Raw genomic sequence first — 230,686 nt, forward strand, 5'->3', positions numbered from 1 at the left:
AATTAGAATTCTTTAAAGTTACTTCCTACCGAGTTACCGAGAACCCCAACCTTGGACCAGGATCGGACCGAACGCGGTCACGATCAAAGTCAAAAAGAGAACGATAATCGGAACGATCACTCTTTCGTATCTCGCAAAAAAACTCGCGTGATGCACTTCGGGTTCTTTTTCCAGATATTCCCGCACGACGTGTTTCGTCAAAAGATGATTGAGCGCGACCGGCGGAGTCAGATAACCCAACTCGAAAGAAACGAGGGCGGTCATCCAAAAATTCAACGGATGAATTCCGTTCGCCTTTGCGATCGGATACAACGTCACCGAAACCAAAATCACGGCCCCGTACGGATCCATAAGCATTCCGATAATCACGAGCGCGATCGTCAAAATGATCATCGCGGATAAGGGAGAACCGAGCTGAGTAGGAAATAGATTTATAATATTCGAACGTTCGAATACTCCTCCCATACAAGCGGAAAGTCCCATGAGCATCAAAAGCGCGCCCAAGTGAGAACCCGTATCATACGAGGTTCTGGAAATTTTAACGACGTCCCTTGCGCCCGAAGCAGGATGATGTTCCTTCTGACTTTGTTTGTGATCCCAGTAGATCAGAGCGAGCATCGCGATCGGCAGCATATACGGAGCCGTATGTTCGTCGAAATGAGTATTTAAACCGAAAACGAGAAAACCGACGATCACCACCGCGATCAGAATGTACAAACTGAACGGTTTAAACACGGACCAAGTCGTTTTCAGCGCGTCTTGTTCGGGTTGAATCTTCCAAGAATCCTTTCTCAAAAACCAACTCACAACCAAGAACAGAGTCGTCGAAACCGCAAAAACCCTCCAACCCCAGTAAAAAAGTTCGTCCGTGGTCACGTCGAGGTTCAAAGATGCGACGATCACCACCAAAAGACAAGGAGGCAAAACGACTCCCAAACTTCCGCTCATCGCGGTTGCGGCTAACGCTCTTTCCTGAGTGGCCCCCGCTCTTCTGAGTTCCACAAAGATCGTCGCTCCGAGCGCAAGAACCACGATTCCGGACGCTCCGCTGTAAGCGGTGGGAAGAGCCGCGGCGATCACCACGATCACGGCCAAAAGTTCGGCGGGAAGTTTCCAAGGTTTTAAAAGATCAAAGAATCTTCTTCCCAAAGAAGTGTCTCTGAGGAGAATCCCCGTCCAAACATACAAACCGATCTGGATATAAAGCGTAGCGTGCGCGGTCAACTTTTGAAGATAGATCGCAAGTCCGGCCGGATGATATTCGATCAGCGTGAAATAAATTCCGCAGACGGTCGCCATCCAACAATACAAAGGAATCGCCAGAAGAATTTCGGAAATTCTGCTTTTTTCCTGATCCTTCGGAATATGAGTAAATTCTGAATTTCGAATATTATAAAGATTCAAAGCGCTCAAAAAGAGAAGTCCCACGATCCAAAGAATCTGAATCTGCGCGTCCACACCCTTGCTGAACGGAAGCATAGAAGCCGCCGAAAAAATCAGGATTCCGTTCGCAAAAATCTGACTCAACTCCGAGGCCAATTCCTCTTTTTTGTTTTCCGGATTTTTTAGGGCGATATGATATCGTCTCGTTGTGGAAACGATTCCCGCGACGAGAAGCAAAACGACCATCGTCATCGGAATATAATCGATGGCGAAGATCGTGATCGAGGAAAGTTTTCGTTCCGTTCCACAATACAACTTTTGTCCGAGGCTGAGTTCCATCGGAGGAAGAACGGAGGAAGCGGCCGTATTGGTCGCCTCTTCCTTTTTCGGAGTCGTTTTGGATTTGGAAGGAGAATCCGTTCCCAGATCCAATTCTTCCAAAAGAGCGGAATCGGACGCGCTTACTTCGACCTTCTGCAAGGAATTGATTTCGGATGCGATACAATGAATCCGAATCTCCGCATAACGCGGCCAGATGGATTCTCCAAGCTCGAGCATACGAGCCTGGACCAACTGACCGAAACTTTGAATTAAGGGAACAAAAAGAAAGAGCAGTACTGCCCAGGATACGATTTTCTTAGCCATGTCTTCCTAATTTATTCTAAGGAGTCCGAACATTCTTCCGCGGCGGCGTCCGCTTTACAACGAACCCCTTTCATCAGTTTCAGGATGGATGCGTGATACACTCCCTTATCTCTGAGTTTAATGCGAACTTCTCTGAACTTTTCGAAATAACCTTTGACCTCGTCTTTGGGGACTTCGAGCCAATACTTAGCGGGAACTTCCTTTTCTGCCTTGCGGGTCAACTCAAGCATCGTGTCGAACTGAGTTGCGGCCCATTGTCTGGATTGATTTCCGTAGTCCGCGGGAAAATCGGAGGTTTTACCCACGATTTGAAACGTAAGTTGTCCGATCGGAAACTTTACGATTCCACCGTTAGGCACAACACCCTTCATCAATTCGAGAGGTTTAAAACCGACCGCAGGAGAATAACATGCGTCCGCGCGTCCGTTGTTGAAGATTCCCGCAAAGGTCGCGATCTCCGCCGGAACCATGGAAGAACCGACGACGTCCACCATCGTAGTCGCGGCTTGGTCGTAGGTCAAAGTCGCGATCTTTTTACCCGCCAGATCCTTGATCGAACGAAGATTTTTATCTCTCAAAAGAAGATACACCGCACCGCCGGGAAACATCGCCATCGTTTCGTATTCTCCGGCGACGTTCAACTGACGCGCTTTCGGATTTGCGAGAACGTCGATCGTTCTTCTCAAAAGATCATACGAAGGAAGAGCTCCGATCGCTTCGAGAGAACCGGATTGAGGAACGTAACTGCGAACTCTCAAGCTCGTAAGAAGCGCAAGATTGCACTTACCCGCTTTAAAGTCGGAGTTTGCGACGACCTCGTCCGTATAAGCCTTCGGCTCGAGACGGATTCCCCAATTGAGGGCCTGAGCCTGATAACGAAGAGCAGACTTAAAAATATCTCCGTGTGTTCCGGATGGATCGAAAACGCAGATCGTTTTGTTGATTGGATCTGCCGCGAAAAGCGAAGACGACAAAGTCAACGCCAGTACGGTTAGAATTTGGAAACGGATTCCTTTCATGGATATTCTCCTTACAATTGAATTCTTATTTAGAATGACTTTGAATCAAAGACCTTTGAGAAGATCGTCGTCTTCCTTCGTGTCGCGTTTGCCTTGCGGAAAACTTCCGAGAAGAAGCGGTCCTCTGTGACCTTTTTCTTTGGTCCAAATCTTATCGGACTCGTGTCTGGAAAGTTGTTCCGCGTACGATTCCAAAAGTTGATAGGCGGGATTGCTCTGACCTTTTTCCAAAATCTTCGCGTGTTCCATCACGGCCTTTTTGATCGCTTCTTGATTTCCTCTTCCGGCTAACGCTTGGATTTGAAACGCGCGGGAAAGACTGACCCCGGCTTTGTCGCCGATCGCAACCGCACGATCGAGTTGTTGAAAAGGATCTTTGCCTGCTGGAGTCGCGCCCGGAATCGAAAGCCAGATGATCGCTTCGAGTGCGATCGGAACTCCCCACCATTCGTCCGGATTCAAACACTTGGAAGCGTTGGAAACGAGAGAAGGAATATCGGTGGGCACGTTAGCCACACCTTGCGCCGCACGGTCGTGCAGAATCGCGAGAAGACTAGCGGATAAACCGATGAGATAATAGAACTGATCGTCCTTGGAAAGAGAAGGACATTTGCCGTTCCATTCTCCGAAGTAAAGAATGAAACGTTTGTAAGCCTCGCCGTATCGTTTTGCGGCGAGCCCGTGATTTCGAATTTCAACCGCTTGGTGATCGGTCGCCTCTTCTCCCTTTCCTTTTCGAACCGCGGCGAGATAACGGAGTTCCGCTTCTTGCGCCTGTCTTTCCGCGCACATTCCGGCTCCGAGCATAGAAACCATAACGGGGAGATCGGGACGAGGACTGACCCTTTCAAAAGAGGCGATCAAAGGCGCCAAACTCACGCCCGCGTTGCAAACGGAATCCAAATCCTTCGATTCCAGCATAAACGGGATTAGGTGGTCGTCCGCATACGAAGAAATGGTTCTTCCGGTGACGTTATAGACCAAGGAACAGGAGACTGTGTTTATTGTAACAATCGTTACAAATAAAAGAAAACCAAACCGCAACTTTCGATTTCTCATTTCGGGTACATTTATCGCTTAAGAGATTTTGATGAAACTTAATCACGGCGGAATATCCGTCCATGATTTTTTTTAGAATGTTCGTTTTATTTTATGCCGTTCCCGATTCATAAAGAAGAGCAAAGAAGAATCCGGTTTTGTGGGAACTCACACAAACTCAGGCTCGGGTTACGGCGCCGGAACGAATTCTTTCGATGAGTCCGAGAGTTTCCGGTTCGGGGTCCACGCCGAGTTCTTTCTTCAGAGATTTTCGGAATTCTTCGTATTTGCGAAGAGCCTCGTTTTTGCGATCCAATTGAAGAAGAGCCTCGAAATGAAATCTCCAAGCGCGTTCATCCAAATCGTCCAAACGAATCCAACTTGCGGAATCTTCCAAAAGACCTTCCATTTCTCTGCGCTCGGAATCCTTCTCGCATAAGAATCGAAAGATTTCGATCAGACTTTTGCGTATGTATTCTCTTCTGATTTCGGATTCCGGAAAATAAAGATCGAATTCGAAAAAATCTCCGCGATAAAAGGCGCGCGCAAAACGGAATTCCTGAATCGCAAGTTCCATATCGCCTTTGCGAAGTGCCTTGGCCCCGCCCTCATAGTGTTTTTCAAAAAGTTGAAAGTCGGTTTGCACGAGATCCTGTCTGAAAAACAAACGATCTTCCGAGAACACAAGCGCCTCCGGATTTCCGATGATTCTCCGCAAACGAAAACAAAGCGCGTGCAAACTGTTGAGCGCATTCTTATCCGTCATTCCGGGCCAAAGAAGTTCGAGCAATTCCTCTCGATGGATTCCCTTTTCAAAACGGATGAGAAGAATTTTTACGAGTTTGAGCATTTTCTTTTTGCTGGAAATTTCGGTTTGAGGAATCCGAGTTCCTCCCCGTTCCAATTCCAAACCGCCGAGGGCACGGATAAAAATCTGATCCTTTTCGGAACCCGTTGGAGAAATCTTAGAATACGCGACGTGAATCTCCTCTTGTTTGCTTCTCGTTCCCTCGTTCCCGCTTCCCAGTTTGTCCGAAGAAAGATCGAATTCTTCGGGAGAAGTCAAAGCGTGCTTCAATTCTTCCCTGATTTCCCGTCCCGATTTGTTTAAGGTTAGGAATGAATCCACGGAAAACATAAGAATCAAAAAACTAAAATGAGAAGTGTACGGAAACGGAACGACGTCCATCGCGACGAGAATGTCCAAAAGAACGTTCGTGCAGAAGATGACCAAACCAATGAGAAGAAATAAATTTCGAAAAAGATTCCGAACGAACTGAGTGATTACCTTGAACAAGGTCCAGATGATCATCAGAATTCCGGACAAATAAAAATACTGAACGAGCAAGGGCTGATCGGTTTCGTAGATCACGATTCCGAGCGCGGGAAATTTCCGTTCGTGCGCCAATCCGATATGATACGAATTCGGATCCACCAAAATCACGGCGGACAATAACACATTCAAAAGAATGTAGAGATAAACAAAATCCTTACTGAAGATTCTTCGATAGCTGTTTACGAATAGAATCATAGTCATTCCGAAAATCGGAATGAATGCGTTTTCCAATCGCTCCCAAAGAAGTGCGTCTTGTGCGCTGGCCGCATTGATCGTTTTCGTAAAAAACAGTAAGTAAAACCCGTAAGAAACCTGTAAAAAGGCGAAATGTAGGAGATACACCTGCTTTCTATTCTTATAATATAGAAATAAGTGATGAAGCGTTCTATAAGCCAGTATAGTCGCGACCAAGTAGCAGGAGATCTGATAGAGCGTTATATTCATTGATTTTCAAATACCTTTTTATCTTACAAACGTTCAGTTAAATTGTGAATAAAAGCTCATGATTTTTTTATCAACCAAAATTCTTTCGCACGTATTAGAATGCAGAGAATCATGATTTTGAAATTAGTTTTTTAAAGCTAAGAGAGTTTTTTTAAGTAACGAAGAGGAGAAAAATCACTTTCATCTTGGTTGCACAAACCAGAACGGCCTGCAATTTTGCAGGCCCATATAACGAATAGAGTTCGTTTTGATTTTTAAGGACAAACGATCAACGAACTCGGATCACTTGCGGCCCCTCCTATAAATCTCATTCCGCCTAACATATACGGATCGGACGTATTCTCCGTCGCCAACGTGAAGAATTGAATCACGTTGCTTCTCGCGTTGATCGCGCACGCTGTGTTGTTCGTTGGATGTCTCAGCTTCGGAAAGTTGATCTGAGGAGGAAGCGGAACCTCTTTCAAGATGCTGTTGACAAGAGGAACGACGAGCGATGTGACTAATGGTTCGATCACGCTGTTGATTCCGTCCGGATCGAGTCCGAAAGGATTGTTCGCGATTCCTTCCAAAACTTCCACCGTATAATCCAGGTTCGTCGTGGATAGAACGACCTGAAGAGCATTCAAGTTTTGTAAATTAGGATCGTTGTTCGGATTGGAGAACGTGATAAACTTAAACTCCGCGTCCGCCGCCAAACTGATTCGAACGGCGCCTAACGTGTATGTGTATCCGTTCGGTCTAGTATCCGTTCCGCAATCCGTCAACTCGGCTCCCGTCAATCCGCTACAGCTCGCCGGTTTTTTCGCGACGATCTTCAACTGCATCTCCGTAAAATAAAGACGCAGTTTCGGAATCCCCGGTCCGGTCATCGGTTTGAATTTTACGCTCGGAGCCAGCACCGGTTCCATCACCATCTCGATATCGTCGTAGGGTTTTGCGGCCGGAGCGAGCGCGTTCAATCCGTTCAGTCCCTGTAGTTTTTCTCTCCCCGGCGCCAAGATCGTTATGATCGGAGAGGCTTTGAGTAAGGTTGTAGTCAATTGAAAGAGAGGATTTCCTCCCGAGTAACTGTTGATCGTTTCGATAAAACTTTTGTTCATCGTGATATCCAGTCCCCTTCTTTGCCAAAGATGAAACGCGGCCTGAGAGATCGTATCCGAATGTAAGGAAAGTAGAAATCCCGGATTCGCATTGCTTTGCGTAAATTGATACGTGGAAGGAAACGGAGTCGCCGGATTTCTTGTGATCACCATTCCGGTTTTTGCGGTTTGATTTCTCAAACCTCTTCCCTGCGGATCCACGTAGTTGCTCGAAAAGGAAAGATCCAAATTGCTGACAAGTCCCTTGTTGACCCCGTCGTGTTTGATTACGCTGTCCGTTCTCAGTTTCATCTTTACGGTCAAAGGAAAATTTCGAAGTGGATCGGGCAGATAACTCGGCAATTGAATCGTCACCCCGTCGTCTCGAAGCGCGCCCACGACAGAATTGAGAACGTTAGGCGCGATTCTTTGCACGATGTCCTTCAGCATATACTGCGTGATGATTCCTTTTACGTAAGGAACGGTTCCGCCCGCGAGATTCTGAACGGTTCCTCTTCCGATCAAGGGAACGAGAATGTTATCCACTCCTCCTTCGTTGGAAGCGATGTATTCCATCGGAGCGGTATACATAAAGTCCTTCGTATCTTCCGCTCCGGAATAGATTCCCATCGGAAGAAACGTCGGGTTGGACCAAGGAAGAACGAAGAAGTTATTCGTTACGGAATCGATGTCCGCATTGCTCGGATTCGTAGGAAACACCGTGTTGTTCACGGCAAACGGAGAACGTACGGACATGGATACGGTTCCGGTTCCGTCGACGGACAATAGGTTTCTCGCTCTCGCCATTCTCAAGGAAGGAGTTGTCAGATAGATGTTCGGAAGTTGATTGTTTCCTCCGTTCAAACCCTGGTCCACGTTCGGATCCCAATTCAAACGCGCCGTGGTTTTGAAATACATCAAAGTACCCGGAGAGATAAAGATCGTATACCAATCCTCGTATCTTGATACGATAAACAGATCCACTTCCACATAACGCGAACTCAAATCGAGTCCGAGTCCGGGCGCGGTGTTCGCGGTTCCCGGATTGACTCGAAGATCCGCGCCTATGTTTCCGAGCTGAGTTCCCGAAGCATTCTTTACAAAAGAAGGAAGTCTCATGTCGGTCACATAAACGTCCATCGTCATACTCGCCGCACCGAGCGAATCTTCGAGCGGGGCGTTATAACGACTGAATGGCGCGGCGGCTTTCGGCCATTTATCAAAGGCCCATTCTCCCTGATCCTCGGCGCCTTTGGGTTCGACAACGGATGTTGGATAGGTCGGATATGTGGAAGACGGAACCCAACAATATCCTCTTCCTTCGGCTCCGGGTTTCGCTCCGAGCACGGAAATAAATTGCTGATTTTTAAAATCGTCGATCTTATTCGTTCCGGGTGATCCGGATTGTCCGGGTCGAATACAAGCTTCTCCGATGTTCCATTGACCGTTATCATAGAATTTCTTTTTGGAATGATCGGGAAGTCCGATTAAAAATTCCTGAAACGTTCTAGGAGTTCCGTTGACGTCCTGAACCTTAAACGCTCCGGTCGTAAACTTCTGAATGACCTTTCCCAAAAAAGGCAACATCTGCGCCTCGTCCATCACGCCGTTCGATATGTTTGCGAGAAGATTGTTCGGGTTGTTTAGATTTCCGTAATTGAAGCTGAAGTATTTTTTATAAACGGGACCGAACTTCGTCTGAATCTCATAGTAATACGTATTCCCTCCGATCGTAGGCGCCAAAGCGGAGGTCGAAAGATTGATGCTGATCGGATTCATTGAACATGTGGAACCGGGAAGCGCGCTCGGACAAATTTTCACCGAGGATCCGCTTCCGCTTTTCTTGAGATAAATGGAATCTATATAATTCTCCCCTGCAACCGGAGTTTGAAACGCGGAGTTGACCGTGATGTTGGCGGACATATCGAGTGTAACGTCGTCCGTTCCGTTCAAGGCTTTATTCAAAGCGCCTTGAACGATGTTGTTGTTTAGGGAATAGTTCAATGTCGTTTTAAATTCCTGCGTATAAGGAATGAGAGGTTTGTTGGAAATCGTAAGCGCGTCTTGGCTGATATTGAGCGTGTATTTTTCTCCGGGTTTCAATTCCCGATACGGATTGAGAATCAACCTTTGTTCGCTGGCCCAGTAAAATTCCACTCCGATTCCGGGACCGGCAAGAGGTCCCGATGCTCCCGTCAACGTTATGCTCGCTTGAGTAAGAGCGCGGTTCATCGGTTTTGAAAATTGGATTTCCAGGTCCTTATAACGGTTTACGTTTTCGGTGGAATTGATAAACAGATACGCTTGCGGTCCCGCGTTTCCGAAATTGACGGGAAGTGTGGCGATATTGTTGTCCAAGTTATTGTAAGGAGGAATCACGGATGTGTTCGCTACCTCGCCTCCCGACGGACTTCCCAAATCGAAAAGCGCCATCAAGTCGAAGCCGGAATCTTTCTTTTTATCCGAACAATCGACGACAAACCAACATAGAAACAATGCGATTCCGATGAATTGAATTCTTTGAATTAGCATCTGAATTTCCTTCCTGTTTCACCCATTTCTCTTCAAAACAGGGAAAGAATACGGGGCATTGCCGATTTCGGACTTATCTAATACTTATATTTTGGATTTTTTTCGAATGTTCGAATAAAAAAGATTTTTTATAACAATCGTTCTTAAACAAAAAAACGCCGGTCGAAAATCGAACCGGCTTGGAAACTCTCCGCGCCGAGGATGCGATCCGCAACGCAAGAGATTGGCTTTTAGAGTTAGAGACTTAAGGTAGAATGTGGACTAACGACTGAAGATCGAAGTGAGATTCTCCCAATACGTTGTGGAATCTTCGTTCTTGTTGAATCGATCCCAGAATACGGTTCCGTCCGGAAACGGCTTTCTTCCCTTTTCCGTGATGTCCGCAAAAAGATTCATCAAAACCCCCGCGGTATAAAGAAGGGAACGATTTCCCGATCGGCTTTGAACCATATCGGAAACGGTCAATCGATCCAAGTCGTCGAAAATTTCCCGGATCGTATAAGGAGTGTTCATGTCGGTTTCGATGTAGCTGAAAAATTCTCCGGTTAAAGAAAGTCCCATCAAAACTCCGTTGATACACTTTCCATACGGAGCGGAGACTTGGATCAACGCAGGCGTGTCCGAGGTTAAAAGAGTCGTTACGAGAAAATCGCGGTTGCCCGACGCGTTTTGAAAAATCGAACCGAGAAGATTCAACAGATGAACGATTTCCTGAGAAGAAGGCGTGACGTCCAAAACCAGATCCATCGAAAAATCCAACATCGGTATGAGAGAATAAACGCTATCCCTGGAAAGATAATCCCGAATTCGAACCGCGACCACTCCCATATCGTCCCAAAGTGGATCGTATACGTTAGTCGGTCTTGAATCCGGATAAACCGCGAGATCGTTTCCTAACTTTTCCAAGTAGGTCTGTATGTTGAACTGAACCGCAGTCGGAGTTTCGGATGTGATTTTGATTTCGCCGCCGACCGCCGCAAGACCCGCAAAAAAAAGATCGCTTCCCGGTTGTCTGCTCGGTCTTCCCATTTCGGCGAGCATATGAACGAGGTTGGTCAAAAGTTTTGTTTTGGAAACGAGATTCAAAAGCCCGTCTTGGAATCCTCTTTCCTTTTCGATCAAGACGGACAAAGGACTTCGGATCGGTTCTTCCGTGATCGGATCGCTTTGACGAAACAGATATTCTTCCGGACCCGCAAAACGATTTCGAAAGTTTCCGTTCGACAAACCGGTTTTGAGGATCGTGATCGTTCTTCCTCCCGAATTGTTTTCGGCGTCCGCGGTTTGCGTCAACAATGGTCTTGTCAAAGCCGCGCTAAGTCCTGTCAAAAGTTGAAACGGATTTTTATTCGTGGAAGAATCGGATTGATCCGAAAGAGTTTTTGCAAGAGAAACGATCAAGGGAAGAATTTTATTTCTTTGCTCCCAGTGAGAATTTACCTGAGAAGGAGAAACCGAATCCGCAGTTAAAAACGAAAGTCTTTCCATAACGGGAAAATTGAATGCGAATACGGGAGGCAAAACTCCGTACTGGGAAGTCGGGGGATAAAAGATATTGTAAACGTTGGAATCGCCTAAGCTGTTGAAGGTGATCGGACTGTTTCCGCTCGTTCCGTAATCCCAAGCTTCCAAAAAGAACATACTGTCTCCGGGAAGTGAGGAAAAATTCTCCTCAAGAACCGGAGTTCCGGCCACTCTAAAATTCGGTTGTGTGGAAGAAGCGCATCCCGGTTTCCAAAGGGAACCCGAAAGATTCCACTTTCCGTTTTGTTTGGAAGAACACGCGCTTCCGTCCTGAAACTGAGGTTTGGCTCCCATCAAGCCTTTCAAACCGTTTGCGATCACGGTGACAAAGGCCGCCATCTTATACGGAACTCCGGGTCCCAAAGAAGCGCGCAAAGGAATCACCGCGACCATTCTTTTTTCGGAAAGAAGCCACTGAAAGTTTTTATAAAGCGCTTCTTCGTCCGTTTCCAAGGCGCGCTCCGAAGGAGTTTTCGAAATTTCCCAAACGGGAATGCTCCATCCTTTGGTTCCGCTCGCGTTGGTTCCCGAAGCGACTTGTGCAAACTGATTGTTCGTATAACTCGCGTTTGATTCTCTTCCGCCCGGTCCCACCCAACGACAAAGACTTCCGGCGGTGCAGGTTCCGCTTCCCGTATCCGAAACCTTGATTCTATAATCCGAAGTGGCCCAAGACGACTTATAGATCAGATCGTTTCCGTTGGAATCCATATACGGTTTTCCGTCGGCAGTATAAACGTTTCCGGAAGAATCCTTCCTGTTCTTATTGTAGTACGGACCTCCGCCGCCTAACACAACGTTTACGATCATTCTCATCATAAACGGAATCGTTTTTGTGAATACGGGATCGTTTGCCGAAGGAACCACGGAAGGATCGGGAGATTCCAAAAGAGCCAAGGTGGGAGTGTTGATTCCCATCGTAAACGGAGTCGGAGAAGCGGCGTCTCCGTTTCTATAAACGGCTCCGTCGTTTGCGCTTTGATTTAAGAACGCTTTGACTCCTAAGTTTCCTGTCATCGCGGAACCGAGCGCGTAGATGCTATCACCCACGGTCAAAACTCCGTTGGTCATCGGACCTCCGTTGACGGACCCGTTCGGTTCCAAACTCATGATCGTATTGTCGCTCGGATTCTCCCATCGAAACCCGTACGAATCGGCAAGCGTTAGGAGAAACATCAGATGTTCCAAGGCGGAAACCTTATATTCAAAACCGCCGTAAGCCCGATCCCTTCCGAGATAATCCAACCGAATCAATTCTCTCAAAGAGAAATCCACGTTTTCGACTTCGGTGGGAAAACCGAGATTGAATAAATTCTTACTCAGCTCTTTGCCCAAAAGAACGTTCGGATCCTTTGTATAAACCCCGCCTTTCGCAAGCATCGGCCTCAGATATCGAAAAACTTCCGTAAGAACGATCGAAAAATCGGAAGGATAGTTTGTATCCCTATAATCGGAGATGCTGCCCGAGTTATAAACGGCTCCGCCCGGTGTATAATACTTTTCTAAATTAACGATCAGATCCTTCAAAGCCGTATCCGAAGATTTAAAATCGCTGAAACCCGCTCTTTGTCCGAACGTGTTTCCGATTTCGGCGATCAAGTTGATCATCTGATTTTTCAAAACCCGATCCGCGCTCAACGTGGGATCGATCATTCCCTTGAGAATGGATTCCACGCCGCTTCTTGCGTTGGCATTTTGAACCAAGGATTTATGAAGAATCGTTTCCAAATCCTGGAACAATTCGATCATATCGGGATCTTTTAACGCGTTCGCCAATTCCTTGTATTTGGTTTCCGTATCCGCGGTGTTAAACGTGTTGTAAAGATAGATCAGAGCGCTCTGGCTGATGGGAGAAAGATTTCGAACGACCTTCCCCGGATATTGGCGGATTCTTTCCAGCCAGGGAAGAATTCCTTCAAACGCTCCCGAGGGTGCGTCTTTCAAACGATGGATGAGAACGTTCGCTTTGAGAAGAGATTCCCTCACCCTCGCTTCCGGTTTCAAAAGCATATCGGAGGAAACTCTTAAGAAACCCGTAATGTCCTTACGCGCCGGTTTTCGCATGGAACTGTCCAGACGAAGATTGAATTGTTCGGGTTGGAGACTTTGAAAACCCGCTTTTAAGGAAGGATATTCGTCGAGAAGATTGAAAAGCCGCAGACTTCCGTCGTTGGTGATATTATCGTAAAAAGTAAGAGCGTTGAATTTCTGATCGTCCGGTTTACAAGAGAGAAGTTCGAACGCAATCCAAACGACCGCGATCCATTTCCAAGCGAATCCTTTCATTTCCAATTCTCCATTTCAAATCCGAAGGGAAAGAATACGGAGTCGGGATACAGCCCACTTATTGCCGGCTTATATTCGGGAGGATTCGTGAAATTTTTTAAAAAAAGGGAAACTACAATGCTTCAAAAGAGGAGCAATTGCTCGCATATCTATGCGACATAGAACAAATTTGCCATGTTGCCCCCGTTTTCCCTACGGTCGTTTCGGTTTTTCAGACAGCGAATTCGTAAAATATGAGATTTTCTTGACAATTTTTTGACTATGATTACCTTAAGCGCGACTGGAATTTTTAGCTGCCTTTTCCCGGGTCAGTTGAGAACTTTTGAACAATAGAGCAACCAGGAAAGGTCCTTTCTCTCCCGAATCCCGCTGATTGGAATGGTCTCGCCTTAGCTTCTATTTTGTTTTAGAAGCCAGTAATTTTTTGTAAGGACCCTTTCTCATGAACATTTATATAGGCAACCTCGCCTATCAGGCAACCGAAGACGATCTTCGTAAGGCTTTCGAGTCTTTTGGAGAAGTAACCTCTGTACGCATCATCACCGATAAACTTTCCGGCAAATCCCGGGGATTAGCATTTGTGGAAATGGCGAACAAGGATGAAGGAAACGCAGCGATTGACGGCTTAAACGGAACACAAATCCGTGGAAGAGAAATCAAAGTAAACGAAGCCCTTCCTAAAAAACCTTTCCCAGAAAAATCTAGATCCAGATATTGATCTTTCTTTAAGGGAGGAAGGCGTTCGCTTTTCTCCCTTGACAGAACTCTCTTAGCCCTGTAGCGTTCGCTATTGTGTTCGCTCAGGTCTTATTCTCCTCTCCCACATCGCTTTTTCTTCCTCACTGGATGAGTTCCTTATTTTATTGGATGGGAGTTTTCGGTTCTGCTCTGGGATGTTAGATGTTTCTGGGTCAGATCGTTCTTCCGAATAAGGTCCGGTTGAATTATCTTTTAGGCGTTCTCTTTTTAGGAATGTCCATTCTTCAAGGAAGTTCGATCTCGATTCTTTCCTTTTCCGCTTCGTTTTTATCCTGGTTGATTCTGCTTCATATCCCGGCTCTCTATTCCGTCGGTCCCGTTTTATACGGTATTTATAAGGTAAGCACGGGAGAATCGTTTCTCGAATCCGCAAAGGAAAGAATTCTTCACGCCATTCTTCCTTTAACGGGGGCGTTTCTTTATTTTGGAATTTTATTTTTTCCCGGAAACGTTCCCGAAACGATCCGTAGATCGTTTTCGGAAAAGATTTTTCCAAGTCCTTTGGATTGGGTTTTACTTCCCGCGGTGATCGGAATCGCGTTTTACGTTTTTCTGGTTTTAAAAAGTTCGAGAGATCTTTGGAGATGGGAGGTTTGGAAAGCCGAACCGACCGCGAGAATTCTTTCCTTTTTAGCGGCGACTTCCCTCTTTCATCTTACGCTCGGCGCATTCTTTTTTATCACGAAGATTCCGGACTTTTTGATTCTTACTTCCGGAGGAATGGGCCTCGCTCTTTGCGCTGCGTATTTGATCGGTCATAGAAACCCGCGCTTCTTTCAAAAACTTCAGGAAGTAACGCAGGCCACGCGGGAAAAATATGCGCGTTCTCTTTTGGTCGGGATCGATCGCGCGACCTTAAAGGAAAATCTGATTCATCTTATGGAAAAGGATTTTTTATACAGGGAAGAAGATCTGGGACTCGGAGATCTCGCCGACGAACTCGCTCTTTCCACACATCAGGTTTCCGAGTTTCTCAATCAGGAATTGGGAAAGAATTTTTCCGTCTTTGTAAACGATTACAGGGTCGCCGAAGCCCGCAGTCTTTTGACTTCCGAACCGGATAAGAGTATTTTGGATATCGCCTATTCCGTCGGTTTTAGAACCAAGTCCTCGTTCAACCGGGCGTTTCAAAAACATACCGGAATTACTCCGAGCGAATACCGCGCGAACTCGGCGCAATTTATCGATTCGGTCGCCGGACCGCGTCGGAATCGATAGAATAGGACGACCGAATCCGGAAAAGGGATTAGAATCCGTTCCATCAAGAGAATTGGAAAGGAGTCGATATGAGCGCTCTTCTATTAGCGAAAAATGAAATTCTTCCGAGCAGAAAGCCAAAGAAATGGCAAACCCTGGCGACTCGGGAAAAAAACGTAAAGATCATGCGTTGGATTCGTTTTAGGGAAAAGAATTTAAGAAAAAAATTTCCGATCCTAAACAGACAGAATCTTTTAGGCGCCTCGATCACCTTCGGTTCCGCGGGAATGATGATCGTCACCGCGGGTCTTTATATCGCGGGAATCATTCCGGCTTGGGCCGCAATCGTGTCTAACGCGATCTTTGCTTCCCTTCTTCACGAGATCGAACACGATACGATTCACAATCTTTACTTCAAGGACGATACAAAGATGCAGGATCTTTTGTTCTGGACCGTTTGGATCTTTCGGGGAAACACCGTAAGTCCTTGGTATCGAAGAATGATTCACACCTTACATCACAAGGTTTCCGGTCATAAGGACGATATCGAAGAACGTCTAATCGGCAACGGTATGAAGGCGGGTCTGGTTCGTTTTTTTGCGATGATCGATGGAAACGTTTCCGCGATTCTTAACTTTAGAAAACTCGTCAAAGACGCGCCTAAGTTTAAAAGAAAGGAGATCGTTTCGGAAAGCTGGCCTTGGCTCGTGATCTACTACACTCTTTGGTACAACTTTTTAGGTTTGAATCTGATCCACTACGGAAATTTATTTCTTGGTTCGCCTGTTCAGCTTCCCTTTCCCGAATTTCTGGAATCGGCGCGGACTTTTTTAAACACGGCCGCGGTGGTTTATATGTTGCCGAATTGGATCCGTCAATCCAGCATTCAGATCGTTTCGTCCAACATGCACTACTACGGAGACGTAAAAGGAATCCACGAACAAACCCAGGTCCTGAACTCTTGGCTCCTCGCTCCTTTGCATCTTTTCTGTTTCAACTTCGGAAGCACTCACGGAATCCATCACTTCGTCGTCAATCAACCGTTTTACATCCGTCAGATGGTGGCGCCTTTCGTTCACCCCGCGATGAAACGTTATGGAATTCGGTTTAACGATTTTGAAAGTATGCTTCGGGCCAATCGTTACAACGCGGAAATTCCGCAGACGGAACAACGCATCGCTTGATCTGAATTCTACCTTCTCTTTCTTCGATTCCGATTTCAAACGCGAAAAGAAAGAGAAGGTATTTTACAGTTTCGTAAAAAGATTCGTTCTTTTTCGGATTCGTTTTCCTTTAAAAAAATCAATTTTGTTTTCCAGGAACGGGGTTTATCGTCTTTTGGTTTGAGAGAAACCCATGTCCTCCGATTCGAAAACAAAGATATTTCTGGAATTCCAATTCGCAATGATTCTCATCAGCGGAAACATACTCTTCGCCAAACTGATCGACGAAAGCGTATGGATGATCACTTTCGGCAGAACGGTTTTTGCAAGCGCCGGTCTTTTTCTCTTTCTGAAATGGAGGGACAAACCCGTTTTGTTTCCGAGCTCTTCGGAAAACGGAGCGGCCATCGGAGGCGGAATTCTACTCGCGATCCATTGGGTTTTGTTCTTTGCTTCCGCGCGGCTCGCCTCTCCCGCGATCGCCGTTCTTACCTTGTTCACCCATCCGGTGATCACCGTTTTTATCGAACCGATCTACTTTCCTTCCAAACTGAGATTACGGGACGTTTCACTCGCGTTTTTGGTATTGATCGGAGTCGGGATCTTGATTCCAGAATTCAAACCGGGCAACGATTTCTTTTGGGGAATCGTTGCGGGTTCATTGTCCGCGGTTTCGTTTTCGTTTCGAAATCTGCTCAGTAAAAAATTTCTTTCTCACCATGGAAGCGCGCAGGTCATGTGTCTTCAATCCTTCGCGGCGGTTTTCGTTTTGGTCCCTGTATGTTATTGGGAAAACATTCCCACATCGACCAAATCCTTAGGACTTATCTTTTTACTCGGAAGTTTTTTCACCGCGTTCGCGCATACGTTGTATATCAAATCCATGTTTCAACTCAAACTCAAAACCGCGGGAATTCTTTCGAGCATACAACCCGTGTATTCCATTCTACTCGCGTGGATCTTGTTGGGAGATATTCCGGGTTATAGGGAAGTCGTCGGAGGAGTTTTGATCTTGGTCGCGGGCACCTTGGAAACGATTCGGTTCGGCAAGGAAGAATAAAACATGAAACTGAATCTGGCGCTCATCGATTCGAGCGCCCCTTTCTTTGTCAAAGCTCCCGGAAAATCGCAGAACTGGTCCAAGGCGCCGATCGCACTTCTGGAAAAAAACAGGCAATTCAAAAAGAAAACCCACAAAAGAATCCGCGAGAATTTCGATTCCTACGTTAAACGAATCAGCTCGCTCGGTTACAACGCGATCACGATCGACGAACTTTCCTTCGTCTCGGATTTTTCCTTTTATCCCGATCCGCTTAGAAACAAAATAGAATCGTATCGAAAATCATATCGCAAACTTTTTAGAACGGCGCGTAAAAGCGGACTCAAGGTTTTTATCACGAGCGATTTTATGTTCTTCAATTCTTACATCGAGGAACACACAAAGGGAGAATTCGATCGTGTGTCCGAACTGTTCGCCGAATGTCTGGAAAAACTTTTTACGGACTTTGAAAACGTGGACGGGATCGTTCTTCGTATCGGAGAATCGGACGGGGTCGACGTCGAAGGGGATTTTCGAAGCAGACTTTTTCTAAAAACCCCCGAGGACGCGAACCGGTTTTTAAAAAGAATTCTCTCCATCTTCGAAAAACATTCTAAAACTCTAATATTCAGAACCTGGACCATCGGGGCGTATCCGATCGGAGATCTGATCTGGAATCAAAAAACATACGAAACGGTTTTCGATGGAATTCCTTCCAAGAACATCATCGTTTCCATGAAATACGGAGAAGGAGATTTTTTCCGATATCTTTCGATCAATTCCCTATTCTTCAGGGACGATCTTCCCAAACTCGTCGAGTTCCAGGCGAGGAGGGAATACGAGGGGTTCGGAGAATATCCTTCCTTTGTGGGTTGGCAATATCTCGCGTATAAAAAGGAACTCAAAAAAGCCAAGAACCTCGTAGGGTTCAGCGTTTGGTGCCAAACGGGGGGCTGGTCCTCGTTTAAGAATATTACGTTTTTAAAGAACACTTCCTATTGGAACGAGCTGAACACATTCGTTTGCATCGGGCTTTTTAAAAGGGATTGGAGCGTAAAAAAAAGTCTGAGAAAATTCTTCGGAAAAAAGGGACTCCAAGAGTTCGTCCGTTTTCTAAAACTCTCCGATTCCGTGATCGAAAATCTTTTATACGACCCTTCGTTCAGCGATCTTCCGTTGTATATCCATCGGGTCAGGATTCCTCCCCTGCTCCATATCACTTGGGACAGGGTAACGGTCAGCGATCATTTCCGAATCCTATATGCAGGTTTCTGCAAGAACCCCGAGGAATCGGTACGTCGGGGATATCGGGCGATCGAGGACCTAAAGGAAATGGGAAGAATTTCGAAACGGCTCGATCTTCCGTATAATTTCCGGTTTCAATATGAAACCTTTCAGTTGTTCGCGTTTTGCAGGGAACTGATCTATCTTCCCGATCCGGAACGGGAACAATATCTTCTCGAAGAGACCATTCATCTTTGGAATCTTTACTCCGAAAATTATCCGGACGCGTATAAGTTTAGAATTCTTCCCCGAAGAAGAATCCCCGGGCTTATGTCCAAACTTCTGTTGAAGTTATTCGTCCGAAAAAGAAAGAACATAAGACTGACGGACCGCATTCTCTTTCATCCTTTTATGAGACGTTTCTACTTATTTTTGTATCAGAGAATTCGGTCCAAGCTCCCTTCCTTTATCAATCAACAGGCCATGCCGGTCTCGGAGCTTTTGAAATAGAATAGAGTTTGACAGATTACGGCTCGGTTCATAAAATTTTGACCATGTTTGTAAGTGAAAACGATTTTATTTCGTATTCAAAAAATATGATGAGATTTTTTCTAAGATACTCTTTCTGCGGAGTTATGTTCCTTTGCGTGTTCGTTCAATGTTCGTACGGAGACAAAAAGATGGCGCCTAACGAGTCCGCAAGCGGCGCAGGACGCTCCGCCTATTCGGATGAGAATGAAAGAAATGCGGAAGAGGAACAGACCACGACCGCAAGCAGATCCGCGTCCGGCGCAACCGCCGACCCGACTCGGGGTTGTATTCAAGGAGATTGTGTCTCGGGAACGGGGACCTATGTCTACGACAACGACGACGAGTATAGAGGCGGTTTCCTAAACGATCTGAGAAACGGATCGGGAAGAATCAAATACAAAAACGGGGATCGATTCGAAGGAACCTTCAAGGACGACCTGAAGGACGGAAAAGGAACTTATATCTTTAAGAACGGGGCCATGCTCGAAGGAACGTTCGAAATGGGAAAGATGAACGGCCCCGGAAAGGTTCGTTTCCCCGATACGAGCGTGTATGAGGGAGAATTCCAAGACGAAAAGAATTCAAGCGAAGGGGTCTTGTTCTCCGCTTTCGATCATTCCAAAAAACACTGTAGGATCGAAAACAAGATCGTTCTTTGCGGCGGTCCGGTCGCTGAATCCGGAGATATCAAACCTCTTCACTGAGATTCACTAAAGAAAACGATCCCGTAAGAATTTCGGCTCGCTGGTTGTCTAATCCTCTTGCGAGCCGGTTCCGATTCCTTTTTGATAGAGTCGAATTCTCTCCTCGTCCATCCCCACAAGAATATGAGTGATTCTTAATTCTTTTGCCAAAGCCTCTCCGCCCGTTCGGAGCTCCACGACCCGATACCAGATTTCCTTCGGAGGAATCAAAAACGCGTGGTTGATACAAAGACATTTGAACTTAAACCCGAGCGAACCTTCTGCGGGAAGCATGGAATGCGGAGACGCAAAAAAATAAAAATCCCGATCCGTAGTATTCTTCACCACAAGAACGAATCTTTTTTTAGAACCGGGTTTTAGATAGAGATCGTTCCCTTCGATCGGCGCGGAAACGGGGGCCTCGGACAAATCCTTTACGGAACCCGTGGCCCAAAGATCCACGGGTCTTTGGGAAGCTCCTTCATAGAGTTCCATTTCCAAGGGAAAACTTTTTTTCTCCCAGAGAACGCTGACTCGAATCAATCGGTTCGGATCGGAGGAAATCGGCTCGAGTCCCTCCGAAGTCGAATCGGAATTCCCCTTTTTACAAACCAAAAGTATAAAAGATAAAAGGAATATTCCGATTCCGTAATAGATCCTTTTCACTCGAGGGTCATCTCCAAGGCTTTAAAATCCAGCTTTCTACTCGGGCTCGTGTTCTGGACATATACGTTTCCGTTCAACTTTTTGATGGTGATAAAATCCTGAAAGATGATTTCCTTTTTGTCCGGATCGTTGTCCGCCATGTTGCAATCCCGACCGCAACCGTTGCAATCCATATCCCCGTAACTTTCGACGAACGAGGAAGAATACTTACGCATATAACCGAAGACCCGAAGTTTTAAAGAATCCGCGGAAGATTCCTTGACCTCGTAGTTTCCGATCGCGTAGAACTTACTCGACTTATGCAACATTCCCGAATCCATTCCGCTTTGATCCTGAGTGTTTCCTTCCATAAAAAAAGAACCGTCGGAACGCATTCTCAACGACCAATCCGAGGAAACCCTTTGGCCTTCCGATTCTTCCGCGGCGGGCGCGGCCGTTTCGGATGACGCGATATTCTCCGTACTCTGAATTTCCGCGGGAAGTTCGGAAACCTCGGAGCCTCTCAAACCGTGATTTAAAATTCCGTCCAAATCGGGAGGAGTAAACTGAAGATGATTGGACCTAGCGATGCTCTGCGATCTGCTGATCGGATTGATCAAAACCCAATTCTTATCCTTGCCGAAACGGATTTCGCTCAACACGAAACCTTTATACATTTTTCCGGCGTAGATATCGTCCACGGTCAAACGAAGAGAAGTTCCCTCGAAAGGTTTTTCCAATGCGATTTCCTGAGGACCCAAAACGTCCTGGAGTTGAATCTTCTGAGAATAGCCGTTGTCTCCGGTCAAGGTCGCGGTCTTCAATCTTCCGTTCGAATAACAGTGTTGATCCGATCTTTGATAACCGTTCCAAATTTTGATCGTGTCGAACTTTTGCGGTTCGTTGAATTTAAAATTTAATACGACACCCTTTCCCTTTTTATCCGAAGCCCAAGCGTATTCGTAACGGGAATCGAAAAGATTCATCACGTCGTAGGATTGAACCGGGTTCGCGGTTTCGGAAGCGGTCGCGGAACCTTCGACGATCTTCGGAAGTTTTAAGGAGAATTGTTTTTCTCTTTCGTCATAAAAACGAATCTCGCCGATACAAAGTTCCTTGTTCTTACGAAAGTTGATCGTTACGGATCTTGCATATACGGGTTTTTCAAAATTGACCGAAGCCTTTTTGCCGGAAAGATCCGCGGCCGCGCTGAACTCGTCGAAGTTGATATAGGCTGTGACCGCGTCGCTGAATTCTCCCTTACAAGAATCGACTTCCACCTTCTTGAGTTGAAACCCTTCGTCCGGATAAAAATGAAGTTTTACGAACTCGGCCCCGTCTTCGGGTTTCCAACTTCCGCCACCGAGAGCGGCGAACGCGAGTTTGTCGCTTAAGGAAGTGGACGTCGCCATGGAAACGCTGAGTTCTTTTTTACAATTTTGAAAACTCAAAACCACGAAAGAAAGAAGGAACAAACAACGCAAAGAACGGTTCATCGATTGGATTCTCCAGGAAAGAATTTTCACGATTCTCCATACGAAACCCCTTCTGTCAAATGCAAAGAAACCAATCCGCCGACGAGGACCGTTCTCCCCCGACCAATTGCGCGACTAAGATTGCTTGACGTTATGTGTGGTTTCTTTTGGATGACTAAATTGATAATGAGAATTAATCTCATTATCAATAATTTACAATCAAGAGAAAAATCATGAGATTCAAAGTTGCGATCCTTCTATCCTTATCCTGGATTCTTTCCTGCGCACAAAATGCGGCCAACGACCTCACACCCCTTTCCCTCACGGCGATCGGGACCGTTCCAACTTCGTCGGATAACCAGAATGCGTTCCAAATTCTTTCCCCCAAAGAAGGCGAAATGATCCCCGTATATCAACTGGAAACGACGATCCAAGCCGATACGGACGGAGAATACGAGATTTATCACGAGGATCAAAAGATTTCCACTTCCTCGGTCGTAGCTCCAACCACTGTAAAATCCTCCGTTTTTAAACCGATCAATGGCGAGAATACGATCCGGGTTCGTTTTCAAAAATCGGACGGGACCATGGTTAAGAAAGAGGTTCACGTCTACTTCGGGACAAAACTCAGCGCGGGCGCGGCGCATTCCGGTTTTTTAAAGAACGGAGAAGTCTACACGGTCGGTAGAAATAATTTCGGTCAGCTGGGAACCGGAACCTCGACGGGAGACGGAATCAACGACGTCATCGTAAAACTCACTTCGCTGAAGAATATTTCGAGCATTCATTTTACGCAAAACAGTTCGATGGCGATCGCCAAAAACGGAAAGGTTTATACCTGGGGAACCAACGCGAACGGACAATTGGGAATCGGGAACAACACAACCGATCCCGCGAGCGCGTCCACTGCGGGTCCGAGACTACCTCCGATCGAAGTTCCGGGAATCGGCGACGCCGTTATGGGCGCGTACGGTTTCGATCACGCTCTCGTTTTAAAATCAAACGGAACGTTAGTCGCCTTTGGTTTGAACAGCGTGGGACAACTCGGCAACGGCGCGACCGGTCTTACGACCACCACGATCTCGACGACTCCCGTAGCCGTTGTCGGATTAACGGATGTGATTCAAGTGATCGCCGGTTCGGCTCATTCGGCGGCCCTCACCTCTTCCGGCGAGGTTTACGTTTGGGGAAGAAGTCAATACGGCAACTTAGGAAACGGAGCGATCACAACCGCGACGACCGCACAATCCACTCCTTTGAAAGTTCCGGGTCTTTCCGGAATCAAACAGATCGCAAACGGAAGAGATCATATTCTCGCTCTAAAATCGGACGGAACGATTTATTCTTGGGGACTCAACGCAAGCGGTCAGTTGGGAATCGGAGGCTCGGGATCGCCGAACCCCACGGCAACTCCAACACAGATTTTGAATATTACAAATGCTTCATCCGTTTGGGCGGGCGGAACCCAGAGTTTTGCGATCCTAAAAAACGGAACCGTAAAAGGATGGGGAGCCAACGGAACCACCGCAAACCTCGGAATCGGAGAAACCACGACCACCAAGGTCTACGAACCGAACAACGCCGTGATCGGAATTTCGGAATTGATTCATTTCGGATGCGGGGCGACGCATAACTTCGCTCTTCTTTCCAACGGTTCTTTTTACGGATGGGGTTGGAATTTCAAAGGTTCCCTCGGAAGACCGGATCTTCAGACGAACTGGGGCGCCGCGACCCCCGTTTCCATCACACTTCCCTAATATGCAAGGAATGGAATGCGTTTGAAATTTCAATTTTTTATTTTTTTATGGATTTCATTCTTCCTTGGAGCCTGTTCTCCCCGGAAAGAATTTTGTTCCTCTTCCGAATGCAAAAACGGAACCGCGCTTCTCGCATTACTTGCGATCTCGTCCAACTCGGAATGGGCTTACGAGAACGGGGAAGAATACCAAGGCGGAATCGGCATGACAAGTTTCGAATTCGGGAGCACCGCGTTTCGTCAATTTGCAAAGAATGCACCCTTGAGTTCCATCTCGGAATTTACGGTGGGACAAACCGTCTTTGAGGTTCCTTGGACGGCCGGTTTTTCCTCCACGCTTCCGGATCGGGACGGTCTGGGTCCTCTCTTTCACACAAATTCCTGTTTTGCCTGTCACGCGGCAAACGGAAGAGCCTTGGAAGAAGACGGTGAAACATTGACCGTAAGTCTGGTTCGTTTGAGCGTGGGAAACGATTCGCGCAACGCGGAACCGAACTACGGAGGACAATTTCAACCGAACGGGGTCGCGGGCGTTTCCAAAGAAGGAGACGCGATCGTAACGTATCGGGAAATCGCCGGTAAGTTCGACGATGGAACCGAATACACATTACGTTCTCCTACATTACAACTTTCGAATTTAGGATACGGACCTCTCGCAAACGACACAAGGACTTCGATTCGAGTCGCTCAACAAGTGATCGGACTCGGTCTTTTGGAGGCGATTCCCGAAAGTTCCATTCTCGCGTTAGCGGACCCGAACGACAGGGACGGGAACGGAATTTCCGGAAAACCGAACTACGTCCGCAATCTAAACGGAATCGGAACCGCGCTGGGAAGATTCGGATGGAAAGCGAATAACACCGATTTGACGAGACAAAACTCGGCGGCCTTTTCGGGAGATTTGGGAATCACTTCTCCCCTCTTTCCAAACGAGAATTGTATGAGTTCGCAGACTCAGTGTCAATCTTCCGCGAACGGAGGTTCTCCCGAAGTTCCGCAAAGTAAGATCACCGCGATCACGAATTATATGAAACTGGTCGCGGTTCCCTCAAGAAGAAAGGCGGATAACGCGAGCGTTCTCGCCGGAAAGGAAATATTCTTTAAGGCCGGATGCAAGAATTGTCATATTCCAAAAATGCAAACCGGAACGAACGCGAGTTTTCCCGAACTGTCCAATCAAACGATCCGGCCTTACACGGATCTTTTGTTACACGACATGGGGGAAGGACTCGCCGATCATAGACCGGACGAGGAAGCGAGCGGAAGCGAATGGAGAACTCCTCCTCTTTGGGGAATCGGTCTTTTCGAAACGGTCAACGGTCATACTCGTTATCTGCACGACGGAAGAGCGGGCAGTTTGATGGAAGCGGTTTTATGGCACGGCGGCGAAGCGGAGTCTTCAAAAAAATACGTTCTCGGGTTGGACATACGGGATCGAACCCATCTCTTGAATTTTTTGAAGTCGCTTTAATTTTTAGGGACTCGCGTATTGAATTAAAGTCTCGAAAAGAATGGTGGAACCTAACTTCAAGTTTTCGACGCTGATATTCTCATCCTTACCGTGAAGACCTTCCGTATCCTTTGCGGTTAGGATGGCGGGATTCAAACCGTAACATTGAATCCCGATTCTTCGAAAACGAGCGTTATCCGTTTTACCCGCGGACATAAAGGGAGCGGCCACACTTCCGGGAACCTTCGACGTGGAAACGTTCGCCAAAATTTGAAACAGATCGCTGTCCAAGGGAGAATCGTCCGGCCCGATCTCGTCGAACACTTCCACTTCGATCCCGTACGGTTTTGCGATTTCACGGATTTTTTCCAAGTATTCCTTCGAGTCCACTCCGGGAAGAATTCGAACATCCAATTTTCCGAAGACATCTCCCGAAAGAACGTTGTAACCCTCTCCTTCCGAGGTTTGAATTCCGGTGATCGCTTTCGTGTTTCGGGTCATCGCCGAAAGATGTTTGTTCTTTTTCAGGGTTCCGCTTAACAAGGGTTTGATGATCGGATTGGACGCGTTTTTTAAAAAGAAGGAGGTCGGAAAGGAAGCGACGCTCCCGAGTTGATAAAAATACGCCCTCGTTTCCTCGGTGATTTTGATTCCGCTGTCGAAAGAAAGAATTTCCTCGTAAAAACGGATCAGATTCAGAGTCGCATATTCCGCGTTAGGCGTACTTCCGTGTCCGCTTTCTCCCTTCGCTCTGAGTTTCAACCAGAGATTTCCTTTTTCCGCGTATTGAATGTTGAATAGAGTGGCTCCTTGAATTCCTACGTCCTTGGTCGCGACACCGCCCTCGTTCAACATACTTCCATACTCGCGGAACAATTCTCCGTGACGTTCCGCCATATAACGGGCCCCTAAAAAACTTCCGCTCTCCTCGTCGGCTAGGGCCAGAAACATCACCTTTCGATTCAATTCTATCTTGGAACGTTTTAATTCCAGAAAGGCCATCAACTGCATCACGGCCAAACCTTTCATATCCAAGGCGCCTCTTCCGTAGATTCTCCCGTTCACCAAATCACCGTTATACGGAGGAACGCTCCATTCGCTCGGATTGGCTTCGACAACGTCCGTATGATTTCCCAATATGATTCCCTTCAGGGAACTCGGTTTGCTCGGTTCGAGTACCGCGACAAGATTGGCCCGATCGGGACGTTCTTTGGACGCGTAGATCGTGGAGGGAATTCCTTCCTTTTTTAAGATCGTTTGCAGATACTGCGCTACCGCGAGTTCGTTCGATCGTTCGGTTCGAATTCGGATTAAATTTTGGAGAATTTTTACGGCTTCCTTGTTTCTTTCTTCCCAATCCACTTCGATCGGGATCGGTTTTAATACGATCTTTCGGATCGGCGAAGAATAAAAACATCCGCCGAGCGATATAAGAACACAAACCACAAGAAAACGTTTCATAAATACTCCGTATGATTCTCCTGCCTTCTTACAAACGCAAATCTTTAGGAAGGAAAGACCACAAACTTATTAACGCTATCAATTTAGGCAAGCATGGAATCGAAATAAATTATACGATCCGTTTCGCTTTCCCGTTGACAAGTTAGGGAATTTTTATATAAGTTCGGATTCTAATTCTCTCAAGAATTCCCAATCTTTTATAAGAGGTCGTATGGCATTTCGAAGAACGATCGGAGCGAGCGCGTCCGAAGACAGACTTGAAAAATTGATTCAGGATAGACTCAAACCGGGAGCCGATAAATCGAAGATCGATCAAAGGATCTGGGATCTTTTCGGCGAGGATTGGTGCGTGATATTTACGGATCTTTCCGGATTTTCAAGAGGGGTCGAAAAGTTCGGAATCATACATTTCCTCCAAACGATTCACGAATCGGAAAGAATTCTGATCCCGATCATAGAAGACCACGACGGAATTCTTTTGAAGTCGGAAGGAGACAGCTTCTTAGTCATCTTTCGCAACGTCGGTAAGGGAATCGAATCCGCGATCAAAATGCAACAAGAACTTGTTTCCTACAATCAGGACAAAATTCCGGAGGAGAAAATTCTTCTTTGTGTGGGCTTGGGTTACGGAAAGGTTCTGAAGATCGGAGATACGGACGTGTTCGGTTCCGAGGTAAACACGGCGAGCAAACTCGGCGAGGACATGGCCGAAGCCGGAGAAATTTTAGTGACTCATTCCGTCTACGAACAGGTTTCCGAAAAACATCTGAAATTCGAAACACTTTCGGAAGCGCCCGCGGGAACCTCGAAAGCCTATAAACTCGTCTACTAAGATACATTCAAATTTTAGAATATACTAAGAACCCTTCCTCTTCCCGATCGTATAGGGCGAATCACCCTATACGATCCTAAACTTCCGTCGTATCGCCTGAGGATTCTTCCTTGACCGTTTCGTCCGATAAGATTGAATCAAGGAAAGTGTTTTTCCGGGATTCATACTGCAAAAAAACGATGATTCGTCTTTTTTTGTTCGTAACTTTCTGGAATTGTAAAGCGAACTCCGCAACGGAACAAGAAATTCTTCGTTACGCCGCGCATCTCGGCGAAACCAAATGCGAATGTGAAAAGATAGAAAGAAAAGAAGGAGCCGATTCCGAAGACCTTTCGGTTTGTCTGAATCTTCTGGAAGACGCTCAGAGAAAATACGGGATTCACGTTCGCAAACTTCCTGCTCTTTCCTCCAAGGCGGAACTTTTGGTTCAACGCTCCTATGCAAAAAAATGCCCTCGTTAAACGAGGATTCAAAAACAGAAGCAAACATTTCGATCCGATTCCTTTTCTAGTTAAGAATTTACTTTTTATGAAACCATCCATTTACACAGACGGACCACTTCCGGATCTTTCCGGCACTTACACGATTACGATCACGGAAAGCTTTTTGAAAGCGGTTCCCGCAAAAATTTCCATCGAACAAAACGAAGCGGATATAAAAGTCTCCTTGGATTTGAAGAAACAAAACGAAACCGATTCTTCTCCGAAAACCATGAACGGTAAAATCACCGAACGCAACCGGCACCACGTGATCGTCGAGTTCGAAAACGGAACCTGGGAACGTTACGTTTTTACGGAAGGAAGATTCTCCGGTCACGCATTCCTTTTGGAAAACTCCTAAAAATCGGATTCTTCCCGGAAGAACCGATCTAAAAAATCGGAATTGTTCTCGAAAAAATATCGTACGTCTCCGAGAATTCGCAAACGCGACCTCGCAACGGAGACTGAAACAAACGATGATCCGACTAGAACATTTCCCCGCATTGAAAAAAACAAAAACCTCTTCGCATAAGAATCCTCCGATCCTGTTCGTTCACGGGGCTTGGCACGGCGCGTGGTGTTGGAAGGATTGTTTCGTTCCGCATTTTCAAAAAGCGGGTTACGAAGTGTATTCGATGGATCTAAGAGGACACGGAAACAGTCCGAACGGAAACGGTTCGTTTCGATGGAACTCGATCCGCAATTACGTTCAAGACGTGGAAGAAGTTCTAGGTCGTTTGCCCGAGACTCCGATTTTAATCGGACATTCCATGGGCGGACTCGTAGTCCAAAAAACATTAGAAAAAACGAATGCACCCAAGGCGGTTCTTCTTGCGAGCGTTCCTCCGCACGGAGTTTTTAGGATCACCTTGGAGCTTTTAGTCAAGTTTCCGACCAAGTTCTTAAAGGTGCTCGGAACACTTTCGCTTCTTCCCCTCGTCGAAGACAAAAAGATCGCCCGCGAATTGTTCTTTTCCGAATCGATCGGCGAAAAAAAGGCCCTCGAGTACGCTTCCAAGATGCAGAACGAATCCTTTCTCGCGTTTTTGGATATGCTTCTTTTCTGTCTTCCGAGTCCTAAAAAAGTGAAAACTCCGATTCTCGTTTTAGGCGGAGAAAAGGATCGTTTTTTCGTTCCCTGGGAAGTAAAAAGAACCGCAAAAGCGTATCAAACCGAAGCGGAGATTTTTTCAGGCATAGGTCACAACATGATGTTGGATACGGGCTGGGAAAAGGTCGCGGATCGGATCGAAGCCTATCTCGGAAATACGCCCGCCCTCGCCGTCGAAACGAAAAAACAAAAATCGGCTCCGAAGAAAAAGGCGAAACCCAAAAAAAAGGCCAAGAAGAAATAATACGAATTCCGTTAAACGGACATGGGCGGATCGATTCCGATTCGTCTCCGATTTCAAAACGGTTTGGTCAATTTATTATTGATTTTTTTATAAAATAGGGTCTCATATTCCCCTTACGCTTTTGTCCCCCGTTCAAAAGGAGGATCAAAGCAAGGAAAGCGAAAATATGGGATTCAGATTCAAATCCTTTTTATTCTCCGGTTTTATACTCTTCTCAGCCGCGACGTTACCTCTTCGTTCCGAAAGTCTGATCGTGGATTCTCTTTTTAAAAAATCGAATCTCATCGGTTTTGTGGAACGTTACGAAGACGATCGAGCGCTTCTCAAACGAACCGACTTCGTAAAAAACGATTTCGAGTTTCAAAAAGTCACCAAGGTAAACCTCGGTTATTCCGATTCCGCGCATTGGCTTCGAGTCAACGTCAAAAACGAGGATCGAAATTCCAAACTCGTCTTATACGAATTCGCATATCCTTTGATCGATTCGATCGAACTCTACGTTCAAAACTTGGAAAGCGGCGATACACAAACCTTACGATCGGGTGATAAACTTCCTTTCGACTCGAGGGAAATCAGACATCAGAATTTTATCTTTCCGATTCGATTGGCGGCTCAGACCGAGTATCGGATTTTGGTGAGAATTCTCACAGAAAGTTCCGTTCAATTCCCGATGACTCTCTGGTCCGCCAACGAGTTCTCGAATCATATCGTCGCCGAACAAAAAACATTCGGACTCTATTACGGAATTATGATCGCGATGATGGCGTATAACTTCTTTCTTTTTTTGGGAACGAGGGATAGGTCTTATCTTTTTTACGTTTTGTTTTTAACGGGTTACGTTTTATTCCAGGCGTGTTTGAACGGTCTTGCGTTTCAGTATTTATGGCCGGACGCGATTTGGTGGGCCAATTCTTCCCTGCCCTTTTTTATGTTTTTCGGCGGAGGTTGGGGCGCGCAGTTTTCGAGGGAATTCCTGAGAATGAAATCGTATCACGCGGTATTGGATCGGGTTCTTCTCGGTTATTTCGTGATCGGTATGATCGCCTCCGTTCTGAGTTTGGGTCTGAACTTTTCGCTCGGAATCAAATTAGCAATCGCTTATGTGTTTTTGATGGTCGTGCTTTTGATTTCGGCGGGGCTCGTTTCCATATTCAAAGGTTATAGGGCGGCGCGGTTCTATCTATCGGCTTGGATTTTTTTGCTGTTGGGAATCATAACCTATATTCTAAAAACGTTAACCTTATTTCCTTCCAATTTTTTCACGGAATATTCGATCCAATTCGGTTCCTCCTTCGAGGTTTTACTTTTGTCCTTGGCATTGGCCGATCGGATCAACATTCTCAAAAAAGAAAAAGAGGAAGCGCAAAGGAAGCTGATCGAAAATCAAAAGGAAGCCCTCAAAAAACAAACCGTGATGACCCAATCCTTCGAACGATTCGTTCCGAAACAATTTTTGAATCATCTCGGAAAGGACGACATCAGCGACATTCGTTTGGGCGATCAGGCGAGAAAGGAAATGACGATCTTCTTTTCCGATATCCGTCATTTCACGAGGCTTTCGGAGAAAATGGATCCGAGGGATAATTTCAATTTTTTGAATTCTTATCTGAAACGGATGAACCCTCTCGTCATTCAAAACGGAGGTTTCGTGGATAAGTTTATCGGAGACGCGATCATGGCCCTCTTTCCCGAATCGGGAGAAGACGCGTTACGCGCCGCGATCGAAATGCAATCCGAGGTAAGACTTTACAATCATCATCGTTTGAAAACCGGTTACGAACCGATCAAAATCGGAATCGGAATTCATACGGGACATTTGATGCTTGGTACGATCGGAACCGAGGAAAGAATGGAAGGCACTGTCATTTCCGATACGGTCAATCTCGCGTCGAGGATCGAAGGACTTACTAAGAAGTTCGATTCTTCCATTCTCATCAGCGAAAAAACGATGCAGACGATTCCCGATCCGACCCGTTACAAGATGAGATTGATCGGGCGCGCCAAAGTAAAAGGAAAAGAGGACGAGATCGTGATCTTCGACGTGTATGAAGGACTTTCTCAGTTTCAGATCGATTTAAGAAACGATACGAAATACGATTTCGAAAAAGGTGTGACTCATTTTCTCCTAAAGGAATTCGAAAAATCGGAAGCGGCTTTCGCTTCGGTCGTCAAAACCGATCCTACGGATTACGCGGCGGAGGCGTATCTCAAGGCGCTTCGAAAGACGTCCGCTTTGCGGAAGGTTTAAGAATATTATAATTTACTGAATCTTTAACTCGGACTTTCTTTTTTCGACCGCCTCGGCGAATTCTTGAAACGCTTTTTTAAACGTTTGAATCGTTTCCGTTTCGATCAATTCTTCCCGATCGTTGAATTTTCTACGCGCAAAAGCGACGGAAAAGGAAGCCTTTTCCACGATTCCGACGTTCATCGCTTTTAAAGTTGTGATGAGGGACGCGTGCGCTTTTTCGCCGCCCATATACGAAGGAGACGCGCTGAGCGCCATCACGGGTTTGTCCACGTATTCTCCGGAACCCACGACCCAGTCCAAGGAATTTTTCAAAGAACCGGGCATTCCGTGCGCGTATTCCGGCGTGCAGATCAAAACTCCGTCCGCATCTTTCAGCGCGGCCCGGTAACGAAGAACGACTTCGGGAGAATTTTCATCGTCCTTTTCCGGAGAAAAATGAGGCAGATCGTCTAACTCCTCGTAGGCGATAAACTTCATGGACGAGGGAGCGACTTTACAAATCGCTCGGATGAGTGCGGAGCTCGTGGATTGGGAACGTAAACTTCCCGAGATGGTTAGAATTTTCATACTGTAGAGATTAGAGCGGCGCGGAGGAAATTCGGTTGAAAAAAAATTTCCAAACGGTCCGGTACTTCGCGATTTCAGAGAAGAATGATTTTGAACGTTGTCCCTTGATTGATACGGCTTTCGACCTCGATTCTTCCTCCCATTGCTTCCACTTGGTTTTTCGTGATGAACAAACCGATTCCCTTCGCGTCCCGGTTATTATGAAAGGTCTTATACATTCCGAAAAGTTTATCTCCGTTTTTATTCATGTCGATCCCGAGTCCGTTATCGGCGATGCTCAGAACCAAACGGCTTTTTTCGTAAGTCGCGCTGAGGGTAATCTCCGGAATCCGATCCGGATGTCTGTATTTGACCGCGTTGGTGAGAAAATTCAGAAGAATACTTTCCATATAGGAGGCGTTGCAACGCACCTTGATCGAATCCGAAACCAGATTCTTGATTTGAACCTGATACTTCTGGATCTCGCCGCCGATCGTCCGAGTCGCCTTTTCGATATAATCCCGAAGAACGATCTCCGTGTTCTGCAGATTTTTATTCGTCTGAATCGAAACCACTTCGTTTAAGTTGAGAATCGTGTCCATCAGACTGTCCGACGCTTTCGTAATATACTGAATGACTTCCTGTCTTTCGGTTTCGTTTTCGGATTCCTCCAGAATTTTCAGAAGCATCGTGATGTTTCCCGCGTGGGAACGGAGATTGTGGGAAACTATATGAGCGAAATTTAATAGACGATCGTTTTGATCGTTCATGATGTCCAGAGTTCTTTGAAGAGCGAGTTCTTTCTGCTTTTGTTCCTGTATGTTTTGAAACGTGCCGGAAACGCGGATGCATTTTCCGTTTTGAAATTCCGGTTTGCCGATGGACCGGGCCCAAACTAGGTTTCCCTTTGCCGTCACGATCTCGATTTCCATATCGAAAGATTTTCCGGTGGCGACCGAATCCGCAAAAATATCCGCGGCCTTTTTCCGGTCCTTTTCGTTTTTAAAAAACCGAGCGCCTTCGTTTCCGTCCGGTTGATAATCCTCCGTCAATTCAAAGATCTCCTTTGTAACCTTACTCCAAACTCTGGAGTTCGTTTCCAAGTCCACTTCCCAAGAACCGATCTGTGCGGCCTCGTTGGTTCGGGTGAGAATTTCCTCAAGCCGACTTCTTTCAAACTCCTTCCGTTTCAACGCGGTAATATCCGCGGTGTACATCAAGATACCGCCGACCGTGTTTTGAGAAATATACCAAGGTCTTACTTCCCAGATGATCCATTGCACGGATCCGTCTTCTCGAACGAACTCCTCTTCTTCCTTTCTTAAAACCTTTCCTCGAAGACATTCCTGATGAATCTGTTTCCATTCGTCGCCGATCTCCGGAAAAATATCGTAGTGCGACTTGCCTACGATTTCCGTTTCGTTCAGATGATAATCCACGAGCCATTGTTGCGAAGCGGCCATATATCTCATGTTCGTGTCGAACATCGCGATCGCGGAAGGAGCCTTTTCGATAAAGACCTTATTGAGTTCGTAACTTTCCTTGAGGGCGATCTCCGCATTTTTGTGTTTGGTGATGTCCCAATTCGTTCCGATCATTCGAAACGGTTTTCCGGAAGCCAACCTTTGAACGATCGCGGTCGCTTTTATATGATGAACGTCGCCGTTCTTCCAGACGACTCGAAACTGAGTGTCGAAATCCTTCTCGCCTGAAAGTCCTTGCAAAAGTTCTAATTTACATCTTTCTAAATCGTCCGGATGCAGACTTTTTTCCCAGTCTTCTACGGTGCCCGAAAAGTCCTCTCGTTTTACTCCGTAGAGATCGAACATCGTTTCGTCCCATTCGACCCGATTTAGGATCGGATCAAAATCCCAGATTCCAACACGAGCGGTTTGTGTCGCGAGCGCGAGACGATCGACCGTGTGTTGCAGTTCCGATTCTATCTTTTTGGATTTTGTAATGTCGAAGTAAGTTCCGAGCATGAGAATCGGCTTTCCGTCCGGCGCGGTCTCGACCACCTTACAGGTACACTTAAACCAAACGATACTTCCGTTCTTGTGCAGAAAACGAATGTCCGCTTCGTACGGTTGACGAAGATCGGTCTTAAGATATTCTTCGAATTCGTTTTGAATCGGATCCAAGTCGTCGGGAACGATATGAGATTGCCATGTTCGAATGGAATCCTCGAGTTCTTCGTCCTTGTAACCCAACATGGATTTCCAAGCGGGGCTTAAGTAACTCGTGTTTTCGGAGAAATTTTTTTCCCAATATCCGGCGTGCGCTTGTTCAAGAATGGTTTGAAGGATATGGATCATCGGACGACGGAATACAGAGCGTAAATGCCAAAAATAAGATACAATTCACGCTATATTTTGGACAAAAGCGGCCGTTCGGTCAAGTCCAAAAGCTGAGCCTCTAAGAGTATATACGAGATCGATTGAATAAATTCGAAGCCGAAAGGATTCTTTATCCTAAAAAGAATTCCGAACCGCAAAACGCCCGATTCTTTTTTCGTTCGGCGCGAATCGTTATAAATTTATTTCCTAAGAATGATTCCATTTTATCCGTCTAAACTCCGCTTTTACGAAGACGACCGTTCGATCCTTATATTCAAACTTCGCTTCTTTGTGCAGGTTCGATTCTTCTCCGATCGTTCCGTTTGCTTTTCCAAAAAAACACGCGCCGAAATGCGGAATTTCCAAAAAATGATTTTCATTTGTGTATCACAATACAAGCATGATTTTCTTTTAAGGACTCGAAATAAGTTAAGAATTTTAGAATGTAACGTTTGTATAATATTCCTCGTTCATTGAACAATATATTGTACAGTCGATATTGCGGATTCATTTGACCGATTTTGAAAAGGAAGAATTCAAACCCTCCTCAAACGTCCGAATTGATTTTGAATTTTAGGAGAAATCGGCATGGCTGATACCACCGTACAACATTCCCTCGGCGATAACGCCGCACGCAAATTAGCGAACACTACCAAAACTGCGCCTCAGTACGGAGCCATAACGCCTCGTTGGCTCGTTCGTTTATTGGATTGGAAACCATTGGAATCGGGAACTCTCAGAGTCAACCGAGTGAAGGACAATACTTCCGTCGAAGTTCTCTGCGGACAAAAAGACGAACAACCTTTGCCGGAAACTTTCGTAAACTACGAAGAACAACCCAGAGAATATACGCTCAGCGCAATCTCAACCGTTCTGGACGTTCATACGAGAGTGTCCGATCTATTCAGCACACCACACGATCAGATCAAGGAACAACTTCGCTTAACAATCGAAAGCGTAAAGGAACGTCAAGAGAACGAACTGATCAACAACGACGACTACGGACTTTTGAAACATGCTCCCAAGTCCCAAAGAATCTCCACACGCAAGGGCCCGCCCACTCCGGACGATTTGGACGAACTCATCACAAAGGTTTGGAAAGAACCTTCGTTCTTCCTCGCACATCCGCTCGCGATCGCGGCCTTCGGTAGAGAATGTACTCGCAGAGGAGTTCCACCCGCTACCGTTTCTCTTTTCGGAGCTCAGTTTCTGACTTGGAGAGGATTGCCGATCGTTCCTTGCGACAAACTGCTCGTAGACGGAGAAAGCAAACCGAAAACGAACGGCGGTAAGACGAACATTCTTCTTTTGAGAGTGGGCGAAAAAAAACAAGGAATCATCGGTCTCTTTCAACCCGGACTTCCGGGAGAACAAACTCCGGGACTATCGGTTCGTTTTATGGGAATCAATCGTTCCGCAATCGGATCTTATCTGATTTCCTTATACTGTTCAGCCGCGATTCTTACGGACGACGCGATCGGCGTTCTGGAGAACGTGGACGTAGGCAACTATCATGAGTACAAGTGATCCTCTTTCCTGGGTTCCGAAAGATTTTTCCTCTTCCGGACAAAAAGAAATGCAGGGTTTTATCGATCCGAGCGTGATCGCAAGTATGGCGGGAGAACTTTACGGTTCTCTCCCGAAAGGCGGAAGCGTGGAAGAATTGATTCTTTCCGATTCTTCCATTACGGAATCGAAGTCCTTGGTGCAAAAGACGGCTCCGGTAAAGTCCGGTTCTATATTAGAGAATTCTTATGGTTTGGATTTAAGCGAATCCGAACTCAGCAGAATTCCGGACGGAATCTTATCCGGATCGAACCTTCCCTCTTTTCCCGGAGGACTTACTTCTAAAAACGTCGGCATCGGCGCGCAACCGTTCTCCACTTCGTTTTCTTTTTTGGAGGACATACGTTCTTTCGTTCCGAACGTTCCCGGAAGTCAATCGATCGAATCGTTCGGATTCAGTCCGAGTCTGATCCCGAAGGTGAATTTATCCTCGGGCGGTTTGGATATCGCTTCCTTAAAAAAGGATTTTCCGATTCTCAAAGAAAAGATCAACGGAAGAGAATTGGTTTGGCTGGACAACGCGGCCACGACTCAAAAACCGCAGAGCGTAATCGATCGAATCTCCTCCTTTTACGAACACGAGAATTCGAACATCCACAGAGGCGCGCACACGTTAGCCGCTAGAGCGACCGACGCCTACGAGGACGCGCGGGAAAAAACGGCCCGCTTTTTAAACGCGCCCTCTTCGAACGAAATCGTATTCGTACGAGGCGCGACGGAAGCGATCAACCTTGTCGCACAGACTTGGGGAAAACAAAACATAGGCAAGAACGACGAGATCATCATCAGCTGGCTCGAACACCACGCGAATATCGTTCCTTGGCAGATGTTGTGTTCCGAAAAAGGCGCTAGGTTAAAGGTCATTCCGGTGGACGAGACCGGTCAGATCATCTTAGCCGAATACGAAAGACTTCTCAGTCCGAGAACGAAACTCGTTTCCATCACACAAGTTTCAAACGCGTTAGGCACCGTTACTCCGCTCGTACCAGTCATCGAACAAGCTCATAAGTTCGGAGCGAAGGTTCTCGTGGACGGAGCGCAAGCGGTTTCTCATATGCCGATCGACGTACAGGCGTTAGACTGTGATTTTTACGTTTTTTCGGGTCACAAGGTTTTTGCGCCCACAGGCATCGGAGTTCTATTCGGTAAATCGGAAGTTCTCGAAACGATTCCTCCTTGGCAAGGCGGAGGAAACATGATCGAAGACGTGACGTTCGAAAAGACGGTCTATCAACCGGCGCCTTTTCGTTTTGAAGCGGGAACCGGAAACATCGCGGACGCGGTGGGGCTCGGCGCCGCCATCGACTACCTCGATCAGATCGGAATGAAGAACGTAGCCGACTACGAACATTCTCTTTTGGAGTATGGAACGGAACAGTTGCAAAGAATTCCGGGCTTACGTCTGATCGGAACGTCGAAGGACAAGGCGGGAGTTTTATCGTTCGTGCTCGAAGGTTTTAAAACCGAGGACGTGGGAAGATTCTTAAACCAGGAAGGAATCGCGGTTCGTTCGGGACATCACTGCGCCCAACCGATTCTCCGTCGTTTCGGATTGGAAAGTACGGTCAGACCTTCATTAGCGCTTTATAATACTTGCGACGATATCGACGCTTTGGTCTCCGCTCTTTTCGATTTGAGAGGGGGAAGAACCTCCGGTCCTCTTTAAAAAGAGAATCAGATCGTAAAGTCGATCACGTCGTCCAGTTCCTTAGAGGTCCGAACCCGGACCTCGCTTCTTTGATGAACGATGGAATAAGGCGCGATGCTCTGCGTAATCCACGCGTTCCCGCCGATGATGCTGTTTCGACCGATTACCGTTTCTCCTCCGAGAATGGTCGCGCCCGCGTAAATGATTACGTTTTCTTCGATCGTGGGATGTCGCTTTAACATGGCCATATCCTTGCTCACTGACAAAGCGCCTAACGTGACTCCTTGATAGATTTTTACGTTATCCGCGATTACGGAAGTTCCTCCGATTACGATCCCGGTTCCGTGATCCATAAAAAAGGATCTTCCTATGGACGCTCCGGGATGAATGTCGATTCCCGTTTTTTCATGGGCGTATTCGCTTAACATTCTCGGGAAAATGGGAATGGACATCTTATGAAGCGCGTTCGCGACTCTATGAACCGCGATCGCGTAAAAACCCGAATACGCGAGGATCACTTCCTTAACGCTTTCCGCCGCGGGATCTCCTTCAAACGCGGCGATCGCGTCGTGCCAGATCAGATCGTATAAAGAAGGAAGTTCGTCCTTAAATCGGTCCAGAACTCCGTCGATCGTGATGTGTTCCGAAAAAGAATTCTCCTGACTGGAAAGATAAGGATAAAGTTTATCCTTTGTGTGAAGAAAAAATTCGGAAAGACTGTCTTCGACGTGAGCGAGATCGCGGAACGTAACGTCCGAAAAATATCCGGCAAAGATGATGTTGAACAATTCGCTGATGAAGTTTCCGGCCACCTTTCGACCGCCGTAACGATGAGGATCCTCGTTTTGTTTTTGATAGATGGATTCTACGAATTTTTTGTATCTTCCCTCTTCGGGAGAAATGCCGAAATGCGTGGGACTAAAACTTTTTTCACTCACAAAAAATCCTCTTAGGCGGAAAGAATACCAAAGGCCTCATTCAACGAGAACAGGGTTTTGGAGAAAAATAGAATTTAGTACAAACGGCGAATATATTCTACATTCAAAAAATACATTACACAAGTTTTGAATGTTTTTTTAAAACGCGGAGAAAACGAAGACTACTTTTGTTTTTTCTTCGGTTTTGTCTTATCTTGTTTTTTGGAGGAAGGTTTGGAATCCAGAAACAAAAGTCGAACGTCCTTCGAAGTTAATACGCGACCGTCCTTGGATTTGATTTCGATCTTTTGAATCGGCTTCCCGTTCTTTTCGTCCACAAGAACCTGGTTGACGGATTCTTTGTCAAAAAGATATTTCTCGCCCCATTGTCTGAGAGATACGAGAATCGGAAACAAATCCCTTCCCTTATCCGTGAGAGCATATTCCAGATAAGCGCTTCCGTCCGAAGCGGGAACGATTTCTAAAACTCCGTCCGAGACCAACTTATGAAGTCTGGAACTGAGAATATTCTTTGCAAGTCCGAGACTTTTTTCGAATTCGCCGAATCTTCGTTTGCCTAAGAATGCGTCCCTCAATATGAGCAGAGACCACCATTCTCCGATTGCGGAAAGGGATCTTGCGATCGGACAATCTTCGGCTTCAAGATTTTTTCGTTTCACAATGATCCCTCCTCTCTTACCCGAGAATGTTATGAATCTCGGAGATCGTATCTACTTGGCAAGATAAATCGGAGCGCCCGCCGGTAAACTGCTAGCGCCTCCGTCCACGATGATCTCCGCGCCTTGCACATAGGAAGAATCATCCGAAGCGAAAAATAAAACCGCCTTTGCGATTTCTTCCGCTTCGCCCACGCGTTTTAAAGGAATCGAATTTGCGATCGCATCGAATCGAACGTTAGCCGCTTCCGCAGGACCCCAGATCGGAGTTCTCGCGGCTCCGGGAACGACCGTATTAATGCGAATTCCTCTCGGACTCAATTCGGCCGCCAAAGAACGAGCCATCGCACGAACGCCCGCCTTACTCGCCGCATACGCCGAAGTTCCCGCAAGACCGATCGTGCTGATGATCGATCCGTTGAGCACGATCGAACCTCCCTTTTGCATCAAAGGAAGAGCGGATTGAATCGTGAGAAAAACTCCGGTGAGATTCACGCGAAGAACCTCGTCAAAGGTCTCTTCGGTGGTTTGTCCCGCGGGAGTCGGTTTCATAATTCCTGCGTTTGCAAACACGATATCCAGTTGACCGAATTCTTCCCGAATGGAACGAAATAAATTCTCCCTTTCCTTTGCGTCCAACACGTCGGCTCGATACGCCCTTGCCTTGGGACCCAATTCCTTTTGGGAAGAATCGAGTTTGTCCTGATCCCTTCCCGTAATGATCACGTAAGCCCCTTCTTCCGCGAACAATTTGGCGGCGGCAAAACCGATTCCGCTGTTTCCCCCCGTGATTAAAACCTTCTTATCCTTAAATCTCATCGTTTCCGCCCTCCGGCATTCTGGTTTAATAACAAAACTACATATTCTTTGACTCAAATTGGTTTAATAAAAAAACCAGATTTTGAGGGAAAATTCTAAAAAAATCAAAGCGATCGGTTTTTATTTAAAAAAAAATCGGGTTCCAAGCGGTAAAAATAAAAAACGAGAGGACTTTCTAAGCGAAAAATCCTCTCGTTCGTTTTCTGTTCCGGTTGATTTCGTTTATCAATTTTGATAAACGAAACTTTGTTTTTAGTCTTTTTTCAAATCCGCGACGTTGACTCCGGTTTTTTCCGCCAGCTTTGTTCCGTATTCCGGATCGCATTTGTAAAAATGTTTGAGATTGGCGACGATCAAACCTTTCGGAAGACCGCGCATCGTGGAAGCGATCGTGGAAGTCAGTCTTTCTCTCTCTTCCGCGCTCATCATTCGATACAAATCTCCCGCTTGCGAATAATCGTCGTTCCCCTGGTGAGAATCGTAACGATCAGCGTCCCCCGAAATCCTCAACGGAGGTTCCGAGTAAGAAGAATCCTGAGCGGGTCCGTCGAAACCGTTCGGTTCGTAGTTATCATAGTTTCCGTCGTACTGAAACTTAACGCTTCCGTCTCTGTGATAGACGTTCACCGAGTTTCTCGCTTTGTTGACCGGAAGTTGTTGATACTGAACTCCCAAACGATATCTTTGCGCGTCCGGATACGCGAACAATCTTCCTTGCAACATTTTATCGGGAGAAGCTCCGATACCCGGCGGCATATTCGACGGGGAGAAAGCGGCCTGTTCCACCTCTTCGAAATAATTTTTCGGATTCGCATTCAGTTCCATCACACCGACTTCGATCAAAGGATAATCCTTATGAGACCAGACCTTGGTCAGATCGAAAGGATTGAACTTATACGTTTCCGCTTCCTTTTCGGGCATAATCTGAACGCAGAACTTCCATTTCGGAAATTCTTTTCTTTCGATCGCTTCGAACAAATCCCGGGTCGCGTAATCCGGATCGGTTCCGGCTAAGGCGGACGCTTTCTCCGCGCTCAGATTTTTGATTCCTTGCATGGACTTGAAATGAAACTTCACCCAAAAACGTTCTCCCTTTGCGTTCCAAAGACCGAAGGTATGACTTCCGTAACCGTTCATAAAACGATAACCGTCCGGAATTCCTCGATCGCCGAAAAGGATCGTCATCTGATGTAAGGCTTCCGGAGCCTTTGCCCAATAATCCCACATACGAAACGGATTCTTATAACCCGTGACCGGATCTCTTTTTTGAGAATGGATGAAATCGGGAAACTTCAAAGGATCTCTTTCAAAAAAAACGGGAGTGTTGTTTCCTACAAGATCCCAATTCCCTTCTTCCGTATAAAACTTGATCGCAAATCCTCTCGGATCTCTTTCCGTATCCGCCGAACCTTTTTCACCCGCAACGGTGGAGAATCGAAGAAACAACGGAGTTTGTTTTCCCGCCTTTGAAAAAACGGAAGCTCTTGAATATTTCGAAAGATCCTTTGTGATCGTCAAAGTTCCGTACGCGCCCGCGCCTTTTGCGTGAACCACTCTTTCCGGAATTCTTTCCCGATTGAAATGCGCGAGCTTTTCGATCAGATGAGTGTCTTGAATGAGAATCGGACCTCTCGCTCCCACCGTAACCGAATGTTGATTTTGTGGAACCGGATGACCTCCGGCCGTGGTAAGGGTTTTCTTACTCATTGTTTTTCTCCTTTTGTAAGTTGTGAAAGAAATAAAATCCAAGATTTGAGAAAGGATAAGAATCGATCGAAACGAACTCGGGTTCGCGTTCGATTTTGATTCGAGGAAGAATCTTCCAAAAGCGCACTGACTTCCGTTCTTCCGAATAGATTCGAAAATTGGAATGCGTCTTGCCCCTTCGAATTTTTATAATTCTTATCCGCTCCCGCTTGAAGAAGAAGTTCCACGATTTTCGCGTGGCCCTTGAACGCCGCGCCCATTAGGATCGAGTTTCCGCCGAGATCCGTCGAATTCACATCCGCGCCGATCGAGATTAAAAAACGAACGGCTTCTTCCCTTCCGTTGTAAGCGGCTAACATGAGTAAGGTGTAACCTTTCGCGTTCTTCTCTTCAAGATCGCTCAAGGAAGGAATTTGTATCCGCAACGAGTCCACGTCTCCGTTTCTCGCCGAGTCAAAGACCGGGTTTTCCGCTCTCATACTTTTCCGATATTGGGTCCAAGCGTCTGAAAAATCCGAAAGGGCTTGCCTGGAAATTCTTCCCTGACCTAAGTCCGCAAATCCGGTTTGAGATTGAGAATTCATCGTAAAACCTCCTAAAACTAAGAATTCTTTCCAATTTTTACTTTTTTAAATTAATTCTTAATTTAGATTAATTCTAAATTTGAACAAAATTAGTTCAAGTCTTTTTTTAGAATTAGTCTAAATTAGTGACAAAAAAAGAGGCTTATAGGAGGCTGATCTCATGAAGGATTCTTACGAAAGAAGCAAGAAGATTCTGGAAGACGCCGGGATCAACGTGACGGTTCAAAGATTGCAAATGGCCAACTTATTGCTTTCCGAACCGCAACATCTTACGGCGGATCAGGTGTTTCAATTGGTAAATGAACACATGCCGAACGCTTCTCGCGCGACTATATTCAATAATTTGAAACTGTTTGCGGAAAAAGGAATCGTAAACCTTCTCGAACTCAAATCCGGAATCACCTTATACGATTCCAACGTGGAAAATCATCACCACGCGATCGACGAGGAAACCGGTGAAATCTACGATATCGATCTCGATTCTAAACTTCAGGAAAGAATTCTTTCGGAACTGAAACGCGACTTCGAATTAAAAACCGGCGCTTCTCTCGAAGATTGCAATCTGTTGATCACCTTGAAGGGCAAAAAGAAATAAACCGGTTTTATTGTTTTATTCCTCCCCTTCCAATTGAATCTTGAGTTCGCGCGCGGTCGTCTTGAGAATCTCGCGGGAGAGTTTTTTATCGTTCACGGCTCTCGAAAGGGACAAGGCCCCCACCATTGCGGATAACGCGACGATCGCCTTCTCCCTTTTTACCTTGGAATCGAAATTCTTCATCAACTCCTTCAACAATTCTATGTAATCGTTTACCTGTTTCGTATAGGCCGTTCTCGCCCTTTCGTTGCTACGGGAAACGTCTCCGGCTAAACTCGTGACCGCGCAGCTGGTGTTCAATCCGTCTCTGTGAATCATACTGAGATACGCATCGACAAGCCGAGCGAGTCCGGATTTTTGATTCTTTTCGGAAATAGAATCCACCGCGCGTTTGCTTCCGTCCTTTAAAGCCCGTTCCACGGCCTCTCCTACGAGTTCGTCTTTGGAAGTAAAATGTCTGTAGAAACCTCCGTGTGTGAGTCCGGCTTCTTTCATAAGCTGATCCACTCCGATTCCGTTGATCCCGGATTCTCGAAAAAGCGCGGACGCAACTTGTACGATTCTTTCGTGACTCTCCGCTTTATTTTTTTTTGAATGCGCCATTCCTAAATCTCCTTTCCAGCTTGACACAAAACGATTTCCGAGACGTTTTCTTTTTAGATGACGATCGTCATCTAAATTTGAATCCAGGAGTTTCTATATGCCCATGATAGACGTCTACGCCGCAGATAACCTTTTTCCGGCAAGTTCCGAACGTCAACTCGGTGAGGAGTTAACGCTCGCAATTCTTCGCGCGGAGGGAGTCCCCAACCCAGGCCCCGCACATTTGAACAACACCGCGGTTTACATTCATAAAATGGAACCTCCTACGGTTCAAACCGCCGCCACGGCCGAAGCGAAAACGGTTCGAGTTCAGGTTTTGACTCCTCCCGGAGCTTTGAATCGAGAAGGTCAAAAACGTTTCGTGCAGGAAGCGACGGACATCGTATCCAAAATTTCGGGAGATCCGAGTTTAAAGGCGAGAACCTGGGTGCTCCTTTCGGAAGCGGCGGAAGGCGGTTGGGGAATTGCAGGAACCGCGTTCGGTCGTGAAGAATTCGCAGCGCTCGCAAGCAGAGCCAAAAGCTCGTAATCGGCCCGTCTTTAGGTAAGGATTTTTTCTTTTCTGCTCGCGCATTTCTTCCGCGAAAAAACGGGATTTGCGCTGAGAAGAGATTCTCTCTTTTCGATTTTATGTCTTCAAAATCGTTATGGGATTCCGAAAATTCTCCGATCCTTTTAAAGGATCAGGAGAACCACTATGCTCAGAGGAATGTACACAGGCGCCAACGGGATGATTATTCAACAAACCCGCATGGACGTGATTTCCAACAATCTTGCCAACGTCGATAAGACCGCGTTTAAAAGAGACACCACCGTTTTCAAAACGTTTCCGGAACTCCTGCTCCATCGTTTCGACGAGGACGGCGTCGGCAAGGTTCCGATGGGTTCCTTCGATACGGCTCCGGTAGTCGGCAAACTCGGGTTAGGCGGAGAGGTCAACGAAGTCTACACTCGTTTTGAACAAGGCGCGGTCAAAAAAACCGAAAACCCTTTCGATCTTATGCTTCAAGACAAACCCGGTAACGAACATCCCGCATTCTTCAGCGTTATGACCAACCGAGGCGAAAGACTTTCCAGAAGCGGCGCCTTCGTCATGGATACGAACGGCTATCTCGTGACTCCTCAAGGTTTTCCTTTGATGGGTGAGAACGGTCCGATCCGAGTAGCAAGAGGAAATTTTTTAATCAAAGAGAACGGAGAGGTCTGGATCAACGGTGAAATCGGCAACGATCCGATGAACGGAACTTCCTTGGACAAGAACCGTTTTGAAACCCCGGTTCTTTTGGATCGAATTAAGATCCGCACCGTTGAAAACCCAAGACATTTGGATAAGGAAGGCGATTCTTTTTACGCCGATACTCCAGAATCCGGCGAACCAGTTCCTTTTGATCTCAAGGACGAACCTTCTGTGTTACAAGGTTATTTAGAAGCGTCTAACGTAAGCGTCGTTACGGAAATGGTCGAGATGATCGAAGTCAACCGTTCTTATGAAGCGAACCAAAAGACGGTTCAAACACAGGATTCTCTTTTAGGAAAATTGATAAACGAAGTGTTGCGTTAGTAATTTCTTCCTTCCGATCCCAACTGCTGGACCTGACGGCCCTCTGGGATCGGAATCAAAGGATAATCTACCCCACCCTCTTCCCTCATCAACCTCCCCAGCAAGCATCTCTCCATTCTCACAAATCACATCCAACCCAAACACATGAGCATTCTTGAGAAAGGAAAACTCATTCAAGTAACGAGTAGAGTTCTCAGGACGTATGTAACAGTAAGAAGAAAAAGCAGATTTCAAAACTCTGTGATTTGCCTCTGCCACTTGGTTGTGACATCCATTTTTACTGAAGCGATTTCTTGCCCATTTGTAACGAGCATCTTTAGAATGAGCCGAGTGATTCACGCTTCGGTGATTTTTGTAGATGCCCCAAAGCCAAGGATAACCTTCATCAGTCATTAAGGGAGTTTGCAAAGGAAGATGATTCTTAATAAGTGGACCAAGAGTGTTTGCTTTTTGATTCGGGACTGAGTGAAAGAACACGGGACCATCCTTCACTGCAATTGTATGAACTAAGGTTCCAACCTGCCGTCCTCCAAGTTTCTCCGAAAGGTAAATGGATGATGTAGAACCAGAGTGGCGATAGCGTCTCCTACCCTGGTTAGCCCTCTGACTTGCTGAATACAAAACTACTGTATCAGCACAGACGTATGGACGATTTTCCATGATTTCAGTAATATCAGTATCTTCATCAGGTGGTAAGGAGAAGTCTTTGAACTCTCTGTCGAGTGCATCAAAGGTCAGTTTCTGATATTTAGGAAGTTGCTGAGAAGCAAAGATTTGAAATCTCCTCTTCAAGGTTGCCGCCCCCTTGTATGAAATCCTCAGTCGTTTACTGATCTCAGTTGAAGTCAGGACTTTCGGATGCTGAATCATACTTTCGTAGAAGACATATCCAAACATCCAAAGCGGGAGTTTCATGTGGTGTAAAATCGTATAGCTGATTCTGGAAGTAAGATATCTACACTTCTCACACCGGATCAATTCAGGTTGAGTTGAGATCTCTTTAGTCAGCAGTTTGCCTGGGCAGTTAGGGCAATACTTTGGGTAGAAATCATTCAGGATCTTCTTAGTGAGGTTTGTAAAGAAGTCGATGTTGATTGCTGGGTTCTTGCGTTTCTCTTTGAGTTGTGCTGACGTTAGAGATTTAGGACGTGATGACTTGGTAGGTGCTGAGGGTGTGGAAATTTTTGCGGTACTAAAACTCAGATCCTGAGCGATCTTCATTTTAGTCTGCTTACTTAGTGGCTTAGGTTCGGGAACTAAGGTGAGTTTGTGGTCACGGTTGTCTTTACACTGAAGAGATAGGTAAATATCAGACCAAGTTCTTCCGTTCCTGTCGGAAGGATTGGGAGAATAGTAATTTGGAGTTTGCAGAGCTAAATTCATAAATTTATTAAGATCGAAGCAGAACTGTACCAGATTTAAAAACAATGAATTTTTAGAAACAGATAACACAATTGTTTACTAAATTTTAGTATATTCGAATTTGCATATATTCTACTATGGCCATATACCGAGTATAGGACTCACCAATGGCAGAGGAACATCAAGTAAAATGTATTGTAAAAAGCAATAAATCAAACGCACATGAAAGAATAACTCATATTGGCGGTACAAATAACGATGGTTCAAGATGGAAGATTACTGAAGTAATGGCAATTGAAGGAATTGAATCTGGAAAATGGACTTTTTTTACATTCGCAAATGGAAAGAAAGCCCGAGTTATTTTCTCTACAAGTGCAACCGGAATAAAATATCTCAAAACTGAAAATGATGGAGAACAACCCAACAATTTACTTAGCTTGCCCGCATGTCCACCATAACATTTTGAATAGAAATGATTCAAAAATAACTTTAATAAAAAGAAAGCAGAACCACATCCGACTGCAATGCGGGCTTCAATTTTATTATTTTATTTGTCACGATATACTTAAAACAACTTTCCGCTATATCGTGTTCTTTCTCTTTTTACTTTTATCCTCCAATTTGATTTGGACATTTAATAAATCTTTAGGATGCATTTCAAATGCTTTCGATATGATGAATAGACTTTCTAAACTTGGGGCACTTTCCCCCGATTCTATTTTTTGATAAGAACGAACAGACATCTCAATTCCGGATACCCATTCCTGGCTCAATTTCTTTTCTATTCTAATTGCTTTAAACCTTTCGCTAACGCTTTTTCAGAAGAAAACGGAAGTTCAAAGGAACCCTTCCTCTTCCCATTGCAGACTGATCCTGTCTAAATATTCGCTGATAGTTTCATCAAAAACGCGCTGACCATTATAAGTACCTTGAATAAAGAAATTCTTAATTTCAAACACAATAGATTGCAGTTCCATTGTCCTTAACTCAAGTTTTTTCGCTAACGCAACACGAACTATATCCATTTGTACGAATATTGAAACAAGTGATAATCGAAAAATTGCCTGTTCCGGAATGATTTTACTAGCCTTCGGAATAGTTCCAGTATGAAACAACGAATTTCGAACTTGGTTTAACCATCGCAACCTATCCAATTCAATTTGATTAGGTTCTGCAGGAAAAAGGTCTAAAGATTTTAGAAAGAATTGAATTTTCATCATTGCTGAAATCTTAAGTCCTGAAAGCAAAGAGTAAGTTAAATCTTCAGCGAACGAAGGATGAATATCCGCATCTCTTGAAGCATTAAGCAATGCAATTCTAAATTTTTGAATAATTTGAACAGATAACTTATTATACACATTCATACGAAGGGTTTTAATTCTAGATTTCGAAATCAAATTAGATTTATTTTTTTCCTAACATTCTTCATACAGAGAGTTGATTGCACTGAAAACATACACTCCAGCTTCAGTAACTTCATTAGCTCCTTGCGCCGATATAAGATTATGCAAGGCAGTAATTGAATTGGAGTTTTTAATACCCTCCTTATACTCAATTGATTTCTCTAATGCAGAAAATAACTGAATCGGACGTACCAATGGTTTTCCAAATTTTCCAGGATGAACTCGATGAATAGAACGACGCGTACAAACCCTGCGTCCCGTGAGAAAGGATGCTAAAAGACAAAGATCATCAAGTTCATTAAAGGAATTCGTATTTTTGTAAAACAAAGGTGGTTTAGATGGCTCAAAATAATGAAGGTGCGCTGTTATTTGCCAACTCGGTCGAATTTTTTTAATGCTCCGACTTTTAATTTTACCCCAACCGACTGCAAATTCAGTACGAGGAGGTATAGCTAGCTTTGTAGTGGCATTACAATGCGATTGGTCAATCTTGAAGATATAAGATCCGACGCGGATCTCCTTTGGATTTTTGAATCCATGCTCAAAATTGTATATATTCATGTACATATAAGGAAAGTTCCGTCAGTAAAAATTTGCTTAAAGCATAATTGAGAAAATGACTACTAAATATAACCCTAAACAGAATTCTTAATCCGTACCATTTTCGTATCGATCATAATAGAAAAGAAAACGAACCCTATTCCTTTTATCCATAAAGCCTGCCAACACATCGGAAGCCCTTATGACCCAATCAGTCCGAAAGCGGATAATAAGTTCGCGCTATTTCTACCCATTCTCTGATTAGAATTTTGGTTTCAAAATTCATTACTTTTCCATTAAAACAAACAAATACTTTTTTAAGACAAACAATTTGACACATTTGGGTCAGATTTTTACCTTGAAATACACTTTTTAAATGGCTGGTGCAAAATGCTGAATTCGAACAGAAGGCTCTGTTCTTCAATGATATTTGCTTTATTTCTCTTCTATCTGAATTGCGGAGAATTCGCTACTCCAGATCCTAAAGCTCGTAAAAAAGAGATAACGCAAAAAATCACACCTTTACTATTAGGTATCCGAAACCCAAGTTCAAACCCGTCACCATCTAATTCGACTCCATTTGATCCGAATGCGAAGTATCTCCCGAGCGAAGTAGAAATACAAACCTCAATTGAATTTGAAAAGAGCTTAGAAGAGCAAGACCTCTTAACGCCTGAAGCACTTCAAAAGACTACAACAGATTTCTCCTCTCTCAATAAATACGTGAACTTAACCCCCGCTCAAATGGATGCGGAAGCTCAGGCTTGGGCTAATGGAACCCCTTTACCCGAAAAAACACTTACTTCGGAAGAGTTAAAGACGCGATACGAAGCAAAAATTACTCAAATGAATACCTTCTATGAAAGTGCTTTAACGGATATTCCCAAGCTTTCAACTTTACAACTCAACAACTTGAGATCAAACTCATACTTAGGCATTTTCGTATATTCGTATCTTCAAGATTATTTAGCAGAACTTCCTCCGCAGGAAAAAGAAATTATTGAGAAGAATTTGACTTGGTTAGTAAATTTGAGAAAAGCCGCCATTGATGAAGTAGCTCAAAGAGGAATTTCAAAGTGAAAAAGAGAACAACGATTATTAAATTTTGCTTATTTGCAGTCCTGCTTTTAATAGTGTCTTCATGTGAAGATCCGAATAAGAATAAGGGGGGGGTGAACAAAGAAGGTTTTCTGGCTATTTGGTTTGAAAATTTACTTTCAACATCGGGATCCTATGACAACGCCTGCGATAATAATAATCTATCCACTTCGTTAACAGTGAATACTCCCGTTACCGAAAGCAGTTTCGGAACAAAGTATCGATTCACGACTGGAGCATCAGGGTTTAAATACAAATTCACACTCTCACCTGATTATCCGAACTGCGGCGCTCAAATCATCATCAATAATTGTCAAAGACCAAATGCCTTTGCAAATGACAGTATCGTAACTTGCAATTCTGGTACATATAAAAATTACGTATCAGGAGGAGCCCAGACTTGCCAGATCACATCATTCTCGAACCAAAGGGTGATAGTCCTCCTCTCTGCTTCGACAAATCAATATCCCAATACTCCTTGCGCAACTGTTCAGCTTGAGGTCTTACCATGAAGAAAGGTTTTCTTTTGTTTCTAATCTTTTCTTTTACATCTCTTTCTGCTCAACCCTTTAGTGGCATTCCTGAAACCAACCCTAATTCACCTATCTTTTGTAATACGACCGGTTATTTTTCGCCCCCCTCACAATCCTCACCTGATCCTTCAAATCCATTATATTACTCTAAAACAACGGTGACTTTTTTTGGAGATAGTCGGATTGATTTTGCCAATGCAATTCCTAAAGACTACAACCCGGCCCTCTATTATTTACCGACTCTCACCAATGGAAACTATCCAGGAAAACAATTTTCCTTGGGACTTTTTTACGGAGTCTCAAGTTTAGATTTCTATTTGGGAACAGATTCATCTTGGAACATACAGAATTTCGGACACGGTGGAGATAATTCAGATGCAATGCTTACGCATTTGAACACTTGTTTGGATAATATATCGAGTTACAAAATTGCACCCAACGTTGCGTTCGAGATTGGGGGAAACGATTATCTGCAAAATTTATTGATGCTCGTTTTAGTACCTTGGCATTCCCAAGAATATGTAAATCGAGCTTTAAACAATATTGAAAGATCGATTACGCGCTTTTACAAAATTCGGAAGAATGTTCTAATCATCGGAAATTATCCCGCAATCAGTTGGTCAGCTCAAAGAGGCTTACCTAACGACAATGGTTTTGCCTTTAAAGCGTTTAACTTCAAGTATCAGGCGATTCTTCAAGGTTATTCGATTACAGATATGACCAACTTTAAGAGTACTCTTACAGAAATGAAACCGATCCTGAGTAATGCTTTGATGGCGTATGGAGCAGTTACAGCTTTCACAGATTTACTTACTGGTGCTGTTATTGCTGGAGTCGGCTACAATTTAAACCCATATCAAGGTAATACATGTTTCGGCTCAGAGATTCCGACAAATGGCCCTGTGCCTGCTTATTTCTGCTGGCTCGCGGCAAATCAAGCCGCTCCCGCGACATTTCCTTCTTTTCTTATGGGCATTCAAGAAAGCGCATATCCTGAGATTCAAGCGAGGAGAAAGCCTTACTTTCAAGCTCAAGGATTAACATTGGAGTATTTACGTCTCTGGGAAGCGTTTGTTCATCCAGCGACTCTCGAACCTTGGGTAGCGAATGACGCCTTGATGGGAGACCTCGTTCATCCGAATGCAATTGGACTTACAGTTTGGGGATATCATGTTTCTTCAAAGATTAAAAGCCTGGGCTGGCATCTTCCGAAATCTCCCCCCGTAACACCTCCACCACCTCCGCCAACAGATAACGGAGGCGAGAATACAGGGAGAACTGAGCCTGGACCTTTAAGCGACTGGGATTTAATTATGCTTTGCTTCTTGTTTGGGATTTGTCATTTGTAAAATTTTGCGTTCGAAATTACGTAAAGAACTTAAAACATTTATATCTTGAAAAACGCGATTAAAATCTAACCTTAGGAAAATTCGAAAACAAAATTTATGAACATTGGAATTTTACATTTAACAGATATTCATTTTTCTCCGGAAACAGATGTATCAAATAAAATTAATGGGATCGCAAATATACTCTCAAGTAACTTACCAACATGTAAAATCATTTTTTTAATCATTTCAGGAGATATCGCGAACAGAGGTTCTGCAAAAGAATATGATTTAGCAAAGACTTTCATAGAAAACATGTCTATTGCTATTATGCACGCAAAAAAAAGCGTGGAACTTCGGTATATTCTCGTACCGGGAAATCATGATTGTAATTTAGAAAAAGATTCACAAGTCCGAATGAACATAATTTCGAATATAAATTATCAAACGTTAGGCACAGACAATACTGTAATTGATTTGGCTTTAACAGTTCAGGATGATTTTTGGAAATTCTACTCGAACTATCGTCCAATTCCAGAAAACAAACTCTACTTCAAAATACAGGAGAAAATAGAATCATATACAGTTTGTTTTCACTGCCTCAATACTGCGTGGATGTCAAACTTTAAAGAAGTACCCGGAACTCTGTTCTTCCCTGTTAAAAAGTTTAATGTAGAAAACTCAAAAGACCATTTAGATATCAGCGTTTATCATCATCCTGTAAACTGGTTCACTCCAAAGACAGAAAAGAGCAACCAACGAGAACTACAATCTTTCTTAGATTCTATATCCGGAATCCAATTCAGTGGCCATGAACACGTTATGTCTTTAGGCAATCGCGAGGATTTAGACAATTCAAATTCGTCAGTTTATATTTCCGGTCAAAATTTTAATTTAAAAGATAACCCTGGCAGTTGCGGCTTTAATATCTTAGAAGTGAACTTAGAAATTCGAGAGGCCACTCTTAGCAGATATTTCTGGAAAGAAAATATTTTCATATCAGAAAACACTAAAACCTTTCGTTACTCTATAAAGAAAAATAGAGACATTCAATTAAATGAAAACCATAAACGCGCGATTGAAGATATCAAGATTCCTTTGATACTCAATGGCGATAAATTAAATCTATCAGATCTCTACATCTTTCCTGACCTAGAGCGGACTGGAGTAGAAAACAACTCTTTAGATGAATATATAGATTCACTAAAATTCCTTGACGAGGAAGAATTTAGCTTTTCGATTTTAGAAGGAGAAAGCCAAGTCGGCAAAACATCCTTGCTCCATATGCAATTTCTGAAATTGTATGAAAGAGGCTACTACCCTTTATATATTGATGGATCAGAAATAACCAACCTAAAGCACGAAAGAATAACAAAGACATCTTTTGAAAAAGTTTATGATTCACAACCGACCGAATATGATAAATATCTTCAGTTACCACGCAGCAAAAAAGTAATTTTCATAGACAATCTTCACCGTCTTAAGTTTGATCATGAATCCAAAAGAAATCTACTTACGATCCTAACCGAAAATTTTTCTAAAGTCATCGTAACCGTTGATGCAGCTAATAGCATCTTACCCCTCCTGCACTCAGAATTCAGCAGTTTTACTTGTTTCAAAATTAAAGCATTCGGTTTCAAGAAAACCAATGATCTAATTGAACGATATTTCCGATTAAAGGAAAATCTACCCATAGCTGAAGACCAGGAATTACTCAGCAAAATCAAACATACGTTTGACCAGATAGGAGCTCTATTAGGCAATCAGATCCTACCTTCTTATCCTGTTTTCTTACTTTCGATAATTCAATCTCTTGAAAAAAACTCTTTTGATTTAAAAGAAACTTCCTTTGCTCATTGCTACCAAGCATTAATTACAATGGCTTTAGTCAACAAAGCAAAAGTCAATAATGACGATTTTAGCATCTATCTAAATTTTCTAACAGAGTTATCGTTCAAAATTTTCAATTCAGAAGACTTTAGGATAAATGAAATTGAGTATATAGAATTCCAAGTTGAATATAGCAAGAAATGGGTCCTTCCCGACCCTAAAAAAATGACGGAAAAGCTGTTAGAATCCCAAATTCTAAAAAACGAAAATTCTTCATTTGAATTTTCTTACAAATACATATTCTACTATTTAGTAGCCCATTATATAGCAAAAATTATTAATAAAGATGAAGGCAAAGTAATAATACAAAAATTATTCGAGTCATTACACTTAGAAGTAAATGCAAATATCCTTGTTTTTATAACACACCATTCTCAAGACGTAGCATTTATCCAAGAATCTCTGTTATCAGCAATGATACCGTTTAGCAATATTTTACCCATCTCGCTAAATAAAGAATGTCATCTATATAAACAAATAAATGAAATTGCTTCAGCAATCACCAACGACATCATTGAAGAAAATAGAAATAAACCATTGCTCGAACGTGAAAAAGCGTTAGTGAGTCATGATAAAGAAATAAGAAAATTAGAAAAAGCTCAAGGAGAAAGCAAATCAGGCTCAGAGGAAATCAATGAGTTTCTTTATCCGTTTGTTCAAGCTTATCGTTCAATTGACATAGTAGGTCAAATAGTAAGAAACAGAAGAGGTTCACTACCAAAATCGGAGATCGTTGATATAATTTCCGAACTTTATTTAACTGGCTTTCGAATGGCATCCTCATTTGGAGAAATTATTTCCAATGAAAAAGAAAGTTTAACTGAAGAAATAAAAGAAAAAATTCAAAACGATTACAAAGCAAAATACAAAGACCATCCATGGATGTTAGAAAAAGGACTTAATGATGAGGAAGTAATTAAGAAAATAAAGATTGCTTTTAATTTAATGACGCTAGGCACATGCCTTTCTATTTTCTCAAAACTCATTCATTCTGCAGGAATAAAAGATTTTAGGGAGATTTATGATGATGTTGCAAAACGAATTGGCACCCCAGCCGCTAAACTAGTTTCCTTCAGCATTAATTCGTATTTCAATAAAGTTTCAAGCAAAGATGTCCAACAATTAAAAGACCAATTCGAAGGAAACTTTGTAGCCACTTTCATCCTTAAGGCGCGAGTAAAATCATATATATATATTTTAATTACGTAGATAAAAAAGAGATTCAAAGGATGGCGCAAATTCTTGAAATGAAAATTAATCCTGCGAAAAAAATCTAATTGGGAGGATATATCTGACTATCCAAACATCAAGGCAGAAATTGAATTTTATTCTTGAGTTCGCTTAAATATTTATCATTATACCGATCGAACTCCAAACTAAAGTAGACTTTATTTACATTTTATTAAAATTTTACACTCGAGAGATTATTTCATATTTTATCATCTTGGACCTATTATTTTTAAAGCATAAATCCCAATCTGTAAATTCTCTTTCGGGGGCCCTAAAATCAGTCCTTAACATTCTTAAATAATTCATTCGAGCAGCGGCAACCCAATTTTTCGGCTTTACACGCCTATCTAATATATCCAAATCCCGTACAAAACAATTTAGCCGATTCACTTCTAAATGCATCATTCTTAGTTGAATTGATGAAATAGGATCGTACAATTCTTCCTTTTGAGCAAAATGATTTAGGAAATTAACAACGAGTTCGACTCTCCCTTGCCAGAGAAATTTCTTATCATCTTATTAATCAGATTCGCTGAATAGATCGCTCGAAATTTCCAATGAGGATCAGTTGCCATCTTTTTATATTTAAATTGGGTCATATACGTTAAAAGACTCTTACAAGAATTCTCAGCCGCCTTCCCCCAAGAAATCCACGCTATTTGTTCTTTATTTTCTCTTAAAAAATATCCGTGCTTCAAATTCAAATTTTGAGACAAAGACTGCGCCAACCAGCGCGGAAAGATTCTACTTTCGTTTTCGTTTTCGTTTTCGTTTTCGTTTTCGTTTTCGTTTTCGTTTTCGTTTTCGTTTTCGTTTTCGTTTTCGTTTTCGTTTTGACTTTTCGATATTGTATCCATATTTCATTCCCTTGAAGCTAATAATATCAGCAACCATGTGAATGATTTCTTCTTCCGTAAAATATCGCTTCAATTTTGCTAATGGCGAAATCACAAGGCAAATATTCTTAAACTCATGCTCACCACCTTTACGCAGAGGGAGAATATGTTCATTGAGCGCGTCTACCGGGAATACCTCTCTGCCGGTTAAAAAACATTTTCCCTTCTGTAACTTGAGAATCTTGTAAAAATCCTCTGCACGAAATCTATACATTTTAGATCGGATCGTCTTTTTCATTTAGATTTCTCCGAGAACTTCTTAGGCTTTCTATTTTTAAAATTGGTATATAACAGATATGGAAGAATCGAACCTCTCAACTTAATATGGAAATCAATCGTTCGATCGTAGCAGGATTTACCGATCCGTCTCCGTTCAATTAGTTTTAACCGAATCCATTTCCTTAAAATCAACATTACAGAAATTTTATGAGTGTTCAATTCTGAACAAATCTCGGAAACAGTCCGGTACTTTTTATCAGCCTTGTTCTCATTTATCAAATTCCAAATTTTAAAGGCAAGTCTCTGGTGCTTTAGCTCTTTGCTCCTTTGCTTATATGTTCCCTTTCCACTCATCCAAAAATCATTATGAGCAATCATCTCCTTTGACAATCTCGCTTTCACTTTTCGCAAATCGAACGAAGAATTAATCAAAGATTGGCCTGATTGAGCGATTACTTACTCTTTTGTTGATTGCTCTGCATCTATATAAACGTAATTTCTTATCGATTGTTTAAGCCAGTTTTCAGAAACAAAATTGGATTTTTCGAGTCCATAATTACTCGAACTTTTCCCCAACAGACCTTGATTCTCTGATATAATATCAAGACCGAGAACTCTGGCGTTTTTGAGAAACGAGAATTCGTTTAAATAGAGCGTCGAGTTCTCCGGCCTTAGATAGCAATAAGTACCGAACGAAGTTTTCAGCAGTCTCTGGTTACCTTCCGCTACTTGTGAATGAACTCCATTCTTGCTCCAACGATCCCTCGCCCATCGATATCTCCCCTCTTTTGATTTTGCAGAGTGATTTACAGATCTGTGGTTCTTGTAAATTCCCCAAAGCCATTGATATCCTTGGTCTGTAAAGAGAGGCGTTCTCATTGGAAGATGATCCTTAATGATCGGTCCAAGTGTGTTTGCTTTTTGATTTGGAACAGAATGAAAGAATACAGGACCACCCTTCACTGCAATCGTATGAACTAAGGTTCCAACCTGACGTCCTCCAAGTTTTTCTGAAAGATAGATCGATGCTGTTGCTCCTCCATGACGGTATCTCTTTCGACCTTTGTTGGCTCGCTCGGATGCAGAATACAAAACGGCTGTATCCGCGCAAATATACGACCGGTGCTTCATTTTGCTCGTAATATCGATGTCCTCATCGGCTGGAAGTGAGAAGTCACGGAACTCTACTTCAAGAGCTTTGAAAGTAATCTCTTTGTACTTTGGAAGCTGTTGTGATGCGAACAGTTGAAATCTTCTTTTGAGAAGTGTGGCTCCTTTGTAAGAGATGGAGAGACGCTTGGAGATTTCTACGGTTGTGATGACTTTCGGATGTTGGATGAGAGATTCGTAGAACACGTAGCCAAACATCCACTTCGGAAGTTTGAAATGATGAAGCGGTGTGTATGAGAGTCTTGACGTTTGGTAATTACAAATCGGACAACGAACGACGTCCGGTCGTGTTGAAATTTCTTTGGTAAGAATTTGATCTTCGCAATTCACACACGTCTTTGCGTAGAAATCATCGAGAATCTTTTTTGTAATCCGTTCGAAAAATGGAATCTGGATTCCTGCGTGTTTGTATTTTTTCGGTGGGGATTTGCTGGCTGATTTCTTACTTCGTTTGCGAACTTGAACTGCGCTCTGTCCTTCGTTTACGTGAGGGTTTTGAACAATGGTTCTAGGGAATCGTTAGTAATCCCTTCGGTGGAAAACAAACCGCTGGCCTTGAATGGCCTCCGGTTTTCCCCCGATGAGATCCCCACCTTACCCCTCTTCCCTCATCAACTTCCCCAGCAAGCACACTTTCATTCTCACAAATCACATCCAACCCAAACACATGAGCATTCTTGAGAAAGGAAAACTCATTCAGATAACGAGTAGAGTTCTCAGGACGGATGTAACAGTAATAAGAAAAGGCTGATTTCAAGAGCCTGTGATTTCCTTCGGCTACTTGTGAATGACAACCGAGCTTCGAGAAGCGATTTCTTGCCCATTTGTAACGAGCATCTTTAGAATGAGCCGAGTAATTCACTGAACGGTGATTTTTGAAAATGTTCCACAAAAATTAATACATCGAATTCGTCCGCCGGGGCTTTCGAATTCTTTTTGGAAGATTCCGTTTTGGAAGAAAAGGAGAATCCTTATAGATCAATCGAAGCATTCGGTTTTTTAAACCGAAGTCGCAGATTCCAAAAGAAACGAAGCGCGTTTTAAGCAACGACGGAACGCTTTTTTTACCCGTAACGGATCTCCCGAAGGAAATATCTTGTTTCCAACCGGTTCTCGCCCTAAACTTTCATTCTCCGAAACGTAGCGTTTATTCCAAAGAGCGTTTCCGAATTCCTAAATAATCGCTTTTTGCGGAATTATCATTTTTGAACTTGTTTTAATTCATGGAGCCTTAGGGCAAAACGAAAATGATACAGAAAGAATCCATTCCATTTTCCGTAAGTATTTCCGCGCTTCTGTTGTTCACTCTTTCCTGCAGTGAAGCGGAACGGATGTCTTTTGACGCGCTCAAAAATCCTTTGGTCGCGTTAATCGAACCTTCCCGCGTCGCAAATTCTTCTTCCCAAACCGGAACGACTACTCCGACCTGCAGTACGACAAAAGGTCCTTGTTATATATTCGAACTCTATAATATAGCCGGGGTTCTCACCGATGGAAACATGGGAGGAATTTCGGGAGCCGATACTCTTTGTCGGAATGCGGCCGCGCTTTTACCTTCTTCTTTTGGAGCGCCGAGCGAATACAAAGCGATGCTTATGGATGAATCCGGGACTCGCGATCTGACTCACAATTGGGTTTTGTATCCGAACACAAAGTATCTCAATATCAAAAAGAGCACCTTAAATCCGAACGATAGCGCGCTCGTGTTTACGACCGATTCTCAAGGAATGTTCGGCGGCACGCTGAGCAATGCGATCATCGTGGACGGAACCAGACCACCAGGAACGTATACGTTCACCGGAGTTCGAATCGATACTCCCAGCTTCGTCGGAACGTGGCTTCCCGGATCGTTTCGGAGTTGTTTTGATTGGACGAGCACCGTCGCGGGAACCAGTTACGGTTCCCTAGGAGATCCGACGCAAATCTTTTCCTCGACCTTTATCGATCGCGGATACAGTTCCGCGCAAGTGTGCAATACGACGCACGGAATCTACTGTGTCCGTCAATGATGGACGCTTGGATCGATTGCAATCGGAAATTCCAAAGGCTTATTCTTAGACAATAGGAAATAATTTTTAAACAAAAAGGAAGAAAAGATGTTCTTTCAAAAAATCAAAAAAATACTTTTAGGAATTTTGATTTCCTTCTTTTCGTTATTCTTTATCGCGATCGTTTTCACTTGGGAAGGCGATCGTTCGGTTGAGGATTTAAAAGAACGCTGGGCTTCGCCGCCTTCCACTTTCCTTACATTCAAGGAAATGAATATTCACCTCAGAGACGAAGGCCCTAAATCCGATCCGGTTCCGATCGTCTTGATTCACGGAGGAGGCTCTTCTCTTCATACCTGGGACGCGTGGACGACCGAACTCAAATCCTCTCGAAGAGTGATTCGTTTTGATCTGCCCGGTTTCGGATTAACGGGCCCTTCTCCGGATCAGGATTATTCCATGAAACGTTATACGGAATTTATGATCGCTTTGCTCGATCGACTTGAAATCAAACGTGCGATTCTCGTGGGAAATTCTTTCGGAGGCAACGTGGCCTGGCGCACAGCGCTCGAACAACCGGAACGTTTTCAAAAATTGATTCTTCTGGATTCGGGCGGTTACAAAACGGAATCGGTTTCCGTTCCGATCGCGTTTCGAATCGCGAGGATTCCGGGCTTAAGCAATCTCCTTCAAAACATTCTTCCGAGAAGATTAGTCGAATCGAGCGTAAAGAATACATACGGCGATCCTTCGAAAGTCACCGAGGCTTTGGTAGACCGTTTCTTTTTTCTCGCGTTAAGAACGGGCAACAGAAAGGCTTTAGGACAATTTCAGCAACAACTAGTTTCAGAATCCGGAATATTCGAAAATCGTATTTCTGAATTGCGTCTTCCCACGTTGATCCTTTGGGGAAAAAAAGACAAACTACAACCTCCGATCAACGCGGAAAAATTTCATAGAGACATTCAAGGAAGCAAGCTCGTCGTTTTTGAAAATTTAGGTCATATTCCACAAGAAGAAGATCCGAAAGAAACATTGAAGGCGGTTGTGGAATTTATCCGTTGATCCGCGCTTTTCGTCTCGCTCGTTTTAAACTTAAAAAGAATGGACGGTTCTCCCAAATCGCAAAACTGAGAAAGCCGGTTTCCTCGACCGGCTTCGTATTTTTGTTTTTATCACTGGTCCTTTTATCCTGTAGCAACCTCCTCAAGAACGACGAGGAAAGAACAAACATTCTCTTTTCGGAAATTCAAATCCGTAAAGAAAGGGAAAGAATTCATCTTCGATTTACGTTCTACCGTGAAATCAGCGAAATTTTAGACGGAAAAGAAAACAAAGGTTTTGGCAGAGCGCCGCTCGTAGTCGACTTCCCGAAAATCGACGAACGACCGATGCAGGAAACGGAAACGAAGGGAATCCGTTTTTATTTTACGGAAATTGAAAACATAAAAAAAGAATATTCCATTTCACTGATGCGAAAAGACGGTCTCTATAAGGCGAAATTTCACTTTGACCCGAATGATCCGCCTACATCCATTCGTTTAGAATTTAGGAAGTAAGGATCAACCCGCCAACGACTTATATCAATCAAAACGGACTCAACGTATACAAACATAAATTTCCCTTTTTTAATTTCGGGATTCAAATTCAGTTTTAAGATTTTTACGAATCGTCAAACATCCGCGGCTCATCCGATTCGAGTTTCCAATTCTCCTTTTCCAAAACCGGTCCGTCGCGGATCGATAAATCTTTGATACAAAATCAAAAAACAAACCAAGGAAATAAGATAAAAACCGAGCAGAACAAAACTCAGATTGCCCGCGCCGAACCATTGAAAGAAAGTCAAACAGAGATAAAACAGACGAATCGGTTCCAAAAACAAAACCCATTTTTTACGATCGCAGATTCCCCCCACACAAACAAAGGTAAGAATGCTCGCAAAAAACACGTTGTGGAGAACCGATTCGGGGATTCGCCCTACATTCAAAAGAACTAAAAAGGAAATCAAAATCGCCGCAAAAGACCAGAACAAAACATAAAACAAAAGCCCATTGGGCAAAGGAATATCATATTTTTCGAATATTCCCGGTTTGTCTTTCTCCCGGTGAACGTCCTTCTCCTTTCGAAACGCATTTCCGTTCTCCTCCTCCGTCTCGTTTGTCGATCCGGGAGACGCAAAAAATAAGTTCACCTTGTCCTTCCAATTCGAAGAATTTTTCGCGGACTGAATCATCTCCCACCAATAGTGAAAATTCGCCCATAGAGGATTAAAACTTTTGAGTTGCGTCGTAATTCCGTAAACCGGAGTTTCCGTTTCGGGTTCGAAAGTGCCGAACCATTTGTCGAAGAAGATAAACATTCCTCCGTAGTTTTTATCGATATAACGGGGATTTCTTCCGTGGTGCACCCTATGATGAGAAGGCGTATTGAAGATCGACTCGAACCAAACGGGTAACTTGGAAATGAATTTCGTATGAATCAAAAATTGATAGATCAGACTGAACTGCGCGTTGAAGATCATCACAGCGGGAGGAAATCCGATCCAAGCAAGCGGGAGATAAAAAACCCAAGTGAATAAACCCCGGAAACTCGCCTGACGAAAAGCGACTCCGAGATTGTATTCTTCGCTTTGATGATGAACGATATGCCCGGCCCAAAGAAAATTGATCTCGTGACTCAGCCGATGATTCCAATAATACGCGAACTCATAGACAAAAAGACAAACGATCCACGTTAATGCGACAATGATAAACGACATTACCTTCGAAGAAATCCCGAAGAGATCGCGAGTCGGCATCCACCACAAAGGTTCGCCGGGCCAAGCGGGAAGATCGAAGATTCTCCAGTGATGATAAATCCAAAGATAACCCGCGATCGTGATCGTATGAAAGAGCACGATAAAGATCTGATTGGAAATTCCGGTCGCTAAGTTGTCCAGAGAATCGTTCCATCGATACGCCGGAATCCCCCGATACAAGGAATATAAAACTTCCACGACGATCAAAACGAACAAACAAGGAATAAAAAGTACGACTAAGTTCTGTTCCATATTTCCGAATCGTTGAACCGATGTTACTCAAGATTGTTCCGAAATCCGAAAAAGGACAATTCAATTTCTTTTTTCCGAGCGAAGACGGTTCTCGTTTCCGCTTTACGGCATTCTTTTCCAAAAACGTTCCAACGACGGTGCCGTTCCTTTTCCTGTATCATTCATTCCTAAATATCAGAATTCTATGGACGGAAACTTGCAACCTTCCAGTTTCATTGTATGATTCCTAATTTAAGAATGATCCAAAGATCGCTCGCGTTTTTTTTATTCCTTCCATTCTTCTTTGTATCTTGTACGATGTGGCCTGCTCTTACCTATCTCGTTTCCGATTCGAAATCGGGAGATTCGAATTCTTTTTTTCCTCTTGCGTTGGCTCTTCTCGCGCAAGGAGCGGACGCAAGCGGTTCCGCGCCGACGCCCAATCTTTTGTATGTCGCGAACTACAACGCGAACAGCCTTACGATTTATAACGCGAAAACGGGAGCCTATTTAAACGGAACTCTTGCGAATTCGACGTTCCCCACTCAGGCCGGTCCAGACTTCGTTGCGGTCAATCCGAAAGCGAACGTTCTTTATGTAACCGCACAAACCGGAAACTCGATCACATATTTTAATGCGAAGACGGGTGCGTATATCAACGGAACTCTCGCGAACTCGAGCTTTCCTACCGGGAACGGTCCGATTTTTATCGGAGTCAATCCGGACGCAAACTTGATCTACGTTTCGAACGCGAACTCGGGAACGGTCACGTATATGAACGCGACGACCGGCGCGTATATGAACGGAACTCTCGCGAACTCGAGCTTTCCCACTTCGGGAACCACTCCGCAGGGTTTGACGGTCGATCCCGTCGGGAATCGAATGTATATTTCCAATTTCGATTTGGATAACGTTACCTACTACAATGCGACCACGGCTTCCGCAACTTCCAGCTTTCCCGCACAATCGGGGCCGACTTCGATGGCGTTGAATACCACCGCCAATCTTTTGTATGTGGGCAACAACGCATCCAATTCGGTTACGATCTACAATGCGACCACGGGAGCGTATTTAAACGGAACCCTTGTCAATTCGAGTTTACCCGTGGGAACCGGTCCGGTTTCGCTCGCAGTCAATCCCGCTTCGAATATTTTGTATTCCGCAAATCAGACCTCGGAGACGTTAACGCTTCACAACGCGACGACCGGAGTTTATCTCAACGGAAGTCTCGCCAATTCCAGTTTTCCAACGGGCGTTCGACCCTACGCGGTTGCGGTTAACGCAACTGCCAACATAGCCTATGTGGCAAACTCGTCTTCGCAAACGGTAACCTACTACAATGCGGCCACGGGCGCTTATCTCAACGGAACCCTCGCCAATTCGAGCTTTCCGACCCAAGCGGGACCTTCCGCCGTAGCGGTCAGTCCCTGACCTGAGAATTCCGAAGTCGAAGCTTAACTCAAAAGCGATACGCGTGCCAATGGATTTCGCTACTCTGAAGATAAAATAGAATAGAATAATATGCTAAAATATGTAGAAAGATGATGTACAAAAGGAATCCGTAACAAAGAACGTTGAACAAGTTAAAACGTCTCTTCATAAAATCCCTCGTCCCTCAGGCCTTTCTACCCGAAATGATCCAAGCGCTCGATTCGATTTCGATCCGATCCGGAACGTATCGTTTATGAAGCGTTTCAAAAACTTCCGCTTTGATTTTATCCTTAAGATTTTGATCCGCGTTGGAAAGAGCGGAAACGATGGGGGCCGCCACTTCGGTCATCACATTCCAATACGTTTCCGCGTTTTTACATTTCAACTTTCCCGAACTTTCTTTGACTAAGATATATTCCAGACCCGCGTCTCTGAAAAGATCCGAAACCACGTTCGCGTCGGAACAACGAAACATACCCGGAGCGCCCGGAGTCGGAGCGGGCAGAGAAATATTTCTTTGAATCGCTCCTAAGATCGCGGTGATCCAAAAATTCTTTTCGGGCGCGTTCCAAACCGAAGCCGCGATTCTTCCTCCGGGTTTTAAAACTCGAAACATTTCGCTCGCCGCCAATTTCATATCCGGAAAGAACATAAAACCGAAACGACAACTGATCGCGTCGAACGTTTCGTTTTCGAAGGGAAGTTCGCAAACGTCGCAAACATGGGTTTCGATATTCGAAATTCCTCGTTTGACGGCGCTTTCCCGAGCGATCTCCAACATATCCTCCGCAAGATCGGTAATGACTACCTTACCCGCATTCAAACGAGTCGCGATCGTCAAACCCGGTTCTCCCGTCCCGGCGGCGACATCCAAGACTACATCCGTATCTTCCAAATCAAGAGTGTGAATGATCACATCCCCCATCGGTTGGAGGAAATCCATAAACAAGTCGTCCCATTTCTTCCAACCCTGAGAAAACCGATTCCAGGATTCCTTTTGTTGTTCCCGTATTTCTAAAAGATTCTGTTCCATTGAAGATTCTAACCCCTAATTTCCGGACAAAATGCCCTTTCTCGCTGACTTTCGATCGATTTAGCTTACTTACTGATCGATCAGTAAGTAATAACAAACCAAATTCTCAAAATTTTCATCCGAATTCGGTTTTTTGGACCGGATCGGAAGAAAATGATGCCCTAAGTATCAGAAGGCTTACTTACTAATCAGTAAGTCAATAATAAATTTCTGAATCTCAAAACAAAAGCCATAAGAACCTTAAAAATTGGGGGAGAATCCGGGTTTAAGAATCGATGAAGGAGGAAAGAATGGCGCCTATTTTTTCGGAGAATTCTTGCGTAGGAAGATCCGCGACCTTTTTGATCTGAAGACTTCCGAAAAGCTGACCGTATCCGAAACTCGCGCTCATAAAAATCCAAGAAAGCATCTTCGAAGTTTCCCGATCGGTTACGAATCGACTCACCTCTTTTTCCAAAGCCGTATGAATCGCTCTCATCGTCTCGTGAATGACCTTGCGATCCGATTCGGTGAAGTTCGGAAATTCCGCCAAAAGCCAACGTTCTTTTTTGACGACATCGGAATCGTGAGCGCATACTTTCAAGGCCACTCCGGTCAATAATTCTTTCAGAGAATTTGCGGAAAGACCCACCAGAAGAATTTGTTCCGGGTCCGGTAAATGAGAACGAAGAACGTCCTTGAGAATCGATTCCTTTCCTTCCGGAAAATAATAGTAAAGCGCCGCAGTCGTACAACGGGAAGCTTCGGCGATCTGTTTTATGGAAACGCCGTTGTAACCGCGTTGGATGAATAGTTCTCCGGATTCGCTTACGATCGTATCGCGTAAACCTGTTTCTTGCATATTTCTCAGACTCGCCTCAACATTAGAATCGAACGAAAAAAGTCGACCGCCACAAAGAACCAAGGTGGAACTTTCGCGTCATGTCAACCCTATTTTGGACGAAAGACTTTTCATTTATCGGATGAGAATGCGGATCCTCGCAAAAACAAAAGCGGATTCTTTTAAAAATCATGACGGGATTCGAGTTTCTGCACGTTTTTCCAAGACTCGAAAAATCATCCGTGGTATTCTTATCCGAAAAGAAAACCGAACGAGGAACCGAAGAATGGCAATGAACGTAGCAGAATTATTATATCATAATGTCCCCGTAGATATTTTTACTCTCAAGGAAAACTGCACTCTCTTGGAACAAGCGCAGAATTTGATCGATCAGTGTTTTCCCGGCGCTACCAATATGAAAGTGATCGGCGTGAACGCGGACGTTTCCGAAGCGGACATTCCTTACGCGCAAAGCAATCGTGCGCTTCACGGGTTTATGCACGGAGGATGTTTTTTCAGCGTGGGTGATACTCTTACATCGATCATGGCTTTTTTTCACGTGGAAAACGAAAGGGAAAGAACGTTTACGATGGACGCTTCCATCCGTTATCTTCGTCCGATCCGTACGGAAACGGTGCGCGCAAAAGCGAGACTCGTTCAGAAGAACGGAAAAATTTTGGAATACGTATGCGACTTTTTCAACGAGGAAAACAAAAGAGCCGCGCAGGCAAAATACAAATACGCGATCGCGGAACCTCGTTGAATCATAAGATCCGATTTTGCGAAACGAATTCGGATTTCTATTGCGTCGGATCGTTCGTCGATTACGTTAAGCGAATGCGGAACGTAATCTGCGTACTCCGGGGAGCCGTTCTTTTTATCGGAAAGTTACCGGACCTCGCGTTTCATTCTACCGTAACCTCGGCGGCGGTTGTCGGATTGGATTTCGAAATCAAAAAAAGAATCAAGGGCGATCCGCAGTGGATGAGCGCGCGTTCCTTTGTGTTCGACGGAATCTTAAATCACGAAACGATTCTTACCGGAAACGTGGGGATCCTATTCGCCGATCCGGGAAGCGAAATCGGAACCGTTCTTTCCCGTGACGCGGGTCCGAATCGTCTATACCCAAATCCTTCCTGGGCCCCCGAATTGATTTCCACTTGTTCGGAAATTCTGAACTCGCAACCGGAACAATATTCAGAAATTCTAAACCGATTGTTTCCGTTCCATCGTTCCACTCCGGATCAAAAATTTATGGAAGACGATCGATTGATTCTGATCTTACGAAGACTGATTGAAAATCCGGAAGAATCGGTGAACGTGGACGAACTGGCCGACGAAATCGGAATGTCCGCGTCCTGGCTACAACACGAGTTTAAAAACGCGATCGGACTTCCGTTACGCGCGTTTCGAAAATGGTATCGTATGAAATCGGCGGTGATCGCGCACAAACAAGGTGCGTCGCTCGCGGACGCGGCTTTAAGCGCGGGTTTTTACGATCAAGCCCACTTTACGAACGCGTTTCGGGAAATTTTCGGAATCTCGCCCTCTTCCGTTTTTGGAAAAGGAGAACCGATTGATTGGTATTTTGAAAACGAATCGCTCGAAAAAATTCTCGCCAAACTTTGAAAAGGTGATCCGAACCTTCGTAAACGGAAACGATTCTTAGTCGTCGATCTTTTTTTTCTTTGAATTTACTTACAAAATTTCGTGAGTTCGTACCGGTTTCGATCCGACTTCGAACAAAAACTTGACCGTTCCGATTTTTTCGTTTTCCATATCCTCCGATGAGCCAGGAAATCGATTTCAAGATCAGACATAGCATTTTTCTTCCGTTTCCCAAAAGGCTTCGAATCGATTCAAAAACGATTTCTTACGGAGGAGTCGAACTTCGTTGCCACGACGTAAAGGAAATCCGTTACGGGATCGTTCAGCTGTATATCAACGGGATCAAGGCCAATCGAACGTATTCCGTTTTTTTAAAGGACAAAAACGATGGGCTGATTCGAATCGAATTCGTTTCGGTTCGCCCTTTCGTAATCAATCAAAAGGTGGAGAATCTCTACTTTTCGATCGTCGATTCCCTCTGGGATAACGTCACCAAAAGACTGACCGAGGAAGCTTTGTACAATTTGGAAAACGGCAGATCCTATAAGATTCCGAACGTGGAAGTCACTCCGAAAGGCGTTCGGTTTACCATGGTTCGATGGTTTAAGAAGAACGAAGAACATTTCGTGGCTTGGAAAGATTTACGAAAATATTCCGAGGATGGAAACCTCCATTTGTATTCAGAGACTAATCCGAAAATTAAAATCAAGATCAATCTTCAAACCGTTTGGAACTCCCCTGTTTTAGCCTCCGTTTTGGACTTTCTCTGGCAGGACGGAAGGGCTTATGCCTTGGCCGAAGCGAACGATCGTTTTTAAAAAGTCGAACCGATTCCTTTCATTCAAAAGACATTACAAAAATTGAATTCGTTACCACACGTTCGGCGATAAATCGTAACTCGAAAAAACAAATCGGAAGCCCCGCTTTGAAAACGACGAGGCTTCCGATTTCCATTCTAACTTAGAAAATACAAAATCACTGCGATCAACGGAGGCAATCCTTGAATGAACGCGGCGCGAGCCATCGCCGGTTTGGAAACGAACAAAACCGTTCCCGCTCCGAAAACGGAAAGACAAGCAAAGACTAAAACCGCCGGAGCGTATCCGGGATGAAGATCGAAGAATACGGCTCCGTAGATCGCTCCGATCGCAAGAAATAAATTATAGAATCCTTGATTGAGAAAAACGGTCTTCATCTGTTCCGCGGTTTTAGAATCGGGAACTCCGAAGCGTTTATAAATTCTGGGGCGCATCCACAAAACGCTTTCCATCAAAAAAATCCAAACGTGAAGAAGGCCGACGATACCAGCGAGAATCCTGGCGGTTAAAATCATGAGTTATCTCTCCTAAACAAATTGTCACGGAATCATACAAGGTTCCCGGCTTTTTGTAAAGAACGAAGTACGCCATTTTCCGATGTGATTCCGCCATCGAAAAATTGGCTCAATCGCATTTTTTATTGTAAAACGGTCATGATTTTAGAATCTTGCGGCATGGAAGTCGTCATTCTTTTGCTCCCCGGAGCGCCCGCTTCGGTCATCACGGGTTTGCGCGAATTCTTTGAAATCGCGGGCCTGGACTTGAACACTCGACGCAGATCCGGTCTTTGCAGGGTGAGAACCCTGGCCTTACAATCCGAACCGGTCGCCTTACACGGAAAGGTTCAGATCGTCCCGGACCTAGTGGGAAGATGTTCGGACGCGGACGTGGTCATCGTTCCCGCAATCGGGCCGAACGTGAAAAACGTTAAGAGAAGATTCTCCTTGGAAATAGAATGGTTGAAGGAAGTCGCTTCGCAAGGAACAAGAATTGCGAGCGTTTGTTCGGGCGCTTTCGTTTTAGCGGCCACGGGTTTGCTTCATAAAAAATCGGCGACCACACATTGGCTCTTCGCTCCTCTCTTCCGGAGAATGTTTCCGACGATCAGTTTGGACATCGATAAGCTCGTGATCGACAACGGACAATTTCTCACTTCGGGCGGTAGCAACGCGTTTTACGATTTGGGTCTTCATATACTCGAACAATTTTTGGGAAGAGAAATCGCGTTGCAATGCGCGAAACATTTTCTTCTGGATACGGATCGGATTTCACAAACACCGTTTATGATGTTCTCCGTTCAAAAACATCACGGGGACGAATCGGTCGCCGCGGCGCAAACGATTTTGGAAAAGGATTTTTCGTCCTCGCTTTCCATGGACGATGTCGCACAACGTGTTGGTTTAAGTTCCAGAAGTTTCAAAAGAAGATTTAAAAACGCGACGGGCGATCCGCCTTCCACGTATCTACAAAGACTCCGAGTCGAATACGCCAAAAGACGTTTGGAAGAAGGAGACGAATCCGTGGAAGAGATCAGCTACGCGGTCGGCTACGAAAACGTGGGATTTTTTCGACTTCTTTTTAAAAGATACGCGGGAAACACTCCCCTCGAACACAGAAAGAAATTTTCGGTTCATTCGAAGTTGGGCGAAAAAAGACAGTAATTCTACGATGCGGGTAAGAATAAAAGCGGAGCTTCCGCGCCGCCTCCTATTTTACGTTTTTTGAATATAAGAATCAATTCCCCACGCACCATTCTCCGTGGCCCATATGCGTTTTATCCAAAAGACAAGCCGCTTTCGGACGGCAGTACATCAGAATCGTCAACGTTTGGTTCGTAGTAAATTCTTGAACGTTGGCCCCGCAGGGAGTCGTGCCGATGGCTTTGATACAAAAGTCGATGTCCCTTTGGGTATAATACGAACTCGGTTCTAAAAAGGAAAGCGGTCCCTTCGGGTTTGAAGAATCCTTCCAAAAAAGTATGACGGCGTTGCTTGCAACCGGATCCAAGATATTGCAGGAAAGAAGTTTTCCTCTCAATGCGGTTTCAAATCGATTCTTAAAGTCGTCGTCTCCGGCCACTTGATCCCCGCCGATTCCGGCGCAAAAAGAAACCGTCGCGGTCAACGTGAACGCGTATCCGAAGAGTAACAGAGTTTTTAAAATATTCTTTATTTTCATTGAATCAAACCTTGGATGGATTTAGTTTTTCGAACGATAATTCATCCAAGATTCAATCATAAAAATCCGCCGAAATCCATCAAAGAAAATCCGTTGGAAATTTTTTTCGATCTACTTCTTTTCAAAAAAAGAAAATCCGAAATTGCGGATCTCTTCGTTGCAACGAAATTGATTTTTGGAATACATCGAATTCAACTTTTCCAAAAAGGAAAAATAAACCGAAGTCTTGTTCTCGTTTAAAAAATTCTTAAAACTTTTTCGAGCTTCGTTTGAAAGAACGCAGGATTCTTCCTTACATTCGCAAACGGGCGTATTGTCGAGTCCGTTCACGTAAAAACCGAAATATTCTTTCAAAAGACCTTCGATCATCGTTTTTTCAGGAACGGTACTGAATTCTTTTAAGAACGTTTCGATCTTCGCGATGCGTTTTCTCATTTCCTCCCAGGAAATTCCGATTCCCGCGTCGCAAGTGTACGGATACCCGACCTTACTCAACAAACGGATCGTTTCTTTCAAGGGAAAGGTATAATTTTTTAATACGACCAGAGAATGATCGTAGTATTCGATCAACGCCGCGTCCCCTTCGCAGTATTCCACGGTCAAACCGTGGGAATTGAGTTCTCGTACGAGCGCGGAATCGGTCCACTTTCCGTAATCGTTTTGAAGTTTTTCCTGAAGTTTGGAATCGATTTCGACACTCTGCGTTAATACGAATTCGGTATAAACCCGAAACGCGTTTTCCGCATCCGGAGAATTCGGCGGAAACTTGGAAATAAATTGATTCTCCGCTTTTTGCAAAGAGGAAAGTTCTCCGGTTTTTAAGGAATCCAGATATTTTTGATAAGCGACCAGAGAATCAGCGTTCGAAACGTTCTCGAGATATGCGTCGAACACCCATCCCTTTTTATACAAACCTTCCACTTCGACCCAGTTTCCCTTTTTGCCGTTTAAGGTTTCGGTCTTATCGGATCTACCGATGATCTTTACTCGAGTCCCGTTCGGAAGCAATCGGACCGTGGAATTTTTTTGACCGGCCCCGTCCCGAAGATACAAACCTCCGTTTGCGTTCACTTTCGCATAACGTTCCTGCGATTCCGAGTGCAACGTGTTTCCGGAAATAAAAAGAAAAACAAACGGAAAAAGGATGAGATAAATAAGTCGTTTCATGAAAATTCTTACGGCCTTGAAATTTTTGAAACGAGAATCGTATCGACTCGAATCGGATTCAAGCAATTATCGCGTAAGTTTTTCCATTCTCAAAACGAAAAGAAACGGCAACTCGTCGAAACGACGAGCCGCCGAAAAGGAAGTTGCAAGATGCTGAATGTCAATTCGGACCGGAAGGCCACAAGAATCGATCGAAGGAATAGAATCGTACTCTTTGACGATTGTTCTTATCCGTGCAAGCGCAAGTGTTCCCGCCCACTAAGGAACAACCCTGGCAATATCTTCGATTCGTTTCGGGAGGCGGACTCGTTACGATCCACTTCTTTCCGTTCGGATCTGTATAAAAGGAGAATCCTCCGGAATGTCCGGGTTGATACGTCATCGTATACGTGGTCAACGCGTTATCGGGTCCGAGTTTTGTTTGATTTCCTTTCCAGACTCGGATCACGTTCGGACTTGCGGAGAATAAAATACAAGCCTTATACCATCCTCCGTTTTTGTAATATACGTCGCAGTCCTGAACCCCGTCCTTTCCCGCGCTGTTGATATTATTTCCGGTCGTCACGTCTAGAAAACTCGAACAGGTTCCGTCCGTATAATTACACTGTCTTTCGTAGTATTGATCGTAAGAATAGAAGCGCGTCTTTGCCGAAAAACTTTGGTTGTTCGGATTAGGAATCGACTGTCCTACGAAACCTACGGAATGATCGAAGAATCCCAGATTCTGAACCGTTCCCGCTCCGTTGAATCGATACAACTGCGACTTCATATCGATTCCGTTGCTCGTAAATCCCACGTAAGCCCATCCGTTGTAATAGAAGATTCCGCTCGGATGATCGTAAGAAGAACCAGCGTTGAACTTACGGATCAATCTTCCGTATTTGTCGTGAACGAAAAGATACGCCGTATTGTTTCCGTTCGTATCCATACAGGAAGAATAGAAATAGTTTCCGTCGAATTTGATTCCCTGGGAATGACATCCGTTTTGACTGCTACCGATCGCCGCGGTTCCGACCTCTTCCAAAAAATAATCCACGTTTTCGACCGGATAATCCGCTCCGCTGATGAGACTTTGTACGTTCAATCCTTGCGCGTTCAGATAAGGCGCCGCCGCGAACAAGATAAAGACCGCGGCGAAGCGCATCTTATTTTTTATATATTTCATTTTTATAATATTCTCCCCTTCTCTTTTTTGAATCCAAAACGGTCGGCGCAGAATGTTCGGAAACGGGGGAAGCTTCAATCAATTTTTTATTTCTTGTTCGAATCGCGGGGACCACCTTATAAGTTAGATATTTTAAAATAAAAACCGCGTTCAAACGGCGATTCCACCGGTTCTTATTTTTAAACTTTCGTTAGAAAAAATAGAAATCGATCCTGAATCCGCGCGTTTTCCGTTTGTCCAAGACGTCGACGGAAGTACCGACTTTCGAGTCGTCCGATCTTTTTATATTATAGATCCGTAAAGAATGGAGACATTCGGATCCGTTTTTCGCTTGTCCGCGACTCAAAACTATGAAGGATTTTTCGTTTAAAGCGAAGACGGTTTAACCGCCGATTTACGCTACGGATGCGAAAACTTTCGAAACTTCTTTGCTTCGATCCAAGCCCCGCGATAAGGACAATTCTATGAAAAGAATGGAGAATCTCAAAACCCGAAAGGAATTCCTTAAGGCATTGACCCTTTTAGGCGCGAGCGCCGCGCTCGGTTCCGTGTATGATTGTTCCGGTCTCGACTACGGGGAAGAATCTTTGCGCCTCCGTAAAACTTCGACCTCGAACGTTTCGACCGATCCGAAATTGGAACTCATACGTTATGCGATCCTTGCTCCTTCCAGTCATAATTCTCAGCCGTGGAAATTCTCGATGGAGGATAACACGATCCGCATTTTTCCCGATCTTTCCAGAAGACTTCCGTTCGTTGACCCCCAGGATCGGGAATTGTACATAAGCATCGGATGCGCTCTCGAAAATTTGGTCGTGGCGGCAAAAGCTTTGGGATTCGAATCCCAAATCGAATCCTTTCCCAAAAACGAACCCAAGGAATGTATTCGCATTCAACTTTTAAAATCGAAACCGGTCTTAAACGATCCTTTGTTTCTTGCGATTCCCAAAAGACAATCCACTCGAAACGAATACGACGGCAAACCGGTTCCGTCCGAAGATTTGAAACGCTTGGAATTGGATTCGAAACATTCCCAAGTGAGAACCGTTCTTTTTACGGATCAAAATCGTATGAACCCTTTGGTGGAGTGGATTCGGGAAGGAGATCGACTTCAAATCGCGGAGGAAGGTTATGTGGTCGAGCTCAAACAGTGGATACGTTTTAACGAAAACGAAGCGCTTCGAAAAGGAGACGGGCTTTTGACTTTGTGCAACGGAGGACCTTCGATTCCTACTTGGGTCGGAAACATTCTATTCTCCCTTGTGCTTTCCGGGCCCTCGCAAGCGGAAGCCGATGCGAAACTCGCACGCAGTTCTTCCGGATTTGTAGTCTTCGTCTCGGAGAAAGACGATCGTAACGATTGGATCGAAACCGGAAGATCCTTTGAACGATGGGCCTTAGCCGCCACTTCTAAAAATATCAAGTGCGCCTTTTTCAATCAACCGATCGAAGTGCCTTCGATCCGCGCACAACTGCAAACTCATCTCAACGTTGGAAAGAATTTTCCCCAACTTGTGGCGCGTTTCGGTTATTCGAATCCTATGCCTTATTCTCCTCGAAGAAGTCTGCAAGATATTCTTCTTTAATGCGAAGAGAATTCTCCATAACTGATTCCACCGCTTAAGTTTAGAGTTAGCAATTTAACGTTAGCCGTTAGCGGGTAAGCATCGAACCGAACGCGGAGTTCGCGGAAGAAGTGATGATGAAGTTGCCCGAGGTCGGCGAAGAAGCGGTGATCCCGGTTCCGCCGGGACTCAAGTGAATATAACCTTTTCCCGCGCCCGCCGTATTCGATTGGGCGGCGGAGATCAAATCGGCAAAACCGTCCCCGTTCAGATCGGAAAAGCCAGCGGTCCCGTACACGTCTCCCCCAATCTCTCCTAAAATCACCGTACTCGGCGTTCCGGAAATCACCGCTCCTGAAAAATGATAAATGGAAATTTTTCCCATACTTCCCGCAAACGACGAAGAACTCGAAAGAAAGTCCAGATAGCCGTCTCCGTTGACGTCGCCTAACGCTAAAAAGCCGCCGAAGTTTTCCGCGGTGCTCCCGGTCAGTTTCGGAGTCGCGCTCGTAGGAGTTGCGGCGGTGATTCCGGTCGGAGATCCGTAAAACACATACGCAGCTCCCTGGTTCCCCAAATATCCCGGAGCGCCTACGGTAAGATCTTCGAATCCGTCGCGGTTGATATCGTTCGATTGCAGACTCATTCCGAAGTTATTGCTCGCGGCTTCTCCCGTTAATGTTAATGCGACACCGGAAGCGGTGTTCGTCGTGGTGATTCCCGCAGGACCGGTGCTGTGAAAGATATAAATTCTTCCCGCGCCTCCGCTGTATGTGTTCGCGTCCACGATCAGATCGCAGAAACCGTCCCCGTTCAAATCTCCCAATTCAAGAGCGGATCCGAAGTTGCTTCCGGGACCGGTGATGGAAGTGATCGGAGTCGAATTTACGCCGGAAGCGCTTCCCGCATAAATTCGTACGGTTCCCGATCCGATATAACCGCTTGCGGCGATATCCGTAATTCCGTCCCCGTTCACGTCTCCCAAAGATAAAGCGTATCCGAGCTGATCCGCCGCGGCGTTGGTAAGAACCACGTCCGCGTTCGCGTCCGTCGTGGCGACGATTCCCGTTGGGCCCTTGCTGTAAAACACGTAGACCTTTCCTACGTTTCCTCCGTACTCGTAAGAAGCTCCGGCGACCAAGTCGGAATAACCGTCCGCGTTCACGTCTCCCAAAGAAAGAACGTAACCGAACGAACTCGAAGCGCTTCCCGTAATCGTAGTCTGCGCCATGGTTCGATTGGTAGGATTGTAACCTCCGAGTCCGATTCCGTAGAAGACAGAAATTTCACCGTTCTTAGTCGTACTGAAAAAGGAAGAAGTGATCGCGACGTCCGCAATTCCGTCTCCGTTGATATCCTTATTCTTCCCTTTGCGAACCGAGAAGTTGAGAATCTGGGAAGAATTTCCCGAAAAGTCCACGCTCTTAACGCTGATCGTGTGTAGACTTCCCGATTTCCAAGAAGAAGGAACGATAAAACGCCAGGCCTGCGCTCCTTGCGCCGGTTGATACGCCCCTCCGTCCAAACTCACGAGAACCTGCGTCAATAAAAGATCGTCGCTCGCGGTTCCCACGATAAAACCGGATTCTAAAATTCCTTCATGAGAGGACGGGAGATTGGTTACGGAAAGTAAGGGGGGCGTGCTGTCCAAACATCTTCCGGATAAGACGCACTCGAGAATTTCAGTTTCCCACCAAGCCTTGGAAAAGGCGATCTCGGGATTGTAAACGGGTCTTACACACTGAGTGAAAAGAAAGAATGCGATACAAACGCTCAGAGTTCGGCTTAAATTCCGTAAAAAACTGCGACGAAAATTAATGCGAAATCTAACGAGCGTACACGTTTTTGTAAATAAATTTCCGAACAACACAGATTTCGATTCTTAAAGTCAAGGACTCAAAGGGATCATTGATTCAAAGGAATGACAAAGACAAGAATATTTTGCATTCGCTTGAAATGTTTCTACGAGGTTTCGGAAAGAAAAGAAACGGGAGACATCGCGCTACGCAAACGAGGGATTGTCATTTTTTTCCTTGATTTCCCATCCAACGCAAAGGACCGGAACCGTATCGGCCCAGACGATCCCCCGGATTGGCGAGTTTACAACGCGCCAGAGAAAGACAACCGCAACCGATACAAACCGACAAACCGTTTTTCAAACGTTCGAGCTCCGCGATTTTCTCGTCGATTCTACTGCTCCAGGTTCGGGAAAGTTTGGACCAGTCTTGTCCGTTCGGCGTGTAATCCTCGGGAAGTTTCGCGACTTCCACTGCGATTTCTTCCAGGGACAATCCGACCTTTTGCGCGAACACGATGAACGCGATTCTTCTCAAAACGTAACGAGGATACAAACGATGCCCCGATCCCGATCTTTGAGAGAAGAGCAATCCTCTTTCCTCATAAAACCGCAGAGCCGAAGATGCGACCCCGCTCCGTTTGGAAACCTGACCGATCGTCAAAAGCTCTTCCTTATCCATAATCCTCCCGGGGTTTTTAGAAACGTTTCGATCGTTTCGTTATTTTGAAAAATAGATTTCAAGTTTAATTGAACTTGAAGTTTTTTTTATTTTTAAAATCCTCAACTTTTTTTCGGTTTTATCCAAAAAAATCGCGATCGGCCCTTTACTTCAAGTGCGCTTGAACTTGTATATTGTTCTGATCCAAGTTTCGACTTAGAGGAAAAGACGCATGACTTTAGAAAACGAAGATTCAAATATGGAAGTCGGAAGGAAAATTCCGACCGCTAAAACCGACGGGGATTTTAAAAAAACGATAACTCGTCGGTTTTTTAATACGATTTTAAACGGGAATACAGTATGAAACCCACGTTCACCAACTATCAGAAATTCATCATCGGACTTCTCGCGTTTATACAATTTACGGTAGTGCTCGACTTTATGATTCTTTCTCCGTTGGGAGTTCAAGTGATGGAGAATCTGAACATCACTCCCTTGGATTTCGGTTTAGTCGTCTCCGCATACGCATTCAGCGCGGGCGCTTCCGGAATTTTAGCCGCGGGTTTTGCGGATAAATTCGATCGAAAGAATATTCTACTTTTCTTTTACGGAGGTTTCGTTCTCGGAACCGCGTTTTGCGGATTGGCTACGACCTACGAATACCTTCTCGCCGCGAGAATCGTAACCGGACTTTTCGGCGGTGTGATCGCTTCCGTAAGCTTCGCGATCATCGCGGATCTTTTTCCTATGGAAGTCCGTGGAAGAGTGATGGGATTCGTAATGACCGCGTTTGCGGCCAGTCAGGTTTTCGGTCTTCCGGTCAGCGTATTCGTATCCAATATCTGGGGATGGCAGGCGCCTTTCTGGTTGATCACCGGAGTCAGCGCGTTAGTCGGAATCGCGGCCTTCGTACGGGTCAAACCGATCACCGCACATTTAAAAACGCCCGGCACACAAAGGAACGCGGTCAAACATCTTTTTAAAACCGCGACCAACGGAAATTATCTTCCGGGATTTATGGCGACGATGATTTTGGCGACGGGCGGTTTTATGTTGATGCCTTTCGGAAGCGCGTTTACGGTTCACAACCTTGGCTTGACTTTGGACGATCTTCCTTTGATCTATATGGTTACGGGACTTGTGAGTATCGGAGCCGGTCCGGTGATCGGAAGACTCGCGGATTCCATCGGAAAATACAACGTGTTCGCGGCGGCTTCGGTGGTTGCGATCGCGATCATTCTTTATTATACGAGAATGGAAAGATCCCCTCTTTGGTTCGTGATTCTCATCAACTGTTCCCTCTTTATTCCGATCACGGGCAGAATGATTTCGGCGAACGCGTTGACTTCGGCGATTCCCGATCTTCCGGATCGAGGCGCGTATATGGCGATCAGCTCTTCCCTTCAACAAATCTCCGGCGGAATCGCGGCGTATTGCGCGGGTTTGATCGTGGTTCAAACGAACACGGGGCGTTTATCAGGGTATGAGAATTTAGGTTACGTAGTCGCGATTGCGATCTTAGCTACGATCGCGATGATGTATAAGGTCAACGCTCAAGTTTCGAATAAGAATTCTTCCCCGGCTAAACCCCAAGTGGATGCGGCTCCGACGCCTCAGGAAGTTGTGATCGAAAACTGAGATTTTTCCGGATCCATTTTTATTCGGGATTCATACGATTTGAATTCGATTGAGAATAAAACAGGCCCGAGCTTTTGCAAAAGAAAGCCCGGGTCTTTTTGATTCCCGCGTATTCCGAAATCGGAATATGTTTCGTCAAATAGAACACAATCAAAACGGAATATGCAGAATCATTTATATAGTACGAAACTCGGATTCTTATCTTGAAAAACGAAATTTCTCGTTATCGGTCCAAGCGCAAGGCCATTGAATCAAAAGCCCCCCGTCCCCAAGAGCCGCACCCGCGATGTCCAAACACTGAGAACTGTGTTTCGCTTGTATCGAAAAGTAGCCGTCTCCATAAGGAAGAAGTTGAAATCTTTGATTGGCTCCACTTCCGCAAGAATACTGCACGACGTTGGTTCCCGAAGACGCGGACGCGCCTTTGACATCCATACACTTTCCGCTGTGTCTCGCGGAGATTTTAAAGGATCCGTCTCCGGTGGATTCGAACATCCACTTCTCGTTGTCCACTCCCCAGTTCGTATATTGATCCAAGTTCACGTTATCCGCCGTGCTTGCGCCGGGAACGTCCAAAACCTTTCCGCTGTGTTTTGCAGTGATCGCGGAGAAATCCGAACCGATCGGATCGTTCAGAAAGGGCATATTCTCCCCTAAAGATGATTTGGAACAACCGTCCTTTCCGCAACCGCCCATAGAAGGCAGACTTCCCGTTTGTTCGATCGGATGTCCGATTCCGTCAAAACAACCGGAACCGGTACAGTTCATCCAAGCCGGAAAAGAATTTCCTCTTTGTAAAAGAACGAGATTGTTCCAAGTATCCATGTGATAGTCGTTGTTCCCTGTGTTTCTAAAATCCTCGAAATACAAACAACCGCCCGATCCGCCCGAATCGTGAAAACTTCCGTGCGCATTCTTACCTACGTAGGCGATGGGATGATTGCCGGTCGTTTCAAAACTTCCGAGTTCCTTCGCATACCAACCGCCGTGTTGATAGAACGCGACTCGTTTGAGTTGTCCTCCCACTACAAGAACCGCGACCGATTCCCAATCTGCGGAATGAGAACCCGCGCTCAAAAAACAAGTGCTCTGCCACGCGTAAAAGAACCAATAACGTATGAGAACGGAATTCGTTCCCACTTGGCTCGCCATATAATAGATGGGAACCTGGTTGTTCTGAATCGTGGAATAGTTTTTGTTGCAGAGAGAAATCGGGTCGGCTCCGAGTTGTCTTTGTTGATAGTAGGTTCCCGCGTCGCTCGGAAAACATTTGCTCTGATCTCCCGACCCGGTTCCGAATTCCTGATCGAATCTCAAACGAGGCGCGAACTGATGCGCTAAAGAATCCAGATCCAACGTAGGTCCGCCCGCGTCGGCTTGACAAAGATACAATTCTTTGTTGTCGCAATAACGTCCGCTACATCGGGCGCCCGCGATGTACATGGATTCGGGCGCGACGAACTTTCCTCCGCTTTCTTCGGAGATGGGAGAAGTCCAATAACAATTCGTTCTTGTTCCTCCGTTGTCGAGTTGGGAACAACGAAGCGCGATGTTATCGCAATAACTTCCCGAACACTGAATGCCCGTAACGAATCCGTTGTTCGCGCAGATCCTTTCGTTCGGACTTTCTTCCGAAAAAAAATCCGTCCACCAACTGTTCGTCTGCGTAAAACCGGATTCCACGTTTAATAAATTTACGTTGTCGCAATAACGTCCGTCGCATCGCAGACCTTGCGTTAAAAACGAACCTCCGCTTTGGATCGCGGGAGATCCGTCCGTCGTCCACGAAAGCCAATGAGGCGGATAACTTTCCGTATGAAAATACGTTCTTGCGTTCTCCGTTCCCGTGTTCGAAACTTTTGCGGAACCGAAAACGTTCGACACGTTTTCGATCGACAACAACGACGCGAGCGACTCGAACTCTTTCGACGTTCCGTTTCCATTCTTCCCATTGCAAAAGACGAACGTCGCCGATACGATACACGCCAACACCAAAGCGCTTAGACTCCGGGTGATCTTTCTCTTCATCTGAAATCCCCTTTTTATTCTTTAGTTTTTTATAAAATTCAGGAGCGTTCTTAATAACACGGGAGACTTAATTCTCACTTATTTCGGAACGAATTAACAAAGGTTAATAACGGGGATTCTTCGCGATCCGTCCTAGTTTACAGATAAACGGATTCCGGGCCGAAAGGTAAGGTAAAGAATATGCAAGATTGTCTGGAAACTCCCTGCGATGAAAACGAAACCGTAATCGAACCCGATTCTCCTTCGAAAGAAATTTCCAAGGAAGACTTGAAGGAAACTCTGGAACGTTTTAAACTTCTCGCCGAAACGATCGACGAGGTATTCTGGATGAAGGAAGTCAAATCCAATCGGTTGATCTACGTTAGCTCCGCGTACGAAAGAATCTGGAAACGTTCCCTGCAAAGTCTTTATGAGAATCCGGATTCTTGGCTCGAAGCGGTGCATCCCGAGGATCTTCATCTTCTCGTCAACGTTCTGGATCAAAATCGAAAACATCATTCGCAAGATTTTAACGAACGGTTTCGAATCGTCCATTCTGACGGAAGCGTTAAATGGATTCGGATTCAATCGTTTCAGGTTTTTAACGGAGAAGGAAAACTCGATCGTATCGTGGGCGTCGCAAGGGACGTCACCAAACAACACGAACTCGAAAAACAACTCGCTCATTCCCAGAGAATGGAATCCATCGGTTCGCTTGCGGGCGGGGTCGCTCACGATTTTAATAATATTCTTACGGTCATCATGGGTTTCGCTTCTTTGATAGAATTGAATCCGAACGATTCTCAAAAAATTCTTCAATCGGTTCAGATCATCCAAAAAACCGCGGAACGAGGTGCGACCTTGGTCAAACAATTATTGACTCTCGCAAGAAAAACGGAATCCGTTTTTCAAACGCTCACCTTCAACGATTTGATTTTGGAGGCGGTGAACATCGCGAGATCCACGTTTCCGAAATCGATTCGGATTCTTACGGATCTTCAGGAAGAATCGATCAAAATCAGAGCCGATTACACTCAGATCCATCAGATTTTCGTCAACTTGATTTTAAACGCAAAGGACGCGATGCCCGGCGGGGGCGATCTTTTTATCCGTCTGAAGGAGGTCGATCCTCCAAAGGTTCCGATGCAATCCGATCCGTCCAAGAATAAACGTTATGCGCTCTTGGAGATCTCCGATTCCGGAATCGGTATGGACGAGGAAACCAAGGGAAAAATTTTCGATCCGTTCTTTACGACCAAAGGACTCGGAAAAGGAACCGGTCTCGGTTTGTCCCTCGTCTACGGAATCGTGGAAAACCACGGAGGTATAATCCGCGTGGAAAGCGAACCCAACCGAGGTTCCAAATTCAGCGTTTATATTCCGATCGAAAGATCGACCCGTTCGGAGTATTCGAGTCCATTCCAAAATTTGAATGTAAAAAAGCCGACCCGCAGCACGATCCTTCTCGTCGAGGACGAACAGATGATCCGGGAACCTCTGACCCATTATCTGTCCAGAATCGGATACGATGTGGTCGCAGCGGAAGACGGTGAAATCGCTTTGGATCTTTTCGAAAAACACAAGGATAGGATTCAGATCGTCATCTGCGATTTGAATCTTCCCAAACGGAACGGCCTCGAGGTGTTAAAAAAAATTCGGTCCACCTTCTCGGAGATTCCCTTGATTCTCGCGAGCGGTTATATGGATCCTCAGTGCAGGGACGCGATGGAACCTCTGGGTTTACACCGCGTGATCCAAAAGCCGTACGACTTCAAAACGATCCGTCAGATTCTTCAGGATCTGCAACCGATCTAAAATTGTTAAACGACATTCTTTAAACCGAATTCTAAGTTTGAAATCTTGTGAAACCCGCGAACAACGAACAAGGATCGTTTCGAACGATTCAATCCTTTTTGCCTTTGTGTTCCTTCCAGACCCGATTTCGGATTCTGCTGAGCGATACGGGAGTGATCCCGAGATAAGAAGCGATATAGTGTTGGGGAACCCGGCTGATGATATCGGGTTGTTCCTTAATCAGATTCAAATATCTTCGTTCCGGGCTTTCCCGAATCCTAGATAAGAAAAGTCTCATATAGGTGTCGAAACGTTCCAAGGTGTATTCCAAAAGATATTCCTTGAACTCGTCGTTTTCGCGATACAAGGTGGCCGCGTCCTCTCCGCTGATCTCGTATAACTCCGTGGCTTCCACACTCTCCAATAAGAACTGACTCGCGGCCTGGGTTCCTCTATAACTGTGAAGAGAACCGATCACCCTGTTTTCAAAAAAGAACGCGATCGTGATATCCTTTCCGTCGTCGTCGAACCAAATCCGAAGACATCCCTTTCGAACGATAAAGATGGATTTATTATATTCTCCCCTTCGGATGAGAACGGTCTTCGGAGGAATCTTCCGTTCTCGAAGCATGTTTTTGTATCTCGACCAATTCTTTTCGAGTCCGGGAATTCTTCGTTTTAAATTTTCGATAAAGGGTAGATCGGTGTACATACGCAAAAACCCGGAGGTCTTCGCGTATAATAAATTATTTCTCCAAAAAGCAACCCTTATCCACGATTCGGACGATTCTTTCTTACGAATTCGACCGATTGCAAACGTTCGTTTTAGACTAGGATCTTAAACTGACCCGCGATTTTTTTGAGCCTTTCCGCGTTTGCGGACAACTGAACGGAAGTTGTGGAAACGTCTTCGGAACTGCTTGCGGTTCCGATCGCTTGTTCGTTCCACTGAGATACGACTTCCGCGATTTCCCGTACGGCTCTTTTTTGTTCTTCGATGGCGAGTTTGACGGATTCGGCCTCGGCTCCGATCGTATCGGATTGACGATCCACGTCTTCGTTTAACAATTCTTGGGACTCGGTGATCTTCAACAGCTCCTGCATTCCTTCCGAAACGACATCCACCGTCTTTATGATTTTATGAATCGTATCCACGGAGGCTTGTAAGGCTTCCACACCTTGATCCAATTCAGATTGATTCTTTCCTAAGATTTGAGAGATCGATTGAATCGAAGACGCAGTTTTATCCGAAAGTTTGGAAACCTCTTCGGCGACGACCGCAAAACCTTTTCCCGCGCTTCCGGCCCGCGCCGCTTCGATGGCCGCGTTTAAAGCGAGAAGTCTCGTCTGATCGGAAATTTCGTTTACGAGCGTTACGATTCCGGACATCTCTTCGGAGGATTTCAATACCGCGTTCAGTCGAAGTTGCATCGACGCCAAAGATTCTTCCCCTTTCTTTGCGTCGTCCGTGATCGCCGCGTTTCTTTGAACCGTGTTTTGAATTTCGGAACCGATCTTTCTCGCGCCGCTCGAAAGTTCCTTAATCTTAGAATGGAATATTTTAATATTATGAAATTGTTTTGCGATTCTTTCCGTGATCTGGTCCATACCCGCGGCCATTTCCTCCGTTGTGGCCGACATTTCCTCGGAAGTAGCGGCCGTTGCCTGAGCGACTCCCGCAAAGGATTGGGAAGAGGAACTGAGCTGATCGGAGGAATCCGAAAGATCGGTCGCTATCTTTTGTACGTTTCGAATCGAACCGGAGAGAGTTTCTATAAAGGAATTCATATCCATACTCATTCCTCCGATCTCGTCCCGGTAAGAGGTTTCGATTTTGTTGGTAAGATTTCCGTCGGACATTTCCTTCAGAACCTGACTCGCGGACTCCAAGGGTTTGAGACGTTTGTTCACCAATCGATACAAAAAACTTCCGGAAAGAAACGCGATCAAAACGGAGATCAAAACGATCCCGAGAATGAGTTCGTTTAACGAATCCGAGATTTCGTTCGTGGGTTGAATCGCCGCGACGACCAACTTCCAACGATCCAATCGTTGCACCGTCGCAAAGCGGGTTTGGCCCGAAAAGAAGAATCGAATCATCTTTCCGTTTTCCAAAGCGAGAAGTTCCTTCCCGAAACTTTGTTTGGAAATTTCCATATTCAAAATCAATGATTTGTTTTTATGAGCGATGATGTTTCCTTCCTGTTCGATGACCGTGACGTAACCTTCCTTTCCCAATCGTGCGTTCGTCACGAGTTGATCCGAGATACTGTCCAAGGACAAAGCGATACATAAAACTCCTATGATATTCTCCCCTTCCTTTACCGCGGTGGAAAGAACGACCACGGTGCTTCCCGTGATCGGCGACTTTTTCGCCGAACTCATGGAAACGTTCTGTTTTCTAACCGAGTTTAAAAAACCCGAAAGATCCTCTCTTTGTTCGGGAGTTTTTCCGTAACCGATCGTCTTTCCGTCGAGCGCTTCGGCGACGACGGTCCCCCCTTCCGAGGAAGGATAAACAAAAACGTTTTCATAAGAGCCGTATCGTTTTAACACTTCTTTATAGAAATCGCTCGCGATCGGTTTTCCGGTATGGATCGATTGAATCGTTCTCGGATCGTGTGCGATCGTTTCCGCGAGATTGGCGTGCGATTGTAAGGAACTGTCGAAGTCGAAGGCCACGATCTTAACGACCGTTTTCATCTGATCCTGATAGTGTTCCGTAACCTTTTGACTGCCGAGAAAGTAAGCGGTTCCCGCGACCAAAAACGTTAATGCGACCAGGATTCCAAGACTCCAGAAAATCAAAGTGAACTTCAGACTGCTTTTAGTCATACGATCCGACTCCTTCCGACGATCGAAACGATCTTGAAAGTAAGACGTTCGAACCGAAACGGATCGACATTAACAAATGTTAATTTCTTTCGGTAACCGAAACGAGACGCAAATTCCGGCAACGCTTCTAAGAATTCCTTTTTTTTTGCAACCGGGTCTCTTATTTTGGCTCAGACAAAACGTATGAAGTCCAAAAAACGCCGCACAAACGAAAATCGAAAAGTAAACGATAAAAAATATTCCGCACCCGACGCGGAGCCGGGAGTTCATCCGGGAAGTTCCCTGAGAATTCGAAAAATTCTCCGCTGGTTCGGAAGAATCTACGGAAGCCTTCTGTACAAAACGGATTTAACGGGTCTTGAAAACGTTCCTAAAGAAGGATCGGTTCTCGTGTTGGTCAAACACCAACGAAACGACGACATTCCCGTCGGACTCGCAAAAGGTTTATACAAAGCGCGTTGGGATATCTGGGCGATCATGAAGGATTCCATGGCGGCTCCGATGTTCTTCGACTTCTTTTTAAAATGCGGAGGAATTCCTCTCAACAGACTCGAACCGCGTAAAAGCAAACGGGATCTGATGTTCGCAAGAAAAGTATTATACAACGGTAATATGCTCGTGATCTTTCCCGAACAAACCACGGTTCCTTACAAGATGGGAAAAGGAAGACCGGGCGCGTTCCGTTTTATCGTGGGCAAACCCGAAGCCCCTCTTCCCGTTTTATGCCTGGGACTCGACTACAGACCGGGAGGATTTTTACGCAGAACCAAACTTTCGATCCGAATCGGAGAATTAAAATATCTGAATCCGAATCAGGACCCGGAAGAATTCCTACACGAACGTATGCACGAAATTGCAAGTCTCACCAATATGACCTATCCATACGAATTCAAAAAATCTAAATTAGAAAGTTTTGAAGAACCGGATACGACGGCGGTAGAAACCACCGCATGAGAATCCCCGAAGCAAAAGGAAGCAAACGCGCCCTTCTCGTCGAGGGCGGCGGCATGAAAGGAGCCTTTGCGGGAGGAGCATTACATTCTTTGCATACTCTCGTATCTCCGAAACATTTCGATCTGGTCGTCGCGGTTTCATCGGGGGCTTGTTCTGCGGCGTATTACGTTACGATGCCGAAACCGGAACCCGAAAAAAGTCTGAAAACTCTCGCGATCTGGTATTTCGAACTCGCTGGAAGAAAACTGATTTCGCCGTTTCATCCGTTTCAGGGAAAGACTTTTTTGGATCAGGAATATCTCGTCGACGATCTTTTCGGACAGAAGTATCCTCTTCCTGCGGAGAATTTCGAGAAGTTCGGTTTGCCCGAGTTTCGAGTCGCGGTCAGCAATCTGCAAACGAGAACGATCGAATATGTGCGCGCGACTTCTTCGAATATATTCGATCTTTTGAAAGCGGCGACCTCTCTTCCGATCGCGACCCGAGGCAAATATAAGGTCGACGGAAGATTGTATTCGGACGCTGCGGTATTGAATCCGCTTCCTCTCGAAGATCTGATCGAAGCGGGATATACGGACATCACGGTCGTATTAAATTCTCCCGTGGAAAGGGTTTCTCCTCCGTTCAGTATGTTGACCAGTCTTCTTTCCTTTCCGAAGGACTGGAGAATGGCGAAGCTCATGAACCGTTGGCATCATCATCATTTTAACGTAGCCCGCGAAGTCGCATTAAAACCTCCGAAGGGTGTGCGGATTCATACGATTTCACCGGACGATTCTTTACCCGTGACGCTTGTGACGACTAACGGTTCTAAGTTGAAGGAAACCGTGGATCTCGGAATCAGCAAAGGAGAGGAAATCGGAAAACTTCTTTTGAAACTTTTTAACAAGGGTAAGAATGGAAAGAAGTCCGTCGCGTCCTCCTCGAACGGAACCGCTTCCGCGGTTCGCAAAGCTCCGGTTCGAAAACCGGCAGTACGTATCGCGTCTTCCAAAAAGAAAACGAGCGCGAAGAAAAAAAAATCAAAGTAAATTCTTTCTTACCGCGGTCTATTCATAGACCGCATTTCCCTCTCTACAAAGAAAAAACTCCGGTCGCAAATTTATGGACTTCTTAGGAACCACCGTGAAAAAAAACAAACAGCTTCCGCCGAAATTAATCGCCATTCTTCGATCGATCCGGGCGATCTCCATCGTATTCTTCACTTTCTCGATCGTGTTCAACGTTCTTACCTGCATCAGTTTGAACGCGTCGAACGAAAGAGAGGAAAGAATCCGCGCTTCTCGAAATTGGAAGGACGGCAAATTCATAAATCCTCAACCGTTGATAAACGACATCGGCGACAGTATTCTTGCGATGTTTTTTAAGGACGAACACGCAAGTCCCAAAAATCCGATCGACTACGAAAAAACGAACACCTCAGTTTTGTTAAGCGAACCGGCAAGCGGACTCAGAGTCACTTGGTTCGGACATTCCTCCACTCTCGTCGAAATCGACGGGACAAAAGTTCTGACCGATCCGATCTGGTCCGATCGTACTTCTCCCTTGAGTTGGATCGGACCGAAACGTTGGTATGACGCTCCTCTCTCCTTTCGCGATCTTCCCGATATAAACGCGGTCGTAATCTCGCACAATCATTACGATCACCTCGATCGTCAAACTGCGCTTTTGTTAAACGAAAAGGGAGTTATCTTTGTGGTCCCGCTCGGAGTCGCAAGTCATCTGATCGATTGGGGAATTTCAAATTCTAAAATTCGAGAATTGGATTGGTGGGAAGAAACGAAGATCGGAAACTTAAAGATCGTATGTACTCCCGCAAGACACGCATCGGGTCGTTCTCTTTTCGACAAGGACGAACATCTCTGGGCGGGTTACGCTCTTGTCGGAGACAAACATCGAGTTTATTATTCCGGGGACACGGGTTTGTTTCCCGCGATGAAGGAAATCGGAAACAAATACGGTCCTTTCGATTTAACGATGATCGAAACCGGTCAATACAATCAAGCGTGGCCGGATTGGCATATCGGACCCGAACAAGCCGTGATCGCACACACGATGGTAAACGGAAAAAAGATGTTGCCCGTGCACTGGGCCTTGTTCGAACTCGCGTCCCATTCTTGGACGGAGCCGATCGAAAGGGTTTTGGCAAAGGCGAAAGAATTGAACGTCGACGTCGCGACTCCGAAACCGGGTCAAAGCTTCGAACCGGAAATCAAAAAAGAATTCTCCCGTTGGTGGCCCGATCTTCCTTGGAAAACCGCAAAGGAGAATCCGATCGTATCCACTCAAACCGAATGAATTCAAATTTTAGAATATTCGTTTTCTCAAACATAGGTTTCATCCGAGCCGCCTTTTGGAGACGGCTCTGGATTTTCTAAACTCCGTCGAACGAAACGTTTTTATAAATTAGAGAGTTAGAATATACTCCACGAGATCGTCCACCTCGGAAGCGCTTCTCGAACACCATGGGTGCGGAGCCGCGGGCATTCCGATCGGTTGTGCGGTTCCCAATTCCTCGGGGCCGTATTCTCTTCTCATCTTTTGATAATCCCAGTAATACCAATCCGGATCGTTCGGAAGGCTCACGAAATATTTGTGTCTTTCGATAAATCGATTTCGTTTTTGACCCACGTCCGTGTTGGGGGATTTGACAACGCGAAACACGTCGCCTTTGCGGTTGTAAGCCGGATAAGGCTGCGGGAAATCAGGACCGCCTAACGGAGGTTGCACGGAAGAATGGAGCGTGTAGTACCCGTTGTAAAGCGAAGAACCTTCGGTACAACGGTCCGGATGAACCAAGTCCTCGAGGTTTCGGACGTGTCCGTCGCTTAATAATCCTCTGTGTTGAACCCAATACATATCCCGTAAAAAGTTCGCGCGGATCGACTGTTGTTCCTTTTGATAGACCGTAGGAGCGAAAAATCTTCCCACTTCGTTGAGTTTGAACATCTTCTCGTTGGAATTGAGTCCCACCTTATCGTTGTGACAGGAACCGCAATCCCTTTGAAAGGTCGCCTTACCTCTGTTAATCGCTTCGGCCACGCCCGGATACGATTCCCAACCGGTTTGAACGAAACTTCCTTCCCCCGGATTAAAACCTACTTGAGAAATCAGTTTTCCTTTCGCCTTCAACCAACGGTAGATTCCCACCTGCCTGAGAGGTTTGTCGTATTGGTCGAGTTTGGTCATATACGCGGTTAACGCCTGAAGTTCGCGAGCTTTCATCGAACCGGTAGCTCCGTCCGGTTCCTCCGAATGGATATAGGAACCTTCGAAACCTACGTAGGATTCCGTATGCGACAAAGAACGTCTAACGCCCATGTAGTTGGTCACGTTCGGAATCGCGATCGGAGAGAATTGATAATCGTTGTCGGTTTCGCTTCCTTCTCCTTTAATGCGGACTAACGTATGTTCTCCCGCGCCTTGAGGCATGTGATAGATAAGCGCCGTTTTGTCTACGTCCTTGGAGGAAGAATCGAAACTCGGACCCGGTTCGGATTCTTTGATGCCTTTCATATCGCCGAGCACGGACCATCGCATCGACCAAACCGGATTCGGAAGACCGGGGATCACCTTCGTTACCACGTTACCCGGCGCCGCTTCAAAGCTGATTCTATAACCGTGACAAGAAGCGCAGTTAAAACCGATCCATTCTCCCTTACCCGTGTAAGGATGAGACGCTTCCTTATAACGATAACCGGCCCAGCCGCTACTTCTCGTGTTTCCTTTGGTGAGTTGATCTCCGCCTAAGTAACCGGGGATCGGTGTCGGTTGCGGATAAGGATCGAAATACACGTTATCCGTCGCGGCGGAAGGAACCTCTCCCGCATTCGCACGATACGCTCCGAATAAAAGTTCGGGATCGGCCACGTAACCCGTAATCGGATCCTTTGCTTGATAACCGAAGATTTTATTCCAATCCAAATTCCGGATCGCGTGCGCAAGACCGATATTGAAATCGTAAGACCAAAAGATCTTTTCTCCCAGAGAGAATAGATCGTTAAAACCGGGATTGTTCACGGTGACGACTAACGGCTTTGTAGCCTTCGCTTCGCTTAACACCGATACGACGTCACACTTGTGTTTGAAGGATTCGTCCGTGATCCGCCTGGTCTGCGCGTCGATCACGTTATGCGCCTCGGTCGGCTTTAACAGCGAAAGATTGTAACCGGATCTTTTTTGAATCTGAACGATCAAAGGACCTCCGCTTACGTGTTCGGGAACTTTGAAATTAATTTCCGTATCGCTCCAGCTGAGAATATACTTTCCCCACTGATCGTGCATATCCTTCACTTCGAAGTTAACCTGTTTGATCAGATCCAATCTTTGTTCGAACATTCTCAGATCGGTTTCCAAAATTCTCGTATTGCCGATCATAATTTTGGAAAAGTCGATATCGGGACCGGAACCGAATCCGGTTCCGCGTAACGTAACCGTTTGTCCCGGACTTAAAACCGGAGGAGGAATCGGAATCGGGCTGTTCGGAAGATTCTGCCAGGACAAACTTCCGTTGATCGAAAGGGATTCTAATGCGGGTTCGGGGAAAGAAGCCGCGGACAAGGCGCGAACCGATTCGCGCACGGGATCGAACTTACAAACGTCCTCCTGATTGGGAAACTTGGTAAAAATTCCCGCGGGACAACCCGCAACCAAGGCCGTCGTCGCAATCAAAAAGATTTTTAGATATTTTTTTCCAGCATCGAAAATTCGCATTTGCATTGGGAAACACCTCTTCTCTTCATTCGTCTCCTGAACGAGACAAAAGAAGAATAACCGAGTTTGTAAAACGGGTCGTCTGCAGGACGGAATTCGGACGTCCGAGTTTTATAAACCGAACTTATCGAAAAAATAAATAAGCGAAATGTAATTTAGATATAATCGAAGATTTACTTAATTTTTAAAACGAAGAGAGAATTTTTTTCGAATTCTATTTATAACGATCACACTGTAAAACTTGACAGGACTGAAAATTCTTTTAGGGTTTTGCCTCATGTGGATGGGCGAGATCATACGCGAGGTCCTTTATTTCGGAAGCGGACTTGCGTTTCTGGTCGCGTTTCAAAAATTACTGGCCGTTACCAATCCGAGAGAAAACCGCTTATTGGCTCTTTTATTTTCCTCGCTCGGAATCATTCTGTTCACTTCCTCGAACGTGATCGGAGAAGTGGATCAAAAATATCCACATTCCATTTTTCTACTACTGACTTCCTTTTCCATGATCGGCCCTCTTACGTTGCTTTATACTCATTCCTTGCTTTATCCGAATCAAACCCTAAACAGAGACATTCGAATTCACTTCATTCTTCCGAGCGTCTTTCTGATCTTGGAGATCCTATTTTTCACGCGCCCTTCGGCGGACGTGATTCTCGACTTGAAGGAATTCAGGGAGATTCGATACGGACATTTTCTCGCGATTTCCTTTTTGATCACCACAGCGACAACGACCGCGTATTTTTTCGCAAGATATAGAATGCTTTTGACCGTATTCGAAATTCCTGAAATTCGCACACAGATCCGTTTCATTTTTATTTTGGCGACGATTACGATGATCGCGATGTATTGTCTCGTATTCGGATTTATGGGAGGAATGGACTTTTTATTTTCGATCGGCGCGTTACTCGTCGCTTGGATCGTGGTTCTTCTATTCTTGGCTCCCGCGCGTTATCCCGATTTTTTCGCGCCCTTAACCAAGGAAGTCCGCAAAAGAAAATACGAAAAATCTTTGTTAATCGGAATCGACCTCCCGCTTCTCGAACTCAGAATCGAAGAATTGATGCGGGACAAAAAACTCTATAGAGATCCGGAACTTACGTTAACCGCTCTTTCGGACGATCTCGGAGTCAAGCCCTACCAATTGACCGAATTCTTAAACGATCGTCTTCAAACCGGGTTTTATGGTTACATAAACCGATACAGAATCGAGGAAGCGGTTTCGTTGTTAAACGAAAACCCGGAACAGGACATTCTTTCCATCTGTTATTTCGTGGGATTCAATTCGAAGTCTTCGTTTAACGATTCGTTTCGAAAGATTACCGGAAAAACTCCGAGCCAATCCAGAAAAAAGGAAATCGTATAAAAAAATCCCGGGAAAGATCCCGGGATCAAAACGACTGGAAACGTTATTTGAGCTTGTCCGCGATCAACGCGTCCAGGGAGAATGCTCCGCCTCCTCCGATCAAAAGCGCCACCGACATCGCGATCGCAAGAATGTGGTATTCGAAACCTTCTCCGCCCTGTGTTCCGAACCAGTTCATAAAGAATCCGTGTTCCCGAACGAAGATCGCGGCGCCTAACATCGTCAAGCCGATTCCCAACGCGGAAAGTTTTGTGCAGAATCCGAAAATCAATCCGAGCGCTCCGAAGAACTCCGCGACGATCACAAGAAACGCAAAAAGAGAAGGAATTCCCTGAGAAGTAAAAAATCCCATCGTAGCGCTAAAACCGAAACCTCCGAACCAGCCCAATAATTTCTGGGCGCCGTGAGGAAGCATAACGACGCCTAACGCGATTCTTATCGAGGTAAGAATCCAGCTCGTTTCCGTTTGAAAGAATTTATCGATCATTCAAATCTCCTATTAGATGAACGAACTATAAAAAATTTAAACGGAAATGTAAATGGACGGATTCTCTATTTTGTTGTGTTTTTCGTCCGCGATTCCCGAAACTTTTCCGGGGAAAATCCGGACCTAAGTTTAAAGTAGCGGCTGAAATAGGCGATGTCTTCAAAACCCAATTCGTATGAAATTTGTGTAATATTCAAATTCGAGTGTAAAAGAAGACGTTTGATTTCGAGAGTTACCCTTTCGTGTATCACCGACTTGACGGACTTACCGAGAGAATCGTGACAGATCCGATTGAGGGTGTTCGGGGCGATTCCGAGTTTTCTGGAATAGAAGTTCGTATTCCGTTCTTTTAAAAAATGTTCCTCGAGCAAACCCTGAAACGAAACCGCAATCGAAGAATTTCTGCCGTTTCCCAAAATCCTCGATGCGTTCTCGTATTCCTTTTTGACTTGATGAAGAATCACCTGAATCAAAGCGAACAACATCCTGGGATCCGAGGAACTTCCGTGTTCTTCCGCCAATCTTTGAAAATCGGAACTCAGTCTCTGAGGGTCTTCGATGGAGATTTTTGGAAGATCGTTTTCAAAGGAGAAAAAAGGAAATTCTCGCAGAGCGTTCATCGTTTCTCCGAGTTCGGAATAAAATTCCGGAGAAATCTTAAGAGCGTAACCTCGCACCGGTTTTAAAAAATTCCAAGAATGAACCTGCCCCGGTTTTAAAAAGAATAACGCGTTCGGTTCGATCGGCATTTCGCGAAAGTCGATCGTGTGAGTTCCCTTTCCTTCCCGAAAGAAAAAAAGCGCGAAGTACGTATGCCTATGAGAGCTGTCGTATTCCCGAAACGAAGGCGGGAGATCCTCCAAACGACCCGCGTAAAACAACGGATCTTTTTTTGCGGGAAGCGCTTCCGCAAGATCGAATACGGGAGGTTTGGTTTCCGTTTTAGACATCCGTCTTCCAAGAGACAACAAATACGGAAAATTGCAAGTCGGATCGGTCGGATTAAAACGAAACGGGATAAGAAGACATTCCTTCTCATCCCGTGAAATCGAGTCACTTGAGAGCGTAATAGAATCTCTCGTGGATGATCTTTCCGTCTTTCCAGGTTTGAACGCTGGCCTGCGTAGTCTTAATATGCCCCCACTCCTTGTGAACGTAGTCGATCTCCCATTCAACGACGCTTCTATCTCTTTCCTCGTCCACGATCGTGCTCAAAACCTCGGCGCGGTTCCATTTCACCTTGGAAACGAAATCCTTTTCACGCGAAAGATTCGCCTCGAATCCTACGGTAGGCGTCATCGTGTTTTCCTGCATTACGACGAGAGGATGATAGAATTCCTCGAAGGCGGGAATCACTTCCCCCGAAAGAATCATCTCGTTCAATCTGTGAACGTTTTTCTCGATGTTTTGTTTTGTAGTCATTCTTCTTACTCCTTTTGAATTCGAACCGGAGACCCGGTTTTCATTTAGTTGCAATTGCAACTATTATAAGATACGAATTATTGATTGCATTTGCAACTAAAAAATTCAACTTTGTTGGAAATGAAGGAAAAAATTACGAAAGAATCGATCGATGCCTGGGCCGCCGGTCTGAAGTTTTATACGGCCGCCTCCGCCAAAATCGAGTCGGATCTCGCGAAATCGAAGGCGATTTCCCTGACATGGTACGACGTTCTCTATTCGGTTTATATGAAGCCGAAAAAACGATCGAGGATGTCCGATATAGCGCGCGAAATCATTCTCAGCAAAAGCGCGTTGACTCGGTCCGTGGATAAACTCGTCGCGGAAGGTTTTTTAAAAAGGGAAAGAAGCGAAGAAGACGCACGGGAATTTATCGTAGAGATCACGTCTTCGGGAACTCAGGCGCTCCGAGAGGCTTGGCCGATCTATGGAAACGGAATCGTCGAACACTACGCGTCCAAACTTACCCTCAAGGAAACGAACGAACTTCTTAGAATTTTCAGAAAACTGAATGAAACAAAATTCTAAACGTGAAACGACTTCCTTTTAATAAATACGCGTAATTTATAATGGATTCGTTTCGATCACTCGAACGAGTAGGTCCTGAATTTAATGCGACTTCGGGATTTATCCTGAAAGATAGAAAATGATTTCCCTTATTCCATTCCTAATTTAAGACATTCTTATATGCGGAATGAGAGAAATACGGTCCGAAGCGCTTTAGGATTCTTTCTTTTTCTTTCGCTTTCCATTCTCTCCTGCGGCCAATTCGTTTATCCCGAAATACCTCCCAAAGTCGTTCAAGGAGTTTTGGATCTCGGGTCCAAATGGGATTTCGACTCCATGGGTCCTCTGAGTTTGGAAGGAGACTGGGGTTTCTCTTGGAAAAAATTATATTCGGATCTTTCCGATGTGCGTGAAAAACATCCCGCTCAATACGCGAACGTTCCAGACGCTTGGAACAATTATCCTCAAGATGAGAACGGAAACGGATATCCGAGTTTCGGTTACGCGACATACGAAATGAAAATCCTACTCGACGAACCTCGATCGGATATGGCGATCAAGATGTTGGAAGCGTCGACTTCGTATAATATTTATGTGAACGGTCAAAAAGTTTTATCCAGCGGAATCGTGGGACGAACCAAAGAGGAAAGTAAACCTTTATATCGTCCCGCGGTGAGCGCTCCGATTCGTTTGGATACATCGAACGAACTCGTGATCGAAGTTTCCAACTTTGCACATTCCAAAGGAGGGGTTTGGGCCAAGGTCTGGATCGGAAAACATTCGGAACTTTCCACACTGAGGGAAAGAACGATCTGGCTCGATCTTTTTATTACGGGCGGATTGTTCATCGGAGTCCTTTATCATTTCAGTTTATTCTCCCTTTTGCGAAGAGAACTATCCCATTTGTTCTTTGCTCTGATCGGAATCGTTGCGATCGTACGAATCGTTCTTACCGGGGAACGTTTGCTTTTTACTTTGTTTCCGGATTTCGATTTCGCTCTCAGTTATCGTTTGGAAATTCTTTCGGTTTATATCGGAGGTTCCATTCTCGCGTTGTTTATCAGATCCATCTTTCCGAACGAGTTCGATAAGAAAGCGGCTTACGCTTTCGTGTTCGGTTTTTCCGTTTTATCTTTGATCGTTGTAGCGACGGAACTCTCGTTTTATTCTAGAACTCTTCCCGTATTCAGTCTTTTGGTTTTCACGGAATGTATTTACATCGTCTATGTTTTGATCCGCGCGATCTCGAATCGGCGTATCGGCGCTTGGATCGGTCTGATGATCTGCATCCTTTTGTTTATGATCGTCACAAACGATCTTCTCTATGCGAATATGATCATAAACACGAGCTACTTTATCTCTTACGGTATTTCCCTATTCTTCATCGCTCAGGCGTTCATCATCTCGAAACAATTCGCGATTTCGTATTATCTTTCTCAAAAACTTTCTTCCGATCTTCAAAGATCGAACGATCGACTGATTTCTTTGGATAAACTCAAGGACGAATTTCTCGCAACCACTTCCCACGAGTTGAGAACCCCGTTGCAAGGCATTATAGGAATCGCGGATTCTTTAAAACGCGGAGCCGGTGGAGAACTTTCATCCTTTATGGAAAGTCAGCTGAGGATGATCGTTTCCAGCGGTCAACGTCTTGCCAATTTGGTAAACGACATCCAGGACTTTTCCAAACTCAAACACAGCGATCTCAATTTAAGAAGAATCCCCGTCGATATAAAACAGGCGGCGGACTTCACTCTCGAACTCAATCGCGTAAACGTGGACGCGTCCAAACTCGTTTTGTTAAACGAAATCGAAAACGATTTCCCTCCTCTTTTGGCGGACGAGGACAGACTTCAGCAGATTCTCCAAAATTTAATCGGAAATGCGATCAAGTTTACGGAAACGGGAAGCGTTCGAGTAAGCGCGAAAGTTTTGGACGATCGTTACGCGGAAATCAGCGTAACGGACACGGGCATTGGAATTCCGTACGATCAACAGGAAAGAATCTTCGAATTCTTTGAAAGAATCCACGGAGGAGATTTAAGCGTCGCAGGCGGAACGGGACTCGGTCTTACGATCAGCCGCGCCCTCGTGTCCTTGCACGGCGGCGAACTCAACGTCGAATCCGCCGTTCAAAAAGGTTCTCGTTTTTACTTTACGATCCCTCTTTCAAAGGAGGGTAAGAATCCCTCCAAAACGAATCCAAACTCGAAATCAAAACGACAAAGTCGCTTAACAATTTCCTCTAAAAACGGATCGAGGACAAACGACAACGGAGACGTTTTGCACAAAACGGACACCGGGGAAACAAACCAACAAAATTCTAAGATAAGAATTCTCGTTGTGGACGACGAACCCGTAAATTTAGAAGTCATACGCAATTATCTTTCTCTCAGCAACATAGAATCGGTTCTCGTCAAAAGCGGAAACGAGGCTCTGGAAATTCTCAAAACGAATTCCGATTTCAAAGCGGTGATCTTGGACGTGATGATGCCTCGTATGTCCGGTTTGGAAGTGGCCCGAGAAATCAGAAACCACTTCGGCCCTCTCGAACTTCCGATTCTTATGTTATCCGCTAAGAACAGGGACGCGGATCTGATCTCCGCGCTGAACGCGGGCGCAAACGATTATCTCGTCAAACCCTTCGACTTCGAACAACTCATGAACCGGATCACCAATCTTCTCGATCTTATTCAAGGTCATAAGAATCGAATCGAACACGAGAACGATAAACGAGAAGCGATTCACAAGGTCAGACAAAAAATCAACATCGATCTGCACGATCACTTAGGCGCGAAACTTATCGATTTGAAATTCTTATCCGAAGAATTGCTCAGCGGCAAAATCAAACCGGATCAAAACCTGATCGAAAAGATTCACGGAACGGTCAATCAATCGATCGGAATGCTTCGGGAACAGATGTTGAAGATCGAAGACTTAAACCTCGTTTCCGAAAATTTCATCACGGGCGTAAATCTCGTTCTTCTTAGAAGATATTCGGACGCGGGAAGAGAAATCGATTTTCAAAACGAAGAGGAATTGATTCAACTTTTCGAATCGCATCGGGACGAAAACGCTCTGATGGAATTCTTCGGAATCATCAACGAGGTCGCGACCAACGATCTCAAATACGGAAAAGGGATTTCGAGCTGGAAATTCTCTTTAATAAATCATGAAATTCTAATGGAGATGAATTCGGAATCGGACTACGCACTTTCCAACAACCGAACTGGCCGCGGAACGGAGAATCTAATCCAGAGATCCGCCAAACTCGAAGGAAAGATGGAAATCTCCCTTTTGGAAAACGTATATTCTATTCGATTAAAAATAAAGACGAACCGTTTTTTAGCGGTATAACCTTCAAGGAAATTCTTATGAAAACCAAAAACATCAAAATCGGAATCGTGGAAAACGACGAAAACTATAAAAATCAAATCCTAAAGGTTTTGGAATCCGTTCCGGGCGTGGAGGAAATCCTTCATTGGGAATCAGCGGAATCGTTTTGGAAAGATCCCAAAGGAAGTTCCTTGGACATCGTCTTTTTGGATATCATGCTTCCGGGCATGAACGGAGTCGATCTCGCCGCGAAACTTTCGGAAAGAAATCCTTCGGTCAATAAGATCATGTTGAGCAATATGAACTCGGACGAACTTATCTACAATTCGCTTCGATACGGAGCGATCGGTTATATTCTCAAATCGGAACTCAAAGACATCATCGATGTAATCGATACCGTTCTTCGCGGCGGGGCGATCATCACTCCGACCATCGCCTTTCGCGTTTTGAACAACTTCAAACTCAAAAAAGTCGGAGACGGAATCAAACTTACGAACAAGGAAAAACAGATCTTGGATCATATGGTCACGGGTAAAACGATCAACCGGGTCGCGGAATTCCTCGGCGTTAGCAAATACACGATCCAACATCACGTAAAGAATATATACAAAAAATTGAATGTTCATAATAGGGCCGAACTCGTCAAAAAAGCCAGCGATTTCGGTCTTCTTCCCTTATCCGGATCGGGAATAGGAGAAAATTAATCGGACATCGATTCTAAGCCTTCAAATTGACGCTTCTGATTCGGTTCAAATCAGAATGCCTCATTTGTAAGCATAGCATAACGTGTCTTTCGATCGGATTTTTATTCCGCTCCGATTACAAATTCGAAATTCTTAAAATGATTCTTGCAAACTTTTCTCGTCTTAATAAGAAAAGACGTAGATGCCCAAAACGAATTTCGACATACTCTGGATCATTCTTTCTTCGGGACTTGTGTTCTTTATGCAAGCGGGCTTTCTTTGTCTCGAATCCGGTTTAACAAGAACCAAGAACTCCATCAACGTAGCCATTAAAAACATCACCGATTTCGGAATCGCCACTTTGATTTTCTACGCGGTCGGTTTTGGTCTTATGTTCGGCAAAAGCGTAAACGGAATCTTTGGCGCCGATACATTCTTCCCAGAATTTTCGACGCAAGATCCAAACGTGGCCGTATTCTTTTTGTTTCAATTGATGTTTTGCGGAACGGCGGCGACGATCGTTTCGGGTGCGGTCGCCGAAAGAATGAAGTTCGGCGCATACATCGTCGTGACCGCGGTCATCTCCGCATTGATCTATCCGATCTTCGGTCATTGGGTTTGGGGTAAGGACTTAACACAATGGGAAGTTTCGACGGGCTGGCTCGGACGATTGGGCTTTATCGACTTTGCGGGTTCGACGGTCGTACATAGCGTAGGCGGTTGGGTAGGTCTCGCGGCGATGAAAATCTTAGGAAACCGATCGGGGAAATACGGAGAAGACGGTTCCGTTCGAAACATCACGGGACACAATCTTCCTTTGGCGATGCTCGGAACGTTGATTCTTTGGTTGGGTTGGATCGGCTTTAACGGAGGAAGCACGTTAGCGTTCACCGCGGCCGTTCCGAAGATCATCGTAAACACGATGTTCGCCGCGGTAAGCGGAATGGCTTCTTCCTTGATCTACGGTTGGATTCGTCTTCAATACGCGGAAGCCACTCTTCCTCTAAACGGAGCGCTTGCGGGACTTGTCGCGATCACCGCTTCTTGTCACGCGGTCAGCTCGATCGATTCCGTGATCATCGGATTTATTGCAGGAATTCTAATGTTCGAAACGAGATCTCTTTTGGACCGGATCAAAATCGACGACGCGGTCGGCGCGATTCCGGTTCACTTAGCGGCGGGCGTTTGGGGAACTCTTGCCGTGGGAATTTTCGGAAATCCGGAAATCTTAGGAAACGGTCTCGGACATATCGATCAGATTCAGGTTCAGTTGATCGGAATCGTTTCCTGCGGCGCTCTCGCCTTCGGGTTGAGTTATATTCTATTGAGCATAATCAACAAGTTTTTTCCATTCCGTGTTTCCGAACAAAACGAATACAAGGGACTCAACTACACGGAACACAGGGCGACCACGGAATTGATCGATTTGTTTCTCGAGATGGAATATCAAAAAAGAACCGGAGACTTGAGTAAGGACCTTTCGATAGAACCCTTCACCGAAGTCGGACAGATCGCGGAAAGATACAATTCCGTTCTCGGTAAAATTCGATTGAATATCCGAGAGAAGGAAATACTTGCGAAAGAATTGGAGGACAATCTAAATCTCATCCAAAGCGATCTATCGACCGCGAAAAAAATCCAATCCGGAATCATCTCGCATAAGGATAGAACCTTGGGCGAACTCGAGGTCATCGTGCGTTATCTGCCATTGAGCGAGGTCGGCGGCGACTTCTTCGACATCATGGAATTAAAACCGGGTTTGACGAGGGTGTTTCTCGCCGACGCGACCGGACACGGGGTTCAAGCGGCTCTCATCACCATGGCCATCAAAGCGATTTACGAATCCTTAAAGCGGGGAATCTACAGCGTTACGGAAATTTTATATCATCTCAACAACGAGTTTCTACATACATTCAAAAACTTGAATCAATTCTTTACCTGTATCGTTTTGGATATCGATACGAATTCGGGAAACGTGCGTTATGCGTCCGCCGGACATATTCCGCAATATCTCATCGGCGAGGAAGGGATTCAAAAGCTCGAAAAAACGGGGAGAATCGTCGGAGCCATTTCGAAAACACAATACACGTCCAAGGACGTAAAGATCACGCCGAATTCCAAACTCGTACTTTTTACGGACGGTCTTGTGGAACAATGGAATGTCGATAAGGAAGAATTCGGAGAAGAACGGGTCGAGAATCTGATCCATTCCTTAAACACCCAATCCATCCGTGACGGAATCGATTCGTTGTTAAGCGAACAGGAAAAATTTCTTTCCGGGGTCTCCAAACAGGACGACATTTCGGTCATCGGAATCAACTGGAAACGCGCATAAAACTGGACTTAAACTTCGCTTAACAAAATCGAAATACGATCGCGCTTATTTACGTTCCTTCTCGTCGTCGCCTTCGAACAATCGGCTCGAAATCCCGAAATAACTGTTCCACGTTTTTCCCTTGTAGGTCGTGCGACTGAACACGAATTTCAGAACGGAAGTTTTTTCAAACCCCGTATCCTCTTCGTATTCGTAATTCAAGAGCAAACCGCCGATCAACGGAGCGCCGAGCACACCGTAATTTTGATATCCCCTAGCCGCTTTCTTTTCGGAGAAGAAAAGAAGTCCGCCGAGAATTTTGGTCGATTCTTCCTTGGAAACCTCGGAACGGTTTTTATAATAAAGAAGACCAAGACCGCCTAACGTCAAACTTCCTTCTACGTCCTTCTCGTGATACGTGAGAATCGGCGGAGCGAGAAAGGAATAACCTTCTCGGTTTTCGCTGTATCTGTAAACGGGCAAAAAGTTTTGGATCTTTTCTTGAGGAGAATTCAAATAACGGATCCAAAGAACGTTCCAGTCGACCGCCTGCGGAGTGGATTGATAACCCATAAGAATTCCGCCGAAAACTCCCCAACGCGTTTTATCCTTTTGAAATTCTCCGTTAAACGCTCCCAAGAAAAGAGTGAGTTCCTTTTTTTGTTCGGTGAGAGAGGATTCCAAATCGAATAGATATAAAAAGTTGTAACGATTGGACCATTGACTGCGGCTCTGATAATATCCCATTAAGAAAAACGAATATTGATCCTCTCCCGTAGAAGAGGAATATAAAAACGGAAGAACGAAGAACGTTTTTTCCTTGTTGGCGGAATCGTTCGAATAGTAGATCGAAGGAAAGAAAAAGAAACTTTTCGTACCCGCGTCGTCGTCCCGTTTGTAATTCATGAGAATTCCGAAAAGATTCGTATGCGAGGAAATCTTTCCCTGTTTTTCGTTGAAGCTCCGATACGCGACGATCGGAACGAACCAACGATACGAATCGTATTCCTTGTTTTCTCCGCTTTTGTAAAAGAAAAGAGGAAAGAGATAAGAACTGAATTCCTGTTCTCCGGCCGCTCCGTTTTTTTCGTAACCGAACAAGGACAACAAAGCCTTAAAGGAAGTCGACTCGGTCCCCGAATGAAGATACTTCGTGTTTTTGTAATTCGCCAGAAAGAGCCAATCGAACCCCCAAACGTCTTTGCGAACCTTATCGTCGCGGATACGATTTTCATACGTATAGAGCAACGGAATCGGAAGCAACGGATAAAAACGTTCCGTGTAAGAATTTGCGTCCTTGCCTTCCTGAACGGACTTCCATTGATAGAATAAAAAATAAAACGAAGTGGAATCCACATAACCTTTGCGAACGATCTGTTCCTTTTCGTAATAAACGGGAAGAAACATCTTTCGTTTGTATCCGGTCTTTTGATCCGATTTGTTTCCAAAGATCAAAAACCAATTCGTGTCCTCCGAATCGGGAGTCGTCTCGCTCGAATGAACGATCGGAACGAAGTTCGAGGAATAGTTCTTAACTCCCTTGTCTAAGACGACCTTTCTAAAATAAAACAAAGAAAGATTCCAAGAAACGGACTCTCGCGCCGGATCCACTTGGGAAGAATAACCGAAAATCCCGCCCAAAAGAATTTTCAAATCATATTCCGTTTTTTGAATGCTTGGAATCCTTCTCGTTTCCGAGTTCGCAAGAAAAAGCCAATCCCAACCGCTCGTTTCCCGGATCATTCCTTCGTCCGTAACCGATTCATACGTAGCGAGCAAAGGAATCGGAAAGAATTTTTTATCCGAAGAGGTTTTTAACTTTGATTGTCCCGGCGAGACCTTTTTCTGAAACCAAAGCGGAGTAAAGATCGAAGTTTCCGCCTGACCGTACGGATTTTTTTCCTCTTCGTAATAAAGAAACGGAGGCAAAACCCATTTCGAATAACCCGCGTTTGGATTCGATTTATGACTGAAAAAGACCGCATAACGACTCTCAGACGATTCCGGAGTTTCCTCTCCCGAATACAAAAGAGGAATCGTTTTCGATTTGTATTTTACGACTTCCCCTTCCGTGACCGTGGTTCCGAAGTAGAACGGAAACACGTAACTGGAAACGGTTTCTTCCTTTGAATCCTTTTTCGTTTTCGTAGAACCGAACAAAAGAAGGAAATTCCAAGTGGAACTTTCGGGAGAATTCGCTCGGTAAAGACCGGCGACGAAGTTGTATCTTTCCTCGCCTTCCCGACCCCAAACGACCAAAGGAATCGGCAGAATCAGATTCAAATCGGATACATACGATTTTTCTAATATATTCTTTTCGGAACCGGAAGCGAAATAAAAAGGACTTAAGACAAAGGATTCCTTCGATTTCAAAGAAGAATCCTCCAAGGAAGAATACAAAAACAAAGGCGTGTATATGTTTCTTTCCTTATATACTTGATTGCCCCCGACAAAACGATCCTCGAAATTTCGATAGTAAAAGGGAAAAAACAAACCGTATCCGCCGCCGGAAACGGAATCATTCTTCGTAAAGATTTCTTCGGAAGCGTGATAAAACGGAAACAAAATTCCGTGAAAGGACGAGGATTCGTACGAACCCGTTTTTTCGCGGGACCGATAATAAAAGATACTCTTGGTTTCCAGACGATCCCCAGTTTCCTTATGCGTAAAAAACGGAAAGAATCGATACGCGATTTCGTCCTTCGATTTCGCATAACGGATCAAAGGCCAGAGAACGGAATATTCCTTTCGATCCTTTTCCTGTTCCATCACGAACAGAAAAATCCCGAAGGCTCTCGTATAATCCTCTCCCTTTCTCTGTTCCGCGAACAAAGGAAAAACGACCCGATACGATTCGTCGCCCACCGTTCCCCAAAACGTAGGCAACGGAAGAGGAAACGCAAAGATACGATCCTTGTTGTTTTTTCCCCAGGTAAACCAACCCAAGGGAAGAATTCGAAAGTGACTTTTATCGTCGCCCGATTGATAACTCGCGATTCCGAATAATGCTTCCCATCCGAAATAATTTCTTGAGTTTTCTCTCGCGAGTTTTTTATACGATGCGAAGTTGGAACCTTCTTTTGGAGGAGTCTGTGCAGAATCTTCCGCAACCACCGCGAGACGAAGACCCTTTTTGCTTCCGATGTTTTTCGAACCTTGATTGGCTTGTGGAACGGGAATCGGTTCTTCCTTTTTTTCATCGGAAAAGAACGCGAGAGGATTCGACAATTCTTTTCGTAAGGAAACGCTGAAGATATTGTAGAGGAAGGAATAATCCAAGTCGACGTAGAATTCTTTTCCGGACGCGCTCGACTTAAAGGAAGCGTCGAACTTTCCGCCGGTTTGTGAAATCGAAATCCCGCCGAAATACAATTCGAGATTTTTGTTTTTTTCGTAATACTTCAAGTAAGCCGGAAGAAATATATCCCCTCTGGATTCCGGATTTTTCCATTCGAAATAAAGAGGAGCTACGAAACGAGAACTCGTTTTTTCCTCTCTGTTTTCGGAAGAATAATAAAGAACGATCCAATCCCGATCCACGTTCGGAGATCTGAGTCTATAGTGCAAGGGACTGAAAGAAACGTGATTCTTATCCTCTCCTCCGAAACGGAAGTAGAACGGAAACCAAATGTTATATTCGTTTTTTTGATAGTAGTGCAGAGGTAAGAATGTCCGCGTCGTCGTTTCGCCCGTCGAGTCCTTCCAACGATAAAACAAACCGCCCAAACCCAAAAAGGAGGAACCGTCTTTTTCCCGGGAAGAATAATAAAACGGATACATTCTGTTAAACGAAGTCCGATCCGAACTGTAGCTGTGATAACCCAAAAGAAAGAATTCGTCCTCGTTCGGCGCGGAATACGAATAAAACAAAGGAGCGATCTTTTCGTGCGTGGTTTCCGTCTGCGATTGAAAGTATAACAAAAACGGAATATTTAAATAAGAATTCTTTTTATGAAAGTAAAACGGAAAAAACGTGGACGACTGGTATTCACCCTTCGCGTCCCTTGTCCAATACGCGTTCAACACCAAAGTTTCCGATTCCATTTTTCGAATATGTCTGTACATCGGAATCGGTAAAAAGTAGTATTGCGTGAAATCGTCTCCGTCGATCGACTGATAGTAAAACGGAAGAATCGCAAGATGAGAATTCTCTTTGTAAAACACGAACGGAAAACTGACGAGTTCCGTTAAACCTTTTCCCCGTTCTCGTTTGTAATACGTGTTTATATAATAGTCCTGAGTTGTATCCGCGGATCGATACTGATAGAACAAAGGGCCTGCGCGATTTACGGATTGATCGTCGTCTATCCAGGAAAAATAAACGGGAAACACGTGCCCGTAAGAATTCTTCTTATAATAAAAAAGAGGAAAGAAGGTGAACGCGGACAGCTCCCCCCGATCGAATCGAACGTATGTGTTGATTAAATAGTTCGTGGAAGAAGTCGGGGTCACGGAACGATAATAAAGCGGACCGGCAAATGCGGAGTTCTCCTTCGATTCTTCCCAGGAAAAATAGAGCGGGAATAGATGTTTGTATTCGTTCTTTTTGTAAAACCAGAACGGAACGAAATGAAAAGAGGCAAGCTCGTCCTTGGAACTGCTCCAGTAGGTATTTAATATTAAGGTTTCTGAATCTTCTTTTCCAGTACGGCGATAGATAAAGGGAAGAATATACTGCGTAAAATTATCGCCTTCGTAGGATTGATGATACAAAGGAAAAAGAGTGAAATAAGAATCCTTTTTATAATACAAAATCGGAAACAGATTGAAATACGAATTCTGTTTATAAAATACGAACGGAAAAAAAGTAAACTCGCCGTCCGCTTGATCCTTGGTTTTCGACCAATACAACAACGGCAAGAATCTAAAAAATCGAAATTCTTTTTCCTTCCCCCATTGAAACAAAAGAAAATTCCGAAATTGAACGTTCTCCCCTACGTCCTTAAAATACAAGGCCAAGGGAGCGAGTAAAAATACGCTCGATTCTTCCCGAGGCGAAATCTGCTTCGATCGATAAAGAAGCGGAAACGGCAAAAACGTAAATTCGGAATAAGAATCGGAGGTCCTCTCCTCTTCTTGAAACCACAAAGGAGAATAGAGCTCGAATCGTTTCGAAGCGGCGTTCGATTTCGATTGATGATACAACGGAAAAAAAGTAAACGAGTAATCTTCTTTGGTTTTATAATTCGTATAATGAACCAGAGGAAAAAAATGAAAGTATTTCTTCTCGGAGTCCCTTCCCCAATGAAACAAAGCGAGAGTCGTTTTAGATTCTTCCGAAGATTCCTTTGTGAAAAACAGCAAGGGAAGAAAAAACATATGACTGGACGGATTTCCGTTTAACGTTTCCGTCTTTCTCGTAAACAACGGAAAAAATCCGGGAACCATCGTGAAATTCTTTTCAAAGCCGGGACCGGAAGAACTGAAATTATAACCTAACCAGAAAAAGGTGGCGGATTCTCTGTAACCCGGGCCGCCGCCCACCGGTTCGATCGTGTTGTTGTAATAAAGAGGAGATAAAAAAGTTTTTTCGAGCAATCCCTCCGATTCCACCTTTCGATAACCGGCGATCGGAAAGAGATAATCGAGACTTGCCTTTCCGGACTTCGCCTCGATCGAATTATAAAGAGGGAATATTCTAAATTGCTTATATTTCGGATAATCGGTTTTTCGAATAAACCAGAAGAGATGCCAAGCGGAATGTCCTTCCCACTTTTCCCAATCGTAGATCAACAATCGAATCGGATACTTCTCCTCTTTTTCGCTTCCGAAAATTTCCTTTTTCTCTCTTACGAGTTCGTCGAACGGATCTTCGGTTTGCGTTTTGGTCTGCGCGAAAAGAATTCCTGGCAGACAAAGAAGAATGAGAAGTAAGATTCGATTTCGCATATGGGTTCGGTCCGAGTTTTAAAGATCGACCTCGACGGTTTTTCGTTTTCCCTTTTCTCCCGAAAGAATCCGGATCTTTCGTTTCGGAAGATTCATCGCTTCCGAAAAAGCCTCGATCACCGCCTCGTTCGCCTTTCCTTCCAACGCCGGTTCGCGAACGGCGACCGTGATCGAACCGTCCTCTTCCTTTCGGAAAAAAACTTTTTTCGAGTTCGGTTTCACGAGAACCGTAAACTTCATACGGTTTCGGTCAACCGATCCTATGTTTTTTTCTGAATTTCCCAACCAAAAGATATATCCCGTCGACCTTAAAAACGAGACTGGAAACGAAAAAAATGAGAATCGAAGGAAGAATTACGAAACTCAGATTGATCCTCGAGGCCTGCGCATAGGAAATCCCTTCCGATTCCAAGTAGTTTAGAATCGAGGAATATAAGAAAATCTGATGAAAGAAAAGATAACTTCCAAGCAGCAAAAACGGAATCGCCATCTTGGAAATTTTTTTCAAAAGTTCGGACCAAGGGAATTGGACCTTGTGCTTTTTCAAAAGGGTTCCCAAAAGGAAAAAAGTGATCATCGCCGAAATCGCGGAGGAAAGCGCGATCGCTGAATGTTTCAAAAACCAAACCATCGAAAGATTCAAAACGATGTTGATCGTAAACGAAACCGACTGAATTCTCAAGGGAGTTTTCGTATCTTGAAACGCGTAATACGATGAAATCAATATCTTATTGACGCTGAAAAATGGTATCGCCAAAGAATAAAAAACGAGCGGCAAGGTCGCGGTATGAGTCGCAAGATGATCCCACTTTCCGCCGAAATAAATCGAATCCAAAATCGGTCCGGCTAACAGGACCATACCGATCGCCGCGGGAACGGTTAAAAATAATGCGAACTCGAGCGCGCCGGAAAGTTCCTGTCCTACCGCGGACCATTCTTCCTTTTTTAAAGATTGTAGAAGCGCGGGGAGAATGGTGGTCGCAAGCGCGACTCCGATGATCCCCGTCGGCAACTGAACGAGTCTTTGCGAATAATCCAAACTGACAACGGCTCCCAAACCCGGATTGTGGTTCTGCACCCAGTTGGCCAAAAATATATCCACAAGAAGACTGAGTTGATAAAAACCTCCTCCGAGCGCGGCGGGTAACATCAGCTTGAAGATTTTTTTAATCGCGGGATGTTTCCAGTTTACGTTGAGGGAAGGCGTGTCCTTTTTTTTCCAAACATACCAAGCCTGAACCGCGAATTGTAAAAAACCGCCGGTAACGATCGCGGAACAAAGAACGATCACCCGATCGTGTAAGTCCTCTATGAACGGAAACAAAAAAATAAAAACGAACAGATAACTCAGATTCAAAATGATCGGAGAAAGAGAAGGAACGAAGAATCGATTCTTCGAATTGGAGATCGCCATAAAAATCGCGGAAAGACTTGCGGTGACGATTAAGAAAAACAGAATATACGTAAGCTCTATTACTAAATCGGAATATTCTTTTGTTCCACCTACGAGAATCGGAAGAAACAAGGGCGAGAATAAAAACACGATTCCCACGAGAAGCGAAAGAATAAAAAACAAAAAGGACAACACAGCGCCGCTCATCACCTTCGCTTCTTCCTCGCTGATCTTACCCGACTCGGCGTAGAGAGGCATAAAGGATTGGGAAAGCGTTCCTTCTGCCAAAAGATTGCGAAACATATTCGGAAGACGATACGCCACCGAAAAAGCGGACGCGACCATTCCGGTTCCGAAGGAAACGGCCATAAAATGATCTCGGATAAGACCCAGAATTCTGGAAAGAAACGTATAAAAGGAAAGCGCGATGCTTCTCGATGCGGCGTTAGACAACGATCATGGTCCTAGAAGTTTTTCTAGGTATCGAACTCCGCCCATGGCATTTAGGTCAAACTGAATCTGACAGTTCGGACATTGATATCTTCCCGGTTTGGAAACCCGGATTCGGGAAGAACAAGCGCCGCAGTAAATCATTCGTTTCGGGAAATTTTTTTCCGCGAGAATCGCCTTGTCCAAGTTCTTCTTCGCCGAATATTCCTGAGAATGCGAAGCCAAACCCGCGTTGGAAGGCGCGGTTTCGGACGCGCCGGAAGCTTTTTCGGAAACGGAAGATTCTTCCTCTTCTTTTCCTTCGTTTAAGAATGCGCGCAATCTTTGCGATTGAGTGGAAAGACCCGGAGTCGATTGGACTTTTTCGGTCTTTGGAAAATTAGATTCGGAACCGGAAACGGTTTCGTTTTCTTCCACTCCGAATTCGGGAACGGTTTTGATCTCGGGAATATAAATCGAATGAGAACCGCCCGAACCCGCGGGCTTCGCACTTGCGGAACCGACGGAAGAACCGGAAGAATAAAATTGCACGGGAGAATTTCTCGGGATCTTGGAGATCGGATTGGAAGACGTCGCAGGATTTCTTTGATCTTGAATTTTAATCAAAGAAAGATATTCTTCCGCGCGATTTGCGTCCTCGAAAAAAGCGATGGATTTTCCGAAACCCAAAAAGCTCAAAAGGGATTTACATTCTTCGTTGAACGCCGAGTAGGCGGAAGACGCGTCTCTGTTTTTTAGGAAGTTTTCGAATCTCGCGAGAACCGCGATTCCTTCGGACTCGATGTATTCCAATTCCTCGCAGGAAAAAAGAAATTTACGAATTCCCTCTTCCCATTTCGATTTCAGATAAGAATAAAAATCCTCCGCGCTTGCGGAGTCCAAACGACCCTTCAGCTTGAGCTTGAGAATATTTCCCGAAAGTCTGGATCTGATTTCCACTTCTGTATCTTATCCTAAGTAGATCGCGTCCAAAATTTCTTCCCGAGAAGAAACGACTGCGGGCGCAACGTTCGAACCTGCCGCTCCGGGATGCGCGTTTGTTTGTGCCGGAGCCGCGACGGAAGAAGGAGCGGACGTCGTTCCTACTACGTTTTGAGAAACGGTCGTTTGCGCCGAAGAGATCGCCTCCGGAATCGCGGAAGCGGTCAGAACGGGAGTCGCATGAGTCGGCACGTTATCCGAAACGGATGGAACCGCGGAAGGAGAACTTCCCAAACTTCCCGGAAACGCGACCGAGTCGAGCGGACTGGATTGTTTCGCCAAAACGGGAACGTTAGTCGCGCTTGAATGGGAAACCTTTTCCACGAGCGGTCTGGAACCGAAATCGGGAACCGTTTCCTTCGTAGAATTGCCCAAGGTCAAAAGAAGATAGACGAATTCCAAAAACAAGGCCGCTCCGAGAGCGATTAGGGAATAATTGCGTAAAAGCCATTCCAACAACTCCGTTTGTTTCAAAACGAAATTACGGAAGTTTCCCCGATCGTAGATCATATGAATCGCGGCGACTCTTTCCAATTTCACCGGATGATACACGGCCGCGGAAAGAAGAATTTCGGGTTCGCTGATCTCGGGGAAAAAACTTTCGAACTTGGAAAAGAAAACGCTCTTAGAAAGAACTTCTTTCTTTTGTCCTAAAAGAACCGGAATACTGATCTGCCATTTGCGAAGACGAAAGGCTCTCGTATAAAGAGCGTCCTGATACAACGCCTCGGGTTTTCTTTTTTTCAGAGTTTCCTGAAGATAAGCCGGATTGGAATGAGCGAGAACGATCCCCGCTTCGTTCGTCAAAAAGATTTCCTTGATCGTATAACCGTCATTGTCCTTGTCCGAAATTTTGGTCATTCTGGAAAAAACGAAATTCATGTCGTCGTAGGACGCGTCGCTGCCGGAATTCTCCGCCGCCTTGGCAAGAGTGCTTAACGTGTCTCTGGCTCGGTTATCCGAACCGATTTTTAAAAGGTCGAACGAAGCCAGGGAAGATTCCAAAAAGGACCAAGCCACGGCTCCGAGAGCGATCGATTCGCAAACGATCAGCAGCAAAAGAAAATAGAATATACTTTTGAAAATCTTCACTCTGAGACCTCTATCCAACAAATCGGTAGAAACGAGGTTTTCTCTTGAGGATAAAAACGGATTCTAACTCACTTTTCCGTGAGAAAGTAACTCTTTTGGAGAATTTAGAAAAGAATTCAGATTCGCTTTGAGTTTGGAAATAAATTCGTTCCTCTTATCCGGTCCGGCGTCGAGACCGAGCTTTTCCACGCTCGTCATATCCGTCCAACTTCTGCCGCAGGGATTGATGCTCTGAAACGCGCGAAAGTCGTTGCGGATGTTAAAAGCGATTCCGTGACTCGTAAAAAAAGACTTAAAGTTCACTCCGATCGAACAGATCTTTCGCGAGGGATCGGATTCGAGATACAAACCGGGCGCGTCCCCATTCTCCACCAAACGAAGATCCCAGGTTTCACGGGCGGCGTCGATCACGGAGCGCAAAAGATTCTCCAGATAAGAACGAATCGAAAGTTCCCGCTTTTTTAGATCCACATGAGAATAAACCACAAGTTGACCGGGCTCGTGCGCCGTAAAATCCCCGCCCCTTTGGATAAAATGGACCTGAATTCCCTGAGATTCCAGAAATTCCTTCCCTAAGAGTAGATTCTCTAGATTATAATTGATTCCGCCGGTGATCGTGGGAGCGTGTTCCAGAAATAGAATACATTCCCTCCTATGCGACCGCAGTTTTTCCTGCAGTTCCACGTAACGGAGGTAAGGAAATTCTCCTTTCGGTTCGATCATTCTCACAAGTTCTTTATATGGAAAAACTCTTAGAAGTCATCTCTTTTATCCTTCAGAAGTCCCCCAACGGAAGAGACCGTCTCTCCCTCTCCAAATTGATCTATTACTCCGACGGGGTTTATTTTCAGAAGAATGCAAAGCTGATCACGAACCAAACGTATATCCATTTGGAAGATTCTCCCTGCGCTTTGGATTTCCAAGGGGCGTTGCTTCATTTGAGAAAAAACGGTCTAATAGATATCAAACCCAGACTGACCGATAAGGGAATCTCCGGATTTCAAATCGTTTGGACGGGGGAACCGGGAGAAGAAGCCGTAGACCTCAACCGACAGGAAAAAAGAATCATCCGTAAGATTTTGGAAAACTTCAAAAGTGCGGTGTATGATGAGAATCGGGTATATCCGAATCTCTACGAAAACTACATCATTTCGCCGCTTTTCGCAGAAATTCCGTTCAGTATGGATACCTTGAATACCAAAATTCACTTTTTTAAGAGGAAAACGCTTTTAAATATCTCCGGTAAAATTTTTAAGGTACTATTTAGCGAGTAGCGGAGCCCTTAAGATGCAGATAACCGTAATGAAAGGTAAAATCCACCGGGCTACGGTCACGGACGCGGATTTAAACTACGAAGGAAGCCTAACCGTGGATATGGATCTCGTCGACGCGGCTGGAATGCGCGTATATGAGAAGGTTTCCGTGGTCAACGTAAACAACGGTGCCCGTTTCGAAACCTACATCATCGAAGGAAAACGCGGTTCCGGAGAAATCTGCCTAAACGGCGCGGCCGCGAGACTGGGAATGAAAGGCGACAAAGTCATCATCATCACCTACGCTCAAGTGGAAGAAGCTGATCTTCCGACGAACTACTCCCCAAAAGTAGTTCACGTTGACGAAAATAACCGAAAACGGTAATTTTTACCAAAAAACGATTTTCCCAACCTAATTTCCGGCTTTCAAAGGCCGATATAAATTAGTAAGAATTCCATCGGACCAGAATAACTATGAAATCTTTTTTAAGAATCTCTGTTTGCCTGCTACTTCTTTTCGTTGGTCAGACGACCTTTAGCCAGAACGCAGAAAAACCCGATCCGAACAAAAAGGACGGCGGAACAGAATACTATCCCCTATCCTACTACGACGAGCGTCTTGCGGTTAAGAACATTTCTTTCTTTCGTAGACATTCGGACAACGGTAAGGGAGAATTTCTGGACGTAATGGTGGAAATGGAAAACCGCGATTTCGATCCCGCAAAATTCTCCGTTTATGTTTTAGCGGTGAACGAGACTACTTCCGTAAACCCGGAAAAAAGAGATCTGGTTCCTTTCCCAAAATGGAGAGGATACGACGCCGAAAACAGCACTCTCATTATCAACTTTCAAAACTTGATGCCTCAAAAACTCGAATCCAAAGCGGTTTGGGGAGAGGAAAGATACAACAAAGTGAAGAAGGATTACGACGATCGTATTTCCCGCGGAGAAATGGTAAAGATGTCCCTTCCTGCGTTGACCGAAACCGTTACGTATCTTACGAATCATCCGGAAAACGCTCTTGAGTTCACCATTTTCGGAGAACAAGGTCCTAAAAAGGATCAGGTTCTTTTGAGCAACTTCGTGGATCAAACCGAAGACGAAAAGAAAAAACAATCTCACGAATCTTTGAACAAGCATACATACACGATCTACAGCGCGAAATACAAAACGACTTTGATGTCCCACCACTACACCGAGTACAGACCCGGTTATGTGACTTACAACAAGGTTGTGGTTTTGATCTTCAATCCTTTGAAAGAAAAAAACAAACTGGTTTATAGAAGATTCATCGACGTTACGGGAATTAAACTTCTCAACTAAGACTTCGATTGAATCGATCGGGCAATGCACGATGGCATTGAAAAATGGCGGAGTTGATCCGCCTTTTTTTATGTACGAATGAAATGCGACGTAGTCGCGCTCGTTGTCGTTGCGTTCGTCGTTGTCACACGCAAACACCAAGCAACGAACGACTACTCGGTACGAGTGATACGAGCGGCACATATTTCTGGAACCATTCTCGGTAGAAGAAAAAAGTTCGGATGTTTTGGTGTTTGTTTAACAATACAAAGGGGAAAAAAAGATAAGCGGCGCTTCGTCCTTGAAAACCAAGAACGTAAACCGTTTCGAGGAATGTATATTTCTTTAAAGAGATTTTCTAGAACGTTTTGTCTGTTTCTTATAACGTTCTATGCTCTCCGGAACATAGCGGGTTGACCAATCGGTCCCGCTCATATTCTTTTCAATCCAGCCGGTGCCGTGATCCCAGCGCCCATCGGAAAGAAAATCAAAGAAATAGGAAGAATTCATATATCGATACGAATCCATGATATCGAGGATGTCCCGTTTTACCGGAAATCCCTGGCCGTTTTCGCTTTCTGAGAAGAAGCTATTGTCCATTGGTTCAATCCTAAGAATTGCTTCCAGGACTGTCCATCTTTTTTATTATGTTCGCATTGTTTGAAAATAAGACTCAAATCGGATCGTTCCAAAGAGTCAATTGATCGTCGGGCGCGTCCGTTCCAAAATCCCCCTCTTGTGGGAGCTCCCCACCCTCCTTTCCGGCTTTTTTGCCGTGAAGGACTTCCTGGCGCCTTTTTTTTACTTTGCGAGCCTCGTCCAGAATTCCTTCCAATTTCTCCTCTAAAAAATATCGCAATTGCCGATCGATTTCATTCTCCGTTTCTCGTACCAAAACCATTTTATCCTCCAACATCCGTCGAATCCATTTGTAAGAATACCAACTCCCCCGGACAAACCCCGGAACCGTTTTTCGGAAAGACTGGATTTATTTGGGAAACCCGGAAAAAATTGTCTGCGAAAAGGCCGCTGAAATGCTAAACATACCCGAACTGACAGAGACTCTACTCAACGGAAAAGACATCGATCTCGAATACAAATTCGTATCCGAGGAAGACCATCAACAGCTCTATAATTTATTGCTTAATATTCTCGGGAAAATAGACCGACTTTTTTTGACGGAGGTGATTTCCACCATTCTTAAGGAAATTCTAATGAACGCCAACAAGGCGAACGCGAAACGGATTTTCTTTCTGAAAAAGAATTTGGACATTCACAACGCGGATCATTACACGAAGGGAATGCGGACCTTTCAACAGGAGATCACACATCACTGGGACGATCAAAGGGACATTCTTCTCAACAGCAGTTTTCAGATTCATTTCCGCGCGAAGATGGTTAACAACAGCCTCGCGATTCTCGTCGAGAACGACGCGGCTCTTTTACCGCAGGAACTCGATCGGATCAAAAAAAGAATCGAGTCCGCCAAAAAATACAACGATCTTTCCGACGCGTTTATGGACATTTCCGATTCTCAGGAAAGCGCGGGTCTCGGTTTGGTTCTCATTCAACTTCTTTTGAAAAACTCGGGGATCGGCTCGGATAAGTTCAAGGTGGACACGGACGGAAAGCTGACAAGAGCAACGTTAGTAGTTCCTCAACAAATCGTTCCGATCGAGATCACGACGAAACTCAAAGAAAGAATTTTAGTAGAGATCGAAGGTCTTCCCCCGCTCCCGAACACTTTGACGCGGATCATCTCCTTGTGCAATAATCCGGATTCGGATCTGGGAATCATCGCGAACGAAATCGAAAAGAACCCCGCGCTCAGCGTGGACTTGTTGAAACTTTCCAACTCGGCGGGGTTCGCGAGTAGAAACAAGGTGAACACGATCGTTCAAGCCGTTAAAGTCGTCGGTCTTAAAAACGTAAGAAACCTTCTCTACGTTTCGGGCGTTCGCAAGATCATGGATGGACGTTATGCGAAACTGCAAGAGGTCTGGAATCATTCGAATATGTGCAGTTTTTTTATTCGTCATATCGCCGGCCGCGGCGGCATGACGAGGGTTGCGGATATCGCCGCCGCGGGCGCTCTACTGCACGATTTGGGGAAATTCATTCTTCTTTCCCTGGATCAAAAGTTGTTCATCAAACTCACCAATTACCAAAAGGATCGCGACTTCGGAAGTTCCACGATTTTAGAGGAGATTTCGATCGGGATCTCGCACCCTACGTTAGGCGCTCTTCTCGCAAAAAAATGGGACTTCCCGCCGGATCTCGTTCAGATGATCGAGTTTCATCACAGACCGTTTATGGCCGTCGGAAGCGTCTATCACGATCTTGTAGAACTCGTGTATCTCGCCAATATGATGATGGATTGTATCGACAAGAAAGCCTCTTTTTTCACGATAGACGAAACCATACTTCACAAATACGATCTCGCGGACAAAAAGACCTTCGAGGAAACCTGCGAGAAACTCCGAAAGTTGTATGACATCGCGAGAATGGAGAATTGAATTCTATTGAAAAAAGATTCCTTATTGTCCGTCGAGGAAATCAGTTATAAGCCGACCGGAAAGACCATTCTGGATCGCGTCAGTTTTGAGATAGAGGAAAACGAACACTGCGTTCTTCTCGGAAGAAACGGAGCCGGAAAAAGTACTCTCGTAAATCTGATCTACGGGATGATCTGGGCGACTTCGGGAACCATTCGTCTTTTTCACGAAACCTACGGAGAAACCGCGATTCAGGATCTTCGCAAACGGATCGGAATCTTGGACGCGTCTCAACAGGAGAATTCTCTCCAGAGAAAGCTCACGGTTCTCGATGTCGTGTTAACGGGACTATTTCATACCATCGGATATTACCGGGATCCGAATCCCGAGGAAGAATCCAAAGCCTTGCGGATTCTCGCCGAAGCGAATCTGATCGCAAAGAAGGATCAATTCTATTCCACTCTTTCTTCTGGTGAAAAAAAGAAGATCCTATTTCTGCGAAGTCTCGTTAGCGAACCGGATCTTTTGATTTTAGACGAGCCTTGTTCTTCCCTGGATCTGAGCGCCCGCGAAGACTTTTTAGGATTTCTCAAGGAATATCATTCCAAAAGAAACTTCACCTCGCTTTACATCACTCATAGGCCCGAAGAGATTCCCGAGTTTTATACCAAGGCCGTTCTTCTCAAAGAAGGAAAGGTCGTTCATACCGGCCCGATCGAAACGTGTTTCACAGAAGATCATCTACAGAATCTTTACGATCTATCCTTGCAGGTAAATCGAATCAATGGAACCTGGTCCGTCATCCCGCAAAGAAAATCCTTCTAAAGAGGTGACTATGAAAACGGTCTTAGAAACCAAACATATCGGAGTATCGATCGGAGTTGCCTGGAAAACCGCATATCGTTTTCTCTCCGAGCCGACCAACTTCCCCGAATGGGCTTCGGGTCTTTGTAAGTCCATTCGCCCCGGCGCCAAGGGAGAATGGATCATCGAGGCTCCGCAAGGAACTCTTACGGCAAGTTTTACTCCCGAGAATGAGTACGGAATTTTAGATCATACCGTGATCTTGACGGATGGAACGAAGGTCGCAAACCCGATGCGGATTCTTCCCAACGCGGAAGGATGCGAAATCGTTTTTACTTTGTATAAACTCCCCTCTATGACTTCGGAAAAATTCAAAGAAGACGCGGCCTGGGTCCAAAAGGATTTAAGCGAGTTGAAGATCTTACTCGAAACTAAGTTCAGCTGAGAATTGTAGCGTCCCAAAAAGCAAGCAAGTATGTGAAAGGATGTTTTCTGTTTTGCGGAACGTTCGCGGTCGGTTCAAACAAAAAAGGCGCCCGCAGGGCGCCTTTTTGCAAGTTAAAAAATCGAACTTGAAAATTAGAAGCTTTGAAGAATCGCTTGGTATCTTGCGTTTTCTTTTTCTAAGCTTTGAGCTTGTTTGATGTATTTTTGAGATTGAGCGTTGCTTGCGAGAAATTTACCGCCGGTAGATCTTCTTGCAAGTTCTCTCAATTCTTCCGCTCTGTGAGCTTTTTGTTGAGCAACGGCTCTCAAATAATTACCCACTGCGGTTTTTTGTTCTTTAGTAACGGCACTTTCTACGATTGCTTTTTCCAAGAGCTGATCTTCGACATCTTCGGAGACGGCGAAAACGGAACTTGCAGCCAGAAAGCCTAAAAGGGAAACTACAGAAATCAATTTGTTAGTGTTCATGATTGAAACCTCGATGTTTTTTTGTCTGTTTTTGCTTAAGACCGAAAATCGAAGAAACCCTCTCAGAAAAACGGCCAAGAAACTTTTTGTTTCTCTATTACCTATACGACGCCGTCTCGATAAAAAATAAATAATTTTTTTAGAAAAAGATAAAAATTTAATGCGAAGTCATTTTGAATTCTATATTTTTAGAATATTCTATTTTTTGAATTTATAGTTTTATTAAAAACGAAACGCTTCCGTTTTCGTTTTTTAAAAAAAGGGCAATCCGAACGGAACTTAAAAATCGGCTCAGTCGTTTAAGCGTTTTTGCTTAAAAAGAAAATCGATTCCGATCCGACGAAGCGCATCCTATCTAAGAATTATACAGACGATCGTATAAAAAATCAAATGGAAATGTAGACGCATTCACGGGCTGCCCGTAACGAAAGAAATCGTTTTAAATTTAAAACTTGTACGTCGACGAACGAATTTATGCCGAAAGTGGAAGCAGTCTTTGCGCTCGTCCTTAGCTTAGGAAGTAAGCAAGGACAACAAAAGATGCTCTAAGAGGAAGCGTTTCCGAGTTCGTAGCTGACATATTCGCAATCGGGAAAGCGGCTACACTGGTAGAACTCTTTCTTTTTGGAGGTTCTTTTCTTTTGAAGACTTCCTTCCTTGCACAACGGACAGCTTCCCCATCCGGTTTCCCGTTTTTTTTGTCTCGTAACGGCCCATTCTTTGCGAAATACGACCGCGGATGCCTTACTACTTTGAATTCGAGTCTGCAATTCCGACCAAAGTCGGTTTAATACGGAAAGGCTATCGGCCTCGTTTTTTTCGATAAGGTCCAGATCGGATTCGAGTTCCGCGGTGAACTTCTCCCGGAATAGATCCCCAAAGCTCGTTTGCAGAAAAAAATTGACCTTCTCGCCCAAAGGAAGAGGAAGAAAGAATTTCTTTTCCTGGTCCACATACTTTCGTTTGAGAAGCGTTTCCGAAACGGTCGCATACGTGGAAGGACGACCGATTCCTTCTTTTTCGAGTTTAGCGACCAACGATCCTTCCGAATAACGGGAAGGCGGTTCGGTTTGTTTTTTTTCGAGTTCTGTGTTGTTCAGAAAAACGGATTCACCCCGATCCCAAACGGGAACAGACTTTGCGTCCACTTCGTTTAATATTTTGAAACCTTCGAACAAGGTCTTCTTCGTTTCGAGTCCGAAAATTTCCCCTTCGATCCGGATCGAATATTCCGTTTTTAAGAATTCTTCCGGAGGTAGAATGGACGCGATCGTTCGTTTCCAAATCAGTTCGTATAAAAGCCCTTCTTCTTTTCCTAAGAATCGCTTGGCTTCGTTCGGAGTTAAGAGTGGATCGGTAACGCGAACCGCTTCGTGTGCGTCTTGAATCTTTTGATTCGGTTTTTTGTTTTTTCGGGTCGAAGCAAGGCCCGGTCCGTTTGAGAATTTTTCACCGAGATTCGACAAAACCCAGGACCGGGCCTTGTCGATAAATTCCGCGCTCATACGAGTGGAATCCGTTCTCATATAAGTGATCAGCCCTTCCCTTTTTCCGTTTCCGAGATCCATTCCTTCGTATAACTTTTGCGCGAGGCTCATCGTTTTTTTGGAGGAGAATTGAAATCTGCGAAACGCTTCCTGTTGAAGACTCGCGGTTTGAAACGGAGGCGGTGGAGAATTCTTTCCGACGGATTCTTTTTTGTGTTCGATCTTGAAACTTTTTTGTTTTTGAACGTTCTTGAGAATTTCTTTCGCTTTTTGTTCGGACAAAATGCGATCTCCCGTTCTATGAAAGATTCCTTCGATTCCCTTCTTGTCTTTTATATACAAAAGAATATTATAATATACTTCCGTTTTAAAATTTCGGATTTCCTCTTCGCGATCGCAGATCCATTTGAGGGCGACGGATTGCACGCGCCCGGCCGAAAGACCGGGACCGATTTCCTTCCAAAGAACCGGGCTGATAAAATAACCGATCAATCGATCTCCGATTCTTCTCGTTTTTTGCGCGTCCACGAGGGATTCGCGAATCGAATCCGGATTTTTTAATGTTTCAAGAATCACGTCTCGCGTGATTTCGGTGAATCGAATCCGATAAACGTTGGATTTTTTTTTGATTCGATCCCGGATATAAGCGCTGATGAATTCTCCCTCTCGATCGGGATCGGTCGCGAGGAAAATTTTTTCGGATTCTTTTGCGGCTTTTACGATTTCGGAAAGAACTTTTTTCTTTCCGGGTAATACGACGTATTCGGGTTCGAAATCGTTTTTCAAATCCAAACCTAAGGTCGTTTTCGGAAGATCGGCTACGTGCCCGAGGGTCGCGAGAATTCTAAATTCTTTGCCTAAATACCCGCTTATGGTTTTCGCTTTGGAAGGAGATTCGACGATTAAAAGAAAGGACACCGTTCTTTAAGGTTTAGTGCGGGCCCAGGTTTTCAATCAAATATCCGTTTTTGTAAGTTGGGTTTTTTCGTTTTGTCACGAGATACGGTTTGGTCCGTGCGGGCCAGATTGTTTTTAAGAGAAGCGCGCGCGTTTTAAAAACGATTAAGGTGAGAATTTCGATCGCTCGGTGGGGTTTCGGAAATCCCATCGCGTCTCTGAGAGGCGCTTCCATCAGACTGAAAAGTGCGTGAAAGATCAACGCGCGCGCTCCCGGCAGATTCGGAATTCTTCCCGCGAGAATATGAAGCGTTGCTTGTCCGAGTCGTTCGCTTTCAGGGGTTCGTTTAAAATTCTCCGCTTCGAATTTACGATTCCAGATTTCAAAAGAATCATAGTCGCTCGGGAGATCCTTGATATTCATGAGCTTTCCGACGTTTCTCCACATGTAGTAGTTCGCGAGTTTTTCCTTTTGACTTCCCCTTCTCCATCCGAAACGAAGATTCCATCGAACCGGTTCAAAGACGAAGGTGCTTAACGTATAAAGAAAATCGGAATTGGCGATTTCATATTTTTTGTGAATCTGATTAAGTCTTCGAATCGCTTCTTTTCCGTTCTGAGAATCGGTTCCGTTTTCTAAGAATTCCGCGAGAAGAATCGCGGTATCGTCGTATCTTTTTTGTCCGTAGTTTTCGAACTGTTTGGTTTCATCCAAAATTTTGGCGATGGATGGAATCGCGAATGTTTTAAAGAATGCTAATGCAAGTGAGATTTCTATATCTCTGGGAAAGTCGTAACTTCCGGATAGAAAAGAAATCCGATGATAGTCCGTTTCCGGATTCAATTTTTGAATTCGATTTAAGATCGCATTTTTGTTCCACATAGACCGAAAATTTCAGATTCGAAATTTCGAGGCAAGGATTATTCGATTTTATTAATACGACATCAAACTTTTTCATTTGGTTTGAACGGTTTGGTTTGGTTGAGTTTGTTTTGATTTCGGCTGGACTGGGTTGATTGGGTCGCATGGCGCGAGCCGGTATTGATTTTATGAACATTTGTTTATTTTTGATTTTGCGAACCTTGCATAAAATGACTGCGTTTCGGAAATTTGTTTTTTGCTTTTGGTGTTTTTCGATTTGGACCGCCTTTCTCTTCCTTCGTCGTTTGAATTTGATTCGTTTGCATCGTATTGTTGTGTCTCTAGTGGAGTCGTGGAATTGTGGAGTGTTTTTTCGAATCAGATTCTTTGTTTTTTTTTCGGCTCAGGTCTTGCCAAACGGATCTCCGATCGGTCAATTTTGAGAACTGTATGAAGTATGGGATACTTATTGTTGGACACGGATCGCGAGATTTCTTCTCGCTTGCAGGAACCTCGTTTGGAAACGGTGACCCTATTAATTCCTGAAAAAGTCTGGATTCGTTTTGGCGAAAAAGAAGTTCGTAAACTTCCGAAGAAAATTCCGGAAATGTTAAGAACTTACGGCAAATATCTTTCTGCCTCAAAACGTCTTGGTCATAGAGCTGGGAAAACGTTGTACCAACCAAGTTCGGGATCAACAAAGATGAAACGGGTGAATGTTCGTTTGAGCACGGGTAGTTGGACTTTATTGGGCGCTTTGGCGCAGGCGCATGGAGTTTCTCGTTGTTATCTTTTTAATTATCTTTTGTGGTTGGAGGATTTAGGAGTCGGGAATTCTATCGTGGACACAGTGAATGCGGGAGTTCCCACCTTTCACAGGTACTACAGTTATATCCTCCACCTTGATCTTTTAAATAACGAAGCGATCCGAAGACTTCGGTGCGAACCGGATTCTTTCTTTCGCACTTTGGACTACAGAGATTGGTTTCCCGACCATTAAACAGCAAACCTACGACAACATTGAAAAGAATACACGAAACAAATCGCAAAACAGGATCGTTTCAAAAAAAGCGATTCAGATCCACTTATGCTTTGATATAAAAACGAGCTTCGATTCGAATACATCCACAACGACAAAATTCCAATATTAGAGCCCCTTTCACCCTCATTGCACCGACAACGACTTCCATGCGCGTAATCTCATCCACGCTTCGTCCGACAAAAAAACACGAAGCCCCGCCGTGCGTCCTCTTACCACTCGCACGATCACGCCGCGCGCTTACCCCGTCACCATATCACCAAAGACAATAAAAAACCCCGGAGCGGCTTAACCGCTCCGGGGTTCCAGTGGAGAAAATTTAGATCAAAAAAAATTCTCTTATGCGTTTGCAGGAACCGGGAAAAGTCCTTCGATGGAAAGATATCTTTCTCCTGTATCATAAGAGAAAGTTAATACTTTCGATCCTTCCGGAATCTCGGGAAGCTTTTTCGCAACCGCCGCAAGAGCAGCACCGGAAGAAACTCCGATAAAAATACCTTCTTCTTTAGCCGCTCTTTGTGCGTATTCAAACGCTTCGTCTTTGCTGATTTGAATCGTTCCATCCAAAAGATCCGTATGAAGGTTCTTAGGAATGAATCCTGCTCCAATCCCTTGGATCGGGTGTGGTCCAGGCTTTCCACCGGAGATCACAGGAGAAGCTTCCGGCTCGACCGCAAATACTTTCAAATTCGGGAATTTCTTCTTCAACACTTGAGCGACACCGGTGATATGACCTCCGGTTCCTACTCCGGTGATTATATAGTCGAGTCCGTCCGGAAAATCTTTTGCGATTTCTTGCGCCGTAGTTTCTACGTGAACTTTAATGTTTGCTTCGTTTTCGAACTGTTGTGGCATCCACGCTTTCGGATTTTCCGCAACGATTTGTTTTGCTTTTTCGATCGCGCCGGGCATTCCCTTTTCTCTTGGAGTGAGTTCGAATTCCGCTCCGTAAGCCGCCATAATTCTTCTTCGTTCAATACTCATAGACTCGGGCATCACTAAGAGAAGTTTATATCCCTTAACGGCCGCAACGAGAGCGAGTCCGATTCCGGTGTTACCGGAAGTTGGTTCTACGATAATGCTGTCTTTTGTCAGTTTTCCGGATTTTTCAGCGTCTTCGATCATCGAAAGAGCGATACGGTCCTTAATGGATCCGCCCGGATTGGATCTTTCTAATTTAACGTAGATCTCGCTCTTTGTGTTGAACAAGCGATTGATTTTTACGTGTGGAGTGTTACCGATCGTTTCTAAAATACTCTTAGCTTTCATTTCTGTTTTCCTACCTATTGCAAGGGTTCTTTGAGTTTAGATGTTGTTATATTAGACATTTATTTCAATATAACAAATGAATTCAAGAAAAAAAATCCTTTTCAACGGATTCTTTTTACAAGCGTACGGACTTTTGAGCGGTTTAGAATTCTCTAAAAATTTCCGCGATTTTCTAAATTTCCTGTAAAACGACGCTTTGCAAAAAGGATTCCGCAACGGGACCGAACTCAAGACCGAGCGTGCGAAAGACCGCATAGATCGTAGAAATCTGAACGTTCGAATCCCCCGGCGTAGCCGCGTAACCTCGGATTTCTTTTTCCAGAATTTCCAAAGAACCGAGAGGAATCACCGCGTGCGAAAAGATTCTTCCGTAAAGACCCCGATCCCTTCCCGACGAAAAGATCGAGTTCGTCGAAATCAAATCGGTCGTGGAAAGATACGGATCGTTTTGAATTCTTCGGAGAATCGTTTCCTTTTTGATCGCCTTCTTCAAACGAAAACGAAATCGAACCAAATGCATATAGGGAGAATTGATCGTAACCGACGAAGAAGTTACGGGCAACCGAACCTTTATCTGAGAATACAATTCGTTTAACAATCGACTGTGATGGGTTCCCCATTCCGCTTCGGGTTTAACGAGCAAGGGTCCGGTCACGTGCGGATCGTCCTTGGCCATGTCCGCGTCCCTTCGAATCACGAGAAAGTCCGCTTCCTCCAAAATCGATTCCAATTCTTTCGGAGATTCGTCCGTCAACAAACGAAGAGATCCCGCGAGAGTATGCGTGTTGCAGGTGGAAACGTGTAGAAACTTCGGAAGATCCTTCTCCAGAAAATCCCGAACGTCCGGATACATAAACTGAGGACCGAACTTGTGCTCGCTCCCTTGTGCGATAAACATTCGTATTTTAGAATATTCTGATGTACTGTATTCTTCGATTCTTGAATCGGCGACGCCGGGCGGAGAACAATCGCAAAGAACCAGCGATTCCCGAAGTGCGTCCTTCTTCGAAACAAACTCCGGAAAAAAATCCCGAACCCCGTTGTCTCTCGTATCGACTACGATTCCTCCTTTTTCCACAAGGGAAAGAATCGCCGGAATCTCCGATTTTTTGAGCCGATACGGTTCTATAAAAACCTGATACGTTTCGAGTTTTCCCCGAAGCAATAACATCAAAGAAGCCAAGGGCCAACCGATTACGCCGGTTCCCCGAATGTATACGCCCGGAAGTGTATGCGTCGTCATTGTAAAATCCTTTTTTGAAACAAGCGGTTTGTCGGAGGTACGACAAAGTCTTTCGTTGAAATTTGTGATTGCAAATAGAATGTTTTTCTGATAGAGGAGAATTTGCCGTTTGTTTCCCGACACCTCAAACTCGGCGTCTCGCTCTCGATGGATCGCTCGTCACCCGCCGTCTGTGGAGCTCCTCTTAGGAAACGACACATTGAATTGAAAGGGAGCGGCGCACCGTTTTCACGGAAGAACGTAGGAACTACTACCCGATCTCGAATTACGGCTTTCAATTCTTCTCCTCTGAATTTAGACGAACACAAACAAAACTTCCGTTTACCATTCTCCGGTCCATTCAACTTCTGGAATAAAACGGATCCTGCAAGTAGTTCTCTTTGTATCTGATATAATTGCCTGTCGTACGAGTGATGATTTCGCGTTCCTTATCGGTGATATCGCGCACGATCTTTCCGGGCGATCCCATCACGAGAACTCCGGGAGGAATTTTTTTGCCCGGCGTCACCAAGGCGCCCGCGCCGATAAACGCGAATTCTCCCACTTCCACGTCGTCCATCAAAGTCGCGCACATTCCCACAAAGGCATTGTCCTTGAGCTTACATCCGTGAATCGTCGCGCGGTGACCGATCGATACGTTATTCCCGATCTCGACCGGATATACGTCACGCGCGACGTGAATGACCGTAAGGTCCTGAATGTTTACATTCTCCCCGATCCGAATGTAGTTCACGTCGCCTCGAACCAAGGTTTGAAACCAGATCGAAGAATTTTTTCCGATCACTACGTCTCCGACGACCTGCGAACCCGGAGCCAAAAATACGGATTCGTGGATCTGCGGTTTTTTTCCCATGTATTCGAGAATTTGATAATTTGATTTCATCGGACTTTCCCTCGTTCTATCTTCTTCCAGAACTTTCTTTCGGAGTCTTCAAAACAAGTCTAAAAAAAAGATTTTCTTTTGACCCAATTCTTGCGGAGAAAAGAATGCACGCATGAGCAGAAGTTCGTCCAACCAGGAAAAAGAAAAAAGGGAAAGGATCAAATCCGTTCTCAAACAGGCGGGAATCGGACTTTTGATCGGCGCGTCCTTCGCGTTTCTCATCCGATACTTTTTGATTTTTCCGTTCACGTTGGAAACAAACGAGATGTCTCCGGCCTTTTCCTCCGGAAAAAGAATTTATTTCTCCCGTTTTGTGGACCGATCCAATCTCTACTTAGGCGATTTGGTTTTGGTGAAACATCCGACTCAAACCGGAAAAGTCGTCTTCTCGAGAATTTCCGGAAAACCAGGCGACACCGTTCAGATGAAGAATAAGATTCTTTTTCGCAACAACAACCCAGAAGACGTCGCAGGTGCGGGCCAAGGATTTCAACTCCAGTTCGAAGACAAGCGCGGTCCGTTTCCCGCGAGTTTTTCGGGAAGAGACAACTCGGAACCTTTGATTTTAAAAGACAGGGATTACTTTCTTCTTTGCGACAACCGCGATTCCTGTTCCGATTCCAGAGATTTCGGTCCGATTCCGATCGAGAATATTCTCGGGAAAGCTCTCTGATTCTTCGACGTCTTTCGAACTCGAACGAACTTCAAACCGAACCGTTTTAGTTTATAATTTTTTTCCATTCCGTTTTTAGACTCGTATTTTTCCGCGCCGTCCATTTTCGCGGCCCTTCGGCGAACGCAATCCTATTGTAGCAAATTCGAATATTCAAATTTTTGATTTTACGATTTGACACGTTCTTTTCCGCGTGATACTTTGATCGGATTCTCCTAACGATGAAACATTCGGAGCTTACATTCCAATTGATGGTCGAATCCGTTCCGAACGCGATCGTATTGCTGAACCGGGACGGAAAGATCGTTTATATCAACAAGGAGGCCGAAAAACTTTTCGAATACGACCGAACCGAATTGATCGGTCAATTCGTGGAGGAACTTCTTCCCGTTCGTTACCGCAAAAATCACCCGGCGTTTCGGAATTCTTTTTTCGATTCTCCCAAGGTTCGTCCTATGGGAGCGGGAAGAGATCTGTTCGGCTTAAAAAAAAGCGGAGTCGAATTTCCGGTGGAAATCGGTTTGAATCCGGTCGTCACCGCGGACGGAACCTTGGTGCTCGCGTCGATCATCGATATCACCGAACGTAAAAAAGCGGAACAAAGATTCCGGCTCGTAGTCGAGTCCGCTCCGAACGCGATGGTTCTCGTAAATTGGGAAGGAACGATCTCCTTCGTAAACGAACAAACCGAAAAACTTTTCGGATACGAAAGGGAAGAATTGATCGGCGTTAAATTGGAAATTCTTTTGCCGGAAAGGTTTCGTCACGATCATCCGGATCGCAGAAACGAATTCTTCCAAAATCCTTCCGTACGATCGATGGGCGCCGGAAGAGAATTGTTTGCGCGCAGAAAAAACGGAAGCGAGGTTCAAGTCGAAATCGGTTTGAATCCGATCGACACGGACGAAGGCCCGATGGTTCTCGCGTCCATCATCGACATCACGGAAAGAAAAAATCAGGAAGGAATTCTCATCCGTAAAAACGAACTCGAAGTAAAAAACAAGGAACTGGAACAATTCGCATTCTTAGCTTCCCACGATTTGCAGGAACCTCTTAGAACCGTTTCGAACTACATTCAAATTTTGGAAGAGGATCACGCAAAGGATTTCAACGAAGACGCGGCGAGACATCTCAAAACGATCGATCAAGCCACGAAAAGAATGAGCGTCTTGGTGAAAGCCCTTCTTATGTATGCGAGAATCGGACGCGATCAAAAACTAAACTACACGGATTTAAACCGAATTCTTTCCGAGGTTTTCGCGGATCTCGAAAACACGATCGTTCAGTCGGGCGCCAAGATCAAATCGGACGATCTTCCGAGTCTCCACGTCTATGAAATCGAACTCAGACAGCTGTTTCAAAATCTAATCTCGAACGCGATCAAGTTCTCAAAGGCGGACGTTCAACCGGAAGTCGAAATCCGATGCAAACAAGAAGGAGAATTCTGGACCTTTTCGGTTCGAGACAACGGAATCGGAATCGATCCCAAACATCTGGATCGAATCTTCTTTATCTTTCAAAGACTTCACATCAAGGAAGAATACGAAGGCCACGGAATCGGCTTGGCTCATTGCAAAAAAATCGTAGAATTACACGGAGGCCGGATCTGGGTGGAATCTTCTCCGCAAAAGGGAAGCACGTTCTATTTCAATATTCCGATTACGATCAACCTATGACAAATCCAAGATTAAACTGTATCCTTCTCATCGACGACAACAAGGACGATAACTTTTTTCATGAAAGAGTGATCCGAAAAGGGAACTACGCGGAAACCGTAATCGCCAAACAATCCGCTCAGGAAGCGTTGGATTATCTAAAAAACAAATCTTTCAATTCGAGTCCCCATCCCGATCTGATTTTTTTGGATATCAATATGCCCGGAATGAACGGCTGGGAATTTTTGGAAGAATACAAACAACTCGACCGCGAACTTCAAGCCACGATGATCGTCGTGATGTTGACCACTTCGGAAAACCCGGACGACAAAAGCAAATTCGGCGGTTTCGGTTCTACTTCGGATTTTAAAACGAAACCTCTCACGAACGCGATGCTCGACGAGATTCTACAAAGGCATTTTTCCTAATTCGTCCCGAATTCTCCCCAAAAAACGGATTTTCAACAGAATGTTCCGTGAAAATACTGTAATCAAATCTTAAAAAATTCTCCCCTGGAGCGTTCGTTCCAAACGGGAGATGTTGATAAATCTTAACAACAAAGGGAAGAAAATGACCAGAATAGCCATCAACGGATTTGGAAGAATCGGAAGACTCGTTTTCCGTGCAGGAATCAAAGACCCCAATCTGGAATTTGTCGCAATCAATGATTTAGTTACTCCTGACAACCTGGCCTACCTACTCAAATACGATTCCACTCACGGAAGATTTCAAGGAACCGTAGAACACACCGAGAAAGAACTCATCGTAGACGGAAAAAAAATCCTCTGCGTTTCCGAAAGAGATCCTGAAAAACTTCCCTGGAAAGATCTGAAAGTGGACTACGTGATCGAATCCACCGGACTTTTTACGGACAGAGCCGGAGCGGAAAAACACATCAAAGCCGGTGCGAAAAAAGTCGTGATCTCCGCTCCCGCAAAAGACAAGGACATCCCTACTTTCGTAATGGGAGTCAACAACGAGAAATACAACGCAGCCACCGATCACATCGTGTCTAACGCGTCCTGCACTACGAACTGCCTCGCGCCGATCACAAAAGTTGTTCTCGACAACTTCGGAATCGAAGAAGGTTTGATGACCACGATCCACGCGACCACCGCGACCCAACCTACCGTCGACGGTCCTTCGAAAAAGGATTTCCGCGGAGGAAGAGGAGCGATGCAAAACATCATTCCTGCGTCTACCGGCGCGGCAAAAGCGGTCGGACTTTGTATTCCCGAAGTAAACGGAAAATTGACCGGTATGTCTTTTAGAGTTCCGACTCCGGACGTTTCGGTTGTGGACTTAACCGTAAGAACCACCAAAGAAACTTCTTTGAAAGAAATTTCCGCAAAGATGAAAGAAGCTTCGGAAGGTTCCATGAAAGGAATTCTCGGTTACACCGAAGACATGGTGGTTTCCAACGACTTCGTAAGTTCCACTCTTTCTTCCATCTTCGACATGGACGCTTGTATCGAACTCAATTCGAAATTTTTCAAACTCGTTTCCTGGTATGACAACGAGATGGGTTACTCCAACCGAGTTCTCGATCTCGTTCGTTTTATGGCGAAGAAAGGTTAATTCATGGATTTACCTAGACTCGAAAACGTCGACCTCTCGGGAAAACGCGTTTTCCTGAGAGTGGACTTCAACGTTCCGATCGAGAACGGCAAGGTCACCGACAAAACCAGAATCGAAAAGACTCTTCCGACCATCGAACTCCTTCTGAAAAAAGGAGCGAGAGTAATCGTCGCGAGTCACCTCGGAAGACCGAAAGGACAAGTGAATCCCGAATTCTCCATGGCTCCGGTCGTGGAAGCGTTCAAAGGTCTTGTAAAAGCCAACGTTCACTTTTCCAAAACCGTGATCGGTGACGACGCGGTAAAACTTTCCAAGGAACTCAAAGACGGAGAAATTCTCGTGATCGAGAACGTCCGTTTTCATAAGGAAGAAGAAGAGAACGAAGCGGGTTTTTCCAAAAAACTCGCGGCTCTTGCGGACGTTTACGTGAACGACGCGTTCGGTGCGGCTCACAGAGCGCATGCTTCTACCGAAGGAATCGCACATCTTCTCCCTTCGTACGCGGGACTTTTGATGCACAAAGAGATCGTGGAACTTTCCGCTCTTCTTTCTAAACCGGCTCGTCCGTTTGTTGCGATCATCGGCGGTTCCAAGGTTTCCACGAAGATCAAGGTTCTCAACAATCTCTTCGACAAGGTGAATCACATTTTGATCGGAGGAGGAATGGCTTATACGTTTCTGAAGTCCAGAGCGATTCCGGTCGGAAATTCTCTCGTGGAAAAAGATTTCGAAGTTCAGGCCTTCCAGTTGATCGAAAAAGCCGGGGTTGCGGGAGTCGATCTTCAACTTCCCGTGGATCATATCATCGCGGATCAGTTCAGCGATAAAGCGAAGTCGAAGTCCGTGGACAAGATGGGAATCTTAGAAGGTTGGATGGGAATGGACATCGGTTCCAAAACCGTTTCCAATTACGAGAAGATCATCAAAAACGCGGGAACGATTTTTTGGAACGGACCGATGGGAGTTTTTGAAATGGATAAGTTCGCGAGCGGGACGATGGCCATTGCAAAAGCGATCGCTAAGTCCAAGGCTAAGACGGTCGTAGGCGGGGGAGATTCCATCGCGGCGATCAACAAGGCCGGTGTTGCGGACAAGATCACTCATATCTCCACAGGCGGAGGAGCTTCCCTCGAGTTTATGGAAGGAAGAAAACTTCCGGGCGTGGAAGCGCTTCTGAAAAAAGCGGAAGAATAACATTCCGAAAAACTGTTTTAGGTCCGAGCTTCGGAAAGAAAACCGAATCCGATCCGCAAAGGATGGATTCGGTTTTTTCTTTTTAAGACTTAGGTATCGCGGACAACGAACCACCGCAAACTTCGAAATCGAATTGTAGAAGAGAACCGCAGACGTCGAGCGCGTCGCTTTTCTTCCTGTGTTTCGACGTATTCTCCCTCGAAACTCGTTTTAAAACTCTCTGAGCCGACTAAGACGTTTTGCACCGATCTAAAAAGTCCTTGAAGCCATTCCGCTTTCCTACAAACTCTTCCCAGCTTTACCAGAAATCATTCATCAACGAGGAAGTATGCGCAAGACAGTGATCGCCGGAAACTGGAAAATGAATCTCTCCGAAAAAGAAGCGGTTTCCTTGGCACAATCGATCAAGGAAAAAATTCCATCCGTAGCCAAAGAAAGAATTTCGATGGTGTTCCCTTCCACTCTGCACCTCGCAAGCGTAGCGAAAATTCTCGAAGGAACCGGAGTGATCGTCGGCGCACAGAACTGCTATCATTCCGGACTTGCGGCCTTCACCGGAGAAACCTCCCCCGATCAACTTGCAGAGATCGGAGTTAAGGTCGTGATGATCGGTCACTCCGAAAGAAGACAATTCTTAGGAGAATCCAGCTCCTTCTGCAACGAGAAGGTTCGTTTTCTTTTGAAGAACGGATTCACCGCTTTGTATTGTGTGGGAGAAACTCTCGCTGAGAGAGAATCCGGCAAAACCTTCGAGGTCATCGGTTCTCAAATCCGAGAAGGTCTAAAAGGAATCGAAAGCAATTCATTCTCCAATTTGATTCTTGCATACGAACCCGTTTGGGCGATCGGAACCGGAAAGGTTGCAACCCCCGCGCAGGCTCAGGAAGTGCACGCGTTTATCCGCAAAGAAGTCGCGGGACTTTTTGTGGGAGCTTCTTCCGTCGCAGAATCTCTTTCGATTCTCTACGGAGGTTCGGTCAAACCGGACAATATTAAGGATCTCTTAAAGGAAAAGGACATAGACGGGGGACTCGTGGGAGGCGCGAGCCAGAAGATCGATTCGTATGCGGGACTTTTCTAAAACAGGCTGAAACCCCGATTCGAACGTCCTTAATAAGAGTATTTTAATTGTCACCCCTTGCAGACTTCATAATCTGGCAAAGGATTCAATTTTTTTTCAGGAACTGATATGTTAAACGGAGTCATTCTAACCCTTTTTGTTTTTGTTTCTCTCTTTCTGGTACTGCTCGTTATGATTCAGACCGGCAAGGGCGGAGGACTTTTAGGAGGAGGCTCCAGCCAATCCGTTTTCGGTTCTTCCACTGCGGACGTTCTGACCAAGGCCACCCGAGTAACGGCGATTCTATTTATCATTCTTTCTCTTCTTCTTTCCTTTCTGTTCGCGAAAAAAGAAGATAAGCTGATGCCGGAAACGACTCCCGTGTTGACTCCGGCTCCCGAGGAGACTAAAAGTGAAACTACAACACCGACTACGACTCCCGCTCCTGCAACCCCTGCTCCGACAACCAATCCTTAACCGGCCTTCGGAACTCACTTGTTTTAGGGAAGAATTTTCGACAAAAGAAAATTCTTCCTCGAAGAAGAGACCGGCGCCCGCGACACAAAGACTGCCCTTTTCGATTCTTTTCACTCTTCTCCTATTCGCATTTTTACCTACTTCACTTTCCGCACAAAGTAAGGAAGACGATTCTCATAAGAATAAGTCGTCGGACACCGCTTCCCTATTAAACCGAAGAATTCTCAGAGTGTATGAGGATCTCGGAATCGCACGAGAACTTTTGAAGTTGGAAAAGATGGATTCGGTTCCCAACGGAACGTATGTTACGTTCCTCGGAACCTATCCGAATCGAAAGGGAATCAAAGTGGTGAAACATTCCATCCAGGAAGGAAAGAACGGAATCGAAAAGGCGGAGAGCAAATCCATAACGCTCGAGTTCACAGGAACCACTCTTTCCAAGGTTATCACCGAGGTCAAAGCGGAGAATTCCGACGGTTCCGACACGACCGTGATCCGTTTGACGGACGAAACCCCTCTCGATCAAAACGTGGACGATATTCTTCTGCAAGCGGATCGCAACGGAAAAGAAGTCCGTTATCCGATTCAGCTGCTCCCCGACGAAGGAATCAACCGAGAGAGATCCAACTTTAAGCAAGAATTTTACTTAAAACTTCTGGAGGATTTTCTGATTCAGCTGATGAGACTTCAGGAAATGCAGAGCCAGGAATCCGCAAAAAATAAAAAAAAGTTACTGCAAACTTTTAAAGATTCTCTACAATATTGAATCTTCATGTCCTCGTTGCAGGAAAATCTCTTAGAAAGAGCCGGTGAATTACAATCCATCTTGGATGGGATTACCGAGCCGTTGGTATTGATCGATCCGGGATTTCGTATCCGGAGGGTCAACCGATCCACGCTCGAATTTTCCGGTCAACCGTCCTTTTCCTCCATTATAGGGAAGAAGTGCTACGAAGTCCTCTACAACCGAGGAGACGTTTGTCCGTATTGTCCGATGAAGGACATGCAAAACGGCGAAGAAAACTTCAATCAATACTTCGAATATCCCCGCTCCGACGTGAACCGCGAAATCTTTCATTCCGTGAAAGGCCAAAAGGAAACCCTTTACTTGGATTTTTATCCGATCGAAAAGGACGGAACGATCGGTTCCGTTCTCGAAAAGGTAAGCAATATCACCCGAATCAAGGAAAAAGAAGAGGAGAATCTTCGGATTCGCAACCTCGCTTCTCTCGGGATATTTATTTCCGGAGTGGCTCACGAACTCAACAACCCTCTGACCGGAATGAGTCTAACGTTGCAAAGTCTTTTGAACAATCTCACTTCCATCGATCCGGAATTTTTCCGCAAACGTCTGGATATGATGAAAGAGGATCTAACGCGCGCGGCTATGATCGTCTCGGACATCATCAGTTTCGCAAAACCGGACCGCCTTGTAACCACTGCCGCGGACATCTACGAAACGATCCAAAAAGCGAAGGAGAACGTCGTCTGGGTTTATCCCGTTCTTTCCAAGAACATCACTTGGGAAATTCTCTGCGAACCGGGAACCACTTTTCAGTTCAATCCGGTCAAGATGGAACGTCTTTTTATCAATCTATTTAAGAATTCTTTGCAGGCCTTCGACTACGGAGAAGGAAAGATCCGCGTGGAAGTTCGTAAAACCAGAAACATGGTGCATATCATCGTGGAAGACAACGCCGGAGGAATTCCGGACAATCTCATCGACAAGATATTCTCCCCTTTCTTTACGAAGAATAAAACCGGAATCGGAACCGGGCTCGGTCTTTCCATCTGTCACTCGATCGTGCGCGAACACAGCGGAGAATTGTCGGTTAAATCCTTCGAAAGAAAAACAAGATTCAGAGTTTCCCTACCCTTCACACAAAACCACGGGTATTCTTCCTAATGTACAATATTCTAATCGTCGAGGACATACATTCGATCCGGGAAGCGATCAAGGATCTTCTCACCGGAAAATACAATATCTTCGACGCCGAAAACTACGACGAAGCGATTCGAGTTTTAAAAAGCGAAGAGATTCATCTCGTCATCACGGACATTCGGATGCCCGGGAAAACCGGACTCGATCTGATCAAAACGATCCAACACGAATTTCCTCAGGTCCTTTATACTTTGATGACCGCGTATAACATCAACGACTACATCAACTTCGCTTATAAACACGGCATCTGGAACATCATTCCCAAATATTCCTTTTTGGACATCAAGTTGATCTCCGTGATGGTCCACAAGTTATTGACTAAGGATATCTTCGGTGTTGAAAAATATTTCGGACCGGAATTTACGATCCAGGAATCGGGCGCGGAGGATAAGGATTTTTCGGTTCCTCAACCGGACAGCATCGTCTATAAAAGAATTTATTCGGACGAACAGAGAAACTTTCTCTGCAATCGGATCGCTAAGTTTCTCGTCGAGAAAGGAGCGCCTAACGCGATCAATCAGATTCTCGAGGAACTTACCTCCAACGCGATGATCCGCGCGCCTCGCGATTCCAAAGGAAATTACAAATACCAATACGAACTTCCTTCCCGAGACTTGGTGATTCCTCTGGAGAATATTCAACTCGCGGAATCCGACTTCTTCGAAATCGGTTACGGGATCGCCGAGAACACGTTCATCATCGTGATCCGGGATCATTTCGGTTCCTTGGATAAAAAGGAAATTCTAAAACGTTTGGATCGTCATATCACGGTGGACGAAGCGACCGGTTTTCCTCCAGGGCTTGCGGACTCGCACGGCCGTGGTCTTTATATCTGCAGGGAAATTTCGGATCAGTTGATCTTCAACATCGAAAAGGAAAAAAGAACCGAGATCATCGCCCTACTCGACAAACAAGGTAACAAAAGTTATAAATCTCTTTCGATCTACGAAGTCTAAAAAATCAAAGATTGCGATATAGAAAAAGTTCCTTGCCCGTTTCCAAAACGACGGAACCCTTTTTACCCGAAGGAAAAAACCGTGCGGGCAAATCGGAACCTTTGATTTTTTCTTTCTTTAGAATTTTTCCGGAATCGTCTATAAATAGAATTTCCTGATTGGCTTCGGCCGCGAACCAATCCCCGTTGTGAAAAACGGTTTCATAAACTCCGTTGCCGGAATTTCGCTTAACGTTCAAAGCGGCCTTCCCGGAAGAATCGTAAAAGATCAACTGATCCGGCGCGGAAATCAAAACTTCGCCCGTATTCGAAATCGCTAAATAAAGTTTATGAGGATAAATCGTATTCAGTTCGTACGAAGTAATCTCTTCCCCTTTCGCGCCCAAAACGAAAATTTTATCCTTGTTTCCGTTCAAAAGATGCACCGCTGTTTTGGAGCCGTCCGGAGAAACGGAAACGCTCTTTGCAAAAACGGGATTCTTTTCCGAGCCGAGATCCTTTTTGATTTGAATCGCGCCTTTGGGATCGAGAACGAACAATTCTCCTCCTGAAAAAAGAACTCCCGTAATTTTAGAATCGCTCGCAAACGTATAGTCCGTCAAAAAACGTCCGTCGAGTTTTCCCGCCCCGGTTCCGTTCCCGTTGATATCGGAAAGAATCACCTGGTTGTGATCCCCCGCGATCAGAAGAACCACGTTGCCCGAAGGAGAAATTCTCGGATAACTTCTAAACTCCTTCGTCCAGAGGATCTCGTTCGAGGGAGAATAAAAATTCACCTCGGAGCCGATCTTTTTGTATTCGAGATAACCTTTCGTGTTGAACGGATATTCGATTCTTCTCATATCGTCGAGAGGAATTCCGGAGGAACTCTGGATCGTATAATACGAGTTCTCGAATTTGTATCCGTTTAAGTTCTCGTCCGGGTTCCACGCGAATCGCGCGTCCTCGGCCATTCCGGCGTGCGCCGGTTTCGAAAACGCCCAGACCTTTTGGATTCCGGTCGCGGCTTCATAAGGATTTCCTAATGTATAAAAGAATAATATCGTAAATAAAACGCCGAATCCGGCCACGGTTAAGAGTTTCATTTTTTTTCCTTCAGAAGATTGTATAAAAGATAAATTCCCGTGAACGCGGCGTATTCCCGAAACGAAGCCCTCGGAAACGGAAAGTAGTGTTCGTGAATTTCGGTTTCCCCGTTTTTCTGCGCGACCCCGAAATAAACCAGGCCTACTTTCTTTTGGGGAGTTCCTCCTCCCGGCCCGGCGATTCCGGTAACGCTTACGGTCAGATCCGTTTTTAAAGCGACTAGGGCCCCTTCCGCCATCTCCTTTGCGGTTTCTTTGCTGACGGCCCCAAACTCGTCTAACGTGTTCTGTTTGACTCCGAGCAGCCCCGCCTTAACGCTGTTATCGTAGGAAACCACACTTCCGTAAAAATAAGCGGACGATCCTGCGCGATCGGTCAACGTTTTTGCGATCAATCCGCCTGTACAACTTTCGGCGGTTCCTACGGTAAGTTTTTTTTCTAAGAGAATTTTAGGAAGTTCTTCGAAAACGTCCGGCGTCGATTTGGCTCCGTAGACTTGATCGATCTTTTGTAAAAGAGAATCCACCAAGGACCGATCGGAGGATTGAAAACTCACTCGGATATATCCCCGTTTTGCCGCCACGCCCCAGACTACTTTTCCGCTTGTGACGGATTCTTCCTTTGAAATAAATTCTTTCTGAAAAAGGGATTCGCTCATCCACCAGACGAAACGAAATCCGGAATGTAATTCCGTCGCAGAAAATGTTTTGGAGATCCAAGGCGTAAGTTCGTCTCGGAACATCTCCGTCATTTCTCCGGGAACCCCGGGCATACAACAAAGATATGCGCTTTGGCCTAACGTTATGATAAAACCGGGTGCGATTCCCACAGTGTTGCCCAGAATGATCGAACCTTCGGGAACGGAAACCTGACGGATCGCGGTTTGCATCGCTTCTTGAAAATTTCTTCCTCGAAGTCGATAAAAGGCCTCGATCCTTTGTCTTGCGACCGGGCTTTCCGTCGATGAAACGCCTTTGAGTTTACACGCGACTTCCAAAGTATAATCGTCTTCCGTAGGTCCGAGTCCGCCCGTCATCACAAGAAGAACGGGTTGTTCCTTTGTGGATTCGTTTGCGAGTTTTGAAATTTCGACTTGAAGCGCGACGGGATCGTCCGGTAAAACCACGAACTTGGATACGGAGAATCCCAATCCGAAAAGTTCGTTTGCGATCCAGGACGAATTCGTATCCTGACTTCTCCCCGAAGTCAGTTCGGAACCCGTCGATAAAACGATGATTTTCGGAGCGATCGACATTAGTTTTCCTTATCCATTCTTTCGGGTGCGGAAACTCCGATGAGAGAAAGTCCTTCGGAGAGAACGTTCTTGGCCGCGAGACAAATTCTCGCCAGACCCAAACGAACTTCGGGCGTTGCGTCCTTCAATCGGTTGTTTTTTCCGAGATAAAAACCGGTAAACGTTTTCGCGAAACTCTGGAGATAATTCGTGACTCGATGCGGTTCCATCGCATTGGCCGCGTCGAAAATTTCCTCCGGAAATCTTGCGATCCAAAAAAGAAGTCGTTTTCGTTCATCAGACATTTCTAATGTAGTTGCGGCCTCCGAAGACGTTTCGTTTCCGACCTCGCGAAAGATCGAACAGATTCTCGCGTGCGCGTATTGCAGATAAAAGACCGGATTCTTATCCGACTCGTCCTTAGCAAGATCCAGATCGAAATCCAGAGGAGCGTCGAGAGAACGCATAACAAAAAAATAACGACCCACGTCCCTTCCGTGTTTTCCCAAAAATCCGATGAGATCGCTCATCGTTTGAAAAGAACCGGCGCGTTTGCTCATCTTCACCTTTTGTCCCGATTCGAGAAGATTGACCTGTTGCGCGATGATGACTTTGAAGTTTTCCTTTTTATAACCGATCGACTGAACCGCGCCAGCAAGCCTCGCGATATATCCGTGGTGATCCGGTCCCCAGATGTCGAAGATTCGATCGTATCCCCTTTCGATTTTATTCTTATGATACGCTATGTCCGCGAGTAGATACGTCGGTCTTCCGTCGTCCCTTACGACCACACGGTCCTTATCATCTCCGTATTCCGTGGAACGAAAAACCTTCTTCCCGTCTTCTTCGAAAATTTGACCGGACTTTTCCAGGTCCTTCATCACGGCCAGAACCTTGTTCGAATCGTGTAACGTGCGTTCGCTGAAATAATTGTCGAACTCCACACCGAACGCATCTAGATCCTTTCTTTGCCAGATCAGATTGTTTTCCACGGTCCAACCGGAACAAAGCTCCGCGAGTTCTTTGTATTTCTTTTCTTTGAGAAGATTTTCTATCAGCGGGGATTTTTCGGAATCCTTTAAAAGAGAACTTGCAATATCCTTAATATATTCGCCGCGATAACCTTCCGCGGGCAGAATGTTTTTTTCCAGGATCGTTTCGATCGGAGTGGAATCGTCGGCTTCTTGGAGGGACGAAGATTCTCCCTTGAGTTCGCGGATTCGGACCAAGGTGGAAACCCCGAGTAAAAAAACCTGATTTCCATAGTCGTTGATGTAGAATTCCTTATCAACCTTGTGACCGATCGCCTTCAAAAGAGAGGCCATCGCGTCCCCGTTTGCGGCCGCTCTCGCGGAAACGATGTTCAGCGGTCCCGTAGGATTTGCGGAAACGAATTCGAGATTGATTTTGAGAGGATCGTTCGCTTTCGGAAAATAATTTCCGGAAAGAATCGAAGACTCTATGAATTTCAAAAGAAACGAAGGGGCGATTCGAAAATTCACGAAACCGGGCGGAGTAAAATCCACCGTTTCGAACAGATCGTTTCTTTTCTGGAGAATCGCGACGATATCTCCGGAAACTTGAACCGGATTCTTCTTTAGAATTTTAGAATTTTCTAATGCGAACGAAGTGGAATAATCCCCGAATTTTTCGTCTCTGGAATATTCTATTTTGATTTTGAACGCGCTCAGATCCGCGTCGGGGATGGAAGCGGAAAGTTCGCGAACCCCCTCTTCGAGCGCTTTTAATACGATTTGTTTTAAAGTTTCATTTTCTTTCATTAAAATTTACCGGAGATTCATTCAGAACGATAAGAATGGAATTCGTAGGAAGTACGACAATTTTTTCGTAAAAGTTCGGCCCCGCCCGCGTTTGGGTGGTGGGGAGAGGCGGCGGGAAAAACCTCGACTCGATTCCCCTATCACAAAAATCGAATTTTTGAAATCGAAAAATGTTTCGGGAAAAAGTAGGAACTCCAACAAAACTCTTCTTTTAAGCTTTAATTCCTTTCTAAACATTTTGCCTATCTATTTGAATCGGAATAAAAATGATTCGATCATTTCCTTTCCTATGTCGAGCGATCCATAGAAAGCGAAACAGCCAAAAGCCAACGGAGTGTCAGCGTTGGCTCGCGCCGCAGACGCGAAAACGGTAACCATTAAATTATTTCCTTTCATAGAACACGTTTTTCTTTTTCGAGTTTTCCCAGCTGATTTCCAATTCCTGAAATACCATTTTTTTCAGATCCATCATGGAAACAAGTACTGATCGTTTTCCTCTTTCCTCCCGTTCCGCTCGGACCGGTATCGATACGGGAGTTTTTTGATCCCAGCGAATGTCCAAGACTACGAGAAAAAGAAGAATGAAAAAGTAGAACAAAAATAGAATCGATTTAAGAAAGTTTTCCAAGATTTTCCCCCAGGGCTTCGTAGAGAGTGACGGACGATTTCAGTTTTTTTCTAAGAATGGGTTCGAGCATCCGATTGCAAATTCTGTCCAAGTCCAGAAGAGTTTCAACGGATATTTTTCTTTCCTTTAAGTCCCGAAACCTAAGCATCAGAAAAGTCTGAATCCATTGAACGAGTCCGAGATCGTTCTGATCGGAATGAAGACAGTTTCCGCACACGAGTTCGAATGGAGAGGTTTGCAAAGTTACGGATGTCATCTCCTTGAGTTCGGTTCCGCAGGAATGGCAAAGAATTTCTTTGGATAAGAATCCTCCGCTCACAAGAAGACGAAGTTTAAAAAAGGGAAGAATCAAGGGCGCGGGTCCGTTCTCCTCAAGCTCTTCCAAGGCTCCGGATAAAAGACGAAATTCTCCCGGATGTTCCGCTCCGTCCGGCGTGAAGGAGGACGCGAGTTCCACGAGATAGGAAACGAGAACCATTCCGAAGTAACCGGACTTCGCTTTATCGTATCGATTGAGAAGGGAAATCTCCTTCACGTTATGCGTCTCTTTGTTCTTGGAATTGTAGTAATCGACGCTGGAAAGAGATCCGGGTTCCACCGAAGCGATGGGTCTCGTTTTACTTTTTCGGATTCCTCGAATCCTAAAATTCTCCACTTGGCCTTGTTCGGGAAGAAGACGTATGATCGCGTCCCCGTCCTGGATCGTTCTCGATTCCAAAACGATTCCCTTCGTTTTTTTTAGAGATCCTGAAGCGCTTCCAGACATTCGTCTTCCTTTAACTTCATGATTCTTTCCTCTTCCTCACCTCTTTCGTGGTCGTATCCGAGGAGATGTAAAAAACCGTGAACGAGCAAACGATAGAATTCGTCCTTTTCGGAATGTCCGATTTCAACGGCTTGTTTTTTGAGCGTGTCCACGGAGATCACGATTTCGCCTAACGCGATCGGCGGTAAGGGGCAGGAATTTTTCCTTTTTCTTTCGTTCAAAACCGCGGCCAAAGGAGCTGCGTCGAATTCGAGAGGAAAGGAAAGAACGTCCGTCGTCTTATCCTTGTTCCGTCTCAAAAGATTGATCTCTTTCATGTCGATGTCGTTTATCAAAAGCAGACTTAGGTCGCAGGGAGAATCGGACAATTCTCGTCGGAAAAGAATTTTGCAGTTCTCGACGACTTCCGTTTCGTTCCACCAGGAGATCGCTCCGTAGTCGTTCGAAATGGAAACGGTGTCGAGGATCAGTGTCCCTTCCCCGTCGCGGCTTTTTGGTTTTTATGTCCGTTGGCGGAACCGATCGCATTCTTTTTTTCTAATGCTTTTGTGGCTTCCATGCTCGGATACTTCGGTCTAGAATGAAGACTCGACAATAGAACTTCCTTAAAGGAAGCTTTTACGCTTTCCAAATCCCCGAGAGTTAACCCGCATTCGTCCAATTGATTTTCCGCGAGTTTGATTCCGATGATTTTGGTGATGAGATTGTCCAAGGATTCGGGCGTGATCTCCTCCAAAGAACGGGAAGCGGCTTCCAAAGAATCGGCGATCATCACGATCGCGGTTTCCTTTCTCTGCGGTTTCGGTCCCGGATATTGGAAGTCTTGTTTTTTTAACTTCTTCTTTTGCGTGGGAGAAAGTTCGGATAAAGCCTTGTGATAGAAAAAAGCCATCGTGGAAGTTCCGTGATGTTCCGGAATAAAGTCGATCACCTCTCTCGGAAGACGAGCCTTCTTGGCCATCTCGATTCCGTCTAACACGTGATCGATGACGATCTTCGCCGCAAGAGCCGGATTGTTCTTGTCGATGTTTTCTTTTTTGGGAATCAAGTGTTGATTCTCCACAAAAAATCCCGCGTTCGGAATTTTGCCGATATCGTGAAAGTAAACTCCGACCCGGGTCAACAACCAATCGAGTCCGAGGTTTTGACACGCGCGTTCGGAAAGAGCCGCGACCATAAACGTATGCGTATACGTGGAAGGAGCCTTGGTCAAAAGATCCTGCAATAAAGGATGTCCCGTGTCCGCGAGCTCCATCAGTTTAAAACGGGTCGGAACGTTAAAAAGATATTCGTAGATCGGAAGTAAGAACTGAGCCGCGGTCGAACAAGCGAAACCGTTGATCAGACAAAGAACATACAATTTGAATATGTTGGATTCGATCAAATCCTTGATCCAAGAACCGCTCGGGATAGCGACCCAATAGTTTCTCGAATCGAAAAGATAACCGCTCGAAGCGATGATGATCTGAACCCCCGCGATATACAAACCGGCTTTGATGAAATCGATCCGTTTTTTGAGATTTCTTCCGTAACTCGCGGAGACGATACAGGAAACGAACCCGAGCATAAACGAAGTCGGATTGTAATGCGAAGCCATAAACACGAAGAAGGAAAGATAGAAACCGATCGCGATCGAAAGTTGTTCGTCGTAGATAAAGCTGATGATCAGACAGACCATTCCCACGGGAACAAAAAGCGCGAAGTAAAAGATCGTGTCGTATTTCGTTTCGAAGTTGAAGAAAATTCTCGAGGCGATCGTACAGCTTAAAACCAAAAACCAGATCAAGGAGAATACGATCACGTTACTCGAAACGTCGTTCAATCGTTTCGGATTGTATTTTTTCAGAAAGATATAGATGATAACGACGAAAACCGTTTGAATCAGAAGAATCGAAGCGATGGACGCGATGTTCGCGCGGGTCGCATACGTGTTTACAATCTGCAGTTTTTTGAATATTTCGGGAGTGATGATTTCTCCCGACTTAACGATCACCTCGCCGGCGAGAATCCTCGAATTGACAGGCTCCGCACGATCCGCGGCGAACTGTTTTGCGGCTAAGGTTTCCTCCGCGTTGTAAGAACAGGAAGGATTGGAATAGATATAACTCAGCGAAATTTTTTGAACGATCGGGAGAACCGCCGAATCCATACGAGAAAGTTTTTCCTGAGCCATTCTGTCGAGAATGCTCACCGTATCCGGATCCCGATACAGATACGATCTCGGAACGATATAACCGCCTTCGAGATTCGAAATCTGTTCCTTGATCCCCTGATTCCGAACTCTCGCTCCGGAGGTTTTTACCGCGGCGAAATCGGGAGGAATATCCCGCAATATGCAAAAAGAAGAAAATACTAAATTAGAGTATTGTTGAATGATATCCTTGAGCTTTCCCTTTCCCGGCGTTTTGTATAAAAGTTCGATTTCTTCCTTGGATCTGTTTTTCCAACGGGGAACCACGCTCAAAAGTTCGGGATAGGCCCGACCTTCCGCGCTCGGCTTGAAGGAACGAAAATTCTCCATATCTTCTTGAATGGATTTATTGATTTGATCCTGTAGAGCCGCGTAGTCCCGATCAAAAACGAAAGGCGCCGATTGATAAGCGGCGAGTTTTTTAGCCTTGGTTTTGTCCTCGTCTTCGTAGACGATTTCCTTTGCGGAAACGATTTTTTCGGGAGCGGTTTTTCCTTCCGAATACAATCCGTCCGGAGAAAGGTCCATTTTATCCTGACCGAAAAAAGGAATGGCGAGCATCCAAGTCACCATCAAAAGAGTTATGACTACGAGAACGACTTGGAGTCTTCGAACGAACAAAATCGGACGGACCCGGGTCAGCGTGTCCGTAATCCATGCCATAGCGGATTCGACTTGTTCTCCCGGACTGGGCATACGATTACAACTCCTCAAACTTACGAACGATTACTTCCACAAGCGGATGTCTGGTAATATCTTCTTTCCCAAAAAACACCATTCCGATTTGATCCGTGTTTTTGAATAAAGTCACCACTTTTTCGAGTCCCGAACGACCGTGATCCAAGTCGATCTGAGTCGAGTCGCCCGAAATACACATCCGGGAAGATCTTCCCAAACGAGTCATAATCATTTTGAGTTGGGCGAGAGTGCAATTCTGCGCCTCGTCCAATATGATAAAGGCATTCGAAAGAGTTCTACCCCGCATAAATGCGACGGGAGCGATTTCGATCTTCGTAAGAGCGATGTATTCCTGGGTTTTTTCGGGCCCGATACATTCGTTGAGCGCGTCGTAAACAGGACGCAAATACGGGTCGACCTTTTGATTCAAATCCCCCGGTAAAAAACCGAGATTCTCCCCCGCTTCCACCGCAGGTCTCGTGAGAATGATCTTGTCGATCGTACCCGCTTGCAAAAATCTGCATGCGGTCGCCACGGACAAAAACGTCTTACCGGTTCCCGCGGGTCCGAGCGCGAACGTGATCAAGTTGTCTTGAAAAGAATGGAAATACGTTTCCTGGTTCCGAGTACGGGGATAGATATGTTTTCCGCGATACGTGGTGAGAATTTTTTCGCTCGGCTTCCAAGGCATGGCCCGATCGGTTTCGGTTTCCCATACCTTTTTTTTGCGGAGTTCCTTACCTGCGTCTTTTAGAATATAAGCAAAATCGAATGAATCGGTGAAGTCCCGGTCCGGTCTTTCGCGGTAGTTCGCTTCGAGCTTTTTAAAAAAATCCAAAGCGAAATCCACTTTGGCGGATTCGCCCTCGATCTGAAAACCGTTTCCTCTTGGGATGATGTCCATCTCGAGTTGTTTCTCGAGAATTTTCACACCGTCGTCGTTGATCCCGCAGATCTTACGATACAGATCCTGGTTCTCGAAGTTGAACTGTTCTTTGCGCGTGGAAATAAATTTATACCTTTACCAGTTTGATCTTCAACTCTTGAAGCTGTTTTTCTTCCACGGGAGAAGGACATTCGCTCATGAGACAAAGACCCTTTTGCGTTTTCGGGAAAGCGATCACGTCTCGGATCGATTTTCCTCCCGTCAGAAGCATCAACATACGATCGATTCCGAACGCCAAACCGCCGTGAGGTGGGGCTCCGTATTCGAGAGCTTCGAGTAAGAATCCGAATTTTTCCTTCGCTTCTTCCTCGTCGATTCCGAGAACCTTAAATACTTGATTCTGAATATCTCGGGAATGAATTCTTATGGAGCCTCCGCCGATTTCGACTCCGTTCATCACGAGGTCATACGCCTTTGCGGTCGCGTTGCCCGCGTTCTTTTGCAGGGTTTCCATAGATTCAAAAAATGGAATGCTATCGTCGGACGGAGAAGTAAACGGGTGATGCAGAGCGTCCCAACGTTTGTGATCCTTGTTCCACTCGAACATCGGAAAGTCGACGATCCAAGTGATGTTATTCTCCCCTTCTTTCGGAGTTTCAAACCGTTCCGAAAGTTTGAGACGAAGAGCGCCTAACGAATGATTGACGATTTCCTTTTCGTCCGCTCCGAAAAAGAGCATATCTCCTTCTTTCGAAGCGCAGGCTTTGGAGATCGCGTCGAGTTCCTCTTTTTTAAAACGTTTTGTGATCGTGGATTCGAGCCCTTCGCTTCCGTGTTTCATATAAGCGAGGCCCTTGGCTTTGTAGTCTCGGTTCAGCCAAGCGGTATAATCCTCGATCTCTTTTCTCGAGATGACGGAACCGCCCGGAACACAAACGACCTTTACGGTTCCTCCGCTTTTCACCGCGCCCGAGAATACGTTGAAGTCGCAATCTTTTACGATTTCGGAAACGTCCACGAGTTTCATTCCGAAACGAAGATCCGGTTTGTCCGAACCGTATTCTTCCATCGCGGTTTTGTAAGTCATTCTCGGGAAAGGAACGGTCAATTGAATGTTAAAAACTTCTTTATAGATTTCAGCGACGAGACCTTCGATCTCCGCGAGAATTTCCTCTTGGCTTACGAACGAGAATTCCATATCGAGCTGCGTGAACTCGGGTTGTCTGTCCGCGCGTAAGTCCTCATCTCGAAAACACTTTACGATTTGGAAATATCGTTCCATTCCCCCCACCATCAGAATCTGTTTGAAGATCTGAGGAGATTGTGGAAGCGCATAAAACTGATTCGGATTCAAACGGGAAGGAACCAAAAAGTCCCTCGCGCCTTCGGGAGTGGATTTGTTTAAGATAGGAGTTTCGATTTCGACGAACTTGCGTTTGTTGAGATAATTACGAATCGCGAATATGAATTCGTGTCTTTTGATCATCCGATTTTTCAGTTCTTCCCTTCTGAAATCCAGATAACGGTATTTCAATCTGAGTTCTTCGGAAACATCGTCGAACTCGTCCAAGGAGAACGGAGGAGTTTTTGCGACATTCAAGATTTCTAATTGATCCAGAACGACTTCGATCGTTCCGGTCTGCATTCTCGGGTTGATGGATTCGACGTCGCGTTTCTTGAGGGTTCCCGTAACCGCGAGAACGTATTCGGAACGAACCTTCTCCGCAAGCGTAAAAGAATCTCCGAGAAGTTCCTTGCGCGCGACTACCTGAATGATTCCGGTTCTATCGCGAAGATCGATGAAAATCACGCCGCCCTGATCTCTAAAACGAAACGACCAACCGTAAAGAACGACTTTTTTACCTTCTTGGGATTCGCTTAATTCTCCGGCCCAAGAGCGCTGTTTATAACTTTCCTGAATCCACTGTTTCAATGATTTCGTTTCCTATTGAGACCTTTCACGCGGTCCGTAAATTAATCTATATTATCAAATCTGCTAAGCTCGGGCCTAAAGGCAAGATGAAAAGAACCGATAGGACCGGAACGGTTTTTTGCGATGATGATCTCGGCTTTCCCGCGCATCTCCGGACTGATTTCTTCGTCCCCTTTCACCTTCTCTTCTCGATAGATGAAGGAGACGATGTCCGCATCCTGCTCGATCGCTCCCGATTCCCGAAGGTCGGAAAGTTGAGGTTTTTGATCCTTCGATCTTTGTTCCACGGCTCGCGACATCTGAGAAAGCGCGATGATCGGACATTTCGCTTCCTTCGCCATCTGCTTGAGAGAACGGGAAATCGAAGCGACCTCTTGTTGACGACCGCCTTCCTTGTTTTTCGGATCGCTCATGAGCTGTAAGTAATCCACGACGATCAATCCGATTTTTTCGGTGGTGAGAAGTTTACGAACGCGGCCCTTGAAGTCGTCGATCGTCAAACCGCCAGAGTCGTCTATGTAGATCGGAGCCGATGTCACTCGGACGATGGATTCCAAAAGTTTGGGAGCGTCGGAACGGGTGAGTTCGGATTTTTTGAGTTTCATCGATTCCACTTGGGAATCGGCGCAGACCATCTTGAGAAGAAGTTCGATCCGGCTCATCTCCAAAGAGAAGATGACTACGGGTTGATTGAATATAAGAGCCACGTTAGACGCTATGTTCAGTGCGAACGTGGTTTTACCGTTACCGGGACGAGCCGCAAGAATCATAAGCTCGTGTTCTTTGAGACCCGAGGTCGCCTCGTCCAACTTCGTGAAGTTCGTACGAAGACCGGTGATCTGCCCCCGATTCTTCATGATCTCCATGATGTAATCGGAAAGCGCTACCTTGTCCGAAGAAACGGGAAGAAGCCCCTTCGCGTCTATACTTCGCGAAATTTCGGTGAGATTTTTTTCTACCGTGTTGAATACGGATTCGTTGTCGCCCGGTTCTTTGCGGATCAACTCCAAAGAATCTTGGAGGATCTTCGCATACATTCTTCTTTCCGAAAAACGTTTGATCCGAGTCGCGTAGTACGCGAGAGGTTGCGTAACTACCGTGTCCCGATAAAGGGAATAGATATAATTGAATTCTTTTTCTTCGTCTTTGAGTAGAGAATTTTCTTTGAGAAAGTTCAGGACGGAAACCGGATCGATCGTGATCCGTTTGTCCACAAGGTCGGCAATCGCCCGATAGACCCTTCTGTGGAGATCCACATAAAAGTCTTCGGGAACGACGGGGACGTCGATCAGGTTATCCGCTCCTTTAAGAAGCAGGAATCCTAAAAAGGCCCTTTCGGATTCCGGTTCGTATAAGGAGTCGGACTGCATGGTCCCCTAAAGAAGGATTATTCTTCTTCTCTTTTAACGTTGAGCGTAATCACAGGCTGGATTCCGTCTGCAAGACGAATTTTGATCTTGTAAGATCCCAGATTGCGGATCGGCTCAGCGATCTCGATTTTTCTCTTATCGAGTTCGATTCCGTTCTTCTTAAGAATGGAAGCCACGTCGATCGGAGTAACGGCTCCGAAAAGTTTGTCTCCGCCGCCCGTCTTAACGAGGATATCGTATTCCTTACCGTTGAGACTTGCGGAAACTCCTTCCATAGCCTTCTTGCGCTTTTCTCTTTTCAGTTCGCCCAGTTTTTTCTGGTGAAGAGCGGCTTTCGTGTTTCCGTCGTTGGCGCGAACCGCGAGTCTTTTCGGGAAAAGGAAGTTTCTTGCGTAACCGTCGGTTACTTCTCTAAGATCTCCCGCGTCGCCGAGATTGATAACGTCTTTTTGTAAGATCACTCTCATGTTCGTACCTCAGTTCACCTTGTAAGGAAGAAGACCGATGCTTCTTGCTTTGCGGATTTCGCGAGCGAGAACTCTTTGATAACGAGCGCTGGTTCCCGTAATTCTTCTTGGAATGATTTTACCGCGGTTGGTGATGAATCTTTCCAAAAGTTCGATGTTCTTGTAATTGATCTGTTTCGCTAGTTCCGGATCGGCGGTAAAGCGGCAGACTTTTTTCTTGTATTTATTCTGTTTTCTTTGCGGCTTTCCTTCCATTTCAGCAGAAGCTTCGCCTTGTTCCGGTCTTTCGGAACGTTCTTCTTTGATTTCGTTTTCACTCATAAGTGTACCTCATTAAAACGGTATGTCGTCGTCACCATCCGGTGCAGGTGCGTAGTATTCCGGAGAGGATGGATAAGAATTTCCTCCGGAGGATGAGGAACCGCCCGATGAAGAGGAAGAACCGTCGTCTCTGGATCCGAGAAGTTGAAAGTTTTCAACAACGATACGGATTCGAGAAGCTTTCTTACCTTCGGGAGTTTCCCAAGTGTCCTGCTTCAATCTTCCTTCAATGGCAATCTGCTTTCCTTTTTTGCAGTATTGTTGAATGATATCGGCCGGTTTTCCCCAGACTTCACAATCGAAGAAGTGAGATTCTTCCCTCTTTTCTCCGTTAGACACATAGGTCCGGCCGTTGGCCAAGGAGAAGTTAACGAGAGAAGTCCCGTTGATCGATTTGAACTCAGGGTCCCGCGTTAGGCGGCCGACCAGAGTCACTCTGTTGATATCATTAGCCATTGAGGCGCACAACCATAGAACGTAGAATGTTCTGGTTGATTAAGAATTCCTTTTCCACTTTTTCAATGGCACCTGGGTCGGCGCTGCACTTGTAGTGGTGGAAGATTCCCTGCTCTTCGTGTTTGATCGGGTGCCAGAGTTTTCTTTGGCCCCAGTCTTCGTCGGAGGTGACGCTCACGGAAAATTTCTTCAAAGTATCCTGTATTTCGGACTTTGCAGATTCCCGCGCGCTCACACGTGTGATGGTGGTGAGTTCGTAGTTTCTCAAAAAGTTTCCCCTATGGTTATAGCCCGCCTGCGGTTCGCGGCGAGCAGAAGAACCGATAATTTAACCTATTTTTTGCGTTTAGAGGCAGGGGTCAAGGTGGAATTTGTCGTAAGATCCAGAAAGGCCCGTTCCTCTTCGACTCGAAGTTTGGTTCCTAACTCCGAGGATAAAACCGCGATCTCGTGTAGGAACTCCTTCGCTTCTTGACCCTGGACCGGTCGGATTTTGTGGTCCTCTTTCTGAAATTTCCCGAAGATCGGGACGAGTTCTACGGTTTCCAAAACGTTCTTCCGGATATGAAGAATCGCGATCAGATTGTGGTTCAAGTAGGAGTTCCTACTTCCGAAAATCAGATTCCCCAAAGAATAAAGAATCACCCCACCCCGATACAACTCGATGCCCTGCGGAATATGAGGATGATGACCGATCACGACCTTGACCCCCGAATCGATCAAAGCGCGCGCGATCTTTCTCTGATCCGGCGTCGGAAACGGAGAATATTCCACTCCCCAATGCAAAGAAACGATACGAACCGGAGGAGAATAAGGAACGCCTCGTTTGAGCGGAGGACGTCTTTCAAAAAAGGAGGATTGGAGGGAAGGTAGGAGGAAAGGAGCCACTCCCGATTTAAAAGGAGTCGCGTAGTGGGCTTGTTCCGCGATCGCGGTGACGGAATGGATTCTAAGATCGGAACCCTTTAAACTCAGACGAAGAGGATCGAGGACTTCGGGAAGTTTTTTCCCCGCGCCCACGTTAAGAATATCATTCTTTTTTAATATACTCAGGGTCTCGACCATTCCGTTGGGACCGTGATCGAAGGAATGATTGTTGCCGAGAAACACCATGTCCACGCCCAAGAACTTGAGCGAATCCAAGTCCTTTTCGTGAGCGGTGAAGATATAAGCCTTTTTGGATTCTTCCGTTTTGGAAGCGACGACCGGAGTTTCGAGATTGACCATACGAAAGTCCGCTTCGCCGAAAAGCGACTTCAGACCTTCCACGGGCGCGATCTCGCCGTGTTTTTGAATCGTGTCGCGAATTCCCCAGTTGAACATGACGTCCCCGCCCGCAAGAACTTTGAGAAGTTCCGGATCGTGATTGTGTTCCGGATGAAGAACCGCGTCGATCTTGTCTTGAAGGATTGCGAGAGCCGAGGGAGAATCGGTCTCCGAGTTTTCGGAAGAGGAATTTTTAAGGAATTCGGGAAGGCAGGAAAGAAATAAAAATACGAAAGAACACGTTATGAAAAGTTTTGAACGGTAAAAGGACACTGTGGGTAATGGTTCCATTTCGTTCGAAGTTGGAAAGATATTTTTTCGGGAATTTTAAGAACCTTTAGTGAAGGGTTTCCTTCTTCTTTAGCATTTCCAAAAAATCCTTCATACGTTTTACTTTCGTTTCTTCCTTCTTCGCATTATGAATTCGGAATAGAATCGCGTAACGATTCGCGGAATTTAAGGATTCAAAAAATTTCAACGCGCTCGGATTTTGTTTCAAAAGTTTTTGAAATTCTTTCGGAACTTCCATCTTACTCGGTGACGCGTAAGCGTTGTCCCAACGTCCGTCCGATTTTGCGGATTCGATCGCTTTGAGCCCGGCGGTTTGCATTCGTTTCGAAGCGATCAGTTCGATCGCCTTTTCACGATTGATCTTGGACCAGATGCTCTTCGGTCCTCGAACGGAAAATCTCTGAAGCCAAAACGAATCGTCGTATTTTTGTTTTTGACTGTCGATCCAACCGTAACAGAGCGCGACTTCCAAAGCCTCCGCATACGAAATCGAAACCACGCCCGATTCTTTTTTGGAAAGTTTTATCCAAATGGGAGAATCCGATTTGTGATTTTTCTTAAGCCATACGGTCCATTCCTTCGTGTTCTTAAAAAAAAGAATGGGGATTCCGTTTAAAAATTCTTCCATGGGGAGAATTGCATCGTTCCTTCGGATTTTGCCAACAAAGATTAAGCGGCGATCGCTTCGAGATATTCTTTTCCGTAATCCACGACCTTATACGGAATCTTAGAATCGAACGTGGCGAATTTGACCTTAGGATGAACGCTCAAAGAAAGAAGATAAATATCGGTCAGTTTTTGGAATGAACCGGCCATCCGTGATGATTGCTCGCAAAACCCTTCTCCGCGTCTTTTTTCCAGCGGCCTCTTTCATTTCTAAAGCGCGCTCCAAAGCCTTCATGGAAATTCCTCGCCCCGCGGCCTTTATTTTCGTTTTTTTAACAATGAATCCGGTATTTCTAAAGTCGTTTTCACTCCTTTACGGTCCCGTAATAAATATGGCTTTCTTCAAACATTTTTCCCATATTCTTAATTTATTTCAAATCTCGGATTTGAGCTCAAAATCGAAACGTTGCGATGATACTGTAAGAGGATTCGAAAACGAAAATAGAAAGGATGAAAACAAAGTTCGATTGGAAATCGAACTTCAAAAAAAATTAGAATGGGAAAGAGGTGAAGAGTTTGAAGGCAGGGAAATATTTAGGAAGGAAACGGGAATGGATGGAGCGAAATGCAGAAAAAGGAAGGAAACAGAAAAAACGGAGAAGATAAAAAGAATTAGAAAATCAAAACGTCACGAGCGAGCGAACTAACGAAAGGATTCAAATCCAAAGTAAACAAACATCTTCGAATCAATATTATGAAAATATAAAATACGCCGTGACCGTCAAAACAAGACCGAAAATTCCAACGGGCAATCCGGCGCGGATCATATCCTTGATCTCAAAACCGCCCACCGCATAAGCGATCGCGTTCGGCGGAGTACTCACCGGCAAGGACATCGCCAAGGAAGCGGAAAGCGCGATCCCTAGACAGATCTCCAAAAGATACGCTTCCGATCCGGGAAGAATGATCGCGGAAAGCGGAAACGCAAACGGAACCAGAAGATTGGTCGCCGCCGTGTTCGACATGAACGTACTCAATAAAAGCGCCAAAATACAGAGTAAGAATAACACGCTTACCGCATATTCAGGTTTCGTAATGGGCTTTAGAATTTCCGAAAACCAAAGACTCATTCCGCTTTGTTGAAGACCGATTCCGATCGCGATTCCTCCCGCAATCAACAGAAGAACGGACCATTCCAAAGAATTGATGTCCTTTTCGTTTAAAATTCTGAACGTAGGAAAAAGAATCAAAGGCAAAAGAGCGATCACACCGGCCGGAATTCCGTGCAGATTTTCCGTAAACCAAAGAGCGACCGTTCCCAAAAAGATAGCCGAAGTCGTTCTAAACGCAAAAGACTTCGTTCCACCTTCCGGTTCCTGAAATTCAACGATGAGATCCAAAGAACCATTCTCGGGAAACAACTTCAAAAGAAGAAACCAAGCAAAAAATATTAATACGACAACAAGAGGAACCGCAAAAAACATCCAAGTTCCGAAAGAAACCTGAACTCCTTGTTGTTTCAAAATTCCCATCGCGATGATATTCGGCGGAGAACCGATCGGCGTTCCCACTCCTCCTATATTTGCGGCGAACGGAATTCCCAAAAGAAGCGCCTTTCGAAACGGTTCCTTTTCGGGAAGAATTTGAAACAAAGGAAAGGACAACGCGATCATCATGGAAGTCGTCGCGGTATTGCTCATCCACATCGAGATAAATCCCGTTGTGAACATAAAACCGAGAAGCACCTGATGACTTTTTACTCCGAACTTGCGAATGATTCTGTTTGCGAGAAAACGATCCAGGCCGGTCTTAACGCAGGCTTTTGCTAATACGAAACCGCCTAAAAAAAGAACGATCGAAGAATCCGCAAGAGAGGAAAGAAAAACGGAAGGAGCCGGATTTTTTCCCGTAGCAAAAGAAAGCTCTTTGATTCCCATCGGGTTCGCGAAAAAAAGAATTTCCAAAAAGATCACAAGGATCGAAGTCGCGTAACCGGGAATCGGCTCGGTCACCCAAAAAATTCCCGCGAGCGCGAAAATACAGATCATGATCGCTACGCCCAAAGGAGTCGCAAAATGAATCTGAACAAAAAATAAAATTCCGATAAAGAGGGAAACCCATAAAATCAGGATCAAATTACGCATCGTTTCGCCTTCCGCTTAATTTCGCATTCGCAAAGTAGAATATTCTAAATTTAAAAAACCTAATACAACTTCCAACCGAATTTCATAAAAAACCGAAACGCGGAGGTCACGAAAAGTTTAATGTGCAAAAAACCTTTTTTGGAGGAATTCCCTCCCTTGTGAAAAATTTTCACCTTCGGAAAATAATCCTTACGTTTCAGACGCATGGAAAGATCGAAGTCCTCGAAATACAAAAAGAACTTTTCGTCGAAGCCGCCGATTCTTTGCAAGGAATCCGTTTTGGCGAAAATAAAACAACCGCTTACCAAGGGAACGGATTCCTGAGTTTTACTCCAATCCCTTTCCATCAAATCATAAGCGTCCAAATTCTTTTGAAATAACTTTCTAAAAAAAGAAGGAGCAAAAGAACGTAAGAATAAAACGAAAACGGTCGGATATGATTTGATCAAAAACTGCATACGACCCGTATCCTTCTCGTCCGCATCCCAATCGACAACGGAAGGAACCACCGCGTCGCAATCGGAACGTTCCTTCAGATAACGAACGCACCATTCCAAGGTTTGCGGGATCATTTTGATATCCGGATTTAACACGAGATGAAAGTCGGACGTCGAATCCAAAATGGATCGGTTGTTCGCGGCTCCGTAACCAGGATTTTCCGGAAGATGAATATAACGAAATTCCACTTTCTTTTTCAGCTGAGCTTTTTTGGAAAACTCATCCAGCATTTTGGAAACGGCGGAGTCGCTCGACGGAGAATTGTCGACGATATCGATCTTGTATCGACAAGTATATGAGGAATTCTTAATTTGATAAGCGACAGAGTTCAATAGGGATTCGAGAGATTCCCGAAAAACGACAAGATTCGGTTTATAGAGTACGATCGAAACGGTAATAGCGAGTTTCAAGAAACAATTTTCCTTATGATAGTTTACGGCTTATCCGCAATGAGTTCAGACGTCTTGTCGGTTTCGGACAAACCGACAAGACGTCGATAAAATCGGGATTCTTTTCGGGCGAAACCGTCCCGGATTCCATAGAATATATGCGCGTACGTTCCGAATACGGATTTCGAAAACAAGGGAAGAATCAAAAATCGAAAACCGGATTTTAAGACCACTTCCAACTTAAACTTCCACGGAACGTGAGGCAGGCCGCACATAAGAATCCCGTTTCTAAAAAGAAAATACCAGCGAAACGGAGAATGAATCGCTATTTTAAAAAGTCCTAATATACTTTTGGACTCGTTTCCGATCGAATGAAACATCTTCGAATCGGTTACGATCTTATGAACGTAACCCTTGTCGTTGGCGCGAAAGCACCATTCGTAATCCAGATAATCGATAAAAAAATCGGAACGAATTCCGCCGACTTCGTTTAATATTTTTATCGAACACAAACTTCCGGACGTGATCAGAAATTTCGCGTCGGACAAACCGGAAATATTCTCGGAAAGACCGTAAATGTTGCGGCCCTTGATCGTATCGAATATATTCGGACCGAACGAAGCGACCTTCGAATCAAAACCGGACTCGGTTTCGTATTTTTGAACCGCGTCCAAAAAGATTTGAATGGATTTCGATTCCAGAAAACTATCCTGATCGAAAAGCCAAACGTGGGAATATCGATTTTCTTTTGCGTATTCGATTCCTTTGTTGAGCGCAAAGCCCAGACCTAGGTTTCGATCGTTTTCCAAAAGGAAATTTTGTTTTTGTTTCTTGGATTTGATTTCCTGAAGATTCGAAGAATGATTGTCCACGAGTAAAACAGGGACGTCGTTCGAATTCAGGTTTTGGATGTTGCGGAGTGTGTTCGAAAAATCGGGATTGAAGGTTACGATTACGGCTAACGGAGAAAAACGCTCGGACATGGATCTTATTTTTTTCGGAAAGGGGAAAACAAATCTTGGTTCATCAACGCGACGAGATTGGAAAAAGACGTCGTTTTCGATCGATTCATTCTAAAACGTTTTGCGATGAGCCCCGGCAACATTCTTAAAAAACCGAAAGGTACGATCAGAATTTTCGGACTCGTAAAAACGGAATGATAGACGATGCTTGTTCCGAAAAAAAGGATATGGTGGAATAAATACTTCAGCCCGTAAAAAAAAGGCATGTTCTTCCAATAGACGACTAACGCGTTTCGAAGTCCGTAATAAAGCGAAAAGGAACTTCTTTCCTTGGTCGAACCGAAACCGTGATGATAAACCTTGACGTTCGGGGTGAATAAAACTTTTTCACCCGCAAGTCTTGCGCGAAAACTCAGATCCACGTCTTCCATATAGCAGAAAAAATCGGAATCGAATCCTCCGAGACTTTCGAAAACGGATGCGCGGATCGCCATCGCTCCGCCGCAAGCCGAAAATATCTCCGCTTCTCGTAGATATTCTTCGGAAAGAATCTGTTTATAACCTCTTCTCCAAGCCGCTCCGGAAACGTGATAGATGTCCCCCGCCCCATCCACGACCGCGCTTTCGTTCTCCTTTAACATCAAAAAAGAAAACACGGAGTAATCCTTTCCCTTCGAGGAAAGAATCGATTCGCATTCCTTGAAAAAATTCGAGTCCAAACGAGAGTCCGGATTGATCAACAAAATCCAATCCGCTTTCGGAGCGATCTTAACCGCTTCGTTGTTTCCTTCGGCGAATCCTAAATTCTTTCCGCCCAGATGAACGATCCTTCGTTCTTCGTCGGCAATTCGCTTTAATAAATTCGGAGTTTCGTCCTTGGAATCGTTGTCCCATATCACCCAATTCCAATTTGCGGGAAGTTTCATCGATTCGTTCAGCGCGGAAACGTATAGTTCGGAATTGTAGGTTACGGTTATGATGTTGTATTTTTGCATGAAGGAGAATCGATCGACTTCAATCTCAGTAAATCTTTTCGTGAAGCACCTTGATCAGGTATTGTCCGTAACCGTTCTTCTTCAAAGGCGCGATGAGTTCTTCCAATTGAGCCGCGGTGATAAATCCTTTTCGAAACGCGATCTCTTCGGGACAAGCGACCTTGAGGCCTTGTCTTTTTTCGATCGTCTCGATAAATACCGAAGCCTCTAAAAGCGATTCGTGCGTTCCCGTATCGAGCCATGCGTAACCGCGACCCATCACTTGAACGTTTAAGGTTCCGCGTTCCAAGTAGACTTTGTTGACGTCCGTGATTTCCAATTCTCCTCTGGGAGAAGGTCGAATGGACTTCGCGATTTGAACGACTTCCTCATCGTAAAAATACAAACCGGTAACCGCGTAATTCGATTTCGGTTTAACGGGTTTTTCTTCGATGGATATCGCTCTTCTTGAAGAATCGAATTCCACAACGCCGTATCGTTCCGGATCGTGAACCGGATAAGCGAACACGGTCGAACCGGAAACTTTTTCGGAAGCGCCTTCCAACAACGCGGAAAGATCGTGACCGAAGTAAATATTATCGCCTAAAATCAAAACGGAAGGATGACCTTCCACGAATTTTTCACCGATCAAATAGGCCTGAGCCAATCCGCCCGGATCGGGTTGCACCGCATATTGAATGTCGATTCCCCACTGCTTTCCGTCTCCCAAAAGCTCCTTATACATCGGAGTCGCCTGCGGAGTGGATATCACCAAAATCTCGCGAATGCCCGCCAACATAAGAGTCGTCAGCGGATAGTATATCATAGGTTTATCATATACCGGAAGAAGTTGTTTGGAAATGACGTGTGTGACCGGATAAAGTCTCGTGCCGGAACCTCCGGCGAGTATGATTCCTTTTCTTGATTTCATTCAACGTTTCTCATATTGACTTTCATAATATTCTTTGTACTGACCGGAAAGAATGTCCTTCCACCAGGATTCGTTGTCCAAATACCAACGAATCGTTTCACGGATCGCGGTTTCGAAATCGGATTTCGGTTTCCATCCGAGTTCTTTTTCGATCTTACTCGGATCGATCGCGTATCTAAAATCGTGTCCAGGACGATCCTTTACGTATTGGATCAGTTTAGAATGCGGGGCTCCCGAAGGATGCAATTCGTCCATAATGGAACAGATCGAGTTTACGATGTCTATGTTTCTTTTTTCGTTGCGGGTTCCTATATTGTAGGTTTCGCCCGGCGCGCCTTTGAACAGAGCGGTTTTCAGAGCTTCGCAATGATCCTTAACATATAACCAATCTCTAATATTCTTTCCGTCTCCGTAAACCGGCAGAGGTTTACCGTGAAGACAGTTTAGAATCATCAGAGGAATCAACTTTTCCGGAAAATGATAAGGACCGTAATTGTTCGAGCAATTCGTCGTGACGACCGGCATGTGATAGGTATGATAATACGATCGAACGATATGATCCGAACCCGCCTTGGAGGCGGAATATGGGGAATTCGGCGCGTAAGGAGTTTCCTCCGTAAAAAAACCGGTATCGCCTAACGTTCCGAAGACTTCGTCCGTTGAAACGTGAAGGAATTTTTTTCCTTCAAAAGAACCGTTCCATTGCAGACGGGCCGCGTCCAAAAGATAAAAGGTCCCGAGAACGTTCGTTCTTATGAATTCTTCCGGACCGGAAATGGAACGATCGACGTGACTTTCCGCGGCAAAATGAGCAACGTAATCAATCGTATGTTCCTTAAATACGGAGAATACCCCGTCCTTGTCCGCAATATCGGCTTTTATGAAAGTAAAACGAGGATCGTTTTTCCAAACGTCGAGGCTCTTCAGATTTCCCGCGTATGTGAGTTTATCCAAAACGATCACGTGATATTCTTTCGTGTCGTTTAACAAAAGATGTACGAAGTTGGAACCGATAAAACCGGCTCCTCCCGTGACTAAGATTTTTTTCATACTTTTATTCCAGAGGTTTCGGCGAGTTCGTTCAGACAAAGGATCAAGTCCTCTTTCCAATGCGGAACCGGGCCGAAAAGTTTCCGAGTTTCTCCCAAATCCAAAACGGAATATCTCGGTCTCGGCGCGGGAGTCGGATATTCCTCGGTCGGGATCGGATGAATCGGTTTCAGATTTTTAATCGCCGAGGAAGAATTGGAGATGTCGCGGACCGCAACGGCGAAGTCATACCAACTCGCGACGCCAGAGTTCGAAAAATGAAGCGTTTGCGGAAAGGATTCTCCCTTTAAAATTCCATCGCATAAGAATATTATAAAATCAGCAAGTCTTCCGGCCCAGGTAGGTCTTCCTAACTGGTCTTCGATTACTTTCAATTCCGATCGATTCGGATCGTTTAATAACCGGAGAATGGTTTTCGGAAAATTATTTCCGTGCGCCGAATAAACCCAGCTCGTGCGCACGATGTTGGCCCCCGAAGAAGCGGAAAAAGTTTTGCGGATCCATTCTTCCCCTTCCGCCTTCGACGCCCCATATACGCCCTTCGGAGAAAGCGGAGAATCCGTTTTCCAAAAACGAAGAGTATCTCCGATCGTTTCCGAATTGGCATCGAACACGAAATCTGTCGAGACGTAGATCAGATGGATTTTTCTTTTATGACATTCTTCCGCAATTTTTTTTACGGCCAAAGAATTGACCTTATACGCGTTTTCCCGATCCGACTCCGCCTTATCCACCGCAGTGTAAGCGCCGCAGTGAACGAGTATTTTCGGATTTTTCTCGAGAATCTTTTCGACGGCGTTCAAGTCATCGAGGGACCATTCTTCCCTTCCGAAACCGATCGCGTCGATTCCGGCCGAGGCGAATCGCTTCGACAACTCCCAGCCGACCTGGCCGTTTTTTCCGGTATAATAAATCATATTGGAATATACTAATATACGAATGGACTTTTGAAATCTTTCAAGAACGGAGTTTCGCCGTCCCTTTGGGAAATGATAAAGTTCGCGTCCGGCAACCAGGTTTTCCAAGGAATACCAAGAGCCGGATCGTCCCAGCGAATCCCTACTTCGTTTTTGGGATTGTATTCGCTCGTTACCTTATATAAGAAATCCGTTTTATCCTCCAGAGTCACAAAGCCGTGCGCAAAGCCCGGCGGAACCCAAAAGATATTTTTGTTCTCTTCCGATAACTCGACGGAGATCCATTTTCCGAAATTCGGAGAACCCACACGAATGTCGATGACGACATCGATCACTCTTCCTCTGACGACTCGAACGAGTTTGCCTTGTTCATAAGGAGGAATCTGCATGTGCATTCCTCGAAGTACGCCTCGCGCGGATCGGGAATGGTTGTCTTGGAAAAAATCCGTGGGTATGTTCTCTTGTTCGAAAGAGGATTTTTTATAGGACTCAAAAAAGAAACCGCGTTCATCGCCGTACACTTTCGGCTCGATAAGAACGGGACCGTCGATCGGAAATCGTTTGAATTGCATGAATCTCTTCTTTAACTTTTGAATAAACGGATCGGATTCGATTCGAATCCTAAGATAACCACAAAATCCCGCTTAGGGAAAGCCGCGATCAAAAAATTTAATGATCCTTTCGGGCGATTAGGGCGGCAATCGTAGATGGGATGAATGTTATTTAAGATTCCATCTCCAGCGATAGAACGCATAGAGTAATGGATGGAGAAGATTTTTCGGCTGCATATCGCAACCGACTAAATCGCTATGGGGGGAATAGAATCGATCCTCTTCCAAAGACTTACCCCATTCTTGAACCAAACGTTTGCGATCTTCTTGTCCCGCCTGATAACCGGGTTTAAATTCCTGAAAAGATTTTTTAGGAGTTTGCGAAGAAGTAAAACGAGCAAACGGATTGCTTACGATCCGATCTCCTTTTCGAAGAATCCGCATACAAAGATCCACGTCCCAATAGTTTCGTTGATACGATTCGTCGAGTCCGTTAAAGGAATTCCAAGTTTCTCGGGAGATAAAAAATAAATTTCTTGAGATCGCAGAAACGTTTTTTTCCAAAAATTCACCGGACCAGATTTTTGCTTCAGCGGGTTTGATTCCATTTCCCGCCACGCCGATAAATCCTTTTTTTCCGAGCAGTAAGGAAGAATACATCAATTCACCCTTTCGGTTCAGCGCGATCGGTGTGACAGCGCCGACTCCCTTTGACTGGGCGTGTTGCAGAAGTTCATAAAGCCATTCTTTACCACTCGGTTGAAACAATGGATTCCAAAAGAAAAGATAAGAACCTTTTGTCTCCGCAACGATCGAATTGATTTCTTTTGCGGAAACGTTCGAACCCTTAATTGCGAAAACTTGAAGTGTAACCCGATCAGTAAATCGAGTCCGAAATTCGTTTTGTATCTTTGCGAAATCTCGATCTTGATCCGCACATAAAACGATTTCCAATTTAAAATCCGGCGTATCCTTGACCAAATCAAGGATTTGTTTACAATCATTTTCTAATATGTTTTCCGGATCAAAAACAAGGATGGAAATTAGAGAAACTTGCTCTAATTTTCGAACGGGATGATACGTGAACGGATAATGACCGGAAACGATTTCTTTGAGTTCTTCGGATCGATCCGCGTAAAATTCTCGAATGGCTTTCTTGGAACTATTCTCACAGATTTCCGCCTTGGTTCTGGAAAAACTTTCCTGATGAAGACGCCATTTGTATAAATAAAAAGGAAGTCTTCGGATTCGACTCGTATGTCTGCACGCGCGTAACGCGAATTCATGGTCCTGACTTCCGTCATAACCTTCTCGATATCCTCCCATCTTTTGTATAAGACTTTTAGAAACGACGACTAGGTGACAAATATAATTGTGTGAAATTAATTTCTCGATGGAAATATCAGGCTTCGTCGATAAAGAAAAAACTCCCGGAGTCTTGGATTGATAAATTTCATCGGAATAAAGAAATTCAGGTCGTTTCGATTCTTCCTCTTGTAAAGAATCGACAATGACCTCAAGCGCGTTCTCCATCAATTGATCGTCGTGATCCAAAAACGCGATATATTCGCCCTTCGCATATTCCAAAGCCTTGCTGGTAGCGATGCTGATCCCGCCGTTTTTTTCGGCCCGAAAATAACGAATCTTCGAATTAACAGCCGCTTTTTGTTTGAGAAATTCGCCGGGTTCGTTTTTGGGAGAAGCGTCATCGAGTAGAATCAACTCCCAATGATCGTAATTTTGCGTTTCAACGGAACGGACCATCTCGTTCAGATGATCGATTCTCGTGTTATAAACGGGAACGATGACACTGATCAAAGGTTTGTAAGAATATTCCGTTTTTCTAAAATTCTTTCCTTTCGGGTATAAAAAGAAGAAATATTGATATTGTCTCAACAAATAGAAAACTTTTTTAAAAAGAATTCGCAATACTATGAGTTTCAAGATGAATTTACTACTGGTTTGATTTTTCACAAAAAGAGTTATTCTTTTCTTTGCAACGTTAGAATCGCATATTTAAGAAGTTTCAACACGATCAAAGGAACGAAATCTCTCCAAGTGATCGAAGTAAGGAGATCTTTTTTAGGCTGAACCCATTTATCCTGATGAAAGACGGAATGAAATCCAACTTCGTCGTAGGCTCTCCATAAAATAAAAGGAGAATGAACGCTCGCATACGCGGATTCCATCCCCTTCGAGAGAACGATTGTTTTTGATTTTAAATCGGAATTCTTCAAAGCGTATTTCAACTTTTCTTTGCTGAAAATAGCAAGACCGGAATGGGGATTGACCGCTTGTCTAAACTCTTTTCCGAAAATAATTTTTTGAGTATAGGTCCAACCGGGAACACATTTCAAATCGATACAAAAAAGATTTCCTTGATCGTCGGATTCCATTCGATTCGGATGAAGAATCTCGTTGACGTTTGAATTCTTATCGAACGCAACGATTCGATCAAAAGTTTCCTTAGACAAAAGAATATCGTCTTCGATGTTGATAAAATAATCGTACCGATTTACGAACTCACCCATCTTCGAAAGACTTGCATACATGATATCCGTAGGTTTTTCGATTTCTTTTTCGAAGTCGAAATCCAACTTCACCAGAGACTTTCCTTGGTAACCGCAGAATTTAATATCCACTTTTTTTCCCAAGGTGTTGAGGGAATCGACAGTCGCCTTTATATGCGCAAGCCTTCGCTCCGCTTTTCGTTTACTTTTGGCTTCGTCCTTTCCGCCAATCTGTGAAGAACGGCCTACAAAGTACGGATTCTTTCCGTAAAAATGATTGATCAAAACCAAAATTTTCAAAGATTCACTTCCGATTCAAAAGCCTAAAGAATGCGCCGTTTATTTTTTTAAGAACGCTAATACTTCGAAAGAAATCAAGAATTTGAGGAAGAAAGAAATAGCTCAATATGATATAATCCTTTCGGATCTTAAAAAATTTCTCAAGATGAATTACCGTGGAACGCGGCAAATGTTCCTCTCTCATCCTTTTTCTTTCGTTTTCCAAAAGCGCTTGGTTTTTCGGATTCGAACCGAAACCGAACGTATTGAACTGACTGATCGGTTTTCCAACATATTTCCAACTTGCGCCGCCTACTCCGATCGCTTTCAGAAAAAAATCGACGTCCGCTGCGATCTTATAAGAAAGATCGTACGTCCCGAATTTAGTAAATAATGATCTTCTAATGAATGTCGCGCAGTGCCACAAAACTTCGTATGATAAAAAATACAGATCCAACTCGTCCGGGCTCTTGCCGTACGTTATCTTTCCGTTTCCGGAGTCGATCAACATATCTCCGTAGATAAAATCAGCGTCGATATCGTTCTTTGCAAATACTTCCGTAAGCACGTTCGGATTTGCGAGAAAATCGCCCGAATTTAAAAACAGACAATATTCTCCCTTAGCGGCTTTGATTCCCTTATTCTGTCCGTCGTAAATACCCTTGTCTTTTTCGCTGACCCAATACGATATTCCATTCTTGTATTTTCGGATCACATCCACGCTTCCGTCTTTGGAAGCGGCGTCGATGATTACATGTTCGTAATCTTTAAAGGTCTGGCTTTGTACGGATTGAATCGTTTTTTCAAGCCCTTTGTGATCGTTGAAATTGATGGTGATTATGGAGACTTTCGGTTTTTTCATCTGAATTCTAAATATCGCTTACGTTTCAAAATGAGTTTATCTTGCGCGCGAGGATACGTTTTTTTTTAGATTTGATTCTCATTGGAAAGGAACAATTTCTTTCTTGTATTCCTTACACTCGGGAATATTAGGAGCGTCTTCGATCGACGCGGGGGGAAAGAATAAAAGAACACAAGAACGGTTCTTTAATTTTTTGGAATCGAACGGTATAACATTGCGTTCGGGAGATCCTTCTTTGGAAAGGGTTCTCATATAATTCAAAAGTCCGTTCTTAAAATCCGATTCCGCTTTTGATTCCGATACAAGGATCATTCTCTCTTTTTTATCCCCATAATAGTTCAAAAATCGAGTCATTGCATCGACGGGTTCGAAGTCAAAGGCTTGATGAACGTACAGGATAATAACCCGATCCGAAGAATCGGACAAAAATTCTTTCAAGAAGGATGTAAAAGCTTGGGTTCTTTTCATATTCGTTCGCGAATCGCGTTGCAAATCGGTGATTCCTTTGACGGAAGTTACGGAACATAGGAAGAAAATCAAAACGACATTAACGACAAGATCCCTATGTTTTATATCGACTTCAAAAAGCCGAAGAACGACGGAGACGATCAAAAACACCAGAGCGAGTATCGCACCTTGATAGAGAATCATTCCCGGAAAATCATAACGAGAATTCGTGGGCCAAACTCCGCTGTAAAACACTATATTAAAGAGAAGAATTCCGAGAAAAACCAAAGGAAGAAAAAACCAAATCGAAATCTTAACCTTTCTTATTTTAATAAATTCTAATATACTAAAAGCCAAAAAAGCGACGATCAACGCAAAAATACCGATCGTAAACTCGTTGACAAACTTCGTTAAAAATACTGCAAGTTTTTCGGAAAGGGAAACTCGATTCCCGTATATATCAACGGGCACTTTCTTAAAAAAGAGATATAAGGAAATCACGATCAGTGCGGAATAGAGAATCGGGAAAACAAGAATCATTCTATTCCACCAACTTGTATCCTTCGAACGTTCCCAAAAAAGAATCCCGATCGGTATCGCGGTTAAGATGATGAAATTTTCTTTGGATCCGAGGCAAACGATCGTTCCCAAAGAGATTAGGAGATAGATCCAAACCGAATTCTTCTCTTTCGGTTTATAACAAGAAAAAGCGGTCAAAAGGAGAGAGATGCCGAAAACGATGTATAATTCGCTCGTAGCCATTCTCGAAAAAATATCGGACCAATATCGAAAAGAAAATACGGACAATACGAATAAGCAAGAGATCGTGAGCGGAAATCGAAGAAGTAAAATTCTCAACAGGGAAAAAATAAAAAAAGTCGAGATGAAGAATCGAATCAAATACCATACCAAAGCGTTATCCTTCCAGAGAAGAACTTCGAATATTCTCAATGCATAATAGGAGACCCTATATCGCTGAGCATCTCCAAAATTTCCGACTTCGGTCAGATTCAAAAGAATGTCGAAATAATTTTTCCAACCCGATGGCTCGGTCTTCGACTTCAAAAAATAGAAAACTTCGTGATCGTCAATCAGCCACCATTGCGCTTTTAAGTTAGGTCCGAAAAAATAAACGGAGAATAGAATCGCAGTTAGAGAAGCGAGAATCGTTGTAATATTCTTTCTATCTTCGTATCGTTTCTCGATAACGAGAAAAAACAAAAAGAATCCGAGTAGAATGAACTGGAACGATTCCCAATACAAATGCAATGGATTGTACATTTACTTCTTACAGACCGACCAAGTGGCGAAGGAAAAATAGGTTCCTAAAAAAGTACGGCCAAGGATCCAATCGAAGTTGGACAAGAATTTCGCGATTTTGGTGGACCCTCTATTCAGACCCGGAAATGCATCCGGATTGTAGTAAAGAACGTAACCCAACAACCCAGGATAAAATTGATTGAGAATTTCAAAACCCGATTTTTTCAATAAGGAATTATAATCTTTTAAATTGAATCCTCTTTCCGTATTTTCCTCAAACAATGCGTTCTTCTTATAAATTCTTTCCCGAACCATTCTAAATAAAAAGTTATTGTGCGTGGGTTCTAAGTTAATGAACAACCCGCCTTTTTTTAAGCTGGAATAGATTCTGTCCAAAGCGATATCGACGTTATCTGGAACGTGATGGAGACCGCCTAACAAAATTACAATATCATACTTTTCTTTTGCTTCAAACTTGAGAATATCCTGATGAAATACGTGAAATATCGCAGTATTTTCTTTTTTACAAGCGGCGACCATTTCATCGGAATAGTCGAATCCCTCGAAACGTATGGATGGAAATTTTTCCTTTAAAAACTGCGAGCCTTCTCCCAATCCGCACATCGCTTCAAGTCCTAATAATTCTCGCTTGGCATCGATCTTATTGGAAAGATAATCCAATAAACGATTCCACCATACTCTTTTATAAGCGAGATGGTTCGCGCCGGATCTTGCGGAATTATAGTTATCCTTGATCTTATTAAAATGCGCTCTCTGAATTTCCGACTTATCCGTATCCGTTCTCATAAATTGGAATCCTTTACTATGTAATTTGGACGGTTCTTCGTTTGCAGAAACATTTTGCCTAAATATTCTCCAAGTATCCCCAATACGATCAACTGAACTCCTCCCATAAATAAAACGCTTACCAATACGGAGGTCCAACCCGAAACCGTTTTTTCGGATGTAAAATAGATGATAATCGCATAAAGGGCGTATAATCCCGAGAAGAAAGAAAAAGTAACACCCGCGATTGTGGCAAGATGCAGGGGTTTGACGCTAAAGGAAGTGATTCCGTCTAACGCGAATAAAAACATTCTCTTTAAACTGTATTTACTCTTTCCCCAAATCCGTTTTTCGGGTTCGTATTCTATAAAACTTTTTCGAAATCCGATTCCGGTAACCATCCCTCGGATAAACAGATTTCTTTCATCAAATTTTTTGAATACGTCTACGACCTTCTTATCCAAAAGTCTGAAATCGGCGGCGCCTTGGTCGATTTCAAGTCCTGAAAGTCCGTTTAATAAATTGTAAAACCATTTCGCGGTTAGTTTTTTAAACAGGCCTACGTTGTCGTTATCGATTCGTTTCGTATAAACGATATCGTCCCCTTCTTCCCATCTTCGGATCAGCTCGGGAATCAGTTCCGGAGGATGTTGTAAGTCCGCGTCGAGTGATACGACACAATCTCCGTTCGAATGATCCAATCCGGCTTTGAGCGCGATCTGATGCCCGAAGTTTTTGGAAAACGAGATGTATTTAACCTGAGAATGTTTGCGCGTTAAAGCCTCAACAGCTTCAAGAGTTCCGTCCGTGCTACCGTCGTCGACAAAGATCACTCGATAGTCATAAGCATTCGGAATTACGTTCTTCAATCGATTGAACAAAACTTCGACGTTACCCGCTTCATTGTAGGAAGGTACGACTATATCTATTTTCTTTTTTTTCTTTTTCATTTAAAAATCCGAGCGAATGTTAAAAAACCTTTTAGCAAAACAAAACTACTCAGAAACGGAGTGAATCGTGTTTTTGAGAAACGAATGATCGACGAAAGTTTTAGAGGAATAGAGGTTCTTAGCTTTGAAAAAATTTCTTTCTAACTTTCGAAGAGAACGAATCAACCGATTCCGATTTAGCTTCACGTCATTTCGCACTAACAAATGCAGATCTTGAAGAACCGAAAAAGTGGTATAACGGCCTTGTAGTTTCATACTTTCGATCGTTTTGGAATTATAGAACGCAATATGTTGCCCCGCTTCGAAGGCATAATACCACCAATCTTTTGCCGGAGTCCGGTCCCCATACAATAAAGTTGAAAATATCAGAACCTTAGGTTCGCTTAGTTTTAAAATTTCTTCAATGTTTTCCTTCGGATTCTCGAAGTGTTCAAACAATTCAAATGCAAGGACGACATCATATGTATCGTTCTTATTCGATTCGAAGCCGGTCGCAAAATCATTCTTAGCGTATTTGTCATACCAGTAACAATCAAAACCGATGTCCCGCATCATCCTGACGAGAATACCGTGGCCTCCGCCAAAATCCAAAATCTTACCTTGAAAGGGTTTATTCTTGAATAACAATCTTTTAAAAGAAGATAAAATACTTTCCGTTTTTGTAATTTGATTCTGTATTTCAGTCAATAAGACGGTTAACTTTTTGGCGTTGTCATTATTTCTCAAAAAGATCCCGGTATCCAAGACTGAAATCGCTTTTTCATAAGCTTCCTGGAGCCAAAAGGGTTGTTCGGATTGGATCAGCTGACAATTTTCACATCTAAAATAAGAAGCATCATAACGATTCAGGATTCGAGTTTGAAATTCGACTTTCGCAGTAGAGCCGCAAAATCTGCATCCGATAGAATTCTTTTTAAGCTCCAAGCAAGAATCTCCTAATCCTATTTAAAATTCGAAGCGGATAAAACAAACGCAAAACCGAAATTATATTCTTTTCGTTTTGATGAAAAAAAGTCCTCTGCGACATTAGATCGCTTTTGTAATCTCGAATCATATAATCGGGATGAACCAATGGAAAGTTCATGGGTTCGGTCTTCATATTTGAATACTGATTTTCTTGTTTCGTATGAGCGGCGGATTCGCCAAAGCCTATATTGCGAATTAGATTCACGGAAGGCATGATATTCAACCTTCCATTCTTAAAGTTGTGATAAACCCATTGAAAATCCCACGTATCAAAATTTTCAAAGGCAACCTTATCAAAATTCGATTTCCAAAAATTATACTCGGTCGCATCCGAAAAAAGATCGGTAAGAAATTCACTCTTTAAGAAATCATCGTAATCCTTCATATGAACATCGTAACCTTTCCAAGCTCTTCGCCACGAAGCCCATCCCCAGATATGAGAATATATTGAGTAATAATAACTATTCTGATTCCTTCTAAAACCGAATCCGAAATTGTCACCGCTGATCATTCCGATTCTTTCATCATCTTTATAACGTTCTAAAAGTTCTTCACAAAACTGATAAAAACTAGGTTCGGGAATAATATCGTCCTCGAGAATAATTCCTTGTTCCTCATTTTTAAAAAACCAATCGATCGCACCGCTAACGGACAGTTTCAATCTCAAGTGATCTTTTCGGAAAAGAGTATGGACTTCACAGTCCCAGTCCACGGCCTTAATTATATTACGAACCTCTTTGCACCTCAATGCCTCTCCGTCTCGCTCTTTTCGCGGTGCGTTTGCGGCCATATACAATTTTTTCGGTTTGTATTTTCGAATGGTTTCAAAGACTCGTGAAGTGAAGTCAGGACGGTTGAATGCGATTAACAATACGGGGGCTTTCATCGATAATGATTTAGTTATTTATAATACTTTGATAGAGTTCATAGGTTTGCTTGGTCGCCTTTTCCCAGGAAAACTTCGCAAGTTGTGCCTTTCCGTTTCGAACCATCTCTTGACGCCGCTCCGGCTCCATGACGGCAGTCCTTAGAGCGGTATAAATCGAATCGGAACGATCCGGGTCAAAATAAAAAGCGGCGTCCCCGGCGACTTCCGGAAAACTCGATGTGTTGCTACAAGCAACGGGGCATTCGCAACTAAACGCTTCTAAAAGCGGAATCCCAAATCCTTCATAGCGGGAGGGAAAAACAAACAACAACGCATTTCTATAGTATTCTGCCAACTCTTCGTCGTTCTCGAATCGAAAATGCACCACTCTTTTCGATAAACCCAATTCCCGAATCAACTGCATCTCCTCTTTGTTAAACGCGCCGCCGCCAACACAATACAATTGAATCTCAGGAAATTCTTGAAAGATCGATTTGATACTTCTTAAGAAAAAGGAGAAGTTTTTATAATAGGAGCGATTCCCCGTAAAAAGAAGATAATTCTTTTTTAACAGAACAGGATTTTTTTTATTCAAAGAATTAGCTGAAAAAGATACACCGTGATGGATCACTTTGATTTTATCTTCTGGAAAACCATAGTGTTTCAATAAATCTGTTTTTGTACTCTGTGAAATTACGATAATGGAATGTGCGTTCTTTATAATAGCCTTTTTATTTTCAATGACCTGCAAAGCGTCCGGAAAATAATCAGGAAACTTTTCGTGGATTAGATCATGAACAGTCAAAACATATGGCTTCTGTCTGGGCGACAGATCCTTCAAAAAATACGGAGAATAATAAGTCGGATGAAAAAGATCAAAGTCTTCATTCGCGATTTCTTTCTTAATCAAAGAAACCATTTCTCTTTGCGGGTCCGGAAGCAAACCTAATCTTTGTAGCAAACGAAAAATACGATACATTCCTCGGAACCGGACCGATGGAAACCAATCCTGATACGAATATTCTTTCTTTAATGGAAATAGATTTCGATCTTTAAGATATTCGTTCGAAGAATATAAAACCGAATGTTTCACATCGACCCTGAAATTCTTTTCAAGCCCGGTCATTATCTCGTAAAAGTAACGGGAAATACCTCCAAAGCTCTGCAGGGAAAAAATTTGGTGATCGTAAAGAACTTTCATGAAACGAGAATTTATACGGACTTCCGAAGCTGATTCAACTGACGAAACATCGACCATAACAAAACCGATTGAAGTTGTATAAAAAAGATTTCTCTAGTCCTTTTTAAGAGAAGATTGAATAACACGCTGGCAAAAAATTGAGAAATCACAGTGGCGATCGCGGCGCCTTTCACTCCGTAGATCGGAATCAAAAAATAATTCAATACGACATTCGTAACGCAACCGACGATACTTTTGTAGAGTTCCACCTTTTGTAAATTTTCGGTAAGATAATAACGACTGCTCGCGACGCCCAAGAATACGAACACGCCTGCCCAAATGTGAATCGCCAAAACCGCACCGGCTTCGGAAAATTTATTTCCGAAAAGAATTTCGATCATCGGAGCCGAGGCAAACGTCATCGGTATCGCAATCATCAAAGCGATGACCAACATAAATGAATGAAGAAGGCGTAATCGTTCCAGGTATAATTTCTGATCGAATTCTTTTGCCTTGAGAATCGACGGAAACAAGGAAGAAGCGATTGCCATCGGTATAAAATACCAGACCTCGCTAATCTTTACGGCCGCTGTATAAACGCCGACCGCTTCATCCCCCAACATTTGACCGATCATGATTTGATCGATTCTCATATAAATAATGATCGCAAGTCCCGATAACAATAACATCCAGCTGTCACGAAGAAGAGAGACAGCTCGTTTCCAATTCGTATGACGAACGGATAAGGTTCCGTTGTGGAACTTGTAAAGAAAATAATAACCGATCAAAACGAGAAGCGATTCGACCAAGCCGATCCAAACGAATGCGAATATGTCGAAACCTTTTACGATAAGAAAAACTCGGATTCCAGAGAAGATTACGAATATAGAATTTTCCAACCAGACGAAATATTTCGATAGAACCTGAGCCTCATACCAATACTTAACGACACCGATCGCTCGAAAACTCAGGGTAAACCCGATCAGACAAACCATCCAGAAGATATCGACTTCGTTCGGTCTTAAATAAAAGATAAGAATAATACTGATTCCATACGCAAGAAGACCCGCAAAGAATTGAAGAACGAAAGAAGTCGATATCACTTCTTCCCTTACGTTTTTTTCTTTGATTAATTCTCGAACTGCAATTCCATCCAAACCTAAATTCGTAAAACTACCGACTAACGCGATATATGCGATCACGTAATTAAGCTTTCCGTAGGTATCCGGACCGAGGTACCGAGCGATCCAAACACCCAGGAGCATTCCGGCTCCCATTCGAAAAATCTTATCGAAAAAAAGCCATCCTCCGTTATGCAGAATCTTTTCAAGATTCGGGTAACGGGTATAGAGATTTTTTAACATTATCTTTGCTAAATGGAAAACGAATCGATAAAAATGAAAAAATTACAAACGCCAAAAAACGCCTATAAACAGAGTGCTCAACAAAATCGGTCCCCCTAAAACAGGTTGAAAGATCCCGAAAATCCCGATAAACAATAAACAAGAAAGAATAGATAACTGATAAGGATTTAAAGAGATCATTGCTTTTGAAAACAGAGCCATACAAAATCCGAAAATAATTCCCATAATGATCGTAAAGGTCGCTCCCCCATCCTTATAGAGACTAAACAAAACGGAACCAAACGCGTTGTATTCTTTCGGCTTTCCATCGGAAGTATAACCTAACAATCGATTCTTGTGCAAATATCCGCCGATCAAATCACTTTGCACTTGAATTTGAAAAGGAATTCGAAACAAACCGAGCATAAAAGAAAATCCGCGTTCCAAACCGCCAAGAGAAGAACGTCCGTATGTTCTTTCATGCAACATCGAGCTTTTATCTTTTAATTCGTGATCAAACATCACAAAAGATTCGGTATGATAGTCTATAACGTAAGAATCTACGATCTCTTTAAAATCCACTTTGCGAGAAGAATTTCGCATCGCGCCCACCAGAACAATCAAAACAAAAATTCCGGCTACGGCAACAACCTTACCCCAAGTGATGGATTGAAAAAATTGTTTCCTGTTTCTAAAAACCTTAATTATAAGAATTAAGATCATTACGATTAGAATATAATAAAATCCGAATCTTCCCAACATCATAACCGCGTCCATTGAAACCAACGCGGCGCCCAATAGCAGAGTTCGTATTTTTTTTAGTCTTAAATAGAACGCAGCTCCTACGAACAAGGAAGCCAATATCATCGGCAAAACGGCCAAAGAATAGTAATATAAGTATTTGTTCTTCCCGAATAGAACGGATTCACCGTAAACTCCATAGGCAGCCGCTCTAAACATCGCCGGAGGCATTGCGTCCGGTTGCAGATTCATATAAATCGACTTGGAAAGAAAAAACAGAACGATCGGAAAAATAAAAACCAAGATGCCGTAAAAGAAATACTTTTCTTTATCTTGAATAGAAATCTTAAAAAAAGAGTGAGGCTTGAGTCGAGTCCGTTTATCGTTTCTATTCAGCAAACGACAAAGACCTGCGCCGATTGTGACCGAAGACAAAAGAGCTATGTAGAGATAATACGTAAAATCGGACGGAATAAACAACCCAGTCAATGAAAGAGAAGAAAGAAACATCCAAAAAAACCAATAGGCCTGGATCAATAACAATACCCAACTCGTCTTTTTAAGAAAAAGATAAGAAAAGGAAAGATTCAAGATAGCGAAAACGAATATTACGATCGACATAAGCGAATACCTAACTCTATTTAATTCTCAAATTCTCTCAACGCGCGCCAAAACCGGTCAATATGGTCTTAATCGTTTTAAACGTGATCAACATATCCAACCAAAATGAAAAATTCTTAATATAATAAAAATCGTATTCTAGTTTAACGTTCATGCCGTCCACTTCCGCCGCGTAACCCTGCTCCACTTGAGCCCAACCCGTAATCCCGGGACGAACGATATGTCTATAACTGAAAAAAGGGACTTCCTTTTCATACCATTGTGAAAGTTCGTAGGACTCGGGTCTCGGACCGATAAAACTCATCGATCCGAAAAGAACGTTAAAAAGTTGGGGTAATTCGTCGATTCTATATTTGCGAATGATCTTTCCGACTCTCGTAATACGGGGATCGCTCGGTCCTTCCGTAAACCCCTGACCTCTTTGATCCGTATACATACTTCTAAATTTATACATCGTAAAAGTTCGGCCGCGATACCCCATTCTTCTCTGGAAGAAAATCGGAGAACCCTTACTTTCCAATCGAATCAGCAACGCGGTAACGATCAATAAGGGAGAAGTCAGCGGAATTAAAATCAAAGATGCAAAAAGGTCGATACATCGTTTTAGAAAACCGTAAAATTGAGAAGGCAATAAAGAACCGAATTCGTTTTCGGAAAGATGATTTACTTTGACTCGACCGGTCAGAGCTTCCTTGATCTGTTTCGTATGATAGACCGGAATTCCGGAAAGGGTACATTTCGCTAAGAATTTTTCATATTCGGCGCTCAATTCTTCCGAAGTAAAATCTGCCACCACCGCGTCGTATTGATTTCCGTTTAAAGAAGGTTTAGACAAGGCGTAAAATTCCGCGCCGTGTGTGTTCTCCATAATCCTGGCGGAGCCCAGCGGAATATAAGCTATTTTTAATATTCTATACCGATGACCTATAAAATAACCGGAAAAACACCAAACCAAAGTGGTCAGATACGCCGAAGTCAAAACCTGACTGCTATAAGGTTTCCGATTGAAAAAGAAAAAGGAAATCGTGATCGCAAACGACAAGGTTACGATCGGAACGATATACGCGGAGGATTGCGCGACCGGAAATTTAAAAATCTTACGAAGAGAAAAAATGGAAAACGTAAACGAGAAAATCGTCGCGACGATCGTATTGAAGTTATTCTCGTAAAGGAGAATTTCGAGATCCCATCCGACCACCAAACCCAGGGTTACAAAGATGGCCGAGATCACCAAAAACCATCCGATCAAAAGCTGAAAGAATAGGCTTAAGAAAATCTTTTTATAGATCTTTGAATAACGCGGTTCGTATTGCATGTTCATGATTTTAAAATTATCGAAAAGAACTCAATTCGCGACTTATACTTTGAGAATCTGCGATATCGCGGACGAAACCGAAAATCGATCCTCTAAAAGTTTTTTCGCGTTCAAACCCATCTTCTTCCGCAAAGAATCATCCATCAATCGAATAGCATTGTCTTTCAACAGAGAATCCTCTCCTGAAATCGAAACAAAACCCGCCTCCGCAGTTTCTATAACTTCCTTTAAGTCGTTCCCTGGATTGACACAACCCAAGATCGGCATCGCCTGGACCATATAGCCCAAAACCTTGCCGGGAAAATTATGCGTCTGATGGTTCTTATGAAGAGAGAATAAACCTATATCAAATTCCTCTAATATTTTTTTGAACTCGTCTTGCGGAACCGGACCCAGTAAAGTGAGATTGTTAAGCGAACTTCTTCGAATTCCCTCGCGAACGAGTTCGACTTCGTCCCCGTTTCCGATCAGTAAAAAATGAGCGTTTTTGTTTTCTTTTAGATTCTCCGCCAATCGGAGAATATTACCCATATCCTGAGCGTGCCCGATGTTTCCCCCGTAAAAGAAAACGACCTTTCCTTCAAGACCGAGTTTGGATCGATAGGATTGTTTTTTTTTGACGGAATCGTTCGGAGAATTCTCCGCCCAGTTGTAAAGAACTTCCGTTCCTTTGTTTCGCGCGAATCGAGTTTGAAACCATTCTAAATTTTTCGGAGATTGAATCCCGATCCGATCCGCGGCTTCGTAGTTGATACTTTCAAAAAATCTAAAGTAGTGCGTAATGAAGGAATTCTTTCCAAGCAATCCGTTGTCGATCGCCCATTGCGGAAAAAAATCTCGCAGAACGAGATAACTGTGGGCCTTCCACAATTTCTTGAGTTTTTTTATGAGAGGTCCCCAAAAAATACTCGGTGAATAATACAAGATCAACTCGTTCGATTCTTTACTAAAAACGTTTCGAAGCGATCGCCAAGCTCTCCAAGAAAGAAGACTTTCATTGATCGCCCTTTTGATTTTGGAAACGTTTTTGATTTGTCCAGAGCGGAATCTATAAATTTTGATCCCGTCGAGATCCGTGATTTTATAAGGATCGCTTAACTCGGGACCGGGAGTCACTACGACGACCTGATGACCCAAGGAAAGAAAACCTTTCGCAAGATCGTGCATCATCTTTGCCGCAATCTTCGTGCTGTGCGGCATATAATCGTCTACGACGATACAAATTCTCATTTTCGAATTTTAACTTTTATGCCAAACGGTGCGATTGATATAGTCCGTATAACTTTGAACGATATTGACAATCTTTTTTGAAACCTGACCCACGGAATAATCCTCGACCACGCGATTTTTACGAACTCCACCTTCTCGTTGTTTTACGACGATTTTTACGGAATCAAGAACGCGTTCCTTGGAAAGACCGCTCATGATCAACGTTCCAACGTCCATTCCTTCCGGCCTTTCGTGTGCGTTTCGAATCGTGATCGCGGGAAGATCCAGAAGAGACGCCTCTTCCGTGATCGTTCCGCTATCGGATAAAATACAAAGCGCTTCTTTTTGCAACTTTACGTAATCCAAAAATCCAAAGGGCTTTAGAAACGTGATCTTAGGATTCATTTCGATTTCCTGAAAATCTTCGAGTCTTTTTTTCGTTCTAGGATGTGTCGATACGATTACGGGCAATTTATATTCTTCGCAGATCGCATTCAAAGATTCTAATAGATTTTTTAGATTCTCCCGAGTATCCACGTTCTCTTCCCGGTGAGAACTCACGATAAAGAATCGATTCTTTTCCAGTTTCAATTTATCTAAAATATCGGATCGATCGATCTTATCCTTATAGTATTCGAGGACTTCGTCCATGTGAGAACCGGTTTTGATTACGGTTTCCGGTTTAATCCCCTCGTCCAAAAGATATCGTCTTGCGTGTTCCGTTAAAACGAGATTTATATCGCTTAGATGATCGACAACCTTACGATTCAATTCTTCCGGCACACGCTGATCGAAACATCGATTTCCCGCTTCCATGTGAAAGATAGGAATCTTTCTTCGTTTCGCGGAAATCACCGCCAAACACGTGTTTGTATCTCCGTATAATAGCAAAGCGTCCGGTTTTTCTTTTTCGAATACTTCGTCGGCCTTTAAAAGAACCTGAGCGATCGTGGCGCTCGCGGATTCTCCGGCGACGTTCAAGAAATGATCCGGCTTTCTGATCTCGAGATCTTCGAAAAAAACCTGATTGAGTTCGTAATCGTAATTCTGTCCGGAATGGACGAGAATATGTTTGAAGTTTCGATCCAACTCGGCGATGACCCTGCTCATCTTGATCAACTCGGGTCTCGTACCTACAATGGTCATCACCTTAAGCATTCAACTGCTCCCGAATGTAATCGAGTTTGAGGAGAAGTTCTTTTACCTGAGGAACGGTTAGACGATCGGTGTTATGCGAAGTATAATCTCCGAACTCGGAAACGTTTACTTCTCCTTCTACGAAGTATTTTTTATAATTCAAATCTCTGTTATCTGCGGGAATTCTAAAATATCTTCCCATGTCCTCCGCTTTTGCGATCTCTTCTCTGGACACTAAAGATTCGTAAAGTTTTTCACCGTGGCGAGTGCCTATAATTTTGATTGGATTTTCTTTGTTAAACAGTTCCTTTAGAGCTTTTGCCAAATCATGAATCGTGGATGCAGGGGCCTTCTGAACAAATATATCTCCTTGCCGAGCGTTTTCGAAAGCGTGCAAAACCAAATCCAGCGAGTCTTCCAAGGACATCAGAAACCGCGTCATGCTCGGATCGGTGATCGTAATCTTTTCGTTTGCCTTAAGTTGTTCTACAAAAAGAGGTATTACCGATCCGCGGGAAGCCATCACGTTTCCGTAACGGGTCGCGCACAATATGGTGTTTTCATTGGATAAAAAGCGAGACTTTGCGACCAATAACTTCTCGGCCATCGCTTTTGACATTCCCATCGCATTGATCGGATATACTGCCTTATCCGTGCTCAATACGACCAACTTCTTGACGTTATGCGCAATTGAAGCATTGATAACGTTTTCCGTTCCGAGAACGTTCGTTTTAATCGCTTCCATCGGATAGAATTCACAGGACGGAACCTGTTTTAACGCGGCTGCGTGAAAGATATAATCGACTCCGATGGTCGCTTGATAGATACTATCGTAGTCCCGAACGTCGCCGATATAGAATTTCACCTTATCGTTGGATAAAGCGATCCGCATATCCTCTTGTTTTTTTTCGTCTCGGCTAAAAACCCTGATTTCCCGAACGTCCGTATCGAGAAATCGTTTGAGCACCGTGTGTCCAAAAGAACCGGTGCCTCCGGTAATCATTAAAACTTTGTTATGAAACATGATTCAGATCCAGGTATTTTTCGTTGTATTCTTTCATCTCTTGAATTAAGGACTCCCATGATTTAGGTTGAAAATCCACTTCCTGCCTAAACTTCTTCGAATCCAAGGAGCGGTCTATGATTACGTCTTCACTTTCAATAATTTGAATATCTTTAGCGTAAACTTTTCGAACCAAAGAAAGCAAATCGTATTTCGAAATCGGCTCGGCCGAGACGTGATAAAGACCGCTTAACGTGGAATTCGGTATTATCTTGGTTCCGATGATCTCCGCGATTTCCGAAGCTGGAAATCCTGAAAAAATCGCCTTTTTGAAACCTTTTACTTTTTCTTTCTGGGACAAAAACCAATTTACCAAAGAATATGTGGAACTCAGTTCGTGTCCGATAATCGAAGTTCGGATCGTCAAAACATGGGATTCATGTGCCACTTCCCCGATCTCTTTCGATTTTCCATAGAGATCTTCCGCGTTCGGAACGTCTGATTCTGTATACATTCCTTTTTTACCGTTAAAAACGCAATCCGTGCTGATTAAAATCAATCTTGCGTTTATCAACTTGCACAAATTCGATAAACGATGCGGCAATAAGGAATTGATCGGTAAGATCGTTAAGGGATCTTCCGCGACCTTTTGTTGTTTGATGATTCCGATGCAGTTGATCACTAAATCGGGTTTTAATTCGTTAAAGACACGTGCGAGTTCGTCCTGGTTCGTTGCGTCAAAATGCGTTATCAGATTCTTCCTTTCCGATTCGCTGAAAAATTTCAGATATTCTTGGCTACGGATCGTTCCGAAAACTTGATAATCGAATTTATCGGAAAGAATTTTATATAACGCGCTTCCAAGCATCCCGGATGCGCCGAGGATAAGAACTTTATAAGATGGTTTCACTGACGTTTACTTGTTCTGATTATTTTGATAAAAATCTTTTTTACCGAAACCGTCGCGTTTCAAAATCCTTAATAAACCTCTCAGTTTATTATCTACGTTTGAAAGAATTCTTTTCAACGGTTCTTCGGGTCTTGCGCTATAACTTGTCACGTTAAAGTAGTCGACTCCGATCGGCGATTTTCGCGAAAAATAGTAATTGGATACACAATTTCGATTTCGATCCACCACGACCGGACTTACCGAATGCCAAGACCATGGATTCGTTTCCATCAATACCAAACGATTGAACTTGCTTTCAATGGTGATTCGATTTCGAACTTTTTTATCCCACAGTTCCAAGTTTCCGCCGTTCTCCAAAGACCACTGGGGACTTACGTAATAAAGAAGATTTAAAGTTCTGTATAAAGTTCGAGTCATCTCGTGAGAATTGTCGATATGCGGATTCAAGAAATTTCCGATTTCCATTCTACTCAAACCGCCCGCATAGAGGGAAGGATCTGGTCTTTGTTCCTGAATGCCGGTAATCTCCTCCACGATACGAATCACCGCGTCGTCTTGGATCGCAAACGTGATGTCCTCCAAAAGAGGATCGAATCGATTGAAATCTTTCGATGTGTATTTTTTCTCCCGAAAACTATCCATCAATCTCATTTCGTTCTTTTTCGGAAATACGGAATCGATCCGATTCGCGATTTCATTCGGAAGAAGATCGTCCAAATAACAATATCGAACTCCGACTTCGCGAACGGAATTCTGAAAGTTCGCTTTTAAATCCGATAGGTTTGATTTAAGCTTTGAGTGGATATAGGAGGAAAGTTCCTTTCTACTCGGTATTGCGATTGTCATCTTTGGTATTTACCTTTTACATCTTTAAGAAATGCGAACGTTTCATCCGCAGCTTTGTCCCAGGAAAATTTCTTTGCGGAATCGAAAGCAGATTTCGAAACCTTGCTTCTCGTCTTTTTAGAATCGATCATCGATTGTAATGCACTCGAAATCGATGGAACATCTAATGGATCAAAGTATCCACCGGCATCCTTTAATATTTCCGGCATGGCCGAACGATTCGAACAAACGATCGGCATTCCCGCGGCCATCGCTTCGGTGACGATTTGTCCGAACGTTTCACAGGAAGAAGCAAAAACAAAAAGATCCGCCTTCATATACTTCTTTTCAATATCGGAATAAGGAATCGAACTGAAATAGTTTATAAATTTTCCATCGGGATCTTCTTCCGCGATCGCTTGTCGCAGACGAAAAAGAGGTCCCTCTTCGTCCGGAGTTCCGATCAAATCCAAAACGATCGGATACTTTTTTCTTCTTAAAATACCAACCGCCTTCACTACATTCCACTGATGTTTGTATTCGCCGATGAAAGAGACGTATAGAATTCGAAACGGTCTTTTAAGCGAATAGGACGAAATCTCGGCTTGTACTTTCGGCTTTTGAAAGAATTTTCGGTTGATACCGTGGTTAACGACCGCAGTTCTCTCGATCGGCAATTTTATTTTTTTTAATACGACATCCCGAGCAAACTGCGTTAGAAAAATAACTCCATTCGCTTTTTTGAATGTAAGTGATTGAGTGAAAAACAAAGCGATCAAACGTAACGATCGTTTCGAGAAACCGTATCGTTTGATCTCATCCCATTCGAAAGGCAATAAATTTTGACTCATCGTAACGAACGGCCTAAAATTTCCCGAATAGGTTCCTCCGGGTGCGAAGAATATATCCGTTTTCGTTTCCTTCAGTCTTTTATTTAAAACGAATCGATTCCAAAAAATCCTGTGAAGAAGGGATTTATCCAATAAGGGTTCGCATTCTTTTACAAGCCAGGGTTTCTCTTGGATCTTATCCAAGGTCGCCCTTCCCCCCCAGACGATTACTTTTTCAAAACCGTATCGATTCGGTTTGGCGGCATTTAAAAGTTCGACGAGATGTGTGACACCCCCACCGCCGCGAATATTAGAAGCATCTATTCCTAAAATCATTCTATCCTAGAAGGCGAGAAATTCTCCCGCCAATTCGTATCGAGTGCCGTTCATTCCCAATTTAAACTCAGCGATCGCGGGAGTATTTTCTTCATCAATTCCGCCCAGATCAAACCAACGATAACCTCGATTTTTCAACTCGACGATAGCGTTCCAAAGAAGGTATTGGTTCGCTTTCAATCTTCTTCCTTCTTCCCCGTTCCATCCCACAAGATAAGTGCCTGTGCGATTGGATAAAGTTAGACAGATACAAGCGATTCTCCTTTCGTTCTGAGAAGCGATTAAGAGGAGAGGTTTTTTATCGTTCGGCGAACAATCGCGCAATTTTTGAAGAAAGGAAACGGGGATTCCGCTGAATTCTTTTGTTTGCATCAATTCGGAATATTTTTCCAACATCCAATCGAAATCTTCTTTCGAATCGCTGACTTCGAGCCCTAAGCCGTTTTTTTCAGCGGAGTTCAGCATGTTCCTCCATTTTCCGTCCAAGATCTTTCTTAAACCATCCAGACTCAAAGAAAGATCCACATAGGAAGATGCCCAAGAAACTTGATTTCGTTTAACAAAACCGTTTCTATAAAGCGAAATCAAACTTCGTCCGTTTAAACTTAATTCGGGATTCAAAAACAAAACGGAGCATCTTTTTATGGAAACAAATTTCGATAAGAAACGAAGCGAAGAGTTCTTTTCCTTTTCATTCGCGTCCTGAAAAAAAAGCGGTCCTCTATTGATTCGGTAAACTTTCAAAATATGAAAATATTTCTTGAAGAGAATCTGAACCAAACCTATTTTTTTCTCATCGGATCTAAGTAGAATTCGTTTCGTTTTCCATCCTTCGCCGATTCTTTTTGCTTCTCCGTATTCCCAAGATTGCAAAAGGTTCACATGGTCGATTCGATTTAATTCCTCGTTCCAACGCTCCTCGGTTAATTCCTCTAAATCGATCGACAAGGATTCTTTTTGATCAGGATATAAATTCGCAATCTCGCTTTCGGATAAGGACTGTTGAATCGATACATACAATCGAGCTTTTCTTTGTTGGTTCGCGATTCCGTTTCCACTATTCTTTGAGACTTCCGGGGGAAGATCGGGCCAAGTCGAAACGGGAATTCCGTCCTTTAACAAAGCTCGGAACGCGTTTTCGGCTTCTTCGGTTCGATCAAAAGAATATTCAGCAAGATACGGAATCCAAGTTCGATCCAAAACTTCGGACTTCAAATTCAACCCGAATCGATCCGATAGAGTCGCGTTCCAAATTTCTTGAATTCTAAATTTCTTTTTAGCGATCGCGTTGAGTCGCAAAACAATGTCGCTTAACATTCTACTTGATAAAGTGGACAAAAAAGGGAACGAAACGATTTCCGTGGAAACGTCGTTCGAAAAATCCGAGTGAATATCAATTCGGTTTCGATATCCGAGTTTTTGAAGAAAACGTTTTAAAAACCATTTCAAAAGAAAAAAATGCGTATTACCGTTCTTACGATAAAATTCTTGTGCGGATCGTTTTACTTGATGAGTATCCCGCTCTTCCCAAATAACATTGGAAGGTCCAGAGTCACGAACGATCAAGATCGCACCGTCTGCAATAGGAAGATGTTTATGAGGGCTGTATAATACGAAGTCCCCTTTTTCACCAATTCCCTTGATCGGCTTTAAAGCGTGAGCCGCGTCTTCGATCAATACGGCATTTTTAGTCTTACAAAATTCAAAAGCACGATTTGCGTCGTTGGGCTTGCCGAAATAATGAACCAATACAAAAGCGTCCAATGGATGTTTTGCGGCTAATTCTTTACAAGCCGCGTAATCCGGCTCCCGATTTTCTTTTATAGGATAAAAGACGAGTTGAACTCCCTGTTCTCTCAACAAAAACAAAGAAGAATTACAGAAGTATTCCGGAAACCAAAACGTAACTTCTTGATTCGGGTCGGAATGAAGTTTTTTCCAAATCGCGATGGAGAACAAAGACCAAGCCGATTTTGAAAACCATAAAGAAACATTCGACGGATCAGCCCAAGTTCGGGATAAAAACGAACGATTCACATTACGAAAAGAGAATATTGAAAATAGATTTTTCCAACTTGGCAAGGGAGCAAATCCGAACATCAAGACAAGCCCCAAGATTCGTAAATTCGTAGTTTGTTTTTATAAAGAAGATCGGCCCCGCCCTCCATCATTGCGCCTATCAAAGCGTTCGAATCGGAAGTCGAAAAAGCTTCTCTTCGAATCGCCCAGCCGGGCGAAGTCCGGTTGTCCCCTCTTAAGCCCGTATGTACGAACTCGTAATTTTCCTTCGCAATGTGCAGAGCTTGTTTACTAAAACTACCCAAGTCTCCGAACGTATAAGCGAAATGTTTCAGTTTAATTCCAAGTTGACTTTCTAATTTTTTTTTGGAGAAAAGAATCTCGTCTTCTAAACGTTCATAAGAATCAATCTTAGAAAGTCTTGCATGCGTTCGCGTATGACTTCCGATCGAATGTCCTTGTTTTAGCAAAAAGTCCAAATCCTCCCAACGCATCGGAGTCCAATCATCAGGCACTTGCGCAGGCGTAAAATCCGGGTATATGTTTTTCGAAATAAAATTCTTTCTTTGTTCGTCGTCTTGAATTTCCACGAAATCGGAAATGATAAAAAACAAAGCCTGAATTTTCATCGGCCCAAGGATCTCTTCGGCTACGATTCTATTGGATGAATAGCCGTCGTCAAAAGTCAGTAAAACGTTTTTTCCAACAATCTCGCGATCTCCTCGGACCATCTCTTCAAAAACCTGAGGCGATACGAACTTCCACGTCTCGGAGATTTTTTCCAGTTGCGACCTAAACCGAGAACGTTCCTCTAACGCTATATCATGATATAGTAAAACTCTAAGTTCCGAATTCGGTTTAATCTTTAAAGATCGCCCGATCGAGTTATACGCCTTTAAGGACAAATGACAAGAAGCTAAAACTTTATGAAGAAATGACATTCGATCTTAAATTTATTTTCGAACAGCCGCGAAACTTTTTTGGCGCGCTGAAAAAGAGTTAAAACCTAAAATCTTAGAATAATAGTAGTCGAAAATTCCCAAAAGACTATTCTTCTTTCCGCTGAAAGTCAATCGGAGATCCGGATGAAAAAAGCATTCGGAAAATCCTTCGTTCACGTTTTCTTTTCCATAGAGATCGGTTAGTATTTTTTTCTGAGCCGCATTTGCCCTATTCAACAAAAAACTGCCCTCTAACTTTCCTTCCTTATGAAATTTCTTTCCTAACAACGAATAAACGATTCGGTTCATAGGAGTTATGTTTAACGAATAATTGATAAACGTTCCTTCTTTTTTCAAAACTCGGAAGGCCTCGCTACACGCCTTCTTAAAATCAGGAATATGCTGAAATGTCTGAACCGTCCAAACTCCGTCAAAAATCGCGTCTTCAAACGGCAGGGAAGTAGCATCCGCGTGAACTAAAAAGACCTGCTTCCCGATCGTATCTCCCAAAAATTTCTTCGCATGGTTTAGGTTTTCGCGCAAGAAATCGACGACGATTACCTTCACATCGGGCCTATCGATCGGAACATTTCTCCAATGCCAACCCCAACAACCGCCGATATCCAAAATGATTCCGTTCGCTGGAATCTTTTTCAAAAAACTTTTCACTTCCCGATCCATAACCGGTATCGAATGATTTTTTGAAATAACCTCGAAGTAATCGGAATATTCTTTCGAAGCGACTTCGCTTCTCATCTTCAATTCGATTTGTTGCTCGGAAGACGGAATTTCGGAAGAATAGATCCCGTCCTTTGATAGTTTCAGTTTTTTTAATATGTTTTCCATTTCGTATTAAGGAGTCACATCGACATTTAGAATTTACGATTGAATTTGGCGAAAAAAAGAGAAAAAAACACAAGAGGTGATATGACAAAAGATTTACATATCAGAAGAAACCCGAAAAGGATTCTATGCTCGCGTAAATACACAATCGCCTTATCAAAAGTCAATCTGGCCCGAAATTTTTTCCAAAGGCCCTCTCGATCGGAATCAAATTCCTGAATGTGAAAAACGTGATGACGAATCAGATTCTCAAGATGATTTAAATGTCGATTGAGGGACGCGGATTGATTGGATCCGTGGATCGTATATTCGCCTAACGTTTCAGGAATAAAAAGAAACCTTGCCTTTGCTTTCGCCAAACGTAACCACAAATCGTAATCCTCAACGGTGACGAATTCTTGATTTTCGCTAAAGAGCAACGCGTTTTCGGTTAAGAATTTTCTTCTGATCGTTGTCGCGGAAGTCGAAAGTCTATTTCCGTAGAACAACATCTTACGATAAAAATCTTCTTCATAGGGTCCATATGATAGTTTAACTTTTTCTTCGACGCCGGGGCGAACCATATACTCGTCGTTGCAAATGACGTCGACTCTGTTCTCCGATTTGATCGTTGCTTCCACAACCCTCTTCAATTTATCGGGAAACCATAGATCGTCCGAATCCAAAAAGGAAATCCAATCCCCTTTTGCTTCTTGAATTCCCTTATTTCGAGACGCGGAGATCACTCCGTTATTTCTGATTTTTGTTAAACGAATTCGAGAATCCTGAAAAGAAGCGACCACTTCGTCCGTATCGTCGTTCGAATGATTGTCGATTACGATCGCTTCCCAGTTCGTATAACTTTGCTTGACGACGGAGGCTAGGGATAATTTCAAAAAATGCGCGTGATTGTAAGTCGGAATCACAACGGATATAAGCGGTGTCATAAATTTATTCGGATTAATTCTTAAAGGATCGATTGCAAAAATTTATAAGTTCGTCGATTTCAGAATCGAATGAATTCGACGGAACGAATCCGGTTGCTAGGAGTTTCGTAATTTTATAATTGAAATCCGCGGAAGTTTCGTTCTCGCCGGGTTCCACTCGTTCCAAGACCGGCGCGGACCCGAGAATTTTACCGCATCGCTCTCGAACCAAATTCGCCATTTCCCAGACGGTCATAGACGCGTTTCCGCCTAGATTATAAGTAATTGCATTCAAATTCGATTGTATTCGAAGAAAATGATATACTGCGCGGCAAACATCTGCGATCGGAATGAAATCCCTTCTTTGTAGACCGGTCGTTTTCAAAACCATTCTTCCGGTAGTAATCGCTTGTTTACAAAGGTCGTTGACGAGGAGCGTCCAACAGTTCACGCTCGGATCGACGGGAGCTCCAAATGCGTTCGACAAACGAATGTTAATCCCTCCGATTTTTCCGGAGGCGGTTCGATCGTTTACTTCCTTCTCCCCTTCTAAATTGCTTACTGCGTAAGGATGTCGATTCGTTAAAGAAGAATCTTCCGAGATATCACCTTCCAAAGGGCTTCCGTAAACATGAGCCGTCGAAAAGTAAACGAACCTTTCGGTTTTATTTCGAATCGCCGCATCCAGTAAACGTCCGGTCGCTCTTCCGTTGAATTCTATAGCTGCTTGCGGATCCTGTGCTGCATCTTGTGCATTCATACCCGCGCAGTGAATGATGGATTCCACACCGGCACAAGCATCTTCCAGAGAGGATTGCGAGTTCCAATCAATGGAAATCAATTTCCCGGAACGAATATAACTCGGTAGTTCAAGTTTTTTAGAGGTTGCTAAATTGATTTCGAACTCGCCGATCTCCGCGAAATACTTTGCGATCCTCCCTCCCAAGAGTCCGGAAGAACCCGTGATTAAAATTTTTTTTCGAGTCATGAACTCCAAGTAAACGGAACCAAAGGATCGGTTTCAGGTAAACGTTGCGATTCGTTAGGATCGTGCGGTATATCCGTAAAGTTCGCAATCAGAGCTTTTTCATCCGAAACACAGGTGAACCCGTACCAAATTTTCGGAGGAATCTTCACTCTTTGATAGTGTCCCGGTCTTCCTAAAAGAATTTCTTGAACCCTTCCTTTCGTACTAGAATGTTCCCGGTTATCAAAGAGTACCAACTTAATTCTTCCGGAAGGAACCGTAAAGTTCTGCGTTTGTTTCGTATGTAGTTTCCAGGCTTTGATCGCGCCGGGATTCACTTCCGAAAAATAACATTCTCCGAATCCTTTATATTCCGGATCGTCCGCACGAATCATGTGTAAAACGGATCCCTTCGGATCGAATATTTCCTTGAGCGGCGTCGCGATAACACCTTCTAAAAAAGAATCCATCGACATTAACGAATCCAAACGTAATTCTTTTTGGAGGCTAACTCGCAATAAAGATTGATCTGCGAAAGCGTGAAGTCATAGACGTTCTCTTTTTTCTCCAACCAGTTTCGATACCAATTCACGGTAAAGTCCACGGTTTCCGAAAAACCCAAAACGGCTTGCCATTTAAGATGAAACAAAACCTTATCACAAGAAAGTTTCAGCAGGTTGGCTTCCTTGCCTCCTCCCTCGAATCCTTCGGGAACTCCCCACTTCATTCCGGGCCATCTTTCGACCATCGCGTCCAACAATTCTGAAACGGTCTGATTCACGTTCGCATCCGGTCCGAAGTTGAAGGCCTCTCCGATCAGATCCTTTTGACCTTCATACAACTTAGCGCCTAACAATAAATAGCCGCTCAGCGGCTCTAAGACGTGTTGCCAAGGACGAGTTGCCAAAGGGCTTCGAATCGAAACCGATTCTTTTGCGGACCAAGCGCGGATACAATCGGGAACGATCCGATCCGCGGCCCAATCTCCTCCGCCGATCACGTTACCGGCTCTTGTAATCGCGATTCTCGTATTCGATTCCTTAAAATAGGAATGATAAAAGGAATGTGCGACCAAATCCGCACAACTTTTCGAGCCGCTGTAAGGATCATGACCGCCTAACGCATCCGTTTCACGATATCCCCAGCACCACTCGTCGTTTCGATAAGCCTTGTCGCTTGTGATTAAAACCGCGACTTCTACCCAACTTCTGGTTCGAACGATATCGAGTAGATTTACCATCCCCATTACGTTCGTCTCGAAGGTTGCGGTCGGATCTTGATACGACTTTCTTACGAGAGCTTGAGCCGCCATGTGAAAGATGATCTGCGGTTTAAAATCGTCGATGACATTCGATAACACGTTTCGATCTCGGATATCTCCTCGATAATCTTTGATCTTTTTACCTAGATCCAACAATTCGAAATGGTTCGGAGAAGTCGGAATATCCAAGGAGAATCCGGCGACTTCCGCGCCTAAGGATTGTAACCATACGGCCAACCAGGATCCTTTAAACCCCGTGTGGCCGGTGATCAATATTCTTTTATTCTTATATATATTCTGAAACATTAAGGGCTTAATTTCCAAGGAGCTTTATTTTGTAGCCACAACTCTTCCAAAGTGTGTTTATCTCTAAGAGTATCCATACACTGCCAATATCCGTGATGATGGTAAGCCATCAACTCGCCCGCCTGAGCGAGCGCTTCCAAAGGAACTCTTTCCAACATAGTCGATTCATCTGCTATATAATTCAGGACTTCCGGTTCGAAGACGAAGAATCCTCCGTTGATCCATCCTTCTTCCGCTTGCGGCTTTTCCTGAAATCGAATGACTTGATTGCCTGAAATCGACAATTCGCCGAACCGAACCGGCGGTCTAACTGCGGTCACTGTGGCGAGTTTTCCATGGGACTTATGAAAACTTAATAGTTTTTGAATATCAACGTTGGAAACCCCGTCTCCGTATGTTACCATAAAGGTTTCTTTTAAATGATCTTTAAGACGTAACAATCTTCCGCCGGTCATAGTGAGAGCTCCGGTATCGATCAATTGAACTCTCCAATCTTCAGCGGTAGGATTCGAGTATTCCACTCCTCCGGATTTTAAGCTGACAGTGAGATCGCTCATTCTCGCGTGATAGTTTAGGAAGTAATCCTTGATCACTTCACCTTTATAACCTAACGCTAATATAAAATCTCCGAACCCGTAGTGTTCGTAAATTTTCATTATATGCCAAAGAATCGGTTTTCCGGCGATTTCCACCATCGGTTTCGGTTTTATCGTCGTCTCTTCACTCAGACGAGTTCCCAAACCACCGCAAAGCAATACAGTTTTCATTCAATTTCCTTAAACAATTGTACAAAGTTTTTCGTATTCAGAATTCATTTTTGAAGAAGTAAATTCTTCGAGGAAGCGTTTATAACCGGCAAGACCCATTTCTTTACTTATTTTAGGATTCTTAAGCAAATGATCGATCGCCTTTCCCATAGCCTTCACGTCTTTGGCCGGGACGACCATTCCCGTTTTTCCGTCCGCAACAACTTCTTTCATTCCGCCGAAGTCAGTGCATATTACCGGTTTTTTCATTCTCATACTTTCCAGAATCACCATTCCGAAACTTTCAAAATGAGAAGAAGGAACGACGAGTAAATCCACTTGTTTTAAAAACTGATTCACATCGTTATGAAAACCTAAAAAACTAACGGGGTTTTTATAAGCAGCTGATATCTGCTTCAAATAATCGATATAAGTCGGATCGCCCGGACCCAAAAGAGCCAGCTCACACTTCGCGGTTACGAATTCAAAAGCCTGCACCAAAGTATGGGGCGCTTTCGGAGGAGCTAAAGAACCGATGAAGCCTACAACTTTTCGTTCTTTGGGTTTCCAATGTAAAGAACTTAGTTTCTTAGGTTCATCAACGGTAGAATCGACCGGAAGACCGTTGTAGATCCTCTTGAGTTTTCTTCCAAAGACTTCGGCTTCTAAAACGTCCCTCAAAGCGTTTGATACCGTTACGATTTCAGTCGCGGAAAATTCCATCGTTTTTGCTTGAACCCATCGCGGGAAAGAATATAACAATTTTAAGATTTTCCCTTGTTTCGCCGGAAAGTTGTGAAGCACCAAAATCCGATTTTGAATATTCAATATCTTTGATGCGATCATCAAAAGTCGACTGAGCTTTCCACCCGGCCATCCGCCGCTATGACAGTAAAGAACGTCAGGTTTTATCTTTCGAACTTTGAGAAGAATAATAAGCAGGAAAAAGGGGCTTGAGAGAAAGGTTGTTACGTTATATAGGAATTTCCTTACGATCTTTCCCATCAAGTTAGACGAGAAAGTCTCCAAACGATTGTTGATCCATTCTTCCGGAAGTCTAACGTTTAGTCTTTCTATCTTTACTTCCTTGATGTTCCTGAAAAGTTCTTTCGTTTCCGGAAAGGCCCAATGTTCACGATTCAGTAAAATCGTTACGCGATTGTGAGCGCTCGATTCAAGAGCCTGGCAACTCCAAACCCGATACATTCCCTTTGTTGATTTTATGTATTCGTCTGAAAAGAAAAGAACGTTCATTGAGTATTAAATGATCTTAACTACAGCGATAAACGTTTATGGATCTTGAATTTTTATTTTTCATAGACCATCCGAATAAGATCCGGATGAACCAAATTTTGAAGCGAGTTCTAATTCCAAGCAAAGGTTCAGAATCGATCGAGTCGTATAGCTGCAGATGTTGAAAACCTGTGGAATTCGCGATCTTTCTAAATAACCAATCCGGAACCTCCGTTATATGACCAACGGAATTTTCATATCCACTCTCTCCAAAATACAAGGAATGTCCTTCCGTTATATAAAAGACACGATCTAAAAAAGAATCTCCGTTCGGGGTCGTGATAATTAAAATACCGTTCGGCTTAAGTAGTTTTCTTAAATTCCTAAGAAAGTTCCACGGATTTTCCAAATGCTCGAGAATTTCTATAGCAACAATCAGATCGTATTTTGTTTCGGAGATCTTCTTACTAAATTCTTCATTTAGATCCAGTGAGAATCTTTTCTTCGCTTTGATCAAAGCTTGTTTTTCGAAATCGTTAATGCTGATCGACCAGGATGGAAACGAATCGGAGAGTCTTTGAGCAAAGGCTCCGCTACCGGTCGCAATATCCAAAACTTTTAATTTTTCCAAATTGCCTAATTTTTCTCGAATCAGCTCAAAACAAAGGTCGTGGACTCTATAATCCGCCCTTATCGGCAGACCTTTATAATCTCTTCCCCAGACCATTTTTTTTTCTTTTCTAAACATTATATGCAAGTTCCTTCAATTGGAATACGAATTCGGTCATTCTACGGATCAGAGAACTTATGATTCGTAGAATTCAACAATATATGTCGTAGTATTGATACTGGCATTTTAACGCGTCTCGCATACTGATTGCAAAAAACGACTCTCGCGGCTTGAACGATCTCGCTGTACCACCAAGCGTCGATCGTTTCCCAACGTTTTGAGAGAAAATCCGTTAAATCGCTCATGGATGAATAGAAAATGCCGGCTTCCCGTAATTTCTCATAATACGGTAAAGCTTCTTCGACTACGTGGGTAAATTCGTTTCTCCAAAAACAAAGAGTAGGAATATTAAGACTTAATGTTTCTAGAATTCCGGTAGAATCATAAGAATGTACGACCACACGAGATTTCGAAATCAATTCATTTAATTTTAAATGACTCGAATCGATATGAACGTTCGGATCGAAATCTCTCCAGCGATTCTCATCAAACCAATCGGAATTTTTAGACGAATTGTGAAGCCTTACGATCGTCTTCTCACGAATCCTATCCGGTAAACTTTTATAAAAATATAATTGTTCTTCAAAGTATTTTGTAAAATCAAACCAACAATCCTCGGGACCAAGTCGAATCGCCGGAGGAAATTCGATTAACAAAAGTCCTCCCTGCGGATCGTGGTTTTTTTCTTTTTCGCCGCATTTAGTAAAAACGAAAGCCGGGATATGTTTCCGATCTGCGCTCCATCCCCAAGTGATAAATCGATCGGCACTTACAAGTTCGGGGGATTTCTGAATACCGCGTAAAGTTCCGTAATTATTACCGTGTTGTCCGATTACGTAAGGAACACCATGGATCGTTTTTTCGGCCGCCCATACTTTAAACAACTCATCCGTATCGAAATTATTGGAAGTAAATATGAAACGAGGTTTTTTCGGCCAATTGATTTCTTTAGACGTTTGCAATAATTCCTCAAACCCTTCTACAAAACATCGAGGTAACACCTTTAAGATATTTCTTCTTGCGTAGGTTTCAAAATCTTGCTTACCATCTTCTTCAATTCGAACGGAACTACGAAGAGTTTTATCGACAGTCCATTCCGGTAATTCTTGTAGTCTCCAGAATTGAGGAATTTGTCCTAAACTCAATTGTAAGAGTATTTCCTTCTGGATAGGTAGATATGTATTAACGAGAAATGCATCCGAGTTTCTTGCAAAGACCGGCAATACTCGATTTAGAAAATATACGATGACCTTTTTCCAGAAAGGTTTAACTATCGGATGAGCTATGGCATTCAATTCCTTTGCGGATTCAGAACTTTCCTCAAACGCGGAAAAATTAAAAAATTTGAGAATTTCAATGTTAACATTGTGATTCCAAAAGTTCTTACCGACATCTAAAATAAAACCAATGGAATCGTTCGGCGCTAAATCGTAATCGTCAAATTTCAACTCGGTCGTTCCGGAAATTTCGTAACGATCCAAAACCTGCTCCATGGTTTTATAACGATTGTAAAAAACTCGAAGATATCTTAAGATCCAATGACCCAATACGAGATTCCAATAACGGGTCGAATACGAAACGGAATGAAGTTGATTCAAGGCTTCCGTAATTTCGTTTAAAAAAACCAATCTTAAACTTTCTAAATAATCAAAGTCATTCTTTTTTACGTTCGGATCCACTCCATAGGGAAGAGCGACTTCATAGTCCAAAGCGCTCCAGACATGTTTTCGATCATAACGTCTACACCATTCGCCTAAAAATAAAATGGGAACGTCTTTTTTCCAAGTCCGTTCGTCGGCGGTCGTTACGAGATATCGTTTCAATTTTGAAAAATAAAAAGGAGGAAGAACTACTATCGAAGCAAGACGCGTTATCCGAAATGAGAAGCCGTTTCCGAGGAAAATTCCAAAATCTGAGCCGCGAGATTGTCCGCCCCTTTTCCATCGATGAGAGAGCGCCCTACTTCGTATATTTTCGTTCTTTCGGACTTTGGTTTTAAAACCTCGATCGATTCGGAAACTTTTTCCAAAAGGGAAGAATCGTCCCAGTTGAGTATTTCTCGAATACAACCTCTATCATAGAATGATTTTATATTATTCACTTGGTCGTAGTCGATACAAATCGCGACAAACGGAATACCGAGAAAGGCAAGTTCGTTCATCGTTTGTCCCGCGGCTGTTATGACAAGATCGGAAGTACATAAGAGATCGATCATAGACTTCGCGTCCAGTTTTCTCAGAATTTTCAAATTCGGAATTTGATATTTTCGATTCAATTCATCCGCATATTCGTCGATTCCCGCCAGGGCGATAAACTCAATATCCGGATATTGGTTTACGAACGTCGCAAATTTTGGAATCAAATGTCGATAGTCGCTTCCCCCGCTCGTAAGAATTACTTTCTGAATTTTTTCCCGAACTACAAAATCGTTTCGTCTGTCCTTGAACTGTGGTCTTAGAATCGTATAACGATTTCCTGAAATTACTTTAGCGGTTTGCCCGTCATATTGAATCTCGGAACCGTGAACGTTTGGATTCACGATTAGATCGAAGGGATAATAAATCCTGTTGAAATCATCTATGACTGCGGTATAGGAAAAATTCTCCGAAATTCTTTTCAAAGCCTCCGAATTCGATATGTATGAATCTACGACGGCGATATCTCCGGCAGGAATCGGCACGTTCATATCCATCCAATTCTGAAATGTGGAACGTTCGTATTTGAATTCTGGCCAATCCCGGACGAACATACAAATATCGGTTTCGAGACCTCGCATCTCTAAGGAATTGCGAAGCGCTTCACAACGAATCAAATGACCGTATCCGATTCCTTCTCCGGTCTCTGTAAAAAAAACGGCCTTCTTATTTTTAACGATATTCATTCTTTCCAAATCCGTTTTCGTTCAACTAAACTCATCGATTCTTGCCAAGTCCTTAGCTACGGACTCGATCAGTTCGTCGCTTGGATTGATACAATTTACCTTGGACACACCTATAATCAACTTGCGCAAATCAACATCGTATCTTTTGAGAATACGCTTAAAACGAGGAAGATGTCCCGAGTGGAACTTAGAAATTCCGATCACGATGTCCATAGAACTTAAACCTTGAGGATACAACATCAACGGTTCTATGATGGTTTCGGACATTTCCAATAATAGAAACGGATCAAGGTTGGTATCAAAACCGTATTCTTGAAAGATAAACGCCATCGCTTCCGTCTGGGCGTTGCCGGCGCTTCTACCCATTCCGCGTAACGTGGCGTCTACGAATTTCGCTCCGCTTTTTAATGCTGCGAGAGAATTCGCATTCGCCATTCCCAAGTTGTTATGACCGTGAAATCCCACAGGCGCTTCGGAATGATCGCGAATCACGGATACATATTCGCTGATTTGTTCAGGCAACATACAACCGGCAGAGTCGACTAAACAAATCGCATCCACACCCCAGCCTTTGATGTTTTTTATAATCTTAGCAAGTTCCGTTGAATTGACCGCGTAAGACTTCATCATGTTCAAACTAACGTGCAATCCCAACTCTTGAGAATATTCTATGAAACTTTTGGTAGCTTCTAAATCGGTGACGTCCTTTCCGATTCGGATAAAATCCAGACCTGCGTCTTTCGCCCTTTTGATATCTTCCTTCTTACCCACTCCCGGAATAAAAAAAGCGCCTATAAAAGAATTTTTAGTAACCGATTTAGCGGTGGAAATATAATCCTCATCCGATTCGAAAGCGATTCCGTTGGAAGGATTGGAAGCTCCGAGTCCGAGTCCATGTCCCACTTCGATCAAGCGAATCCCGGCTTTATCAAGATTGGAACTGATGTTCCGCGTATCCCGTGCCGAAAATTGGAAATTAATCGCGTAACCGCCGTCTCGAATCGTACAATCGAGTAGGATCGGATGCTGAAAACTATTTATGAATTCTTTTATCATTTTAAGTTTAATATTTTTTTCGAAGTCTGAAACATCACTTGATTGATCTCGGTTTGACCGAAGCCGAATTTTTTAAAGAATAGATTGTGATCTTCGATCGCAGTTTCCAAGGACACGAACGGAAAATCGGAGCCGAACATAAAACGATCCGCTCCATATTTTCGAATACCGTAAGCCAAGTCCATTTCTACGCTACTATTCTTCCAAAACGTAACCGAAAACGAGGTTTCTAAATACGCGTTTGGATACATTTCTGCGATCTGTAACGCCTCGATTAACTTTCCACCACCCGCATGAACCAATAAGACCGGACAAGATACCGCATCCAAAATATGAACGGCCAAAGGAAGACTGTAATACTTATAGATCTTCTTACTGCCGAACGCAGAACAAACGTTGATGTAAAGACCTAATTTTTCCGCTTCGATACAAATCGTTTGAACCTTATCGAAATCGGATTCTTTGATTTCCTGTAGGTAAGAATGGAACGTGATCGATTTAAAACCTTCTTTTGCGGCTAAGGTCAAGGAATCCAACCATTCCGGATCTCTAAAATCGATTAGATAAGAATAAGAATATAAACTATCGTTTCTCGATTGACGAAACGCATTCAAGTGCGATCCGTTCTTTAAGAATTTAATATCGAAAAAACAAATCACACCGTGCGAGATATCATTCTTCTTAAATGCTCCCTCTAAATGATCCCCGACGACCGAAACGCTATTCGGATCTATATTGAACAGATCCGCTTCACTCGGTTTGAGAATGGGATGAATGAACATATCGATAATCATAGTGGGCTTTTCCTTAATTGTAAAACAAACTCTCTCTGCGGAATCGAAATATAATCCTGAATCAGACTAACATGCGGGGTCAAAGTAAAGGCGAACTTTAACATCTCGGCGGGATCGTAATAATAAACGAAATCGTCGGGCGGATATTTCTCGTCTAAGACATGACTGAGCATGTCTACGACCAATACTTCTTTCGCATAACGAAACGCCTGCTCGATCATACCTTTCGCAAAATCTAAATTTCGAATTTCGGAAAACTTAAAGTTTAAAACTCCGAACATGGAAACTACATCGTAGGAATTTTCTTGGATTCGACCCGGTTCGCTCAGGATGTTCACGATCTCGAACTTGCTTTTTGGAAATCGTTTTTTACATTCTCCGATCAGATCCGGATTTATATCGGCCCCGGAATACTCAAAATTCTTCCCTTCGGAATGGTCCAATAAGAATTGATTGAAATCGGCGAAACCGCAACCGATATCCAAAACTTTCTTATCGGAAATATCCAAATTTCGAACCGCATTTTGAAAACGAATTTCCTGGTTCGATTTATTATCCCAACCGAGAGTGCGCGGATCTTGACCGAACTTTTGATATCGTGTGGAATATCTTTCGATTAACTTTTTATCTACGTTGTTTAATTCATCCAAATTCATCGTTGAATTCCGTTCCTATTTTAACGATCACTCATACTGAATTTTAATCGAATTAAAAATCGTTTCGCGCAATTTCTGAAGAGATTGAACGTCTTCCGAAGTGATGATCGCAAAGCCGTGTCTATCGGCGCCCGATTGCATCGGTGACAAAGTATCTCCCGGTTTTATGGAAAGTTGAATGTGAAGGACTTCGGACATTTCGTTTACCTTATCCAAACCTTCGATGGATTTCACTTTGCCGGGCGGAAAAATAAAGAACGTCAACATCGCGGCCTTTCGGTTAAAGGAAAGATTTACGGAATATTTTTCGCCCATAGCGTTTGCGATAATCAACTCGGAGATATTTACGTTACTCACTTCCGGTATGATTTTTGCGGAAGTAAGAACCCCTCCTCCGCGAGTCGCAGTTTCCAATAAGAAACAACGTCCCTTATCGTCCAAAACGTATTCAGAGTGTGTCGCTCCCCTTTTGATTTGAAGGGCCTCTATGACGGCCGAATTCGTTTTTAAAACATGATCGATTGATTCGGGAGAAATTGCCGCAGGATAAAGAACTTCCGTAATGATCGGCTTGTCACCCGGTGTCACTTTTTTGGATGCGATCGCTAAGTTATGATGTTCTCCGTTTTGATCCATACAACCGTCCACGGTAAGATGGATTCCCTCAATGAAAGCCTCGACGAGTACTTCCCGAGAATGCGCGTTCAATAAAGAATCCAGATAAGCCGCTTTCAAATCGCTTTTCTTTTCTACCTTATGAACGCCGAAACTACCTCTGTTATCCGTAGGTTTAACGATGACGGGAAGTCCGATCAATTCCGCTGCGGCTTCGACTTCTTCCAAAGTTCTACAAGCTACGAAACGAGGTTGAAGAATGTGGTGTTCCCTACATCTTTCTCTCATCCATCTTTTATTCGTGGTGAATTGCGCCGCTGCGATTCCGTCCGTTGGAAAACCTAAGGTTTCGTTTACGTAAGTCGCGGCGTAATGGGAATAATCGCATTCGTCCGCAACGGCTCCTTGCACTTGGTGTTTTTTAGCGATCGCTAACGCCTTACTCAAATCTCTTGGATCTAAATTCTCCGTAACATCCGCGTATTGTAATCCGATCGCTTCGGGGTTTGCATCGGTGGCAACTACGTAATAACCTTTGCTTTTAGCGGTTTGAATGAGAGGAAGCTGCTCCCAAGTTGCGCCGATGATCATCAATTTTTTCACGTGTAATTCTCCCTCTTTTAAATATGCTCAAGCATCTTCCATTGAATGAGCTGACCGCTTTCAATGTTTTGTTTCGATTTCGTATTCTTCAATAACTCGATCTGATCGATGGAAACGCCCTTTTGAGCGGAACGAAAGAAGATCATATTCTCATCGGACAAGATTTCTCCTGCTTTGATCGCTTTGCGAGAAACCGCCTTCAGTTCCACTTTTCTTCTGCTTTCCCATTCTTCGGGAAGAAGATGAAGACGAGCGCCTGTTCCAAGTCCGACCTGCACTTCACGGATCTGCTCCGTCATCTCCTTAAATTCCCGAAAGGTCATTGCAAACGGATGATCGGGGCCTTTCTGATTCCGATCCGTCGTTACGTGTTTCTCTATGATACAAGCACCTAAACTCACTGCTGCAACGCTCATATGAGTTCCCATGGAATGATCCGAGTAACCGGTCAACTCGTTCGTCATTGCGGCCAATGTTTGTATGAATAATAGATTCGATTCTTCCGCTTTCACCGGATATTTGGAATTACAATGAAGCAGAATCAAAGAATCGTTGCCGACCGATTTGCAAAGATTGACGGCCCTTTGTATGTCTCCGTATTCGCAATAACCGACCGAAAGAATCAAAGGTTTCATCGTTTGCGCCGCGCGTTCCACGACTTTCAGATTCGCCTGCACCTGCGGAGAAGCCAATTTATACGCGGGAACGTTTACCTTTTCCAAAAGATCGACTGCCGGTGCATATGTCGGCGAGGATAAAAAGTCAATCCCCTCGTCTGCGCATCGTTTCGCTAAGGCTTCGTACCAGGATTCTTCCAATTCGATTTGCCGAAACCATTCTCGAAAGTCCTTCGTTTCCAGACTCTCTACATACAATTCCGAAAATTGAATCGATTGAAATTTAGCGGCGTCGGCACCGGTTTCTTTCACCATGGAGATCATATCCAATGCGAGATTCAAATCCTGATTGTGATTCGTTCCGATTTCCGCGATTACGTACGTGGGATGTCCTTTTCCGATCGTCCGTTTTCCTATTTTGATCTCTTTGCTCAAACGTTTACCCTGCAACTGAATTGTTATAAATTTCTCGAATCGAAGCCGAGAATTATTGAAACTTATTTTTCCATCGAATGATTTTAAAGGCTTCCGCCAATTTGAAACCGGATTGCATTCCTCTATATCTTGCGAGAGTTTCCAAGCCGACGTAGGATCGAGGATACGGAAATTCTTTTATCTCGGTATAATAACATTCTAATGCTTCCCACTTTTTCTTCAGACAATCCTCGGATATTTCTTCGAATAAATTGGGAACGAACGGATCGGTAAGATTCCATTCGGTTGTGGAAAGCACTTCGAACGAAAGTATATTCAAATCGCAATCGGGCCAAACCGGACGAGCCGCCATCGCAAGAGAACGAGCGACGATACGATGATCGTTGTTCACGTCCGTTTCGGAATGGATCATCACGGTTTCGGGTTTGAAAGTTTTGATCTCGTTTTCTATGATTTTATTAATGTCGATAATCGGAACTTGATCCAATCTTCCGCAGGGAAGATCGTAAAATTTATAATCGTTTACCCCGAGAACCTCGAGACTTTTTTTAGCGGAAGCGGTTCTGATTTCGATTTGTTTGAGAGCTTCCGAAGACTGAATCTGATCCGCGCTGAATCGACAAGTGCTTCCTTCCGCTATAAAAACGACTCTGAACTCGCAATCGTTTCTATGTTTAAAGATAAAGGCTCCGCAGCCGAGAATATCGTCATCGGGATGCGCCGCTATAATCAGTATTTTTCTCATTGTGAAAACGATTATCCTTTTTGTAAAAGGGTTAATATTTCATCTTCCACTTTCGGGAGACGAGTACCGAAATCCCTTTCAAACTTCGAAACGTTCATCGTCATGTCGCGAGGTCGATACGCTTTTAAGTTGAGATCGAAGATGGATCCTTTTCTGATTTTTTCCTTCGATTTCTTGAGAATGTCGACAAGCTTATAGGCGAAGTCTGCTTTGCTGATTCCGTCGACGGAACCTAAATTATAAATTCCCGGATTCGGATTTAAAAGTACCTTGTGAATCATTTCAACGAGAGTGGAAAGGGACAACGGACTAAAACGAATGTCTTCGAATACCGTAATCTCCTTATCACCGTCGACGGATTCGATGATCCAATCACTAAAACTGCGTCTGATGTCGTTCTTACTGTAACCGAAAAAATTAGTTCTTAGAACCGTACTGGAAACGGAGCGCGCAACCAACTCTCCGGTAAACTTGGAAAAACTGTAATAATTGGTCAACTCGACGTTTTCTTCAAGATGAGGTCCCTTACCGTCGTAAACCTGATCCGTCGAAACATGAATCAAATGCGCTTTGGATTGTTTCGACTGAATCCAAGAGACTATGTTTTCTAAAATCTTTACGTTTAGTAAGTACGCGTAGTTCGGTTTTCTTTCGCATTCGTCCACGTTCGTAGCCGCGGCGAGATTGACGATAAAATCGGGAGTATGATCGTCTAACACGTTCCATACGATCTTCTTATCCACAAGATCCCCGATCGCTTCGGTGCTGCCGCTTCTGCTATGACGAATCACGTTGTAGTTTAGATTCTTTAGAAACGGAACTAAGGAGGATCCGAGCAAACCTTCGGAACCGGTGATTAAAATGGTCTTTTGAGACATCGGTATTGGATCGAAATAATATTATAAAAAACGAAAATTAGAATTCAGACGTTACGAGACTCGATCGACTGCATTCTGAACTTATACTTAAACTCCGCGAGATTCCAATCTTCTTCATTGTCTATGTCTTGCGCTTCCATATCGTCCAAAAGAATCGCGGAACTATGATCGGTCCAGAGTTTACCTTTTTTCAAAAATCTTTGAATATTAAAAAAGTAGAATTGACCGGCGTCATAATAAGCCGGCTCCAATTCCTGAGATCGTTTCGTTAAATTTTCGGGATGAAACATGGAAACCAATCCCTCTTCGTTTCGTCGAAGCGCCCTTTGTATCGGAGAACCGTATTTGATCATGGAAAAAACCGTATCCAAGTCTTTGGAAAGAAGTAATTTCCAGGCTTCTTCCAATTTTTCGAGAGTCAGTAAAGGAGAGGTCGGATAAATACAACAGGCGTATTCGAAGTTCATTCCCAATTTCTTATATTCTTCGATGACCTCGAACAAAACCGCATCCGTTCCCGCGGTATCATTCGAATTTTTCTCGCTTCTAAAGAACGGGACCTTCGCGGAATAACTTTTGGAGATCTCCGCGATTTCCGGATCGTCCGTGGAAACCATCACTTCGTCAAATAATCCGGACTTAAGCGCGAGTTCGATCGGATAAGAAATGATCGGCCTCCCGTAAAAATTCTTAATATTCTTACGTGGAATCCTTTTCGAACCGCCCCGAGCCGTAATGATGCAAAGTTTTTTCATTTCGACCTATGATTTCAAAACTCTCAAACGACTACGTAGTCCTTGATCAATTGTTTCAATTCTTCCACGGTCAGCCATTCCGTATTCTCCCCGCTATTGTAACGGAATCCCTGCTTACAATAGTCTCCTTTGAAGAATTTCTTAAATTCGTCGATCGACCAAGTCGGTTTAAAAGAAGGTAATATTACGAAATACTTATCGAATTCGATCGTGCTGAGCGCGTCGGTTTCGGTAATCATCTCTTCATGAATCTTTTCACCCGGACGAATACCCACGATCTCCGTTTTACACTCGGGTGCGACGGCCGCGGCGACGTCTAAGATTCTATAGCTTGGAATTTTCGGCACGTAAATCTCTCCGCCCCACATATTCTCGAGTGCGAACAGAACGAGATCCACACCCTCTTTTAAAGTGATGTTGAATCTTGTCATTCTTTCATCGGTAATCGGAAGAACGCCTTCCTTCTTCTTATTTAAAAAGAACGGAATCACCGAACCCCTGCTCCCCATAACGTTTCCGTAACGAACTACTGAGAATTTTATATCGTGAGAACCTTTAAAATTATTCGCGGCGACGAAAAGTTTATCAGAAGCGAGTTTCGTAGCTCCGTATAAATTCACTGGTGCCGCGGCCTTATCTGTGGAAAGAGCCACCACTTTCTTCACTCCGCGGTCGATACACGCCTCGATTAGATTTTGTCCGCCGATAATATTGGTTTTAATCGCTTCAAACGGATTGTATTCGGCCGCAGGTACTTGCTTCAACGCGGCGGCATGAATCACTGTATCGATTCCTTCCAGAGCTCTCGTGATTCTCTCGCGATCGCGGATATCCCCGATAAAATAACGAATCTGAGGATATTTACTCTCTGGAAATTCCTGAGACATCTCGTACTGCTTCAGCTCATCCCTTGAATAAATCACCAATCTTTTAACATCGGGATAATCGGCAAGGATCCTTTTCGTAAACTCTTTACCGAACGAACCGGTTCCACCAGTGATTAAAATCGACTTACTTTTACTCATTCGTATATTCCAAAAATTTAGATTCCAATTAACGCATTACTTTAAAAATTACTAATTTAGAGAATTCGTTTTTACTAATATTTGATCCAGCAAATCCCGGAAGCGGGAATTATTCGGATCAAAATCAACGACTCTGGCGAATCCTGATTTTTTCAGTTCGACTTGCCACAACTCCTCGGATGTTTCGATCGTATGATCCAAAACCCGTTTGAAAGCTTTAACGTCCAGATCATTGGTCCAAAAAGGACCGTTATCGGGCAACTTTCCCGGCCATCCGAATCGATAAGAATCGTTTTTCAAGGAACGACAACGCGAAGTAAAGGCCGCGGATTTTTTTCCTCGAGCCAAAGCCTCGTATCCCAATGTCGAATCCACAAAAACAGTAACCGGAGCCGAATCGATCAGCTCATAACTCGAAAGAAGGGACTCGTGCGAAGTCATAGCCCAATCCAATCCGTCGAAATAATTTTTATAAAAATTGAATTCGTCCGGATCGTTTTTTTTCGTTCTACCGCAAACTTTGATAGAAAGATTTTTCTCGAAACAATACCTTTTGAGAAAAGGCAACAAGATCAATTCCGTCTCGTAGAATTGTTCCCAGTAATATACGGAGCCGTTTGCCTCTACGTAAAACGGTTCCTTTTCATTTTCAGGACGTTTGATATATTGGGAGATAAAAAGAATGGAATTAATTTTAGAAACCGGATTCGATTTCTTTTTCGGAACCTTATTGTTCTTAAAAGAACCTATGGAAACCGATTTTCCCCGAATGTATCCGGAATATTTTTCTCCGATATCGACGCCCAAAGTGAGCATGTAATCTACATTATAATTCTCTTGTGGAGTGAGATATCCGAAAACGTCTCCGATCTCCCCTCGAAAACCGTTCTGCACGAACATAGTAATGATATCCGGATGAGACTTTTTCAATTCGTAGAATTTCGGATTGTTGTCGATGTAAGTCAGAACCAACTTAGGCTTTACGGAACGGATAAATTCGTTTATATAACCTTGTAAACCGATATTCCCTTTGAAGAAAGCCGCAAGAAAGATCGGAACGTTGAGCTTTTCACCTCGAATGTATAGGATCGTGGGATTATATACTTGAATATAACTTTCGAATGCCTCGTAACCTACAAAGTCGTAAAAAACCAAATCGCTTTTTTTGGGAAAGGTCCATTCTTTCTCGGACTTAAAAAAGAAAAGAAACTGATTTCGGATTTTATTTACGATTTTAAGGAACAATATTCAAATTTCCTAATTCTCTTAAATCTTCAAGAAACGTTCCGCTTCGATCCAATCCGACTCGGTATCGATGTCCACATTCTCCGCCGCCGATTCGGAAATCAGAGGAATGATATCGTCCGTGTAAAAATTCTTTTGATCGATCAGATGATCCTTGGGTGTTAGATAAAACGATCCGTTTACGGAATACGCAGGAGGTAAATCCTGGGATCTCAAATGAAGACCGCCGCCTTCTTGAAACGGCTTTAAAATCCCGTTTTCCAATTTGAAACACCACAAAGGATGCGGATTCGCGGGACTTACTCCGAGAACCGTTTTCTTTCCTTCGTTTTTTACAAAGAGATCGATTCCATTTTCTACGGATTCTTTTTTGCGAAGCGGAGAAGTCGGCTGGAGCAAAATCAAACCGTCGACTTTCTGCCTTTCCTTCTCGTACCAACGTAAAGCGTGTAAGACAACGTCGATGGAACTGGAAGCATCGGTCGCCAATTCGGGAGGCCTTAACCAGGGAACCAATGCATCGAACTTCTTTGCGACTTCCGCAATGTTCGGATCGTCCGTGGAAACTAGGATATCGCATATTTCGGGAATTCCTCTCGCAACTTCGATGCTCCAAGCGATCAAAGGTTTATCTCCGAGAATCTTTATGTTCTTTCCGGGTAAACGTTTTGACCCCCCTCGAGCGGGAATGACGGTCAACAATTTCAAAACTTTAAAAACCTTTTTAAGAGGTTTAAACCAACTTCGCCGCTTTTTTCGGGATGGAACTGGCAACCCACCACGTTTTCATATCCGATCACGGCGGCAATCGAATGTCCTCCGTAGACACAATCGGCGATTCTATGATTTGGATCGATCGGCTTCGCCATAAAAGAATGAACGAAGTAAACCGAATCTCCTTCATGAGAATTTTCTAATATTGTGTTATTCCATTCCGCCGTTTCGGTCGGCTTTTTCAATTCGTTCCAACCGATATGCGGAATCTTGTGCGAAGCACCTTCCTTCGTAAGAGCGGGGATCGGAACCACTCTTCCGGGAATCAGTCCCAATCCGGAAGTGATTCCGAATTCTTCGCTTTCGTCCATGAGCATCTGCATTCCGAGGCAAATAGCCATCAAAGGTGTTCCTCTATGGGCGATCTTTTGTATGACTTCTATGAGAGAACGTTCTTTCAATGCAACCATCGCGTTTGCAAACGCGCCGACTCCGGGTAGCACGACATGAGGAGCTTTGTAGATAACTTCGGGATCGGAGGAAATTTCAACGTCGGCTCCGCAATATTCGAAACCGCGTTTAACACTGAGCAGATTTCCGACTCCGTAGTCGATGACTAAAACTTTACGAGAGAACATAGTGTCTCACCTCGATTCCGGAAGATTCCGCCGTTTTACGAATGTCACCGATCGTAGATCGATCATAATGGAGAATGTCGGCCATCGCAACCGCATCCGCTTCTCCGTTTTTTACCACGTCGATCAGATGTTCGGGAGTTCCCATTCCGCCACTTGCGATTACGGGCACCGAAACTACTTTCGTTACCGAGTGGACGAGATCCGTATCGAAACCTTTTCGAGTTCCTTCGCGATCGATCGAAGTTAATAAAATTTCACCGGCACCGAGCTCCACCGCTTTTTGCACCCATTCGATCACGTCCAAGCCGGTTCTTTCTCTTCCGTTGTCCGTATAAACTTCCCATTTTTTATCTGCGATCTGTTTCGCTTGTACGGATAAAACCATACACTGACTTCCGAATTTTCTGGATATTTCGGAAATCAGATTCGGATTCGAAACGGCCGCGGTATTGATCGCGACCTTATCGGCTCCACTCCGAAGCAAACGTGTGGCGTCATCTACGGATCGTATTCCCCCACCAACCGTAAGCGGTACGAATATATCCTTGACGGAATCCTCCACGATCTCGCTTAAATTATTTCTTCCGTATAAGCTCGCGACACAGTCGATGTAAATTAATTCATCGGCCCCTTGATGATAATACTTATGAGCGTATTCCGCCGGAGAACCTATGACTCTCAACCCTTCTAGGTGTACACCTTTGATCAGATTGGGACCTTTTATATCCAGTCTTGCAATGAGTCGAACTTTTCTCATATTGAACGAATCTTAACTTTCCCAAACCTTGTGTCTTAAGTTCCATTCTCCGGATTTGTTTTCCCAAATATGATCGGATCTCCAACTGTCCACGACTTCGTTGAATTCCTCGTCGGTGATGGAACAGTATTCCAAAAATTCCTGGTAGTGTTTTTTCGGGAATTCACCGTCGTATCGTTTTACCAAGGCCGCTCCCTCTTCTCGAGTGATCTTATGATCCCTAATTTCATGAGCCGTGTCCGAGGTAGTTCTTCCGATTCCGAATTTGATATAACCCAAATAATAATGGAAGCCGTCGATTCGATCGTCTAAACTCGCGTATTTAGAATAGGTTCCTTCGGACCTTTCGGAGTTCGGTGTGAAGCCCGTATTCTCTTGGCAGTAATAAAAATTTTCCTGAGGATCCCAAAATTTATAATAACCCAAGAAATGAATTTCGGTTTTGTTCTTAAGAATGTCCTCGTATGCGGGCGCCATAAACGGTCTTAAATCTTGTTCGCTGACGCCGTGGTCTTTCCAAAACTCGGGAGGAAGTCCGGAAAAATAATGTTTATCATGATCCTGTATTTCTCGATTCGGTTTAAAGGCGTTTTTCATATCGCCGCCGTATTCAACTTCTCCATTTTCCCCATACATAATTAGAGAAACGTTATGTTTAATCGCCATGTGCATAGGATAGTTCGTTTGTCCGTAGATAAACGGTTGAAACGGATCGCCTAAGTACGTAAAAGCCAGGTTCGTAAGTCTTCTCGTCACTTTTCCGTTCGGCGTTCCGAGAACGTTATCAAATCCGGAAGCGATAAAACTATCCAAATTCTTTCTTCCGATTTCCGTCGCCTTCAAAGGCGCCCAGGTTACGGTCAAAGGATTCATTCCGTATTTATACTTCAGCTGATGAGCGACGAACCCGCCGTCCTTTCCGCCGCTACAAGGAACAATCACATCGTATTCTCCGTTGTTCTTTTTGTATTTTTTACAAAGTTCAACGAGCTCCTGTTCTCTTTGTTTCCAATCGATTTGGGTCTTTTTAAATTCGGCGAAGTTACAAGCGGAACATACTCCGTGTTCGTCGAAAGTGATTCTCGGTCTTTGGTTCGAAACGGTGCATTTTTTACAAAAGACTACCTTTTCGGGAAGGTTGTATAACTTTATTAAATTTCGTTTTTCCATTGATACTATCTACCTTATATATCTGCTTCTATTGAATTTACTTTTTCTAGATCGTCCGGCCTTCCAACATCGATCCAAGGCTCGTGCATAGGATACACGATCGTTCTATTTCCTTCGGCGTTCAGTCTCGAAAACAAAGTCGGCATATCACAATGAGTTTTAGGTTCCAACGAGGATAACGTGTCCGGATTCAAGGCGTAGATTCCCGCGTTTACATGACTTCTATAAACCGGTTTTTCCTCAAAGGCTACGATATCGACGCCTTTTGTTCTCACCACTCCGAACGGATGTTGCCATTCGTGAAGACGAACGGCCATCGTCGCGCTCGCACCGTGTCTAACGTGGAAGTCCAAAAGTTCTCCATAACGTATATCAGTCATCACGTCTCCGTTCGTTACCAAAAAAGGTTCCGAAGGAAGTTTCGCGATTAAACTCAACGCACCGGCGGTACCAAGCGCTTCCTCTTCCTTTATATATTCTATGCTCACTTCAAATCTGCTTCCGTCTCCGAAGTATTCTTCGATCATGTGACCGAGATAATGAATCGCAATGGAGAATTTATGAAATCCTTCCGACTTCGCCCTGCTGATGATGTGTTCGAGCATCGGCTTACCGGCTACGGGAAGAAGAGGTTTCGGACAATTTTCCGTATGCGGCATGAGGCGAGTTCCCTTTCCTCCGGCCATGATTACGAAAGTATTCGGCCTTTGAGAAGGAGCCAAGATCTCGTCCCAAAGATAAAGTCCGACCACACTTCTTCGATCGTCGACAATCGGAAGCTGATGAATCTTATTCGCCTGCATCAACTGGATCACCATGTCCCTGCTCATCTGCGGAGTGACCACAAGAGATTCTCGGAAGACGATCGATTCGATCGGACTATTTAAATCCAACCCTCTCAACAAGCCGCGGCGAATATCGCCGTCGGTTATGGTTCCGATCAATTGGTTGTTTTCGGAAACGATCAGTGCGATCTGCAAAGCTGACTCGTCTAAATTTCGAATCACATCCTGAATCGAAGAAGTAAGAGGTAATAAGGCGTTGTGCCAAGCGGTGGTCATAATTTTCGTTTAAAAGGAAAGATCGAAGAATTTCTTTTTTATAATTTGATCCAGAGAAACGTTCTCCAGAACGTTTATGATTTTGGACGTTGCGTCCCCTTCTCCGTAAGGATTTTTAACGGCGGATAAAGCGTCTTGAAATTCTTTTGAGTAAAGTTTTTCCAAGGCCCGCAAAATGGAGGTTTCTTCCGGTTCGCAATCGATTACGCTTTCCGCTTTCAGTCGCCCCTTTTGTCTTCCGCCTATGTTCACGGTTCCTTTCCGAAAAGTGGGAACTTCTAAAAGACCGCTGGAGGAATTTCCGATCACCCCGTCGACAAATCGAATGCAAGAAAAATAACGTTTCTGTCCTAAGGACGAAAATGCGATCGCATTTTTACGCTTCCCAACAAAATCATGAATCGATGAAATGATTTCCCGGCTTCCCGTGTCTGCGTTCGGTAGAGTGAATAGAAGGGAGATATCCGGCAGTCGATCCAGAGCCTTCAGCAATTCTTCGAATTGTTCCTTGGGAGTTTTTTCATCCAAGGTCTCGGGATGAAAAGTCGCCAATAGATTCTTCGCTCCGAACTTGAATCCGATCGAGGATTCCAGATCTTCTCGACTCATCAGATCCAGACTTCGAATGCTGTCCACTCCGAGACCGCCCACGTTAAAGACTCTTTCGGGGTTTTCCCCCAACTGCATTACTCTTTTCTTATATTCTTCGGCGGCGGTAAAGTGAATCTGAGACATCTTCGTGATGCTGTGACGGATCGATTCGTCGAACGCGCCTTCGGTGATTTCTCCGCCGTGAATATGAGCGACGGGAATTTTCGCGATCATCGCGGCGGAAACGGCCGAGAATATTTCGAAACGATCTCCCAATACGACGATCAGATCCGGATTCAAATCTTCCCAAACGTCGGCAAAACCGATCGTTCCCAAACCGATCGATTTGGAAACCGCTACAGACGTATCCGCGCTCAAAAGCATCTCGACTTTTTTATCGATCTTAAAACCGTCCGCTTCGATCTCGCGATATGTTAAACCGAACTCGGGAGAAAGATGCATTCCGGTCGCTACGATTTGTAATTCAAGTTTTGTCGAATCCTGAATTTTACGAATCAGAGTACGGAGCAATCCGTATTCGGCTCTGGTTCCGGTAACGACGCAAATCTTTCTTTTCATAGATCGATCAATTCGTCCTCGGAGAAATCCCTCTTTGCTTTGAGTCCCACGATCTCGTCCAAACGCATCGGAGAAATTCCGTTCCCCGGTCTTTTGGCCGTAAGATTTTCATAGGAAAAAATTTCTCCCGATCGAATCGGGTTCGCTGCAACGAGGGACTTGCGTGCGATTGAAATATTCTTCGCTTCGCTTTGACTCGGCCTTTTGATTCCGTCGCCTAAGGATTGTTCAATATTGCGAATCGATCGTATCATCGTCTTCAATTCTTCCGGTTCTAAACTCGCCTTATGATCCGGTCCGGGCAACGAACGATCCAGAGTAAAATGTTTTTCGATGACCGAAGCGCCTAACGCAACTGCGGCAATCGAAACCTCGATTCCGGCCGTATGATCCGAATATCCGACTTGTACTTTGAAAGATTCCGCGATCGATCTCATCGCTAAAAGATTCACATCCGAGAATGGCGTCGGATATTCCGTATTACAATGCAGAACCGTTATATTCTCCCGTTTTGTTCCGGCTTTTTCCAAAACGGAAATCGCAGATTCAATTTCGCCTAACGTAGACATTCCGGACGAAAGGATTACAGGCTTCCCCAACGTTCCGATTTTTCGAACGTAGGGAAGATTGGTGATTTCCCCGGAAGGAATCTTATATCTGCTTAAATTCAGTCCTTCCAAAAAAATAAGACTTTGCGGATCGAACGCAGTGGAAAGAAATTCGATTTTCTTTTCCTTACAACGTCGTATTAGAATTTCATGATCCTTCTTCGACAATTCGAGTTTTTTTAACATTTCGAATTGCGATTCTTCGGAACCTGTCGTCGCGGTTTGATAATCCGCTTTTTTTGCGGATCGAGTGGCCAATCTTTCGGCCTCGAAAGTCTGAAACTTGACGATATCCGCGCCCGCTTCCGAAGCCGCGTCGATCAGCTTAAGGGCAAGATCCATATCTCCGTTATGATTGACTCCCGCTTCGGCGATGATTAAGGTTTTCATAATTTAAATTTTGATTGTATATTTGGAAAATTCCGGAAGATCGGAAATGACCCTACTTCCCATAGCGACCAGACTATGCGCGCCGATCGAAACCGTTTCCCGAATCACGGAACCGCTTCCGATAAAGGAAGCGTCGCCAACCGAAACTTCTCCGTTTAAAATCGCGCCCGTAGAGATATGACAATGATTTCCGATCTTGACGTCGTGTTCCAAAAGCACTTTGGAATTGATGATGCAGTTATCGCCGATTTTAACGTTCGAATTTACGATCGCTTGGTGCATTATGATACAACCTTCTCCGATCGAAGAATGTTTCGAAACGTACGCGATCGGAGAAACGATCGCGGGCAATTCGAAACCGATTTCTTTCAAACGTCGAAAAATCCGAATTCTCGGTTCTGAATTTTTGATCTGTCCTATGGTAACGATCGCTCGGCCGCAATCTTTATGCAATTTTTCTAAATCTTGATCGGTTCCTAATACCTTGTAACCGAGAATTTCGATTCCTAATTCTTGTTCTGAACCGATCAAACCGAATATGGAATACTTTCCCTGCGATTCGATCACGTCGATACAGGATCGGGTATGTCCGCCCGCACCGATCAGGAGGATTGGTTCTTTCATCTATAATTTCTAAGTTAACAAACCGGAGCCGCTCGGAATGTTGATCAACCTCTCCTCCAAAGAAAGAGCGGTGTTCAGTTCCATTTTCGGACAATCGGAAAAAGGTTTTAATTTATGAAGCATTCTCCAGCAAGGCCGGGTCATCACTCCGTTGTCGTTCGTTGCGGTAAGAATTTCGTCTCGAGCGCCCGAAACATTCTTAGATAAAACCAAAGTCTGAAGCCAGTAATTGCTCCGCGAACCCTTCGGTTCCTCAAAGACGGATACTTCCGAAATAGAGTCGAACGATTCCTTATACTTTTGAAAAAGTTCTCTTTTCGTTTTTAGAAAACCGGGCATTTGTTCGAGTTGAGCGCATCCCAAGGCCGCGTTGATGTTCGGCATTCTATAATTATAACCGATTTCATCGTGCACATATTCCCAACGATGCGGCAATTTCGCGGTAGTCGTTATGTGTTTTGCCTTCTTCGCGAGTTCCGAATCGTTCGTAAGTATGGCGCCGCCGCCGCCCGTCGTTATGGTTTTATTTCCGTTAAAGCTAAGAGTTCCCAAAAGTCCGAACGTTCCGGTATGACGTCCTTGGTAATAACTTCCCAAGGATTCTGCGGCGTCCTCGACGATCTCGATATGAAAGTCGCGGCCAACCGAAAGAATTCCGTCCAGATCGACCGGATGTCCAAACGTATGCATCGGAACCATCGCTCGAATCACTCTACCGGTGGAGCGATTTATACATTGGCCGTTTGCAATTTCGGCAACGGAAGAAAGATAATCTCGCAGAGCCTTAGGGTCCATCCCCAAAGTCGCCTCTTCGCTATCCACAAAATGAGGAATCGCACCACAATAAGAAACACCGTTTGCGGTCGCTATAAACGTTAAGGAAGGAATCAATACTTCGTCGTTCTGTTTAACACCGGCAAGTTTTAATGCGACATGAAGAGCGGCCGTGCCGTTTACAACCGCGACCGCATGTTTCGCCCCCGTAAAGGCCGCCAACTCCGCTTCAAAACGATCCACAAACTTACCGACGGAAGAAACAAAACTCGAGTCGATACATTCCTTGACGTATTGCCATTCGTTTCCCGAAAAAGTAGGTTCGTGAAGGACAACGGGAGAGTTCCCAACGACGTTTCGAATCGCTTTTACGATTCGATCTGATAACGGTTTAAAATCGGAAGACATTAAATATTATAAATATCTGTTTTATACTGAGCGAGATTTTTCGGATTTAAAAACCATTCCACGGTTTCCAAAATGCCTTTTCGAAAACCGTCCAACCCCCCGTAGGAAGGCTCCCAATTCAAAAGTTTTTTGGCTTTTTCGTTTGCCGCCCACAATCGTTCCACTTCGCTTTTTTCAGGTCTTAATCTTTGATCGTCGGATTCGATTTCAACCTTCGCCTTCATCACTTCGGCGATGGTTCTGACGGTGTCACCGACTGAAATTTCGTAATTACTTCCTAAATTGATCACCTCGCCGACGGACGAATCAGACTTCAACGCGGCTATAAAACCGGAAACGGTGTCTTTTACGAAATTAAAATCGCGGGTTGGATGAATGGCGCCTAACTTTATTTTTTCCTTACCCTTTGCGATCTGCGTAATGATCGTAGGGATCACGGCTCTCGCGGATTGCCTTGGCCCGTACGTGTTGAAAGGACGGATCACGGAAACCGGAGTACCGAAGGAAGAATAAAAGGACATCGCAATCTGATCGGCTCCGATCTTACTCGCGGAATACGGGGATTGCCCCTGCAACGGATGTTCTTCCGTAATCGGAACGAAACGAGCGGTTCCATAAACTTCGCTCGTGGAAGTATGAATCACTCTGGAAACGTTTAAGTCTTTTGCGGCCTGAACCACGTTCAAAGTTCCTTTCACGTTCGTATCCACATACGTATCCGGAGAATGATAAGAATATGGGATCGCAATCAAAGCGGCCAAGTGTAAAACGGAATCACATCCTTTCATGGCCGCTCGCACACCGTTCGGATCGCGGACATCTCCCGCAAAAACTTCGAACTTACCTTTTACGTCAGCTTCGCACGAATCCAGCCACCCCCAAGAGTTAAAAGAATTATAAAGTACGAATGCTTTGACGTCGTATCCTTGTCTCACCAGGGTTTCGGTCAAGTGAGAACCTATAAAACCGTCCGCGCCGGTCACTAATATTTTTTTCATAAATGCGCCGATTATCTTTTGAGGATGAGTTTATAAATTCCGAACAGGATCCGCATCGGTCTAAAAATCGATTCCAACAAAAGAATCTGAAGATAGATCCAAGGAGTTCGAAAATTGAAATGCAAACCTTCCTCGATCAGAGTCGAATACGGCGCGAACTCCGGTTGAGTCCGAGATAAAACTTGTATATGGGTCGAATTCAGTTTTTTCGCACCGTCCGTCGTATCGATTCTTCGAATCAATTCCTTGCACGACGGATCAATATTCTTTACGCTGTCTTGATAAAGGGGTTTATACGTTCCGCCGTTCGGAAAAAAACCGAAAAGAAGAATCTTCTTTACCTCGCCTCCCCCATTTTTCCGCCGAGAATGCCATGTTCTGTTGATGAAAAAAGCGTAATCACTATTTTTCAAAATCAAAGGAACAGTAAATAAATTTGCAATCTTCGGTCTTTTCCAAGAAATATAATTCGACCATCGAGGCAACAGATGCGATCCTTTTAGAAAAGCCGTCGATCCTTCCCCGTTTTGCTGATCGTTAAGGGCAAAAGCAAGATTCATCTGCCCCCAAGCGTCCTGATGAAGCCCCAAACCGTTATCTCCCGGTAGAGAATAACGAGCGCTGATTTCCCAAATTTTATAGTCGTCTCCGACGATCCATTTCAGCGTTTCTCGAATCGATACATTTGTTAAAATCTCTTCCAATAAGGAGTCCAGACGAGCATCAACACCAACTAACGATAACAAAACGGGTGCATTGGACGAGTAATCCTTTTGCGCAGACGAACTCTCGAACAAACGATCTATGATTTGTTCCAATTCTTTGTGTTTTTCTTCGGATAAAATCCTGGAATTTCCGACCGAAAACCCATGCGCTTTGATATTATTTACAACTCTATTCTCTTGCATAAAAGACTTCTTCAATTCTTGATTTTCGGAGAATCGAATTTATTTGGACGCGTTCTTCCGAATCGTTCCAGAAAGAGGCCCGGTTTTAACGAAAGCAATCACAAACTGATTGATGAAATTTTTCTAATAAACAAAAACTTACTTAAGTGATTTGAGATACACTTTCCAATCCGCACTCCAATCAGCGCTCGTCAGAGCGTATCGATTGCAGAATAGATTCACCGCAGCCTTTCTTGAGGACTCGTTCATCCAAGCAACCGGATTGTTCGTCAGAAGAGAGGCCTCCTCAAGTAACGTTTCAACGGATCGATGAACGATTTTATGTTTTTCTAAAATAGAAAAATCCTGCCGAGTCCATTCCTCTTCTTCGCAATAAATGCGATCCCACAATACAAGAGTAGGAATACCACAGGACAAACATTCCAGAAAACCAGTTCCAGGTTGATCCCATAAAACGATCGAACACTCTCCGAGTAATTCTAAGGTCAACCCTTTATCATATGTATCAGATATAACGACGGAGTCGGATCCTTCTTCCTGAACTCGACGATACGTATTCTCCAATAAAGAAACCGTCAAAGCGTTATAAGGTTTAACAAAAGCGGTGAGACCGAAGCGCTTGATTCCTTTGGCTATGTCGATCATCGAGCGGGAAAATTCTTGAATCACATCTCGCCGGATGCTCGAAGCTCCTTGCGGCGCTCCTATGAACCGTTTCATCATTTGAGGCATCCAAAGGAGATCGTATTTTTTAGGAGTGTCGATTCGATAATCACTCCAATACTTTTTTCTTTCGGAAAGCCAAGGTGATGGCATCGGAATACATTCAATGTGCCTCAACTGGGGCTCTTCATGCATTCGAGTCCATCCCCAAGTCAGAAAAACGTCAGTTGCCGGCAATTCGATATCCAATGCAGGACGATTGTCACGGTAATAGCCGTAATGACCGCCGTGCTGCGCTTTTACGACTTTATAGCCATTACCTTTTGCGAATGCGATGATATACGTGGAAAAAGTATCTCCGTCCCCCGAAGAAAAAATTGCTTTCCGATCGTTCTTCCGAAAACATCGAGACGCAAATTCATAGTTTTCGTTCAAACCTTCTAAAAATTGAACCGGAAAATAAGATATTACGAATTCCTTAAATAATTCAAAGGCGGATTTGATTTTTTCATCCGAGAGACCGATCTCTTTCAAAAAATCGATTAAGCCGGAATCGATTTTTAAACCTTTCTGAAAGACGCTTTCTCGAAGTTTTGAATCGACTTGGAGCTGCGGGAACTGCCAACGAGAAACGATCCACCTAAAATGGAAGAGATACATCCCTCTCAACCTTAAAGCCGTCTCCGAATTGGCAAACGTCAATACCGGAAACCGTGGAAATGGATAAACTCTCTCGAAAATTCTTTCGATAAATCGAATCAAGCGATTCTTAAACTTTACGCTTTTTCCAAGCGAGAACAAGTTGTTTTTAGGCGAGTTTTTTAGACTGGCTTTTACTTTTGAATTCACATTTATCCAATTTAGAGATTCTGATGGTTGAATTAGAAATTTCCAAATTCGAGATAAATATAGAATAAAATATTCGTTAAAATTCTGATCGAGTATTCTCTTATCGAATTCTTCAGGGATTTCAATTGATCCCCAATTCTGTTCGGATGAATAAATACTGAGATTACTATTTTCGGAAGCAAGAAGGTGAATTCGCATGACTTGATTCCAATAAAAATGAACAATCGGTAACAAGGATCTGCGAATCAAAATTTCAATTGATTTCAGAGGAATAGATTTCGTAGCATCAAAAAATACCTGATTTGCAATGTTTTGAATCAGTTGATTGCTCAACTCTGCGCATGTTCGAGAAAATCGTTCAATTAATTCTTTCGAAATCGCCACTCCCTTCTGATTTTCAAAAGAATTTAAACTAATCTCATTAGAAAAGCGTCCTTCAGCACGAAGAACATAAAAATTATTTTGTGCATTTGTTCTTTCATCCATATCTTCTACGCGAAAATTACATACTACAGAATCTACGGGGAAATTGGCCAATGGCCAAGATTTTAAGTGGAGGAAATTATTTGAGTTTAATTAAAGAAATCGAATTCAAATAGATTCATAATTGAATCTATAAAACGCGAATTCAGATCGGTCTTAAAGCTAAGGCTTTTTTCTCGATAAAATAAAAACTAATACTCGCTAAGAAAAAGGTAAGTAGCAAATTCAATGAATCTATCAAAAACCAAAAAACGAAACCTTCACCCTGCACGTTCCCGCGCGAAATGAAATAATTCCCCATTAAAGAATATATAGGATAATGAAAAAGATAAAGTCCATAGGAAATTGTTCCGATCCATCGGAGGAATCTTAATTTTTCAAGTATCATATAATTAGCAACAGTTAGGTGAATTACAACTTGAAGAATCGACAAAGATAAGATCGGACTACCGAAAATCCAAAGAGAACTCGCTTTAGGAGAAGTAAAAAAGAAAAATAGTGCGATAACAATAACGCACAGAACAAAGCATTTTTTCGATCTTCCGATGGACTGCAAATACTGAAAGAGATAGGCTTCCATAAAATGATTTGGCTTTTTCTTGAAGGCCAACGCACCTAAACTTCCCAATGAAATACTAAACATATGCCAAATAGGATTATGATACGCTCCTCCATTTAGATATTGATTCGAAATATAAATACTGAAAAGAGCTAAGATGAGTGAAAAAGTGAAATATCTGATTAAATACCGAAGAATAATCGCAAAAGATAACGGGAAAAATATATAAAAAAATTCCTCAATAGAAAGACTCCAACCGGTAGGAAAAAAAACCGGTCGCGGAAAAAAATTCAAAACCTCGAAGTATTTAGGAAGCAAAGTGGTGTATGTAAATAAATAACCGAAATTTAATATACATTGTTTCCAACCCGCATTTAAATAGATAGGAATTGCAAAAACGAAAAAAGCTACCACAATAGCCGGATAAAGCCGTAAGAATCGTCGAACATAAAAACGGAAAAAGTTAATATTTCCTTTTTTTTCATATTCTTCATATAAGATTCCAGTTATTAAAAACCCGGACAAAACGAAAAAAATATCAACACCAATAAAACCGCCTTGCAAGAATACAGTGAAGGGCAACACCTCTACAAACAAATTCTTAGCAAAAAGAGGAACACTAAATAGATGATCGAATAATACCAAAAGACAAGCGATCGCTCTTAGGATATCTAAAGAAGGAATTTTGGTCATTTATTCTTTCAAAGTTTTGAAGAAATTCTTTAAACGTTTTGCTGCATGTCCGTAGGCGATTTCCTGCGCTTCTCTTGTCATTCCACCGATATGCTGCGTCAAAATCACCTGCTTACTTTCTTGAGCATATTTAAGTAACGGACTATTCAATCGATCGCGAATTTCATCGGCCAAAACATCGGCTCCTACAGATGCTTCTGGATTCTTTCTAAGAAAATCGACTAAATCAACTTCATTTATGATCTCACCTCTTGAAGTGTTCACGAGAAGGACATCTTTTTTCATTTTTGAAAGTTTCTCAGAGTCAATCAATCCCAACGTTTCATTAGAAACGTGAACATGAAGAGAAATAACGTCACTTCGACTCAATAAAGAGTCTATGTTATCCACTTGTTCTAAGTTTTCAACCTCGACCTTTTTGTATGGATCATAAATTAATACGTTCGCTCCAAAAGATCTACAATAATGCGCATAAAAAGTTCCCAATCGACCGTAACCAATTACTCCTACGGTAAGACAATTCATCTGTCGACCAATATATTGAGTATAATCCCATTCACCAAGCAAAGCATTATGATGACTTTGAACCACTTTACGCAAACAAACCATAGTTAACGTAAAGGCGAGTTCGGCGGTTGAACTGATTCGATTGATAACCTCACGTTCTTCCGTTAAGGATAAAACCGTAACTCCTTTTATAGAAGCATAACTCTTATCAATATGATTAGTACCCGTGGAAGCGGTACAAATTACGTTAAGCTTTTTCGCAGCATCCAATACGTTCTTTCCCAAATAAACCTTCGATTTATTAGGGTTCGTAAAAATTGCGTCGAACTCGGAAATCAAAGAAATCATTTCGCCTTCGGAAGGGTCATCCAAATACGTAACTTCTCCGCATGATTCCAAGGTTTCGCAAACTCCTGCGATATGACGGATCGGAGTAATCACCAAAATCTTCGGAAGCTTCAATTACTATTACCTACCGGTTTTATATAGGTTCTCGGTGAATCTTGAAGAATTTTTTCTGCGACGAGAAAATCCAGTTCCGTATCTACGTTTACGGCTTTTTCGGGTGAAAGAATATATGGTCTACTATTTTCAGAGCCGAACCTTCTTCCATCCTCCATTAAATGTTTTCTTGTAAGGGCATAAATAGAACCGCTACGGATGTAAGCGTCAGGTTTCAAGTCCTGTCTTCTCATTTCCGGAACTTCAGGAAGACAAAAATCGACGATTTTATCATCCACAATTTTTTTAATGCGAATTGGATGATGATCATCCAATTTATGTACGGCAATAACCGAATCGGCTCCGGTATTGATTATCTTTTCAATACACGCATCAATATCATCAACCGTTTTAAGTGGGTTTGTGCACATTAACTCAATTATAAAATCGTATCTTCCGTTTTCATCCTGTTCCACCCAATTTACAGCATGTTGAAGGGCGAATGCAGAAGATGCAGTATCGGTTGAGAACTCGGCGGGACGTAAAAAAGGAGCCTCAGCCCCATATTCAACTGCAACTTTTTGTATCTCAACATCATCCGTAGAGACAATATATCGATCGATCCATTTTGAACGTCTTGCCTCACCTATTGTGTAAGCGATTAAAGGAATATCACATATTTTTCTAATATTCTTTCTTGGAACGGATTTAGATCCACCTCTTGCAAGAGTAATTGCGAGGATTCTCGGCTTACTCGACATTCTTAATACTACCTTTATTCGTATATTCGATTGAACCAACTTCCTTAAATCGAAAAGAAGCTTTTACGTCTTCTATAGGAAGGATTCCTATTTTCCCAGAAACCATTTTTCCTTTTCTAACAACCCAAGATGCTGTTATACATCCGAGGCCGTACATTGCTTTAAATTGAGGATTCCTTTCCGATCTCGATTTTAATGAAGAATCTGATTCTAAAAATTCACCTTCCTGATTCTGAATCCAATAATGACCGAAGTCAACCAGTCCTGGAAATACGGTATCGCAGCCTTTATATTGAGCATCTATAATGAGTTCATCAAATAGCCCTTCTGGTCTGAAAAGATAATCATGATTTATGTAAAGTAAAGATTCAGGATAATCTCCATTTTGTTCGATCAAATGCAAAACTTGCTTCATCAAGTCATCCAAGCTTATTTCTGCGTCTTCGGAAATTTTCTTTCTATCGATCCAAGTAAACCCGAATTCATCAGCAATTTTTTTGTCATTTGATACTAGATATTTCTGATTGATGAACTTTGATTTATCAAGATCTTTCGAAAGCTTCTTCAAAAGGGAATACTCTTCAGTATTCGATTCCGGCGATTTAAGGATTGGCAAAATTGCGGCGACATTGATCGCTTCGGGAGTAAGCGACTCAGGTAATTCGGCGAAAATATCACTATCAACCTTCTCAATTATGGATACAACGCCCTTGGCTCTAGTTGGCGAATTTCCCTGGTGTAAGCCATGATAATGATAGACCGATGCTTCCGGATCATAGACAATTTGATAACCAGCTTCCGTAATTACCTTTCCCCAAACACGATCTTCTATATTCGTCACGGATTCATCAAAGGGAAACCTCTCCCATACATCTCGGCGAAACATACTATTCGCATTATGAAAAAAATAATCCTTTATTTGAATTCTTCTATCTTGTCCAAATACGATTAACAAATCCCTTTTATCTACCGGATCAGTAAAACTTAACGGCAACTGTCGTCCGTATACGGCTGCAAAATTATCATTCTCATCAAAATTCTTTCTAAGAGTTGTTAACCAATCCGTTTTCTTAGGAATACAATGTGCAGACAAACAAACGATAAACTTTCCGGAGGACGCTCTAATTCCCTCATTAATTGCCAGCCCTGGTTTAAATTTGGAGATGTTCACAATCTTGGAGACGGGAAATCTTTTAGCAACTTGAACCGTATGATCGGTGCTTTCGTTATCAACGAGAATAATTTCAAAATCCTTAAAGTCTTGATTTAAAAGCGTTCGAAGACAATGAGCAATCCATCTCTCTTCGTTTTTCGTTCTAACAATGATTGAAATTTCAGCCATGATTTTAACGAATCATCTCCGGAAGAATTAAAACATCTTCAGGAATGTTCACAGCAGCGATTTTACCTATCAATTTAGGCAAATCATAACTCGCGAATCCGGTTCCGGGTCCTTTGAATGAAAGCATCGATTCTTCGATCTTACTTCCTTCTTTAATCGAAACTTTCGTAGCAATGGAGATTCGTTGTTGATCGCGTTTCACTTTTTCTTCGGGTAAAAGCGTCTTAACTCCGTTGCCCATCATTTTATCAATATTCCGAATCGCTAACACCAAAGTTTTTAAATCTTGTGGATTTAAAGAAATTTTATGATCAAATCCCATCATATTATTATCGAGCGTGACGTGTCTTTCTACAATACAAGCTCCCCTTGCAACAGCAGCGATCGTAGCTTGATTATTTGCCGTATATTCTTCATGACCTGAATATCCAACCGGAACTCCATATCTCTCTTTTAAAAAATCAATCAGTTTCAAATTAACAAGCTCTAATGGAGTCGGGTAAGCGGAAACACAGTGAAGCAGAGCAAATGGACAACCTGCCTCTTTAACGATCGCAACAGTACGATCCAACTCTTCTAAAGTTGACATTCCGGTCGAAATTATTAAAGGTTTTTTGCTTTTTGCTATGGCTTTAATCAGTGGTATAAAGGTTAAATTGTGGCTTGCACTTTTCACAACCTCGATATTCAACTTTTCAACCGTTTTAGCGGATTCTAAATCAAACGGGGTTAGAAAAAAATGAATTTTTTTGGTCGCCGAATATTCCTTTAGTTCAAGCAGTTCATCGTCCGTAAATTCTACATATTCTCGCACTTCACGGTATGTTTTGCCGAATTCGGGAAACCGATTATCGGGCGTGTCTAAGAACGAATTTATCGCTAAATTCTTTACATCGCGCTTCTGAAACTTAACCGCATCGCATCCGTTTTCAAAAGCAACATCAATTAGCTTTTTTGCAATTTCCATAGAACCGTTATGGTTCAATCCAATTTCTGCAATGATAAATGTCGGCTTACCTTCGCCGACCTCTCGATCAAACAATTTTATATACATTTACTTTACCGAATCTTAAAAAATACTATAGAAAATAATCACTTTTAAACCTTATAAAAGGATTTAAACCAACTCACAAACTCCGCGATGCCTTCACGTACAGGCGTATCCGGATTATAGTTAAAATCTCTTTTTAAATCACTAACGTCAGCCCAAGTTGCGACGACATCACCCTTTTGCATGGGTAAATAGTTGATAATCGCTTTTTTACCAGCGGCATGTTCAATTGCCTCAATAAAGTCCATCAACTTAACAGAACAAGAATTGCCAATATTATAAATTTTGTATGGAGCGACAGAAGAATTAGCTGCGGGTTCATCAGAAGACCAGTTATCATCCGATTTAGCCGGTGAATCAATTACTTTAACGATTCCTTCGACCAGGTCATCAACGTATGTAAAATCTCGCTGTAAATTACCGTCATTATATACGTCGATGGGTTTCCCCTCGAGAATAGCTTTTGTAAATAAAAAGATCGCCATATCCGGCCTTCCCCATGGACCATAAACCGTAAAAAAACGGAGTCCCGTAGTCGGAATTTTATACAATTGACTGTATACATGAGCCATAAGCTCATTAGACTTTTTGCTTGCAGCATAGAGACTGACAGGGTGATCCGTATTTTGAGTTGTTCGGAAAGGCATCTGAGTATTGAGACCGTAAATGGAAGAACTTGATGCGTAAACCAAATGCCCAACTTCCGATTTTCTACAGCTCTCTAAAATATTCAATGTTCCTATAATATTAGAATTAACGTAAGCATGCGGGTTCGTTAAGCTATAACGCACTCCGGCTTGTGCGCCGAGATGGCATACTCTTTCAAAGTTTTCATTCTTAAATAAGGTTTCCATTTTCTGCTGATCCGATAAATCAGCTTTGATGAATCGAAAATTCTTATTTTTTCTGCTTTTTATTTCTTTTTCAACGCCGACAACTTGAATATCTATTCCCAATTCGTTCAGTCTCGCGAGCTTTAAATTCACGTCGTAGTAATCGTTGAGATTATCAAGCCCCACAACTTCATGACCCGCTTGAATCATTTTTCGAACGGTGTGATAACCGATAAATCCAGCGGCGCCCGTAACTAAAAGTTTCATAATTCGATCAATACTGCTCGGAAGAATTTGAAAATAAATTTTCGAATTTGCCGGACCTTCCTATTTTTCCTGCATTCAGCTCTATGATTTGATCGCAGTTCTTAACTGTAGAAAGCCTATGTGCGATCATCAAAATAGTAAGATCCTTACCCAGACCATCAATAGATTCCATAACGGATCTTTCGGTTTCGTTATCCAACGCGCTTGTTGCCTCATCAAAAATGATCACCGAAGCGTCTTTATATAAAGCTCTCGCTATTCCAATTCGTTGCCGCTGTCCTCCGGACAAACGAGCCCCTCGCTCTCCAACGAGAGTATCATACCCGTCTTTCAAACTTTCAATATGTTCTGCGATCTTTGCACTTTTCGCAGCCCGTTTCACTTTTTCAATATCAATGCGTTCGCGGGGAATCCCTAAAGCGATATTTTCAAGAATTGTATTATCCGATAAAAAAATACTTTGCGGTACATTCGCGATCGATGCTTGCCAAGACCGTATATTTTCTTCACTCAATAAAGTTTCGTCCAAGAAAATTCGACCCGATGAAGGTTCCAAAAGTCCCATAATCAAATCTAATAATGTACTTTTGCCACTTCCCGTTTGCCCAATGATACCGATTCTCGAACCTTTAGGCACGGTTATCGTTATATTCTTTAGAATGTATGGTCCGTCTGAATGATATTGAAATGATAGATTGTCGATCACTAATCGTTCGTTAAATGAAATTGATTTCGGTTGCGGCAAAAATGCGTAAGCAGGTAGAGGTTGCTCTAAAAGCTGAACCACATCTTGCAATGTGCCTTTGGATCCTTTTACCATAGCCCACCCTTGATAGGCTTGTTGAAGAATTGGCAGAAGCCTCTGAGCTCCCAAAGCAAGAGCTCCCAAAAACGGCAAAGAAGATTGAAGCCCGCCATTTTTTAAAAATATAGAATATGCTAAGATTGCAAAGAATACCATCCCCATCGCTTCAACGACGTATTTCGGACTTGCCGATGTGAAAGAAGAAATCGCCGAAGCTTTTCTAAGTTTCTCATCCGATTCTTTAAAAATTTCGGTGTAGAATTTTTGATTCCCGTTTAATAAAATATCGCGAATTCCTCCAAGACCATCCTGCAATAACTTTAAAACATGCGAATGTTCTTTCGTCTCTATATGACTATTTCTTGCAAGTTGGTTACGAACAAAAAAAGCAAAAATGAAATAAAATCCGCCGAAAGTAATCATGATCGTACCTAAAAGAATCGGATTCAATTGAACTAAAAAGAACAAAACCGAAATCACGATAAATACGGAGCTGATAATTTGGACAATCGGTAATATAATGGACCCGATCATTCTCTTCGCTTTAATCAGAATACCGGAGACGACCTCACTGCTATTTCGATCAAGATGAACTCGATAAGGTTGATAGAGAGTCTTTTGGTATATTTTCGAGCTTAAGTCAGTTCCGGCAGCGAAGGACAATCGATTACTAACCCAAAGAAGCAGGAGCCTCATTCCCCCTGCAATTAGCGAAGATACAATGAACACAATCGTGGTTGCAAGAATCAAATCGTTTGTATGTGATATATTCGAAAGCGATAATAAAGGTTTTATCGATTCAATTTCAAATATTTTTTCCGGCATGGTAAGGGCGCTTAAGAATGGCAACACGGCACCGATGCTAAATACTTCCATAAAAGAAGCAAAACCGATTAGAAAAATTAAAAGAATAAATTGTTTTTTACGTACAAGGGAAAAATTATCCCAAAGACTTTTAAGCAAAGTAGTTGTTTTAGGTTCAGACATAAAAGATTTAAAATGCAAGGCTTTATGATTATTTAGAATCCAAAAAGTCCTCGAACGCGGATCGAATCCCTTCTCTCAATTCCACCTGATGTTTCCAACCCATCTTGTGAAGTTTGGAAACGTCCAAAAGTTTACGGGGAGTTCCGTCCGGTTTGGTAAGATCGAAGGTCAAAAGACCTTGATAACCCACGACATCCTTAACCGTTTCCGCAAGTTCGCGGATACTTACTTCGATACCGCTCCCTACGTTCACGTGTTCACCGCCTTTCGCGTCGCCGGTCGCGTCGTAATTCTTCATAAGAAAAACGCACGCCCGAGCCATGTCGTCCGAATATAAGAATTCTCTTAAGGGTTTACCGGTCCCCCAAACGACGACCTCGGGAAGATTCTGTTTTTTCGCTTCGTAAAATCTGCGAATGAGCGCGGGAAGCACGTGAGAATTTTCGGGATGATAGTTATCGCCGGGACCGTAAAGATTGGTAGGCATCACGGAAATAAAATTCGTACCATATTGACGATTGTAACTCTGACACATAACAATTCCGGCGATCTTCGCGACCGCATACGGTTCGTTCGTCGGTTCGAGTTTACCATCGAGCAGTTGTCCCTCGTCCATAGGTTGTTGCGCGAACTTCGGATAAATGCAGGAGGAACCTAAGAAGAGCAGCTTCTTAACTTGAAAACGATAACAAGCGTCTATGATATTATTCTGAATTTGCAGATTGGAAAAAATGAATTCGGCGGGATACGTGTTGTTCGCGTGAATCCCTCCGACCTTTGCGGCGGCGAGAAAAACGTAGTCCGGTTTTTCCTTTTCGAAGAATTCGTTGACCTTCGATTGTTCCGTAAGATCCAACTCGGAATGTGACTTACCGATGATATTCTCATAACCTTCTTTTTTTAAGACGCGCTCGATCGCGGAGCCGACGAGACCTTTATGACCCGCGATGTAGATTTTGGAATTTTTATCCATCGCTATTCTTCCCCGACTTCCTTCTTCAACTCTTCGATCTCTTTGCGAATCTGTTCGTACTCCTGCATCTTCACTTTCAGATAACGTACTGTGATACGAGCCTTCTCTTCGATTCCCATCGGAGTTAAGAAGTATGCGTACGCGAGTTTGTTTTTACTGTTCTTAAAGTTCTTGGCCTTGATCCAACCCTTGTCCATCAAAGCCTTGAGACAATAGTTCACTTTCCCCAAACTAATCCCTAATATCTCCGAGATTTCTCTCTGATTGACTTCGGGGTTTTCTTCCAAGATTCTCAGAAGTTTGTGTCTTAACGCGTCATCCATAGGAACACCAAAAAAAGAAGGAGGAGATTCGAGAAAAACGGAATCGAACGGAAACTTTAGGCATAGCTTCGCCGGGTCAATCCCAGAATTGGAAATTCTTGATTCATAAAAAGACCGCAAAGGCCTTCTGTCAAGAAAATTTGTTCAACTCTTGAACAGACAAACCGCTTAGAAATTCCCTATTTCTAAGCGGTTTTAAGCAGGTTATGTTTTAGGAAGAATTCTTCCCGAGCGCAAATGTTCCGAATCGCAAAGGCGAAATTCTCGGGAGCTGCAGATTCCAAAACCGATGAATTCGAAGAAGTCCAAGAAACCGAAAACGAATTTGGACAAAGTTTACGAACACGAGACAATGAAGATCGCGACACGAAAAGGAGCGCGGTTCTTTCTTGCATCATTCTGATTCTCTTCTTCGCTTCGCGATAAAAATCGGAAACGATCCGCGACGGATTCGATCGAAACGTCAAGATCCAAGACGAAGCGAGTTCGATCACTTTCATTCTATATAAGAAACCTCTTAATTCCTAAATCCGACTTTCATCGTTAGAGCATTCATTCTAAGTTAGGAGATCATTTTAAACCTCGTTTCAGTTTTTTCTTGCATAAAGAATTCTTCGAACAAACTATATCCAATTTCTGCCCCGTAATTTCAGGAGATTCTAACAATATGGCCGATTCCTCTATAGTCCAAAAATTGGACGCAAGGCTTATCGAAGACGGTATTCTCGATAAAGCTTTCGAAGAAGATTATTCACTCGTTCACCAAAAACTCAACGAAGAGTTTCGCAAGACCGGTAGATCCGCTCAACCCGAATCGAACTTCGAACTCGGAGATAAAATTCTCAGAGAATGGCTTCACGGTCTCGCCCGCCAAGGAGCTTCTCAGGATAAACTCACGAGTTATCTGCGTTGCGGACTCGCTCATCTTTCGTACGACTACATCGAATCCGCAAACGAAGGAATGGAAACTTCCGATATCGACGAGCTGATCGGTCGCGCCTTGGTTTCATTTAAGAATCGCGATTTTGAAAAATCATTCTTCCGTTTGAACGACGGAGATAAGGCCGTTGTTGAAAAGGTCGCCGCAAAGAAAAAAGCGGCCGTGAAGAAAGCCGCTAAGAAAAAGGCCGCGAAAAAGAAAGTGGCGAAGAAAAAAGCCACCAAGAAAAAGACCGCGAAGAAGAAGGTAGCGAAGAAAAAAGCTCCGAAAAAAACAGCCAAAAAGAAAACGGCTAAAAAGAAAACTTCCAAGAAAAAAGCGAAAAAGAGATAAGAAGACGCCTAACAACGTTTCAACTTTTTCGTTCTTCCAAAAAACACCTTGAGGTTTTGGTCTTTGCGGACAAAAAAACCTCGGGTGTTTTCGATACCGGCCCCGACTTCCCTTCTCTCCCGACCCGACCTTCCCCGAAAAATAAAAATGCGATTAAAATTTCCGGAATATTAGGAAAGAATCATACGTTTTTTCAATTCTTCCCGAGAAGAAGGTTCCAAAACGTAACGTTCCAAGGCTTCCGCGACCATCGGAGAGGAAAGATTGTAGTTTTCGGTTAGGATCATAAAATGAGCGCCGATCCAACGTTCACTCGAAAGGATTTCTTCCACTGCCTTGTTTTGAAATTCTTCCGGATCGGTTTTGATTCTATCCAAGGATTTGATCCACAGATATAACGCGGAGTTTCCGCTGTAATCTCCCGCGCGAATCTCCGCGATTTCGTCCCAAGGAAGAGTAACGTTCCATCGTTTTCTACCGATCGTAAATCCTTCGGAATCGAATCGAATAAAGCCGACCGGTATTTTTCCGAGAGCGATCATCAAAACCAACACGATTCCGGTTCCGCAGATCAAACCCGCCAACACTCGAAAAACGAACGGATATTCCGTGCCGAATAAAAGAAGAACGGCCCCGACGACAAACAACGAAACCGCCATGAGTAGAATTCTCAACCGAGAAGGTCGGATCTCAACCCCGCCGATCACGTGAACGGAAAGACTTTGAAATCGACTGTCCCTCAGTTTACGAAACACGGTCCGAATCGCGATTCCCGCGCAAAGTCCGAAGAACGCAAGCGTTACGATTCCGACCTTGGGATTTCGGGGAAGAACCACGATTCCCGCGACGACAAAGGCAAGGCCGATCGCAACGAGAATCCAATCTCGAAGACTCGGTTTGAGTTCACGATACGTTGGGTTGAAATCTTTCATATGAGTTTGTTTCAGCCGAGAATTCGTTTTATACAACCGGGAAACTCGGCGCAGTTTTCACAAAAAAATCGCCGCGTTCACCATTTGATTTCGTATTCGCAGATCGGCGCACCCGCTTTAAGAACGACGGAGCCGTTGGAAGCGTTGAACATTTCCAAGATTCCTTCGAAAACTCCCTGCATAAATATATCCGGATATCCGACGGAAGGAGCTTGTACGATCACGTGCCCTTCTTCTTTTTTGATGAACTTTCTCGGCAAAACCTCGACACCCTTGTGGCTGAACAAAAATCCTTCCGCTTCGAATAAGATACAATCCAGCGGGGTTTTGACTTCGGGAGGAATTCCGACCGTTCTTTTGATCGTGGGATAAACCTGTTTGCCCAAGGTGATGAGCGCTTTTTGTTTGCTTACGGACGCTTTGACGTATTCGTTCATAAAGTTTATGTAATATTCGCATTCATACCAACCTTCGGGCTCCAATTCATTGTAATTTTTTCCGGTCGCTTTAAGCAACGTCGCGTTCGCTTGTTCTCGAGCGTCCTTATAAATTCCCATCAAACCTCCGATGAGCGTGATGAATTTCCCTCTAACCTGTGCCATATCAAAACTCCGCTGTTTAAAAGTGATTCACAAACGCGAAAGAAAAGAATGGAGAATCCAAACGCGCCCGTGTTTTCAGGAATGCTTTTCGGAAGTAAAAGATAGGAGCAAGCGAAAACTTACAATTGGCCGTTCAAACGAATGAAACGAATTGTTTTAAACCAAAGTGAAAATCAAAGCAAAGAATCAAGAATACGAAATCGAATCCAAAATTTGACACAAAACCGAAATCTTTGGCCCGAGCGAATCTTGGTCGTTTGACACAAAAACATTCCTTGAAAAAATCAAAAAATAAGACTCACCTTTCTACAAAAATTCAATTTTTGGAATATTCAATTTTTAGAAACAATCCGAAATGAATTCGGATATGTTTTTGGGATTGTAGAGGATTTTTCCCGGAAACGACCTGAGGTTACTTCCTCAAGAAACGCCTTCCTTTTAAAAGAAGATCAATCGTTCAGTCCCTTGCCTTTGAAGATCTGTTGCATCGATTTTTCGATTCTGGATTCTCTGGTTTTGGATTGTTTCGGAGCCGCAAAATGAAGAAGATAGGCCCTTTGTCTTCCGGGGGTCAAGGCCTCGAAAGCGGTTTTCAATTCGGGGATTTCATCCAATTTGTTTTGAAATTCTTCCGGAATTTTGAATTGATCGGTCTTTTTAAAAGCCACTTTCTGACCGGACTTTTCGATCTCGATCGCTTCTTGGATATAAGATTTCAAAACCGATTTCATCTTCTTAATCTCTTTCACGTCGGTAAAACGAATCTGTCGAGCCGATTGAACGTTCTTTGTTTGTTGAACGAGAATTCCCTGCGGATCCTTCATCAAAGCGCCTTTGAAAAAAAGATAAGCGCAATATTCTTTGAATACATGGATGAGAACGACGTTGTTCTCCTCGAACGTGTAACAGGGACATCCCCATTTCAAATTCTCTTCGAGTTTGCAACCAAGAGCAATCTCCCTCATTTGAACCAGTTCTTTCTGCCAGTTTTTGTCCTTCTCGACATATTTATCAACTTTCGGATTTTTTTGAGCCATGAATTTTTCTCTGATGTGGATTGCGTTCGGCGGAAAAGAATTTGAAACGAAACGCGGCTCTTCGCCTAACCCGCGTTTGCGCCTTATCAAATTCGATAATGCGACATCGTGCGACTTGCATCCGACCGCCGTATATTATAAAAATACTATATGAAAACCTGTCATTTATTTTTTAGTCGAAGGGGAGAAGCTAATATGCTTCCGCGTTTGTGTGAGAATCGTATAAACACGGAATTTGCCCGAACGCATTTGAATCTTACGTACAAAACAATTCCGTTTCCAATTTCGAATTTCCCAAAAAAAGAGGATTGCCGCGTCTACGCGAAACCCTTGTAAAACAGGGTTTTGAAACAAATTCTTTGCCGACCCGGAACGGACCCGATTTGTTTCCACTCCCGACCCTGGCACTAACAAAAAAAGAGTGCTAATTTTTCCAAAAAAAGGATTGAACTTTTTTAACATTTTGGCACTCTAAGATTCAGATTGCCAAAAGAGGTAAAATCAAACTATGAACGAATTTAGAATCTTTGAAGACTTTCATAAGCTCCAAAACCGATTCTCGAGCTTTTGGGACCCTTTTTCCGCAAACGGTGGAAGCGCTTATCCGACTCTGAATATTCACAAAGGAGCGGACGAGATTACGATCACCGCTTTGGTTCCCGGAATCGATCCGAATTCTTTGGAAATCACCGTGAGCGGAAATCAACTTCGACTCGAAGGGGACGCTCTGGCAAACAGACCGAAGGATTCTTACGATACGAATCGTGTGGAAAGATTTCACGGAAAGTTTCGCAGAGCTCTGGAACTCCCTGCGGAAGTGGATTCGGAAAAGACCACCGCGGAATTTAAAAACGGAGTTTTGGTTCTTACACTCCCGATTCGGGAAAGCGTTAAACCGCGTAAGATCCAGATCAAAACCAACTAATAACGATAAGGAGAATAAAAATGACAAACGCAGTATTGAACAAAGAGAACCACACAACCGTGGAGAATCAACCTTCTCACGAAGTAAAAAGAACGAGAATTCTTACTCCGAGAGTGGACGTTTATTCGGACGAAGAAAACATCTATCTCTACGCGGATCTTCCCGGCGTGGAAGAAAAGGACGTTCAAGTTCAGATCGAAAAGGATCAACTCACCATCTCCGGTAAAACATCCGAGAAAGATATTTCCGGCGAGTTGAGATATTCCGAATACAGAACCGGCGAATACAAGAGATCGTTCACTCTGACCGAATCGGTTGAAGAGGAAAAAATCTCCGCGGTTTATAAGAATGGGGTTTTGAATCTGGTTCTTCCCAAAAGAAAACCTCACACGAAAAAGATAGAAGTTCGTTCCGAGTAATCGTTCCATCCGCCGGAGCCGGATCTTTCTCCAAGGTCCGCCGGCGGAACCTTACTCTTTGAAGAACTTCGTTTCTTCTTTGCCGTTCGGAACGTGGCAGACGTTATACTACCTGAAGTCTAAAACCCACACTCGAACCCCGGATCTCCGGGGATTTTTTTTGAAATCAGGATTGCGTTCCATCCGCCGACCGGGTTCCCATTCACTTATGAAAACCTTTTTCCTTCTTGTCTGTTCCAATTTTTTTATGACCTTCGCGTGGTATGGTCACTTGAAGTATTTTCACGGATGGAGTCTTCCACTTACGATTTTTTTAAGCTGGGGAATCGCCCTTTTCGAATACGTTCTTATGGTTCCCGCAAATCGGATCGGTTACGGAGAAGAAGGTTACAGCGCGTTTCAACTGAAGATTCTTCAGGAGATCATCACGATCAGCGTTTTCATTCTGTTCGCGTCCTTGGTCTTAAAGGAAAAAATAAAATGGAATCACGCCGTGAGTTTTCTTTTAATTTTAGCGGCGGTGGGATTTGCCTTTTACGATAAGAGCGGCGTTAGTTCGACTTCATCGCATCCGTAAACTCGGAAATTATTTTTAAAACGTGGGAGTTCCAACATCGATTGGAAAACGAAACCGTTCCCGACGGTCTCAAAAGGCTCCAATCGATTCTTCCGACAAACGATATCGGATCGAAAACCGCTTGCAAAACGACCGCGCCTTACATCGACAAGGCGCACAACCGGAATTAAACCGACGCAGAAGTGCGCGACAAACGATCTATAAGAATTTTCGAATATCTTTTGCGAGCGTTTTACCGTCCGTTCCTCCGGGGAACGTCGCAAGAATTCTACTTTGATCGTCCAGGACATATAGAAATACGGTATGGTCCACGGTATAACCGCCTTCGAGTTGTGGAGCGCTGACTTTTTTGGAAACCGCGCCGAACGCGGATTGAAGAGAATCCAACTTCGCCTTCTCGCCCGTCAAAGCGATCAACCCCTGCCCGGCAAACTGCTTTACATATTTTGCAAGTAGTTCCGGAGAATCTCGCTCCGGGTCCACGCTGATAAACACAGGCGTCAAATCCTTGCCGTCGTTACCGAGTTCTCGAACCGTAGCGGACATATCGAGCAAGGCACGAGAACACATATCGGGACAATGAGAAAATCCGAAATAGACGAGTTTGAGTTTTCCCGGGATTCTGCTGAGAGGGATTTCCAAGTTCTCCGTGTTTTTCAAGGTTGTGGAGGACCATTCTTCTACAAAGACCGGTTCTTGAACGGAGGATTTCGATCTCCATTCCTTCCAACCGAAAAAACCGAGCCCGATTCCGAGAAACAAAACGCCGATAAAAAGAATTCTTTCCTTCAAAACAATCTCCTAACGATTCTGAACGAATCGAAACACGTTAGACGTCACTGGATTATACCGCGACGATCCAACCCATGGCTCCGTTCTCCGCCATCTTCGTTTGATGCGGATGAAACATATATCTTCCCCGTTTCGGAAGTGTGAATTCCACAATGACCCTTTCGGTTTGTCCGAGCGTGACGACGTCCGTATGATCGTCGGGAACGAGTCTTGTTCCCGTGCGAAAAACGTCGAAGGTCTGAGCGTGTAAGTGAAAGGAAGCGACCGGTTCATACTCGCACATGTTCGCGATATAAAGACGAACCTTTTGGCCCACGGGAACCTTGATCGGATAACGATCGTAAAAACCGGCCATTCCGTTCCAAGAGAAGATATCATTCTTCCCTTTGTCTCCGAGATCCCATCCCGAAAGAATCAACATGAACTCGTGCGCGGGCGGACGACCTCCGGGAGGATCCACGATCAAACCGCCGTACAATCCTTTCGCCATATGACTCGCCAAAGGAGGAACGTGACAATGATACGGATGAAATCCGATCGGCCCCGCGGTAAGTTTATAAGTTTTTTCCCCGCCGGTGACGATCGGTTCCCAACCGTCTTCGTTCGGATCGTGACTTCCGTGAAAGTGAATGGAATGAGGATGTTCGGAATCGTTTCGAAGAGTGATCTCCATCTTCTGTCCGAGCTTCGCTCGTACCACCGGACCGGGAACGATTCCGTTAAAAGTCCAAGCCTTGACGACCGTGTTGTGCGCGACGGTCAAGGGCATCTCGACGATGCTCAAATGTTGTTTTAAAATCGGACCCGAAGAAACTTCCAAGTTCTTCAGATCCATACGATTCAAAAACGCGGGATCGGTTTGAAAGGGAGGATGAACCATACTCCCGTACGAATTGTTTCCGGGATTTCCGGGAATCGTCGCTTCTTTGTTTACGCCCACGATTCCGGGACGGACCTTACAGAGTAAACCTCCGCTTCCATCCCCATCGCCGACCGAACTGATTCCGGCTCCCGCGGCGATTCCCGCGCCGCCGATCCCGAGCCATTTGAGAAACTGCTTTCGGTTCACTTTTTTTAGAATTTAGCGACCGACGTAACGAGAATGATCAGCGCCAAAAATCCGACTCCCCCGTAAACGAGTGCGTTCTTCAACCAAGCCGGAACTTTCGATCCGCCCGCGACGAGATACGCTCCCGCTCCCACGATCGGAACCAGAAGAATCGCGCCGGTCCAAATGGAACCGGTTTTGGAATCCACGTCCGCTCTTTTTACGAGATCCGCAAGCGCCAAAGGCGCAAGAAGAGTGTAAAGAATGAACGGAAAGTAATATCCGTAAAAGTTGAAAAGTAAAGCGAAGAATCCTGGGCCGCCGATGACAGTTTGTTCCATATTGTTACTCCTATGATAATTT

At 44.0% G+C, this 230,686-nt stretch carries 208 protein-coding genes and 7 pseudogenes; 67 read left to right on the forward strand and 148 right to left on the reverse strand.

The features are described from left to right. Nucleotides 1-33: 33 nt before the first annotated feature. The 7 genes and pseudogenes from LEP1GSC052_RS06755 to LEP1GSC052_RS21790 form a co-directional block, all read right to left on the reverse strand. Entirely contained in the window at nucleotides 34-2,028 is a 1,995-nt protein-coding gene (locus LEP1GSC052_RS06755) for a TRAP transporter large permease subunit (protein WP_010575040.1), read from the reverse strand. Nucleotides 2,029-2,039: 11 nt separating this feature from the next. Further along, complete coding sequence (locus LEP1GSC052_RS06760) at nucleotides 2,040-3,047, reverse strand: putative solute-binding protein (RefSeq protein ID WP_010575041.1); 1,008 nt, start codon at nucleotides 3,045-3,047, stop codon at nucleotides 2,040-2,042. 45 nt (nucleotides 3,048-3,092) lie between these two features. Next, nucleotides 3,093-3,968, reverse strand: coding sequence for a hypothetical protein (locus LEP1GSC052_RS06765; protein WP_020986837.1), 876 nt, complete (start codon nucleotides 3,966-3,968; stop codon nucleotides 3,093-3,095). A gap of 295 nt (nucleotides 3,969-4,263) precedes the next feature. Further along, entirely contained in the window at nucleotides 4,264-5,865 is a 1,602-nt protein-coding gene (locus LEP1GSC052_RS06770; RefSeq protein ID WP_040912890.1) for a BTAD domain-containing putative transcriptional regulator, read from the reverse strand. A gap of 254 nt (nucleotides 5,866-6,119) precedes the next feature. Further along, nucleotides 6,120-9,476: an Ig-like domain-containing domain gene (locus LEP1GSC052_RS06775; RefSeq protein WP_020986122.1), complete on the reverse strand. Its 3,357-nt coding sequence runs from the start codon at nucleotides 9,474-9,476 to the stop codon at nucleotides 6,120-6,122. 261 nt (nucleotides 9,477-9,737) lie between these two features. Beyond that, nucleotides 9,738-13,286, reverse strand: a complete 3,549-nt coding sequence (locus LEP1GSC052_RS06780) for a hypothetical protein (RefSeq protein WP_020986756.1) — start codon at nucleotides 13,284-13,286, stop codon at nucleotides 9,738-9,740. Between the two features lie 192 nt (nucleotides 13,287-13,478). Then, nucleotides 13,479-13,686, reverse strand: a pseudogene (locus tag LEP1GSC052_RS21790) (hypothetical protein). A 42-nt stretch (nucleotides 13,687-13,728) separates the two neighbouring features. On the opposite strand from LEP1GSC052_RS21790, the gene LEP1GSC052_RS06785 reads away from it, so the two are divergent. The 6 genes from LEP1GSC052_RS06785 to LEP1GSC052_RS06810 all read left to right on the forward strand — a co-directional run bounded on the left by LEP1GSC052_RS06785 (nucleotide 13,729) and on the right by LEP1GSC052_RS06810 (nucleotide 19,903). Next, nucleotides 13,729-14,004, forward strand: coding sequence for an RNA recognition motif domain-containing protein (locus LEP1GSC052_RS06785; protein ID WP_002152104.1), 276 nt, complete (start codon nucleotides 13,729-13,731; stop codon nucleotides 14,002-14,004). 182 nt (nucleotides 14,005-14,186) lie between these two features. Further along, nucleotides 14,187-15,263 (forward strand): AraC family transcriptional regulator, encoded by a 1,077-nt coding sequence (locus LEP1GSC052_RS06790; protein ID WP_010575046.1) that lies wholly within the window; start codon nucleotides 14,187-14,189, stop codon nucleotides 15,261-15,263. A 68-nt stretch (nucleotides 15,264-15,331) separates the two neighbouring features. Further along, the gene (locus tag LEP1GSC052_RS06795) at nucleotides 15,332-16,426 is read left to right on the forward strand and encodes a fatty acid desaturase (protein ID WP_010575047.1); all 1,095 of its coding nucleotides are present in this window, start codon (nucleotides 15,332-15,334) and stop codon (nucleotides 16,424-16,426) included. A 220-nt stretch (nucleotides 16,427-16,646) separates the two neighbouring features. Next, the gene (locus tag LEP1GSC052_RS06800) at nucleotides 16,647-17,465 is read left to right on the forward strand and encodes a DMT family transporter (RefSeq protein ID WP_244265271.1); all 819 of its coding nucleotides are present in this window, start codon (nucleotides 16,647-16,649) and stop codon (nucleotides 17,463-17,465) included. 3 nt (nucleotides 17,466-17,468) lie between these two features. Further along, nucleotides 17,469-19,178 (forward strand): hypothetical protein, encoded by a 1,710-nt coding sequence (locus tag LEP1GSC052_RS06805; protein WP_010575049.1) that lies wholly within the window; start codon nucleotides 17,469-17,471, stop codon nucleotides 19,176-19,178. A gap of 44 nt (nucleotides 19,179-19,222) precedes the next feature. Further along, nucleotides 19,223-19,903: an MORN repeat-containing protein gene (locus tag LEP1GSC052_RS06810; protein WP_084492262.1), complete on the forward strand. Its 681-nt coding sequence runs from the start codon at nucleotides 19,223-19,225 to the stop codon at nucleotides 19,901-19,903. A 48-nt stretch (nucleotides 19,904-19,951) separates the two neighbouring features. Here the strand turns inward: LEP1GSC052_RS06810 and lsa20 are convergent, their stop codons facing one another. Beyond that, the gene (gene lsa20 / locus LEP1GSC052_RS06815) at nucleotides 19,952-20,548 is read right to left on the reverse strand and encodes an LIC11469 family lipoprotein adhesin Lsa20 (RefSeq protein ID WP_010575051.1); all 597 of its coding nucleotides are present in this window, start codon (nucleotides 20,546-20,548) and stop codon (nucleotides 19,952-19,954) included. Next, the gene (locus LEP1GSC052_RS06820; RefSeq protein ID WP_040913335.1) at nucleotides 20,545-22,023 is read right to left on the reverse strand and encodes an NADase-type glycan-binding domain-containing protein; all 1,479 of its coding nucleotides are present in this window, start codon (nucleotides 22,021-22,023) and stop codon (nucleotides 20,545-20,547) included. Before LEP1GSC052_RS06820 ends, lsa20 begins: the two co-directional genes overlap by 4 nt. Nucleotides 22,024-22,235: 212 nt before the next feature. Here LEP1GSC052_RS06820 and LEP1GSC052_RS06825 point away from each other — a divergent pair, with 212 nt between their 5' ends. After that, entirely contained in the window at nucleotides 22,236-23,759 is a 1,524-nt protein-coding gene (locus tag LEP1GSC052_RS06825) for an RCC1 domain-containing protein (RefSeq protein ID WP_010575053.1), read from the forward strand. A gap of 204 nt (nucleotides 23,760-23,963) precedes the next feature. Then, the gene (locus LEP1GSC052_RS06830) at nucleotides 23,964-25,229 is read left to right on the forward strand and encodes a di-heme oxidoreductase family protein (RefSeq protein WP_010575055.1); all 1,266 of its coding nucleotides are present in this window, start codon (nucleotides 23,964-23,966) and stop codon (nucleotides 25,227-25,229) included. Nucleotides 25,230-25,232: 3 nt separating this feature from the next. Here LEP1GSC052_RS06830 and LEP1GSC052_RS06835 read toward each other — a convergent pair whose 3' ends face one another. Further along, nucleotides 25,233-26,669 carry a M20/M25/M40 family metallo-hydrolase gene (locus LEP1GSC052_RS06835; protein ID WP_010575056.1) on the reverse strand — a complete coding sequence of 479 codons (1,437 nt, stop codon included), beginning with the start codon at nucleotides 26,667-26,669 and terminating at the stop codon, nucleotides 25,233-25,235. Between the two features lie 211 nt (nucleotides 26,670-26,880). Between LEP1GSC052_RS06835 and LEP1GSC052_RS06840 the strand changes: the two genes are divergently transcribed. The 5 genes from LEP1GSC052_RS06840 to LEP1GSC052_RS06860 all read left to right on the forward strand — a co-directional run bounded on the left by LEP1GSC052_RS06840 (nucleotide 26,881) and on the right by LEP1GSC052_RS06860 (nucleotide 31,583). Continuing rightward, the gene (locus LEP1GSC052_RS06840) at nucleotides 26,881-27,501 is read left to right on the forward strand and encodes an adenylate/guanylate cyclase domain-containing protein (protein ID WP_010575057.1); all 621 of its coding nucleotides are present in this window, start codon (nucleotides 26,881-26,883) and stop codon (nucleotides 27,499-27,501) included. Nucleotides 27,502-27,680: 179 nt separating this feature from the next. Beyond that, nucleotides 27,681-27,962, forward strand: a complete 282-nt coding sequence (locus tag LEP1GSC052_RS06845) for a hypothetical protein (RefSeq protein ID WP_100736327.1) — start codon at nucleotides 27,681-27,683, stop codon at nucleotides 27,960-27,962. Between the two features lie 67 nt (nucleotides 27,963-28,029). Continuing rightward, nucleotides 28,030-28,341, forward strand: a complete 312-nt coding sequence (locus LEP1GSC052_RS06850; RefSeq protein ID WP_135607410.1) for a hypothetical protein — start codon at nucleotides 28,030-28,032, stop codon at nucleotides 28,339-28,341. Nucleotides 28,342-28,456: 115 nt separating this feature from the next. Beyond that, nucleotides 28,457-29,335: an alpha/beta hydrolase gene (locus LEP1GSC052_RS06855; protein ID WP_010575060.1), complete on the forward strand. Its 879-nt coding sequence runs from the start codon at nucleotides 28,457-28,459 to the stop codon at nucleotides 29,333-29,335. Nucleotides 29,336-29,501: 166 nt separating this feature from the next. Next, entirely contained in the window at nucleotides 29,502-31,583 is a 2,082-nt protein-coding gene (locus tag LEP1GSC052_RS06860; RefSeq protein WP_020986658.1) for a 7TM diverse intracellular signaling domain-containing protein, read from the forward strand. Nucleotides 31,584-31,595: 12 nt separating this feature from the next. On the opposite strand, the gene LEP1GSC052_RS06865 is transcribed toward LEP1GSC052_RS06860, so the two are convergent. Beyond that, entirely contained in the window at nucleotides 31,596-32,153 is a 558-nt protein-coding gene (locus tag LEP1GSC052_RS06865; protein WP_010575062.1) for an NADPH-dependent FMN reductase, read from the reverse strand. Nucleotides 32,154-32,227: 74 nt separating this feature from the next. Then, on the reverse strand, nucleotides 32,228-34,447 hold the full coding sequence (locus LEP1GSC052_RS06870) for a PAS domain-containing sensor histidine kinase (RefSeq protein WP_010575063.1): 2,220 nt from the start codon (nucleotides 34,445-34,447) through the stop codon (nucleotides 32,228-32,230). A gap of 609 nt (nucleotides 34,448-35,056) precedes the next feature. On the opposite strand from LEP1GSC052_RS06870, the gene LEP1GSC052_RS06875 reads away from it, so the two are divergent. Both LEP1GSC052_RS06875 and LEP1GSC052_RS06880 read left to right on the forward strand, forming a co-directional pair. After that, a complete protein-coding gene (locus LEP1GSC052_RS06875; RefSeq protein WP_010575064.1) occupies nucleotides 35,057-35,995 on the forward strand; it encodes a family 2A encapsulin nanocompartment shell protein in 939 nt (312 codons plus the stop codon). Beyond that, nucleotides 35,982-37,700 (forward strand): family 2A encapsulin nanocompartment cargo protein cysteine desulfurase, encoded by a 1,719-nt coding sequence (locus tag LEP1GSC052_RS06880; RefSeq protein WP_010575065.1) that lies wholly within the window; start codon nucleotides 35,982-35,984, stop codon nucleotides 37,698-37,700. Before LEP1GSC052_RS06875 ends, LEP1GSC052_RS06880 begins: the two co-directional genes overlap by 14 nt. Nucleotides 37,701-37,708: 8 nt before the next feature. Here the strand turns inward: LEP1GSC052_RS06880 and epsC are convergent, their stop codons facing one another. From epsC to LEP1GSC052_RS06905, 5 genes are all read right to left on the reverse strand, one after another. Beyond that, on the reverse strand, nucleotides 37,709-38,584 hold the full coding sequence (gene epsC, locus LEP1GSC052_RS06885) for a serine O-acetyltransferase EpsC (RefSeq protein ID WP_040913336.1): 876 nt from the start codon (nucleotides 38,582-38,584) through the stop codon (nucleotides 37,709-37,711). 197 nt (nucleotides 38,585-38,781) lie between these two features. Next, nucleotides 38,782-39,279, reverse strand: coding sequence for a winged helix-turn-helix transcriptional regulator (locus tag LEP1GSC052_RS06890; RefSeq protein WP_010575067.1), 498 nt, complete (start codon nucleotides 39,277-39,279; stop codon nucleotides 38,782-38,784). Between the two features lie 51 nt (nucleotides 39,280-39,330). After that, complete coding sequence (locus LEP1GSC052_RS06895; RefSeq protein WP_010575068.1) at nucleotides 39,331-40,095, reverse strand: SDR family NAD(P)-dependent oxidoreductase; 765 nt, start codon at nucleotides 40,093-40,095, stop codon at nucleotides 39,331-39,333. A 252-nt stretch (nucleotides 40,096-40,347) separates the two neighbouring features. Continuing rightward, a complete protein-coding gene (locus LEP1GSC052_RS06900; RefSeq protein ID WP_010575069.1) occupies nucleotides 40,348-41,802 on the reverse strand; it encodes a catalase in 1,455 nt (484 codons plus the stop codon). Then, complete coding sequence (locus LEP1GSC052_RS06905) at nucleotides 41,799-42,386, reverse strand: ankyrin repeat domain-containing protein (protein ID WP_010575070.1); 588 nt, start codon at nucleotides 42,384-42,386, stop codon at nucleotides 41,799-41,801. The genes LEP1GSC052_RS06900 and LEP1GSC052_RS06905 overlap by 4 nt, the downstream gene beginning before the upstream one ends. 160 nt (nucleotides 42,387-42,546) lie before the next feature. On the opposite strand from LEP1GSC052_RS06905, the gene perRA reads away from it, so the two are divergent. Next, entirely contained in the window at nucleotides 42,547-42,981 is a 435-nt protein-coding gene (gene perRA / locus LEP1GSC052_RS06910; protein ID WP_010575071.1) for a peroxide-responsive transcriptional repressor PerRA, read from the forward strand. Between the two features lie 15 nt (nucleotides 42,982-42,996). On the opposite strand, the gene LEP1GSC052_RS06915 is transcribed toward perRA, so the two are convergent. After that, the gene (locus tag LEP1GSC052_RS06915; protein WP_020985584.1) at nucleotides 42,997-43,584 is read right to left on the reverse strand and encodes a TetR/AcrR family transcriptional regulator; all 588 of its coding nucleotides are present in this window, start codon (nucleotides 43,582-43,584) and stop codon (nucleotides 42,997-42,999) included. 97 nt (nucleotides 43,585-43,681) lie between these two features. On the opposite strand from LEP1GSC052_RS06915, the gene LEP1GSC052_RS06920 reads away from it, so the two are divergent. Both LEP1GSC052_RS06920 and LEP1GSC052_RS06925 read left to right on the forward strand, forming a co-directional pair. Beyond that, a complete protein-coding gene (locus LEP1GSC052_RS06920; protein ID WP_010575073.1) occupies nucleotides 43,682-44,113 on the forward strand; it encodes a tautomerase family protein in 432 nt (143 codons plus the stop codon). A 168-nt stretch (nucleotides 44,114-44,281) separates the two neighbouring features. Continuing rightward, nucleotides 44,282-45,145, forward strand: coding sequence for a flagellar hook-basal body protein (locus LEP1GSC052_RS06925; protein ID WP_010575074.1), 864 nt, complete (start codon nucleotides 44,282-44,284; stop codon nucleotides 45,143-45,145). On the opposite strand, the gene LEP1GSC052_RS06930 is transcribed toward LEP1GSC052_RS06925, so the two are convergent. Beyond that, nucleotides 45,113-46,528 (reverse strand): transposase, encoded by a 1,416-nt coding sequence (locus LEP1GSC052_RS06930; RefSeq protein WP_020986316.1) that lies wholly within the window; start codon nucleotides 46,526-46,528, stop codon nucleotides 45,113-45,115. The genes LEP1GSC052_RS06925 and LEP1GSC052_RS06930 overlap by 33 nt on opposite strands. Before the next feature lie 146 nt (nucleotides 46,529-46,674). Here LEP1GSC052_RS06930 and LEP1GSC052_RS06935 point away from each other — a divergent pair, with 146 nt between their 5' ends. Beyond that, nucleotides 46,675-46,965 (forward strand): DUF3892 domain-containing protein, encoded by a 291-nt coding sequence (locus LEP1GSC052_RS06935; RefSeq protein ID WP_010575076.1) that lies wholly within the window; start codon nucleotides 46,675-46,677, stop codon nucleotides 46,963-46,965. 123 nt (nucleotides 46,966-47,088) lie between these two features. Here the strand turns inward: LEP1GSC052_RS06935 and LEP1GSC052_RS06940 are convergent, their stop codons facing one another. Genes LEP1GSC052_RS06940 through LEP1GSC052_RS21635 form a run of 3 tightly spaced genes read right to left on the reverse strand, consistent with a single transcriptional unit; the run spans nucleotide 47,089 to nucleotide 48,477 of the window. Then, nucleotides 47,089-47,298, reverse strand: coding sequence for a helix-turn-helix domain-containing protein (locus LEP1GSC052_RS06940; RefSeq protein WP_341853240.1), 210 nt, complete (start codon nucleotides 47,296-47,298; stop codon nucleotides 47,089-47,091). A gap of 45 nt (nucleotides 47,299-47,343) precedes the next feature. Continuing rightward, nucleotides 47,344-47,904 carry a hypothetical protein gene (locus tag LEP1GSC052_RS21630; RefSeq protein WP_240631049.1) on the reverse strand — a complete coding sequence of 187 codons (561 nt, stop codon included), beginning with the start codon at nucleotides 47,902-47,904 and terminating at the stop codon, nucleotides 47,344-47,346. Nucleotides 47,905-47,922: 18 nt separating this feature from the next. After that, the gene (locus LEP1GSC052_RS21635) at nucleotides 47,923-48,477 is read right to left on the reverse strand and encodes a hypothetical protein (RefSeq protein ID WP_010575079.1); all 555 of its coding nucleotides are present in this window, start codon (nucleotides 48,475-48,477) and stop codon (nucleotides 47,923-47,925) included. A 396-nt stretch (nucleotides 48,478-48,873) separates the two neighbouring features. On the opposite strand from LEP1GSC052_RS21635, the gene LEP1GSC052_RS06950 reads away from it, so the two are divergent. The 4 genes from LEP1GSC052_RS06950 (at nucleotide 48,874) to LEP1GSC052_RS06970 (ending at nucleotide 54,508) form a co-directional block, all read left to right on the forward strand. Then, on the forward strand, nucleotides 48,874-49,530 hold the full coding sequence (locus LEP1GSC052_RS06950) for a hypothetical protein (protein ID WP_010575080.1): 657 nt from the start codon (nucleotides 48,874-48,876) through the stop codon (nucleotides 49,528-49,530). Further along, entirely contained in the window at nucleotides 49,527-50,060 is a 534-nt protein-coding gene (locus tag LEP1GSC052_RS06955) for a hypothetical protein (RefSeq protein ID WP_010575081.1), read from the forward strand. The genes LEP1GSC052_RS06950 and LEP1GSC052_RS06955 overlap by 4 nt, the downstream gene beginning before the upstream one ends. Continuing rightward, a complete protein-coding gene (locus tag LEP1GSC052_RS21640; RefSeq protein WP_020986085.1) occupies nucleotides 50,057-51,430 on the forward strand; it encodes an LIC10707 family hydrolase in 1,374 nt (457 codons plus the stop codon). Before LEP1GSC052_RS06955 ends, LEP1GSC052_RS21640 begins: the two co-directional genes overlap by 4 nt. A 96-nt stretch (nucleotides 51,431-51,526) precedes the next feature. After that, on the forward strand, nucleotides 51,527-54,508 hold the full coding sequence (locus LEP1GSC052_RS06970) for an STAND family AAA ATPase (protein WP_020986270.1): 2,982 nt from the start codon (nucleotides 51,527-51,529) through the stop codon (nucleotides 54,506-54,508). Nucleotides 54,509-54,709: 201 nt separating this feature from the next. On the opposite strand, the pseudogene LEP1GSC052_RS21645 reads toward LEP1GSC052_RS06970, so the two are convergent. The 4 genes and pseudogenes from LEP1GSC052_RS21645 to LEP1GSC052_RS21650 form a co-directional block, all read right to left on the reverse strand. After that, a pseudogene (locus LEP1GSC052_RS21645) lies at nucleotides 54,710-55,257 on the reverse strand (hypothetical protein). A 91-nt stretch (nucleotides 55,258-55,348) separates the two neighbouring features. After that, nucleotides 55,349-55,663 (reverse strand): annotated as a pseudogene (locus tag LEP1GSC052_RS20685) (HNH endonuclease); the annotation flags it as partial. Between the two features lie 437 nt (nucleotides 55,664-56,100). After that, complete coding sequence (locus LEP1GSC052_RS06985; RefSeq protein ID WP_425268408.1) at nucleotides 56,101-57,318, reverse strand: transposase; 1,218 nt, start codon at nucleotides 57,316-57,318, stop codon at nucleotides 56,101-56,103. A 4-nt stretch (nucleotides 57,319-57,322) separates the two neighbouring features. Further along, nucleotides 57,323-57,709 (reverse strand): annotated as a pseudogene (locus LEP1GSC052_RS21650) (transposase); the annotation flags it as partial. 352 nt (nucleotides 57,710-58,061) lie between these two features. Between LEP1GSC052_RS21650 and LEP1GSC052_RS06990 the strand changes: the two are divergent. From LEP1GSC052_RS06990 to LEP1GSC052_RS21415, 4 genes and pseudogenes are all read left to right on the forward strand, one after another. After that, a complete protein-coding gene (locus tag LEP1GSC052_RS06990) occupies nucleotides 58,062-58,823 on the forward strand; it encodes a DUF1554 domain-containing protein (protein WP_010575087.1) in 762 nt (253 codons plus the stop codon). An 87-nt stretch (nucleotides 58,824-58,910) separates the two neighbouring features. Next, nucleotides 58,911-59,867, forward strand: a complete 957-nt coding sequence (locus LEP1GSC052_RS06995) for an alpha/beta fold hydrolase (protein WP_020985739.1) — start codon at nucleotides 58,911-58,913, stop codon at nucleotides 59,865-59,867. After that, nucleotides 59,864-60,361, forward strand: coding sequence for a hypothetical protein (locus LEP1GSC052_RS07000; RefSeq protein ID WP_010575089.1), 498 nt, complete (start codon nucleotides 59,864-59,866; stop codon nucleotides 60,359-60,361). The genes LEP1GSC052_RS06995 and LEP1GSC052_RS07000 overlap by 4 nt, the downstream gene beginning before the upstream one ends. A 2-nt stretch (nucleotides 60,362-60,363) precedes the next feature. Beyond that, nucleotides 60,364-60,459 (forward strand): annotated as a pseudogene (locus LEP1GSC052_RS21415) (TonB-dependent receptor domain protein); the annotation flags it as partial. Between the two features lie 30 nt (nucleotides 60,460-60,489). On the opposite strand, the gene LEP1GSC052_RS07005 reads toward LEP1GSC052_RS21415, so the two are convergent. Further along, on the reverse strand, nucleotides 60,490-61,851 hold the full coding sequence (locus LEP1GSC052_RS07005; RefSeq protein WP_010575090.1) for a sterol desaturase family protein: 1,362 nt from the start codon (nucleotides 61,849-61,851) through the stop codon (nucleotides 60,490-60,492). 219 nt (nucleotides 61,852-62,070) lie between these two features. Here LEP1GSC052_RS07005 and LEP1GSC052_RS07015 point away from each other — a divergent pair, with 219 nt between their 5' ends. Then, the gene (locus LEP1GSC052_RS07015; RefSeq protein ID WP_020986818.1) at nucleotides 62,071-63,261 is read left to right on the forward strand and encodes a YncE family protein; all 1,191 of its coding nucleotides are present in this window, start codon (nucleotides 62,071-62,073) and stop codon (nucleotides 63,259-63,261) included. A gap of 184 nt (nucleotides 63,262-63,445) precedes the next feature. Here LEP1GSC052_RS07015 and LEP1GSC052_RS07020 read toward each other — a convergent pair whose 3' ends face one another. Together LEP1GSC052_RS07020 and LEP1GSC052_RS07025 are read right to left on the reverse strand one after the other, a co-directional pair. Continuing rightward, complete coding sequence (locus LEP1GSC052_RS07020) at nucleotides 63,446-64,294, reverse strand: class I SAM-dependent methyltransferase (RefSeq protein WP_010575092.1); 849 nt, start codon at nucleotides 64,292-64,294, stop codon at nucleotides 63,446-63,448. Between the two features lie 265 nt (nucleotides 64,295-64,559). Then, nucleotides 64,560-65,135: a TetR/AcrR family transcriptional regulator gene (locus LEP1GSC052_RS07025; RefSeq protein ID WP_020985751.1), complete on the reverse strand. Its 576-nt coding sequence runs from the start codon at nucleotides 65,133-65,135 to the stop codon at nucleotides 64,560-64,562. A 271-nt stretch (nucleotides 65,136-65,406) separates the two neighbouring features. Between LEP1GSC052_RS07025 and LEP1GSC052_RS07030 the strand changes: the two genes are divergently transcribed. The 3 genes from LEP1GSC052_RS07030 (at nucleotide 65,407) to LEP1GSC052_RS07040 (ending at nucleotide 67,540) form a co-directional block, all read left to right on the forward strand. After that, nucleotides 65,407-65,877, forward strand: coding sequence for a PaaI family thioesterase (locus tag LEP1GSC052_RS07030; RefSeq protein ID WP_040913346.1), 471 nt, complete (start codon nucleotides 65,407-65,409; stop codon nucleotides 65,875-65,877). A 74-nt stretch (nucleotides 65,878-65,951) separates the two neighbouring features. Continuing rightward, the gene (locus LEP1GSC052_RS07035) at nucleotides 65,952-66,743 is read left to right on the forward strand and encodes a helix-turn-helix domain-containing protein (protein WP_051185385.1); all 792 of its coding nucleotides are present in this window, start codon (nucleotides 65,952-65,954) and stop codon (nucleotides 66,741-66,743) included. 158 nt (nucleotides 66,744-66,901) lie between these two features. Further along, complete coding sequence (locus tag LEP1GSC052_RS07040) at nucleotides 66,902-67,540, forward strand: hypothetical protein (RefSeq protein ID WP_010575096.1); 639 nt, start codon at nucleotides 66,902-66,904, stop codon at nucleotides 67,538-67,540. A 137-nt stretch (nucleotides 67,541-67,677) separates the two neighbouring features. On the opposite strand, the gene LEP1GSC052_RS07045 is transcribed toward LEP1GSC052_RS07040, so the two are convergent. Further along, nucleotides 67,678-68,055: a DUF1304 domain-containing protein gene (locus LEP1GSC052_RS07045; RefSeq protein WP_010575097.1), complete on the reverse strand. Its 378-nt coding sequence runs from the start codon at nucleotides 68,053-68,055 to the stop codon at nucleotides 67,678-67,680. A 138-nt stretch (nucleotides 68,056-68,193) separates the two neighbouring features. On the opposite strand from LEP1GSC052_RS07045, the gene LEP1GSC052_RS07050 reads away from it, so the two are divergent. Further along, on the forward strand, nucleotides 68,194-69,201 hold the full coding sequence (locus LEP1GSC052_RS07050; protein ID WP_244265272.1) for a GlxA family transcriptional regulator: 1,008 nt from the start codon (nucleotides 68,194-68,196) through the stop codon (nucleotides 69,199-69,201). A 73-nt stretch (nucleotides 69,202-69,274) separates the two neighbouring features. Here LEP1GSC052_RS07050 and LEP1GSC052_RS07055 read toward each other — a convergent pair whose 3' ends face one another. The 3 genes from LEP1GSC052_RS07055 to LEP1GSC052_RS07065 all read right to left on the reverse strand — a co-directional run bounded on the left by LEP1GSC052_RS07055 (nucleotide 69,275) and on the right by LEP1GSC052_RS07065 (nucleotide 72,050). After that, complete coding sequence (locus LEP1GSC052_RS07055) at nucleotides 69,275-69,718, reverse strand: hypothetical protein (RefSeq protein ID WP_010575099.1); 444 nt, start codon at nucleotides 69,716-69,718, stop codon at nucleotides 69,275-69,277. Nucleotides 69,719-69,829: 111 nt separating this feature from the next. Continuing rightward, nucleotides 69,830-70,885, reverse strand: coding sequence for an SH3 domain-containing protein (locus LEP1GSC052_RS07060; RefSeq protein WP_020985654.1), 1,056 nt, complete (start codon nucleotides 70,883-70,885; stop codon nucleotides 69,830-69,832). A 160-nt stretch (nucleotides 70,886-71,045) separates the two neighbouring features. Next, a complete protein-coding gene (locus LEP1GSC052_RS07065; protein ID WP_010575102.1) occupies nucleotides 71,046-72,050 on the reverse strand; it encodes a hypothetical protein in 1,005 nt (334 codons plus the stop codon). 428 nt (nucleotides 72,051-72,478) lie between these two features. Between LEP1GSC052_RS07065 and LEP1GSC052_RS07070 the strand changes: the two genes are divergently transcribed. Next, nucleotides 72,479-73,636, forward strand: a complete 1,158-nt coding sequence (locus LEP1GSC052_RS07070) for an Acg family FMN-binding oxidoreductase (RefSeq protein ID WP_010575103.1) — start codon at nucleotides 72,479-72,481, stop codon at nucleotides 73,634-73,636. A gap of 67 nt (nucleotides 73,637-73,703) precedes the next feature. On the opposite strand, the gene LEP1GSC052_RS07075 is transcribed toward LEP1GSC052_RS07070, so the two are convergent. Both LEP1GSC052_RS07075 and soxR read right to left on the reverse strand, forming a co-directional pair. Continuing rightward, nucleotides 73,704-75,266 carry an FG-GAP-like repeat-containing protein gene (locus LEP1GSC052_RS07075; protein WP_167593876.1) on the reverse strand — a complete coding sequence of 521 codons (1,563 nt, stop codon included), beginning with the start codon at nucleotides 75,264-75,266 and terminating at the stop codon, nucleotides 73,704-73,706. 370 nt (nucleotides 75,267-75,636) lie between these two features. After that, nucleotides 75,637-76,092 carry a redox-sensitive transcriptional activator SoxR gene (gene soxR / locus LEP1GSC052_RS07080; RefSeq protein WP_020986075.1) on the reverse strand — a complete coding sequence of 152 codons (456 nt, stop codon included), beginning with the start codon at nucleotides 76,090-76,092 and terminating at the stop codon, nucleotides 75,637-75,639. A 339-nt stretch (nucleotides 76,093-76,431) separates the two neighbouring features. Here soxR and LEP1GSC052_RS07085 point away from each other — a divergent pair, with 339 nt between their 5' ends. Beyond that, nucleotides 76,432-77,709: an MFS transporter gene (locus tag LEP1GSC052_RS07085; RefSeq protein ID WP_010575106.1), complete on the forward strand. Its 1,278-nt coding sequence runs from the start codon at nucleotides 76,432-76,434 to the stop codon at nucleotides 77,707-77,709. Between the two features lie 198 nt (nucleotides 77,710-77,907). Here LEP1GSC052_RS07085 and LEP1GSC052_RS07090 read toward each other — a convergent pair whose 3' ends face one another. Further along, nucleotides 77,908-79,737 carry an RICIN domain-containing protein gene (locus tag LEP1GSC052_RS07090; RefSeq protein WP_084492200.1) on the reverse strand — a complete coding sequence of 610 codons (1,830 nt, stop codon included), beginning with the start codon at nucleotides 79,735-79,737 and terminating at the stop codon, nucleotides 77,908-77,910. 180 nt (nucleotides 79,738-79,917) lie between these two features. Here LEP1GSC052_RS07090 and LEP1GSC052_RS07095 point away from each other — a divergent pair, with 180 nt between their 5' ends. After that, nucleotides 79,918-81,531, forward strand: coding sequence for a hybrid sensor histidine kinase/response regulator (locus tag LEP1GSC052_RS07095; protein ID WP_020986850.1), 1,614 nt, complete (start codon nucleotides 79,918-79,920; stop codon nucleotides 81,529-81,531). A gap of 88 nt (nucleotides 81,532-81,619) precedes the next feature. Here the strand turns inward: LEP1GSC052_RS07095 and LEP1GSC052_RS07100 are convergent, their stop codons facing one another. Both LEP1GSC052_RS07100 and LEP1GSC052_RS07105 read right to left on the reverse strand, forming a co-directional pair. Further along, entirely contained in the window at nucleotides 81,620-82,222 is a 603-nt protein-coding gene (locus LEP1GSC052_RS07100; RefSeq protein WP_010575110.1) for a Crp/Fnr family transcriptional regulator, read from the reverse strand. A 113-nt stretch (nucleotides 82,223-82,335) separates the two neighbouring features. After that, nucleotides 82,336-84,345: a methyl-accepting chemotaxis protein gene (locus tag LEP1GSC052_RS07105; RefSeq protein WP_010575111.1), complete on the reverse strand. Its 2,010-nt coding sequence runs from the start codon at nucleotides 84,343-84,345 to the stop codon at nucleotides 82,336-82,338. Between the two features lie 183 nt (nucleotides 84,346-84,528). Between LEP1GSC052_RS07105 and LEP1GSC052_RS07110 the strand changes: the two genes are divergently transcribed. The 3 genes from LEP1GSC052_RS07110 (at nucleotide 84,529) to LEP1GSC052_RS07120 (ending at nucleotide 87,597) form a co-directional block, all read left to right on the forward strand. Beyond that, the gene (locus LEP1GSC052_RS07110) at nucleotides 84,529-85,299 is read left to right on the forward strand and encodes a lysophospholipid acyltransferase family protein (RefSeq protein WP_010575112.1); all 771 of its coding nucleotides are present in this window, start codon (nucleotides 84,529-84,531) and stop codon (nucleotides 85,297-85,299) included. Continuing rightward, entirely contained in the window at nucleotides 85,296-86,330 is a 1,035-nt protein-coding gene (locus LEP1GSC052_RS07115) for a patatin-like phospholipase family protein (protein ID WP_020985711.1), read from the forward strand. Before LEP1GSC052_RS07110 ends, LEP1GSC052_RS07115 begins: the two co-directional genes overlap by 4 nt. A 94-nt stretch (nucleotides 86,331-86,424) precedes the next feature. Then, complete coding sequence (locus LEP1GSC052_RS07120; protein ID WP_020986605.1) at nucleotides 86,425-87,597, forward strand: MBL fold metallo-hydrolase; 1,173 nt, start codon at nucleotides 86,425-86,427, stop codon at nucleotides 87,595-87,597. A gap of 108 nt (nucleotides 87,598-87,705) precedes the next feature. Here the strand turns inward: LEP1GSC052_RS07120 and LEP1GSC052_RS07125 are convergent, their stop codons facing one another. Beyond that, a complete protein-coding gene (locus LEP1GSC052_RS07125; protein ID WP_010575115.1) occupies nucleotides 87,706-90,018 on the reverse strand; it encodes a hypothetical protein in 2,313 nt (770 codons plus the stop codon). A gap of 271 nt (nucleotides 90,019-90,289) precedes the next feature. On the opposite strand from LEP1GSC052_RS07125, the gene LEP1GSC052_RS07130 reads away from it, so the two are divergent. Next, nucleotides 90,290-91,375 carry a helix-turn-helix domain-containing protein gene (locus LEP1GSC052_RS07130; protein ID WP_010575116.1) on the forward strand — a complete coding sequence of 362 codons (1,086 nt, stop codon included), beginning with the start codon at nucleotides 90,290-90,292 and terminating at the stop codon, nucleotides 91,373-91,375. A gap of 43 nt (nucleotides 91,376-91,418) precedes the next feature. Here LEP1GSC052_RS07130 and LEP1GSC052_RS07135 read toward each other — a convergent pair whose 3' ends face one another. From LEP1GSC052_RS07135 to LEP1GSC052_RS07145, 3 genes are all read right to left on the reverse strand, one after another. Continuing rightward, a complete protein-coding gene (locus LEP1GSC052_RS07135) occupies nucleotides 91,419-91,862 on the reverse strand; it encodes a DoxX family protein (protein WP_010575117.1) in 444 nt (147 codons plus the stop codon). A 65-nt stretch (nucleotides 91,863-91,927) separates the two neighbouring features. Beyond that, on the reverse strand, nucleotides 91,928-92,812 hold the full coding sequence (locus tag LEP1GSC052_RS07140) for a helix-turn-helix domain-containing protein (protein ID WP_010575118.1): 885 nt from the start codon (nucleotides 92,810-92,812) through the stop codon (nucleotides 91,928-91,930). Between the two features lie 103 nt (nucleotides 92,813-92,915). Continuing rightward, nucleotides 92,916-93,284: a nuclear transport factor 2-like protein gene (locus LEP1GSC052_RS07145; RefSeq protein ID WP_010575119.1), complete on the reverse strand. Its 369-nt coding sequence runs from the start codon at nucleotides 93,282-93,284 to the stop codon at nucleotides 92,916-92,918. A gap of 120 nt (nucleotides 93,285-93,404) precedes the next feature. Between LEP1GSC052_RS07145 and LEP1GSC052_RS07150 the strand changes: the two genes are divergently transcribed. The 4 genes from LEP1GSC052_RS07150 (at nucleotide 93,405) to amt (ending at nucleotide 100,184) form a co-directional block, all read left to right on the forward strand. Further along, on the forward strand, nucleotides 93,405-93,851 hold the full coding sequence (locus tag LEP1GSC052_RS07150; RefSeq protein ID WP_040913356.1) for a MarR family winged helix-turn-helix transcriptional regulator: 447 nt from the start codon (nucleotides 93,405-93,407) through the stop codon (nucleotides 93,849-93,851). A gap of 159 nt (nucleotides 93,852-94,010) precedes the next feature. Further along, on the forward strand, nucleotides 94,011-97,187 hold the full coding sequence (locus LEP1GSC052_RS07155) for a hybrid sensor histidine kinase/response regulator (RefSeq protein WP_010575121.1): 3,177 nt from the start codon (nucleotides 94,011-94,013) through the stop codon (nucleotides 97,185-97,187). A gap of 17 nt (nucleotides 97,188-97,204) precedes the next feature. Further along, nucleotides 97,205-97,870, forward strand: coding sequence for a LuxR C-terminal-related transcriptional regulator (locus tag LEP1GSC052_RS07160; RefSeq protein WP_010575122.1), 666 nt, complete (start codon nucleotides 97,205-97,207; stop codon nucleotides 97,868-97,870). Between the two features lie 181 nt (nucleotides 97,871-98,051). After that, on the forward strand, nucleotides 98,052-100,184 hold the full coding sequence (amt, locus tag LEP1GSC052_RS07165) for an ammonium transporter (RefSeq protein ID WP_010575123.1): 2,133 nt from the start codon (nucleotides 98,052-98,054) through the stop codon (nucleotides 100,182-100,184). Nucleotides 100,185-100,229: 45 nt separating this feature from the next. Here amt and LEP1GSC052_RS07170 read toward each other — a convergent pair whose 3' ends face one another. Genes LEP1GSC052_RS07170 through lipB form a run of 6 tightly spaced genes read right to left on the reverse strand, consistent with a single transcriptional unit; the run spans nucleotide 100,230 to nucleotide 110,691 of the window. After that, nucleotides 100,230-106,052 (reverse strand): LA_1737 family protein, encoded by a 5,823-nt coding sequence (locus LEP1GSC052_RS07170; RefSeq protein WP_020986536.1) that lies wholly within the window; start codon nucleotides 106,050-106,052, stop codon nucleotides 100,230-100,232. Nucleotides 106,053-106,070: 18 nt separating this feature from the next. Then, the gene (locus LEP1GSC052_RS07175) at nucleotides 106,071-106,292 is read right to left on the reverse strand and encodes a DUF167 domain-containing protein (RefSeq protein WP_010575124.1); all 222 of its coding nucleotides are present in this window, start codon (nucleotides 106,290-106,292) and stop codon (nucleotides 106,071-106,073) included. A gap of 10 nt (nucleotides 106,293-106,302) precedes the next feature. Further along, entirely contained in the window at nucleotides 106,303-107,898 is a 1,596-nt protein-coding gene (gene murJ / locus LEP1GSC052_RS07180) for a murein biosynthesis integral membrane protein MurJ (RefSeq protein WP_020986089.1), read from the reverse strand. A gap of 3 nt (nucleotides 107,899-107,901) precedes the next feature. Continuing rightward, complete coding sequence (locus tag LEP1GSC052_RS07185) at nucleotides 107,902-108,834, reverse strand: STAS domain-containing protein (RefSeq protein ID WP_010575125.1); 933 nt, start codon at nucleotides 108,832-108,834, stop codon at nucleotides 107,902-107,904. A gap of 9 nt (nucleotides 108,835-108,843) precedes the next feature. After that, nucleotides 108,844-109,986, reverse strand: coding sequence for an LIC_12071 family protein (locus tag LEP1GSC052_RS07190; protein WP_040913357.1), 1,143 nt, complete (start codon nucleotides 109,984-109,986; stop codon nucleotides 108,844-108,846). Between the two features lie 45 nt (nucleotides 109,987-110,031). Then, nucleotides 110,032-110,691, reverse strand: coding sequence for a lipoyl(octanoyl) transferase LipB (gene lipB / locus LEP1GSC052_RS07195; protein ID WP_010575127.1), 660 nt, complete (start codon nucleotides 110,689-110,691; stop codon nucleotides 110,032-110,034). Between the two features lie 17 nt (nucleotides 110,692-110,708). Between lipB and LEP1GSC052_RS07200 the strand changes: the two genes are divergently transcribed. From LEP1GSC052_RS07200 to LEP1GSC052_RS07210, 3 genes are all read left to right on the forward strand, one after another. Next, the gene (locus tag LEP1GSC052_RS07200) at nucleotides 110,709-111,242 is read left to right on the forward strand and encodes a type II toxin-antitoxin system antitoxin SocA domain-containing protein (protein WP_010575128.1); all 534 of its coding nucleotides are present in this window, start codon (nucleotides 110,709-110,711) and stop codon (nucleotides 111,240-111,242) included. A 28-nt stretch (nucleotides 111,243-111,270) separates the two neighbouring features. Then, complete coding sequence (gene panD / locus LEP1GSC052_RS07205) at nucleotides 111,271-111,606, forward strand: aspartate 1-decarboxylase (protein ID WP_100736660.1); 336 nt, start codon at nucleotides 111,271-111,273, stop codon at nucleotides 111,604-111,606. Between the two features lie 89 nt (nucleotides 111,607-111,695). Further along, nucleotides 111,696-112,544 (forward strand): hypothetical protein, encoded by an 849-nt coding sequence (locus LEP1GSC052_RS07210; RefSeq protein ID WP_010575130.1) that lies wholly within the window; start codon nucleotides 111,696-111,698, stop codon nucleotides 112,542-112,544. 324 nt (nucleotides 112,545-112,868) lie between these two features. Here LEP1GSC052_RS07210 and LEP1GSC052_RS07215 read toward each other — a convergent pair whose 3' ends face one another. Continuing rightward, a complete protein-coding gene (locus tag LEP1GSC052_RS07215; protein ID WP_205872859.1) occupies nucleotides 112,869-113,150 on the reverse strand; it encodes a hypothetical protein in 282 nt (93 codons plus the stop codon). Beyond that, nucleotides 113,134-113,424 (reverse strand): annotated as a pseudogene (locus LEP1GSC052_RS07220) (LIC12077 family protein). Before LEP1GSC052_RS07220 ends, LEP1GSC052_RS07215 begins: the two are co-directional and overlap by 17 nt. 133 nt (nucleotides 113,425-113,557) lie before the next feature. On the opposite strand from LEP1GSC052_RS07220, the gene LEP1GSC052_RS07225 reads away from it, so the two are divergent. Genes LEP1GSC052_RS07225 through LEP1GSC052_RS07235 form a run of 3 tightly spaced genes read left to right on the forward strand, consistent with a single transcriptional unit; the run spans nucleotide 113,558 to nucleotide 116,267 of the window. Continuing rightward, complete coding sequence (locus LEP1GSC052_RS07225) at nucleotides 113,558-115,039, forward strand: HDOD domain-containing protein (protein WP_040913360.1); 1,482 nt, start codon at nucleotides 113,558-113,560, stop codon at nucleotides 115,037-115,039. A 6-nt stretch (nucleotides 115,040-115,045) separates the two neighbouring features. Continuing rightward, a complete protein-coding gene (locus LEP1GSC052_RS07230) occupies nucleotides 115,046-115,843 on the forward strand; it encodes an ABC transporter ATP-binding protein (protein WP_010575135.1) in 798 nt (265 codons plus the stop codon). Nucleotides 115,844-115,853: 10 nt separating this feature from the next. Continuing rightward, nucleotides 115,854-116,267, forward strand: coding sequence for a hypothetical protein (locus LEP1GSC052_RS07235; RefSeq protein ID WP_010575136.1), 414 nt, complete (start codon nucleotides 115,854-115,856; stop codon nucleotides 116,265-116,267). Nucleotides 116,268-116,401: 134 nt separating this feature from the next. Here LEP1GSC052_RS07235 and LEP1GSC052_RS07240 read toward each other — a convergent pair whose 3' ends face one another. The 3 genes from LEP1GSC052_RS07240 to LEP1GSC052_RS07250 form a co-directional block, all read right to left on the reverse strand. Then, complete coding sequence (locus tag LEP1GSC052_RS07240) at nucleotides 116,402-116,737, reverse strand: LIC10421/LIC12816 family protein (protein ID WP_040913361.1); 336 nt, start codon at nucleotides 116,735-116,737, stop codon at nucleotides 116,402-116,404. Between the two features lie 545 nt (nucleotides 116,738-117,282). Beyond that, nucleotides 117,283-119,142 (reverse strand): type I DNA topoisomerase, encoded by a 1,860-nt coding sequence (topA, locus tag LEP1GSC052_RS07245; RefSeq protein WP_020985551.1) that lies wholly within the window; start codon nucleotides 119,140-119,142, stop codon nucleotides 117,283-117,285. Between the two features lie 13 nt (nucleotides 119,143-119,155). Then, complete coding sequence (locus tag LEP1GSC052_RS07250; RefSeq protein ID WP_010572112.1) at nucleotides 119,156-120,004, reverse strand: oxygenase MpaB family protein; 849 nt, start codon at nucleotides 120,002-120,004, stop codon at nucleotides 119,156-119,158. Between the two features lie 436 nt (nucleotides 120,005-120,440). On the opposite strand from LEP1GSC052_RS07250, the gene LEP1GSC052_RS07255 reads away from it, so the two are divergent. Further along, nucleotides 120,441-120,983 carry a DUF1564 domain-containing protein gene (locus tag LEP1GSC052_RS07255; RefSeq protein WP_010572110.1) on the forward strand — a complete coding sequence of 181 codons (543 nt, stop codon included), beginning with the start codon at nucleotides 120,441-120,443 and terminating at the stop codon, nucleotides 120,981-120,983. A gap of 378 nt (nucleotides 120,984-121,361) precedes the next feature. Here the strand turns inward: LEP1GSC052_RS07255 and cysK are convergent, their stop codons facing one another. The 3 genes from cysK to LEP1GSC052_RS07270 all read right to left on the reverse strand — a co-directional run bounded on the left by cysK (nucleotide 121,362) and on the right by LEP1GSC052_RS07270 (nucleotide 124,417). Then, a complete protein-coding gene (cysK, locus tag LEP1GSC052_RS07260) occupies nucleotides 121,362-122,291 on the reverse strand; it encodes a cysteine synthase A (RefSeq protein ID WP_020985762.1) in 930 nt (309 codons plus the stop codon). A gap of 172 nt (nucleotides 122,292-122,463) precedes the next feature. Next, nucleotides 122,464-123,534, reverse strand: coding sequence for a hypothetical protein (locus LEP1GSC052_RS07265; RefSeq protein WP_040913363.1), 1,071 nt, complete (start codon nucleotides 123,532-123,534; stop codon nucleotides 122,464-122,466). 340 nt (nucleotides 123,535-123,874) lie between these two features. Next, the gene (locus LEP1GSC052_RS07270; protein ID WP_010572107.1) at nucleotides 123,875-124,417 is read right to left on the reverse strand and encodes a gamma carbonic anhydrase family protein; all 543 of its coding nucleotides are present in this window, start codon (nucleotides 124,415-124,417) and stop codon (nucleotides 123,875-123,877) included. Between the two features lie 112 nt (nucleotides 124,418-124,529). On the opposite strand from LEP1GSC052_RS07270, the gene lepB reads away from it, so the two are divergent. The 10 genes from lepB to LEP1GSC052_RS07320 all read left to right on the forward strand — a co-directional run bounded on the left by lepB (nucleotide 124,530) and on the right by LEP1GSC052_RS07320 (nucleotide 133,952). Further along, nucleotides 124,530-125,090: a signal peptidase I gene (gene lepB, locus LEP1GSC052_RS07275; protein WP_010572106.1), complete on the forward strand. Its 561-nt coding sequence runs from the start codon at nucleotides 124,530-124,532 to the stop codon at nucleotides 125,088-125,090. Between the two features lie 221 nt (nucleotides 125,091-125,311). After that, on the forward strand, nucleotides 125,312-126,766 hold the full coding sequence (locus LEP1GSC052_RS07280; RefSeq protein ID WP_020986532.1) for a PAS domain-containing sensor histidine kinase: 1,455 nt from the start codon (nucleotides 125,312-125,314) through the stop codon (nucleotides 126,764-126,766). Then, complete coding sequence (locus tag LEP1GSC052_RS07285) at nucleotides 126,763-127,173, forward strand: response regulator (RefSeq protein WP_010575140.1); 411 nt, start codon at nucleotides 126,763-126,765, stop codon at nucleotides 127,171-127,173. The genes LEP1GSC052_RS07280 and LEP1GSC052_RS07285 overlap by 4 nt, the downstream gene beginning before the upstream one ends. A 142-nt stretch (nucleotides 127,174-127,315) precedes the next feature. Continuing rightward, complete coding sequence (gap, locus tag LEP1GSC052_RS07290; protein ID WP_010575141.1) at nucleotides 127,316-128,323, forward strand: type I glyceraldehyde-3-phosphate dehydrogenase; 1,008 nt, start codon at nucleotides 127,316-127,318, stop codon at nucleotides 128,321-128,323. A gap of 3 nt (nucleotides 128,324-128,326) precedes the next feature. Next, nucleotides 128,327-129,517 carry a phosphoglycerate kinase gene (locus LEP1GSC052_RS07295; RefSeq protein WP_010575142.1) on the forward strand — a complete coding sequence of 397 codons (1,191 nt, stop codon included), beginning with the start codon at nucleotides 128,327-128,329 and terminating at the stop codon, nucleotides 129,515-129,517. Nucleotides 129,518-129,845: 328 nt separating this feature from the next. Beyond that, nucleotides 129,846-130,598, forward strand: a complete 753-nt coding sequence (gene tpiA / locus LEP1GSC052_RS07300; protein ID WP_010575143.1) for a triose-phosphate isomerase — start codon at nucleotides 129,846-129,848, stop codon at nucleotides 130,596-130,598. Nucleotides 130,599-130,706: 108 nt separating this feature from the next. Then, nucleotides 130,707-131,054: a preprotein translocase subunit SecG gene (secG, locus tag LEP1GSC052_RS07305; RefSeq protein ID WP_010575144.1), complete on the forward strand. Its 348-nt coding sequence runs from the start codon at nucleotides 130,707-130,709 to the stop codon at nucleotides 131,052-131,054. 103 nt (nucleotides 131,055-131,157) lie between these two features. Next, on the forward strand, nucleotides 131,158-131,820 hold the full coding sequence (lenA, locus tag LEP1GSC052_RS07310; RefSeq protein ID WP_040913365.1) for an endostatin-like outer membrane lipoprotein LenA: 663 nt from the start codon (nucleotides 131,158-131,160) through the stop codon (nucleotides 131,818-131,820). 6 nt (nucleotides 131,821-131,826) lie between these two features. Then, entirely contained in the window at nucleotides 131,827-132,960 is a 1,134-nt protein-coding gene (locus tag LEP1GSC052_RS07315) for an LIC_12097 family sensor histidine kinase (protein ID WP_010575146.1), read from the forward strand. Further along, a complete protein-coding gene (locus LEP1GSC052_RS07320) occupies nucleotides 132,960-133,952 on the forward strand; it encodes a response regulator transcription factor (RefSeq protein WP_010575147.1) in 993 nt (330 codons plus the stop codon). The genes LEP1GSC052_RS07315 and LEP1GSC052_RS07320 overlap by 1 nt, the downstream gene beginning before the upstream one ends. 4 nt (nucleotides 133,953-133,956) lie before the next feature. Here the strand turns inward: LEP1GSC052_RS07320 and LEP1GSC052_RS07325 are convergent, their stop codons facing one another. The 17 genes and pseudogenes from LEP1GSC052_RS07325 to LEP1GSC052_RS20885 form a co-directional block, all read right to left on the reverse strand. After that, a complete protein-coding gene (locus tag LEP1GSC052_RS07325; RefSeq protein WP_010575148.1) occupies nucleotides 133,957-135,036 on the reverse strand; it encodes a hypothetical protein in 1,080 nt (359 codons plus the stop codon). Beyond that, nucleotides 135,033-136,292: a nicotinamide-nucleotide amidohydrolase family protein gene (locus LEP1GSC052_RS07330; protein WP_020985554.1), complete on the reverse strand. Its 1,260-nt coding sequence runs from the start codon at nucleotides 136,290-136,292 to the stop codon at nucleotides 135,033-135,035. Before LEP1GSC052_RS07330 ends, LEP1GSC052_RS07325 begins: the two co-directional genes overlap by 4 nt. Continuing rightward, nucleotides 136,292-138,052, reverse strand: a complete 1,761-nt coding sequence (gene argS / locus LEP1GSC052_RS07335; protein WP_020986663.1) for an arginine--tRNA ligase — start codon at nucleotides 138,050-138,052, stop codon at nucleotides 136,292-136,294. Before argS ends, LEP1GSC052_RS07330 begins: the two co-directional genes overlap by 1 nt. A 382-nt stretch (nucleotides 138,053-138,434) precedes the next feature. Further along, entirely contained in the window at nucleotides 138,435-138,680 is a 246-nt protein-coding gene (locus LEP1GSC052_RS07340) for a hypothetical protein (RefSeq protein WP_010575151.1), read from the reverse strand. Continuing rightward, nucleotides 138,664-139,446 (reverse strand): DNA repair protein RecO, encoded by a 783-nt coding sequence (recO, locus tag LEP1GSC052_RS07345; RefSeq protein ID WP_010575152.1) that lies wholly within the window; start codon nucleotides 139,444-139,446, stop codon nucleotides 138,664-138,666. The genes LEP1GSC052_RS07340 and recO overlap by 17 nt, the downstream gene beginning before the upstream one ends. Beyond that, entirely contained in the window at nucleotides 139,419-139,874 is a 456-nt protein-coding gene (gene ybeY / locus LEP1GSC052_RS07350; protein ID WP_084492202.1) for an rRNA maturation RNase YbeY, read from the reverse strand. The genes recO and ybeY overlap by 28 nt, the downstream gene beginning before the upstream one ends. 38 nt (nucleotides 139,875-139,912) lie before the next feature. Further along, on the reverse strand, nucleotides 139,913-142,333 hold the full coding sequence (locus LEP1GSC052_RS07355; protein ID WP_010575154.1) for an HD family phosphohydrolase: 2,421 nt from the start codon (nucleotides 142,331-142,333) through the stop codon (nucleotides 139,913-139,915). A gap of 4 nt (nucleotides 142,334-142,337) precedes the next feature. Continuing rightward, entirely contained in the window at nucleotides 142,338-143,219 is an 882-nt protein-coding gene (locus LEP1GSC052_RS07360) for a PhoH family protein (RefSeq protein WP_040913369.1), read from the reverse strand. A 109-nt stretch (nucleotides 143,220-143,328) separates the two neighbouring features. Then, nucleotides 143,329-145,134: an aspartate--tRNA ligase gene (gene aspS, locus LEP1GSC052_RS07365; protein ID WP_010575156.1), complete on the reverse strand. Its 1,806-nt coding sequence runs from the start codon at nucleotides 145,132-145,134 to the stop codon at nucleotides 143,329-143,331. A gap of 41 nt (nucleotides 145,135-145,175) precedes the next feature. Continuing rightward, a complete protein-coding gene (gene dnaB / locus LEP1GSC052_RS07370) occupies nucleotides 145,176-146,504 on the reverse strand; it encodes a replicative DNA helicase (protein WP_010575157.1) in 1,329 nt (442 codons plus the stop codon). A 17-nt stretch (nucleotides 146,505-146,521) separates the two neighbouring features. After that, nucleotides 146,522-146,971 carry a 50S ribosomal protein L9 gene (gene rplI / locus LEP1GSC052_RS07375; RefSeq protein WP_010575158.1) on the reverse strand — a complete coding sequence of 150 codons (450 nt, stop codon included), beginning with the start codon at nucleotides 146,969-146,971 and terminating at the stop codon, nucleotides 146,522-146,524. A 9-nt stretch (nucleotides 146,972-146,980) separates the two neighbouring features. Next, entirely contained in the window at nucleotides 146,981-147,292 is a 312-nt protein-coding gene (gene rpsR / locus LEP1GSC052_RS07380) for a 30S ribosomal protein S18 (RefSeq protein ID WP_010575159.1), read from the reverse strand. A 12-nt stretch (nucleotides 147,293-147,304) separates the two neighbouring features. Further along, nucleotides 147,305-147,748, reverse strand: coding sequence for a single-stranded DNA-binding protein (locus LEP1GSC052_RS07385; protein ID WP_040912898.1), 444 nt, complete (start codon nucleotides 147,746-147,748; stop codon nucleotides 147,305-147,307). Further along, nucleotides 147,741-148,016, reverse strand: coding sequence for a 30S ribosomal protein S6 (rpsF, locus tag LEP1GSC052_RS07390; protein WP_010575161.1), 276 nt, complete (start codon nucleotides 148,014-148,016; stop codon nucleotides 147,741-147,743). The genes LEP1GSC052_RS07385 and rpsF overlap by 8 nt, the downstream gene beginning before the upstream one ends. A 65-nt stretch (nucleotides 148,017-148,081) precedes the next feature. Continuing rightward, nucleotides 148,082-149,287 carry a CapA family protein gene (locus tag LEP1GSC052_RS07395; protein ID WP_010575162.1) on the reverse strand — a complete coding sequence of 402 codons (1,206 nt, stop codon included), beginning with the start codon at nucleotides 149,285-149,287 and terminating at the stop codon, nucleotides 148,082-148,084. Nucleotides 149,288-149,351: 64 nt separating this feature from the next. Continuing rightward, nucleotides 149,352-149,933, reverse strand: coding sequence for a YdeI/OmpD-associated family protein (locus tag LEP1GSC052_RS07400; RefSeq protein ID WP_010575163.1), 582 nt, complete (start codon nucleotides 149,931-149,933; stop codon nucleotides 149,352-149,354). Between the two features lie 41 nt (nucleotides 149,934-149,974). Then, nucleotides 149,975-150,097, reverse strand: a pseudogene (locus tag LEP1GSC052_RS20885) (toxin-antitoxin system, toxin component, PIN family protein); the annotation flags it as partial. A 341-nt stretch (nucleotides 150,098-150,438) separates the two neighbouring features. Here LEP1GSC052_RS20885 and LEP1GSC052_RS21225 point away from each other — a divergent pair. Further along, nucleotides 150,439-150,618 (forward strand): hypothetical protein, encoded by a 180-nt coding sequence (locus LEP1GSC052_RS21225; protein ID WP_135607513.1) that lies wholly within the window; start codon nucleotides 150,439-150,441, stop codon nucleotides 150,616-150,618. A gap of 45 nt (nucleotides 150,619-150,663) precedes the next feature. Here LEP1GSC052_RS21225 and LEP1GSC052_RS07410 read toward each other — a convergent pair whose 3' ends face one another. The 17 genes from LEP1GSC052_RS07410 to LEP1GSC052_RS21750 all read right to left on the reverse strand — a co-directional run bounded on the left by LEP1GSC052_RS07410 (nucleotide 150,664) and on the right by LEP1GSC052_RS21750 (nucleotide 168,381). After that, on the reverse strand, nucleotides 150,664-152,055 hold the full coding sequence (locus LEP1GSC052_RS07410; protein ID WP_020986079.1) for a DASS family sodium-coupled anion symporter: 1,392 nt from the start codon (nucleotides 152,053-152,055) through the stop codon (nucleotides 150,664-150,666). Nucleotides 152,056-152,114: 59 nt separating this feature from the next. Continuing rightward, nucleotides 152,115-152,963, reverse strand: a complete 849-nt coding sequence (locus tag LEP1GSC052_RS07415) for a glycosyltransferase (protein ID WP_010575167.1) — start codon at nucleotides 152,961-152,963, stop codon at nucleotides 152,115-152,117. Between the two features lie 23 nt (nucleotides 152,964-152,986). Further along, the gene (locus LEP1GSC052_RS07420) at nucleotides 152,987-153,925 is read right to left on the reverse strand and encodes a glycosyltransferase family 2 protein (protein ID WP_020986526.1); all 939 of its coding nucleotides are present in this window, start codon (nucleotides 153,923-153,925) and stop codon (nucleotides 152,987-152,989) included. A 5-nt stretch (nucleotides 153,926-153,930) separates the two neighbouring features. Continuing rightward, entirely contained in the window at nucleotides 153,931-154,899 is a 969-nt protein-coding gene (locus LEP1GSC052_RS07425) for a glycosyltransferase family 2 protein (protein WP_020986292.1), read from the reverse strand. Between the two features lie 25 nt (nucleotides 154,900-154,924). Then, nucleotides 154,925-155,809: a glucose-1-phosphate thymidylyltransferase RfbA gene (gene rfbA, locus LEP1GSC052_RS07430; protein ID WP_010575168.1), complete on the reverse strand. Its 885-nt coding sequence runs from the start codon at nucleotides 155,807-155,809 to the stop codon at nucleotides 154,925-154,927. Beyond that, the gene (rfbB, locus tag LEP1GSC052_RS07435) at nucleotides 155,810-156,859 is read right to left on the reverse strand and encodes a dTDP-glucose 4,6-dehydratase (RefSeq protein WP_010575169.1); all 1,050 of its coding nucleotides are present in this window, start codon (nucleotides 156,857-156,859) and stop codon (nucleotides 155,810-155,812) included. It abuts the gene before it with no gap. After that, nucleotides 156,856-157,776, reverse strand: a complete 921-nt coding sequence (gene rfbD / locus LEP1GSC052_RS07440) for a dTDP-4-dehydrorhamnose reductase (RefSeq protein WP_020985662.1) — start codon at nucleotides 157,774-157,776, stop codon at nucleotides 156,856-156,858. The genes rfbB and rfbD overlap by 4 nt, the downstream gene beginning before the upstream one ends. Nucleotides 157,777-157,787: 11 nt before the next feature. Continuing rightward, a complete protein-coding gene (gene rfbC / locus LEP1GSC052_RS07445; protein WP_010575170.1) occupies nucleotides 157,788-158,348 on the reverse strand; it encodes a dTDP-4-dehydrorhamnose 3,5-epimerase in 561 nt (186 codons plus the stop codon). A 147-nt stretch (nucleotides 158,349-158,495) separates the two neighbouring features. Continuing rightward, nucleotides 158,496-160,271: a glycosyltransferase family 2 protein gene (locus LEP1GSC052_RS07450; protein ID WP_244265274.1), complete on the reverse strand. Its 1,776-nt coding sequence runs from the start codon at nucleotides 160,269-160,271 to the stop codon at nucleotides 158,496-158,498. A 38-nt stretch (nucleotides 160,272-160,309) separates the two neighbouring features. Beyond that, nucleotides 160,310-161,137 (reverse strand): hypothetical protein, encoded by an 828-nt coding sequence (locus LEP1GSC052_RS07455; protein WP_010575172.1) that lies wholly within the window; start codon nucleotides 161,135-161,137, stop codon nucleotides 160,310-160,312. Nucleotides 161,138-161,141: 4 nt separating this feature from the next. Further along, on the reverse strand, nucleotides 161,142-161,978 hold the full coding sequence (locus LEP1GSC052_RS07460) for a glycosyltransferase family 2 protein (RefSeq protein ID WP_020986345.1): 837 nt from the start codon (nucleotides 161,976-161,978) through the stop codon (nucleotides 161,142-161,144). A gap of 78 nt (nucleotides 161,979-162,056) precedes the next feature. Then, entirely contained in the window at nucleotides 162,057-163,706 is a 1,650-nt protein-coding gene (locus LEP1GSC052_RS07465) for a hypothetical protein (RefSeq protein WP_020986741.1), read from the reverse strand. Beyond that, nucleotides 163,707-164,492: a class I SAM-dependent methyltransferase gene (locus tag LEP1GSC052_RS07470; RefSeq protein WP_010575175.1), complete on the reverse strand. Its 786-nt coding sequence runs from the start codon at nucleotides 164,490-164,492 to the stop codon at nucleotides 163,707-163,709. Continuing rightward, nucleotides 164,489-165,421, reverse strand: a complete 933-nt coding sequence (locus LEP1GSC052_RS07475) for a glycosyltransferase family 2 protein (protein ID WP_010575176.1) — start codon at nucleotides 165,419-165,421, stop codon at nucleotides 164,489-164,491. Before LEP1GSC052_RS07475 ends, LEP1GSC052_RS07470 begins: the two co-directional genes overlap by 4 nt. Nucleotides 165,422-165,466: 45 nt before the next feature. Further along, on the reverse strand, nucleotides 165,467-166,345 hold the full coding sequence (locus LEP1GSC052_RS21655) for a class I SAM-dependent methyltransferase (RefSeq protein WP_010575177.1): 879 nt from the start codon (nucleotides 166,343-166,345) through the stop codon (nucleotides 165,467-165,469). Then, the gene (locus LEP1GSC052_RS07485) at nucleotides 166,335-167,054 is read right to left on the reverse strand and encodes a hypothetical protein (protein WP_010575178.1); all 720 of its coding nucleotides are present in this window, start codon (nucleotides 167,052-167,054) and stop codon (nucleotides 166,335-166,337) included. Before LEP1GSC052_RS07485 ends, LEP1GSC052_RS21655 begins: the two co-directional genes overlap by 11 nt. A 229-nt stretch (nucleotides 167,055-167,283) precedes the next feature. Next, nucleotides 167,284-168,381 carry a glycosyltransferase family 4 protein gene (locus LEP1GSC052_RS21750; protein ID WP_341853231.1) on the reverse strand — a complete coding sequence of 366 codons (1,098 nt, stop codon included), beginning with the start codon at nucleotides 168,379-168,381 and terminating at the stop codon, nucleotides 167,284-167,286. On the opposite strand from LEP1GSC052_RS21750, the gene LEP1GSC052_RS21670 reads away from it, so the two are divergent. Beyond that, the gene (locus tag LEP1GSC052_RS21670) at nucleotides 168,340-168,489 is read left to right on the forward strand and encodes a hypothetical protein (protein WP_243397128.1); all 150 of its coding nucleotides are present in this window, start codon (nucleotides 168,340-168,342) and stop codon (nucleotides 168,487-168,489) included. The two genes, LEP1GSC052_RS21750 and LEP1GSC052_RS21670, sit on opposite strands and share 42 nt — an antisense overlap. Here LEP1GSC052_RS21670 and LEP1GSC052_RS07495 read toward each other — a convergent pair. The 52 genes from LEP1GSC052_RS07495 to LEP1GSC052_RS07750 form a co-directional block, all read right to left on the reverse strand. Further along, nucleotides 168,468-169,799 (reverse strand): flippase, encoded by a 1,332-nt coding sequence (locus tag LEP1GSC052_RS07495; RefSeq protein ID WP_010575180.1) that lies wholly within the window; start codon nucleotides 169,797-169,799, stop codon nucleotides 168,468-168,470. The genes LEP1GSC052_RS21670 and LEP1GSC052_RS07495 overlap by 22 nt on opposite strands. Before the next feature lie 42 nt (nucleotides 169,800-169,841). Beyond that, nucleotides 169,842-171,140 carry an O-antigen polymerase gene (locus tag LEP1GSC052_RS07500; RefSeq protein ID WP_010575181.1) on the reverse strand — a complete coding sequence of 433 codons (1,299 nt, stop codon included), beginning with the start codon at nucleotides 171,138-171,140 and terminating at the stop codon, nucleotides 169,842-169,844. Nucleotides 171,141-171,177: 37 nt separating this feature from the next. After that, nucleotides 171,178-172,455: a sugar transferase gene (locus LEP1GSC052_RS07505; protein WP_010575182.1), complete on the reverse strand. Its 1,278-nt coding sequence runs from the start codon at nucleotides 172,453-172,455 to the stop codon at nucleotides 171,178-171,180. Between the two features lie 42 nt (nucleotides 172,456-172,497). Then, a complete protein-coding gene (locus LEP1GSC052_RS07510) occupies nucleotides 172,498-173,685 on the reverse strand; it encodes a glycosyltransferase family 4 protein (RefSeq protein ID WP_020986615.1) in 1,188 nt (395 codons plus the stop codon). Nucleotides 173,686-173,694: 9 nt separating this feature from the next. Next, nucleotides 173,695-174,822: a non-hydrolyzing UDP-N-acetylglucosamine 2-epimerase gene (wecB, locus tag LEP1GSC052_RS07515; protein ID WP_010575183.1), complete on the reverse strand. Its 1,128-nt coding sequence runs from the start codon at nucleotides 174,820-174,822 to the stop codon at nucleotides 173,695-173,697. After that, complete coding sequence (locus LEP1GSC052_RS07520; protein WP_010575184.1) at nucleotides 174,815-175,825, reverse strand: polysaccharide biosynthesis protein; 1,011 nt, start codon at nucleotides 175,823-175,825, stop codon at nucleotides 174,815-174,817. The genes wecB and LEP1GSC052_RS07520 overlap by 8 nt, the downstream gene beginning before the upstream one ends. Next, entirely contained in the window at nucleotides 175,815-176,714 is a 900-nt protein-coding gene (locus LEP1GSC052_RS07525; RefSeq protein ID WP_010575185.1) for a dTDP-4-dehydrorhamnose reductase family protein, read from the reverse strand. Before LEP1GSC052_RS07525 ends, LEP1GSC052_RS07520 begins: the two co-directional genes overlap by 11 nt. Nucleotides 176,715-176,720: 6 nt before the next feature. Further along, complete coding sequence (locus LEP1GSC052_RS07530) at nucleotides 176,721-177,560, reverse strand: 2OG-Fe(II) oxygenase (protein ID WP_010575186.1); 840 nt, start codon at nucleotides 177,558-177,560, stop codon at nucleotides 176,721-176,723. Beyond that, on the reverse strand, nucleotides 177,557-178,705 hold the full coding sequence (locus LEP1GSC052_RS07535) for a glycosyltransferase family 4 protein (protein WP_010575187.1): 1,149 nt from the start codon (nucleotides 178,703-178,705) through the stop codon (nucleotides 177,557-177,559). The genes LEP1GSC052_RS07530 and LEP1GSC052_RS07535 overlap by 4 nt, the downstream gene beginning before the upstream one ends. Nucleotides 178,706-178,711: 6 nt before the next feature. Further along, complete coding sequence (locus LEP1GSC052_RS07540; RefSeq protein ID WP_010575188.1) at nucleotides 178,712-180,805, reverse strand: lipid II:glycine glycyltransferase FemX; 2,094 nt, start codon at nucleotides 180,803-180,805, stop codon at nucleotides 178,712-178,714. Beyond that, a complete protein-coding gene (locus LEP1GSC052_RS07545; protein WP_020986112.1) occupies nucleotides 180,805-181,665 on the reverse strand; it encodes a polysaccharide deacetylase family protein in 861 nt (286 codons plus the stop codon). Before LEP1GSC052_RS07545 ends, LEP1GSC052_RS07540 begins: the two co-directional genes overlap by 1 nt. A gap of 12 nt (nucleotides 181,666-181,677) precedes the next feature. Next, nucleotides 181,678-182,511, reverse strand: a complete 834-nt coding sequence (locus LEP1GSC052_RS07550; RefSeq protein WP_020985844.1) for a class I SAM-dependent methyltransferase — start codon at nucleotides 182,509-182,511, stop codon at nucleotides 181,678-181,680. Nucleotides 182,512-182,537: 26 nt separating this feature from the next. Beyond that, the gene (locus LEP1GSC052_RS07555) at nucleotides 182,538-183,434 is read right to left on the reverse strand and encodes a glycosyltransferase family 2 protein (RefSeq protein ID WP_010575192.1); all 897 of its coding nucleotides are present in this window, start codon (nucleotides 183,432-183,434) and stop codon (nucleotides 182,538-182,540) included. A gap of 13 nt (nucleotides 183,435-183,447) precedes the next feature. After that, the gene (locus LEP1GSC052_RS07560) at nucleotides 183,448-184,401 is read right to left on the reverse strand and encodes an NAD-dependent epimerase/dehydratase family protein (RefSeq protein ID WP_010575193.1); all 954 of its coding nucleotides are present in this window, start codon (nucleotides 184,399-184,401) and stop codon (nucleotides 183,448-183,450) included. Beyond that, complete coding sequence (locus LEP1GSC052_RS07565) at nucleotides 184,398-184,850, reverse strand: cupin domain-containing protein (protein WP_040913373.1); 453 nt, start codon at nucleotides 184,848-184,850, stop codon at nucleotides 184,398-184,400. The genes LEP1GSC052_RS07560 and LEP1GSC052_RS07565 overlap by 4 nt, the downstream gene beginning before the upstream one ends. A gap of 5 nt (nucleotides 184,851-184,855) precedes the next feature. Next, nucleotides 184,856-185,947, reverse strand: a complete 1,092-nt coding sequence (gene rfbG, locus LEP1GSC052_RS07570) for a CDP-glucose 4,6-dehydratase (RefSeq protein ID WP_020986380.1) — start codon at nucleotides 185,945-185,947, stop codon at nucleotides 184,856-184,858. Continuing rightward, a complete protein-coding gene (gene rfbF / locus LEP1GSC052_RS07575) occupies nucleotides 185,947-186,714 on the reverse strand; it encodes a glucose-1-phosphate cytidylyltransferase (RefSeq protein WP_010575195.1) in 768 nt (255 codons plus the stop codon). Before rfbF ends, rfbG begins: the two co-directional genes overlap by 1 nt. A gap of 9 nt (nucleotides 186,715-186,723) precedes the next feature. Further along, nucleotides 186,724-187,947 (reverse strand): glycosyltransferase, encoded by a 1,224-nt coding sequence (locus LEP1GSC052_RS07580; protein ID WP_020986180.1) that lies wholly within the window; start codon nucleotides 187,945-187,947, stop codon nucleotides 186,724-186,726. A gap of 16 nt (nucleotides 187,948-187,963) precedes the next feature. Continuing rightward, a complete protein-coding gene (locus LEP1GSC052_RS07585; RefSeq protein WP_020985814.1) occupies nucleotides 187,964-188,674 on the reverse strand; it encodes a class I SAM-dependent methyltransferase in 711 nt (236 codons plus the stop codon). 41 nt (nucleotides 188,675-188,715) lie between these two features. Beyond that, on the reverse strand, nucleotides 188,716-190,479 hold the full coding sequence (locus LEP1GSC052_RS07590; protein ID WP_020986508.1) for an LIC12162 family transferase: 1,764 nt from the start codon (nucleotides 190,477-190,479) through the stop codon (nucleotides 188,716-188,718). Between the two features lie 47 nt (nucleotides 190,480-190,526). Next, entirely contained in the window at nucleotides 190,527-191,537 is a 1,011-nt protein-coding gene (locus LEP1GSC052_RS07595; protein WP_156892110.1) for a glycosyltransferase, read from the reverse strand. 21 nt (nucleotides 191,538-191,558) lie between these two features. After that, on the reverse strand, nucleotides 191,559-192,593 hold the full coding sequence (locus LEP1GSC052_RS07600) for a 4-hydroxy-2-oxovalerate aldolase (RefSeq protein WP_010575200.1): 1,035 nt from the start codon (nucleotides 192,591-192,593) through the stop codon (nucleotides 191,559-191,561). Then, nucleotides 192,590-193,387 (reverse strand): amidohydrolase family protein, encoded by a 798-nt coding sequence (locus LEP1GSC052_RS07605; RefSeq protein WP_010575201.1) that lies wholly within the window; start codon nucleotides 193,385-193,387, stop codon nucleotides 192,590-192,592. Before LEP1GSC052_RS07605 ends, LEP1GSC052_RS07600 begins: the two co-directional genes overlap by 4 nt. Then, nucleotides 193,384-194,043, reverse strand: coding sequence for a class I SAM-dependent methyltransferase (locus tag LEP1GSC052_RS07610; protein ID WP_010575202.1), 660 nt, complete (start codon nucleotides 194,041-194,043; stop codon nucleotides 193,384-193,386). Before LEP1GSC052_RS07610 ends, LEP1GSC052_RS07605 begins: the two co-directional genes overlap by 4 nt. 27 nt (nucleotides 194,044-194,070) lie before the next feature. After that, nucleotides 194,071-195,261 carry an ATP-grasp domain-containing protein gene (locus LEP1GSC052_RS07615; protein WP_010575203.1) on the reverse strand — a complete coding sequence of 397 codons (1,191 nt, stop codon included), beginning with the start codon at nucleotides 195,259-195,261 and terminating at the stop codon, nucleotides 194,071-194,073. Between the two features lie 17 nt (nucleotides 195,262-195,278). Then, complete coding sequence (locus LEP1GSC052_RS07620; protein WP_040913377.1) at nucleotides 195,279-196,313, reverse strand: N-acetylneuraminate synthase family protein; 1,035 nt, start codon at nucleotides 196,311-196,313, stop codon at nucleotides 195,279-195,281. A 52-nt stretch (nucleotides 196,314-196,365) separates the two neighbouring features. Then, nucleotides 196,366-197,058 carry a PIG-L deacetylase family protein gene (locus LEP1GSC052_RS07625; RefSeq protein ID WP_010575205.1) on the reverse strand — a complete coding sequence of 231 codons (693 nt, stop codon included), beginning with the start codon at nucleotides 197,056-197,058 and terminating at the stop codon, nucleotides 196,366-196,368. Nucleotides 197,059-197,069: 11 nt separating this feature from the next. Continuing rightward, nucleotides 197,070-197,936 carry a dTDP-4-dehydrorhamnose reductase family protein gene (locus LEP1GSC052_RS07630; RefSeq protein ID WP_010575206.1) on the reverse strand — a complete coding sequence of 289 codons (867 nt, stop codon included), beginning with the start codon at nucleotides 197,934-197,936 and terminating at the stop codon, nucleotides 197,070-197,072. A 44-nt stretch (nucleotides 197,937-197,980) separates the two neighbouring features. Continuing rightward, nucleotides 197,981-198,691, reverse strand: coding sequence for a pseudaminic acid cytidylyltransferase (gene pseF, locus LEP1GSC052_RS07635; RefSeq protein WP_010575207.1), 711 nt, complete (start codon nucleotides 198,689-198,691; stop codon nucleotides 197,981-197,983). A 23-nt stretch (nucleotides 198,692-198,714) separates the two neighbouring features. After that, nucleotides 198,715-199,716, reverse strand: a complete 1,002-nt coding sequence (pseB, locus tag LEP1GSC052_RS07640) for a UDP-N-acetylglucosamine 4,6-dehydratase (inverting) (protein WP_010575208.1) — start codon at nucleotides 199,714-199,716, stop codon at nucleotides 198,715-198,717. A gap of 51 nt (nucleotides 199,717-199,767) precedes the next feature. Next, nucleotides 199,768-200,961: an LA_1612 family putative O-antigen biosynthesis protein gene (locus LEP1GSC052_RS07645; RefSeq protein ID WP_010575209.1), complete on the reverse strand. Its 1,194-nt coding sequence runs from the start codon at nucleotides 200,959-200,961 to the stop codon at nucleotides 199,768-199,770. A 21-nt stretch (nucleotides 200,962-200,982) separates the two neighbouring features. Next, nucleotides 200,983-201,669, reverse strand: a complete 687-nt coding sequence (locus tag LEP1GSC052_RS07650) for an acylneuraminate cytidylyltransferase family protein (RefSeq protein ID WP_010575210.1) — start codon at nucleotides 201,667-201,669, stop codon at nucleotides 200,983-200,985. Next, complete coding sequence (hisH, locus tag LEP1GSC052_RS07655) at nucleotides 201,666-202,313, reverse strand: imidazole glycerol phosphate synthase subunit HisH (protein ID WP_010575211.1); 648 nt, start codon at nucleotides 202,311-202,313, stop codon at nucleotides 201,666-201,668. Before hisH ends, LEP1GSC052_RS07650 begins: the two co-directional genes overlap by 4 nt. After that, on the reverse strand, nucleotides 202,300-203,070 hold the full coding sequence (gene hisF, locus LEP1GSC052_RS07660; protein ID WP_010575212.1) for an imidazole glycerol phosphate synthase subunit HisF: 771 nt from the start codon (nucleotides 203,068-203,070) through the stop codon (nucleotides 202,300-202,302). Before hisF ends, hisH begins: the two co-directional genes overlap by 14 nt. Nucleotides 203,071-203,082: 12 nt before the next feature. Beyond that, nucleotides 203,083-204,240: an N-acetyl sugar amidotransferase gene (locus LEP1GSC052_RS07665; protein ID WP_010575213.1), complete on the reverse strand. Its 1,158-nt coding sequence runs from the start codon at nucleotides 204,238-204,240 to the stop codon at nucleotides 203,083-203,085. A 14-nt stretch (nucleotides 204,241-204,254) separates the two neighbouring features. Beyond that, nucleotides 204,255-205,301, reverse strand: coding sequence for a nucleotidyltransferase family protein (locus tag LEP1GSC052_RS07670; RefSeq protein ID WP_010575214.1), 1,047 nt, complete (start codon nucleotides 205,299-205,301; stop codon nucleotides 204,255-204,257). A 9-nt stretch (nucleotides 205,302-205,310) separates the two neighbouring features. Next, complete coding sequence (gene neuC / locus LEP1GSC052_RS07675) at nucleotides 205,311-206,471, reverse strand: UDP-N-acetylglucosamine 2-epimerase (RefSeq protein ID WP_010575215.1); 1,161 nt, start codon at nucleotides 206,469-206,471, stop codon at nucleotides 205,311-205,313. Next, nucleotides 206,468-207,469: an N-acetylneuraminate synthase gene (gene neuB / locus LEP1GSC052_RS07680; RefSeq protein WP_010575216.1), complete on the reverse strand. Its 1,002-nt coding sequence runs from the start codon at nucleotides 207,467-207,469 to the stop codon at nucleotides 206,468-206,470. Before neuB ends, neuC begins: the two co-directional genes overlap by 4 nt. 3 nt (nucleotides 207,470-207,472) lie before the next feature. After that, nucleotides 207,473-208,093 carry an acetyltransferase gene (locus LEP1GSC052_RS07685; protein WP_010575217.1) on the reverse strand — a complete coding sequence of 207 codons (621 nt, stop codon included), beginning with the start codon at nucleotides 208,091-208,093 and terminating at the stop codon, nucleotides 207,473-207,475. Nucleotides 208,094-208,102: 9 nt separating this feature from the next. Beyond that, nucleotides 208,103-209,275 (reverse strand): LegC family aminotransferase, encoded by a 1,173-nt coding sequence (locus tag LEP1GSC052_RS07690; RefSeq protein WP_010575218.1) that lies wholly within the window; start codon nucleotides 209,273-209,275, stop codon nucleotides 208,103-208,105. Then, complete coding sequence (locus LEP1GSC052_RS07695) at nucleotides 209,275-210,273, reverse strand: NAD-dependent 4,6-dehydratase LegB (protein ID WP_010575219.1); 999 nt, start codon at nucleotides 210,271-210,273, stop codon at nucleotides 209,275-209,277. Before LEP1GSC052_RS07695 ends, LEP1GSC052_RS07690 begins: the two co-directional genes overlap by 1 nt. Nucleotides 210,274-210,284: 11 nt before the next feature. After that, nucleotides 210,285-211,181: a putative 2OG-Fe(II) oxygenase gene (locus tag LEP1GSC052_RS07700; RefSeq protein ID WP_020985745.1), complete on the reverse strand. Its 897-nt coding sequence runs from the start codon at nucleotides 211,179-211,181 to the stop codon at nucleotides 210,285-210,287. A 138-nt stretch (nucleotides 211,182-211,319) separates the two neighbouring features. Next, the gene (locus LEP1GSC052_RS21230) at nucleotides 211,320-213,179 is read right to left on the reverse strand and encodes a transferase TIGR04331 family (RefSeq protein ID WP_020986736.1); all 1,860 of its coding nucleotides are present in this window, start codon (nucleotides 213,177-213,179) and stop codon (nucleotides 211,320-211,322) included. Nucleotides 213,180-213,321: 142 nt separating this feature from the next. After that, nucleotides 213,322-214,428, reverse strand: coding sequence for an acyltransferase family protein (locus tag LEP1GSC052_RS07710; protein WP_020986792.1), 1,107 nt, complete (start codon nucleotides 214,426-214,428; stop codon nucleotides 213,322-213,324). After that, nucleotides 214,429-215,397, reverse strand: a complete 969-nt coding sequence (locus LEP1GSC052_RS07715; RefSeq protein ID WP_010575225.1) for an NAD(P)-dependent oxidoreductase — start codon at nucleotides 215,395-215,397, stop codon at nucleotides 214,429-214,431. Then, complete coding sequence (locus LEP1GSC052_RS07720; RefSeq protein ID WP_010575226.1) at nucleotides 215,394-216,137, reverse strand: acylneuraminate cytidylyltransferase family protein; 744 nt, start codon at nucleotides 216,135-216,137, stop codon at nucleotides 215,394-215,396. Before LEP1GSC052_RS07720 ends, LEP1GSC052_RS07715 begins: the two co-directional genes overlap by 4 nt. Then, nucleotides 216,127-217,479 (reverse strand): glycosyltransferase family A protein, encoded by a 1,353-nt coding sequence (locus LEP1GSC052_RS07725; RefSeq protein ID WP_010575227.1) that lies wholly within the window; start codon nucleotides 217,477-217,479, stop codon nucleotides 216,127-216,129. The genes LEP1GSC052_RS07720 and LEP1GSC052_RS07725 overlap by 11 nt, the downstream gene beginning before the upstream one ends. A gap of 4 nt (nucleotides 217,480-217,483) precedes the next feature. Continuing rightward, on the reverse strand, nucleotides 217,484-218,533 hold the full coding sequence (locus tag LEP1GSC052_RS07730) for an N-acetylneuraminate synthase family protein (RefSeq protein ID WP_020986614.1): 1,050 nt from the start codon (nucleotides 218,531-218,533) through the stop codon (nucleotides 217,484-217,486). A 44-nt stretch (nucleotides 218,534-218,577) separates the two neighbouring features. Then, nucleotides 218,578-219,630 carry an NAD-dependent epimerase gene (locus LEP1GSC052_RS07735; protein ID WP_010575230.1) on the reverse strand — a complete coding sequence of 351 codons (1,053 nt, stop codon included), beginning with the start codon at nucleotides 219,628-219,630 and terminating at the stop codon, nucleotides 218,578-218,580. A 7-nt stretch (nucleotides 219,631-219,637) separates the two neighbouring features. Beyond that, complete coding sequence (locus tag LEP1GSC052_RS07740; RefSeq protein ID WP_020985954.1) at nucleotides 219,638-221,422, reverse strand: ABC transporter ATP-binding protein; 1,785 nt, start codon at nucleotides 221,420-221,422, stop codon at nucleotides 219,638-219,640. 28 nt (nucleotides 221,423-221,450) lie between these two features. Continuing rightward, nucleotides 221,451-222,395, reverse strand: coding sequence for a GDP-L-fucose synthase (fcl, locus tag LEP1GSC052_RS07745; RefSeq protein ID WP_010575234.1), 945 nt, complete (start codon nucleotides 222,393-222,395; stop codon nucleotides 221,451-221,453). A gap of 2 nt (nucleotides 222,396-222,397) precedes the next feature. Beyond that, nucleotides 222,398-222,718 carry a MarR family EPS-associated transcriptional regulator gene (locus LEP1GSC052_RS07750; protein ID WP_040913380.1) on the reverse strand — a complete coding sequence of 107 codons (321 nt, stop codon included), beginning with the start codon at nucleotides 222,716-222,718 and terminating at the stop codon, nucleotides 222,398-222,400. A 667-nt stretch (nucleotides 222,719-223,385) separates the two neighbouring features. On the opposite strand from LEP1GSC052_RS07750, the gene LEP1GSC052_RS21235 reads away from it, so the two are divergent. Next, nucleotides 223,386-223,991: a hypothetical protein gene (locus tag LEP1GSC052_RS21235; RefSeq protein ID WP_020986843.1), complete on the forward strand. Its 606-nt coding sequence runs from the start codon at nucleotides 223,386-223,388 to the stop codon at nucleotides 223,989-223,991. A gap of 170 nt (nucleotides 223,992-224,161) precedes the next feature. On the opposite strand, the gene LEP1GSC052_RS07765 is transcribed toward LEP1GSC052_RS21235, so the two are convergent. The 3 genes from LEP1GSC052_RS07765 to LEP1GSC052_RS07775 form a co-directional block, all read right to left on the reverse strand. After that, complete coding sequence (locus LEP1GSC052_RS07765; RefSeq protein ID WP_156892111.1) at nucleotides 224,162-224,923, reverse strand: hypothetical protein; 762 nt, start codon at nucleotides 224,921-224,923, stop codon at nucleotides 224,162-224,164. A 77-nt stretch (nucleotides 224,924-225,000) separates the two neighbouring features. Beyond that, nucleotides 225,001-225,525 carry a hypothetical protein gene (locus LEP1GSC052_RS07770; RefSeq protein WP_010575238.1) on the reverse strand — a complete coding sequence of 175 codons (525 nt, stop codon included), beginning with the start codon at nucleotides 225,523-225,525 and terminating at the stop codon, nucleotides 225,001-225,003. Nucleotides 225,526-225,974: 449 nt separating this feature from the next. Further along, nucleotides 225,975-226,562, reverse strand: coding sequence for a YdeI/OmpD-associated family protein (locus LEP1GSC052_RS07775; protein ID WP_010575239.1), 588 nt, complete (start codon nucleotides 226,560-226,562; stop codon nucleotides 225,975-225,977). 508 nt (nucleotides 226,563-227,070) lie between these two features. Between LEP1GSC052_RS07775 and LEP1GSC052_RS07780 the strand changes: the two genes are divergently transcribed. From LEP1GSC052_RS07780 to LEP1GSC052_RS21725, 4 genes are all read left to right on the forward strand, one after another. Continuing rightward, a complete protein-coding gene (locus LEP1GSC052_RS07780; protein WP_010575240.1) occupies nucleotides 227,071-227,487 on the forward strand; it encodes an Hsp20/alpha crystallin family protein in 417 nt (138 codons plus the stop codon). A 20-nt stretch (nucleotides 227,488-227,507) separates the two neighbouring features. Further along, nucleotides 227,508-227,906 (forward strand): Hsp20/alpha crystallin family protein, encoded by a 399-nt coding sequence (locus tag LEP1GSC052_RS07785; protein ID WP_010575241.1) that lies wholly within the window; start codon nucleotides 227,508-227,510, stop codon nucleotides 227,904-227,906. Nucleotides 227,907-228,114: 208 nt separating this feature from the next. Then, nucleotides 228,115-228,483, forward strand: coding sequence for a DMT family protein (locus LEP1GSC052_RS07790; RefSeq protein WP_040913381.1), 369 nt, complete (start codon nucleotides 228,115-228,117; stop codon nucleotides 228,481-228,483). A gap of 41 nt (nucleotides 228,484-228,524) precedes the next feature. Continuing rightward, nucleotides 228,525-228,653: a hypothetical protein gene (locus LEP1GSC052_RS21725; RefSeq protein ID WP_020986594.1), complete on the forward strand. Its 129-nt coding sequence runs from the start codon at nucleotides 228,525-228,527 to the stop codon at nucleotides 228,651-228,653. 28 nt (nucleotides 228,654-228,681) lie between these two features. On the opposite strand, the gene LEP1GSC052_RS07795 is transcribed toward LEP1GSC052_RS21725, so the two are convergent. Genes LEP1GSC052_RS07795 through LEP1GSC052_RS07805 form a run of 3 tightly spaced genes read right to left on the reverse strand, consistent with a single transcriptional unit; the run spans nucleotide 228,682 to nucleotide 230,664 of the window. After that, complete coding sequence (locus LEP1GSC052_RS07795) at nucleotides 228,682-229,275, reverse strand: SCO family protein (protein ID WP_010575243.1); 594 nt, start codon at nucleotides 229,273-229,275, stop codon at nucleotides 228,682-228,684. A gap of 52 nt (nucleotides 229,276-229,327) precedes the next feature. After that, complete coding sequence (locus LEP1GSC052_RS07800) at nucleotides 229,328-230,344, reverse strand: multicopper oxidase domain-containing protein (RefSeq protein WP_010575244.1); 1,017 nt, start codon at nucleotides 230,342-230,344, stop codon at nucleotides 229,328-229,330. A 5-nt stretch (nucleotides 230,345-230,349) separates the two neighbouring features. Beyond that, a complete protein-coding gene (locus LEP1GSC052_RS07805) occupies nucleotides 230,350-230,664 on the reverse strand; it encodes a PLDc N-terminal domain-containing protein (protein WP_010575245.1) in 315 nt (104 codons plus the stop codon). Nucleotides 230,665-230,686: the final 22 nt, after the last annotated feature.

Origin of the sequence: Leptospira kmetyi serovar Malaysia str. Bejo-Iso9, assembly GCF_000243735.2 — a bacterium.
Lineage (GTDB): Bacteria > Spirochaetota > Leptospiria > Leptospirales > Leptospiraceae > Leptospira > Leptospira kmetyi.

What these genes read in the sequence shown, in the direction of transcription:
- LEP1GSC052_RS06755 (WP_010575040.1), bottom strand. Translation starts at nt 2,028, where the DNA reads ATGGCTAAGAAAATCGTATCCTGGGCAGTACTGCTCTTTCTTTTTGTT.
- LEP1GSC052_RS06760 (WP_010575041.1), bottom strand. Translation starts at nt 3,047, where the DNA reads ATGAAAGGAATCCGTTTCCAAATTCTAACCGTACTGGCGTTGACTTTG.
- LEP1GSC052_RS06765 (WP_020986837.1), bottom strand. Translation starts at nt 3,968, where the DNA reads ATGCTGGAATCGAAGGATTTGGATTCCGTTTGCAACGCGGGCGTGAGT.
- LEP1GSC052_RS06770 (WP_040912890.1), bottom strand. Translation starts at nt 5,865, where the DNA reads ATGAATATAACGCTCTATCAGATCTCCTGCTACTTGGTCGCGACTATA.
- LEP1GSC052_RS06775 (WP_020986122.1), bottom strand. Translation starts at nt 9,476, where the DNA reads ATGCTAATTCAAAGAATTCAATTCATCGGAATCGCATTGTTTCTATGT.
- LEP1GSC052_RS06780 (WP_020986756.1), bottom strand. Translation starts at nt 13,286, where the DNA reads ATGAAAGGATTCGCTTGGAAATGGATCGCGGTCGTTTGGATTGCGTTC.
- LEP1GSC052_RS06785 (WP_002152104.1), top strand. Translation starts at nt 13,729, where the DNA reads ATGAACATTTATATAGGCAACCTCGCCTATCAGGCAACCGAAGACGAT.
- LEP1GSC052_RS06790 (WP_010575046.1), top strand. Translation starts at nt 14,187, where the DNA reads ATGTTTCTGGGTCAGATCGTTCTTCCGAATAAGGTCCGGTTGAATTAT.
- LEP1GSC052_RS06795 (WP_010575047.1), top strand. Translation starts at nt 15,332, where the DNA reads ATGAGCGCTCTTCTATTAGCGAAAAATGAAATTCTTCCGAGCAGAAAG.
- LEP1GSC052_RS06800 (WP_244265271.1), top strand. Translation starts at nt 16,647, where the DNA reads ATGATTCTCATCAGCGGAAACATACTCTTCGCCAAACTGATCGACGAA.
- LEP1GSC052_RS06805 (WP_010575049.1), top strand. Translation starts at nt 17,469, where the DNA reads ATGAAACTGAATCTGGCGCTCATCGATTCGAGCGCCCCTTTCTTTGTC.
- LEP1GSC052_RS06810 (WP_084492262.1), top strand. Translation starts at nt 19,223, where the DNA reads ATGTTTGTAAGTGAAAACGATTTTATTTCGTATTCAAAAAATATGATG.
- LEP1GSC052_RS06820 (WP_040913335.1), bottom strand. Translation starts at nt 22,023, where the DNA reads ATGAACCGTTCTTTGCGTTGTTTGTTCCTTCTTTCTTTCGTGGTTTTG.
- LEP1GSC052_RS06825 (WP_010575053.1), top strand. Translation starts at nt 22,236, where the DNA reads ATGAGATTCAAAGTTGCGATCCTTCTATCCTTATCCTGGATTCTTTCC.
- LEP1GSC052_RS06830 (WP_010575055.1), top strand. Translation starts at nt 23,964, where the DNA reads ATGACAAGTTTCGAATTCGGGAGCACCGCGTTTCGTCAATTTGCAAAG.
- LEP1GSC052_RS06835 (WP_010575056.1), bottom strand. Translation starts at nt 26,669, where the DNA reads ATGAAACGTTTTCTTGTGGTTTGTGTTCTTATATCGCTCGGCGGATGT.
- LEP1GSC052_RS06840 (WP_010575057.1), top strand. Translation starts at nt 26,881, where the DNA reads ATGGCATTTCGAAGAACGATCGGAGCGAGCGCGTCCGAAGACAGACTT.
- LEP1GSC052_RS06845 (WP_100736327.1), top strand. Translation starts at nt 27,681, where the DNA reads ATGATTCGTCTTTTTTTGTTCGTAACTTTCTGGAATTGTAAAGCGAAC.
- LEP1GSC052_RS06850 (WP_135607410.1), top strand. Translation starts at nt 28,030, where the DNA reads ATGAAACCATCCATTTACACAGACGGACCACTTCCGGATCTTTCCGGC.
- LEP1GSC052_RS06855 (WP_010575060.1), top strand. Translation starts at nt 28,457, where the DNA reads ATGATCCGACTAGAACATTTCCCCGCATTGAAAAAAACAAAAACCTCT.
- LEP1GSC052_RS06860 (WP_020986658.1), top strand. Translation starts at nt 29,502, where the DNA reads ATGGGATTCAGATTCAAATCCTTTTTATTCTCCGGTTTTATACTCTTC.
- LEP1GSC052_RS06865 (WP_010575062.1), bottom strand. Translation starts at nt 32,153, where the DNA reads ATGAAAATTCTAACCATCTCGGGAAGTTTACGTTCCCAATCCACGAGC.
- LEP1GSC052_RS06870 (WP_010575063.1), bottom strand. Translation starts at nt 34,447, where the DNA reads ATGATCCATATCCTTCAAACCATTCTTGAACAAGCGCACGCCGGATAT.
- LEP1GSC052_RS06875 (WP_010575064.1), top strand. Translation starts at nt 35,057, where the DNA reads ATGGCTGATACCACCGTACAACATTCCCTCGGCGATAACGCCGCACGC.
- LEP1GSC052_RS06880 (WP_010575065.1), top strand. Translation starts at nt 35,982, where the DNA reads ATGAGTACAAGTGATCCTCTTTCCTGGGTTCCGAAAGATTTTTCCTCT.
- LEP1GSC052_RS06895 (WP_010575068.1), bottom strand. Translation starts at nt 40,095, where the DNA reads ATGAGATTTAAGGATAAGAAGGTTTTAATCACGGGGGGAAACAGCGGA.
- LEP1GSC052_RS06900 (WP_010575069.1), bottom strand. Translation starts at nt 41,802, where the DNA reads ATGAGTAAGAAAACCCTTACCACGGCCGGAGGTCATCCGGTTCCACAA.
- LEP1GSC052_RS06905 (WP_010575070.1), bottom strand. Translation starts at nt 42,386, where the DNA reads ATGAATTCTCAATCTCAAACCGGATTTGCGGACTTAGGTCAGGGAAGA.
- perRA (WP_010575071.1), top strand. Translation starts at nt 42,547, where the DNA reads ATGAAGGATTCTTACGAAAGAAGCAAGAAGATTCTGGAAGACGCCGGG.
- LEP1GSC052_RS06915 (WP_020985584.1), bottom strand. Translation starts at nt 43,584, where the DNA reads ATGGCGCATTCAAAAAAAAATAAAGCGGAGAGTCACGAAAGAATCGTA.
- LEP1GSC052_RS06920 (WP_010575073.1), top strand. Translation starts at nt 43,682, where the DNA reads ATGCCCATGATAGACGTCTACGCCGCAGATAACCTTTTTCCGGCAAGT.
- LEP1GSC052_RS06925 (WP_010575074.1), top strand. Translation starts at nt 44,282, where the DNA reads ATGCTCAGAGGAATGTACACAGGCGCCAACGGGATGATTATTCAACAA.
- LEP1GSC052_RS06930 (WP_020986316.1), bottom strand. Translation starts at nt 46,528, where the DNA reads ATGAATTTAGCTCTGCAAACTCCAAATTACTATTCTCCCAATCCTTCC.
- LEP1GSC052_RS06935 (WP_010575076.1), top strand. Translation starts at nt 46,675, where the DNA reads ATGGCAGAGGAACATCAAGTAAAATGTATTGTAAAAAGCAATAAATCA.
- LEP1GSC052_RS21635 (WP_010575079.1), bottom strand. Translation starts at nt 48,477, where the DNA reads ATGTACATGAATATATACAATTTTGAGCATGGATTCAAAAATCCAAAG.
- LEP1GSC052_RS06950 (WP_010575080.1), top strand. Translation starts at nt 48,874, where the DNA reads ATGATATTTGCTTTATTTCTCTTCTATCTGAATTGCGGAGAATTCGCT.
- LEP1GSC052_RS21640 (WP_020986085.1), top strand. Translation starts at nt 50,057, where the DNA reads ATGAAGAAAGGTTTTCTTTTGTTTCTAATCTTTTCTTTTACATCTCTT.
- LEP1GSC052_RS06970 (WP_020986270.1), top strand. Translation starts at nt 51,527, where the DNA reads ATGAACATTGGAATTTTACATTTAACAGATATTCATTTTTCTCCGGAA.
- LEP1GSC052_RS06990 (WP_010575087.1), top strand. Translation starts at nt 58,062, where the DNA reads ATGATACAGAAAGAATCCATTCCATTTTCCGTAAGTATTTCCGCGCTT.
- LEP1GSC052_RS06995 (WP_020985739.1), top strand. Translation starts at nt 58,911, where the DNA reads ATGTTCTTTCAAAAAATCAAAAAAATACTTTTAGGAATTTTGATTTCC.
- LEP1GSC052_RS07005 (WP_010575090.1), bottom strand. Translation starts at nt 61,851, where the DNA reads ATGGAACAGAACTTAGTCGTACTTTTTATTCCTTGTTTGTTCGTTTTG.
- LEP1GSC052_RS07015 (WP_020986818.1), top strand. Translation starts at nt 62,071, where the DNA reads ATGATTCCTAATTTAAGAATGATCCAAAGATCGCTCGCGTTTTTTTTA.
- LEP1GSC052_RS07020 (WP_010575092.1), bottom strand. Translation starts at nt 64,294, where the DNA reads ATGGAACAGAATCTTTTAGAAATACGGGAACAACAAAAGGAATCCTGG.
- LEP1GSC052_RS07025 (WP_020985751.1), bottom strand. Translation starts at nt 65,135, where the DNA reads ATGCAAGAAACAGGTTTACGCGATACGATCGTAAGCGAATCCGGAGAA.
- LEP1GSC052_RS07030 (WP_040913346.1), top strand. Translation starts at nt 65,407, where the DNA reads ATGAACGTAGCAGAATTATTATATCATAATGTCCCCGTAGATATTTTT.
- LEP1GSC052_RS07035 (WP_051185385.1), top strand. Translation starts at nt 65,952, where the DNA reads ATGCGGAACGTAATCTGCGTACTCCGGGGAGCCGTTCTTTTTATCGGA.
- LEP1GSC052_RS07040 (WP_010575096.1), top strand. Translation starts at nt 66,902, where the DNA reads ATGAGCCAGGAAATCGATTTCAAGATCAGACATAGCATTTTTCTTCCG.
- LEP1GSC052_RS07045 (WP_010575097.1), bottom strand. Translation starts at nt 68,055, where the DNA reads ATGATTTTAACCGCCAGGATTCTCGCTGGTATCGTCGGCCTTCTTCAC.
- LEP1GSC052_RS07050 (WP_244265272.1), top strand. Translation starts at nt 68,194, where the DNA reads ATGATTTTAGAATCTTGCGGCATGGAAGTCGTCATTCTTTTGCTCCCC.
- LEP1GSC052_RS07055 (WP_010575099.1), bottom strand. Translation starts at nt 69,718, where the DNA reads ATGAAAATAAAGAATATTTTAAAAACTCTGTTACTCTTCGGATACGCG.
- LEP1GSC052_RS07060 (WP_020985654.1), bottom strand. Translation starts at nt 70,885, where the DNA reads ATGAAACGACTTATTTATCTCATCCTTTTTCCGTTTGTTTTTCTTTTT.
- LEP1GSC052_RS07065 (WP_010575102.1), bottom strand. Translation starts at nt 72,050, where the DNA reads ATGAAATATATAAAAAATAAGATGCGCTTCGCCGCGGTCTTTATCTTG.
- soxR (WP_020986075.1), bottom strand. Translation starts at nt 76,092, where the DNA reads ATGGATAAGGAAGAGCTTTTGACGATCGGTCAGGTTTCCAAACGGAGC.
- LEP1GSC052_RS07085 (WP_010575106.1), top strand. Translation starts at nt 76,432, where the DNA reads ATGAAACCCACGTTCACCAACTATCAGAAATTCATCATCGGACTTCTC.
- LEP1GSC052_RS07090 (WP_084492200.1), bottom strand. Translation starts at nt 79,737, where the DNA reads ATGAAGAGAAAGATCACCCGGAGTCTAAGCGCTTTGGTGTTGGCGTGT.
- LEP1GSC052_RS07095 (WP_020986850.1), top strand. Translation starts at nt 79,918, where the DNA reads ATGCAAGATTGTCTGGAAACTCCCTGCGATGAAAACGAAACCGTAATC.
- LEP1GSC052_RS07100 (WP_010575110.1), bottom strand. Translation starts at nt 82,222, where the DNA reads ATGTACACCGATCTACCCTTTATCGAAAATTTAAAACGAAGAATTCCC.
- LEP1GSC052_RS07105 (WP_010575111.1), bottom strand. Translation starts at nt 84,345, where the DNA reads ATGACTAAAAGCAGTCTGAAGTTCACTTTGATTTTCTGGAGTCTTGGA.
- LEP1GSC052_RS07110 (WP_010575112.1), top strand. Translation starts at nt 84,529, where the DNA reads ATGAAGTCCAAAAAACGCCGCACAAACGAAAATCGAAAAGTAAACGAT.
- LEP1GSC052_RS07115 (WP_020985711.1), top strand. Translation starts at nt 85,296, where the DNA reads ATGAGAATCCCCGAAGCAAAAGGAAGCAAACGCGCCCTTCTCGTCGAG.
- LEP1GSC052_RS07125 (WP_010575115.1), bottom strand. Translation starts at nt 90,018, where the DNA reads ATGCAAATGCGAATTTTCGATGCTGGAAAAAAATATCTAAAAATCTTT.
- LEP1GSC052_RS07130 (WP_010575116.1), top strand. Translation starts at nt 90,290, where the DNA reads ATGTGGATGGGCGAGATCATACGCGAGGTCCTTTATTTCGGAAGCGGA.
- LEP1GSC052_RS07135 (WP_010575117.1), bottom strand. Translation starts at nt 91,862, where the DNA reads ATGATCGATAAATTCTTTCAAACGGAAACGAGCTGGATTCTTACCTCG.
- LEP1GSC052_RS07140 (WP_010575118.1), bottom strand. Translation starts at nt 92,812, where the DNA reads ATGTCTAAAACGGAAACCAAACCTCCCGTATTCGATCTTGCGGAAGCG.
- LEP1GSC052_RS07145 (WP_010575119.1), bottom strand. Translation starts at nt 93,284, where the DNA reads ATGACTACAAAACAAAACATCGAGAAAAACGTTCACAGATTGAACGAG.
- LEP1GSC052_RS07150 (WP_040913356.1), top strand. Translation starts at nt 93,405, where the DNA reads ATGAAGGAAAAAATTACGAAAGAATCGATCGATGCCTGGGCCGCCGGT.
- LEP1GSC052_RS07155 (WP_010575121.1), top strand. Translation starts at nt 94,011, where the DNA reads ATGCGGAATGAGAGAAATACGGTCCGAAGCGCTTTAGGATTCTTTCTT.
- LEP1GSC052_RS07160 (WP_010575122.1), top strand. Translation starts at nt 97,205, where the DNA reads ATGAAAACCAAAAACATCAAAATCGGAATCGTGGAAAACGACGAAAAC.
- amt (WP_010575123.1), top strand. Translation starts at nt 98,052, where the DNA reads ATGCCCAAAACGAATTTCGACATACTCTGGATCATTCTTTCTTCGGGA.
- LEP1GSC052_RS07170 (WP_020986536.1), bottom strand. Translation starts at nt 106,052, where the DNA reads ATGCGAAATCGAATCTTACTTCTCATTCTTCTTTGTCTGCCAGGAATT.
- LEP1GSC052_RS07175 (WP_010575124.1), bottom strand. Translation starts at nt 106,292, where the DNA reads ATGAAGTTTACGGTTCTCGTGAAACCGAACTCGAAAAAAGTTTTTTTC.
- lipB (WP_010575127.1), bottom strand. Translation starts at nt 110,691, where the DNA reads ATGATCGAACCGAAAGGAGAATTTCCTTACCTCCGTTACGTGGAACTG.
- LEP1GSC052_RS07200 (WP_010575128.1), top strand. Translation starts at nt 110,709, where the DNA reads ATGGAAAAACTCTTAGAAGTCATCTCTTTTATCCTTCAGAAGTCCCCC.
- panD (WP_100736660.1), top strand. Translation starts at nt 111,271, where the DNA reads ATGAAAGGTAAAATCCACCGGGCTACGGTCACGGACGCGGATTTAAAC.
- LEP1GSC052_RS07210 (WP_010575130.1), top strand. Translation starts at nt 111,696, where the DNA reads ATGAAATCTTTTTTAAGAATCTCTGTTTGCCTGCTACTTCTTTTCGTT.
- LEP1GSC052_RS07225 (WP_040913360.1), top strand. Translation starts at nt 113,558, where the DNA reads ATGCTAAACATACCCGAACTGACAGAGACTCTACTCAACGGAAAAGAC.
- LEP1GSC052_RS07235 (WP_010575136.1), top strand. Translation starts at nt 115,854, where the DNA reads ATGAAAACGGTCTTAGAAACCAAACATATCGGAGTATCGATCGGAGTT.
- LEP1GSC052_RS07240 (WP_040913361.1), bottom strand. Translation starts at nt 116,737, where the DNA reads ATGAACACTAACAAATTGATTTCTGTAGTTTCCCTTTTAGGCTTTCTG.
- LEP1GSC052_RS07250 (WP_010572112.1), bottom strand. Translation starts at nt 120,004, where the DNA reads ATGTGGAACAAAAATGCGATCTTAAATCGAATTCAAAAATTGAATCCG.
- LEP1GSC052_RS07255 (WP_010572110.1), top strand. Translation starts at nt 120,441, where the DNA reads ATGGGATACTTATTGTTGGACACGGATCGCGAGATTTCTTCTCGCTTG.
- cysK (WP_020985762.1), bottom strand. Translation starts at nt 122,291, where the DNA reads ATGAAAGCTAAGAGTATTTTAGAAACGATCGGTAACACTCCACACGTA.
- LEP1GSC052_RS07265 (WP_040913363.1), bottom strand. Translation starts at nt 123,534, where the DNA reads ATGACGACGCATACACTTCCGGGCGTATACATTCGGGGAACCGGCGTA.
- LEP1GSC052_RS07270 (WP_010572107.1), bottom strand. Translation starts at nt 124,417, where the DNA reads ATGAAATCAAATTATCAAATTCTCGAATACATGGGAAAAAAACCGCAG.
- lepB (WP_010572106.1), top strand. Translation starts at nt 124,530, where the DNA reads ATGAGCAGAAGTTCGTCCAACCAGGAAAAAGAAAAAAGGGAAAGGATC.
- LEP1GSC052_RS07280 (WP_020986532.1), top strand. Translation starts at nt 125,312, where the DNA reads ATGAAACATTCGGAGCTTACATTCCAATTGATGGTCGAATCCGTTCCG.
- LEP1GSC052_RS07285 (WP_010575140.1), top strand. Translation starts at nt 126,763, where the DNA reads ATGACAAATCCAAGATTAAACTGTATCCTTCTCATCGACGACAACAAG.
- gap (WP_010575141.1), top strand. Translation starts at nt 127,316, where the DNA reads ATGACCAGAATAGCCATCAACGGATTTGGAAGAATCGGAAGACTCGTT.
- LEP1GSC052_RS07295 (WP_010575142.1), top strand. Translation starts at nt 128,327, where the DNA reads ATGGATTTACCTAGACTCGAAAACGTCGACCTCTCGGGAAAACGCGTT.
- tpiA (WP_010575143.1), top strand. Translation starts at nt 129,846, where the DNA reads ATGCGCAAGACAGTGATCGCCGGAAACTGGAAAATGAATCTCTCCGAA.
- secG (WP_010575144.1), top strand. Translation starts at nt 130,707, where the DNA reads ATGTTAAACGGAGTCATTCTAACCCTTTTTGTTTTTGTTTCTCTCTTT.
- LEP1GSC052_RS07315 (WP_010575146.1), top strand. Translation starts at nt 131,827, where the DNA reads ATGTCCTCGTTGCAGGAAAATCTCTTAGAAAGAGCCGGTGAATTACAA.
- LEP1GSC052_RS07320 (WP_010575147.1), top strand. Translation starts at nt 132,960, where the DNA reads ATGTACAATATTCTAATCGTCGAGGACATACATTCGATCCGGGAAGCG.
- LEP1GSC052_RS07325 (WP_010575148.1), bottom strand. Translation starts at nt 135,036, where the DNA reads ATGAAACTCTTAACCGTGGCCGGATTCGGCGTTTTATTTACGATATTA.
- LEP1GSC052_RS07330 (WP_020985554.1), bottom strand. Translation starts at nt 136,292, where the DNA reads ATGTCGATCGCTCCGAAAATCATCGTTTTATCGACGGGTTCCGAACTG.
- argS (WP_020986663.1), bottom strand. Translation starts at nt 138,052, where the DNA reads ATGAAAGAAAATGAAACTTTAAAACAAATCGTATTAAAAGCGCTCGAA.
- recO (WP_010575152.1), bottom strand. Translation starts at nt 139,446, where the DNA reads ATGTCTGGAAGCGCTTCAGGATCTCTAAAAAAAACGAAGGGAATCGTT.
- LEP1GSC052_RS07355 (WP_010575154.1), bottom strand. Translation starts at nt 142,333, where the DNA reads ATGCCCAGTCCGGGAGAACAAGTCGAATCCGCTATGGCATGGATTACG.
- LEP1GSC052_RS07360 (WP_040913369.1), bottom strand. Translation starts at nt 143,219, where the DNA reads ATGGACATCATCCCAAGAGGAAACGGTTTTCAGATCGAGGGCGAATCC.
- dnaB (WP_010575157.1), bottom strand. Translation starts at nt 146,504, where the DNA reads ATGCAGTCCGACTCCTTATACGAACCGGAATCCGAAAGGGCCTTTTTA.
- rplI (WP_010575158.1), bottom strand. Translation starts at nt 146,971, where the DNA reads ATGAGAGTGATCTTACAAAAAGACGTTATCAATCTCGGCGACGCGGGA.
- rpsR (WP_010575159.1), bottom strand. Translation starts at nt 147,292, where the DNA reads ATGAGTGAAAACGAAATCAAAGAAGAACGTTCCGAAAGACCGGAACAA.
- LEP1GSC052_RS07385 (WP_040912898.1), bottom strand. Translation starts at nt 147,748, where the DNA reads ATGGCTAATGATATCAACAGAGTGACTCTGGTCGGCCGCCTAACGCGG.
- LEP1GSC052_RS07400 (WP_010575163.1), bottom strand. Translation starts at nt 149,933, where the DNA reads ATGGAAGAATTTTTAAACGGAATCCCCATTCTTTTTTTTAAGAACACG.
- LEP1GSC052_RS07410 (WP_020986079.1), bottom strand. Translation starts at nt 152,055, where the DNA reads ATGCGTAATTTGATCCTGATTTTATGGGTTTCCCTCTTTATCGGAATT.
- LEP1GSC052_RS07420 (WP_020986526.1), bottom strand. Translation starts at nt 153,925, where the DNA reads ATGTCCGAGCGTTTTTCTCCGTTAGCCGTAATCGTAACCTTCAATCCC.
- LEP1GSC052_RS07425 (WP_020986292.1), bottom strand. Translation starts at nt 154,899, where the DNA reads ATGCAAAAATACAACATCATAACCGTAACCTACAATTCCGAACTATAC.
- rfbA (WP_010575168.1), bottom strand. Translation starts at nt 155,809, where the DNA reads ATGAAATCAAGAAAAGGAATCATACTCGCCGGAGGTTCCGGCACGAGA.
- rfbB (WP_010575169.1), bottom strand. Translation starts at nt 156,859, where the DNA reads ATGAAAAAAATCTTAGTCACGGGAGGAGCCGGTTTTATCGGTTCCAAC.
- rfbD (WP_020985662.1), bottom strand. Translation starts at nt 157,776, where the DNA reads ATGATTTATTATACCGGAAAAAACGGCCAGGTCGGCTGGGAGTTGTCG.
- rfbC (WP_010575170.1), bottom strand. Translation starts at nt 158,348, where the DNA reads ATGCAATTCAAACGATTTCCGATCGACGGTCCCGTTCTTATCGAGCCG.
- LEP1GSC052_RS07460 (WP_020986345.1), bottom strand. Translation starts at nt 161,978, where the DNA reads ATGAAAAAACCGAAAGTCTCCATAATCACCATCAATTTCAACGATCAC.
- LEP1GSC052_RS07465 (WP_020986741.1), bottom strand. Translation starts at nt 163,706, where the DNA reads ATGTACAATCCATTGCATTTGTATTGGGAATCGTTCCAGTTCATTCTA.
- LEP1GSC052_RS07470 (WP_010575175.1), bottom strand. Translation starts at nt 164,492, where the DNA reads ATGAGAACGGATACGGATAAGTCGGAAATTCAGAGAGCGCATTTTAAT.
- LEP1GSC052_RS07475 (WP_010575176.1), bottom strand. Translation starts at nt 165,421, where the DNA reads ATGAAAAAGAAAAAAAAGAAAATAGATATAGTCGTACCTTCCTACAAT.
- LEP1GSC052_RS21670 (WP_243397128.1), top strand. Translation starts at nt 168,340, where the DNA reads ATGTTTCACATCGACCCTGAAATTCTTTTCAAGCCCGGTCATTATCTC.
- LEP1GSC052_RS21750 (WP_341853231.1), bottom strand. Translation starts at nt 168,381, where the DNA reads ATGACCGGGCTTGAAAAGAATTTCAGGGTCGATGTGAAACATTCGGTT.
- LEP1GSC052_RS07495 (WP_010575180.1), bottom strand. Translation starts at nt 169,799, where the DNA reads ATGTTAAAAAATCTCTATACCCGTTACCCGAATCTTGAAAAGATTCTG.
- LEP1GSC052_RS07500 (WP_010575181.1), bottom strand. Translation starts at nt 171,140, where the DNA reads ATGTCGATCGTAATATTCGTTTTCGCTATCTTGAATCTTTCCTTTTCT.
- LEP1GSC052_RS07505 (WP_010575182.1), bottom strand. Translation starts at nt 172,455, where the DNA reads ATGCAATACGAACCGCGTTATTCAAAGATCTATAAAAAGATTTTCTTA.
- LEP1GSC052_RS07510 (WP_020986615.1), bottom strand. Translation starts at nt 173,685, where the DNA reads ATGAGAATTTGTATCGTCGTAGACGATTATATGCCGCACAGCACGAAG.
- wecB (WP_010575183.1), bottom strand. Translation starts at nt 174,822, where the DNA reads ATGCTTAAGGTGATGACCATTGTAGGTACGAGACCCGAGTTGATCAAG.
- LEP1GSC052_RS07520 (WP_010575184.1), bottom strand. Translation starts at nt 175,825, where the DNA reads ATGTTTCATAACAAAGTTTTAATGATTACCGGAGGCACCGGTTCTTTT.
- LEP1GSC052_RS07530 (WP_010575186.1), bottom strand. Translation starts at nt 177,560, where the DNA reads ATGACAATCGCAATACCGAGTAGAAAGGAACTTTCCTCCTATATCCAC.
- LEP1GSC052_RS07535 (WP_010575187.1), bottom strand. Translation starts at nt 178,705, where the DNA reads ATGATTTTAGGAATAGATGCTTCTAATATTCGCGGCGGTGGGGGTGTC.
- LEP1GSC052_RS07540 (WP_010575188.1), bottom strand. Translation starts at nt 180,805, where the DNA reads ATGTTCGGATTTGCTCCCTTGCCAAGTTGGAAAAATCTATTTTCAATA.
- LEP1GSC052_RS07545 (WP_020986112.1), bottom strand. Translation starts at nt 181,665, where the DNA reads ATGTCATTTCTTCATAAAGTTTTAGCTTCTTGTCATTTGTCCTTAAAG.
- LEP1GSC052_RS07550 (WP_020985844.1), bottom strand. Translation starts at nt 182,511, where the DNA reads ATGGAAAACATATTAAAAAAACTGAAACTATCAAAGGACGGGATCTAT.
- LEP1GSC052_RS07555 (WP_010575192.1), bottom strand. Translation starts at nt 183,434, where the DNA reads ATGACACCGCTTATATCCGTTGTGATTCCGACTTACAATCACGCGCAT.
- LEP1GSC052_RS07560 (WP_010575193.1), bottom strand. Translation starts at nt 184,401, where the DNA reads ATGACTCGAAAAAAAATTTTAATCACGGGTTCTTCCGGACTCTTGGGA.
- LEP1GSC052_RS07565 (WP_040913373.1), bottom strand. Translation starts at nt 184,850, where the DNA reads ATGGATTCTTTTTTAGAAGGTGTTATCGCGACGCCGCTCAAGGAAATA.
- rfbG (WP_020986380.1), bottom strand. Translation starts at nt 185,947, where the DNA reads ATGTTTCAGAATATATATAAGAATAAAAGAATATTGATCACCGGCCAC.
- rfbF (WP_010575195.1), bottom strand. Translation starts at nt 186,714, where the DNA reads ATGAAAACTGTATTGCTTTGCGGTGGTTTGGGAACTCGTCTGAGTGAA.
- LEP1GSC052_RS07580 (WP_020986180.1), bottom strand. Translation starts at nt 187,947, where the DNA reads ATGAACGTTCTTTTCTTTTCAGACGAATACATAAAATCAACAAAGGGA.
- LEP1GSC052_RS07585 (WP_020985814.1), bottom strand. Translation starts at nt 188,674, where the DNA reads ATGTTTAGAAAAGAAAAAAAAATGGTCTGGGGAAGAGATTATAAAGGT.
- LEP1GSC052_RS07595 (WP_156892110.1), bottom strand. Translation starts at nt 191,537, where the DNA reads ATGAATATCGTTAAAAATAAGAAGGCCGTTTTTTTTACAGAGACCGGA.
- LEP1GSC052_RS07600 (WP_010575200.1), bottom strand. Translation starts at nt 192,593, where the DNA reads ATGATAAAAGAATTCATAAATAGTTTTCAGCATCCGATCCTACTCGAT.
- LEP1GSC052_RS07605 (WP_010575201.1), bottom strand. Translation starts at nt 193,387, where the DNA reads ATGATTATCGATATGTTCATTCATCCCATTCTCAAACCGAGTGAAGCG.
- LEP1GSC052_RS07610 (WP_010575202.1), bottom strand. Translation starts at nt 194,043, where the DNA reads ATGAATTTGGATGAATTAAACAACGTAGATAAAAAGTTAATCGAAAGA.
- LEP1GSC052_RS07625 (WP_010575205.1), bottom strand. Translation starts at nt 197,058, where the DNA reads ATGAGAAAAATACTGATTATAGCGGCGCATCCCGATGACGATATTCTC.
- LEP1GSC052_RS07630 (WP_010575206.1), bottom strand. Translation starts at nt 197,936, where the DNA reads ATGTCTCAAAAGACCATTTTAATCACCGGTTCCGAAGGTTTGCTCGGA.
- pseF (WP_010575207.1), bottom strand. Translation starts at nt 198,691, where the DNA reads ATGAAAAAACTTTGCATCATTACGGCTCGGGGCGGTTCGAAAAGGATT.
- pseB (WP_010575208.1), bottom strand. Translation starts at nt 199,716, where the DNA reads ATGAGTAAAAGTAAGTCGATTTTAATCACTGGTGGAACCGGTTCGTTC.
- hisH (WP_010575211.1), bottom strand. Translation starts at nt 202,313, where the DNA reads ATGTTCTCTCGTAAAGTTTTAGTCATCGACTACGGAGTCGGAAATCTG.
- hisF (WP_010575212.1), bottom strand. Translation starts at nt 203,070, where the DNA reads ATGAGAAAAGTTCGACTCATTGCAAGACTGGATATAAAAGGTCCCAAT.
- LEP1GSC052_RS07665 (WP_010575213.1), bottom strand. Translation starts at nt 204,240, where the DNA reads ATGGAAAAACGAAATTTAATAAAGTTATACAACCTTCCCGAAAAGGTA.
- LEP1GSC052_RS07670 (WP_010575214.1), bottom strand. Translation starts at nt 205,301, where the DNA reads ATGACCACCGCTTGGCACAACGCCTTATTACCTCTTACTTCTTCGATT.
- neuC (WP_010575215.1), bottom strand. Translation starts at nt 206,471, where the DNA reads ATGAAAAGAAAGATTTGCGTCGTTACCGGAACCAGAGCCGAATACGGA.
- neuB (WP_010575216.1), bottom strand. Translation starts at nt 207,469, where the DNA reads ATGAAAACCTTAATCATCGCCGAAGCGGGAGTCAATCATAACGGAGAT.
- LEP1GSC052_RS07685 (WP_010575217.1), bottom strand. Translation starts at nt 208,093, where the DNA reads ATGAAAGAACCAATCCTCCTGATCGGTGCGGGCGGACATACCCGATCC.
- LEP1GSC052_RS07690 (WP_010575218.1), bottom strand. Translation starts at nt 209,275, where the DNA reads ATGTCTTCCGATTTTAAACCGTTATCAGATCGAATCGTAAAAGCGATT.
- LEP1GSC052_RS07695 (WP_010575219.1), bottom strand. Translation starts at nt 210,273, where the DNA reads ATGAAAAAAATATTAGTGACCGGCGCGGACGGTTTTATAGGTTCTCAC.
- LEP1GSC052_RS07700 (WP_020985745.1), bottom strand. Translation starts at nt 211,181, where the DNA reads ATGCAAGAGAATAGAGTTGTAAATAATATCAAAGCGCATGGGTTTTCG.
- LEP1GSC052_RS21230 (WP_020986736.1), bottom strand. Translation starts at nt 213,179, where the DNA reads ATGGATGAAAGAACAAATGCACAAAATAATTTTTATGTTCTTCGTGCT.
- LEP1GSC052_RS07710 (WP_020986792.1), bottom strand. Translation starts at nt 214,428, where the DNA reads ATGACCAAAATTCCTTCTTTAGATATCCTAAGAGCGATCGCTTGTCTT.
- LEP1GSC052_RS07720 (WP_010575226.1), bottom strand. Translation starts at nt 216,137, where the DNA reads ATGTCGAGTAAGCCGAGAATCCTCGCAATTACTCTTGCAAGAGGTGGA.
- LEP1GSC052_RS07725 (WP_010575227.1), bottom strand. Translation starts at nt 217,479, where the DNA reads ATGGCTGAAATTTCAATCATTGTTAGAACGAAAAACGAAGAGAGATGG.
- LEP1GSC052_RS07730 (WP_020986614.1), bottom strand. Translation starts at nt 218,533, where the DNA reads ATGTATATAAAATTGTTTGATCGAGAGGTCGGCGAAGGTAAGCCGACA.
- LEP1GSC052_RS07735 (WP_010575230.1), bottom strand. Translation starts at nt 219,630, where the DNA reads ATGAAACTTTTAGTTACGGGCGCCGCTGGATTTATCGGTTATCACACC.
- LEP1GSC052_RS07740 (WP_020985954.1), bottom strand. Translation starts at nt 221,422, where the DNA reads ATGTCTGAACCTAAAACAACTACTTTGCTTAAAAGTCTTTGGGATAAT.
- fcl (WP_010575234.1), bottom strand. Translation starts at nt 222,395, where the DNA reads ATGGATAAAAATTCCAAAATCTACATCGCGGGTCATAAAGGTCTCGTC.
- LEP1GSC052_RS07750 (WP_040913380.1), bottom strand. Translation starts at nt 222,718, where the DNA reads ATGGATGACGCGTTAAGACACAAACTTCTGAGAATCTTGGAAGAAAAC.
- LEP1GSC052_RS21235 (WP_020986843.1), top strand. Translation starts at nt 223,386, where the DNA reads ATGGCCGATTCCTCTATAGTCCAAAAATTGGACGCAAGGCTTATCGAA.
- LEP1GSC052_RS07765 (WP_156892111.1), bottom strand. Translation starts at nt 224,923, where the DNA reads ATGAAAGATTTCAACCCAACGTATCGTGAACTCAAACCGAGTCTTCGA.
- LEP1GSC052_RS07770 (WP_010575238.1), bottom strand. Translation starts at nt 225,525, where the DNA reads ATGGCACAGGTTAGAGGGAAATTCATCACGCTCATCGGAGGTTTGATG.
- LEP1GSC052_RS07775 (WP_010575239.1), bottom strand. Translation starts at nt 226,562, where the DNA reads ATGGCTCAAAAAAATCCGAAAGTTGATAAATATGTCGAGAAGGACAAA.
- LEP1GSC052_RS07780 (WP_010575240.1), top strand. Translation starts at nt 227,071, where the DNA reads ATGAACGAATTTAGAATCTTTGAAGACTTTCATAAGCTCCAAAACCGA.
- LEP1GSC052_RS07785 (WP_010575241.1), top strand. Translation starts at nt 227,508, where the DNA reads ATGACAAACGCAGTATTGAACAAAGAGAACCACACAACCGTGGAGAAT.
- LEP1GSC052_RS07790 (WP_040913381.1), top strand. Translation starts at nt 228,115, where the DNA reads ATGAAAACCTTTTTCCTTCTTGTCTGTTCCAATTTTTTTATGACCTTC.
- LEP1GSC052_RS07805 (WP_010575245.1), bottom strand. Translation starts at nt 230,664, where the DNA reads ATGGAACAAACTGTCATCGGCGGCCCAGGATTCTTCGCTTTACTTTTC.